This window comes from Agrobacterium sp. CNPSo 2736 (genome assembly GCF_004005385.1).
GTDB lineage: Bacteria > Pseudomonadota > Alphaproteobacteria > Rhizobiales > Rhizobiaceae > Agrobacterium > Agrobacterium leguminum.
The window spans coordinates 55,451-283,404 of sequence record NZ_RZTX01000002.1 but is presented as its reverse complement, the minus strand read 5'-3'; the positions used below and the strand labels follow the sequence as shown (position 1 = coordinate 283,404).

General features: G+C 59.6%; 221 protein-coding genes, 3 tRNA genes and 1 riboswitch (2 of these 225 running past the window's edge). Of the genes, 119 read left to right on the top strand and 105 right to left on the bottom strand.

What is annotated here, in order from left to right; translation table 11 throughout:
• A protein-coding gene (locus EM858_RS05410; protein ID WP_127756095.1) for an urea carboxylase-associated family protein crosses the window boundary here: on the top strand, positions 1 to 828 show its 3' portion. 24 nt of this gene lie to the left of the window's left edge; the window shows 828 of its 852 coding nt (coding positions 25–852); the start codon falls outside the window, past its left edge; the stop codon is at positions 826 to 828.
• 170 nt (positions 829 to 998) lie between these two features.
• Here the strand turns inward: EM858_RS05410 and EM858_RS05405 are convergent, their stop codons facing one another.
• From EM858_RS05405 to EM858_RS05390, 4 genes are read right to left on the bottom strand one after another with little or no spacing between them, the layout of a single operon-like run.
• Positions 999 to 1,430: an HIT family protein gene (locus EM858_RS05405; RefSeq protein WP_003496252.1), complete on the bottom strand. Its 432-nt coding sequence runs from the start codon at positions 1,428 to 1,430 to the stop codon at positions 999 to 1,001.
• A 22-nt stretch (positions 1,431 to 1,452) separates the two neighbouring features.
• The gene (locus EM858_RS05400; RefSeq protein ID WP_127756094.1) at positions 1,453 to 2,646 is read right to left on the bottom strand and encodes a GNAT family N-acetyltransferase; all 1,194 of its coding nucleotides are present in this window, start codon (positions 2,644 to 2,646) and stop codon (positions 1,453 to 1,455) included.
• Complete coding sequence (locus tag EM858_RS05395; protein WP_164865315.1) at positions 2,643 to 3,383, bottom strand: glycerophosphodiester phosphodiesterase; 741 nt, start codon at positions 3,381 to 3,383, stop codon at positions 2,643 to 2,645. The genes EM858_RS05400 and EM858_RS05395 overlap by 4 nt, the downstream gene beginning before the upstream one ends.
• On the bottom strand, positions 3,380 to 3,850 hold the full coding sequence (locus EM858_RS05390) for a RidA family protein (protein WP_003521410.1): 471 nt from the start codon (positions 3,848 to 3,850) through the stop codon (positions 3,380 to 3,382). The genes EM858_RS05395 and EM858_RS05390 overlap by 4 nt, the downstream gene beginning before the upstream one ends.
• A gap of 158 nt (positions 3,851 to 4,008) precedes the next feature.
• Between EM858_RS05390 and EM858_RS05385 the strand changes: the two genes are divergently transcribed.
• From EM858_RS05385 to EM858_RS05295, 19 genes are all read left to right on the top strand, one after another.
• On the top strand, positions 4,009 to 4,809 hold the full coding sequence (locus tag EM858_RS05385; protein WP_233284743.1) for a cell envelope integrity EipB family protein: 801 nt from the start codon (positions 4,009 to 4,011) through the stop codon (positions 4,807 to 4,809).
• A gap of 192 nt (positions 4,810 to 5,001) precedes the next feature.
• Positions 5,002 to 5,769 (top strand): 30S ribosomal protein S2, encoded by a 768-nt coding sequence (gene rpsB, locus EM858_RS05380; protein ID WP_003496241.1) that lies wholly within the window; start codon positions 5,002 to 5,004, stop codon positions 5,767 to 5,769.
• A 359-nt stretch (positions 5,770 to 6,128) separates the two neighbouring features.
• On the top strand, positions 6,129 to 7,055 hold the full coding sequence (gene tsf / locus EM858_RS05375; RefSeq protein ID WP_003521408.1) for a translation elongation factor Ts: 927 nt from the start codon (positions 6,129 to 6,131) through the stop codon (positions 7,053 to 7,055).
• A 97-nt stretch (positions 7,056 to 7,152) separates the two neighbouring features.
• Entirely contained in the window at positions 7,153 to 7,875 is a 723-nt protein-coding gene (gene pyrH, locus EM858_RS05370; protein WP_003502561.1) for a UMP kinase, read from the top strand.
• A 63-nt stretch (positions 7,876 to 7,938) separates the two neighbouring features.
• Positions 7,939 to 8,496 carry a ribosome recycling factor gene (gene frr, locus EM858_RS05365; protein WP_003521407.1) on the top strand — a complete coding sequence of 186 codons (558 nt, stop codon included), beginning with the start codon at positions 7,939 to 7,941 and terminating at the stop codon, positions 8,494 to 8,496.
• 65 nt (positions 8,497 to 8,561) lie between these two features.
• Positions 8,562 to 9,305 carry an isoprenyl transferase gene (locus EM858_RS05360; RefSeq protein ID WP_127756093.1) on the top strand — a complete coding sequence of 248 codons (744 nt, stop codon included), beginning with the start codon at positions 8,562 to 8,564 and terminating at the stop codon, positions 9,303 to 9,305.
• Positions 9,305 to 10,138 carry a phosphatidate cytidylyltransferase gene (locus EM858_RS05355; RefSeq protein WP_003521405.1) on the top strand — a complete coding sequence of 278 codons (834 nt, stop codon included), beginning with the start codon at positions 9,305 to 9,307 and terminating at the stop codon, positions 10,136 to 10,138. The genes EM858_RS05360 and EM858_RS05355 overlap by 1 nt, the downstream gene beginning before the upstream one ends.
• 49 nt (positions 10,139 to 10,187) lie before the next feature.
• On the top strand, positions 10,188 to 11,309 hold the full coding sequence (gene rseP, locus EM858_RS05350) for an RIP metalloprotease RseP (protein WP_164865332.1): 1,122 nt from the start codon (positions 10,188 to 10,190) through the stop codon (positions 11,307 to 11,309).
• A 199-nt stretch (positions 11,310 to 11,508) separates the two neighbouring features.
• Entirely contained in the window at positions 11,509 to 13,833 is a 2,325-nt protein-coding gene (bamA, locus tag EM858_RS05345; protein ID WP_080817119.1) for an outer membrane protein assembly factor BamA, read from the top strand.
• A gap of 49 nt (positions 13,834 to 13,882) precedes the next feature.
• Complete coding sequence (gene lpxD / locus EM858_RS05340) at positions 13,883 to 14,950, top strand: UDP-3-O-(3-hydroxymyristoyl)glucosamine N-acyltransferase (protein WP_003521402.1); 1,068 nt, start codon at positions 13,883 to 13,885, stop codon at positions 14,948 to 14,950.
• Positions 14,943 to 15,410, top strand: coding sequence for a 3-hydroxyacyl-ACP dehydratase FabZ (gene fabZ, locus EM858_RS05335; protein WP_003521400.1), 468 nt, complete (start codon positions 14,943 to 14,945; stop codon positions 15,408 to 15,410). The genes lpxD and fabZ overlap by 8 nt, the downstream gene beginning before the upstream one ends.
• Complete coding sequence (gene lpxA, locus EM858_RS05330) at positions 15,407 to 16,222, top strand: acyl-ACP--UDP-N-acetylglucosamine O-acyltransferase (protein ID WP_080817118.1); 816 nt, start codon at positions 15,407 to 15,409, stop codon at positions 16,220 to 16,222. Before fabZ ends, lpxA begins: the two co-directional genes overlap by 4 nt.
• A 3-nt stretch (positions 16,223 to 16,225) precedes the next feature.
• Positions 16,226 to 17,092 (top strand): LpxI family protein, encoded by an 867-nt coding sequence (locus EM858_RS05325; RefSeq protein ID WP_164865314.1) that lies wholly within the window; start codon positions 16,226 to 16,228, stop codon positions 17,090 to 17,092.
• Complete coding sequence (gene lpxB / locus EM858_RS05320) at positions 17,089 to 18,273, top strand: lipid-A-disaccharide synthase (protein WP_127756091.1); 1,185 nt, start codon at positions 17,089 to 17,091, stop codon at positions 18,271 to 18,273. Before EM858_RS05325 ends, lpxB begins: the two co-directional genes overlap by 4 nt.
• A gap of 163 nt (positions 18,274 to 18,436) precedes the next feature.
• Positions 18,437 to 19,147, top strand: a complete 711-nt coding sequence (locus EM858_RS05315) for a GntR family transcriptional regulator (protein ID WP_127756090.1) — start codon at positions 18,437 to 18,439, stop codon at positions 19,145 to 19,147.
• Positions 19,148 to 19,153: 6 nt separating this feature from the next.
• Complete coding sequence (locus EM858_RS05310) at positions 19,154 to 19,939, top strand: transporter substrate-binding domain-containing protein (RefSeq protein ID WP_127756089.1); 786 nt, start codon at positions 19,154 to 19,156, stop codon at positions 19,937 to 19,939.
• 82 nt (positions 19,940 to 20,021) lie between these two features.
• Positions 20,022 to 20,693 carry an amino acid ABC transporter permease gene (locus EM858_RS05305; RefSeq protein ID WP_035261720.1) on the top strand — a complete coding sequence of 224 codons (672 nt, stop codon included), beginning with the start codon at positions 20,022 to 20,024 and terminating at the stop codon, positions 20,691 to 20,693.
• Positions 20,690 to 21,349 (top strand): amino acid ABC transporter permease, encoded by a 660-nt coding sequence (locus EM858_RS05300; RefSeq protein WP_127756088.1) that lies wholly within the window; start codon positions 20,690 to 20,692, stop codon positions 21,347 to 21,349. The genes EM858_RS05305 and EM858_RS05300 overlap by 4 nt, the downstream gene beginning before the upstream one ends.
• Entirely contained in the window at positions 21,327 to 22,061 is a 735-nt protein-coding gene (locus EM858_RS05295) for an amino acid ABC transporter ATP-binding protein (protein WP_127756087.1), read from the top strand. The genes EM858_RS05300 and EM858_RS05295 overlap by 23 nt, the downstream gene beginning before the upstream one ends.
• A gap of 76 nt (positions 22,062 to 22,137) precedes the next feature.
• On the opposite strand, the gene gltA is transcribed toward EM858_RS05295, so the two are convergent.
• A complete protein-coding gene (gltA, locus tag EM858_RS05290; RefSeq protein WP_003502585.1) occupies positions 22,138 to 23,427 on the bottom strand; it encodes a citrate synthase in 1,290 nt (429 codons plus the stop codon).
• Between the two features lie 307 nt (positions 23,428 to 23,734).
• Here gltA and EM858_RS05285 point away from each other — a divergent pair, with 307 nt between their 5' ends.
• Positions 23,735 to 26,164 (top strand): ComEC/Rec2 family competence protein, encoded by a 2,430-nt coding sequence (locus tag EM858_RS05285; RefSeq protein WP_127756182.1) that lies wholly within the window; start codon positions 23,735 to 23,737, stop codon positions 26,162 to 26,164.
• A 20-nt stretch (positions 26,165 to 26,184) separates the two neighbouring features.
• Here the strand turns inward: EM858_RS05285 and EM858_RS05280 are convergent, their stop codons facing one another.
• Positions 26,185 to 26,862 (bottom strand): glutathione S-transferase family protein, encoded by a 678-nt coding sequence (locus EM858_RS05280; protein ID WP_127756086.1) that lies wholly within the window; start codon positions 26,860 to 26,862, stop codon positions 26,185 to 26,187.
• A 435-nt stretch (positions 26,863 to 27,297) separates the two neighbouring features.
• Entirely contained in the window at positions 27,298 to 28,020 is a 723-nt protein-coding gene (gene lexA, locus EM858_RS05275) for a transcriptional repressor LexA (RefSeq protein ID WP_080817110.1), read from the bottom strand.
• Positions 28,021 to 28,370: 350 nt separating this feature from the next.
• Between lexA and EM858_RS05270 the strand changes: the two genes are divergently transcribed.
• From EM858_RS05270 to lipA, 11 genes are all read left to right on the top strand, one after another.
• A complete protein-coding gene (locus tag EM858_RS05270) occupies positions 28,371 to 29,252 on the top strand; it encodes a VOC family protein (protein WP_127756085.1) in 882 nt (293 codons plus the stop codon).
• The gene (gene kdsA, locus EM858_RS05265) at positions 29,252 to 30,097 is read left to right on the top strand and encodes a 3-deoxy-8-phosphooctulonate synthase (protein ID WP_080817108.1); all 846 of its coding nucleotides are present in this window, start codon (positions 29,252 to 29,254) and stop codon (positions 30,095 to 30,097) included. Before EM858_RS05270 ends, kdsA begins: the two co-directional genes overlap by 1 nt.
• A 150-nt stretch (positions 30,098 to 30,247) precedes the next feature.
• A complete protein-coding gene (gene eno, locus EM858_RS05260) occupies positions 30,248 to 31,522 on the top strand; it encodes a phosphopyruvate hydratase (protein WP_003521367.1) in 1,275 nt (424 codons plus the stop codon).
• Between the two features lie 342 nt (positions 31,523 to 31,864).
• Positions 31,865 to 32,182 (top strand): septum formation initiator family protein, encoded by a 318-nt coding sequence (locus EM858_RS05255; protein WP_003502598.1) that lies wholly within the window; start codon positions 31,865 to 31,867, stop codon positions 32,180 to 32,182.
• A gap of 153 nt (positions 32,183 to 32,335) precedes the next feature.
• Positions 32,336 to 33,379 (top strand): pyruvate dehydrogenase (acetyl-transferring) E1 component subunit alpha, encoded by a 1,044-nt coding sequence (gene pdhA / locus EM858_RS05250; protein ID WP_077982350.1) that lies wholly within the window; start codon positions 32,336 to 32,338, stop codon positions 33,377 to 33,379.
• Positions 33,380 to 33,396: 17 nt separating this feature from the next.
• Positions 33,397 to 34,818 carry a pyruvate dehydrogenase complex E1 component subunit beta gene (locus EM858_RS05245; RefSeq protein WP_127756084.1) on the top strand — a complete coding sequence of 474 codons (1,422 nt, stop codon included), beginning with the start codon at positions 33,397 to 33,399 and terminating at the stop codon, positions 34,816 to 34,818.
• 14 nt (positions 34,819 to 34,832) lie between these two features.
• Positions 34,833 to 36,203, top strand: a complete 1,371-nt coding sequence (locus EM858_RS05240) for a pyruvate dehydrogenase complex dihydrolipoamide acetyltransferase (protein ID WP_127756083.1) — start codon at positions 34,833 to 34,835, stop codon at positions 36,201 to 36,203.
• Between the two features lie 12 nt (positions 36,204 to 36,215).
• Positions 36,216 to 36,860 carry an SGNH/GDSL hydrolase family protein gene (locus EM858_RS05235; RefSeq protein ID WP_127756082.1) on the top strand — a complete coding sequence of 215 codons (645 nt, stop codon included), beginning with the start codon at positions 36,216 to 36,218 and terminating at the stop codon, positions 36,858 to 36,860.
• A 57-nt stretch (positions 36,861 to 36,917) separates the two neighbouring features.
• Positions 36,918 to 38,363 (top strand): dihydrolipoyl dehydrogenase, encoded by a 1,446-nt coding sequence (gene lpdA / locus EM858_RS05230; RefSeq protein WP_127756081.1) that lies wholly within the window; start codon positions 36,918 to 36,920, stop codon positions 38,361 to 38,363.
• Between the two features lie 97 nt (positions 38,364 to 38,460).
• Positions 38,461 to 38,709: a GlsB/YeaQ/YmgE family stress response membrane protein gene (locus EM858_RS05225; protein WP_065115534.1), complete on the top strand. Its 249-nt coding sequence runs from the start codon at positions 38,461 to 38,463 to the stop codon at positions 38,707 to 38,709.
• Positions 38,710 to 38,813: 104 nt separating this feature from the next.
• Positions 38,814 to 39,785, top strand: coding sequence for a lipoyl synthase (lipA, locus tag EM858_RS05220; RefSeq protein ID WP_127756080.1), 972 nt, complete (start codon positions 38,814 to 38,816; stop codon positions 39,783 to 39,785).
• Between the two features lie 201 nt (positions 39,786 to 39,986).
• On the opposite strand, the gene EM858_RS05215 is transcribed toward lipA, so the two are convergent.
• The 3 genes from EM858_RS05215 to EM858_RS27075 all read right to left on the bottom strand — a co-directional run bounded on the left by EM858_RS05215 (position 39,987) and on the right by EM858_RS27075 (position 42,048).
• Complete coding sequence (locus EM858_RS05215; protein WP_127756079.1) at positions 39,987 to 40,916, bottom strand: DMT family transporter; 930 nt, start codon at positions 40,914 to 40,916, stop codon at positions 39,987 to 39,989.
• Between the two features lie 94 nt (positions 40,917 to 41,010).
• Positions 41,011 to 41,745 (bottom strand): AraC family transcriptional regulator, encoded by a 735-nt coding sequence (locus tag EM858_RS05210; protein ID WP_127756078.1) that lies wholly within the window; start codon positions 41,743 to 41,745, stop codon positions 41,011 to 41,013.
• A gap of 126 nt (positions 41,746 to 41,871) precedes the next feature.
• On the bottom strand, positions 41,872 to 42,048 hold the full coding sequence (locus tag EM858_RS27075) for a hypothetical protein (protein WP_003496171.1): 177 nt from the start codon (positions 42,046 to 42,048) through the stop codon (positions 41,872 to 41,874).
• Between the two features lie 241 nt (positions 42,049 to 42,289).
• Between EM858_RS27075 and EM858_RS05200 the strand changes: the two genes are divergently transcribed.
• Both EM858_RS05200 and EM858_RS05195 read left to right on the top strand, forming a co-directional pair.
• Positions 42,290 to 42,859 carry an AAA family ATPase gene (locus EM858_RS05200; RefSeq protein ID WP_127756077.1) on the top strand — a complete coding sequence of 190 codons (570 nt, stop codon included), beginning with the start codon at positions 42,290 to 42,292 and terminating at the stop codon, positions 42,857 to 42,859.
• A gap of 9 nt (positions 42,860 to 42,868) precedes the next feature.
• On the top strand, positions 42,869 to 43,324 hold the full coding sequence (locus EM858_RS05195; protein WP_080817102.1) for a type II toxin-antitoxin system RatA family toxin: 456 nt from the start codon (positions 42,869 to 42,871) through the stop codon (positions 43,322 to 43,324).
• On the opposite strand, the gene EM858_RS05190 is transcribed toward EM858_RS05195, so the two are convergent.
• Both EM858_RS05190 and EM858_RS05185 read right to left on the bottom strand, forming a co-directional pair.
• The gene (locus EM858_RS05190) at positions 43,306 to 43,815 is read right to left on the bottom strand and encodes a CinA family protein (protein ID WP_127756076.1); all 510 of its coding nucleotides are present in this window, start codon (positions 43,813 to 43,815) and stop codon (positions 43,306 to 43,308) included. The genes EM858_RS05195 and EM858_RS05190 overlap by 19 nt on opposite strands.
• Positions 43,812 to 44,999 carry a bifunctional 2-C-methyl-D-erythritol 4-phosphate cytidylyltransferase/2-C-methyl-D-erythritol 2,4-cyclodiphosphate synthase gene (locus EM858_RS05185; protein ID WP_127756075.1) on the bottom strand — a complete coding sequence of 396 codons (1,188 nt, stop codon included), beginning with the start codon at positions 44,997 to 44,999 and terminating at the stop codon, positions 43,812 to 43,814. Before EM858_RS05185 ends, EM858_RS05190 begins: the two co-directional genes overlap by 4 nt.
• A gap of 276 nt (positions 45,000 to 45,275) precedes the next feature.
• On the opposite strand from EM858_RS05185, the gene dusB reads away from it, so the two are divergent.
• The 8 genes from dusB to hflX all read left to right on the top strand — a co-directional run bounded on the left by dusB (position 45,276) and on the right by hflX (position 56,031).
• On the top strand, positions 45,276 to 46,292 hold the full coding sequence (dusB, locus tag EM858_RS05180) for a tRNA dihydrouridine synthase DusB (RefSeq protein WP_127756074.1): 1,017 nt from the start codon (positions 45,276 to 45,278) through the stop codon (positions 46,290 to 46,292).
• Positions 46,289 to 47,437, top strand: a complete 1,149-nt coding sequence (locus tag EM858_RS05175; RefSeq protein WP_127756073.1) for a nitrogen regulation protein NR(II) — start codon at positions 46,289 to 46,291, stop codon at positions 47,435 to 47,437. Before dusB ends, EM858_RS05175 begins: the two co-directional genes overlap by 4 nt.
• Positions 47,434 to 48,885, top strand: a complete 1,452-nt coding sequence (gene ntrC / locus EM858_RS05170; RefSeq protein WP_003521350.1) for a nitrogen regulation protein NR(I) — start codon at positions 47,434 to 47,436, stop codon at positions 48,883 to 48,885. Before EM858_RS05175 ends, ntrC begins: the two co-directional genes overlap by 4 nt.
• Before the next feature lie 149 nt (positions 48,886 to 49,034).
• On the top strand, positions 49,035 to 51,296 hold the full coding sequence (locus EM858_RS05165) for a PAS domain-containing sensor histidine kinase (RefSeq protein WP_127756072.1): 2,262 nt from the start codon (positions 49,035 to 49,037) through the stop codon (positions 51,294 to 51,296).
• On the top strand, positions 51,286 to 52,650 hold the full coding sequence (locus EM858_RS05160) for a sigma-54 dependent transcriptional regulator (protein ID WP_003521348.1): 1,365 nt from the start codon (positions 51,286 to 51,288) through the stop codon (positions 52,648 to 52,650). The genes EM858_RS05165 and EM858_RS05160 overlap by 11 nt, the downstream gene beginning before the upstream one ends.
• 48 nt (positions 52,651 to 52,698) lie before the next feature.
• Positions 52,699 to 54,075, top strand: a complete 1,377-nt coding sequence (trkA, locus tag EM858_RS05155; protein WP_127756071.1) for a Trk system potassium transporter TrkA — start codon at positions 52,699 to 52,701, stop codon at positions 54,073 to 54,075.
• A 184-nt stretch (positions 54,076 to 54,259) separates the two neighbouring features.
• Positions 54,260 to 54,502 (top strand): RNA chaperone Hfq, encoded by a 243-nt coding sequence (gene hfq, locus EM858_RS05150; protein WP_003496145.1) that lies wholly within the window; start codon positions 54,260 to 54,262, stop codon positions 54,500 to 54,502.
• Positions 54,503 to 54,594: 92 nt separating this feature from the next.
• On the top strand, positions 54,595 to 56,031 hold the full coding sequence (gene hflX, locus EM858_RS05145) for a GTPase HflX (RefSeq protein WP_175421975.1): 1,437 nt from the start codon (positions 54,595 to 54,597) through the stop codon (positions 56,029 to 56,031).
• A 229-nt stretch (positions 56,032 to 56,260) separates the two neighbouring features.
• Here hflX and mazG read toward each other — a convergent pair whose 3' ends face one another.
• Positions 56,261 to 57,106, bottom strand: coding sequence for a nucleoside triphosphate pyrophosphohydrolase (gene mazG, locus EM858_RS05140; protein ID WP_127756070.1), 846 nt, complete (start codon positions 57,104 to 57,106; stop codon positions 56,261 to 56,263).
• 77 nt (positions 57,107 to 57,183) lie between these two features.
• On the bottom strand, positions 57,184 to 57,771 hold the full coding sequence (locus tag EM858_RS05135; protein ID WP_003521343.1) for a nucleoside deaminase: 588 nt from the start codon (positions 57,769 to 57,771) through the stop codon (positions 57,184 to 57,186).
• Positions 57,772 to 58,034: 263 nt separating this feature from the next.
• Between EM858_RS05135 and cysG the strand changes: the two genes are divergently transcribed.
• From cysG to EM858_RS05100, 6 genes are all read left to right on the top strand, one after another.
• Positions 58,035 to 59,498: a siroheme synthase CysG gene (gene cysG, locus EM858_RS05125; RefSeq protein ID WP_127756068.1), complete on the top strand. Its 1,464-nt coding sequence runs from the start codon at positions 58,035 to 58,037 to the stop codon at positions 59,496 to 59,498.
• On the top strand, positions 59,491 to 59,805 hold the full coding sequence (locus EM858_RS05120; protein WP_003521341.1) for a DUF2849 domain-containing protein: 315 nt from the start codon (positions 59,491 to 59,493) through the stop codon (positions 59,803 to 59,805). Before cysG ends, EM858_RS05120 begins: the two co-directional genes overlap by 8 nt.
• A gap of 8 nt (positions 59,806 to 59,813) precedes the next feature.
• Positions 59,814 to 61,484 carry a nitrite/sulfite reductase gene (locus EM858_RS05115; protein WP_127756067.1) on the top strand — a complete coding sequence of 557 codons (1,671 nt, stop codon included), beginning with the start codon at positions 59,814 to 59,816 and terminating at the stop codon, positions 61,482 to 61,484.
• 10 nt (positions 61,485 to 61,494) lie between these two features.
• Positions 61,495 to 62,001: a DUF934 domain-containing protein gene (locus EM858_RS05110; protein WP_080817093.1), complete on the top strand. Its 507-nt coding sequence runs from the start codon at positions 61,495 to 61,497 to the stop codon at positions 61,999 to 62,001.
• Positions 62,002 to 62,147: 146 nt separating this feature from the next.
• On the top strand, positions 62,148 to 62,960 hold the full coding sequence (locus tag EM858_RS05105) for a ferredoxin--NADP reductase (protein WP_127756066.1): 813 nt from the start codon (positions 62,148 to 62,150) through the stop codon (positions 62,958 to 62,960).
• Positions 62,961 to 63,139: 179 nt separating this feature from the next.
• Positions 63,140 to 63,631 carry a hypothetical protein gene (locus EM858_RS05100; protein ID WP_120947584.1) on the top strand — a complete coding sequence of 164 codons (492 nt, stop codon included), beginning with the start codon at positions 63,140 to 63,142 and terminating at the stop codon, positions 63,629 to 63,631.
• Between the two features lie 28 nt (positions 63,632 to 63,659).
• Here EM858_RS05100 and EM858_RS05095 read toward each other — a convergent pair whose 3' ends face one another.
• The 5 genes from EM858_RS05095 to EM858_RS05075 form a co-directional block, all read right to left on the bottom strand.
• A complete protein-coding gene (locus EM858_RS05095) occupies positions 63,660 to 64,463 on the bottom strand; it encodes an endonuclease/exonuclease/phosphatase family protein (RefSeq protein ID WP_164865313.1) in 804 nt (267 codons plus the stop codon).
• Between the two features lie 154 nt (positions 64,464 to 64,617).
• Positions 64,618 to 67,482 carry an aminomethyl-transferring glycine dehydrogenase gene (gcvP, locus tag EM858_RS05090; RefSeq protein WP_127756064.1) on the bottom strand — a complete coding sequence of 955 codons (2,865 nt, stop codon included), beginning with the start codon at positions 67,480 to 67,482 and terminating at the stop codon, positions 64,618 to 64,620.
• Positions 67,482 to 67,844: a glycine cleavage system protein GcvH gene (gene gcvH, locus EM858_RS05085; protein ID WP_046800190.1), complete on the bottom strand. Its 363-nt coding sequence runs from the start codon at positions 67,842 to 67,844 to the stop codon at positions 67,482 to 67,484. Before gcvH ends, gcvP begins: the two co-directional genes overlap by 1 nt.
• Before the next feature lie 28 nt (positions 67,845 to 67,872).
• Positions 67,873 to 69,012 carry a glycine cleavage system aminomethyltransferase GcvT gene (gene gcvT / locus EM858_RS05080; RefSeq protein WP_127756063.1) on the bottom strand — a complete coding sequence of 380 codons (1,140 nt, stop codon included), beginning with the start codon at positions 69,010 to 69,012 and terminating at the stop codon, positions 67,873 to 67,875.
• Between the two features lie 154 nt (positions 69,013 to 69,166).
• A riboswitch (glycine riboswitch) is annotated at positions 69,167 to 69,254 on the bottom strand.
• 124 nt (positions 69,255 to 69,378) lie between these two features.
• Positions 69,379 to 69,564, bottom strand: a complete 186-nt coding sequence (locus tag EM858_RS05075; RefSeq protein ID WP_065655407.1) for a DUF3008 family protein — start codon at positions 69,562 to 69,564, stop codon at positions 69,379 to 69,381.
• 172 nt (positions 69,565 to 69,736) lie between these two features.
• Here EM858_RS05075 and EM858_RS05070 point away from each other — a divergent pair, with 172 nt between their 5' ends.
• Positions 69,737 to 70,117 carry a hypothetical protein gene (locus EM858_RS05070; RefSeq protein WP_127756062.1) on the top strand — a complete coding sequence of 127 codons (381 nt, stop codon included), beginning with the start codon at positions 69,737 to 69,739 and terminating at the stop codon, positions 70,115 to 70,117.
• An 87-nt stretch (positions 70,118 to 70,204) separates the two neighbouring features.
• Positions 70,205 to 71,176, top strand: a complete 972-nt coding sequence (locus EM858_RS05065; RefSeq protein ID WP_127756061.1) for a copper chaperone PCu(A)C — start codon at positions 70,205 to 70,207, stop codon at positions 71,174 to 71,176.
• Between the two features lie 238 nt (positions 71,177 to 71,414).
• Here the strand turns inward: EM858_RS05065 and EM858_RS05060 are convergent, their stop codons facing one another.
• Positions 71,415 to 71,717, bottom strand: a complete 303-nt coding sequence (locus EM858_RS05060) for a hypothetical protein (RefSeq protein WP_127756060.1) — start codon at positions 71,715 to 71,717, stop codon at positions 71,415 to 71,417.
• Between the two features lie 204 nt (positions 71,718 to 71,921).
• Between EM858_RS05060 and crcB the strand changes: the two genes are divergently transcribed.
• From crcB to EM858_RS05030, 6 genes are all read left to right on the top strand, one after another.
• Positions 71,922 to 72,299 carry a fluoride efflux transporter CrcB gene (gene crcB, locus EM858_RS05055; protein WP_127756059.1) on the top strand — a complete coding sequence of 126 codons (378 nt, stop codon included), beginning with the start codon at positions 71,922 to 71,924 and terminating at the stop codon, positions 72,297 to 72,299.
• A 66-nt stretch (positions 72,300 to 72,365) separates the two neighbouring features.
• On the top strand, positions 72,366 to 73,355 hold the full coding sequence (locus EM858_RS05050) for an RluA family pseudouridine synthase (protein ID WP_003523610.1): 990 nt from the start codon (positions 72,366 to 72,368) through the stop codon (positions 73,353 to 73,355).
• 6 nt (positions 73,356 to 73,361) lie between these two features.
• The gene (locus tag EM858_RS05045; RefSeq protein ID WP_127756058.1) at positions 73,362 to 74,030 is read left to right on the top strand and encodes an HAD family hydrolase; all 669 of its coding nucleotides are present in this window, start codon (positions 73,362 to 73,364) and stop codon (positions 74,028 to 74,030) included.
• Between the two features lie 30 nt (positions 74,031 to 74,060).
• Positions 74,061 to 74,855, top strand: coding sequence for an ATP12 family chaperone protein (locus tag EM858_RS05040; protein WP_080817085.1), 795 nt, complete (start codon positions 74,061 to 74,063; stop codon positions 74,853 to 74,855).
• Positions 74,856 to 74,915: 60 nt separating this feature from the next.
• Positions 74,916 to 75,404 (top strand): hypothetical protein, encoded by a 489-nt coding sequence (locus EM858_RS05035; RefSeq protein ID WP_080817084.1) that lies wholly within the window; start codon positions 74,916 to 74,918, stop codon positions 75,402 to 75,404.
• A gap of 247 nt (positions 75,405 to 75,651) precedes the next feature.
• Complete coding sequence (locus EM858_RS05030; protein ID WP_080817083.1) at positions 75,652 to 76,041, top strand: RidA family protein; 390 nt, start codon at positions 75,652 to 75,654, stop codon at positions 76,039 to 76,041.
• 60 nt (positions 76,042 to 76,101) lie between these two features.
• Here the strand turns inward: EM858_RS05030 and fghA are convergent, their stop codons facing one another.
• Genes fghA through EM858_RS05015 form a run of 3 tightly spaced genes read right to left on the bottom strand, consistent with a single transcriptional unit; the run spans position 76,102 to position 78,106 of the window.
• A complete protein-coding gene (gene fghA, locus EM858_RS05025) occupies positions 76,102 to 76,935 on the bottom strand; it encodes an S-formylglutathione hydrolase (RefSeq protein ID WP_127756057.1) in 834 nt (277 codons plus the stop codon).
• Positions 76,936 to 76,965: 30 nt separating this feature from the next.
• On the bottom strand, positions 76,966 to 77,625 hold the full coding sequence (locus EM858_RS05020) for a DUF1345 domain-containing protein (protein WP_127756056.1): 660 nt from the start codon (positions 77,623 to 77,625) through the stop codon (positions 76,966 to 76,968).
• 25 nt (positions 77,626 to 77,650) lie between these two features.
• Positions 77,651 to 78,106 carry a YaiI/YqxD family protein gene (locus tag EM858_RS05015; RefSeq protein ID WP_003502698.1) on the bottom strand — a complete coding sequence of 152 codons (456 nt, stop codon included), beginning with the start codon at positions 78,104 to 78,106 and terminating at the stop codon, positions 77,651 to 77,653.
• Positions 78,107 to 78,272: 166 nt separating this feature from the next.
• On the opposite strand from EM858_RS05015, the gene EM858_RS05010 reads away from it, so the two are divergent.
• A complete protein-coding gene (locus EM858_RS05010; RefSeq protein WP_127756055.1) occupies positions 78,273 to 78,725 on the top strand; it encodes a DUF5680 domain-containing protein in 453 nt (150 codons plus the stop codon).
• Positions 78,726 to 78,757: 32 nt separating this feature from the next.
• A complete protein-coding gene (locus EM858_RS05005) occupies positions 78,758 to 79,561 on the top strand; it encodes a hypothetical protein (RefSeq protein ID WP_127756054.1) in 804 nt (267 codons plus the stop codon).
• A 65-nt stretch (positions 79,562 to 79,626) separates the two neighbouring features.
• On the opposite strand, the gene EM858_RS05000 is transcribed toward EM858_RS05005, so the two are convergent.
• On the bottom strand, positions 79,627 to 80,283 hold the full coding sequence (locus EM858_RS05000) for a peroxiredoxin (RefSeq protein ID WP_035217366.1): 657 nt from the start codon (positions 80,281 to 80,283) through the stop codon (positions 79,627 to 79,629).
• A gap of 245 nt (positions 80,284 to 80,528) precedes the next feature.
• Between EM858_RS05000 and EM858_RS04995 the strand changes: the two genes are divergently transcribed.
• Together EM858_RS04995 and EM858_RS04990 are read left to right on the top strand one after the other, a co-directional pair.
• Positions 80,529 to 81,740 (top strand): MFS transporter, encoded by a 1,212-nt coding sequence (locus EM858_RS04995; RefSeq protein WP_127756053.1) that lies wholly within the window; start codon positions 80,529 to 80,531, stop codon positions 81,738 to 81,740.
• 102 nt (positions 81,741 to 81,842) lie between these two features.
• On the top strand, positions 81,843 to 82,493 hold the full coding sequence (locus EM858_RS04990; RefSeq protein ID WP_127756052.1) for a glutathione S-transferase family protein: 651 nt from the start codon (positions 81,843 to 81,845) through the stop codon (positions 82,491 to 82,493).
• A gap of 42 nt (positions 82,494 to 82,535) precedes the next feature.
• Here EM858_RS04990 and EM858_RS04985 read toward each other — a convergent pair whose 3' ends face one another.
• Together EM858_RS04985 and EM858_RS04980 are read right to left on the bottom strand one after the other, a co-directional pair.
• Complete coding sequence (locus EM858_RS04985) at positions 82,536 to 82,973, bottom strand: GNAT family N-acetyltransferase (protein ID WP_127756051.1); 438 nt, start codon at positions 82,971 to 82,973, stop codon at positions 82,536 to 82,538.
• 148 nt (positions 82,974 to 83,121) lie between these two features.
• Entirely contained in the window at positions 83,122 to 83,262 is a 141-nt protein-coding gene (locus tag EM858_RS04980; RefSeq protein WP_080853169.1) for a DUF1127 domain-containing protein, read from the bottom strand.
• A 298-nt stretch (positions 83,263 to 83,560) separates the two neighbouring features.
• Here EM858_RS04980 and EM858_RS04975 point away from each other — a divergent pair, with 298 nt between their 5' ends.
• The 11 genes from EM858_RS04975 (at position 83,561) to EM858_RS04925 (ending at position 96,214) form a co-directional block, all read left to right on the top strand.
• Entirely contained in the window at positions 83,561 to 84,751 is a 1,191-nt protein-coding gene (locus EM858_RS04975; protein WP_127756050.1) for an ABC transporter substrate-binding protein, read from the top strand.
• 21 nt (positions 84,752 to 84,772) lie between these two features.
• Positions 84,773 to 85,645 carry a branched-chain amino acid ABC transporter permease gene (locus tag EM858_RS04970; protein ID WP_035217353.1) on the top strand — a complete coding sequence of 291 codons (873 nt, stop codon included), beginning with the start codon at positions 84,773 to 84,775 and terminating at the stop codon, positions 85,643 to 85,645.
• A 143-nt stretch (positions 85,646 to 85,788) separates the two neighbouring features.
• Entirely contained in the window at positions 85,789 to 86,775 is a 987-nt protein-coding gene (locus EM858_RS04965) for a branched-chain amino acid ABC transporter permease (protein ID WP_080817073.1), read from the top strand.
• Complete coding sequence (locus tag EM858_RS04960) at positions 86,772 to 87,545, top strand: ABC transporter ATP-binding protein (protein ID WP_127756049.1); 774 nt, start codon at positions 86,772 to 86,774, stop codon at positions 87,543 to 87,545. The genes EM858_RS04965 and EM858_RS04960 overlap by 4 nt, the downstream gene beginning before the upstream one ends.
• Positions 87,535 to 88,278 carry an ABC transporter ATP-binding protein gene (locus EM858_RS04955; protein WP_127756048.1) on the top strand — a complete coding sequence of 248 codons (744 nt, stop codon included), beginning with the start codon at positions 87,535 to 87,537 and terminating at the stop codon, positions 88,276 to 88,278. The genes EM858_RS04960 and EM858_RS04955 overlap by 11 nt, the downstream gene beginning before the upstream one ends.
• 36 nt (positions 88,279 to 88,314) lie before the next feature.
• Complete coding sequence (locus tag EM858_RS04950; RefSeq protein WP_127756047.1) at positions 88,315 to 89,523, top strand: aspartate transaminase; 1,209 nt, start codon at positions 88,315 to 88,317, stop codon at positions 89,521 to 89,523.
• A 327-nt stretch (positions 89,524 to 89,850) separates the two neighbouring features.
• Positions 89,851 to 90,789, top strand: coding sequence for a nitrogen assimilation transcriptional regulator NAC (nac, locus tag EM858_RS04945; RefSeq protein WP_127756046.1), 939 nt, complete (start codon positions 89,851 to 89,853; stop codon positions 90,787 to 90,789).
• Positions 90,790 to 90,934: 145 nt separating this feature from the next.
• A complete protein-coding gene (locus EM858_RS04940; RefSeq protein WP_127756045.1) occupies positions 90,935 to 92,998 on the top strand; it encodes a hydantoinase/oxoprolinase family protein in 2,064 nt (687 codons plus the stop codon).
• A gap of 12 nt (positions 92,999 to 93,010) precedes the next feature.
• Positions 93,011 to 94,687: a hydantoinase B/oxoprolinase family protein gene (locus EM858_RS04935; RefSeq protein WP_127756044.1), complete on the top strand. Its 1,677-nt coding sequence runs from the start codon at positions 93,011 to 93,013 to the stop codon at positions 94,685 to 94,687.
• Positions 94,688 to 94,696: 9 nt separating this feature from the next.
• Entirely contained in the window at positions 94,697 to 95,503 is an 807-nt protein-coding gene (locus EM858_RS04930) for an SDR family oxidoreductase (RefSeq protein ID WP_080817066.1), read from the top strand.
• Positions 95,504 to 95,515: 12 nt separating this feature from the next.
• Complete coding sequence (locus tag EM858_RS04925; protein WP_127756043.1) at positions 95,516 to 96,214, top strand: aldolase/citrate lyase family protein; 699 nt, start codon at positions 95,516 to 95,518, stop codon at positions 96,212 to 96,214.
• A gap of 70 nt (positions 96,215 to 96,284) precedes the next feature.
• Here the strand turns inward: EM858_RS04925 and EM858_RS04920 are convergent, their stop codons facing one another.
• The 29 genes from EM858_RS04920 to EM858_RS04785 form a co-directional block, all read right to left on the bottom strand.
• A complete protein-coding gene (locus tag EM858_RS04920) occupies positions 96,285 to 97,034 on the bottom strand; it encodes a DUF1062 domain-containing protein (RefSeq protein WP_164865311.1) in 750 nt (249 codons plus the stop codon).
• 346 nt (positions 97,035 to 97,380) lie between these two features.
• On the bottom strand, positions 97,381 to 98,025 hold the full coding sequence (locus EM858_RS04915; protein ID WP_127756041.1) for a cytochrome b: 645 nt from the start codon (positions 98,023 to 98,025) through the stop codon (positions 97,381 to 97,383).
• A gap of 3 nt (positions 98,026 to 98,028) precedes the next feature.
• Positions 98,029 to 98,832 (bottom strand): anti-sigma factor, encoded by an 804-nt coding sequence (locus EM858_RS04910; protein ID WP_127756040.1) that lies wholly within the window; start codon positions 98,830 to 98,832, stop codon positions 98,029 to 98,031.
• The gene (locus EM858_RS04905) at positions 98,829 to 99,335 is read right to left on the bottom strand and encodes a sigma-70 family RNA polymerase sigma factor (RefSeq protein WP_035260507.1); all 507 of its coding nucleotides are present in this window, start codon (positions 99,333 to 99,335) and stop codon (positions 98,829 to 98,831) included. The genes EM858_RS04910 and EM858_RS04905 overlap by 4 nt, the downstream gene beginning before the upstream one ends.
• A 5-nt stretch (positions 99,336 to 99,340) precedes the next feature.
• Complete coding sequence (locus EM858_RS04900; RefSeq protein ID WP_080817060.1) at positions 99,341 to 99,730, bottom strand: hypothetical protein; 390 nt, start codon at positions 99,728 to 99,730, stop codon at positions 99,341 to 99,343.
• A gap of 112 nt (positions 99,731 to 99,842) precedes the next feature.
• A complete protein-coding gene (locus EM858_RS04895) occupies positions 99,843 to 100,406 on the bottom strand; it encodes a YceI family protein (RefSeq protein ID WP_127756039.1) in 564 nt (187 codons plus the stop codon).
• Between the two features lie 270 nt (positions 100,407 to 100,676).
• Entirely contained in the window at positions 100,677 to 101,387 is a 711-nt protein-coding gene (gene arsH, locus EM858_RS04890) for an arsenical resistance protein ArsH (RefSeq protein ID WP_272872485.1), read from the bottom strand.
• The gene (gene arsC, locus EM858_RS04885; RefSeq protein WP_127756038.1) at positions 101,380 to 101,802 is read right to left on the bottom strand and encodes an arsenate reductase (glutaredoxin); all 423 of its coding nucleotides are present in this window, start codon (positions 101,800 to 101,802) and stop codon (positions 101,380 to 101,382) included. The genes arsH and arsC overlap by 8 nt, the downstream gene beginning before the upstream one ends.
• A 2-nt stretch (positions 101,803 to 101,804) precedes the next feature.
• On the bottom strand, positions 101,805 to 102,164 hold the full coding sequence (locus tag EM858_RS04880) for a metalloregulator ArsR/SmtB family transcription factor (protein WP_127756037.1): 360 nt from the start codon (positions 102,162 to 102,164) through the stop codon (positions 101,805 to 101,807).
• A 102-nt stretch (positions 102,165 to 102,266) separates the two neighbouring features.
• The gene (locus EM858_RS04875; protein ID WP_127756036.1) at positions 102,267 to 103,496 is read right to left on the bottom strand and encodes a thioester reductase domain-containing protein; all 1,230 of its coding nucleotides are present in this window, start codon (positions 103,494 to 103,496) and stop codon (positions 102,267 to 102,269) included.
• A gap of 13 nt (positions 103,497 to 103,509) precedes the next feature.
• On the bottom strand, positions 103,510 to 104,277 hold the full coding sequence (locus tag EM858_RS04870) for an SDR family NAD(P)-dependent oxidoreductase (protein ID WP_127756035.1): 768 nt from the start codon (positions 104,275 to 104,277) through the stop codon (positions 103,510 to 103,512).
• The gene (locus tag EM858_RS27295; protein WP_205529895.1) at positions 104,274 to 105,638 is read right to left on the bottom strand and encodes an aminotransferase class III-fold pyridoxal phosphate-dependent enzyme; all 1,365 of its coding nucleotides are present in this window, start codon (positions 105,636 to 105,638) and stop codon (positions 104,274 to 104,276) included. The genes EM858_RS04870 and EM858_RS27295 overlap by 4 nt, the downstream gene beginning before the upstream one ends.
• 26 nt (positions 105,639 to 105,664) lie before the next feature.
• Positions 105,665 to 107,329 carry a PfaD family polyunsaturated fatty acid/polyketide biosynthesis protein gene (locus EM858_RS27290; protein WP_205649542.1) on the bottom strand — a complete coding sequence of 555 codons (1,665 nt, stop codon included), beginning with the start codon at positions 107,327 to 107,329 and terminating at the stop codon, positions 105,665 to 105,667.
• On the bottom strand, positions 107,326 to 111,489 hold the full coding sequence (locus EM858_RS04860; RefSeq protein WP_127756034.1) for a beta-ketoacyl synthase N-terminal-like domain-containing protein: 4,164 nt from the start codon (positions 111,487 to 111,489) through the stop codon (positions 107,326 to 107,328). The genes EM858_RS27290 and EM858_RS04860 overlap by 4 nt, the downstream gene beginning before the upstream one ends.
• A 143-nt stretch (positions 111,490 to 111,632) precedes the next feature.
• Positions 111,633 to 118,733: a type I polyketide synthase gene (locus EM858_RS04855; protein WP_205649541.1), complete on the bottom strand. Its 7,101-nt coding sequence runs from the start codon at positions 118,731 to 118,733 to the stop codon at positions 111,633 to 111,635.
• A 390-nt stretch (positions 118,734 to 119,123) separates the two neighbouring features.
• Complete coding sequence (locus EM858_RS04850; RefSeq protein WP_127756032.1) at positions 119,124 to 119,798, bottom strand: TetR/AcrR family transcriptional regulator; 675 nt, start codon at positions 119,796 to 119,798, stop codon at positions 119,124 to 119,126.
• Positions 119,799 to 119,935: 137 nt separating this feature from the next.
• The gene (locus EM858_RS04845; RefSeq protein ID WP_127756031.1) at positions 119,936 to 120,715 is read right to left on the bottom strand and encodes an amidohydrolase; all 780 of its coding nucleotides are present in this window, start codon (positions 120,713 to 120,715) and stop codon (positions 119,936 to 119,938) included.
• A 24-nt stretch (positions 120,716 to 120,739) separates the two neighbouring features.
• Positions 120,740 to 121,504, bottom strand: coding sequence for a 4'-phosphopantetheinyl transferase superfamily protein (locus EM858_RS04840; RefSeq protein ID WP_127756030.1), 765 nt, complete (start codon positions 121,502 to 121,504; stop codon positions 120,740 to 120,742).
• Positions 121,504 to 124,626: an efflux RND transporter permease subunit gene (locus EM858_RS04835; protein ID WP_127756029.1), complete on the bottom strand. Its 3,123-nt coding sequence runs from the start codon at positions 124,624 to 124,626 to the stop codon at positions 121,504 to 121,506. Before EM858_RS04835 ends, EM858_RS04840 begins: the two co-directional genes overlap by 1 nt.
• Positions 124,623 to 125,702, bottom strand: a complete 1,080-nt coding sequence (locus tag EM858_RS04830) for an efflux RND transporter periplasmic adaptor subunit (protein WP_164865310.1) — start codon at positions 125,700 to 125,702, stop codon at positions 124,623 to 124,625. Before EM858_RS04830 ends, EM858_RS04835 begins: the two co-directional genes overlap by 4 nt.
• Before the next feature lie 269 nt (positions 125,703 to 125,971).
• Positions 125,972 to 127,273 carry an MFS transporter gene (locus EM858_RS04825; RefSeq protein ID WP_127756027.1) on the bottom strand — a complete coding sequence of 434 codons (1,302 nt, stop codon included), beginning with the start codon at positions 127,271 to 127,273 and terminating at the stop codon, positions 125,972 to 125,974.
• 496 nt (positions 127,274 to 127,769) lie between these two features.
• The gene (locus EM858_RS04820; RefSeq protein ID WP_127756026.1) at positions 127,770 to 129,551 is read right to left on the bottom strand and encodes a chloride channel protein; all 1,782 of its coding nucleotides are present in this window, start codon (positions 129,549 to 129,551) and stop codon (positions 127,770 to 127,772) included.
• Positions 129,552 to 129,572: 21 nt separating this feature from the next.
• Positions 129,573 to 130,397 (bottom strand): MBL fold metallo-hydrolase, encoded by an 825-nt coding sequence (locus EM858_RS04815; RefSeq protein WP_127756025.1) that lies wholly within the window; start codon positions 130,395 to 130,397, stop codon positions 129,573 to 129,575.
• Between the two features lie 2 nt (positions 130,398 to 130,399).
• Positions 130,400 to 131,182, bottom strand: a complete 783-nt coding sequence (locus EM858_RS04810) for a TatD family hydrolase (protein WP_127756024.1) — start codon at positions 131,180 to 131,182, stop codon at positions 130,400 to 130,402.
• An 11-nt stretch (positions 131,183 to 131,193) separates the two neighbouring features.
• On the bottom strand, positions 131,194 to 132,744 hold the full coding sequence (gene metG, locus EM858_RS04805) for a methionine--tRNA ligase (RefSeq protein WP_127756023.1): 1,551 nt from the start codon (positions 132,742 to 132,744) through the stop codon (positions 131,194 to 131,196).
• A 277-nt stretch (positions 132,745 to 133,021) separates the two neighbouring features.
• On the bottom strand, positions 133,022 to 134,047 hold the full coding sequence (locus EM858_RS04800; protein WP_127756022.1) for a DNA polymerase III subunit delta': 1,026 nt from the start codon (positions 134,045 to 134,047) through the stop codon (positions 133,022 to 133,024).
• Complete coding sequence (gene tmk, locus EM858_RS04795) at positions 134,040 to 134,714, bottom strand: dTMP kinase (protein WP_127756021.1); 675 nt, start codon at positions 134,712 to 134,714, stop codon at positions 134,040 to 134,042. Before tmk ends, EM858_RS04800 begins: the two co-directional genes overlap by 8 nt.
• Positions 134,715 to 134,849: 135 nt before the next feature.
• A complete protein-coding gene (locus EM858_RS04790; protein WP_127756020.1) occupies positions 134,850 to 136,022 on the bottom strand; it encodes a D-alanyl-D-alanine carboxypeptidase family protein in 1,173 nt (390 codons plus the stop codon).
• Between the two features lie 75 nt (positions 136,023 to 136,097).
• Positions 136,098 to 137,186: a septal ring lytic transglycosylase RlpA family protein gene (locus EM858_RS04785; protein WP_121490272.1), complete on the bottom strand. Its 1,089-nt coding sequence runs from the start codon at positions 137,184 to 137,186 to the stop codon at positions 136,098 to 136,100.
• Between the two features lie 318 nt (positions 137,187 to 137,504).
• On the opposite strand from EM858_RS04785, the gene EM858_RS04780 reads away from it, so the two are divergent.
• Positions 137,505 to 137,843: a hypothetical protein gene (locus EM858_RS04780; protein WP_080817038.1), complete on the top strand. Its 339-nt coding sequence runs from the start codon at positions 137,505 to 137,507 to the stop codon at positions 137,841 to 137,843.
• Positions 137,844 to 138,302: 459 nt separating this feature from the next.
• Here the strand turns inward: EM858_RS04780 and EM858_RS04770 are convergent, their stop codons facing one another.
• The gene (locus EM858_RS04770; protein ID WP_127756018.1) at positions 138,303 to 138,638 is read right to left on the bottom strand and encodes a hypothetical protein; all 336 of its coding nucleotides are present in this window, start codon (positions 138,636 to 138,638) and stop codon (positions 138,303 to 138,305) included.
• Between the two features lie 336 nt (positions 138,639 to 138,974).
• On the opposite strand from EM858_RS04770, the gene EM858_RS04765 reads away from it, so the two are divergent.
• Entirely contained in the window at positions 138,975 to 139,568 is a 594-nt protein-coding gene (locus EM858_RS04765) for a hypothetical protein (RefSeq protein ID WP_127756017.1), read from the top strand.
• Between the two features lie 469 nt (positions 139,569 to 140,037).
• Here the strand turns inward: EM858_RS04765 and EM858_RS04760 are convergent.
• From EM858_RS04760 to EM858_RS04745, 4 genes are all read right to left on the bottom strand, one after another.
• Positions 140,038 to 140,127: transfer RNA gene (locus EM858_RS04760), tRNA-Ser, on the bottom strand.
• Positions 140,128 to 140,214: 87 nt separating this feature from the next.
• Complete coding sequence (locus tag EM858_RS04755; protein ID WP_164865308.1) at positions 140,215 to 140,367, bottom strand: hypothetical protein; 153 nt, start codon at positions 140,365 to 140,367, stop codon at positions 140,215 to 140,217.
• Between the two features lie 339 nt (positions 140,368 to 140,706).
• Positions 140,707 to 140,934, bottom strand: coding sequence for a hypothetical protein (locus tag EM858_RS04750; protein WP_035261278.1), 228 nt, complete (start codon positions 140,932 to 140,934; stop codon positions 140,707 to 140,709).
• A gap of 15 nt (positions 140,935 to 140,949) precedes the next feature.
• Positions 140,950 to 141,213 carry a hypothetical protein gene (locus EM858_RS04745; protein WP_035261275.1) on the bottom strand — a complete coding sequence of 88 codons (264 nt, stop codon included), beginning with the start codon at positions 141,211 to 141,213 and terminating at the stop codon, positions 140,950 to 140,952.
• A 137-nt stretch (positions 141,214 to 141,350) separates the two neighbouring features.
• Here EM858_RS04745 and EM858_RS04740 point away from each other — a divergent pair, with 137 nt between their 5' ends.
• The 3 genes from EM858_RS04740 (at position 141,351) to EM858_RS04730 (ending at position 144,037) form a co-directional block, all read left to right on the top strand.
• On the top strand, positions 141,351 to 142,061 hold the full coding sequence (locus tag EM858_RS04740; protein ID WP_127756015.1) for a hypothetical protein: 711 nt from the start codon (positions 141,351 to 141,353) through the stop codon (positions 142,059 to 142,061).
• Positions 142,062 to 142,199: 138 nt separating this feature from the next.
• Entirely contained in the window at positions 142,200 to 143,693 is a 1,494-nt protein-coding gene (locus tag EM858_RS04735; RefSeq protein ID WP_127756014.1) for a D-alanyl-D-alanine carboxypeptidase family protein, read from the top strand.
• Between the two features lie 83 nt (positions 143,694 to 143,776).
• Positions 143,777 to 144,037, top strand: coding sequence for a hypothetical protein (locus tag EM858_RS04730; protein ID WP_003502750.1), 261 nt, complete (start codon positions 143,777 to 143,779; stop codon positions 144,035 to 144,037).
• 96 nt (positions 144,038 to 144,133) lie between these two features.
• Here EM858_RS04730 and gyrA read toward each other — a convergent pair whose 3' ends face one another.
• Positions 144,134 to 146,926, bottom strand: coding sequence for a DNA gyrase subunit A (gene gyrA, locus EM858_RS04725; protein ID WP_035261270.1), 2,793 nt, complete (start codon positions 146,924 to 146,926; stop codon positions 144,134 to 144,136).
• Positions 146,927 to 147,143: 217 nt separating this feature from the next.
• On the opposite strand from gyrA, the gene EM858_RS04720 reads away from it, so the two are divergent.
• Together EM858_RS04720 and EM858_RS04715 are read left to right on the top strand one after the other, a co-directional pair.
• Positions 147,144 to 147,773, top strand: coding sequence for a MarC family protein (locus tag EM858_RS04720; protein WP_003525062.1), 630 nt, complete (start codon positions 147,144 to 147,146; stop codon positions 147,771 to 147,773).
• 132 nt (positions 147,774 to 147,905) lie between these two features.
• Positions 147,906 to 149,054, top strand: coding sequence for an HPP family protein (locus EM858_RS04715; protein WP_127756013.1), 1,149 nt, complete (start codon positions 147,906 to 147,908; stop codon positions 149,052 to 149,054).
• Between the two features lie 70 nt (positions 149,055 to 149,124).
• Here EM858_RS04715 and EM858_RS04710 read toward each other — a convergent pair whose 3' ends face one another.
• On the bottom strand, positions 149,125 to 149,703 hold the full coding sequence (locus EM858_RS04710; protein WP_164865307.1) for a single-stranded DNA-binding protein: 579 nt from the start codon (positions 149,701 to 149,703) through the stop codon (positions 149,125 to 149,127).
• 264 nt (positions 149,704 to 149,967) lie between these two features.
• Between EM858_RS04710 and uvrA the strand changes: the two genes are divergently transcribed.
• Entirely contained in the window at positions 149,968 to 152,889 is a 2,922-nt protein-coding gene (gene uvrA, locus EM858_RS04705; protein ID WP_020809937.1) for an excinuclease ABC subunit UvrA, read from the top strand.
• 56 nt (positions 152,890 to 152,945) lie between these two features.
• Positions 152,946 to 153,746 carry a DUF72 domain-containing protein gene (locus tag EM858_RS04700; protein ID WP_127756011.1) on the top strand — a complete coding sequence of 267 codons (801 nt, stop codon included), beginning with the start codon at positions 152,946 to 152,948 and terminating at the stop codon, positions 153,744 to 153,746.
• Between the two features lie 6 nt (positions 153,747 to 153,752).
• On the opposite strand, the gene dusA is transcribed toward EM858_RS04700, so the two are convergent.
• On the bottom strand, positions 153,753 to 154,763 hold the full coding sequence (gene dusA, locus EM858_RS04695; RefSeq protein ID WP_127756010.1) for a tRNA dihydrouridine(20/20a) synthase DusA: 1,011 nt from the start codon (positions 154,761 to 154,763) through the stop codon (positions 153,753 to 153,755).
• 137 nt (positions 154,764 to 154,900) lie between these two features.
• Between dusA and EM858_RS04690 the strand changes: the two genes are divergently transcribed.
• Positions 154,901 to 155,590, top strand: coding sequence for a fumarylacetoacetate hydrolase family protein (locus EM858_RS04690; RefSeq protein ID WP_003525041.1), 690 nt, complete (start codon positions 154,901 to 154,903; stop codon positions 155,588 to 155,590).
• 28 nt (positions 155,591 to 155,618) lie between these two features.
• Positions 155,619 to 156,152, top strand: a complete 534-nt coding sequence (locus tag EM858_RS04685; protein WP_003525039.1) for a gamma carbonic anhydrase family protein — start codon at positions 155,619 to 155,621, stop codon at positions 156,150 to 156,152.
• A 36-nt stretch (positions 156,153 to 156,188) separates the two neighbouring features.
• On the opposite strand, the gene zur is transcribed toward EM858_RS04685, so the two are convergent.
• From zur to znuC, 3 genes are read right to left on the bottom strand one after another with little or no spacing between them, the layout of a single operon-like run.
• Entirely contained in the window at positions 156,189 to 156,602 is a 414-nt protein-coding gene (gene zur, locus EM858_RS04680; RefSeq protein ID WP_020809932.1) for a zinc uptake transcriptional repressor Zur, read from the bottom strand.
• The gene (gene znuB / locus EM858_RS04675) at positions 156,599 to 157,417 is read right to left on the bottom strand and encodes a zinc ABC transporter permease subunit ZnuB (protein ID WP_127756009.1); all 819 of its coding nucleotides are present in this window, start codon (positions 157,415 to 157,417) and stop codon (positions 156,599 to 156,601) included. The genes zur and znuB overlap by 4 nt, the downstream gene beginning before the upstream one ends.
• Positions 157,410 to 158,330: a zinc ABC transporter ATP-binding protein ZnuC gene (gene znuC / locus EM858_RS04670; RefSeq protein WP_127756008.1), complete on the bottom strand. Its 921-nt coding sequence runs from the start codon at positions 158,328 to 158,330 to the stop codon at positions 157,410 to 157,412. Before znuC ends, znuB begins: the two co-directional genes overlap by 8 nt.
• 104 nt (positions 158,331 to 158,434) lie before the next feature.
• On the opposite strand from znuC, the gene znuA reads away from it, so the two are divergent.
• Positions 158,435 to 159,427 carry a zinc ABC transporter substrate-binding protein ZnuA gene (gene znuA, locus EM858_RS04665; RefSeq protein ID WP_127756007.1) on the top strand — a complete coding sequence of 331 codons (993 nt, stop codon included), beginning with the start codon at positions 158,435 to 158,437 and terminating at the stop codon, positions 159,425 to 159,427.
• A gap of 194 nt (positions 159,428 to 159,621) precedes the next feature.
• Here the strand turns inward: znuA and EM858_RS04660 are convergent, their stop codons facing one another.
• Positions 159,622 to 160,674 carry a LacI family transcriptional regulator gene (locus EM858_RS04660; protein ID WP_164865306.1) on the bottom strand — a complete coding sequence of 351 codons (1,053 nt, stop codon included), beginning with the start codon at positions 160,672 to 160,674 and terminating at the stop codon, positions 159,622 to 159,624.
• 489 nt (positions 160,675 to 161,163) lie between these two features.
• Between EM858_RS04660 and EM858_RS04655 the strand changes: the two genes are divergently transcribed.
• From EM858_RS04655 to EM858_RS04645, 3 genes are all read left to right on the top strand, one after another.
• Positions 161,164 to 163,662, top strand: a complete 2,499-nt coding sequence (locus EM858_RS04655; protein WP_127756006.1) for a glycoside hydrolase family 2 protein — start codon at positions 161,164 to 161,166, stop codon at positions 163,660 to 163,662.
• Between the two features lie 125 nt (positions 163,663 to 163,787).
• Positions 163,788 to 164,819: an L-glyceraldehyde 3-phosphate reductase gene (gene mgrA, locus EM858_RS04650; RefSeq protein WP_127756005.1), complete on the top strand. Its 1,032-nt coding sequence runs from the start codon at positions 163,788 to 163,790 to the stop codon at positions 164,817 to 164,819.
• A gap of 190 nt (positions 164,820 to 165,009) precedes the next feature.
• Complete coding sequence (locus EM858_RS04645; RefSeq protein WP_003525025.1) at positions 165,010 to 165,336, top strand: RcnB family protein; 327 nt, start codon at positions 165,010 to 165,012, stop codon at positions 165,334 to 165,336.
• A gap of 68 nt (positions 165,337 to 165,404) precedes the next feature.
• On the opposite strand, the gene gndA is transcribed toward EM858_RS04645, so the two are convergent.
• From gndA to ccoG, 5 genes are all read right to left on the bottom strand, one after another.
• Positions 165,405 to 166,835 carry an NADP-dependent phosphogluconate dehydrogenase gene (gene gndA, locus EM858_RS04640; RefSeq protein ID WP_127756004.1) on the bottom strand — a complete coding sequence of 477 codons (1,431 nt, stop codon included), beginning with the start codon at positions 166,833 to 166,835 and terminating at the stop codon, positions 165,405 to 165,407.
• Between the two features lie 163 nt (positions 166,836 to 166,998).
• Positions 166,999 to 167,157: a cbb3-type cytochrome oxidase assembly protein CcoS gene (ccoS, locus tag EM858_RS04635; protein ID WP_035223387.1), complete on the bottom strand. Its 159-nt coding sequence runs from the start codon at positions 167,155 to 167,157 to the stop codon at positions 166,999 to 167,001.
• On the bottom strand, positions 167,154 to 169,445 hold the full coding sequence (locus tag EM858_RS04630; RefSeq protein ID WP_127756003.1) for a cation-translocating P-type ATPase: 2,292 nt from the start codon (positions 169,443 to 169,445) through the stop codon (positions 167,154 to 167,156). Before EM858_RS04630 ends, ccoS begins: the two co-directional genes overlap by 4 nt.
• Positions 169,442 to 169,942, bottom strand: coding sequence for a FixH family protein (locus EM858_RS04625; protein WP_127756002.1), 501 nt, complete (start codon positions 169,940 to 169,942; stop codon positions 169,442 to 169,444). Before EM858_RS04625 ends, EM858_RS04630 begins: the two co-directional genes overlap by 4 nt.
• On the bottom strand, positions 169,939 to 171,522 hold the full coding sequence (gene ccoG / locus EM858_RS04620) for a cytochrome c oxidase accessory protein CcoG (RefSeq protein WP_127756001.1): 1,584 nt from the start codon (positions 171,520 to 171,522) through the stop codon (positions 169,939 to 169,941). Before ccoG ends, EM858_RS04625 begins: the two co-directional genes overlap by 4 nt.
• Positions 171,523 to 171,641: 119 nt before the next feature.
• Here ccoG and EM858_RS04615 point away from each other — a divergent pair, with 119 nt between their 5' ends.
• Positions 171,642 to 172,046, top strand: a complete 405-nt coding sequence (locus EM858_RS04615; protein ID WP_127756000.1) for an SRPBCC family protein — start codon at positions 171,642 to 171,644, stop codon at positions 172,044 to 172,046.
• Positions 172,047 to 172,056: 10 nt separating this feature from the next.
• Positions 172,057 to 172,413, top strand: a complete 357-nt coding sequence (locus EM858_RS04610; protein ID WP_127755999.1) for a VOC family protein — start codon at positions 172,057 to 172,059, stop codon at positions 172,411 to 172,413.
• Positions 172,414 to 172,457: 44 nt separating this feature from the next.
• Here the strand turns inward: EM858_RS04610 and ccoP are convergent, their stop codons facing one another.
• The 5 genes from ccoP to cobU all read right to left on the bottom strand — a co-directional run bounded on the left by ccoP (position 172,458) and on the right by cobU (position 176,614).
• Complete coding sequence (gene ccoP / locus EM858_RS04605; RefSeq protein ID WP_127755998.1) at positions 172,458 to 173,321, bottom strand: cytochrome-c oxidase, cbb3-type subunit III; 864 nt, start codon at positions 173,319 to 173,321, stop codon at positions 172,458 to 172,460.
• A gap of 3 nt (positions 173,322 to 173,324) precedes the next feature.
• Positions 173,325 to 173,477 (bottom strand): CcoQ/FixQ family Cbb3-type cytochrome c oxidase assembly chaperone, encoded by a 153-nt coding sequence (locus EM858_RS04600; protein WP_003502810.1) that lies wholly within the window; start codon positions 173,475 to 173,477, stop codon positions 173,325 to 173,327.
• Between the two features lie 12 nt (positions 173,478 to 173,489).
• On the bottom strand, positions 173,490 to 174,221 hold the full coding sequence (ccoO, locus tag EM858_RS04595) for a cytochrome-c oxidase, cbb3-type subunit II (protein WP_127755997.1): 732 nt from the start codon (positions 174,219 to 174,221) through the stop codon (positions 173,490 to 173,492).
• 10 nt (positions 174,222 to 174,231) lie between these two features.
• Positions 174,232 to 175,854 (bottom strand): cytochrome-c oxidase, cbb3-type subunit I, encoded by a 1,623-nt coding sequence (gene ccoN / locus EM858_RS04590; RefSeq protein WP_127755996.1) that lies wholly within the window; start codon positions 175,852 to 175,854, stop codon positions 174,232 to 174,234.
• A 238-nt stretch (positions 175,855 to 176,092) separates the two neighbouring features.
• On the bottom strand, positions 176,093 to 176,614 hold the full coding sequence (cobU, locus tag EM858_RS04585; RefSeq protein WP_127755995.1) for a bifunctional adenosylcobinamide kinase/adenosylcobinamide-phosphate guanylyltransferase: 522 nt from the start codon (positions 176,612 to 176,614) through the stop codon (positions 176,093 to 176,095).
• A gap of 503 nt (positions 176,615 to 177,117) precedes the next feature.
• Here cobU and EM858_RS04575 point away from each other — a divergent pair.
• Entirely contained in the window at positions 177,118 to 177,810 is a 693-nt protein-coding gene (locus EM858_RS04575; RefSeq protein ID WP_127756178.1) for a DUF599 domain-containing protein, read from the top strand.
• Positions 177,811 to 177,879: 69 nt separating this feature from the next.
• Positions 177,880 to 178,845, top strand: coding sequence for a DUF1624 domain-containing protein (locus tag EM858_RS04570; protein ID WP_127755994.1), 966 nt, complete (start codon positions 177,880 to 177,882; stop codon positions 178,843 to 178,845).
• Between the two features lie 198 nt (positions 178,846 to 179,043).
• Here the strand turns inward: EM858_RS04570 and EM858_RS04565 are convergent, their stop codons facing one another.
• Entirely contained in the window at positions 179,044 to 179,430 is a 387-nt protein-coding gene (locus EM858_RS04565) for a MerR family DNA-binding transcriptional regulator (protein WP_003524989.1), read from the bottom strand.
• A 72-nt stretch (positions 179,431 to 179,502) separates the two neighbouring features.
• Entirely contained in the window at positions 179,503 to 180,930 is a 1,428-nt protein-coding gene (mgtE, locus tag EM858_RS04560; protein WP_127755993.1) for a magnesium transporter, read from the bottom strand.
• Between the two features lie 393 nt (positions 180,931 to 181,323).
• On the opposite strand from mgtE, the gene EM858_RS04555 reads away from it, so the two are divergent.
• The 3 genes from EM858_RS04555 to EM858_RS04545 are packed head-to-tail and all read left to right on the top strand — an operon-like array spanning position 181,324 to position 184,438.
• Positions 181,324 to 183,624, top strand: a complete 2,301-nt coding sequence (locus EM858_RS04555) for an FdhF/YdeP family oxidoreductase (RefSeq protein ID WP_164865305.1) — start codon at positions 181,324 to 181,326, stop codon at positions 183,622 to 183,624.
• Complete coding sequence (locus EM858_RS04550) at positions 183,624 to 183,926, top strand: hypothetical protein (protein ID WP_127755991.1); 303 nt, start codon at positions 183,624 to 183,626, stop codon at positions 183,924 to 183,926. The genes EM858_RS04555 and EM858_RS04550 overlap by 1 nt, the downstream gene beginning before the upstream one ends.
• Before the next feature lie 17 nt (positions 183,927 to 183,943).
• A complete protein-coding gene (locus tag EM858_RS04545) occupies positions 183,944 to 184,438 on the top strand; it encodes a peptide deformylase (RefSeq protein WP_127755990.1) in 495 nt (164 codons plus the stop codon).
• 3 nt (positions 184,439 to 184,441) lie between these two features.
• On the opposite strand, the gene EM858_RS04540 is transcribed toward EM858_RS04545, so the two are convergent.
• On the bottom strand, positions 184,442 to 184,867 hold the full coding sequence (locus tag EM858_RS04540) for an OsmC family protein (RefSeq protein ID WP_127755989.1): 426 nt from the start codon (positions 184,865 to 184,867) through the stop codon (positions 184,442 to 184,444).
• A gap of 111 nt (positions 184,868 to 184,978) precedes the next feature.
• Between EM858_RS04540 and EM858_RS04535 the strand changes: the two genes are divergently transcribed.
• Positions 184,979 to 185,146 (top strand): Thivi_2564 family membrane protein, encoded by a 168-nt coding sequence (locus tag EM858_RS04535; protein ID WP_003502827.1) that lies wholly within the window; start codon positions 184,979 to 184,981, stop codon positions 185,144 to 185,146.
• 76 nt (positions 185,147 to 185,222) lie between these two features.
• On the opposite strand, the gene EM858_RS04530 is transcribed toward EM858_RS04535, so the two are convergent.
• Complete coding sequence (locus EM858_RS04530; RefSeq protein ID WP_020813199.1) at positions 185,223 to 185,648, bottom strand: PAS domain-containing protein; 426 nt, start codon at positions 185,646 to 185,648, stop codon at positions 185,223 to 185,225.
• Between the two features lie 303 nt (positions 185,649 to 185,951).
• Between EM858_RS04530 and EM858_RS27070 the strand changes: the two genes are divergently transcribed.
• Complete coding sequence (locus EM858_RS27070) at positions 185,952 to 186,113, top strand: hypothetical protein (RefSeq protein ID WP_078053104.1); 162 nt, start codon at positions 185,952 to 185,954, stop codon at positions 186,111 to 186,113.
• Positions 186,114 to 186,311: 198 nt separating this feature from the next.
• On the opposite strand, the gene EM858_RS04525 is transcribed toward EM858_RS27070, so the two are convergent.
• Positions 186,312 to 186,396, bottom strand: a tRNA-Leu gene (locus EM858_RS04525).
• A 189-nt stretch (positions 186,397 to 186,585) separates the two neighbouring features.
• Here EM858_RS04525 and lipB point away from each other — a divergent pair.
• The 3 genes from lipB to EM858_RS04510 all read left to right on the top strand — a co-directional run bounded on the left by lipB (position 186,586) and on the right by EM858_RS04510 (position 189,474).
• On the top strand, positions 186,586 to 187,317 hold the full coding sequence (lipB, locus tag EM858_RS04520; RefSeq protein WP_120947647.1) for a lipoyl(octanoyl) transferase LipB: 732 nt from the start codon (positions 186,586 to 186,588) through the stop codon (positions 187,315 to 187,317).
• Between the two features lie 66 nt (positions 187,318 to 187,383).
• Entirely contained in the window at positions 187,384 to 188,451 is a 1,068-nt protein-coding gene (locus EM858_RS04515; RefSeq protein WP_080816967.1) for an NAD(P)-dependent alcohol dehydrogenase, read from the top strand.
• A gap of 87 nt (positions 188,452 to 188,538) precedes the next feature.
• Positions 188,539 to 189,474, top strand: coding sequence for a DMT family transporter (locus EM858_RS04510; RefSeq protein WP_164865327.1), 936 nt, complete (start codon positions 188,539 to 188,541; stop codon positions 189,472 to 189,474).
• Between the two features lie 20 nt (positions 189,475 to 189,494).
• On the opposite strand, the gene EM858_RS04505 is transcribed toward EM858_RS04510, so the two are convergent.
• From EM858_RS04505 to yajC, 5 genes are all read right to left on the bottom strand, one after another.
• Positions 189,495 to 189,953 (bottom strand): hypothetical protein, encoded by a 459-nt coding sequence (locus EM858_RS04505; protein ID WP_127755988.1) that lies wholly within the window; start codon positions 189,951 to 189,953, stop codon positions 189,495 to 189,497.
• A 144-nt stretch (positions 189,954 to 190,097) separates the two neighbouring features.
• The gene (locus tag EM858_RS04500; protein WP_127755987.1) at positions 190,098 to 190,943 is read right to left on the bottom strand and encodes a phytoene/squalene synthase family protein; all 846 of its coding nucleotides are present in this window, start codon (positions 190,941 to 190,943) and stop codon (positions 190,098 to 190,100) included.
• A gap of 23 nt (positions 190,944 to 190,966) precedes the next feature.
• Positions 190,967 to 191,359, bottom strand: coding sequence for an Mth938-like domain-containing protein (locus tag EM858_RS04495; protein WP_003524967.1), 393 nt, complete (start codon positions 191,357 to 191,359; stop codon positions 190,967 to 190,969).
• On the bottom strand, positions 191,359 to 193,932 hold the full coding sequence (gene secDF / locus EM858_RS04490; RefSeq protein WP_003524965.1) for a protein translocase subunit SecDF: 2,574 nt from the start codon (positions 193,930 to 193,932) through the stop codon (positions 191,359 to 191,361). The genes EM858_RS04495 and secDF overlap by 1 nt, the downstream gene beginning before the upstream one ends.
• Positions 193,933 to 194,012: 80 nt before the next feature.
• Entirely contained in the window at positions 194,013 to 194,360 is a 348-nt protein-coding gene (yajC, locus tag EM858_RS04485) for a preprotein translocase subunit YajC (RefSeq protein ID WP_003524964.1), read from the bottom strand.
• A 206-nt stretch (positions 194,361 to 194,566) separates the two neighbouring features.
• On the opposite strand from yajC, the gene EM858_RS04480 reads away from it, so the two are divergent.
• Both EM858_RS04480 and fdhA read left to right on the top strand, forming a co-directional pair.
• Entirely contained in the window at positions 194,567 to 195,439 is an 873-nt protein-coding gene (locus EM858_RS04480) for an ATP-binding protein (RefSeq protein ID WP_127755986.1), read from the top strand.
• Between the two features lie 161 nt (positions 195,440 to 195,600).
• A complete protein-coding gene (gene fdhA / locus EM858_RS04475) occupies positions 195,601 to 196,791 on the top strand; it encodes a formaldehyde dehydrogenase, glutathione-independent (RefSeq protein ID WP_059753224.1) in 1,191 nt (396 codons plus the stop codon).
• A gap of 97 nt (positions 196,792 to 196,888) precedes the next feature.
• Here the strand turns inward: fdhA and EM858_RS04470 are convergent, their stop codons facing one another.
• Positions 196,889 to 197,548, bottom strand: coding sequence for a TetR/AcrR family transcriptional regulator (locus EM858_RS04470; protein WP_127755985.1), 660 nt, complete (start codon positions 197,546 to 197,548; stop codon positions 196,889 to 196,891).
• Positions 197,549 to 197,658: 110 nt separating this feature from the next.
• Between EM858_RS04470 and EM858_RS04465 the strand changes: the two genes are divergently transcribed.
• Positions 197,659 to 199,053, top strand: a complete 1,395-nt coding sequence (locus EM858_RS04465; RefSeq protein ID WP_127755984.1) for a cytochrome P450 — start codon at positions 197,659 to 197,661, stop codon at positions 199,051 to 199,053.
• 55 nt (positions 199,054 to 199,108) lie between these two features.
• On the opposite strand, the gene EM858_RS04460 is transcribed toward EM858_RS04465, so the two are convergent.
• From EM858_RS04460 to EM858_RS04450, 3 genes are all read right to left on the bottom strand, one after another.
• Positions 199,109 to 199,312, bottom strand: coding sequence for a DUF3126 family protein (locus EM858_RS04460; protein ID WP_003524869.1), 204 nt, complete (start codon positions 199,310 to 199,312; stop codon positions 199,109 to 199,111).
• A gap of 141 nt (positions 199,313 to 199,453) precedes the next feature.
• The gene (gene cysE / locus EM858_RS04455; protein ID WP_080816963.1) at positions 199,454 to 200,278 is read right to left on the bottom strand and encodes a serine O-acetyltransferase; all 825 of its coding nucleotides are present in this window, start codon (positions 200,276 to 200,278) and stop codon (positions 199,454 to 199,456) included.
• Positions 200,279 to 200,480: 202 nt separating this feature from the next.
• A complete protein-coding gene (locus tag EM858_RS04450) occupies positions 200,481 to 201,257 on the bottom strand; it encodes an alpha/beta hydrolase (protein WP_035261230.1) in 777 nt (258 codons plus the stop codon).
• Between the two features lie 170 nt (positions 201,258 to 201,427).
• On the opposite strand from EM858_RS04450, the gene EM858_RS04445 reads away from it, so the two are divergent.
• Together EM858_RS04445 and EM858_RS04440 are read left to right on the top strand one after the other, a co-directional pair.
• On the top strand, positions 201,428 to 201,673 hold the full coding sequence (locus EM858_RS04445; protein ID WP_003502857.1) for a zinc-finger domain-containing protein: 246 nt from the start codon (positions 201,428 to 201,430) through the stop codon (positions 201,671 to 201,673).
• A gap of 30 nt (positions 201,674 to 201,703) precedes the next feature.
• Positions 201,704 to 202,885 (top strand): FAD-dependent monooxygenase, encoded by a 1,182-nt coding sequence (locus EM858_RS04440; RefSeq protein WP_127755983.1) that lies wholly within the window; start codon positions 201,704 to 201,706, stop codon positions 202,883 to 202,885.
• 2 nt (positions 202,886 to 202,887) lie between these two features.
• Here the strand turns inward: EM858_RS04440 and EM858_RS04435 are convergent, their stop codons facing one another.
• Positions 202,888 to 204,075 carry a cystathionine beta-lyase gene (locus tag EM858_RS04435; protein WP_127755982.1) on the bottom strand — a complete coding sequence of 396 codons (1,188 nt, stop codon included), beginning with the start codon at positions 204,073 to 204,075 and terminating at the stop codon, positions 202,888 to 202,890.
• Between the two features lie 377 nt (positions 204,076 to 204,452).
• On the opposite strand from EM858_RS04435, the gene EM858_RS04430 reads away from it, so the two are divergent.
• The 15 genes from EM858_RS04430 to EM858_RS04360 all read left to right on the top strand — a co-directional run bounded on the left by EM858_RS04430 (position 204,453) and on the right by EM858_RS04360 (position 215,434).
• Positions 204,453 to 205,475, top strand: coding sequence for an amino acid ABC transporter substrate-binding protein (locus tag EM858_RS04430; protein WP_003524863.1), 1,023 nt, complete (start codon positions 204,453 to 204,455; stop codon positions 205,473 to 205,475).
• Positions 205,476 to 205,581: 106 nt separating this feature from the next.
• Positions 205,582 to 206,778: an amino acid ABC transporter permease gene (locus tag EM858_RS04425; RefSeq protein WP_080816960.1), complete on the top strand. Its 1,197-nt coding sequence runs from the start codon at positions 205,582 to 205,584 to the stop codon at positions 206,776 to 206,778.
• A gap of 2 nt (positions 206,779 to 206,780) precedes the next feature.
• Positions 206,781 to 207,938 (top strand): amino acid ABC transporter permease, encoded by a 1,158-nt coding sequence (locus tag EM858_RS04420; RefSeq protein ID WP_080816959.1) that lies wholly within the window; start codon positions 206,781 to 206,783, stop codon positions 207,936 to 207,938.
• A gap of 11 nt (positions 207,939 to 207,949) precedes the next feature.
• Positions 207,950 to 208,723, top strand: coding sequence for an amino acid ABC transporter ATP-binding protein (locus EM858_RS04415; protein ID WP_003524857.1), 774 nt, complete (start codon positions 207,950 to 207,952; stop codon positions 208,721 to 208,723).
• 303 nt (positions 208,724 to 209,026) lie between these two features.
• A tRNA-Glu gene (locus EM858_RS04410) sits at positions 209,027 to 209,101 on the top strand.
• A gap of 1,291 nt (positions 209,102 to 210,392) precedes the next feature.
• A complete protein-coding gene (locus tag EM858_RS04405) occupies positions 210,393 to 210,887 on the top strand; it encodes a DUF6236 family protein (protein ID WP_127755981.1) in 495 nt (164 codons plus the stop codon).
• Positions 210,888 to 211,146: 259 nt separating this feature from the next.
• A complete protein-coding gene (locus EM858_RS04400; RefSeq protein WP_127755980.1) occupies positions 211,147 to 211,521 on the top strand; it encodes a hypothetical protein in 375 nt (124 codons plus the stop codon).
• Positions 211,518 to 211,844: a hypothetical protein gene (locus tag EM858_RS04395; protein ID WP_127755979.1), complete on the top strand. Its 327-nt coding sequence runs from the start codon at positions 211,518 to 211,520 to the stop codon at positions 211,842 to 211,844. The genes EM858_RS04400 and EM858_RS04395 overlap by 4 nt, the downstream gene beginning before the upstream one ends.
• Positions 211,845 to 211,874: 30 nt before the next feature.
• Positions 211,875 to 212,102 (top strand): hypothetical protein, encoded by a 228-nt coding sequence (locus tag EM858_RS04390; RefSeq protein ID WP_127755978.1) that lies wholly within the window; start codon positions 211,875 to 211,877, stop codon positions 212,100 to 212,102.
• Positions 212,103 to 212,185: 83 nt separating this feature from the next.
• Positions 212,186 to 212,602, top strand: a complete 417-nt coding sequence (locus EM858_RS04385) for a hypothetical protein (RefSeq protein ID WP_245482982.1) — start codon at positions 212,186 to 212,188, stop codon at positions 212,600 to 212,602.
• 35 nt (positions 212,603 to 212,637) lie between these two features.
• On the top strand, positions 212,638 to 213,042 hold the full coding sequence (locus EM858_RS04380) for a hypothetical protein (protein ID WP_127755977.1): 405 nt from the start codon (positions 212,638 to 212,640) through the stop codon (positions 213,040 to 213,042).
• 69 nt (positions 213,043 to 213,111) lie between these two features.
• Positions 213,112 to 213,468 carry a hypothetical protein gene (locus EM858_RS04375; RefSeq protein ID WP_127755976.1) on the top strand — a complete coding sequence of 119 codons (357 nt, stop codon included), beginning with the start codon at positions 213,112 to 213,114 and terminating at the stop codon, positions 213,466 to 213,468.
• A gap of 172 nt (positions 213,469 to 213,640) precedes the next feature.
• On the top strand, positions 213,641 to 214,678 hold the full coding sequence (locus EM858_RS04370; RefSeq protein ID WP_127755975.1) for a PAS domain S-box protein: 1,038 nt from the start codon (positions 213,641 to 213,643) through the stop codon (positions 214,676 to 214,678).
• Positions 214,679 to 214,847: 169 nt separating this feature from the next.
• Complete coding sequence (locus EM858_RS04365; RefSeq protein WP_236773316.1) at positions 214,848 to 215,021, top strand: hypothetical protein; 174 nt, start codon at positions 214,848 to 214,850, stop codon at positions 215,019 to 215,021.
• A gap of 149 nt (positions 215,022 to 215,170) precedes the next feature.
• Positions 215,171 to 215,434 carry a hypothetical protein gene (locus tag EM858_RS04360; RefSeq protein WP_127755973.1) on the top strand — a complete coding sequence of 88 codons (264 nt, stop codon included), beginning with the start codon at positions 215,171 to 215,173 and terminating at the stop codon, positions 215,432 to 215,434.
• 3 nt (positions 215,435 to 215,437) lie between these two features.
• Here EM858_RS04360 and EM858_RS04355 read toward each other — a convergent pair whose 3' ends face one another.
• The 5 genes from EM858_RS04355 to EM858_RS04340 all read right to left on the bottom strand — a co-directional run bounded on the left by EM858_RS04355 (position 215,438) and on the right by EM858_RS04340 (position 217,896).
• Positions 215,438 to 215,830: a hypothetical protein gene (locus EM858_RS04355; RefSeq protein ID WP_245482981.1), complete on the bottom strand. Its 393-nt coding sequence runs from the start codon at positions 215,828 to 215,830 to the stop codon at positions 215,438 to 215,440.
• Between the two features lie 424 nt (positions 215,831 to 216,254).
• On the bottom strand, positions 216,255 to 216,581 hold the full coding sequence (locus tag EM858_RS04350) for a hypothetical protein (RefSeq protein WP_127755972.1): 327 nt from the start codon (positions 216,579 to 216,581) through the stop codon (positions 216,255 to 216,257).
• Between the two features lie 62 nt (positions 216,582 to 216,643).
• Complete coding sequence (locus EM858_RS27065; RefSeq protein WP_164865304.1) at positions 216,644 to 216,817, bottom strand: hypothetical protein; 174 nt, start codon at positions 216,815 to 216,817, stop codon at positions 216,644 to 216,646.
• A 2-nt stretch (positions 216,818 to 216,819) separates the two neighbouring features.
• On the bottom strand, positions 216,820 to 217,146 hold the full coding sequence (locus EM858_RS04345; protein WP_127755971.1) for a cell wall anchor protein: 327 nt from the start codon (positions 217,144 to 217,146) through the stop codon (positions 216,820 to 216,822).
• A gap of 21 nt (positions 217,147 to 217,167) precedes the next feature.
• A complete protein-coding gene (locus tag EM858_RS04340) occupies positions 217,168 to 217,896 on the bottom strand; it encodes a peptidoglycan-binding protein (RefSeq protein WP_127755970.1) in 729 nt (242 codons plus the stop codon).
• On the opposite strand from EM858_RS04340, the gene EM858_RS04335 reads away from it, so the two are divergent.
• Positions 217,877 to 218,641, top strand: a complete 765-nt coding sequence (locus EM858_RS04335; RefSeq protein WP_127755969.1) for a hypothetical protein — start codon at positions 217,877 to 217,879, stop codon at positions 218,639 to 218,641. The two genes, EM858_RS04340 and EM858_RS04335, sit on opposite strands and share 20 nt — an antisense overlap.
• A gap of 130 nt (positions 218,642 to 218,771) precedes the next feature.
• On the opposite strand, the gene EM858_RS04330 is transcribed toward EM858_RS04335, so the two are convergent.
• From EM858_RS04330 to EM858_RS04295, 8 genes are all read right to left on the bottom strand, one after another.
• A complete protein-coding gene (locus tag EM858_RS04330; RefSeq protein ID WP_127755968.1) occupies positions 218,772 to 219,839 on the bottom strand; it encodes a hypothetical protein in 1,068 nt (355 codons plus the stop codon).
• Positions 219,840 to 219,841: 2 nt separating this feature from the next.
• Complete coding sequence (locus EM858_RS04325; RefSeq protein ID WP_164865303.1) at positions 219,842 to 220,372, bottom strand: ImmA/IrrE family metallo-endopeptidase; 531 nt, start codon at positions 220,370 to 220,372, stop codon at positions 219,842 to 219,844.
• A 211-nt stretch (positions 220,373 to 220,583) separates the two neighbouring features.
• Positions 220,584 to 222,971: a hypothetical protein gene (locus EM858_RS04320; protein WP_127755966.1), complete on the bottom strand. Its 2,388-nt coding sequence runs from the start codon at positions 222,969 to 222,971 to the stop codon at positions 220,584 to 220,586.
• A gap of 16 nt (positions 222,972 to 222,987) precedes the next feature.
• A complete protein-coding gene (locus tag EM858_RS04315; protein ID WP_127755965.1) occupies positions 222,988 to 225,039 on the bottom strand; it encodes a hypothetical protein in 2,052 nt (683 codons plus the stop codon).
• Between the two features lie 3 nt (positions 225,040 to 225,042).
• Positions 225,043 to 225,441 (bottom strand): hypothetical protein, encoded by a 399-nt coding sequence (locus EM858_RS04310; protein WP_245482980.1) that lies wholly within the window; start codon positions 225,439 to 225,441, stop codon positions 225,043 to 225,045.
• A complete protein-coding gene (locus tag EM858_RS04305; RefSeq protein WP_127755963.1) occupies positions 225,438 to 226,010 on the bottom strand; it encodes a hypothetical protein in 573 nt (190 codons plus the stop codon). Before EM858_RS04305 ends, EM858_RS04310 begins: the two co-directional genes overlap by 4 nt.
• A complete protein-coding gene (locus tag EM858_RS04300) occupies positions 226,010 to 226,723 on the bottom strand; it encodes a hypothetical protein (RefSeq protein ID WP_127755962.1) in 714 nt (237 codons plus the stop codon). The genes EM858_RS04305 and EM858_RS04300 overlap by 1 nt, the downstream gene beginning before the upstream one ends.
• A protein-coding gene (locus EM858_RS04295) for a phage tail tape measure protein (RefSeq protein ID WP_127755961.1) crosses the window boundary here: on the bottom strand, positions 226,716 to 227,954 show its 3' portion. 1,206 nt of this gene lie beyond the right edge of the window; only the last 1,239 of its 2,445 coding nucleotides appear in the window; the start codon falls outside the window, past its right edge; it ends in the stop codon at positions 226,716 to 226,718. The genes EM858_RS04300 and EM858_RS04295 overlap by 8 nt, the downstream gene beginning before the upstream one ends.

The window sequence follows — 227,954 nt, the reverse complement described above, 5'->3', positions numbered from 1 at the left end:
CCCGTCGACGCCGCTGAACGCCGCGCCGTCCGTCCTGTTGTCGTTTATCCGAACGGGACGCTTGAAATGCCGGACCTCGCGCGTTTAGAAGAAGCCAAACGAAGCATGGAAAAGATCGATGAGGTCATCGTGCCGCCGCGAGACGGCCGCAGCTTTTATGTGCCGAAGGGGCATTTCTTTCGCATCGTAAGCGTTGAAGGTCCGCAGGTCGGAGACCTGAACCTCTGGAACGCCCATGATCTGACCGAGCGGTTTTTCAGCGGCAAGACCCGCGCCCTGCACGCCACTCATGTTTCGGTCGGCAACCGGCTGTGGAGCAACCTGCCATCCCTGCGGCCGATGGCGACGATCACGCATGATACGCTATCATGGTATGGCTTCGACGAAGACGGCGGCGGCGTGCATGACGTGATCGGCACACGCTGCGATCCATATACCAACAAGCTGCTCAGCGGCGGCGATTACCACCATTGCTGCCATTCCAATCTGACCAATGCGCTCGCCTCCGCCAAGGGGCTGTCGTTCCGGCAGGCGGAGCCGCATGTGCATGACGTCCTCAATGTCTTTATGTGTACGGGTTTCACCCACGACACACACCAGTATTTCATGAAGGCGAGCCCGGTGCGGCCGGGTGATTATCTGGAATTCTTTGCGGAGATCGATCTTATCGGGGCGCTTTCCGCCTGCCCGGGCGGTGATTGCAGCGCCACGCATTCGAGCGATACCGCGGCCTGTTATCCGCTGAAGGTGGAAATATTCAGGCCGGATATGGCGGTGCTTGAGGGCTGGCCATGGCCGGAGAGGAATGCATATCTGCCTGTGGAATGATGAGAAACGACACAGTCGGACACGATCTGGCATCCAATCAATGCGCGTCTGCGCCGTAAGAAGAGTCTCTCGTGATCAAGGACTTGATCGCACTGGACCCCGGACCAAGTCCGGGGTGACGGCGTGGGGATGTGCTACGCTTTGCAGGATACGCGCCTGCGAGGCAACCATCACGAAGCAAGCGCAGCCTTTATCTTCTCCGCGTGTGCCTTCAATACTTCGCCATCGGCCATCACACCGGAATGCGGCTTCAGCGGCTCGCCTTCCTTGCGCGGAATGACGTGGAAATGCAGATGGAAAACGGTCTGGCCAGCCGCCGGTTCGTTGAACTGCGCGATAAAGACGCCATCGGCATCGAAGGCTTCCTTGGCCGCCACGGCGAGTTTCTGCACCACGGGAATGGTCCTCGCCAGCACTTCCGGGTCGGCATCGAGCAGGTTGCGGGAACCGGTCTTGGGAACCACGAGCAGATGGCCGGGGGCCTGCGGCATCACATCCATGAAAGCAAGCGTATGCTCGTCCTCATAAAGCTTGTGGCTCGGAATTTCGCCGCGCAGGATTTTTGCGAAGATATTGTTGTCGTCATAGGCGCTGGCCGTCATCGTAATCTCTCCTCATGGCGGACTATACGTCCGGTTCCTGTCTCTCGCCCTTGCGGAAGGGCGTGTGTTCATCAAGATAATCGCCGATATGCTCGACTTCCTCGCGCTCGCGCTGAAGATAATCGGCAATGGCGCGGCGCAGGCCCGGATGGACAATGAAATGCGCCGAATGGGTGGTGACCGGCACATAACCGCGCGCCAGCTTGTGTTCGCCCTGGGCGCCGGCTTCCACCCGTTTCAATCCCCTGGAAAGCGCGAAATCGATCGCCTGATGATAGCAGACCTCGAAATGCAGAAACGGATGATCCTCGATACAGCCCCAGTGGCGGCCATAAAGCGCGTCCGAGCCGATGAAATTGATCGCACCGGCAATATAGCGCCCCTCACGTTTCGCCATCACCAGCAGCACGTCGTCGGCCATGCGCTCACCGATCAGCGAATAAAATTCCCGCGTCAGATAGGGCCGGCCCCATTTGCGGCTGCCAGTATCCATGTAGAAGGCAAAGAACTGGTCCCAGATATCTTCGGTCAGGTCGCTTCCCGTCAGCCAATCGATCTCGATGCCGTTTTCCAGCGCCGCGCGGCGCTCCTTTTTCAGCCCCTTGCGCTTGCGCGAGGAAAGGGCGTCAAGAAAATCATCGTGGTCACGATAACCGTCATTGATGAAGTGGAACTGCTGGTCGGTCCTGTGCAGGAAATCTCGGGGCAGAAGGGCGGAGAGATCGTTTTCTTCCAGAAATGTGACATGTGCCGACGAGACGCCGATCTTTTCCGTCACCTGCGCGAGACCGGAGGCCAGGAGTGTTTTGAAACGTGTCTCGTCCTCGTTTTCGCAGACGAGCAACCGTGGTCCGGTTGCCGGCGTGAAAGGAACCGAGCATTGCAGTTTCGGATAATAATGACCGCCGGCCCGTTCGAAAGCATCCGCCCAGCCGTGGTCAAAGACGTATTCGCCTTTGCTGTGGTTCTTCAGATAGGCCGGCACCGCGCCGACGAGAGCACCGGAGGCGTTTTCGAGAAGCAGATGGTGCCCAAGCCAGCCGGTTTTGGCTGTCGCCGACCCGGATTCTTCCGTGGACGATAAAAATTCATGGGAAATAAAGGGGTTGTAGATTTTTCCTGACGTATTGCGCGAGGTTCCGGAAAGCCGTTTCCAGCTTTCCGGATCGATATCCCTGAAGGATTGCGCAATGCTGATGGAATAGTCTTCTGTCATGCCGTGGCGGACGGGTTCTCTCTCGGGTCGAAACCTTCGAATGTCATCTGGTCCGCATATTTATAGGTAGTCTCGCGCGCATTTTCATCCCTGACTGTCCAGGTAATCACCGGAAGCCCGAGTTTTCTTTGCGCCTCGATGAAGCTGTTGGGCAGATGACCCCAATGATAGGAGATAAAATCGAGACCCATCTGCATCGCTTCGTCATGTTTGAAGAAGTCTTCCGGCTTGTCCCCTTCGGCCGTCAGACCCAGCGGCCAGGGCGAGCCGGCCGCCTTCAGATCTTTCAGCAGATGGTGGTCGAAGCTCATCAGCGCCACTTGGCCCTTATAGCCCTCGAGGTCTTCCAGCACCGCCTCGGCAAAACCGTCGTCGACGCCTTCACCGGCGCGGCCTTTCAGCTCGATGACCAGCGGCACCTTGCCGGCGCAGAGCGTGAGAAGCTGCTTGAGGGTAGGGACCCGGTCCCCGGTCTGGCCGACGGCAAGAAGCGACAGCTCGGCCGATGTGCGTTCGCGCACATCGCCCTTGATGCCGGTCAGGCGGGCCATGTCGTCGTCGTGAAAGATCACCGGCACGCTGTCGGCGGCCAGCTGCACGTCGCATTCGATGGCGAAACCGGCCTCGATAGCGCGGGAAAAGGCGGAAAGCGTGTTTTCCCACACCGCCTTATTGAGATCGTGATAACCGCGATGGGCGACGGGCTGAGCCGTCAGCCAGGAGAGTTTCAGCGTCATACGTCGATTTCCACGATGGCGTCGATTTCAACGGCGGCGTTGAAGGGCAGGCAGGCCATGCCGACGGCGGCGCGGGCATGTTTGCCGGGCTCACCGAGAACATTGGCAATGAGATTGGAAGCACCGTTGATGACGAGGTGCTGTTCCACGAACTCCGGAACCGACGCAACAAAGCCATTCAGCTTGATGACACGGCGGATTTTCGAGAGATCGCCATTCAAAGCGGCCTTGACCTGTGCGAGAATGTTGACGGCGCAAAGTTCGGCCGCGCGCTGGGCGCCTGGCACGTCGACATCGCGGCCAACGAGGCCCGTCACCGCAATCTTGCCCGATTCCATCGGCAGTTGACCCGATACATAAAGCAGATTGCCGCTGATGGTGAATGGAACGTAGTTTGCGGCTGGTGCTGCGGCTACGGGGAGCGTAAAGCCAAGTTCCTTGAGGCGGCCTTCGATGACGTCCGACATTTTCGTCTCCGGTTTTGTTGTAAATCCTTCAAGAATCCGGCATTCAGAAGATGTTGATCCAAAAGCCGGGCGGTTGCTTGTACAATATGAGCGGCGAGTCCAACAGGAGATATTGCATGTTTGTCAGGACGCTTGGTTTCGTTGCCGCAACAGGGCTTATGACCGGCCTGTCAAACGCTGCCAATGCCTTGCCGGTCACGGTTCCCGATCTCGTCGCCCACCGCGCCGTCTACGATCTCGAACTCAAGGATGCGTCCGATCGCTCCGGGATCGAGGGCATGACGGGCCGCATGGTCTATGAGTTCACCGGCTCGGCCTGTCAGGGCTACAAGACGGATTTCCGTTTCGTGACGCAGATCAACACCGGCGATGCCGTGCGCATGACCGACCAGCAGACCACGACCTTCGAGGATCTGACGGCCAAGAAATTCACCTTCGAAACCAAGTCCTACACCGACGACAAGCTGGACAAGGAAGTGCAGGGCGCTGCGACCGACGGCACCGATGGCGTGAAGGTCGATCTGACCCGCCCGGATGCCCGCCAGGTCAGCCTCGTCGCCAGCGAATTCCCGACGCAGCACATGTTCCAGGTCATCGAACATGCGAAACAGGGAAAGCGCATCTTCGAATCCCGGATATTCGACGGTTCTGATGACGGCGATGAAAGCCTGATCACCTCCACCCTCGTCGGCAAGTCGCAGATGCCGAAGGATGGCGATGCCGACGCCGGCAAGGCGGGTGATTTCGCCAAGGCGGCATTCTGGCCGGTAACGATCGCTTATTACAACGACAAGACCGGCACGGACGCGCTGCCGATCTACCGCATGTCGTTCAAGCTTTACGAAAACGGAATCACCCGCGATCTGACGATGGATTACGGCGATTTCGTCCTGACGGGAAAGCTTGCGAAGCTTGATATTCTCAAGCCCGAAACCTGCGAAAACAAGCCGGTTCGCTGAAACGCGGCTGTTTCTGCGGTTTTTTCGCATAAATGCTTGCATTTTCATGCGGGCGACTGTATGCGGCTCACCATTCCACACGCGAAGCTTGGGATGTTCCGGGAGAAATCCGGTCCATTCCGCCCGGTGGTATCGATGAAAATCGGTGCTGTTCGCTTCGCGGGGGTTAAACCGGAAAAGGAGTAACAAGGCATGGCATTGCCCGATTTTTCTATGCGCCAGCTTCTGGAAGCTGGTGTTCACTTCGGCCACCAGACGCACCGCTGGAACCCGAAGATGAAGCCGTACATCTTCGGCGACCGTAACAACATCCACATCATCGACCTGGCCCAGACCGTTCCGATGCTGTCGCGCGCCCTTCAGGTCGTGTCCGACACCGTTGCTCGCGGCGGCCGCGTTCTGTTCGTTGGCACCAAGCGTCAGGCGTCCGAAATCATCGCCGACAGCGCAAAGCGTTCGGCCCAGTACTACGTCAACTCCCGCTGGCTCGGCGGCATGATGACCAACTGGAAGACCATCTCCAACTCGATCCAGCGCCTGCGCAAGGTCGATGAAATCCTGAACTCGGAAGCTTCCGGCTACTCCAAGAAGGAACGCCTGAACCTCGAGCGCGAGCGCGAAAAGCTTGAAAAGGCTCTCGGCGGTATCCGCGATATGGGCGGCGTTCCGGATCTGATGTTCATCATCGACACCAACAAGGAAAAGATCGCGATCGAAGAAGCCAAGCGTCTTGGCATTCCGGTCGTTGCGATCATCGACAGCAACTGCGACCCGGACCACATCGACTACCCGATCCCGGGTAACGACGATGCTTCGCGCGCCATCTCGCTTTACTGCGACCTGATCGCCCGCGCTGCCATCGACGGTATCGCCCGTCAGCAGGGCGCTTCCGGCCGCGACATCGGCGCTTCGGAAGAAGCTCCGATCGAGCCCGCTCTCGAAGACGAGGCTGGCGCCTGATTTAGGCCCTGTCTGGCGGCGATTTCTTGTCGCCGTCTCCTCGACCAGGATATGACAAGGCCGTCAAAGACCTTCAATGGGTTGACGGCCTTGTTCGTTTCAAGCGCTCCGCCACGTTTTTAGGAAATCGCTGGCGTCCGATGCGGTTGAAACGGAAGGCAGTCTTCATAACGCTGTCACACTTCGGCGGCACCCATCATCTCGATGCATGGAGACGCCGCAGCACTTGGGAATGCGCATGCCCCTTTCCTGAAATCCTCTCCGGTTTCAAAGGGTGTGCGGCCGGGTACAGTCATCACCCAGAACTTCGGCACGGCAAATTCCGCCGGCTGACCGATCGAACCGATAAGAGGCAAACAATGACCGAAATCACAGCCGCAATGGTGAAGGAACTGCGCGAAAAGTCTGGCGCAGGCATGATGGACTGCAAGAAGGCTCTTGCTGAGACCAATGGCGACATGGAAGCGGCGATCGACTGGCTGCGCGCCAAGGGCATCGCAAAGGCCGACAAGAAGTCTGGCCGCACGGCTGCCGAAGGTCTGGTCGGCGTTGCCACCATGGGTCACAAGGCTGTCGTCGTTGAGCTGAACTCCGAAACCGACTTCGTTGCCCGTAACGATGCGTTCCAGGACCTCATCCGCGGTATCGCCCAGGTTGCCCTCACCACCAACGGCACCGTTGACGCTGTTTCCGCTGCCACCTATCCGGCAACCGGCAAGTCCGTTGCCGACAGCATCAAGGACGCGATTGCCACCATCGGTGAGAACATGACGCTCCGCCGCTCGGCAGCGCTCGAAGTTCCGCACGGCGTTGTTGCGACCTACATCCACAACGCTGCCGGCGACGGCATCGGCAAGCTCGGCGTTCTCGTTGCCCTGAAGTCGGAAGGCGACAAGGCCGTTCTGAACTCCATCGGCCGCCAGGTTGCCATGCACATCGCTGCGACCAACCCGCTCGCCATCCGCGCTGAAGAAGTCGACGCCGCCGTTGCCGAACGCGAGCGCAACGTCTTCATCGAACAGGCCCGCGAATCCGGCAAGCCGGAAGCCATCATCGAAAAGATGGTTGATGGCCGTATGCGCAAGTTCTTCGAAGAAGTCGCCCTTCTGTCGCAGGCTTTCGTCATCAACCCGGACCTGACCGTCGGCGCTGCCGTCAAGGAAGCCGAAAAGGAAGCCGGCGCTTCCATCGAAGTGACGGGCATGGTTCGCCTGCTGCTCGGCGATGGCGTCGAGAAGGAAGAAAGCGATTTCGCAGCCGAAGTCGCAGCCGTCGCCAAGGGCTGATTATATTTACCCAATCTTGGGAAAACGGGAGGGCATCGCGTGACAACGCGGTGCCCTTCGTGTATCCGCGTTTCGGTTACATTTCCGAGGAGTCATGATGTCTTCCAAGCCGATCTACAAACGCGTTCTTCTCAAGGCTTCCGGCGAAGCCCTCATGGGCGATCAGGGTTTCGGTATCGATGTGGCGGTGGCTGACCGCATCGCCTCCGATATCGCCGAGGCGAGGGCGATGGGCGTCGAAGTCGGCGTTGTCGTCGGCGGCGGCAATATTTTCCGCGGCGTTGCCGTGGCCTCCAAGGGCGGCGACCGCGTTACCGGCGACCATATGGGCATGCTGGCCACCGTCATCAACGCGCTGGCGCTCGCAACCTCGCTGCGCAAGCTCAGCATCGATACCGTCGTTCTGTCCGCAATCGCCATGCCTGAAATCTGTGAGAGCTTCTCGCAGCGTGCGGCGCTCCATCATCTCGCGCAGGGGCGTGTGGTGATTTTCGCCGGCGGCACCGGCAACCCCTTCTTCACCACTGATTCTGCCGCGGCCTTGCGCGCTGCGGAAATGGGCGCAGAAGCGATCTTCAAGGGCACGCAGGTGGACGGCATCTATTCCGCCGATCCGAAGAAAGACCCGACGGCGACCCGTTTCGACGAATTGACCCACAGCGAAGTGCTCGGCAAGGGACTGGCGGTCATGGATATCGCCGCCGTTGCGCTTGCCCGCGAAAACCACATTCCGATCATTGTTTTCTCGATCCACGAGAAGGGCGGTTTTGCGCAGATATTGACCGGCGGCGGCCGCAAGACCATCGTGCACGACAAATAATCAAAACGATGCCGCCTCAAGGGGCGATTACGGCCGGCTTGGCCGACAAGATGGAGTATCAAGATGAGTGGTGTTGACCTCAACGATATCAAGCGCCGTATGGACGGCGCCATCAATGCATTCAAGAGCGATATCGCATCGCTTCGCACGGGCCGCGCTTCGGCCAATATTCTCGATCCGGTCACTATCGAGGCTTATGGCTCGCGCGTACCGCTGAACCAGGTTGCGAATATCACCGTTCCGGAGCCGCGCATGCTCGGCGTCAACATCTGGGACAAGTCGATGGTCAACGCCGTCGACCGTGCAATCCGCGAATCCAATCTCGGCCTCAACCCCATCGTCGACGGCCAGAACCTGCGTATCCCGCTGCCTGAGCTCAACGAGGAGCGCCGCAAATCGCTCGTCAAGGTCGCCCATGATTATGCCGAAAAGTCCAAGGTGGCGATTCGCCATGTGCGTCGCGATGGCATGGATGGTCTGAAAAAAGCCGAAAAGGACGGTGACATCGGTCAGGACGAAAGCCGTGGACAGTCGGAAAAGGTTCAGAAAATGACCGATGACACGATTTCGGAAATTGACCGCTTGCTTGCCGAGAAGGAAAAGGAAATCATGCAGGTCTGATATCGTTCGCGATAGACCTGTATTTTATTCGTTTTAATTCCGCGCTGCCCTGTTACTGGATCGATATGCCGACGACGACACGTTCCTCCATACCCGAGCACGTCGCCATCATCATGGATGGCAATGGACGCTGGGCAAAGCAGCGCGGTCTTCCGCGCGTGATGGGGCATCGCCGCGGTGTGGAGGCCGTGCGCGAGACCGTGCGCGCGGCCGGCGATTGCGGAATACGCTATCTCACGCTCTTTGCCTTCTCGTCGGAAAACTGGCGCAGGCCCGAATCCGAGGTGAGCGATCTGATGGGGCTTTTGAAAGCCTTCATCCGGCGCGATCTTGCGGAACTGCACCGCGAAAATGTTCGCGTGCGGATCATCGGCGACCGGCAGGGGTTGAAGCATGACATACGCTCTCTCCTCGAAGAGGCGGAGCAGATGACGGCGGACAATACCAAGCTGACGCTGGTGATCGCCTTCAACTACGGAAGCCGCGACGAGATTGCGCGTGCGACAGCGGCGATTGCGCGCGATGTCGCCGACGGCAGGATTAATGCCGAATCCATTACGCCGGAGATGATTTCGGCCAGACTCGACACGTCGGGTATGCCCGATCCGGATCTCATCATCCGCACCAGCGGCGAAGAGCGCCTGTCGAACTTCCTGCTCTGGCAGGCCGCTTATTCCGAATTCCTGTTCGTTCCCGAATATTGGCCGGACTTCGACCGCCAGCGATTCTTCTCCGCAATCGAGCAATATGCAACGCGTGACCGCCGCTTCGGTGCACTCACCGAGCAGGTTGCCGTGGCAGGCGCCTGATGAGCCGTGAACTCAGACTGCGGATCGTGTCCGCAATCGTCATGGCGGCGGTCATTCTGGCCGCGACCTGGTATGGCGGCATTCTGTTCCGCATCGTCGCGGGCCTTCTGGCGATCCTTATCTATTATGAATGGTCGACGATTACCCGGCTGTCGGAGACCAATTCGACCGGCAATGCCTGGGGCTGGTTCGCGGTCGCCGTCATCGCCGGCAACACGATATTCGGCGAATCCTCGCTCGATCTGCCGCTCTTATCCGGCTTTACGCTGACGGCGGCGCTGTTTCCGATTTTGCGCGGCAGGAACTGGTGGCTGGTGGGCGGCATTTTTTATGCGGGCCTGAGCGGCATATCGCTGGCGGCCATCCGTGGTGACGAGCTGACCGGCTTCGTGTCCATCCTGTTTATCTTCGCCGTCGTCTGGTCGACGGATATTCTCGCCTATTTCGTCGGACGCGCCATTGGCGGGCCGAAGCTTGCGCCTTCGATCTCGCCCGGCAAGACCTGGTCCGGCGCGATTGGCGGGGCGGTGGCGGCCGTGATCGGCGGCGGCGCGGTGTCCATGGCCTATCACGGCAGGATCAGCGTGCTGGTGCTGGGGCTCGCCCTGATCCTTTCGGTGTTCAGCCAGATCGGCGATCTCTTCGAATCCTTCGTGAAACGGCGTTTCCAGGTCAAGGATTCCAGTCATCTCATTCCGGGCCATGGCGGCTTCATGGACCGTGTCGACGGTCTTGTTTTCGCCTGCTTTACGGTATTCCTCATTGCTTTCGTGCATGCGGCGGCAACCGGCGACGTGCCCGGATCGGGCGGCGGTCTGTTGCCGGGTTTCTGAGCGGCGCGAAAGGTCACGACACAAAGGGCAGATTGTCATGAACACAGTAATGGCGGCGACCGGCTTTCTGACCGGCTATATCGTGCCCTTCATCCTGGTGCTGTCGCTGCTCGTTTTTGTCCATGAAATGGGCCATTATCTGGTCGGTCGCTGGTGCGGCATTCGCTCCACCGCATTCTCCATCGGTTTCGGCCCGGAGCTGATCGGTTTCACCGACAAACGCGGCACGCGATGGAAGATTTCGGCGATCCCGCTCGGCGGTTACGTCAAGTTCTTCGGCGATGAGGATGCGGCGAGCAAGCCGGATAGTTCCGGCCTGTCGCATATGTCGCTGGAGGAGAGGGCGCAGACGCTTTCCGGCGCAAAGCTGTGGAAAAGAGCGGCCACGGTTGCCGCAGGCCCGATCGCCAATTTCATTCTCGCCATTCTCATCTTCGCGGTGCTCTTCGGCATCTACGGCCGGATGATCGCTGATCCGGTCGTGGCTGAAGTCCGTGAAAACAGCGCGGCTGCCGCCGCGGGCGTGCAGCCCGGCGACCGGCTCATCGCGATCGATGGCGAAAAAGTGATGACCTTCGAGGATGTCCGCCGGTACGTCGGCATCCGGCCGGGCACGCCGATCACGGTGACGGTCGAAAGGGCGGGCGAGGAGCTGAAGCTGCCGATGGTCCCGACCCGCACCGAAACCACAGACCAGTTCGGCAACAAGCTGGAAATGGGCATTATCGGCATCGTCACCGACCAGACCAGCGGCAATTTCCGCCATATCGAATATTCGCCGTCCGAGGCGCTGGTCGAAGGCGTGCGCGAAACGGGTCACGTCATCACCGGCACATTCAACTATATCGGCAATCTCGTGACAGGGCGCATGAATGCCGATCAGCTTGGCGGTCCGGTGCGTGTGGCGCAGGCTTCCGGCCAGATGGCGACGCTCGGCATTTCCGCCGTTATCCAGTTTGCCGCCGTTCTTTCCGTCTCCATCGGTCTTTTGAACCTGATGCCTGTGCCGGTTCTGGACGGCGGGCATCTGGTGTTTTACGCCATCGAGGCCATTCGCGGCAGGCCGCTCGGCGCGGGCGCGCAGGAAGTCGCGTTCCGTATCGGGATGATGATGATTTTGGGTCTTATGGTTTTTGCAACATGGAATGATATCAGCAGCTTGATCGGCTGAGGATTGTGTTTTAACGGTTTTGTTAGTTATTTGTTTACCTTGTTTTTATGCCGAAGTGGCGAATGAGCCACTCTGGAGCACGAAGTAAACAGAATTTAACGTTCGCGCTTGCTTGTAGGGGAAAAGCAGGTAAAACGACGCACATGGCCGGAGTCGGGTTCCGCCCGCTGAGGGACAACGTAAAAAGGTAAGAATTGAAATGAAGGCTGGTTCAAGATTTTTGAACGCTGTGTCGGCGGTTGCTCTGTCTGCCGGTGTTGCTTCGGTTGCGGGCCTTGGCGTGCTTGCCTCTGCTGGCGCTGCAAATGCGGCCGTCATCAGCAGGATCGATGTTCGCGGGGCCGACAGGTCTGGTGCGGACTCCGTGCGTTCCAACATCACCATTGCGCCGGGTAAGAACTTTTCCAATTCGGACATCGATGAATCGGTGAAGCGTCTTTACGCCACCGGTTATTTCTCGAATGTTTCCATGCGCGTTTCCGGCAGCACGCTGGTCGTGACCGTCAATGAGAACCAGCTCGTCAACCAGGTGGTCTTCAACGGTAACCGCAAGATCAAGGACGACAAGCTCGCCGGCGTTGTGCAGACCCAGTCCCTCGGCCCGTTCAATCAGGCCATCGTGACGGCGGACATCGCCCGCATCAAGGAAGCTTACGCCGCCATCGGCCGTAGCGATGTCGAAGTCACCACGCAGACCGTTTCCGTCGGTCAGGGCCGTGTGAACATTGCTTTCGTCATCAATGAAGGCGAACGCACGAAGATCGGCCGTATCGATTTCGTCGGCAACAATGCCTATAGCGATGGTCGTCTGGCCGCCGTCATCAATACCAAGAAGTCCAACATGCTGTCGTTCCTGACGCGTAAGGACGTCTACAACGAGGACAAGCTGCGCGCCGACGAAGAGGCGCTGCGCCAGTTCTACTACAACCGCGGTTATGCCGACTTCCGTGTCGTGTCCTCCGAGGCTGTGCTGGACGAGTCCAAGAACGAATACACCATCTCCATCACGGTCGATGAAGGTCAGCGTTACAACTTCGGCAACGTCGCGGTCGAATCGACCGTTCCGGGCGTCGACGGTTCGGAGCTTCAGGGCCTCGTGGAAACCCATCAGGGCGGAAGCTACAGCGCCAAGGAAGTTCAGCAGAGCATGGAAGCGATTTCCAAGCGCGTGGCCGGCGAAGGTTATCCCTTCGCCCGCGTAACGCCGCGCGGCGACCGCGACATGGCTGGCAACACGATCGGTGTGACCTATATCGTCGACCAGGGCGAGCGCGCCTATGTCGAGCGTATCGAAATCCGTGGCAACACCCGTACGCGTGACTATGTCATTCGTCGCGAGTTCGATATTTCCGAAGGCGATGCGTTCAACCAGACGGTCATCACGGCTGCAAAGCGTCGTCTCGAAGCGCTCGGCTATTTCTCGAAGGTCAATATTTCGACCGCGGGCGGCAGCGCGCCTGACCGCGTCGTCATCGTTGTCGACGTAGAAGATCAGTCGACGGGTTCGTTCGGTATCGGCGCCGGCTATTCGCAGAACGACGGTGTGCTGCTCGAAGCCTCCATCGAAGAGAAGAACTTCCTCGGCCGCGGCCAGTATATCCGTCTCGCCGCCGGTGCGGGTGAAGATGATGCGCGCAGCTATACGTTGTCCTTCACGGAGCCCTATTTCCTCGGCTACCGTCTTGCCGCAGGTTTCGACCTGTTCAAGAGCCAGAGCCGCAGCGAAGACTATTATGACTACGACGAGCAGGGCTTCTCGCTGCGCGTGACCGCGCCGATCACCGAGGACCTCTCGACGACGTTCAAGTACACCTACAAGCAGCTCAATTATGACGGTGAGGGCGACTGGGAAACCGGCAGCAACCTTGCTGCGCCCTACAAGGACTTGATCCGTGGCGGTGACTGGACGCAGTCCATCATTTCGAACACGCTGAACTACAATACGCTCGATGACCGCAACATGCCGCGCGAAGGCTGGCAGGCTGCTCTGACGAACGAATTTGCAGGTCTCGGCGGCGATTCCGAATATTACAAGATTTACGCCAAGGCTCGCTTCTTCTACACGCTTTCCGATGAGTACGATGTCATCGGCTCGCTGACCGGCCAGGCCGGTCACGTGGTGCCGACGGGCGACAACCTGCTGGTATTCGATCAGTTCAAGTTTGGCGGCCGTCAGGTTCGCGGCTTCAAGAACGATGGTATCGGTCCGCGCATCGGTTCCGACTCCATCGGCGGCACGACCTATTTCGCCGCTTCTGCTGAAGTCTCGGCCCCGATGCCTGGCGTTCCGGAAGATTTCGGCCTGCGTCTCGCTGGCTTCGTGGATGCCGGCACGCTTTATGGCAACAAGGTTGCCAACAGTGCAGGTGTGAAGGACGACAACTCCATCCGCGCATCCGCCGGTGTCGGCGTGATGTGGGCGTCGCCCTTCGGTCCGATCCGCGTCGACTACGCCGTGCCTTTCGCCAAGGAAGACTACGACGAGGAACAGCGTTTCCGGTTTGGCATGTCCAACACTTTCTGATATCGGCAGTCCAGAACTGCAACTTTGAACGTTCTGGAGTTTCCGGCTGATGGAATACAACGCCTTTTTTCCGCCCCACGAGGGACTGCGATTGAAAGATATCGCAGACCGTTTTGGGGCGGAACTGTCTGATGACGCGGCGGGAGAGCGGATCATTCGGTCCGTTGCGCCGGTCTACCGGGCAAAACCCGATCAGCTCTGCTATATTCTTTCGCGCAAGAACCGCGATGAGCTGCAGACCTGCGATGCTGGCGCCGTCATTTGTGACGCCGCACTTGTAGACATGCTTCCGTCTCACACCCCTGCGCTGATATCGAAAAACCCGCACACGCTTTTTGCGCAGGTTGGTGCCTTGCTGCATCCTTCCGCCATGCGGCCTGGTCCGATTGCGCGTATGGAAGCTGAAATTTCCCATGCTGCGCATGTCGATCCATCCGCGAAGCTGGAGGCGGGCGTCATCGTCGAGTCTCTTGCCGTGATTGGAGCTGGCGCCCATATCGGCGCGGGCACTCGGATCGGTCCCGGCGTCATCATCGGGCAGGACGTGCAGATCGGGCGCGATTGCACCATTGCCGGCGGCGCAAGCGTTCTTGCAGCCCTCATCGGCAATAATGTGATTATCCATAACGGCGCGCGCATCGGTCAGGACGGTTTCGGTTATGCGCCCGGTCCGCGCGGCATGCTGAAGATCGTGCAGATCGGCCGGGTCATCATTCAGGACAATGTCGAGATTGGCGCCAACACCACGATCGATCGCGGCACCATGGATGACACGGTCATCGGCGAAGGCACCAAGATCGACAATCAGGTCCAGATCGGCCACAACGTCCGCATCGGCCGCCATTGCGGCATCGTCAGCAAGGTCGGCATTGCGGGCAGCACCCGCATCGGCGACGGTGTGATGATTGGCGGCGCGGCCGGCATCAATGGCCATATCAACATTGGCGACGGCGTACAGATCGCGGCGATGAGCGGCGTTGTGGCGGACGTGCCGGCGGGCGCCCGTTATGGCGGCACGCCCGCGCGTCCGATGAAATATTTCCTGCGCGACATGGCCGAAATTCTGGCACGCGCTGAAGGGCGTGATAAAAAAACAGGAGAGAAAAACAATGACTGAAGAAACGAAGACGGCGCTGGGCGCGGCTGACATTCTGGAAGTCATGAAGCTTCTGCCGCATCGTTACCCATTCCTGCTGATCGACAAGATCATCGAGATCGACGGTAACAACTCGGCGATTGGCATCAAGAACGTGACGGTCAATGAACCGCATTTCACCGGTCACTTTCCGGACCGGCCGATCATGCCGGGCGTTCTGATCGTCGAGGCCATGGCCCAGACGGCAGGCGCAATCTGCGCTCGCAGCCAGGGTGAGGGCGGTCACCTGGTTTACTTCATGACAATCGACAATGCGCGGTTCCGCAAACCCGTGATTCCCGGCGATCGTCTGGAAATCCATGTCGTCAAGCAGCGCCAGCGCGGCAATGTCTTTAAATTCCATTGCGAAGCGAAGGTGGACGGCGCGCTGGTGGCGGAGGCCGATGTCGGCGCCATGATGATCCCCGAGGATCAGCAATGAGCACGATTGCCGCCTCGGCCAGAATTCATCCGAGCGCCGTGATCGAAGACGGTGCGGTGATCGGTGAAAACGTCGTCATCGGTGCGCTGAGCTATGTTGGCGCGAAAGTCACGCTGCATGACGATGTCCAGCTGCACAATCACGCCGTTGTTTCCGGCCTGACGGTGATCGGCCGTGGTTCGGTCGTCCATCCCATGGCGGTCATCGGCGGCACGCCGCAGGCAATTCGCCACGACGGTTCGGAAACGACCCTCGAGATCGGTGAGCGCTGCATCATGCGTGAAGGCGTGACGATGAACGCCGGCAGTTCCGATGGCAGCAGCAAGACCATTATCGGTGACGATAATCTCTTCCTCGCCAATTCGCATGTGGCGCATGATTGCCGCCTCGGCAGCCACATCGTCCTGTCCAACAATGTGATGCTGGCGGGCCATGTCACCATTGAGGACCGCGCTATTCTCGGCGGCGGCTGTGCCGTGCATCAGTTCACCCGCATCGGCCGCCAGGCCTTCATCGGCGGACTTTCGGCGGTCAATTACGATGTCATTCCCTATGGCATGCTGAATGGCAATCCCGGCATCCTCGGCGGCCTGAACGTCGTCGGCATGACCCGGGCCGGCATCGAGCGTGCCGATATCCACAAGGTCAGACGCGTCTACAAGGCGATTTTCGAGGCCGAAGGTACGATCCGCGGCAATGCGGCGGCAATCGACCGTAACGACTATCTGGATTGCCCGCAGGCGCTCGAAATCATCGATTTCATCGGCGCAGGCACCGACCGCGCGATCTCTTCGCCCAACCGGGGCAAGTGAGCCGTGACAGGCGGCGGGCGTCTCGCCATTGTGGCCGGCAGCGGCCAGCTGCCGCTTTATGTGGCGGCCGCCGCCCGTGAGATGGGCGAGAACCCTTTCATCGTGCGCCTGCGCGATGATTCCCGTTTCGACTGGAGCGGTTTCGACAATGCCGTCATCAGTGTCGGCGATGTCGCCGGGCTTGGCCGTCTGCTGCGTGAAAATCAGGTGGACCGTGTCGTGCTGTCAGGTGGTGTGGCGCGGCGGCCGGAATGGCGCGAGATCCGCCCTACAGTCGGCATCCTGCTCAAATTGCCTTCGATTGTCAGGACGCTGCTGTCGAGCGGCGACGACGCCGTTCTGCAGATGGTCATCAAGATCATCGGCACGCTTGGCGCAAAAGTCATCGGCGCTCATGAGATCGCCCCCGGCCTGCTGGCCGCGATAGGCCCCTTCGGTGCGCAAAAACCTGCCGAGGATGATCTGCGCGATATACGCAAGGCGGCTGAAGCCGCGCTCGCACTCGGCAAGCTCGATGTGGGGCAGGGCGCCGTCGCCGTCGGTGGCCGTATCGTCGCGCTGGAAGGCGTCGAGGGCACGGATGCCATGCTGGCGCGCGTCGCGGCATTGCGCGCCGAAGGACGGATATCCCCGCGCCGCAGGGGTGTGCTCGTAAAGCTGTGCAAGCCGCAGCAGGATGTACGCGCCGACCTGCCGACAATCGGTGTGGAAACGGTGGAGAATGCGCGAAAGGCCGGGCTGGCGGGTATCGCCGTCGAAGCCGGGCGGGCGCTGGTGCTCGATCGCGAGGCGATGTTGAAAGCGGCCGATGAGGCGGGCATATTCGTCTGCGGTATCGATACATCACTTGGCGGAGACATGATCGGATGACGGCGGCATTAAAAGTGGCGGTCATAGCCGGGGAAGTATCCGGCGATCTTTTAGGCGCGGATTTGATCCGCTCGCTCAAGGCCCGATATACGGGGCCCGTCGAGCTGGTCGGGGTCGGCGGCGAGGCGCTGGAAGCGCAGGGACTGGTTTCCCTGTTCGACTATTCCGAACTCTCCATCATGGGCTTCACGCAGGTTCTGAAAAAACTGCCGAAGCTCATTGCGCGGATCAACCAGACCGCTCAGGCAATCGCCGCCGCAAAGCCCGATATTCTGCTGATCATCGACAGCCCGGATTTCACCCATCGCGTTGCAAAAAAAGTCCGGCGGCAATTGCCGCATCTGCCGGTCGTCAATTACGTCTGCCCCAGTGTCTGGGCATGGAAGGAATATCGCGCTACCGCGATGCTCTCCTATGTCGATCACGTGCTGGCTCTGCTGCCCTTCGAGCCGGAAGCCATGCGCCGTCTCGGCGGTCCGCCGACAACTTTTGTCGGTCATCGCCTCAGCGTCGACCCCGATGTGCTGGCGGTGCGACAGAATCGGGCAGCACGTTCTCTGCCGGCAAATGGCGAACCGAAGACCATTCTCCTCTTGCCAGGGTCGCGCTCCACGGAGACGACGCGGTTGATGGAGCCGTTTCAGGCGGCGGCGAGAGCTTTTGTCGAGCGCAACGGTCCGACGCGGTTCCTGTTGCCCACCGTGCGGCGTCAGGAAAAGCGCATCCGCGAACTGGCTGCGTCATGGCCGGAGGATATCAGGCCCGAAATCGGTGTCGATTCCGCTTTCAAATGGAATGCCTTTGCTGAAGCCGATGCGGCCATCGCCGCTTCCGGCACGGTCATTCTGGAACTCGCGCTCGCAGGCGTGCCGACGATCTCGGTCTACAAGACCGACTGGATTTTCACCATGCTGAGCAAGCGGGTGAAGACCTGGACCGGCGCGCTGCCGAACCTGATTGCCGATTACGCCGTCGTGCCGGAATATTTCAACGAGGTGGTAAGGGCAGGTTCGATGCTGCGCTGGGCCGAGCGTCTGTCTTCCGATACCATTGAGCGGCAGGCGATGCTCGAAGGTTATGCGCTCGTGCAGCAGCGTTTGCACACGGATGTGCCTCCGGGCGAAACTGGTGCCCGCATTCTTCTGGATGTCCTGAAGAGCAAAGCTCGTCCCTCACAATAATCATATAAGCCCTTTCTCCCACGAGCTGCCGTCCTGCTGCCGATGCAGGCAGGCGAGGGCGCGATTTTACTGCATTTGATCGTTAGCGCGGCAAATGGCTGACCATCGGATGGCTCCCGGCCCATAAATTTTCGTCTGGCACACCTCTTGCTTTCAATCTTGTATGCAAGATAGCCATACATCCGAAAGCGCCCAGAGCGCGGTAGAAGACGCCATCATCTCCGGCATCCTTTCCGCACGCATTCGCCCGGGAACCCGCCTCAGCGAGAACCAGCTCGCCAGCCTCTTCAGCGTGTCGCGCACGCGCATTCGCGAAGCGATGATGCGGCTGGAGACGCGCGGCATCGTCACCGTCAGTCCGCGCCGCGGCTGGTTCGTGGTGGAGCCTTCCGCCGAAGAATCCATCAAGGTCTATGAAGCACGGCGCATCATCGAATATGGCCTCCTGCGCAATCTTTCCGGCGTCAGCGCCGAAGGTATCGCCATCCTCGCTGATCATCTCAATGAGGAGAAGGCGGCGATTGCCAAAGGCGATCGCCAGCGCCTGACCTGCCTGATGGGCGATTTCCACATTCGCATCGCTGAAATCGCCGGCAACGACATAATCGTCGAAACACTGCGCGACCTGACGGCGAGAACCATCCTCATCTCCATGCTCTATCAGTCCGATTTCCATGCGCAGCAATCGCATGACGGACATTGCCGCATCTTCGAAGCGATCAAGGCGGCCGACTTCCATGGTGCCGCCGAACTCGCCATCCGCCATCTCGACGAAGTCGAAACCGGTCTCGACCTCACCCGCAGGCCGGATCCGCTCTACGAGCTTCGCAATTCCCTTTCACTTCAGCCTCTTTCCTCAAGCCCCAAGGAGTAATTCCCAATGATTTCCAGACGTTCATTGCTTGCCATCGCCGCGATTTCCGCAACGCTCGGTTTTTCGCCCGCAGCCTTTGCCGATGCGCTCGGTGATATCACCTCCCGCGGCACGATCCGCGTTGCCGTCCCGCAGGATTTCCCGCCCTTCGGCAGTGTCGGCACGGATATGGCCCCGCAGGGTTATGATATCGACGTCGCCAATCTGATCGGCGAGAAACTGGGCGTGAAGGTTGAACTCGTGCCGGTGACCAGCGCCAACCGCGTTCCCTATCTGCAGACCAACAAGGTCGATCTCGTGATTTCGAGCCTCGGCAAGAACCCCGACCGTGAAAAGGTCATCGACTTCTCCACCGCCTATGCGCCTTTCTTCAACGGCGTGTTCGCTCCGGACGCGGTTGCCGTCACCAAGGCGGAAGATTTGTCCGGCAAGACCATCGGTGTCACCCGCGGCGCCGTCGAGGATCTGGAGCTGACGAAGGTGGCGCCTGCCGATACGACCATCAAGCGTTACGAGGATAATAACGGCACGATCTCCGCCTTCCTCGCCGGCCAGGTGGAAGCCGTCGCCACGGGCAATGTCGTGGCCGCCGCCATTCTCGCCAAGAACCCGCCGAAGCGCCCCGAGCTGAAGTTCCTGATCAAGAATTCGCCCTGCTATATCGGCCTGAACAAGGAGCAGCCGGCGTTGCTGGAAAAGGTCAACGCCATCATCGCCACCGCAAAGACCGATGGTTCGCTGAACACGATCGCGCAGAAATGGCTGAAAACCGACCTGCCGAAGGATCTCTGAGCAACCCGGCAAAATGCATGCGCCGGCCTTGCCTTAAGGCGGGACCGGCGCATGGTTTGTCCTCGCCGAAAGGAAGCATCGGGTGAAATACACATTCGATTTTGGATGGCTTCTCGACTATTATCCGCAGATCGCCAAAGGCATCGCCGTTACGCTGGAATTGATTGCCATCGGCGGCGTTCTCGGCATCGCCCTCGGCATTGTCTGCGCCTGGGTGCGCGCGCTCGGGCCCAAATGGCTGCGGCCGCCAGTCGCGACCTATGTGGAGCTCATTCGCAATACGCCATTCCTCATACAATTGTTTTTTATCTTTTTCGGCCTGCCGTCGCTTGGCCTGCAATTGTCGGAACTGACCGCCGCCAACATCGCCATGGTGGTCAATCTGGGGGCCTATAGTTGCGAAATCATCCGTGCCGGCATCCAGGCGACGCCGAAGGGGCAGTTCGAGGCGGGGGCAAGCCTTGCCATGACCCGTTTCGAAACCTTCCGGCATGTGGTGCTGGTGCCCTCACTGCAACGCATCTGGCCCGCTCTTTCATCGCAGGTGGTGATCGTCATGCTCGGCTCGTCGGTCGTCTCGCAGATCGCCGCCGAAGATTTGACCTTCGCGGCCAATTTCATCCAGTCGCGCACCTTCCGCGCCTTCGAAGCCTATATGGTCTCCACCGTCATCTATCTCGTGCTCGCCATCCTTCTCCGGCAGGTGCTGGTGATGGGCGGCAACCTCATCTTTCCGCGCAGGAGTGTCCGATGATCGAATTCTCCACCTGGGATATTCTCAGAAACCTGCTGCTCGCCACGCGCTGGACGGTGTTGCTGTCGCTCGTTTCCTTCGCCGGCGGCGGGCTGGTGGCGCTGCTTTTGTTGTTCATGCGTATTTCCCCGAAAAAATCGATGCGGGCTTTCGCACGCTATTATGTCGAGCTTTTTCAGGGCACGCCGCTTTTGATGCAGCTCTTCATCGCCTTTTTCGGCCTCGGCCTGTTCGGCATCGATGTGCCGGCCTGGCTGGCGGCGGGCCTGACGCTGATCCTGTGGGCAGCGGCCTTCCTCACCGAAATCTGGCGCGGCTGTGTCGAATCCGTCGCGAAAGGCCAGTGGGAGGCATCGGCAAGCCTTGCCATGGGACGCCTGCAGCAGATGCGTTACGTCATCCTGCCGCAGGCCACGCGGGTCGCCATTCCGCCGACCGTCGGTTTTTTCGTGCAGGTCATCAAGGGAACGGCCGTGACCTCGATCATCGGTTTCGTGGAACTGTCCAAGGCCGGCACTGTCGTCACCAACGCCACCTTCCAGCCCTTCACCGTTTATGGCCTCGTCGCCCTCATCTATTTCGCGCTGTGCTGGCCTCTGTCGAAGAGCAGCCAGATCCTCGAAAGGAAGCTCAATGTCGCTCATCGAAATCACTGAAGTCCGCAAAAGCTATGGCAGCAACGAGGTTCTGAAGGGCATCAACCTCGATGTCGAGCCGGGCGAGGTCATCGCCATCATCGGCAAGAGTGGATCCGGCAAATCGACCCTGCTTCGCTGCATCAACGGGCTGGAGACGATTTCGGCCGGTTCCATATCGGTCGCAGGCGCGCAGCTTCTGGAAGACGATCTGCATCTGAAAGCCCTGCGGCTGAAGGTCGGCATGATCTTCCAGCAGTTCAACCTCTTCCCGCACCAGACCGTCGGCGGCAACGTCATGCTGTCGCAGACCGTGGTGAAGAAGACCCCAAAGCCGGAAGCTGAAGCCGTAGCCCGCAAGATGCTGGAACGTGTCGGGCTGGCGCATAAGTTCGATGCCTATCCCGATGAATTGTCCGGCGGCCAGCAGCAGCGCGTCGCCATTGCCCGTGCGCTTGCCATGCAGCCCATCGCGCTGCTGTGCGATGAGATCACCTCGGCTCTCGATCCCGAACTGGTTGCGGAAGTGCTGGCTGTCGTTCGTGAACTCGCCGCTGAAGGCATGACGCTCCTGATGGTGACGCATGAAATGAAATTTGCGCGCGACGTCTGCTCCCGCGTCGTTTTCATGCATGAGGGCAGGGTGCATGAAATTGGCCCGCCGGAGGAGGTGTTTTCCAATCCCGCAACACCGGAGCTCAAGCAGTTCCTGGGCGTTGCTGCGCGTTACTGAGAACCATTCGGATGCCCAACAAAAAAGGCCGGCGGGTGAAAACCTGCCGGCCTTTGATCTTATCGGGTTTCGCGGCTTAGCGCTTGGAAACCGGAACGTAGTCGCGCTTGCCGGCGCCCGTGTAGAGCTGGCGCGGACGGCCGATGCGCTGCTGCGGATCTTCGATCATTTCGTTCCACTGTGCGATCCAGCCGACGGTGCGGGCAAGGGCGAAGAGAACGGTGAACATGGTCGTGGGGAAGCCGAGCGCCTTCAGCGTGATGCCCGAATAGAAGTCGACATTCGGATAAAGCTTCTTTTCGACGAAGTAGGGGTCGGAAAGGGCGATCTTTTCCAGTTCCAGCGCGACCTGCATGATCGGATCGTCGGAGTTGCCGGTGGCTTCCAGCACTTCGTACATCGTCTTCTGCATGATCTTGGCGCGCGGGTCGTAGTTCTTGTAGACGCGGTGGCCAAAGCCCATCAGGCGGAACGGGTCGTTCTTGTCCTTGGCGCGGGCGATATATTCCGGAATGCGATCAACGGTGCCGATTTCGTTGAGCATGTTGAGCGCCGCTTCGTTGGCGCCGCCATGAGCCGGGCCCCAGAGGCAGGCGATGCCAGCCGCGATACAGGCGAACGGGTTCGCACCCGAAGAACCGGCAAGACGCACCGTGGAGGTGGAAGCGTTCTGCTCGTGATCGGCATGCAGGATGAAGATACGGTCCATGGCGCGGGCCAGAACCGGATCGACCTTGTAATCCTCGCAGGGCACGGCAAAGCACATGTGCAGGAAGTTGGAGGCGTAATCGAGGTCGTTCTTCGGGTAAACGAAGGGCTGGCCGATATGGTACTTGTACGCCATGGCGGCGATCGTCGGCATCTTGGCGATCATGCGCAGCGAAGCGACCATGCGCTGGTGCGGATCGGTGATGTCGGTCGAGTCGTGATAGAAGGCAGAGAGGGCGCCGACCGTGCCGCACATGACGGCCATCGGATGCGCATCGCGACGGTAGCCGGTGAAGAAGCGGCTCATCTGTTCATGCACCATGGTGTGGCGCGTGACGCGGGTGTCGAAGTCCTTCTTCTGAGCCGCGGTCGGCAGTTCGCCGTAAAGCAGCAGATAGCAGGTTTCCAGGAAGTCGCCCTGTTCGGCGAGTTGCTCGATGGGGAAGCCACGATGCAGCAGAACGCCCTCGTCACCGTCGATATAGGTGATCTTGGATTCGCAGGAGGCTGTCGACGTGAAACCCGGGTCGTAGGTGAAAGAGCCCGTGTGCTTGTACAGCGTGGCGATATCGACGACGCTTGGTCCGATCGTGCCTTCCCTGACCGGGAGTTCGACCTGCTTTTCGCCAAGTGTCACTGTAGCGCTTTTTTCCGTCATACTGATCCTCCGAAAACATGCGGGTGGGGGCGTTGAGACACGCCCCGCGGTTAAGCGTCTACCGATTAGCTATATGATCCTTGCGCAGATGCCAAGCTATCCAAAGGTCAAATTGTGCATTGCGGCAAACGCAATTGCCTTGCTTTCGTCTTTCCCGGCGATGGCAATTCAATCTCAGTCAACGCAGGGTTAAAGGAAAGGATTGCAATCCCTCGCATCCGCCTGCAAACCTGTTTCCGGTGCGGCAGGGGCGCGGCGCGGATTGCTCGGTCAAGGGGAAAAACAGCATTTCAGATATGCCGAAACGATGCAGGGCGATTTGCCCGGCACGGCGGAAATCCTTTATCCGCTTCGCAGAACCGGCGATGTCGCGACATATGATACGACCGCCCTTGCCGGCAAGCCGAACCTGCGAACTGTCGCCTCTCAAAAAATCGCCGCATGCTTCACGCAGGAGCGCGCATTCGGCCACGATTTTCTTTTCGTTCCGGTTTTCATCGGCGGCGGTGCGATCCTCTGGTTTTCCCTCGACACCTCGCCTTCATTCCCCGTTCTGGCGATCACATGTCTCATCGCCGCCGGTCTGGCGTTATTCGCGAAATATCGCTCGGGCTTCGCAGCGACGGCCTGCGGCATTTTTGCGCTGCTTTTGCTGGGCATGCTTTTCGCCGGCGTCGAAACGTGGCGTGCGGGAACGGTGGTGCTGGATACGCCCGTTACCACCACCATTACCGGCACGGTGACACGCCGGGAGGTGGATGCGCGCGGGGACTGGCGATATGTGGTGCAACTCACCGCGACGGAAGCGCCGGCATTGTCACGCCCGCCGGGCAAGGTCTCGCTCCTGTCACGCGGGGGAGGCGAGCCCGCCGCACTCGGCGCGACCATTCGTGGCAAGGCGCGGCTCTCGCCGCCATCCGGCCCGGCCTTGCCGGGGCTCAACGATTTCGCCTTCGCCTCCTATTTCAGGGGCATAGGCGCGACCGGATTCTTCTATAGGCCGCCACAGACGCTCACTTCACCCGGCATCGACGCGAAGACGGGCTGGCAGGAATGGGCCGACATGCGGCTCTATGGCCTTCGCACCGCCATTGCCGAACGCATCCGCAACACCATAGGCGGCGATGCCGGCGCCTTCGCCGCCTCCATCGTCACTGATGAGAGACAGGCCATATCCGCCGAAACGATGGAAGCGTTACGGCTCTCCGGCCTTGCCCATATCGTCGCCATATCCGGGCTCAACATGGCGCTGGCGTCGGGCATATTCTTTGTGGGGCTGAGGCTTGCCTTCAGTCTCTTTCCGGCATTTGCGCAGCGCTGGCCCGTGAAGAAGATTTCGGCTTTCGCCGCACTCCTGATGACGCTTGCCTATTATCTGATTTCAGGCTTCGCCGTTTCGGCAGAACGCGCCTGGCTGATGATGTCGGTGATGCTGATCGCGGTGCTGTTCGATCAACCCTCGCTCAGCCTCAGGAATGTCGCGCTTTCCGCTTTGGTCATTCTCGCTTTTTCGCCCTCGGAAATCATGGGCCCGAGCTTTCAGATGTCTTTTGCCGCGACCATCGCGCTCGTCGCCTCCTTTGCGGCCTGGAGCCGCTGGCGTGTCGACCGCGAGCGCCTGTTCATCGGGCGCAAACCGGCATGGATGACGGTGGCGCAAACGGCGGGCGCCATCATCGGCGGCGTCATCACGACGTCGCTGATCGGCGGTCTTTCGACGGCGATCTATTCGGTCGAGCATTTTCAGCGTGTCACCACCTATGGACTTTTCGCCAATCTGGCTGCCATGCCGCTGATGTCGCTGATTGTCATGCCTTTCGGCCTTGTCGCCATGCTGCTGATGCCTTTCGGGCTGGACGCACCATTCCTGAAGGTCATGGGATACGGCATGGCCCTCGTCATCGAGGTTGCGCAGGAGGTGGCGTCCTGGGGCGGAAGTGTTGGAACAGGCCGGCCGCACGGGTGGTTTCTGGGGCTCGCCTCGGCCGGTTTTCTGCTGCTGACATTGCTGCGCAGCCGGCTTGCGCTTCTGGGCATGCCGCTTCTGTTCCTCGCCTTCGGCCTGTCGTCCGCCACGGCCTATCGCGATCCGCCTGACCTGCTTGTTCATGAGGATGGCGAGCTGGTGGCGCTGCTGGAGGACGGCAAAGCCTATACGACGAAAGCCCAGCCGCGGGGTTTCGTTTATGGCCAGTGGCAAAGGGCGCTGCTTTTGCCGGAACAGCCTGTGCCGCCAGTCTTTCTAAAGACCGAGGCCACGGCAAAAACCGTGGCTTTGGCCCCGAAGGCGAAGCTTGATCCGCAAGAGATGAGCGCAGTTGCGCGGCAGATGACGGCGGCCCTGAGAGACGCGGAGCGCGGTGTTTTCACCTGCAGTAAAGGCATATGGTGCGTTGCGCGCGCGGGAAGCGGCGAATGGATCATCGTTCTGGAAGATGGTCGCTTTGCCGGAAAGGCTTGCGATATCGCCGATATCGTTATCGTCTCCCGCAGAACGTCCTTTTCCCAATGCCGCTCGGGCGCACTTCTGCTGAACCGCGATATCTTGCGGCGGATCGGTTCGCTGGAAATGGACTTCGCCGGCAGCGATCAGGCAGGAGTGGTCGGCAGGCTGCGCGCCGCAATCGCCGGAATGGACAGGCCCTGGAGCGAACATCGCTATTACGACTGGAAAAGCGGCCGTTTCGATCACGACGTGCCTGATGCCGTCATGCGGTTGCTGGCGGCATCGCAATAAAGTGCCGCCAGCATGGGTCGTCAGGCCTTGATGCGCAGATCCGCGGTCAATTCGCCGATCCCGCTAATTTCCTCTTCATGCGCCGCATCGCGCCAAACTTCCTTCAGCCCGGCCTCGTACCATTCGCGCATGGCGGGAAGGGAAAGCAGCCGGTCGCAATAGGCTTTCGCCGCAGGCGAAAGTTCCGCGCCATAGGTCTGGAAACGAAATGCCACCGGGCAGAAGAAGGCATCGACCGCCGTAAATTTCTGGCCGGCAAGAAAAGGCCCGCCGAATTTCGCGAGGCCTTCGCTCCACAGCGTATCGATGCGCTTTATATCGGCCGCAAGCCCGGTATCGCCGCCCTTCGGTTTTACGCGAATACCGACCGACATCGGGTAGAGATTGCGCAGCGAGGAAAAGCCCGCATGCATTTCGCTCGCCGCCGACCGTGACCAGGCCCGTGCCTGCTTGTCGCTTGCCCAGACGCCCTGGTGTCTTTCCGCCAGATATTCGGCGATCGACAGCGATTCCCAAACCGTCACGCCCTCATCGACAAGGCAGGGCACCTTGCCGGTCGGCGAGAAGGTGGAGAAGGAAACGCCTTCGCCGAACGGAACGAGTTTTTCATCGAAGGCGATGCCGAGCGTGCGCATCAATACCCAGGGCCGCAGCGACCATGAGGAGTAGTTCTTGTTGGCGATATAAAGATCGTACATGACGTGTTTCCCCGATGTGACGCGCATTTCTATACCGGCGGATGTGCCTTGGAATATTGCAAATAATCCATGGCTCCCATAAGCCGCGTTGATGAATGGGAAGGTGAGGGCAGGGAGAAAGAATCAAACCCGCGTTACCGCCCGGAGACGAGAGCGGAACTCACCCAAACGAGACTGGTATATCCCTGCTCAACGAAATGAAGGATGCTCATTTCCTTGATTTCAACCGGCTCTCATTTTGCCGCAGTCTGCAGCGCAACGAAAACATCTCGCATGAAAGCCCAAACCAGATTTCACGACAAATATGTGCCCGTCCGCTGGACGATCTCTTTTCAGTTCCGCAGGGCCGCATTGTTCCAGGGAACAAGCCAAGATGCTTCAAACGGAGCGCCATCCTTTCGATGACGCCCCCAGCGAAAAAAGGCGGGCCGCCAATTAATGATAACGGCGGATCAGTCCAACCAGCTTGCCCTGGATTTTCACCCGGTCCGGTCCGAAGATGCGGGTTTCATAGGCGGGATTGGCCGCCTCCAGAGCGATGGAGGCTCCCTTGCGGCGGAAACGCTTCAGGGTCGCTTCTTCGTCATCCACCAGTGCTACGACAATATCGCCCGGATTGGCCGTATTGCCGTTGCGGATGATGACGGTATCGCCATCAAAAATGCCGGCCTCGATCATCGAGTCGCCCTTGACTTCCAGAGCGTAATGTTCGCCCGAGCCGAGCATGTCGACCGGCACGGCCACGTCATGGGTGTTGTTCTGGATGGCGGAAATCGGCACACCGGCGGCGATGCGGCCCATGACCGGCACGGTGGCCGCGCCGGCGAAATCATTGGCGGGCGCCTTCTGGGCAGGGGCCGGTTCCGGCGTCTTCGGCTTGCCGAGGCTGCCTTCGATGACGCTGGGCGAGAAGCCGCGCTGCGGCCTTGCACCCGGCGCATAGGCCTCGGGCAGCTTGATGACTTCCAGCGCCCGCGCCCTGTTAGGTAGCCGGCGAATGAAACCGCGCTCCTCGAGTGCGGTGATCAGCCGGTGGATGCCGGATTTGGAGGCAAGATCGAGTGCGTCCTTCATTTCATCGAAGGAGGGCGGCACGCCGGACTCTTTCATTCTTTCATGAATGAAGAGAAGCAATTCCTGCTGTTTGCGCGTGAGCATGAGGAAAACACCCTTGAGAATCGTCGTTGAAGTCGCGAAACAAATACAGAACGAACACTATATGTTCCATATGTGTTCCGCAATCCCCTAAAATTTCGTGAAGGGTGCATCGCAGATCGTGATTTGATCGTCGAAACCAGGAAGAGAGCAGATTTGACGAAGTGTCGCGGTAAATAAGCAAAATCGCCTGCACGTGAAGAATGGGCGAATGCTGACGCCGCTGACCCCTGAATGTCTCTCCGTCCGGTGTGTGCTAGGCTGATCATTTGCCTCGCTGGCGCTATTTGTGCTTTTGTCTGAGGGAGCCGGCTCGGCTAAACCGCCAGACAATGCAGCACAGGGTCTCGACAATGGCAAACCGATATAAAGTCGATCATCTCGTTTTGCCGGTACAGGCTCTCGCCGTAGCGAAAAATCGTCTTCAGTCTCTCGGCTTCACCGTTGCGCCGGAGGCCCTCCATCCTTTCGGCACGCAGAATGCCTGTGTTTTCTTCACCGACGGCACCTATCTGGAGCCCCTCGCGATTGCTGATCCGGCTAAATATCATGCCTCAGTGAAAAAGGGCGATGTCTTCACCGGTAGGGATCAGGCATTCCGGCAGCGTGACCGAGAAGAAGGTTTTTCGGCCCTTGTCGCGGCAACTGAAGATGCCCGTGCCGATCATGAGAGGTTTTCCGCCTCCGGCCTTTCGGCAGGCGATGCCTTCGAATTTTCACGACCTGTTCGAATGCCCGATGGATCGCAGAGCGAGGCCTCGTTTCGGCTCGCTTTTGCTGCCAGCGGTTCGGCTGAGGATTTCTTCCTGTTCAGCTGTCAGCGGCTGCAGGCCCTGCCGGGCGATCGCACCGCACTTGAGCGGCACGCCAATCGTGCTTCGGGCCTTAAAGAGGTTGTCCTGTTTTCCGGAGACGATCCGAATGCGGCGCGCCTGATCGAAACGGTGTTCGGCTGTGAGGGTGAGATGTCTCCAGATGGGGATATGATCCTTGCAAGCGGCAATGCGCGCATCAGGCTGACCGGAAAACCAGCGTTCAGCGGGCAGGCTCTGAATGCGGCGGATCGGCGTGGCGGCGGATTGCGCGGCATGGGCATCGTCTTTTCCGTTGACGATCTTGCCGTGACAGAAGCGGTGCTTGCTGCTAATGGCGTCTCCAGCGCAGAAGCGGGCGGCCGTCTGGTGGTGTCCGCCGCGCCCGGTCAGGGCGTTGCATTCGCCTTCGAGGAAAAATGATGAGCGTTACGAACAATCTCAAAGTCACCGCCGGCGACGGCGCCAATTCGGTTTCCTTTTCCAATAAAGAGCGATTTTCCCTGATCGCCGGCCCCTGCCAGATGGAAAGCCGCGAACACGCCTTCATGATCGCGGGCGTCCTGAAGGAGCTGTGCGACAAGCTGGGGATCGGGCTCGTTTACAAGTCGTCCTTCGACAAGGCGAACCGTACTTCGCTTTCCGGCAAGCGCGGCATCGGCCTTGAGAGCGCCATGCAGGTTTTCGCCGATCTCAAGAAGGAATTCGGCTTTCCGGTGTTGACCGACATTCACACCGAAGAACAATGCGCCATCGTGTCCGAAGTGGTGGATGTCCTGCAAATCCCGGCCTTTCTCAGCCGCCAGACCGATCTTCTCGTCGCCGCCGCCAAAACCGGCCGCGTCATCAACGTCAAGAAGGGCCAGTTCCTTGCCCCCTGGGACATGAAGAACGTGCTGGCCAAGCTCAACGAGAGCGGCAATCCGAATGTGCTTCTGTGCGAGCGCGGCGCCTCCTTCGGTTACAACACGCTTGTTTCCGACATGCGCTCGCTGCCGATCATGGCTTCGCTCGGCGCGCCTGTTGTCTTTGACGCCACGCATTCGGTTCAGCAGCCGGGCGGGCAGGGCGGCTCCACGGGCGGCCAGCGCGAATTCGTCGAGACTCTGGCGCGGGCGGCGGTGGCCGTCGGCGTCGCCGGGCTCTTCATCGAGACCCATGAGGACCCGGACAATGCACCGTCCGACGGCCCCAACATGGTCCATCTGAAGGACATGCCGAAACTGCTCGAAAAGCTGCTTGCTTTCGACGCCATTACCAAAGCCTGAGGGGCGGGGGCGTTAACGGCGGGCACTGTCTGTGCCAATCGATTTTAATGGCGGGCGGGCCGTTTCTGCCGCCCGTCGTCATTGTAATTTCTTCGCCATCGTCTAAGACAGGCGACGGAAAATATCTGTTCCATTCCCAAGGGAGAGACCATGACTGCCATTACCGATATCATCGCGCGCGAAATCCTCGACAGCCGCGGCAACCCGACCGTTGAAGTCGATGTTTACCTCGAAGACGGCTCCATGGGCCGCGCCGCCGTTCCTTCGGGCGCCTCCACCGGCGCGCATGAGGCGGTTGAGCTGCGCGATGGCGGCAAGCGTTATCTCGGCAAGGGCGTGGAAAAGGCAGTTGAAGCCGTCAATACGGAAATCTTCGACGCCATTGGTGGTTTTGACGCTGAAAACCAGATCCAGATCGACCAGACGATGATCGTGCTCGACGGCACGCCGAACAAGTCGCGCATCGGCGCCAACGCCATTCTCGGCGTGTCGCTCGCCGTTGCCAAGGCTGCCGCCGAAGCCTCCGGCCTGCCGCTTTATCGTTATGTCGGCGGCCCGAACGCACATCTGCTGCCGGTTCCGATGATGAACATCATCAATGGCGGCGCGCATGCCGATAACCCCATCGACTTCCAGGAATTCATGATCCTGCCGGTCGGCGCAGAAAACATCCGCGAAGCCGTGCGCATGGGTTCTGAAGTGTTCCATACGCTGAAGAAAGAACTGGCGGCACAGGGTCACAACACCAATGTCGGCGACGAGGGCGGTTTTGCACCGGGTCTCGAAAGCGCACCGGCCGCGCTCGATTTCATCATGAAGTCGATTGAAAAGGCCGGCTACCGTCCGGGCGACGACATGTTCGTCGGCCTTGACTGTGCATCGACCGAATTCTTCAAGGACGGAAAATACGTTCTCGAAGGCGAAGGCCGCACGCTGGAATCGGGCGCAATGGCGGAATATCTGGCGGAACTCGTCGCCAAGTACCCGATCATTTCCATTGAAGACGGCATGGCTGAAGACGACTGGGAAGGCTGGAAGACGCTGACCGATCTCATCGGCAACAAGTGCCAGCTCGTCGGCGACGATCTCTTCGTCACCAACTCCGCGCGTCTTCGCGACGGCATCAAGATGGGCGTTGCAAACTCCATCCTCGTCAAGGTCAACCAGATCGGTTCGCTCTCCGAGACGCTGGATGCGGTCGAGACGGCGCACAAGGCCGGCTACACCGCCGTCATGTCGCATCGTTCGGGAGAGACGGAAGATTCCACCATCGCCGATCTCGCGGTCGCCACCAATTGCGGTCAGATCAAGACCGGCTCGCTTGCCCGTTCCGACCGGCTCGCGAAGTACAACCAGCTGATCCGCATCGAAGAAATGCTGGGTCCGCAGGCTGCCTACGCTGGCCGTTCGATCCTGCGCGGGTAATTCCGGCAGTATTGGTTTGTGATGCGGCCCGCCGCCTTGGCGGGCTCATTCAGGGGCGAGCGGTAGCATCCGCATTCCGTCACCCCGGACTTGATCCGGGGTCCAGCGCGATCAAGTCCTTGATCGCGAAAGACTCTCCCCACAGCGCAGACGCGCTGTAGCTGGATGCCGGATCAAGTCCGGCATGACGAGGGTCCTTTTGACGTCGCTGCCATTCTTAGCCCGCCCTCCGGCGGGCTTTTTTGCGCCTATCCGCCAAAGAGAATTTAAGGTCAACGGATAGTTAAACAATCCGCCTTAGTCTCGAGACTCACGTTATGCGTTTTAAGGCTTCTCTCCGGCATGTGGACCAGACATCATAAAAAGAGACGATTCGGCCGTTTGATCGTTCCGGCCATCACGATCGCTTTTCTTTCCTATTTCGGGTATCATTCCATCCATGGCGACTTCGGCCTGCAGGCGACGGAGCGGCTGGAGCGGCAGCGTATCACCCGCACTGCGGAGCTTGCAAAGCTGACGCAGGCGCGTGTGGCGCTGGAGCGGCAGGTGGAATTGATGAGCGATGGCTCGCTTGAGCGGGACATGATCGACGAGATTTCCCGTTACCAGCTGAATATGTCCCGCACGGACGAAATCGTCATCATGAACACATATTTCTAATTAACCGAAATCGAGTTAATTTAACATTTCTGATTTATTCACAGCATCTTAGCGTGAATATGTGCCATGCGTTTAAAGCATTGCTGCATGGCATTTTCTTGCATATGGTACGCGCCACTCTATCCATTCAAATGGCAACTCAGGGAGGGATGAATGGCGCCGCGAAAACCAGCGACCGTATCCGGCCGCAAGACCACGGCAAAGGCTGCAACCGAATTCACCGGAAAGAACAGCCCCGACTTCTCCAAAGAAGACGAACTTCACGCTTACCGTGAAATGCTGCTCATCCGCCGTTTCGAAGAAAAGGCCGGCCAGCTCTACGGCATGGGCTTCATCGGTGGTTTCTGTCACCTCTACATCGGTCAGGAAGCCGTTGTTGTCGGCATGCAGATGTCGCAGAAGGAAGGCGATCAGGTCATCACCGCTTACCGCGACCACGGCCACATGCTGGCGCTCGGCATGAGCGCACGTGGCGTCATGGCCGAATTGACCGGCCGCCGCGGCGGTCTGTCGAAAGGCAAGGGCGGCTCGATGCACATGTTCTCGAAAGAGAAGCACTTCTACGGCGGCCACGGCATCGTCGGCGCGCAGGTTTCCCTTGGAACCGGTCTCGCCTTCGCCAACAAATATCGCGGCAACGACAATGTCTCCGTAACCTATTTCGGTGACGGCGCCGCCAACCAGGGCCAGGTTTACGAGAGCTTCAACATGGCCGCTCTCTGGAAACTGCCGATTATCTATATCGTCGAGAACAACCGTTACGCCATGGGCACCTCGACCGCCCGTGCTACCGCCCAGTCTAACTACTCGCTGCGCGGCCAGTCCTTCGGCATCCCCGGCGTTCAGGTGGATGGCATGGATGTGCGCGCCGTCAAGGCAGCCGCCGATCAGGCGCTGGAACATTGCCGTTCCGGCAAGGGTCCGATCATTCTGGAAATGCTGACCTACCGTTACCGTGGTCACTCCATGTCCGACCCGGCGAAATACCGTTCGAAAGACGAAGTGCAGAAGATGCGCTCCGAACATGACCCGATCGAGCAGGTCAAGGCACGGCTTCTGGAGCAGGGCTGGGCAAGCGAAGACGAACTCAAGGCCATCGACAAGGATGTCCGTGATATCGTCGCCGACAGCGCCGACTTCGCCCAGAACGACCCAGAGCCGGATGTCTCCGAGCTCTACACCGACATTCTGCTCTGATCGGGAAAGGGAAACCCATGCCAGTAGAAATTCTTATGCCCGCCCTTTCCCCGACCATGGAGGAAGGCACGCTTTCCAAATGGCTTAAAAAGGAAGGCGACAAGGTCACCTCCGGCGACGTGATCGCCGAGATCGAGACCGACAAGGCAACCATGGAAGTGGAAGCCGTGGATGAAGGCGTCATCGGTAAGCTGCTGATCGAGGCCGGCACTGAAGGTGTGAAGGTCAACACGGCAATCGCCGTTCTCCTTCAGGATGGCGAAAGCGCCGACGACATCTCTTCTTCCGCCCAGAAGGAAGAGCCAAAGGCTGAAGCTGCAAATTCCGGTTCTGATGCCGCCGGCGGCAAGACCCGCGAAGCTGCCGAAGAGCCGAGTGCTGCCAAGGAAGCCGCCAAGGTTCCGGCAGCCCCGAAGATTGAAGCTGCAGCCGATCCGGATATTCCGGAAGGCACGGAAATGGTGATGACGACGGTGCGTGAAGCGCTGCGCGACGCCATGGCCGAAGAGATGCGCGCCGACGAAAAAGTTTTCGTCATGGGTGAAGAAGTCGCCGAATATCAGGGCGCCTACAAGATCACCCAGGGCCTGTTGCAGGAATTCGGCGAGCGCCGCGTCATCGACACCCCGATCACCGAGCATGGTTTTGCCGGTATCGGCGTCGGCGCTGCGATGACGGGCCTGCGCCCCATCGTCGAATTCATGACCTTCAACTTCGCCATGCAGGCGATTGACCAGATCGTCAACTCGGCGGCCAAGACGCTTTACATGTCGGGCGGCCAGATGGGCGCACCGATGGTGTTCCGTGGTCCGTCCGGTGCTGCTGCCCGCGTTGGCGCTCAGCATTCGCAATGTTACGCCGCATGGTACAGCCATATTCCGGGTCTCAAGGTCGTCATGCCTTACACGGCAGCCGACGCGAAGGGTCTGCTCAAGGCCGCCATCCGCGATCCGAACCCGGTCATCTTCCTTGAGAATGAAATTCTCTACGGCCAGAGCTTCGAAGTGCCGAAGCTCGATGATTTCGTGCTGCCCATCGGCAAGGCGCGCATTCATCGCAAGGGCAAGGATGCGACCATCGTTTCCTTCGGCATCGGCATGACCTATGCCATCAAGGCGGTTGCGGAACTCGAGAAGCTCGGCATTGACGTCGAACTGATCGATCTGCGCACCATCCGCCCGATGGACCTGCCTACCGTCATCGAATCGGTCAAGAAGACCGGTCGTCTTGTTACTGTTGAGGAAGGTTTCCCGCAGTCGTCGGTCGGTGACTTCATCGCCAACCAGGTCATGCGCGCCGCTTTCGACTATCTCGATGCGCCGATCCTGACGATTGCCGGCAAGGATGTTCCGATGCCCTACGCGGCGAACCTCGAAAAGCTGGCTCTGCCAAACGTCGATGAAGTCGTTCAGGCCGTCAAAACCGTCTGCTACAAGTAAGGGGAGGCGTTTCGATGCCGATAAACATCACCATGCCTGCCCTTTCTCCCACGATGGAAGAGGGCAATCTGGCCAAGTGGCTGGTCAAGGAAGGCGACAAGGTCGCGCCCGGTGACGTGATCGCCGAGATCGAGACCGACAAGGCAACCATGGAAGTGGAAGCCGTGGACGAAGGCACGGTTGCCAAGCTCGTCGTTCCGGCAGGCACTGAAGCGGTCAAGGTCAATGCCCTGATCGCCATCCTTGCCGCCGATGGCGAGGATGTTGCCGAGGCGGCAAAGGGCGGCGCTGCCGCTCCCGCCAAGGCGGACGCAAAGGCCGAAGCACCGAAGCAGGAAGCCGTTAAGGCCGAAGCGCCGAAGGAAGAAGCAGCACCTGCCAAGGCTGAAAAGCCGGCCGCCGATCAGGCGCCCGCATCGTCCACGCCGGCGCCGGTCGCGAAGTCCGGTGAGCGCATCTTTGCTTCGCCGCTTGCTCGCCGTCTCGCCAAGGAAGCCGGTCTCGACCTTTCGGCCGTCTCCGGTTCCGGCCCGCATGGCCGCATCATCAAGACCGACGTGGAAAAGGCTGCCGCTTCCGGCGGTGCAAAGGCTGCTCCGGCCGCCGCGGCATCCGCAGGCACACCGGCTCCGGCTCTTGCCAAGGGTCAGTCGGACGAAGCGGTTCTCAAGCTGTTCGAACAGGGCTCCTACGAGCTGGTGCCGCATGACGGCATGCGCAAGGTCATCGCCAAGCGTCTGGTCGAATCCAAGCAGACGGTTCCGCACTTCTACGTCTCCGTGGATTGCGAACTGGATACGCTTCTGGCGCTGCGCGCCCAGCTTAACGCGGCTGCCCCCGAAAAGGACGGCAAGCCGGCCTACAAGCTGTCGGTCAACGACATGGTCATCAAGGCGCTGGCTCTTTCGCTGCGTGATGTACCTGACGCCAACGTCTCCTGGACGGAAAGCGCCATGGTCAAGCACAAGCATTCGGATGTCGGCGTCGCCGTTTCCATTCCGGGTGGCCTGATCACGCCGATCATCCGCAAGGCGGAAGAAAAGTCGCTCTCCACCATCTCCAACGAGATGAAGGACTACGGCAAGCGCGCCAAGGAGCGCAAGCTGAAGCCCGAGGAGTATCAGGGCGGCACGACCGCCGTGTCCAATATGGGCATGATGGGCGTCAAGAGCTTTTCCGCCGTTATCAACCCGCCGCATGCCACCATTCTGGCCGTCGGCGCGGGTGAACAGCGGGCAGTCGTGAAGAACGGCGAGATCAAGATCGCCAACGTCATGACGGTCACGCTTTCCACCGACCACCGCTGCGTCGATGGCGCGCTCGGAGCCGAATTGATCGGCGCCTTCAAGCGCTACATCGAAAACCCGATGGGCATGCTGGTTTGATCGGAGAGTGACATGGTGAAGTCGGTCCTCTGCTTTGGCGATTCCCTCACATGGGGATCAAATGCGGAAACGGGTGGCCGGCACAGCCATGACGATCTTTGGCCGAGCGTCTTGCAAAAGGCGCTCGGGCCCGACGTACATGTGATCCACGAAGGGCTGGGCGGTCGCACCACCGCCTATGACGACCACACCGCCGATTGTGACCGCAATGGCGCCCGATTGCTGCCGACGCTGCTGCACAGCCACGCGCCGCTGGATCTGGTCATCATCATGCTCGGCACAAACGACATGAAACCGGCGATCCATGGTTCGGCCATTGTCGCCATGAAGGGTATCGAGCGGCTGGTAAAGCTAACGCGCAATCATGTCTGGCAGGTGCCCGACTGGGAAGCGCCTGACGTGTTGATCGTCGCGCCGCCGCAACTCAGCGAAACGGCCAATCCCGTCATGGGCGCGATCTTTCGCGATGCGATCGATGAATCGGCGATGCTGGCTTCCGTTTACCGGGACCTTGCCGACGAACTCGATTGCGGATTTTTCGATGCCGGCTCCGTCGCCCGCACGACGCCGGTGGACGGCGTTCATCTCGATGCCGAAAACACGCGGGCCATCGGGCGCGGGCTGGAGCCCGTCGTCCGTATGATGCTCGGACTTTAAGAACAATTCCCGGTCGTGGCGCTGCTCGCGACCCGATAGGACAAGGCAGGATTTCCAATGGCTCAATCTTATGACGTCATCATCATCGGTTCGGGACCGGGCGGTTATATTGCCGCGATCCGCGCCGCCCAGCTCGGCATGAAGGTTGCCGTTGTCGAGCGCGAGCACCTTGCCGGCATCTGCTCCAACTGGGGCTGCATTCCCACCAAGGCTCTGCTGCGCACCGCCGATGTCATGCACACCGCCACCCACGCCAAAGACTATGGCCTGACGCTGGAAGGTTCGATCAAGCCGGACGTGAAGGCAATCGTCGCCCGCTCGCGCGGCATTGCCGCTCGCATGAACAATGGCGTCGGTTTCCTGTTCAAGAAGAACAAGGTCGATATCATCTGGGGTGAAGCCAAGATCACCAAGCCGGGTGAGATCGTCGTTGGCAAGTCCACCAAGCCGGTGGTTCAGCCGCAGGGTCCGGTTCCGAAGAACACGCTGGGTGAGGGCACCTATACCGCCAAGCACATCATCGTCGCCACAGGCGCCCGCCCGCGCGCGCTGCCCGGCATCGAGCCGGATGGCAAGCTGATCTGGACCTATTTCGAGGCGATGAAGCCGGAAGAACTGCCGAAGTCGCTGCTCGTCGTGGGCTCGGGCGCGATTGGCATCGAATTCGCCAGCTTCTACCGCACCATGGGCGTTGACGTCACCGTCGTAGAAATCATGAGCCAGGTCATGCCGGTCGAAGATGCGGAAATCTCCGCCTTCGCCAAGAAGCAGCTGGAAAAGCAGGGCATCAAGATTCATCTGGAAACCAAGGTTTCCAAGGTCGAGAAGGCTGCAAACTCCGTCACTGCGACGCTGGAGAAAAAGGACGGATCTTCCGAGAAGATCACCGCCGACCGGATGATTTCCGCCGTCGGCGTCGTGGCCAATGTCGAAGGCATCGGCCTTGAGGCCGTTGGCGTGAAGACCGATCGCGGCTTCATCGTCATCGACGGTTACGGCAAGACCAACGTACCGGGCATCTATGCCATCGGTGATGTCGCCGGCCCGCCGCTGCTCGCCCACAAGGCCGAGCACGAGGCTGTCATCTGCGTCGAAAAGATCGCCGGTCTGCCGAATGTCCATCCGATGGACAAGCTCAAGATCCCCGGCTGCACCTATTGCAACCCGCAGGTCGCCTCGGTCGGCCTCACCGAAGCCAAGGCCAAGGAACAGGGCCGCGACATCCGCGTCGGCCGGTTCTCCTTTGCGGCAAACGGCAAGGCCGTTGCGCTTGGCGAGGACCAGGGCATGGTCAAGACCATCTTCGACAGACAAACCGGTGAGCTGCTTGGTGCGCATATGGTGGGTGCGGAAGTCACCGAACTCATTCAGGGCTTCGTCGTCGCCATGAATCTCGAGACGACCGAGGAAGATTTGATGCACACGATCTTCCCGCATCCGACCATTTCGGAATCGATGAAGGAAAGCGTGCTCGACGCCTATGGGCGTGTGCTGAACGCATAAGTGCCGCGTGATGCCCGGCATTGTCTAACCTTGCCGGGTGTCCCATATGTCTCAACGCCGGTTCCTCAAGGGAACTGCTCTTTCAGGGAGCGTGGGAATGGAAAGTGTAGGCTGGATTGCAGCAATCATCATCGGCGGTCTCGCCGGCTGGCTTGCGGGCAAGCTCATGGACATGCGCTTCGGCATTTTCATGAACATCATCCTCGGCATTGTCGGCTCGGTTGTCGCCGTCGCCGTGCTTCGCACTCTTGATGTCTTCGTGCAGGACAGCAGGCTCGGTTATTTCGTCACGTCTTTCCTCGGTGCCAGCCTTTTGTTGTTCCTGGCAAAGCTGGTACGGCGCTGAAAATGCTTCGTGACCGGAAAGGGCTTACGCTTTTTCTGGAATTGTTCTAAAGCATCCGGCCAACAGGTGTTTAGATCGCCACAGGCGATGGAAGCAGGTTTTAAATGGTCACTATTCTCGACAGAACGTCGTCCGACGAAAAGCGCATCCGCCATCCGGAAAAGGCGCATCGGCCCGATACCGAGGTCATGCGCAAGCCGGAATGGATCCGCGTCAAGGCGCCGACCTCCAAGGGCTATCACGAGACGCGCGAACTGGTGCGTAGCCATAAGCTGGTGACGGTGTGCGAGGAAGCCGGCTGTCCGAATATCGGCGAGTGCTGGGACAAGAAACACGCGACCTTCATGATCATGGGTGAAATCTGCACCCGCGCCTGCGCCTTCTGCAACGTCGCGACCGGCAAGCCCAACCCGCTGGATATGGCCGAGCCCGAGAACGTCGCCAAGGCCGTCAAGCAGATGGGCCTTTCACACGTCGTCATCACCTCGGTCGACCGCGACGATCTCGCCGATGGCGGTGCTGAACATTTCGAAAAGGTCATCTGGGCGATCCGTGCTGCGTCTCCGACGACGACCATCGAAATCCTGACCCCCGACTTCCTGAAGAAGCCCGGCGCGCTGGAGCGTGTCGTCGCCGCCAAGCCCGATGTCTTCAACCACAATATGGAAACCGTTCCGGGCAATTACCTCACGGTTCGCCCCGGTGCGCGCTATTTCCACTCCGTGCGCCTCCTGCAGCGGGTGAAGGAACTCGATCCCACCATGTTCACCAAGTCGGGCATCATGGTCGGCCTTGGCGAAGAGCGCAACGAAGTGCTGCAGCTGATGGACGATCTGCGCAGCGCCGATGTGGACTTCCTGACCATCGGTCAGTATCTGCAGCCGACCCGCAAGCACCACAAGGTCGAGGCCTTCGTGACGCCGGAAGAGTTCAAGTCTTACGAAACCGTGGCTTATACCAAGGGCTTCCTGATGGTGTCGTCGAGCCCGCTGACCCGCTCCTCGCACCATGCCGGCGACGATTTTGAGCGCCTGCGTGCCGCCCGCGAAAAGAAGCTGCTTGCGGCTGCGGAGTAAGGGACAAAGGTTCGGCAACATAGGTTGCTGCATCGGGCGATATACGCTCTCTCCACCGTCATGCTCGGGCTTGTCCCGAGCATCTGCAACCTATCGATTGTACGATACGTGATTGGATCCTCGGGACAGGCCCGAGGATGACGTGAGTGGGAGGCGAGGCTTGTGAAATGGTTCCGCTGCCTGTTCCCGGCCTTCAACCCATCACACCACAACCTTCTCCGGCCGATGCGCCCGCATGCACAAGATCACGCTCAGCACCACCGAACAGATCGCCACGATCTCGACAATGGTCGGCCCGCGCCCTTCCCAGAGAAAACCGTAGAGCAGCGCAAACAGCGTTTCGAACAGGATCATCTGCCCGACCATGGTGAGCGGCAGAAGGCGGCTCATGCGGTTCCATAAGGCATTGCCGAGAATGGAGGCGGTGAAACCCAGGCCGGCTGCAACAGCCACAAAGTGCAGCCAGTCGCCCGAATTATGGCTTTCGCCGCCAAAGGCGAAGGCCGGGACGGCGAGCGCCAGTGCAAGCCCGCCCGTCACGACACCGGTCATCATGTTCCAGTCGTCGGCGCTGACATCATGAAGGCGGGAGAGCCACCGGGCATTGCCGACCGCAAAAGCGGTCCATGACGCCAGCGCACCGAGCGCACAGGCAAGTCCGATGACGCGAGAGACATCGAGCCCCGCATCGTTTTCCGTCAGCGACTGCCATGAAATGCCGATAATCCCCATCGCGCCGAAGGCGAGCGACGGCCATAGCTTCTTCAGCGACACCGCGCCGTGGTCGCGGCTGCCGATGATGGTGACGGCGACCGGCAGGAAACCGATGATGATCGAGGTGAAGGCGACGCCGCTCAGCTTCACCGCCGTCGATATGAAGACATAATAGGCGATATTGCCGATCATGCTCAGCCAGCCGAGCGCTATCCACTCCCGCGCGCCAAAATGGGCCGACACGCGTTTCAGGCGCGGCCCGATGATGATGAGGGAAATCAGCCCATAGGTGAGATAACGCGCCGTAGACAGTTGCAGGGCGGAAAAATCCGGCACGAGTTTGGGGGCGAGAAAGATCGCACCCCAGAGCGCACCCGCCAGCATGCCGTAAAAAACACCGAGACCTGTTCTGTTCATGTCATATCACATCCGCATTCACATTTGCCTGCGATGTGCCACAGCCCTCCGTGGCTGTCTTGACAAAAACTCCTGACCTAATGCGCTGGCGGTTTTAATGAATCCCGTAGGTCCGACGGTAGGCTGCGGGCGTTTCACCCACTGCATTGCGCATGGCGCGCGTCAGTGCAGTCTGGTCGGAAAAACCGGCCCGTAAGGCGATCTCGGCAATTGGCAGGGTGGAATTGCCGAGCAATGCGCAGACCTTGTCCATGCGCAGCCCGGCCAGCCAGCGGTGAGGCGGGAGGCCGAATTCCTCGAGAAACAGCGCATGCAGGCGGCTGTCGCTGATCGTCACGCAGGAGGCGAGCATCTCGATGCTCCAGGGGAAGAACGGTTCCGCCCTGATAAGTGCAACGAGCCTGTGCAGGCGTTGGCGGATGTCGGCTTTCTCATTGGCAAGGCTGTCGACCAGGAGCGGCGCCCACAGGCCGGCAATATCGTCGCGTCGCCCATCTGTTGTGATGACGCCGCGCATATAGGCGATCAATTGCCGTGTATCCTGCGCTATGTCGAGAAACGGCGAGCGGAGGAATTTTTCGAGCGTTTGCTCGGGAAGGGCGCCTTCGTCGATATCGACCACCAGCGAGTGGTTGCTTGCCGTTGCTTCCTGGGTGTGCGGCGTGTCGCGATGGATGAACACGCCGCGTCCGGTCGACAATTCGTCCTGCCGTCCGGCCACATCGATCAGCAGACGCCCGGAGACCGGAAGAACGATCTGGACGAAGCCATGCCGTTCCTTCGGTCTTTCTTCCCTGTAGGTTCTGATATCGGCGGATGCGGCTGTCATGACGCTGTCGTTTCCATTGTGCAAAGAAATGGCCGCCTCGAAAAAGGGGCCAGTTTCATTGTTTGATTATGACATCGTCTTGAAGATTGGGCCAGTCGGCTCTATCGGTCGGCTCTGCGCCGGCAATTAACAGTCTTCCTTGGCGGTCGATTCGCCGCGTTTGCGTTTGCGCAGAACCGGCTTGTTCTCTCTCGCCTCGCATTTCGCGACGTCGATCAGATAGGCAAGCACGGGCATGCCGTTCATCGATGCGAGTTGCTTGGCGGATTCGAGAAGGTTGATGATGTTGGAAAAATCGTCCATCGGCTCACTCAGTGGCTCAAAGCGGTTATATGTCGGGTCTGAACCCAAGGATGAATACGCTGGGTGAAATCGGGAGCTTCCAGCGCCGTTGCATCCAATGGGTGTAATATTAGTCGCAAATAAATAGCAATCCCTGCGACGGGGTTACAATAGTCAATTTTCCGTAACTGTCATGCGCGGCGAAGATATCGCTCCGGGGCGATGACAGAAAAATATCCAGCAGTCAGATGAGGTTTCTGAAATGCCAAACTATCTTCACAGGGTGGAAGATGCTGCTGCGATCATCGCCGGGGCGCGGCGAATCATGGTCGTGGGCTGTTCCGGCGGCGGCAAATCGACGCTTTCGCAGAAGCTCGCGCGCAATTTCGGGCTTCGCTACATCTCCATGGATCGAGATGTTTTCTGGCTGCCTGGCTGGCAGGCGCGCCCGCGCGACGAGCAGCGAGAGAGGATAGCCACCATCATTGCCGGGGAGCGATGGCTGATGGATGGCAGCAATCCATCGTCTTTCGATATAAGGCTGCCGCGATCCCACATCGTTTTGTGGGTGCGCATGCCGCGCTGGCTCTGCCTGTGGGGCGCCGTCAGCCGGGCGATCAAGGGGTATGGCAAGGCCCGCCCGGAAATGGCGGAGGGGTGCCCCGAAAGAATAGACATCGAATTCCTGCGCTATATCTGGAATTTCGAGCGCCGCCATACGCCGATCTTCGAGCAGAATTTCGGGCTTTATGGTCCTGATGTGCCGGTATTCCAGCTGAAAAGCCGAAAACAGTTTCGCCGCCTTCTTGATCTTCTGCGTATCGAGGATTAACTGCCGCTCATGCCACAGTTCGAAACGCATCGCCACGTCAAACACTCGCCCGACCGCATGTACGACCTTGTCGCCGATGTGGAGAAATATCCGCAGTTTCTGCCCCTTTGCGAGGCGCTCACCGTCCGCTCGCGCAAGGAGCGCGATGGCAAGGTGCTGCTGGTGGCGGATATGACGGTGGGCTACAAGGCCATTCGCGAAACCTTCACCACACAGGTGCTGCTGAACCCAGCCGAGCGCGCCATCGACGTGAAATATATCGACGGCCCGTTCAAATATCTCGACAATCGCTGGCGTTTCGAGCCCGCCGACGATGGCGGCTCAGCCATTCATTTCTTCATCGATTACGAATTCAAGAACCGTCTGCTCGGCGCGGTCATGGGGTCGATGTTCGACCGGGCCTTCCGCATGTTCGCAGAAGCCTTCGAAACGCGTGCCGATAAAATCTATACGGACCCGGTTTGATTGAGGGCAATCAGCATCTCTAGCGCTGTCCTCACCGTCGCAAGCCGGATTTCCGTGCGGCCGATCTCGCCATAACGCATTTCCCGATGCAGGATTTTACCGCTGCGCGCTTTCGCTGCCAGATGCACCAGCCCAACCGGCTTGTCGGCGGAACCGCCGCCCGGACCGGCAATGCCGGTTACTGCCACTGCGAAATCCGCCCGTGAACGGAAGAGGGCGCCATGCGCCATCTGCAGCGCCGTCTGCCGGGACACCGCGCCGAAATTTGCCAGCGTCTCGGCGCCAACGCCCAGCATGTCCATCTTGGCTTCATTGGTATAGGTGACAAAACCACGATCGACGACAGCGGAGGAGCCGGCAATCTCCGTCAGTGCACCGGCGATCAGGCCGCCCGTGCAGCTTTCCGCGGTCGAGACCATGAAACCATGCGCGGTGAAATCGACAATGATCTGCCGCGCCAGCTCTTCCATGTCAGCGGTAAAAAGGCTCATAAAGGTCTGCCCCTGTAGACGACAGTAGCGGTGGCGATTGCAGCGATGCCTTCCCGGCGGCCGACGAAACCGATGGTCTCATTGGTCGTCGCCTTCACCGAGCAGCGCTCCAGCGCGATGCCCAGAATCTCCGAGAGTGCTTCGCGCATGGCCTGCCGGTGCGGGCCGATGCGCGGCGCTTCCGCAATCAGCGAGACATCGGCATTCATGATCGTGCCGCCATTGTCGCGAACCACTTTGGCCGCATGTTCGAGGAAGATGCGCGAGGCCGCTCCCTTCCATTGCGGATCGGAAGGCGGGAAGTGATCGCCGATATCGCCAGCACCGCAGGTGGCAAGCAGCGCATCCGTCAGCGCATGCAAAGCCACATCCGCATCCGAATGACCTTTGAGTTTCTGGTCGTGTTCGATGAAGACGCCACACAACGTCACGCCGTCGCCGGCCTCCAGCTGGTGCACGTCGTAACCATTGCCGGTGCGCACGTCCGGCAATCCGTGGGAGAGCTTTTCATCGGCCATGGCGATATCCCGCTTGAGAGTGAGTTTTACATTGTCGACCGAACCCTCGGTCAGCGTCACCGTCAGTCCCGCCCATTCGGCAATCGAAGCATCGTCGGTGAAATCGGATTTTCCGGAGGCGGCAGCGGCGCGGTGCGCGGCGAGAATATCGCCGTAGCCGAAACTCTGTGGCGTCTGCGCGGCATAAAGTCCCTGCCGGGAAACCGTTTCCACGACAAGATCGTCATATCCGCGTTTCAGCGTGTCGGTGACGGGCAGGGCAGGCAGGACGCCGCTGGCACCGGCCCGGTGCAGGGCGATAATGCGTTCCAGCATGTCCACGGCGACGAAAGGCCGCACGGCATCATGGATCATCACATGCGTCAGCTCTTCCGAGGCAAGCGCTTCCAGCCCGGCAAGCACCGATTGCTGGCGTGTCGCACCGCCCGTGACGGTAACGATCCGCTCGCCAGCATCAAGCCGCTGGAGGATCGGCGACAGCAGTGCCGCATCGTCTGCATGACTGACGATCACGATGGGGGAGGCCTGATCCCAGGCATGGAAGGTCGACAATGTATGCTCGATCACGGCCCTGCCGCCGATAGGGCGATATTGTTTCGGCCCTTCTTCGGGAGAGCCCGCTCTTTCTCCGCGTCCGGCGGCGACGATGACGATGCCGAGTTTCATAGTACTTTCCTGCATTGGTCTTATGCTTTGCGCGCAACCCTTAGCGGTTGACAGTCCTGCTCTAGCGTTTCAAAACCCGGATGGCCAGCCCGATAAGACGCGCATTCGCCCCTGCATGTCGCAGGATCGAGGGTCATTGCGCCTTTGAACCTGCACAAATTGCTGCCGACAGCAAAACAGGCAGGCAGTCGCCCAGCAAATAAAAGGTGCAACCCTCTAAAAGTGCTTGGCAACTGCACAAACACTGTCTAAAAATAATGCAAATAACCCTTCTGCATGAAAGATCATCAATTGCATCTTCCGGAGTTGTCAGAACCGTTCAGCATCGGCTCAGTCACGATCCGTAATCGTGCCGTGCTGGCGCCCATGTCGGGCGTGACGGATCTGCCGTTCCGGCAGCTCGCCTGGCGTTATGGCGCGGGCCTTGTCGTTACGGAAATGGTGGCAAGCCGTGAGCTCGTCGCCAACCGGGGCGAATCCTGGGCGCGGCTGAAAAATGCCGGCATGGTGCCGCATATGGTGCAGCTTGCCGGACGCGAGGCGCATTTCATGGCCGAGGCAGCGAAGATCGCGGCCGATAATGGCGCCGGCATCATCGACATCAACATGGGCTGTCCAGCCAAGAAGGTGACGGGTGGTTATTCCGGCTCCGCTTTGATGCGCGATCCCGATCATGCTCTCTCGCTCATCGAGACGACGGTCAATGCAGTCGACGTGCCCGTGACGCTGAAGATGCGGCTCGGCTGGGACGAAAACACCATCAATGCGCCGGAGATCGCCCGCCGTGCCGAAGCCGCTGGCGTTCAGCTCATTACCATTCACGGCCGCACCCGCATGCAGTTTTACGAGGGACGGGCGGACTGGGATGCCATCCGCGCCGTGCGTGAGGTGATTTCCGTGCCGCTGATCGCCAATGGCGACGTTGAAACGGCCGATGATGCGCGCGAAATCCTGCGCCGCTCGGGTGCGGATGCCGTCATGGTCGGGCGCGGCGCGCAGGGGCAACCCTGGCTGCCGGCGGTGCTTGCCGGACATTCAGCGCCGCACCGCGACGATATTCCCGCCATCGCCATCGAACATTACGAGATGATGCTGGAATTTTATGGAAGGGAAGCCGGCCTCCGGCACGCCCGCAAACATCTTGGCTGGTATCTCGACCGTTTTGCGCCGGAGATCGCCACGACTGACAAGGCTGAAATCATGACATCGCGTGACACGGCGGAAGTGGCGGACCTGCTGCGCTCCGCCCTTAGCGAAAATGCGGGCGAAGACGCCGCAAGGAAGGCCGCATGAGCGCTGACAAACACAGCCCGGCAGATGGAAACCCGCTTGCCATGGCGGTTCTGAACGCGGTGCAGAACCCCGTCATTCTGGTGGATGCCGAAGGTTTCATCGCCTTTGCCAACTGGGAAGCCGAAGCCTTTTTCGGGGCGAGCGCCTCCCATCTCGCGCGCTACCGCGTTTCCACCTTCATTCCCTTCGGCAGCCCGTTGCTTGCACTGATCGATCAGGTGCGGGAGCGCCGCGCGCCGGTCAACGAATATCGCGTCGATCTGAGTTCGCCGCGTCTTGGCCAGGACAAGCTGGTCGATCTTTATGTCGCGCCCGTTGTCAGCGAGCCGGGATCGGTGGTCGTCGTCTTCCAGGAAAGGTCGATGGCCGACAAGATCGACCGGCAACTGACGCATCGCGCTGCGGCGCGCTCTGTCACAGGCCTTGCCTCCATGCTCGCCCATGAAATCAAGAATCCGCTGTCCGGCATTCGCGGCGCTGCCCAGCTGCTTGAGACATCGGTTGCCGATGAAGACCGGGCGCTGACGCGGCTGATCTGCGACGAGACCGACCGCATCGTCTCGCTGGTCGACCGCATGGAGGTATTTTCCGACGAGCGGCCGGTGGATCGCGTGCCGGTCAACATCCATTCCGTGCTCGATCATGTGAAGGCCATTGCCAAGGCCGGCTTTGCCCGCAATATCAAGATTTCAGAGAACTACGACCCGTCGCTGCCACCTGTTTATGCCAATCGCGACCAGCTGGTGCAGGTGTTTCTCAATCTGGTGAAGAATGCTGCGGAAGCCGTGGGCAACCAGCCGGATGGCGAGATCATCCTCACCACCGCCTATCGCCCCGGCATGCGGCTTTCGGTCGCCGGCAGCCGCGAGCGCATCTCGCTGCCGCTCGAATTCTGCGTGCATGACAATGGCCCGGGCGTTCCGGCCGATCTTTTGCCGCATCTTTTCGATCCTTTCATCACCACCAAGACGAATGGTTCGGGCCTCGGGCTGGCGCTTGTCGCCAAGCTGATCGGCGCCCATGGCGGCATTGTCGAATGCGACAGCCAGAACCACCGCACGACTTTCCGCGTATTGATGCCCGTCTCGCCGGAAGTGGCGCTCGACGACCGCTCTTTGCCGAACACGACAGGAAATGACCAATGACAGCTACGATCCTCGTCGCCGATGATGATGCCGCAATCCGCACGGTGCTGAACCAGGCGCTGAGCCGCGCCGGCTACGACGTGCGCATCACCTCCAATGCCGCCACGCTCTGGCGCTGGGTTTCGGCGGGTGAGGGCGATCTTGTCGTGACCGATGTCGTGATGCCGGATGAAAACGCCTTCGATCTTCTGCCGCGCATTAAGAAGGCCCGCCCGGACCTGCCGGTTCTTGTCATGAGTGCGCAGAACACCTTCATGACGGCCATCAAGGCCTCGGAAAAAGGCGCTTATGACTACCTGCCGAAGCCCTTCGACCTGACGGAACTGATCGCCATCATCGGCCGCGCCCTGTCGGAACCGAAGCGCAAGCCGGCGAAACTCGATGACGACATGCAGGACGGCATGCCGCTCGTCGGCCGCTCGGCGGCGATGCAGGAAATCTACCGCGTTCTCGCCCGCCTGATGCAGACGGACCTGACGCTGATGATCACCGGTGAATCCGGCACCGGCAAGGAACTGGTGGCGCGCGCGTTGCATGATTACGGCAAGCGCCGCAACGGCCCCTTCGTCGCCATCAACATGGCGGCAATCCCGCGCGACCTGATCGAATCCGAACTCTTCGGCCATGAGAAGGGTGCCTTTACCGGCGCGCAGAACCGCTCCACCGGCCGTTTCGAACAGGCCGAGGGCGGCACGCTGTTCCTCGACGAAATCGGTGACATGCCCATGGATGCCCAGACACGCCTGCTGCGCGTCTTGCAGCAGGGCGAATATACCACGGTGGGCGGTCGCACGCCGATCCGCACCGATGTCCGCATCGTCGCCGCCACCAACAAGGACCTGAAGCAGTCGATCAATCAGGGCCTTTTCCGCGAAGACCTCTATTACCGCCTGAACGTCGTGCCGCTGCGGCTGCCGCCGTTGCGTGACCGCGCCGAGGATATTCCCGATCTGGTGCGCCATTTCATCCAGCAGGGCGAAAAGGAAGGTCTGGAAGGCAAGCGTTTCGAGAGCGAGGCGCTGGAGGTCATGAAGGCCTATGCGTGGCCGGGCAACGTGCGCGAGCTGGAAAACCTGATCCGCCGCCTGATGGCGCTTTATCCGCAGGAAGTCATCACCCGCGAGATCATCGAGCAGGAACTGCAATCGGATGTGCCCGACAGCCCGCTCGACAAGATGGCGGTTCGCACCGGTTCGCTCACCATTTCGCAGGCGGTGGAAGAAAATATGCGGGATTATTTCGCCAGTTTCGGCGATGGCCTGCCGCCGCCCGGCCTTTACGACCGCGTTCTGCGCGAACTCGAATATCCGCTGATTCTCGCGGCTCTGACCGCGACGCGCGGTAACCAGATCAAGGCCGCCGATCTTCTCGGCCTGAACCGCAATACGCTGCGCAAGAAAATCCGCGAGCTTGGCGTTTCCGTTTATCGCAGCTCCCGCCCAACCTGAGAATGTTGACAAGGCCGCATTTGTCGTTGCACTTTCGCCACATTGTGTTGCTTGAAAAACACTAGGAAGGAAGAGATTCGCCGGTCTGAGGCGCGTCTTACCTGACTTCAGAAATGTGGTGCTGGCTGGCCAGCGATTGGGAGTAGTGCATGCGGAAACCCGCCGCCGAAAACGCCGTTGCCGATGAAGCAGCGGGCATGGTGGTTGCCGATCGCAGGATGTCTTTCGCTTTGCCGGGGCTGGTGCTCGCCGGCGTCGCTCTCGTTTGCGCCATCCTCACCCTGTTCGTGCTTCTGGGCGTCACCCCAATCGCGCCGACATCGAACGTCGTCATCGCCTCCGTCGTCATCAATTCGATCTTCGTGATCGGCCTGATCTTCCTCATCGGGCGCGAAATCAACCGGCTGCTGAAGGCGCGTAAAAAGGGCAGGGCGGCGGCGCGTCTGCACGTGCGCATCGTCGTGCTTTTCTCCATCGTGGCGATTACGCCCGCGGTGCTCGTCGCCATCTTCGCCAGTCTGACGCTGAATGTCGGCCTCGACCGCTGGTTTTCGCTGCGCACGCAGTCGATCGTCGATTCATCGAGCAATATCGCCCAGGCCTATATGATGGAGAATGCCGGTTATCTTCAGGGTCAGACCCTGTCGATGGCGACCGACCTCGACCGCAACCGTGCGCTTTTTTATCTGGATCGCACCGGCTTCGTCGATCTGATGACCCGTCAGGCCAAGGGGCGCGGCCTTCTCGGCGCGTTTCTGGTGCAGGAGGACGGCGACGCCGTTGCCCAGGCCGACATCAAAACCGAAAAACCGCTTCCCGCCATCCCGCATGACGCGCTTGAAAAGGCGGCCGCCGGCCAGCCGACGCTGATACCGCCCGGTATCACCAACCTCGTCGGCGCCATTATCAAGCTCGAAGGCATCAGCGGCACCTTCCTTTACACGGTGCGCGCCGTCGATCCCAAGGTAATGAGCGCGATGCGGCTGATGGAAGAGAACCGCGCCGAATACAAGGCGATGGAGGCGGGCCGCGCGCCGCTGCAGATCGCCTTTGCGATCCTCTATCTCGGTTTCGCACTGATCGTGCTTCTCGCCGCCATCTGGACGGCGATTGCGGTGGCCGACCGTATCGTGCGGCCTATCCGTCTTCTCATCAGTGCGGCAGACAGTGTCGCCACCGGCAACATGCATGTGCTGGTTCCCGTCCGCGCGGTCGATGGCGACGTCGGGCGGCTGTCGCGCACCTTCAACAAGATGGTCTCGGAACTGCGCAGCCAGCAGGAACAGATCATTGAGGCCAAGGACGATATCGACGACCGCCGCCGCTTCATCGAGGCCGTGCTGTCAGGTGTCACCGCCGCCGTCATCGGTGTCGATGAGAACCGCAGGATCACCATCGTCAATCCGTCGGGTGAAGAATTCCTGGCGCAGACATCCGAGCAGCTTATCGGCGCGCAACTGTCGGAGATCGCGCCCGAAATCGAACAGGTCGTCAACGAGGCCAATACCTGGTCACGCGGCAATTTCCGCAAGCAGATCAACATCATGCGGCGCGGCAAGGAGCGGACGCTGAATGTGCAGGTGACCCGTGAGGACGCCCGCGACAGCCGTGACAGCTACGTCATCACCCTCGACGACATCACCGATCTCGTCATCGCCCAGCGTTCGACCGCATGGTCGGATGTGGCGCGCCGCATCGCGCATGAGATCAAGAACCCGCTGACGCCGATCCAGCTTTCCGCCGAGCGTATCAAACGCCGTTTCGGCAAGCAGATCGACGAGAGCGACCGCGCCGTCTTCGACCAGTGTACGGACACCATCGTCCGGCAGGTCGGCGATATCGGCCGGATGGTGGATGAATTCTCCGCCTTTGCGCGCATGCCGAAGCCGACGAAGGAAAAGTCGGATCTGCGGGCGATCCTGAAGGATGCGGCGTTCCTGCGCGAGATCAGCGCCGCCGACACGAAGTTCACGACGGAACTGGGTGATATCCCGCTTGAGGGCATGTTCGATGCCCGCATGCTGGGTCAGGCCTTCGGCAACCTCATCAAGAATGCGACGGAAGCCATCGAGGCGGTGGAAGGCGAAAAACGGCCGGGTAAGATTCTGGTGCGCGCCACTTACGACGAAGCCAATTCGCGTTTCGTGGCTGACATCATCGACAATGGCCGCGGCCTTCCCGTCGAGAACCGTCACCGCATTCTCGAACCCTATATGACGATGCGGGACAAGGGCACGGGCCTCGGCCTCGCCATCGTCAAGAAAATCATCGAAGAGCATGGCGGGTATCTGGAACTCCACGATGCCCCGCCGGAGTTCGATCACGGCCACGGCGCCATGATCAGAGTGCTGCTGCCCTATATCGAGGCGGTCGGCGGCGAAAATAACAAGGAAGCAGCATATGGCGTCTGATATTCTGGTCGTGGATGACGAGGCGGACATTCGCGAAATCGTAGCGGGCATTCTGTCCGACGAGGGCCACGAGACCCGCATGGCGTTCGACAGCGACAGCGCGCTGGCCGCCATTTCGGAGCGCGTGCCGCGTCTGATCTTTCTCGACATCTGGATGCAGGGCTCCAAGCTCGACGGTCTGGCGCTGCTGGATGAGATCAAGAGCCGCCACCCCGAAATCCCCGTGGTCATGATTTCCGGTCACGGCAATATCGAAACCGCCGTCAACGCCATAAAGCGCGGCGCTTTCGACTTTATCGAGAAGCCGTTCAAGGCCGACCGGCTCATTCTGATCGCTGAGCGGGCGCTGGAAAACTCCAAGCTGAAGCGCGAGGTTCAGGAGCTCAAGAAGCGTACCGGTGATGCGGTTGAACTCGTCGGCGCGTCGCTTGCGGTGTCGCAGCTTCGTCAGACCATCGACCGGGTTGCGCCCACCAACAGCCGCATCATGATCCTCGGCCCCTCCGGTTCCGGCAAGGAACTTGTGGCGCGCATGGTGCACAAGAAGTCCTCGCGTGCGAGCGGACCTTTCGTGGCGCTCAACGCCGCGACGATCACGCCGGACCGCATGGAAATTGCGCTTTTCGGCACGGAAGGCCTGCCTGGGCAGCCGCGCAAGGTCGGCGCTCTGGAAGAAGCCCATCGCGGCGTGCTTTATCTCGATGAAGTCGGCGAAATGCCGCGCGAGACGCAGAACAAGATACTGCGCGTGCTGGTCGATCAGCAGTTCGAGCGCGTCGGCGGCGGCAAGCGGGTGAAGGTGGATGTGCGCATCATTTCCTCGACCGCCCATCACCTCGAAAGCCTGATCGCCGAAGGCCAGTTCCGTGAAGACCTCTATCATCGCCTCGCCGTCGTGCCGGTGAAGGTGCCGGCGCTCTCCGAACGGCGCGAGGATATTCCTTTCCTCGTCGACATGTTCATGCGCCAAATTTCCGAGCAGGCCGGCATCCGTCCGCGCAAGATCGGCGACGACGCCATGGCCGTTCTCCAGACGCATGACTGGCCGGGCAATATCCGCCAGCTGCGCAACAATATCGAGCGGCTGATGATTCTCGCCCGTCCAGAAGGCGGCGAAGCGCCGATCTCGGCCGACATGCTGCCTTCGGATATTGGCGACATGCTGCCGAAGATTTCGGCGCAGGGCGATCAGCACATCATGACCCTGCCGTTGCGTGAAGCGCGTGAAATGTTCGAGCGGGACTACCTGATGGCGCAGATCAACCGCTTCGGCGGCAATATTTCGCGAACGGCGGAATTTGTCGGCATGGAACGGTCTGCACTGCATCGCAAACTGAAATCTCTCGGCGTATAAGGAAAGAAGGCGCTTCGCCGTAACCGATTATTCCGTCAGAGAGACAGCATGAAAGTCATCATTTGCGGCGCAGGGCAGGTGGGTTACGGCATCGCCGAACAATTGTCGCGGGAGGATAATGAGGTATCGGTCATCGATACCGCCGCACCGCTCATCACCGCCATTACCGAGACGCTTGATGTGCGTGGCTATGTCGGCCATGGCGCGCATCCCGACATGCTCGCCAAGGCTGGCGCCGATCAGGCCGACATGATCATCGCCGTGACCTTGCATGACGAGATCAACATCGTCGCCTGCGAGGTGGCGCATGCCCTGTTCAGCGTGCCGACCAAGATCGCCCGCATCCGCGACCAGAGCTATCTGAAGCCGGAATATGCCGATCTCTTCAGCCGCGAGAACATGTCCATCGACGTGACGATTTCGCCTGAAGTCGAAGTCGGCAAGATGGTGCTCCGGCGCATCGCCTTTCCGGGTGCAACGGATGTGGTGCGTTTCGCCGACGACACGATCTACATGCTGGCCATCGAATGCATGGAGGATTGCCCGGTCATCAACACGCCGCTGCAGCAGCTCTCCAGCCTCTTTCCGGACCTCATCGCCACGGTGGTGGGTGTTTATCGGGATGGTATCCTCAAGGTGGCGCATTCTTCGGAACAGTTGCGGGTGGGCGACCTTGCCTATGTCATCTGCCAGCGCCAGCACGCCCGCCGCACCTTAAGCCTTTTCGGCCATGAGGAGCAGGAAGCGCAGCGCATCGTGATTGCCGGCGCCGGCAATATCGGCCACTTCGTCGCCCGCAAGATCGAGGAAATGCAGCCGAAAACGCGGGTAAAGATCATCGAGGCGGACCGCGACAGGGCGGTTGCCGCGTCCGAACAGCTCAGCAATACCATCGTCATGCACGGTTCGGCGCTCGACCAGAAAATCCTGATGCAGGCGGATATTCAGGATGCCGATCTGATCGTCACGCTCACCAATAACGATCAGACCAATATTCTGGCAGCGGTCATTGCCAAGCAGCTCGGCTGCAAATCGAATCTGGCGCTTTTGAACAGTACGTCGTTCCACGACGTCGCCCGCTCCCTCGGTCTCGATGCCTATATCAACCCCCGGGCCGTAACGATCTCCCGCGTGCTTCAGCACGTGCGCAAGGGCCGCATCCGCTCAGTTTATGCCGTCCAGCGCGGCTCGGCGGAGGTGATCGAGGCGGAAGCGCTGGAGACGTCGCCGCTGGTCGGCCAGTCCTTCCGCGACATCGATATGCCCGACGGTGTGCGCATCGGGGCGATCTATCGCGACGGCGTGGTGATCCGCCCGGACGGCAGCACGAAAATCAAGGCGAAGGACCGGGTCGTGCTGTTTGCATCCGCCGATGCGGTGCGCGACGTGGAACAACTTTTCCGTGTTTCGATACAATATTTTTGACTGTCCCGAATTGAAAATGTGGGTCAATACTCGTACTCATTCGGCTGTTTTGACCGTTGCGGAACGGAACACGATTTGATACCAGAGTTTGAGGTCGGCCAAGCGGGGGACAAGACTCGGCCGGCTTATTATTGATTGATTATTTTCCGGTATCCCTGCCGGCAAAAAAGAAAGAAGCGGCGCCATGGCGGAACGTTCTCAAAACCTTCAGGATCTCTTCCTCAATACCGTTCGTAAGCAAAAGATTTCGCTCACGATTTTCCTGATCAACGGCGTCAAGCTGACGGGCGTTGTCACCTCCTTCGACAATTTCTGCGTGCTTCTGCGCCGTGACGGTCATTCGCAGCTTGTTTACAAGCATGCGATCTCCACCATCATGCCCGGCCAGCCGATGCAGATGTTCGAAAGCGAAGAAGGCGCTGCCTGATCGGGCTCCCTCGACGGATATTCGATATAGACTGACCCGGAGCGGGAACATTTCCCGTGCCGTCAGGTTAATCCCCATGGCCGCCCGCGCGGATGCGGTCGGCCGCAATCCTCTTTCTGGACAAGGCTGAACCCATTTCAACGCGCGACACCTCGAACGAATCGATTATTCCGGAGCAGGAAAAGCGCCGCGACGACATGCGTGCGGTCGTCCTCGTGCCGGTCCTCAAGCAGCGCGAAACCCGCGACGCGGCTGCCGGCCCGGCTGCTCCCGGCCGTTCGGTCGAAGCCAAACTTGAGGAAGCAAAGGGGCTGGCGCTCGCCATCGATCTGGAAGTGACGCAGGGTCTCATCGTTCCGGTGAACCAGCCGCGCCCGGCCACGCTGTTCGGAACCGGCAAGATCGAAGAAATCGGCCATCTTCTCGACGAGACCGATTCCGGCCTGGTGATCGTCGATCATCCGCTGACCCCGGTGCAGCAGCGCAATCTCGAAAAGCAGTGGAATTGCAAGGTCATCGACCGCACGGGCCTGATTCTCGAAATCTTCGGCCGCCGCGCCTCCACAAAGGAAGGCACGCTGCAGGTCGATCTTGCGCATCTGAACTACCAGAAGGGCCGCCTCGTCCGAAGCTGGACCCACCTTGAACGCCAGCGCGGCGGTGCGGGCTTCATGGGCGGCCCGGGTGAAACCCAGATCGAAGCCGACCGCCGGCTTTTGCAGGAACGCATCGTCAAGCTGGAGCGCGAGCTGGAGCAGGTGGTGCGCACCCGCCAGCTTCACCGCGCCAAGCGCCGCAAGGTGCCGCATCCGATCGTCGCTCTCGTCGGTTACACCAATGCCGGCAAATCGACGCTGTTCAACCGCATCACCGGCGCCGGCGTTCTGGCGGAGGATATGCTGTTCGCCACGCTCGACCCGACCTTGCGCCGCATGAAGCTGCCGCATGGCCGCACCGTCATCCTGTCCGATACGGTGGGTTTCATTTCCGATCTTCCGACGCATCTGGTCGCCGCTTTCCGTGCCACTCTGGAAGAGGTGCTGGAAGCCGATCTCGTTCTGCATGTGCGCGACATGTCCGATCCGGACAATGCCGCCCAGTCTGCGGATGTGCTGCGTATTCTCGGCGACCTCGGCATTGACGAGAAGGAAGCGGAAAAGCGCATCATCGAGGTCTGGAACAAGGTCGACCGTCTCGAGCCGGAAGCGCATGACGCCATCATGCAGCGCGCCGAAGGTCGTTCGGATATCCGCGCTGTTTCGGCCATTACGGGCGAGGGCGTCGATGCCCTGATGGACGAGATTTCAAAGCGCCTTTCCGGTGTGCTGACGGAGACGACCGTGTTGCTTTCCGTCGAACAATTGCCGCTCATCTCCTGGATTTACAATAATTCCATCGTCGACGGTCGCGAAGACCATGAGGACGGATCGGTCGCGCTCGATGTGCGCCTTTCGGAAGCGCAAGCGGCCGAACTGGAACGGAAGCTTGGTAAAGTGACTGTCCGCGAACGGGAAGACTGGGAGCGCTGAGCGCTCCTTGCATTGTCCCAAACTCTCTCCGTCATTCCGGCCTTGAGCCGGAATCCAGCCACGGCGCGTCTGCGCCGTGAGAAGAGTCTTTTGCGATCAAAGACTTGATCGCGCTGGACCCCGGACTAAATCCGGGGTGACGGTTGCGGATGCTGCGCTGCTGCCAGATGCATTCGGCAGTCATAATGGAAGTGCTGTGCCTTACCGGATTCACCGCATATCCCTGCGATCAGGACGAAACCGTATCAAGCGAACGTTCGATGCGTTTCGCCGCCTGCCAGAGATCTTCCATTCTCTCGAGGCTCGCCTCTTCCAACGTTTCGCCATTTTGGGTGAGCGACGTTTCGATGTGATTGAAACGCCTGCGGAATTTCGTATTCGTACCGCGCAGCGCATCTTCCGGATCGGCTTTGACATGCCTGCCGATATTGACGAGCGCAAAAATGAGATCGCCGAGTTCGTCCGACACCTTCTCCGGTTTTCCCTCCGCCAGCGCCTCACGCAATTCAGCGATTTCCTCCTCAATCTTGTCGAGAATGGGAGCGGGGTTCGACCAGTCGAAACCGGCACGCGCTGCCTGTTCCTGCAGCTTCAGGGCCTCGGTCAGCGCCGGCTGGCTGCGCTGTACGCCGCCCAGAAAACCTGCTTTGAAATCCTCGGTGATGCCGCGTCGCGCGCGTCGCTCTGCACGCTCGCGTTTTTCTTCCGCCTTGATACGGTCCCATTGCAGTTTGACGCCGTCCGGCGTGTCGGCGTCAGATACGGCGAAGACATGGGGATGACGGCGGATCATCTTCGAGGTCACGGCATGCACCACATCGCCAAAGGCGAATTCGCCCATCTCTTCCGCGATGCGGGCATGGAAAACCACCTGTAGCAGAAGGTCGCCCAGCTCCTCGCAAAGATCGTCCATATCCTTTCGCTCGATGGCGTCGGCGACTTCATAAGCCTCTTCAATGGTATAGGGCTTGATCGTCTCGAAAGTCTGCACGACATCCCAAGGGCAACCGGTTTCCGGCTGCCGCAGGGCTTCCATGATCTCGATCAGGCGGAAAATATCCTTCGAGGCTTCCATAGTGTCTCAAACCTTCGTTCTTTGTTTCCGCGCATCGCCGGGACGTAAAACCGTCACGCACGTCCTGCGGAAATGCTCTAGTTCAATGGAATATCGTTGCCGCTCTTGGACGACTGGTAGCTGGTGGAAAGATCGTCATAAGCGGCCTTGATGCGGGCCGTCTGCGCCTTCAACGTGGTCTTCAGCGGGTCCTCTTCACCCTCCACCAGATCGGCGATGAAATACGAATTCCAGAAGGCATTGTTACGGCGATAGCCGCCCGGTTCCAGCCCGAAAACTTCCTTGAGGATTTTCAGGTCGTGAGGGATCGCGAAAGCGTCGCGGGAATCCTCGTGGCTGAAGAAGGAGTAGAAATTATCGAAGCCGGCCCAGGTGATGGCGGACATGCACATGGTGCAGGGTTCGTGGGTGGAGAGAAAAATCAGCTCCTTCGTGTTGGGCTTTTCCCCCAGCTCGTAAAACCGCTTCAGCGTGTGCACTTCACCATGCCAGAGCGGATTTTCAAGCTCGTTATTGGTCTCGGCGATCACCAGCGACAGGTCCGATTTGCGCAGGATCGCCGCACCGAAAACCTTGTTGCCAAGGCTGACGCCACGCGCCGTCAAGGGCAGGATATCGTGTTCGATGACATCGAGAAGGCGGGCGGCGAGGGTGGAGCTGGTCAAGGGTCTTATCCTTCGTGCCGCTTTAAGGAAAAGCGGTCTTCGCATGGGGAAATCGACAGTCGATTGTCGCTCCTTGTTCGGCGCGGGGACCCGCTTTGTCAAGGGATTGCGAGGGGATTCTCAGGGCTTGCGCGGGTGTGGAAAAGCATCACCGGTTTGTTTTCCTCCAAAACCGGGGTCTTCGAGAAATAAAAATCCAGGTGCCGGAAAGGCTTGAATTTCTGTTTCTTCAATCTTGCACTGCAATGCGGGATATATGTCCAATGCACAACGAACATGATTTTTCCGCTGCTGGCGACCGCCTTTCAACCTTCCCCGCTTTCTTCCGGGTCGAGGGGCGGCAGGTCGTTGTTTTCGGTAATGGCGATGAAGCCTTCGCGAAGGTAAGGCTTCTCGCCAATACCAACGCGCACATCATTGCCTATGCCGACCAGCCGGAAGCCGATTTTGCCCGTTATATCAGCGAAAATGGCATCGATCATCGGGCTTTGGCTTTCGCCGGTGCGTTGATCGAAGATGCCACGCTGGTCTTCGCTGCTACCGGTGATGAGGCGCTGGACCGTGAGATCGTCACCGTCGCGCGCGCCGCGAAAATCCCCGCCAATGCGGTGGATCAGCCGGAATTCTGCGATTTCTTCACCCCCGCGCTCGTCGCCCGCGCGCCCATCGCCGTGGCTATCGGCACGGAAGGGGCAGGGCCGGTTCTTGCCCAGATGATCCGCGCCCGCATCGATCAGATGCTGTCGCCGTCACTTGGCAAACTTGCGCGGCTTGCCGTGCAGTATCGCGATGCGGCCGAGGAGAGCGTGCCGAAGGGCGCCTTGCGGCGCAATTTCTGGCGGCGGTTCTTTTCAGGTGCGGTGGCGGATGCCGTTGCCGTTGGCGACACGCTCTCCGCCCGTCAGGCCGTCGACCGCCTGCTGCAATCGCCCGAACGCAGTGAAGGCCGTATCTGGCTTGTCGGAGCGGGACCGGGCGCTGAAGATCTGCTTACGCTGCGCGCGCAGCGCGTATTGATGGAAGCGGATGTGATCGTTTACGACGCGCTTGTGCCGCAGGCGATTGTCGATATGGGCCGCCGCGATGCGGAGCGGCTCTCCGTTGGCAAGCGCAAGGGCTGCCACAGCAAGTCGCAGGACGAGATCAACCGCCTGCTGGTGCGCCTCGGCAAAGATGGCAAGCGTGTCGTGCGCCTCAAATCCGGCGATCCGCTGGTCTATGGCCGGGCGGGCGAAGAAATGGCGGCGCTGCGCGAGGCGGGTATTGCCTATGAGATCGTGCCCGGCATCACGTCGGCCTTCGCCGCCGCTGCGGATTTCGAATTGCCGCTGACGCTGCGCGGTGTCGCTTCATCGCTGATTTTCACCACCGGCCACGATCTGGCCGGCGATGTCCTGCCCGATTGGGCCCGGCTTGCCGTTTCCGGCGCCACTATCGCCGTCTATATGGGCCGCAGTGTTGCTGCTTCGGTCGCGAAGCGGCTCATCGACGCCGGGTTGGGTGTGGAAACCACGGTTGCCGTCATCGAAAACGCCAGCCGCGCGGATCGCCGCCTGCTGCATGGCACACTGAACGATCTGCCCGAGCTCGAACATCGCGATGAACTGACCGGCCCGGTCATGGTCATCATCGGCGATGCTGTGGCGGGCGCCAATTTTGACAGGTCCGAGGCGCTTGCATCGTCAGTGCGGCCGGCGGATTTCAAACGGGAGTATGTAAATGGCTGACAAGGTTTTGACCGCCAACCGCCTGAGCGATGGCATCGCTGTCTGGCTCGATGCCAACGGGGAGTGGACGGAGAACCTGCAGGGCGCAATCGTTGCCCGCCATGCGGAGGCCGTCGCCTCGTTCGAGGAAATCGGCAAGCGGGATTTTTCCGCCAACAAGGTCGTCGATGTGGCCGTCATCGATGTCATCGAGGAGAACGGCAAGCTTTGGCCGACTCGTCTTCGCGAACGCATTCGCGCCGCCGGCCCCACCGTGCACTATGCCACCGGCTTCAAGCCGGCCGATGCAGCATTCATCGCAGTCTGAGGAAGAATATGTACCGTTACGACGAGTTCGATCACGCATTTGTTGAAGGCCGCGTGGCACAGTTTCGCGATCAGGTCGAGCGCAGGCTGTCCGGCGAACTGGCCGAGGACGCGTTCAAGCCGCTGCGCCTGATGAACGGCGTCTACCTCCAGCTGCACGCCTATATGCTGCGTGTCGCCATTCCCTACGGTACGCTGAATTCGAAGCAGATGCGGATGCTGGCTCACATCGCCCGCAAATATGACCGGGGTTATGGCCACTTCACCACCCGCCAGAACATCCAGTACAACTGGCCGCGTCTTTCCGACACGCCGGATATCCTCTCCGAACTGGCGAGCGTGGAAATGCACGCGCTTCAAACGTCCGGCAACTGCATTCGCAACGTCACCGCCGATCATTTCGCCGGCGCGGCCGCCGATGAGGTCGCCGATCCGCGTCCCTATGCGGAAATTCTGCGTCAGTGGTCTTCCGTACACCCGGAATTCTCCTTCCTGCCGCGCAAGTTCAAGATCGCCGTCACCGGCGCCGAGCGCGACCGTGCCGCCATTCAGGTGCACGATATTGGCCTGCATCTGAAAAAGAACGACAAGGGTGAGATCGGGTTCGCCGTCTATGTCGGCGGCGGGCAGGGCCGCACGCCGATGATCGCCAAGAAAATCCGCGACTTCCTGCCGGAAGAGGACCTCTTGTCCTACACGACGGCGATCATGCGCGTTTATAACCTGCACGGCCGTCGCGACAACAAATACAAGGCGCGCATCAAGATCCTCGTGCATGAGACCGGTGCGGAAGAACTGGCCCGCCAGGTCGAGGTCGAATTCGCTGAACTCAAGAACACCGAGTTGAAGCTTCCGGATGCCGATATTGTGGCAATCACCGCTTACTTCGCGCCGCCGGCGCTGAAAGACCGGCCGGAAGGCTGGGAAAGCCTGGCGCGCTGGAAGCGGGCCGATGAAGGCTTTGCCCGTTTTGTCGAGCAGAACGTCGCACCGCACAAGCATCCCGACTACGGCATGGTGACGATTTCGCTGAAGCCGATCGGTGGTATTCCGGGCGATGCGACGGACGAGCAGATGGAACTCGTCGCCGATATCGCCGCGGAATATGCCTTCGACGAAATCCGCATCAGCCATGAGCAGAACATCATCCTGCCGCATGTGGCGCTAGCCGATCTCGAGCCGGTTTATCGCGCGCTGGTAGGCGCTGGCCTTGCGACCGCCAATGCCGGGCTGATCACCGATATCATTGCCTGTCCCGGGCTGGACTATTGCGCGCTCGCCAATGCGCGCTCCATTCCTGTGGCGCAGGAAATTTCCACCCGCTTCGGTTCGCCCGAGCGTCAGGCGGAAATCGGTGAGTTGAAGATCAAGATTTCCGGCTGCATCAATGCCTGCGGCCACCACCATGTTGGCCATATCGGCCTGCTGGGTGTGGAAAAGAAGGGCGCGGAACTCTACCAGATCACGCTCGGCGGATCCGGCGATGAGAACACCTCGATCGGTGAAATCATCGGCCGTGGCTTCGAGCCGGAAAAAGTCACCGACGCCATCGAAACCATCGTCGACACCTATCTCGGGCTTCGCCTTTCGAAGGAAGAAATTTTCCTCGAAGCCTATCGCCGTGTTGGACCGCAGCCGTTCAAGGACGCGCTCTACGGTTCCGCTGCAGAAGCCGCCTGAGGAGAATGCCATGACGAAAATCTGGAACCGTGACGGCTTCGTGGAAAACGATCCCTGGGTGATCGAAACGGAAGAAGTGAAAGCGACGGCGGAGCAGAAGCCGGTGCTGCCGCTTGCCGATTTTCTGGTTCGCGCCGCCGAAAGCAACGATATCGGCCTCGGCGTTCTGATCACGCCCGCCGACGATGTGACGCGGCTCGGACCCTATCTCGACCGTATCGACCTTGTCGCCATAAGCTTCCCGGCCTTCAATGACGGTCGCGGGTTCAGCCACGCCTCGCTGCTGCGCAGCCGTCTCGGTTTTGCGGGCGAGGTGAGGGCGGTTGGCGACGTCCTGATCGATCAGGTGCCGCTGATGCTGCGCACCGGCTTCACCAGCTTTGCGGTGACGAACGGCACGGCCATCCGCCGCCTGTCCGAAAATCGCCTGCCGGAAATTCCGGTTTATTACCAGCCGACAGCCAAGCCGGCGAGCGGCGGTGAGGCCTATAGCTGGCGTCGTCGTGCGTCTCTATGACACGTTGCGTGGAAATATGAGTTTTTGATACATATTTCCTACGCACATGGCAGTATTGACATTCTCATGCCTTCAAACCGGAGCAAAAATGGTATAATTGCCCGGTTGGAGAATGTCGCATCGAATAAGAATGGACGGAACCTGAAATGAACGCGCCAGCCAAGACGGAAGATTTCGCGATCAAGATACCTGACGGTGTTTACGCCGAGACGGTTTTATCGGTGGAACACTATACCGACCACCTGTTCCGTTTCCGCATGACGCGCCCGGCCGGTTTCCGTTTCCGTTCCGGCGAATTCGCCATGATCGGCCTGATGGTCGGCGACAAGCCGATCTACCGCGCCTATTCCATCGCCAGCCCCGCCTGGGACGAGGAACTGGAATTCTTCTCGATCAAGGTTCCGAACGGTCCGCTGACATCGCATCTTCAAGCGATCAAGCCCGGCGATACCGTCCTGATGCGCAAGAAGCCGACAGGCACGCTGGTTCTGGATGCGCTGACGCCCGGCCGCCGGCTTTACATGTTCTCCACCGGCACCGGCATCGCGCCTTTCGCGAGCCTGATCCGTGACCCGGAGACCTATGAGAAGTTCGAGGAAGTCATCCTCACCCATACCTGCCGCGACGTGGCCGAGCTGAAATACGGTTTCGATCTGGTCGAGGAAATCAGGAACCACGAATTCCTGAACGAGATCGTCGGCGACAAGCTCAAGCATTATGCGACCGTCACCCGCGAAGACTATCCTTTCAAGGGCCGCATCACCACGTTGATCGAGAATGGCAAGCTGTTTGCCGACCTCGGCGTTCCGGCCCTCGATCCCGCCATTGATCGTGGCATGATCTGCGGTTCCTCGGCCATGCTGAAGGACACCAAGGAGCTTCTGGAAAAAGCAGGTCTCAACGAAGGCGCCAATAACAAGCCCGCTGAATTCGTGATCGAGCGCGCTTTCGTCGGCTGACGCCGAATTTCCGATACAACCGAACAAGACAGGGGGCCGCGAGGCCTCCTTTTTGTTTTTAAGACGGGTTGAGCGCTCCGGAACGGCAGAGCTGGAACATCCGGAGGCGATGGTGCGTTAGCGTTCGAACGAAACCAAATCGGCGAAATCGTCCAATGGAAAACAGAGAAACAATTCGCATGGCAATGATCGCCGTCACGGCAGGTTTTTTCGCGGCGATGCCCGCAGCAGCCGACGAAAGCACCTTTCTGTCGTCGCTGGAAGGTACGTGGACCGGTAAGGGAACGGTCATCACCAGGATCGGCATGCCGCCGATCAACGTGAATTGCACGCTCAACTCCGATGCGCAGGCGACGGCCTTGCGCATGTCCGGCACATGCCGCGGACTTGTCGTTGTAAAACGCGCTATCGCCGCCGATCTCGCCGCCAGCGGCGCGCGTTACAGCGGTACCTATACCGGCCCTTCCGGCCGCCCTTCGGCGCTGGCGGGGAATCGCCGGGGAAACGCGATCAACCTCACGGTCCGTTGGAACCGTGAAATCAATGGTGACCGCGTCGCCGCGATGACCATTGAAAAAGTCGGCGATAACGGCTTGCGGCTGCGCACCACCGACAAGGACGGCAAAACCGGCAAGACGGTGGTGACGAGCGATATCCGGCTGGTGCGCTGATGGGTGGCGATCATGCGGCGGCGGCGCTTCAGCTGAATTCAAGCAGCAATGGGCAATGATCCGAGACTTCGGGCTGTCTCACGACGTCAAAGTGATCGACCTTCACAGCCGGATTGACCAGCAGGTAATCCGCATATCTGTTCGGTTTGGCATAATGCGACGTCCGGGTATCAGTGAAACCGCGAGACATAACGAGCTCAACAAGATTGAGCTCATTCAACACGGCGAAAGTCCTGCTGTCAGGCAGAACATTGAAATCGCCGCAGACGATGACCCGGTCGCCATCCTCCGCAATGTTTTTGACGAGTTGCACAAGACGTTTTGCCTGTTCCAGCCGGGCAGGCGTGTCATGCTTGCCGTCGAGGTCGCGCAGCCCATGCATATGGGCAATGACGACAGGCTGACCGGCCGTGAAGTCGAAAACCCTGATGGCGTGGCCCGTGCGTGATCGCGGATGGTCGCCATATCCCTCAGCCGAAAAGACGCCGTGTACGAAACCCTGCGCCTGCGCAATGACGGGAATGGATTTGCGAACGAAGGTGGCGAGCCCCCATTGGGAAGAATATCGTGTCTCGCCCTGCCAGAGGTCGCCCTGCGCCGCAGGGCAGAATATCGCCACATGATACGGCAAGGCCTCCGTGACATCGCGGAAAAAGTTCGCCCGCTGCGGCAGCTCTATGCCGTGATCGCGATAGCTTAGCCAATCCTGCGTGGCGGCCGGTGTGTGCACCACCTCCTGAAGGCATAAAATATCGGGGTCGGATGAGGCAATATAAGGAACGAGCTCGTCATGAAGCTTTCCGCCCCAACCATTCAGGCAAATCAGACGCATTCCCACTCCACCCTCTTAACCGCCTCACCCTGTTTAGCATGGAGCGTGTGCGGATCAATCCTGTGGTGGAGGCGACCGCTCGGTTGCAAAGCTGACCGTAACGAAAAAGGCCCGGATCGCTCCGGGCCTTCGTATGTCGGTTTGCGCCGATGTCTTACTCCGCCGCTTCGGCGTAAGCCTCCATCGGCGGGCAGGTGCAGATGAGGTTGCGGTCGCCATAGACATTGTCGATGCGGTTGACCGGCGACCAATATTTGTCGATGCGGAAGGCGCCGGGCGGGAAGCAGCCCTTTTCACGGCTATAGGGACGATCCCATTCGCCGACGAGATCTTCCACCGTGTGAGGCGCGTTCTTCAGCGGATTGTTGGTCTTGTCCGCGCGGCCTTCCTCGATGTCGCGGGCTTCCTCGCGGATCGCCAGCATGGCATCGCAGAAACGGTCGATTTCCGCCTTGGTTTCGGATTCCGTCGGCTCGATCATCAGCGTGCCGGCCACCGGCCAGCTCATGGTCGGCGCGTGGAAACCGCAATCGACGAGGCGCTTCGCCACATCGTCCACCGTCACACCGCAGCTGTCTGCAAGCGGGCGGGTGTCGATGATGCATTCATGCGCCACGCGACCGGTCTCGGACTTGTAGAGCACGTCGTAGGCACCCTTCAGCCGTTCGGCGATATAGTTGGCGTTGAGGATCGCCACCTTGGTCGCCTGCGTCAGCCCTTCACCGCCCATCATCAGGCAGTAGCTCCAGGAAATCGGCAGGATCGACGGCGAACCGAAAGGAGCTGCAGACACCGCACCCTCACGACCGTCCGTTGCCGGATGGCCAGGCAGGTGAGGCGCCAGATGCGCCTTGACGCCGATCGGGCCCATGCCCGGACCGCCGCCGCCATGCGGAATGCAGAAGGTCTTGTGCAGGTTGAGGTGCGAAACGTCCGAACCGATATCGCCGGGACGAGCAAGGCCGACCATGGCGTTCATGTTGGCGCCGTCGAGATAGACCTGTCCACCGTGCTTGTGGGTGATCTCGCAGATCTCGCGAACCGTCTCCTCGAACACGCCGTGGGTGGACGGATAGGTGATCATGCAGCACGAGAGGTTTTCCGCATACTGCTCTGCTTTTGCGCGGAAATCATCGATATCGACGTCGCCGTTGTCGCGTGCCTTCACCGGCACTACCTTCATGCCTGCCATCTGCGCCGAGGCCGGGTTGGTGCCATGCGCGGAAGTCGGAATGAGGCAGATGTCGCGATGCGTATCGCCATTGGCGAGGTGGTAGTTGCGGATGGTCAGAAGGCCTGCATATTCCCCCTGCGCACCGGAATTCGGCTGCATGGAAAACGCGTCGTAACCGGTGACCGAGCACAGCTTTTCAGAAAGATCGTCGATCATCTCCTTGTAGCCGAGCGCCTGATTGGCCGGCACGAAGGGATGGATGTCGGAAAATTCCGGCCAGGTGATCGGCAGCATTTCCGCAGTTGCGTTCAGCTTCATGGTGCAGGAGCCGAGCGGGATCATCGAGCGGTCGAGCGCCAGATCACGGTCCGAAAGACGGCGGATGTAACGGGTCATCTCGCTTTCGGCGCGGTTCATGTGGAAGATCGGATGCGTCATGTACTGGCTGGTGCGCAGCAGTTCTTTCGGCAGACGATATTCCGGCTCGAAATCCGAGATGGAGAAATTGCCGCCGAAGGCGCGCCACACAGCTTCCAGCGTTGCCGGGCGCGTGCGCTCGTCAAGGCTCATGCCGATTTTGGTGGCGCCGACCTTGCGCAGGTTCACGCCTTCCGCCACGGCCGAGCGCAGGATAACACCCTGCATATGGCCGACTTCGACGGTGATCGTGTCGAAGAAGGTTTCCGGCTCGATGGTGTAGCCGAGTTTCTCCAGACCCTTGGCCATCAAAACGGCCTTCTGGTGGGTCTGCTGGGCAATCGCCTTGATGCCCTGCGGGCCGTGGAAGACACCATACATCGAAGCCATGACGGCAAGCAGCACCTGCGCGGTGCAGATGTTCGACGTCGCCTTTTCGCGGCGGATATGCTGTTCGCGGGTCTGCAGCGACAGGCGGTAGGCGCGGTTGCCGCGCGCATCGACCGATACGCCGACCAGACGGCCGGGCATGGAGCGCTTATGCGCATCCTTGACGGCCATATAGGCCGCATGCGGGCCACCATAACCGACCGGAACGCCGAAACGCTGCGAGGTGCCAATGGCGATATCCGCGCCCATTTCGCCGGGAGACTTCAGAAGCGTCAGCGCCAGAAGATCGGCAGCGACAGCAGCGATGGCGCCTGTCTGGTGCAGACGGGAAATCAGGCCGGAGAAATCGCTGACATGGCCGTGGGTGCCCGGATACTGGAAGATCGCGCCGAACACGTCTACCGGATCGAGATCAGTGAACGGGTTGCCGACGATCACCTTCCAGCCGAGCGGGGCCGCGCGGGTCTCGATCAGCGCGATGGTCTGCGGATGGCAATTGGCGTCAACGAAGAAGGCGGTCGCCTTGGACTTGGCAACACGCTGGCACATGGCCATGGCTTCAGCGGCGGCCGTCGCTTCATCCAGCAGCGATGCGTTGGCAACATCGAGACCGGTCAGATCGGACACCATGGTCTGGTAGTTCAGCAGCGCCTCGAGGCGACCCTGGCTGATTTCCGGCTGATAGGGCGTATAGGCCGTGTACCAGGCCGGGTTTTCCAGAATGTTGCGCTGGATGACCGGCGGCGTGATGGTGCCGTAATAACCCTGGCCGATCAGCGAGGTCAGAACCTGGTTCTTGTTGGCCGTCTCGCGAAGACGGTCGAGCGCCTCGCGTTCGGTCAGCGCCGCACCCCAGGTGAGCGGCACCTTCTGGCGGATGGAGGAGGGAACGGTGGCGTCGATGAGCGCGTCGAGGCTCTTATAGCCAACGACCTTCAGCATCTCGGCCATTTCCGACGGCGACGGCCCGATGTGACGCCGGTTGGCGAAATCATAGGGCTGATAGTCGGTGAAATGGAATTCGGTGGGCGTCGTCATTACGCGATCAGCTCCTTGTAGGCTGCTTCGTCGAGCAGCGTATCGGCATCTGCGGCGTTGGAAAGCTTGAGCTTGAAGAACCAGCCGGCACCCTGCGGGTCGGAATTGACCAGCGAGGGGTCATCGACGATGGCCTGGTTGATTTCCACTACTTCGCCATCCAGCGGACAATAGACATCGGAAGCCGCCTTGACGGATTCAACGGTTGCAGCATCGCCATCCTTGGCAAAGGTTGCGCCCACTTCCGGCAATTCGACGAAGACGAGATCGCCAAGCTGTTCAGCGGCGTGGCTGGTGATGCCAACGGTGGCGATATCGCCTTCGAACTTCAGCCATTCGTGTTCTGCGGTAAATTTCAGCATCGTGTTCTCTCCGGAGATGGGATGAAGATTATCGTTTATAGGTGGGCTTGATGAAGGGCAGGGCGGCGACGGTGACGGGCAGATATTTGCCGCGCACTTCCGCGAAGATCGCCGTGCCGGGAGCGGCGTGGGAAACGGGGACGTAGCCCATGGCGACGGGACCCTCAACCGAAGGGCCGAAACCGCCCGAAGTCACTTCACCGATTTCCGTCTTGCCTTCGGCATCCGCAAACAGCTTCGAATGGCCACGCACCGGCGCCTTGCCCTCGGGCTTCAGGCCGACGCGGCGGCGCGATGTGCCGTCTTTCAGTTCGCCGAGAATGCGCTCTGCGCCGGGAAAACCGCCCTCGCGGTCACCGCCAGCGCGGCGCGCTTTCTGGATCGCCCATTCGAGCGAGGCTTCGATGGGGGAGGTGGTGGTGTCGATATCGTTGCCGTAGAGACAAAGGCCGGCTTCCAGACGCAGGCTGTCGCGCGCGCCAAGTCCGATCGGATCGCAATCGGGATGCTCTAGCAGCGCCTTGGCGATCTCTTCCGCCTTGTCGGCGGGTACGGAGATTTCAAAGCCGTCTTCACCGGAATAACCGGAGCGGGAGACGATGCAGGGCACGTCGTGCAGCGGCACTTCCTGCACATCCATGAATTTCATTTCCGAGACGCCGGCCCAGAGTTCAGCCAGAACGGCCTCAGCGCGCGGTCCCTGAAGCGCGATGAGCGCCCGGTCATCGAGAAGCGTGATTTCGCAGGCGTCGGAAAGATGCGCCTTCATATGGGCGACGTCGGCATCCTTGCAGGCGGCGTTGACGACGACAAAAAGATGATCGCCGCGATTGGTGATCATCAGGTCATCGAGAATACCGCCGTTTTCGTCGGTGAAGAAGCCGTAACGCTGGCGGCCTTCCTTCAGGCCGAGAATATCCACCGGCACCAGCTTTTCCAGCGCGAGCGCGGCATCTTCATTGTTGCCGGATTTCGCCTTCACGATCACCTGGCCCATATGGGACACATCGAAAAGACCGGCGGAGGTGCGGGTCTGGAGATGTTCCTTCAGAACGCCGGCCGGATATTGCACCGGCATGTCGTAACCGGCAAAGGGCACCATGCGGGCGCCAAGCGAAATATGCAGGGAATTGAGCGGCGTGATTTTAAGCTCGGCGGTATCGTCCAAGGACGCCTCCAGGGTTGCGCGAAATATCGCGCGGGCTCAGGTCATGGCGCGAAAAACGCACCGGGTTCAAGAGCCCCCTCTGTCCTTGTCGCCTGAGATTGTTATCCCTTCGGCGAGCCGTCCTTATGAAAGGTGGCTTCTCTCCAGAGTTCCGTCGTCACCGCTGGTCCTTTTGCCTGAGAGTTTCCGGGGCGGTTGCTCCTTCGGCACCGCAGTGAAGCGGTTTCTCCCAACGATGATGCGACGCTCATTATCTGCGAAGCCCCGCTGTTGGCAAGGACCAAATGACGCATCTGAACAGATTCTTGCTCCATCTGCGCCATCGGCGCAGCGATCCGCGGCGATAGATGGCCTCGGCGGCTTTCTTCAGTCGGATTTTTTCTCAGGCAGGCCCTTGCGTTTGGTCGATGCGAAATCCTCAAGTTCCTTTTCCGTCATGGACTTCTCCATGCTTTTTGAAGCACCTTTTAAACTGGATTTCTTCGTTTCTCCGCGTTTGGCCGCCAGTGCGGCGCCCGCCGCTTTCTGCTGGGCCTTGGATTTGGCTGGCATTGTGGGCCTCCCTTGAACGATGGTTCCGGCAGGAAAATGCCGCCTGACATCTATTGTTCCCTTGCGACGGTCTGGCCTGCGGCAAAATTCCCCTTTGAAATCCGAGAGAAACAGGGATATCGCCTAGAACATGGATGCAAATCGAAAAAGACGGCTGATGGGGATGGAGAAAATGCTTCGCATTTTCTGCGCGACCCTGATGTTGTCCCTCGGTTTTGCCCACAAGCCGGCACTTGCCGTAGCCCCCGCCGTTGCGCTGGATGAGAGTTACCGGCTGCCGGACGGCACCTTTGCGGAAATCTGCCTTGGCCATGGCAACGGCGTCAATGCGTTCCATACCAGGGAAGGCCCCGTCCATTCCGGCGACGCCATCCTGTTTTGCGAGGCCTGCCTGCTGGCCTCGTCCATTCTTCTGCCGATGCCTGATACGGCTGGCTGGCTGAAGACTGAATTTGCCTGGCTCGACAATCGCCTGCCTGCGGAATGGAGCTTCCGCTCCGTGCTGACGATCCGGAAACCCGCCGCGCGCGGCCCTCCGTCCCTGTCCGCCTGATTTTTCGTTTTACGGGATCATCGCCGCCTTTGGCGGCACGGAGCGGCTGCGCGGACCCAGAGGGATGGCAGTCGCAGGGACAAGCAAATGAAAACCACCAAAATCATCACCTGCAGCCTTTTCGTCGCCTCGGTTTCGACCGCGCAGGCTTTCGCCCACGCCACATTCGTTGACGATTCGGCCGAACAGGAAAGCACCGTCGTTGCCGCCCTCCAGGTGCCGCATGGCTGCGAAGGCGGGCTCGCCACCACCGAAGTTCAGATCAAGCTGCCGGAAGGATTCATTTCCGCCAAGCCCCAGCCGAAGGCTGGTTGGGAACTGGAGGTCATCAAGGGAGACTACCAGAAGGCCTATAAGAACCACGGCAAGGAAATCAAAAGCGGACCGGTCGAAATCCGCTGGAAGGGCGGCAACCTGCCGGATGAATTCTACGACACCTTCGCCGTGCAGGGAAAAATCTCCGGTATAGAGGCGGGGCAGGACCTGCCATTCAAGGTAACGCAGCTCTGCGGCGACAAGGGCAAGGTTTCCTGGGACGAAGTGGCAGCGGCAGGCGTCGATCCGCATTCCCTGAAAAGTCCCGCTCCCACCATTCGCGTTGCCGCAAAGGCTGCGCATGCCGGCGGCCACGATCACTCGGCCATGGACATGGATGTCGTGAAGGCCGGCAGCCTCGAAGTGTCGGGCGGCACGACCAAGACCATGCTGCCGGGCCAGCCCGTGGGCGGTGGATACGTGACGATCAAGAATGCTGGCGATAGCGACGACAAGCTGATCGGTGTCGAATCTTCGTCCGCCGGGCGTGCGGAAATCCATGAGATGGCCATGGTCAACGACGTCATGAAAATGCGCAAGCTGGATGAGGGCATCGTCATTCCCGCTGGCCAGACGGTGGAGCTGAAGCCCGGCGGCCTGCACATGATGTTCTTCGATGTGAAGAAGCCCTTTGCCGAAGGCGACAAGGTGCCGGTAACGCTGATCTTCGAAAAGGCCGGCAAGGTGGAGATCGTGCTGTCCGCAGGCGCAGCCAAGGGCGGCGGCGACCACCAGCATAATTGACCGATGAAAAACGGCTACCGGAACGCGTGACAGGTCCGGTAGCCGCAAATTTTCATCTATCGTGTTTGTTCTTCAGCGCCGTGGCGGAAAAGCAGGGTGGCATTCGCCCACGTGATTTTCCGGAACTCGGTCGCAAATCTCTAGAAGATCAGTCTGACACCAGGCTGAATGCGGGGATCCCGCCTATATGGCGAAAAACTGAAGAAACGACATTAGAATATCTATATATCCACCTGATCTATAAATTACTTTCAGATTTTGAGGCGAAGCTGTTCTCCTCGTAGGCCTCCACGGCCTGCTCCAGTGTCGCTTGCGGCTCCTGACGCTGGCTGCTTGCTATCAGGAAATAGAGGGTGAGGGCTGGCGGTTTGATCGTCGTCATCAGGCCCCTGAGCTGGAAGTCATCCCCGTGTTCGGCCTTGCGCGCCAGTTCGTGAATGGCCTCTTCAACCTCGCTCTTGCGCGGCACGCGTTGCGGCGGCTTCATGGCCTCCAGCGCATAGGCCGCAGTATTTGCGGAAACGGAAAGAACCTGTGTCATCGAACCTCCGGCCATCTTCGCCGACCCTGAAAAACCGTAGATTAACAGTTGCCCATTGTTGGAAGGCTAAATCGCACAGCTGCAATTTAATCGTATTTTAACAGCCGAGAGCGCCGGGCAAAGGGGTTTCGCCGGCGGTTCCCATGGTCTAAAAATGTCCTGGACCGTCCAGTCCGACGATTTCTTCCGGAGACACAATTCCCCATGATCAATATCGCCCTTGTCGCCGCAGGCGGCGCAATCGGTTCCGTGTTCCGTTATCTGGTCGGGGTCTGGAGCGTGCGGTTGGCCGGACCGAATTTTCCCTGGGGAACCCTTGCCGTCAACGTGGTCGGATCTTTCCTGATCGGTCTGCTGGTCGAGCTTGTGGCGCGGCGACTGAACGCCTCGATAGAAATGCGCCTGTTTCTCGTCACCGGCGTGCTCGGCGGGTTCACCACATTCTCGTCCTTCTCGCTCGACGCGGTCGCGCTGTTCGAACGCGGCGCGCTCGGGCTATCGGCCGTTTACGTGCTTGCAAGCCTTGCGGTTTCCATCGCAGCGGTTTTCGCCGGGCTGGCCTTGGGCCGCAGTTTGTTCTAAAGGCTTGGTCCAAACGGCGCGCCAGAGATGTGAGCGCGCGATCAGGACAGAAAGACTGGAAATTTCATGGCAGGTATCGAGCATATCAAGGTCGGGGCCGACGAGGCCGGTATGCGCCTCGATCGCTGGTTCAAGATTCATTATCCGGGACTTGGTTTCGGGCAGTTGCAGAAGCTTCTGCGCTCCGGCCAGGTGCGTGTGGATGGCGGCCGGGTGAAGACGGATGCACGCGTGCAGCCGGGACAGATGGTGCGCGTACCGCCGGTCGATTCCGATCTCAAGGTCAAGAGCGGCCCGATCGGATCGAAGGACCTCAAACATTCCGAAGATGGCGAGCTTCTGGCGCGCATGCTCTTGCATGAGGACGACAAGGTGTTCGTTTTCAACAAGCCGGCTGGCATTGCCGTGCAGGGCGGCTCCGGCGTCACCCGCCATATCGACGGGCTGCTGGAAGCCTGGACCAACCAGAAGGGCGAAAAGCCGCGTCTGGTGCACCGCCTCGACCGCGATACGTCGGGTGTGCTGGTGGTTGCCCGCACCCGCGGTGCAGCGCAGAAGCTGACCGCCGCTTTCCGCGAACGCGATACCAAGAAGACCTATTGGGCGCTGGTCAAGGGCGTGCCGCGCAAGCATCAGGACAAGATTTCCACCTGGCTGGTCAAGGAACAGACCATGGATGGCGATCGCATGCGTATCGCCAAGCATGGCGAGGAAGGCGCCGATCACGCCGTTTCCTATTACCGCGTCATCGATACCGCCGCGCAGAACCTCGCCTGGCTGGAAATGGAACCCTATACCGGCCGCACCCATCAGCTTCGCGTTCACGCGCTGCATATGGGCCACCCGATCATCGGCGATCCGAAATATTATATCGAAGATCCGAACTGGGACTTCCCGGGCGGTATCCAGAAGCGCCTGCATCTGCATGCACGCCATATCGACATTCCGCATCCGAATGGCGGCCGGCTTCGGGTCAGCGCACCCCTGCCGCCGCATATGGTACAGACCTGGAACCTGCTCGGTCTCGACGTGGCCGATGGCGATAGGGAAGACTGACAGCCCATGAAACTGGTTCTTTTCGATTGCGACGGCACGCTGGTGGATAGCGCCGGCCTGATCCATGCCGTCATGTCCGATACTTTCGCCGATTTCGGCAAACCGCGCCCCGATATCTCCGAAACCAAGGCGATCATCGGTCTGACGCTGGATATCGCCATCGCCCGCATGCTCGGCAAGGCGCATGTGGATGATGAAGCGAAGGCGATGACGGAACGTTACAGGGAACTCTATCATCCCCTGCGGGAGCGGCCGGAAATGACCGTGCCGCTTTTCGACGGTATCGCCACGCTGATCGATACGCTTTCGAAACGCGACGATGTGCTGATCGGCGCGGTGACAGGCAAGGGCCGGCGCGGTCTTACCCATATCCTGCAGACCCACGGCCTTGCCGATCACTTCATCGTTTCGCGCACGGCGGATGATTGCCCCTCCAAGCCGCATCCGGCCATGGTGATGGAATGCTGCCATGAAACCGGCATGGTTCCCGCCGATACTGTCGTTGTCGGCGATGCGATCTATGACATGCAGATGGCCAAGGCTGCGGGCGCGAAAGCAATCGGCGTCGCCTGGGGTTATGCCTCGGTCGACGATCTCTGGAAGGCGGGCGCCGATGCGGTCGTCAGCCACCCGCGCGAAATTCCGGCCTATGTTCCGGCCGATATTCTTGAATAACCCTTTCTATCCGACTGACGAGGACGTGCCATGCGTGATCTCCTGAACGACCTTTCGGAGGGCCTGAGCCATCCCGACCCGATCCTGCGCGCGCAGATCCAGATGCAGAAACCTTTGCCGAAGCGGTTCTACAGGGATGTCACCGTCGGCGAGGCGGAGGAGGGCGGCTTTACCATCCTTCTCGATGGCAAGCCGCTGCGCACTCCCGCCAAGAAGCCGCTGACCGTCCCGACGCGTGCGCTGGCGGAACTGCTTCGCGATGAATGGGACGCCCAGAAAGAAGTGGTCAATCCGGTGGTTATGCCCGTCTCTCGGCATGTGAACACGGCCATTGATGGCGTCGCCAACGACACGCAGGCGGTTTTTGAGGACATACTTCGATTTTCCTCTTCCGATCTTCTCTGCTATCGCGCCGGCGATCCGGAAGCGCTGGTCGCGCGGCAGACGGACCATTGGGATCCGGTTCTGGACTGGGCGGCCAATGTGCTCGGCGCGCGCTTCATTCTCGTTGAAGGCGTGATGCATCAGGATCAGCCGCGCGAAGCCATCGCGGCTTTTGCGGTAACGCTGAAGAAATACGACACACCGATTGCGCTTGCCGCTCTTCACACCATGACGTCGCTGACCGGCTCCGCCATTCTGGCGCTGGCGCTGGCGGAAGGGGAGCTGACGCTGGAGGAAACCTGGGCGCTTGCCCATCTGGACGAGGACTGGACCGCCGAGCAATGGGGCGAGGACGAGGAGGCGCTGGAGCGCCGCGCCGTCAGGCTTGTCGACATGCGGGCGGCCCTCAATGTTCTGGAGTCCCTGAAGAGCGCTTCTTAACGCTTTTCTAACCCTGATGATCGAATATGCGGTTACCTCACGTTAGGGGAGTCGCTGATCATGACCACCTCGTTGAAACGCCTTGGCATTCTTGTGCTGGCGTGTTTCACGCTCATGTCTTTCAGGCTGGAACCGGAAGCGACCAATACTGACCGGCTGCTTTACGATGTGCGCGGCGCATTCGTCGCCGCACGCCCGGATGTCGCTCCGGCGCTGATGCAGTCCATTCACGCGCAGGTGCAGAATGCGATCAAGACCACGGCGCGTGGAGAAACCCGGCCGCGCGTGGTGCTGACCATCCGTCTCGCATCCGTTACACGCGGCCCGTTCCTGTTCGGGGAAAGGGCGTCAGCCAAGGTCATCGTCCGCGCCGCCGCCGTTGCGACGGGAGAGGTGATCGCGGAAGCCAAATTCACCGCCACCGTCGTCAGCTTCGACGATCAGTCGATAGAGCAGGAACTTGCCTATGGCGTCGCCGAACGCGTGATCCGCGAATTCAGGCTCAGCCGGCCTGGCCCGACGACGCTTGCAACGGCTCTGTTTCCCTAATCGGACATAAAAGGCGACGGCGTGACGCCTATTCGTCCGCATTTCAGCTTCAGAAATATTTCAAGCTTCAATTACGCGCATCTTCGGTACCCTTAAGTTTACATACGTCGCGTATATGGAATTGACATGCGGCGCGTATGTAACTATCTGGCATACGTAACGTATGTAAATGGGCGTCCGAAGCCCTCTTTAAAAAAGAGGAACGCTTCTCGCGTCCATGACCAATCAGCCAAAAGAGAGATGCACAATGACCGCACGCGAAGCAATTTTCCCCGCTAACAGGCATGCGCTTTACGAGGAGCATGGCTATTCCGCAGCTATCCGCTCCGGCGACCTTCTTTTCGTTTCCGGCCAGGTCGGCAGCCGTGCCGATGGAACGCCTGAACCTGATTTTGAACGTCAGGTCCGGCTGGCCTTTGAAAACCTCAAGGCCACGCTTGCGGCGGCGGGCTGCACCTTCGACGATATCGTGGATATAACGACGTTCCACACGGATCCGGAAAACCAGTTCGGAACGATCATGACCGTCAAGCAGGAGATTTTCAGCCAAAAGCCTTACCCGAACTGGACGGCTGTCGGCGTCAACTGGCTTGCCGGCTTCGATTTCGAGATCAAGGTCATTGCCCGCATCCCGTAATGTCAGGTTAAATCTGCAGCGGCGGCGCTTACAGGGCGCCGCCAGCTTGCCTCTCCGTTCTTAACCCAGCCGCTCCGCATGCCACTTCAAATGGTCATCCATGAAGGTGGAGATGAAATAATAGGAGTGGTCGTAGCGCTCATGCATGCGCAGCGTCAGGCCGATATCCGTGCCCTTGACCGCTTCTTCGAACAGCCAGGGGCGCAGGCCCTTTTCAAGGAAACTATCGGCCTTGCCCTGATCGATCAGGAACTCTGGAAAACGCGCACCGTCCTCGACCAGCGCACAGGCGTCGTATTGACGCCATGCGGCCTTATCCGCGCCGAGATATTTTTCCAGCGCCGGCTCGGACCAGTCGGCCGAAGAGGGCGCCACGATCGGCGCAAAGGCGGAGCAGCTCTTGAAACGCCCGGGGTTCTTCAGCGCAATGGTCATCGCGCCATGGCCGCCCATCGAATGGCCGAAAATGCCCTGACGGCTCATATCCGCACGGAAATGCTGGCCGATGAGGGCAGGCAGTTCTTCCGTCACGTAGCTGTACATCCGGTAGTGCTCGGACCAGGGCTCCTCCGTGGCATCGAGATAAAATCCGGCGCCCTTGCCCATCTGCCAGTTGGTCAGCTCATCCGGCACATCATTGCCGCGCGGGCTGGTATCCGGGCAGACGACGATCAGCCCGAGTTCGGAGGCCATGCGGCGATATTCGCCCTTTTCCATGACATTGGCATGGGTGCAGGTGAGGCCGGAAAGATACCACACGACAGGGCAGGGCTCGTGGATCGCCTTCGGCGGCACATAAACCGCAAAGCTCATCTCAGATTTCAGGGTTTCCGATGTGTGCGAAAATACGCCCTGCATGCCGCCAAAGGCCGTATTCTGCGAAATAATGTTCATGAGGCCATTCCTTGTGAAAATTTTCCCGGTTCAGCCCGCAAGCGAGACGGCTGCATTGACCGCCGCCGCCACCAGAACCGTGTTGAAGAAGAAAGAAACGATGGAGTGCAGCAGCGTGACCTTGCGCATGGCGGTCGTGGTTATACCCACATCCGACGTCTGCGCCGTCATGCCGATCACCACGGCGAAATAGAGAAAGTCGTAACCGCAGGGTTCCTTCGTGCCCGGAAAATCCATGCCGCCGCGATGCTGGCGTTTGCCGTCCACCATGGCCGGCCGCCAGTAAAGATGGGCGTAGTGCAGGGCGGTCATGGTGTGGATGGTCAGCCAGCCGAAGATCACCGAGGCGAAGGCGATGAGCAGCGTCCAGACCGTTTCGCCCGTATGGTTGAGGGCCTGAAACAGCGATACTACCGCGACTGCAACGGCAAGCAGCGTAACGGCGATGATGGCGACCGCAGGCAGGTCGTCGCTATCGGCATGGGCCTTCAGATGCTGCGCCGTCAGGCCCGACAGACGAAAGGCGATAAGGGTGAGGTAGGTCAGGAAGAACAGAACGGCCGCGATCTCTATCGCCAGCGGCGGCGCGAAAACCAGCGCCAGGCCAAGGCTCGCGGCGCCGACCAAAAAGGCAATGACGAAAGGTTGATGGCGGCGATAGCCGTTGCTTTTCATATTGGCCGGGGTCATGGGCGGCACCTTTCCGTTGGCGCCGTCATTTTTTGACACGGCGGCAGAAACGGTCAAGCGTCTCCAGAAAAGCGGATCGGTCACGCGGTGAAAAAGCCGCATTATATCCCTTGCTTTCACCGGTTTCGCGCAGATGCGCACCAAGATCGCGCATCGCCGTCGCCATCCCGATATTCGACTGGTCAAAAACGCGGCCGGTTGGCCCGGTCACCAGCGCCCCCTTGGCGACGCAGCGCCCGGCCAGTGGCACGTCGGCGGTGATGACGATATCGTTCTCACCGGCATGATCGGCGATCCAGTCGTCCGCCGCGTCGAAACCGGCGGATACGATGACGTTTTTCACCATGGGATCGCGCGACGGGCGCAGACCGGAATTGGCAACAAAGGTCACTTCCAGCCCATGCCGCTCCGCCACCTTGAGAATCTCCGGCTTCACGGGGCAGGCATCGGCATCGACATAGATTTGCGGGTTCTGCGGCATGGGCACTCTTTTTGAGATAATTCCTGCCACGCTTCTAAGCGCAAACGCCGCGATTACCAAGCCCGCCATTCTTGAAATGCGGGTTCGATGCCGGGCAGGGGCGCACTTGCGACCACCCTGAAAATCGCCTATGTTCCCTTTATGTTCTTATCCCGAAAGGTTTCCCATGCTGGAAGAGTTCATCGTGCAGGCCAAGTCCGCCACCTATGTCGGCGGTGGCAACAAATCCGCTACGCCCACGCGCAAGGGATCGCACGATCTCGGCTATCAGAGCGGCGACTGGCACTATCTCGACAGCTATTTCGGGGGAACCGATTTCATCGGCCAGGAGGTCGTCTGGCATGAGGGAACGGCGGTGTGGGCGATGAGTTATTACGGCCGCATCCTCCGGCCCGACATGATCGACGGCGCCACGGCTGGCATGGTCATTCAGCGATCGCTTTCCACGCTCTATCGTGAGGGTCGGTTCCTTGGCGGCTTCACCCACCCGGTGGAGAATCTGGTCTATGTCGATACGAATGAGGGTGAATTCCGGTCCTTCACCGGCATCGAGCGCATTTACCGGGGCCGTGTCGAGACGTACCGGCTTGACTATCATGGCGGGATCATAAAGCCATAGCGCGCAGGAGATGCCATGGACGGGAGTTTGCGATGGCAAATGGCGACGCTCAATTTTTCAAGGCAACACTCTATTTCGACGGCGAACCCACGATCTCCGATTTGACGCTGACAGAAGCGTGGGGCGAGGAGGGATATGAATGTGAGCGGCTGAGCGAAAAGGGTGTGTTTGACGGCCTGCGCGGTTCGACCAGGGTTTTTGTCGGCACTCCCGAGCCGGTCTCAGCGGCGCCGGTTGCGCCGGCCCAATATCCGGCAGTCGCAGAGGCGAGGGTCGACTGGTCAAAGACCTTTTGCATCGATGCCAAAGCGGCATATGACGATTTAAGCCGCGCAACACATCAGTGCGAGTTCAGATTCCTGATCATAGCGGATGAGGACGATCCTGAAATCGCCCATAACGAGATCGCCTCAGCCCTGCTCGGCATTCATCAGGTCGCTCCCATGCTGGCCGTTGCATTGCATTATCTCGACATGATCGTCGGCCGCGCCAATCTCGATGACTATCTGAACTATGCAAATAGCCATCTGGACCAACCGCAGCAAATGGCGGCGATGCTGGCCTTCGGAACCTTCGTGATGGAGGAGGGGGAAAAGATCAGGGCCTGGACGACGGGTCTGGAACATTTCGGCCAGACGAATCTGCTTTTCGAAACCCCGGCCGGAGATGCGACGGAAGCGCTTCTCACCCTATTCGGCCTCGGGCATCTCGTCGTCAACGGGCGACGCTTCGCCGCCGGCGAAGCCATAACATCTTTCGACCTTCTTGCGCGTTTCACGCCCGCCGAACTCGATGCCCGGCCCATGCTGCGCGTCGTCAGGCAGGAAGCCGGCTAGAGCGCGCGGTCATACCTAAGGACGATGGGACGATGATGTTTCACCGCCCCATCAAAGGCTTCAAATCAGCCGGGCTGCTTGGTCTTGCGCAGATACGGAAGAACCGTGTCGTAAGAACCGAAACGGGCAATCGCATCCTCGTTGGAAACGGCGGCGGTGATGATGACATCCTCGCCCTGCTTCCAGTTGGCCGGGGTTGCCACCTGATGTTTGGAGGTGAGCTGGATGGAATCGATCGCGCGAAGAATTTCTTCGAAATTGCGGCCGGTGGTCATGGGGTAGGTGAGGACCAGCTTGATCTTCTTGTCGGGACCGATGACGAAGACGGAGCGCACGGTGGCGTTGTCGGCAGGCGTGCGGCCTTCGGAGCTGTCGCCAGCGCCGGCCGGCAGCATATCGTAGAGCTTGGCGACCTTCAGATCCTTGTCGCCGATCAGCGGATAATCGACGTTGAAGCCGGTCGCGGTGCGAATATCGTTCTTCCATTTTTCATGGCTTTCGACCGGATCGACCGAAATACCGATGATCTTGACGCCGCGCTTTTCGAATTCCGGCTGCAGGCCGCCCATCGCGCCGAGTTCCGTCGTGCAGACCGGCGTAAAGTTTTTCGGATGCGAAAACAGGACCGCCCAGCCGTCGCCGATCCAGTCGTGAAAGCTCACCGGACCATGGGTGGTCTCGGCGGTGAAGTCGGGTGCTATATCGTTGATACGCAGGCTCATCTGATGTTTTCTCCCTAATGATTTGAACTAAAAACTGATGGTTCTCGGCAATCCGTGTCCGGCGCTGGAGCTTAGAGTTTTTGCGTGAAATGGCCAGCCCTTTCATCGGGCTTAGGCGGTATTTGCTTCAGCCCCACAGAGATGTGATAACCCTGATTTTCCCTGTTTGTCGCGGTTGCGCGATATCCGCCCGGTTGATTGTTTCAGGAGGACATGATTATTCCAGAGACGATCGGGGGGCCATCATGACGACTTCTTCTGCGCCTGTTTCTGCAACGGTCCGGGCACGCATTCCAGCGACGGTCTGGGTGCTGGGCATCGTTAGCCTTCTGATGGATATTTCTTCGGAAATGGTGCAGACGCTGCTGCCCTATTATCTCGTTTCCGGCCTCGGCGCTTCCGCGGTCACTGTCGGTTTTATCGAGGGCATGTCGGTTGCCATCGCCACCACGACCAAGCTGTTTTCCGGGATTATCGCGGACTGGACGAGGCGGCGGAAAATGCTCGCCGTGCTTGGATACGGTCTCGGCGCAATCTCGAAGCTCGCTTTTCCCTTCGCCACCTCGCTCGGCTGGATCGTCGCCGCCAAGGCTGTGGACCGGGTCGGCAAAGGCATTCGCGGAACGCCGCGCGACGCCCTTATTGCCGATGTGACGCCGCCCGAAATTAGTGGCGCCGCATTCGGGCTCAGAAAGTCGCTCGATACGGTTGGCGGCTTCATCGGACCGCTGGCGGCCATCGGGCTGATGTTCGCGCTCAGCGAAAATGTACTCGCCATCTTCTGGATCGCCGTCATTCCCGCTTTCCTTGCGGTGTTCATTCTCATCGCCGGTGTGAAGGAACCGGATGCGCCCGCAAGACCAAAAGCCGAAAAGCCATTCCGGCTCGCCGATTTTGCGAAACTCAATCAGGCGGTCTGGATCGTCATCATCGCGGCGTCGCTCCTGACCTTCGCGCGTTTCAGCGAAGCATTCCTGCTGCTGAAATCCGAAGAGGCGGGTTTCCGGCCGGCATGGATACCGATCACGATGGTCATCATGCATGTCGTCTATGGCCTGACTGCCTATCCCGCCGGCCGGCTTTCGGACAGGATCGGCCGCGCGGGAATTATCGCGGCGAGCGTGGCCGTGCTGGCGGCCTCTTATCTGACGCTCGCTTTTGCCAATTCCATTCCGCTGTTCCTGTTCGGCATTCTTCTGTGGGGGCTGCATATGGGCCTGTCGCAGGGGCTGCTCGCGGCCCTGATTGCGGAAACGGCGCCGCCACACCTCAAGGGAACGGCCTTCGGCGTTTTCAATCTGATGACAGGTCTGGCGGTGCTGGTGGGCAATGTCATCGCGGGCTTGCTGTGGGACATCCATGGTTCCTTCGGCACGTTCCTCGCGGGCGCCGCACTGTCTTTTACCGCCTTGCCGGTGTTGATCTGGGTGTCCCGTCGAAAGCGCACCGCCGCCTGAGCCTGTGCCGAAAACACGACGACGTTGTTTTCACTCATCCCAACGCATAGTGTGACTCAACGTCAGGCGACAGCAGGGGGCGGGGAGTGATGGAGAACAGTAATGACAGTCACCATTACCGCTTTTGAACGTTCGCCCGATGGCGGCAAGGGTCTCGCCCGCGACATGCGCGTCCGCTGGGCACTCGAAGAAGTGGGCCAGCCCTATGACGTCCGCCTCCTTTCCTTCAAGGCGATGCGGGAACCGGCGCATCTCGCGCTTCAACCCTTCGGGCAGATCCCGACCTATGAGGAGGGCGATCTCGTCCTGTTCGAATCCGGTGCGATCATATTCCATATAGCCGAGCGCCATGCCGGCCTGTTGCCGCAGGATGCGAATGCGCGGGCGCGCGCGCTCATGTGGATGTTCGCCGCGCTCAGCACCATGGAACCGCCCATTGTCGAGCATTTTGTCACCGGCTTTCTTGAAAGGGACAAAAGCTGGCACGGCGAACGCCTGCAGATCGTACATGAACGTATTCGCAAGCGGCTCGGCGAATTGTCCAGTCGACTGGGGAAGGCCGAGTGGCTCGACGGCGCATTCAGCGCCGGTGATCTGTTGATGATATCGGTGCTGCAACGGATAAAAAGTTCGGGCATTCTCGATGAATACGCTAATCTCGCGGCCTATGTCGCCCGCGGTGAGGAGCGTCCCGCCTATAAACGCGCCTTTGCCGATCAGTTGGCGATTTTCAAAGCCGCATCGAACGGCTGAACCACCTCAAGCTGAGGGACGCTCGCTGCCGACTGCCGGCGATCAAGCCGAGGTGCTGACGCGATAGGCCATTCCGAGCGACCTCGGCGCGGTCTCCCTGAAGCCGAATTTTTCGTATAGCCTGTTTGCCGGTACATCGGCGATCAGGCTGACGTAGGCCGAAGCGGGAAATTCGCTCTTTACATGGCTCATCAGCGCATCCATGACCGCCTTGCCCAGGCCCCGGCCCTGATGGGCGGGATCGACGGCAATGTCCACGACCTGAAAAAAGCAGCCGCCATCGCCGATCAGCCGGCCCATGCCGATGGCGGACCCTGCATGCAGAACCAGCACGGAGAAGACCGTGCCCCGCAAACCCTTCTCCGCCGCCTCCCGTGAAAACGGGCTCAGCCCGGCCACGGCGCGAAGGCGCAGATAGTCTTCGACAGACGGAGTTCTCGCGACAATGGAATAGTCGGGGGAATAATCGGGTTGGTTCATTCGACTCTCCTCTTGGCCGCGCTCTGAAAGCGCCGCCCAATATGTGGAGAAGAGTTCTACAGGAGCTTTACCGATTCTGACGCGCAATTTTCAGCGCCTGAAGATCGTGCTGCGCGCGGACGCCCATGAAGGCGACCGTTTCTGTCTGTTAGCGGCGGCCTTCCACGGCGGAACGGATATGCGAGCGGCTGACGCCGATGTCGGAAAGGCTTCTGTCATCGAGCGCGCTCAGTTCGGCCACGGCGCGACGGTTGCGGAAATAGTTTCGAACGGTTTCGTGAAGTTTCATTTTCATGGTTTCCAGTGATGAAGTTGCATAAAATATGCCCATTCTGACGCGAAAAATACAGGCATTTGCCTGCATGGAAGACATGCAAAAATCGAAACCCGACGTCTGGATAGGGGGAAACAACTGCCGGCATAAGGAAACGCTATAGCGGCAGAAAGGACTTGTGTTGGCAAAATATCCGGCGATGAACCTACTCTGCCTGAAAGATTAGCATGACGTTGATCGACAAGAACCGCAAAAGCGGCAAAAGCTCGCCCGGCCAAAGCCGGAACAGATAAATCCGAAAAGGAGTGGGAACATGAAAAACGGTATTACTCGCAGACTTCTACTGGTTTCCGCAGCGGTCGCTCCGATCCTGAGCCTGTCGCCGGCGCTCTCCGCCGCAGCTTATGCGGCCGACACGATAAGGCTCGGCCTCGTCGCGCCGATGAGCGGTCCGAATGCGCGCTACGGCGCTTTCTCCATGCACGGCGCGGAACTCGCGGTAAAGGATATCAACGCGGCCGGCGGCATCAATGGCCAGCAGATCGAACTTTTCAACGCCGATAGCCAGGGCACTCCGGTCGAAGGCGTTTCGGCCACCCGCCGCCTGATCGATCAGGATGAGGTGGATTTCGTCATCGGCGATGTCTCCAGCTCCGTGACGCTTGCGATGCAGCCTGTCGCCGAGGATGCCGAGGTTCTGCTGCTGAACGCGGCGTCCTCCAACCCGAAGATCACCTATCAGGCGGGCGTCGGCGGTTTCAAATGGACATTCCGCAATTATCCGACGGATGAGAACCGTGCGCTCGTCGTGGCGAAATACGCCGCCGAACAGCGTGGTTTCACCAAATTCGCCGTCCTGTCGGTCGATAGCGACTACGGCCGCTCCGCCATCACCTTCACCAAGAAATACCTGCCGGACTTCAAGGGCGAAATTCTCAGCGAGGATTATTACAAGGAAGGCGAGGTCGACTTCCGCAGCGTGCTGGCGAAGATCCGCGATAACGGCGCGCAGGCGATCATCATGTATGGTCTGGCCGATACCACGCCAATCGTTGCCCGCCAGATGCTGGAACTCGGGCTTGCCGGCAAGGTTGTGCTGATCGGCAACGGTGAATTCAACACCGAAAAGACGATCAAATCCGCGCCGAAAGCCATGGAAGGCGCCGTGGAAGCCGCCGCCTGGCTGCCGCAGTTCGATAGTCCCGCCAGCAAGGCCTTCGTCGAGAAATTCACCGCGACATACAAGGAAGCGCCGAACAATCACGCCTATGTGCATTGGGATACCGTCAACCTGCTCGCCCAGGCGATCAAGGAAGCCGGAAGCGCCGACCGCAACGCCGTCCGCGAGGCGCTCTCCAAGATCAAGTACAAGAGCCCGGTCGGCGAAGTGACCTTCGACGATCACAATCAGGCGCGCCTTCCGATGATCCTTCTCCAGATCGAGAACGGCAAGCCCAGCATCAAGGGCGCTTATACGGCGGAAATCCAGTACCCTGCGAACTGACAGACCGGGAGGGGTACAGCCATGTTCTCGACAATTCTCGAGCAAGTCGTAAACGGGATCGTCACCGGTTCCGTCTACGCGATCGTCGCCGTCGGCATGACCATGATTTTCGGGGTGCTGAGAGCCATCAACTTCGCTCATGGCGAATATTACATGCTCGGAACCTTCGGGGCGTGGTTCGCAATCGATTATCTCGGCCTTTCCTATGAGGCTTCGATCGTCGTCGGCGTGCTTTCCACCGTGGTCGTGGCATATGTGGTCGGCCAGCTGGTGATGCGCAGAATGGTGGGAGCGCCGGCGGAGTCCGGCGTTCTCGCCACCCTCGGCATCGCGCTGATCCTGCAGAACACGATCATTTTCGTCTTCGGCGGCGGCTACAAGTTTTTCGCCGGCGGTTATATCGAGCCGATTTCCATTCTCGGCTTCACGCTGGCGCAGCAGCGCGTGCTCATCCTCGTCGTCTGCCTCATCGTCTTCGTCGGTCTGGAACTCATGGTCACCTATAGCCGTCTCGGTATGGCGATGCGGGCGGTCTCGCAGAATGTCGAATGCTGCGGCGTGGTCGGCATCGATGTCTCGCAGGTCGTGTTGCGCACCTTTATCCTGGGCGCCGCGCTCGCCGCACTTTCGGGCGTGCTGACCGCGCCGGTCAATGTCAGCGTCTATGGCGGCATGGGGGAACTCATCACCTTCAAGACCCTGCCGATCATCATCATGGGCGGTCTTGGCAATGTGCGCGGCACCTTCTTCGCGGCCATGATCCTCGGCATCGCCGAAAGCCTCGTCGCCACCTATGTCGGGCTGCAATTCCGCGACACGGTGGGCTTCGCAACGCTGATCCTGATGCTGATGTGGCGTCCGCACGGCCTGTTTTCGACGCAGGCGCGCTTCTAGAGCATTTCCAGGAAAAGTGGACCCGGTTTTCCGTCCGGAAATGCGGAAAAATAAAGAGTTAGAGCGCTTTGGCGATTCGAAGAAAAGCCAAAACGCTCTGGAAGCCGCGCCCGCCGAATTTACTCGAATTTTGAGGACTAGACATGTCTCTCACAGACACCGTTCCCCAGGCACGCCGCCGCGATCTGCGCATTCCGCTCGCCGCCGTCCTGATTGTCGTCGCACTCGCCGCGCCCTTCATCGGCACGCGTTACGTCACCCATTCGCTCATCATCGCGCTCATCTTCATGCTGCCGGCGCACGGACTCAACCTGCTTGTGGGCTATACCGGTCTGCTGTCGCTGGCGCAGGCGGCTTTCTTCGGCATCGGCGCCTATACCGCCGGCCTGCTGGCGGTTCACTATGAAACGCCGTTTTACGTGAACCTCATTGCCGCCGGCCTTGTCTCCGGCGCGCTTGCCCTGCCGCTCGGCATTCCGGCTTTGCGTCTTCGCTCGACTTCTTTCGTCATGTGTACGCTCGGTTTCGTCATCATCGGCCAGGCAATCGCCAAGAACTGGATTTCGCTGACACGGGGCGACATGGGCCTCTCCGGCATCCCGAAACCCTATTTCGAGCTTGGCCCGCTCTCCTTCACGGTCAGCGGAACCACCAGTTTCTATTATCTGGCTCTGGCCATCTGCGTGCTGGGAACGCTTGCCGCATGGGCAATCGTCCGCTCGCCGGCCGGCCGCAACATGGTCGCCATTCGTGAAAACGAGACGCTGGCGGAATCCCTCGGTGTCCCCACCTGGCGTTACAAGCTGATCGTTTTCATGCTGAGCGCGGTTTTTGCCGGGGTAGGGGGCAGCCTCTATGCCCATTATCTCACGGTGGTCAGCCCGCTGACCTTCCAGATGTATTATTCCACGACGATGCTCATCATCGTCCTCGGCGGTGGTGCTGGCATGATTTCCGGAACCGTCTTCGGCAGCCTGCTTTTCGTCGGACTGACCGAGGCGCTGCGTGTGGCTCCTGAAGTGCGGATGATCGCCTATGGTTTCTGCCTTCTCGTTCTCGTCTTCTGGTTCAAGAAGGGTTTCGCTCCCTTGATCAATCGCTTCTGGAACGCGATCGGAGGCTCGAAATGACGGCTCATCTTCCCATCCTCGAGATAAAGAACCTCAGCAAGTCCTATGGTGCGGTGAAGGCGGTCAACGATGTCAGCATGCACATCAATCGCGGCGAGATCGCCGGGCTGATCGGCCCCAACGGTTCCGGAAAATCCACCTTCTTCGATTGCAGCACCGGGCTTGCCCGGCCGGACACCGGCAAGGTGATCCTGGACGGGCAGGACATCACCGGCTGGTCGCTTAACCGCATCGCCCGCGAAGGCCGCATGCTGCGCTCGTTCCAGAAAACGGTCACCTTCAAGGCGCTCGATGTGGAGGAGAACCTCATCATCGCCGGCCAGATGTTCACCTTTCCCTCGCTATTGTCGACCTTCGGTCTCGGCGGCATGTCGCGCCGCCGCGTGACCGGGTTGAGAGAGCGGGCACGCGAGCTGATCAAGATGGCGGGCCTCTGGGACGTTCGCCACCAGCCCGCCGGCAATCTGTCCGGCGGCCAGCAGAAACTCATCCAGTTCGCCTCCATGCTGATGCCGGAACCGAAGCTCATCCTGCTCGACGAGCCGATGGCGGGCATCAACCCGAAGATCATCGAGCGCGTGGTGGAGACGATCCAATATGCGAATAAATCGCTCGGCGTGAGCTTCCTCGTCATCGAACATAATATCGATGTCGTCACCAGCATTTGCCAGCGTGTCGTCGTGCTCGATCAGGGAACGAAACTGGTCGAGGGACTGCCGCATGACATCATTCAGGACCAGCGTGTGAGGGAGGCCTATCTTGGCGGCTGACAGCAATCTTTCCATCAAGGGCCTGCGCGCGGGTTACGGCAATCTCGATATCCTGAACGGCGTCGATCTGGATGTGCCGGCCGGGCAGTTCGTGGCCCTCATGGGGCCGAACGGTGCGGGCAAATCCACCCTGCTCAAGACGCTCTACGGCATGACGACCATCAAGGAAGGCGGCATCGACTGGCGCGGCAGGAACATCGCCGGATTATTGTCGCGCGCCATTCTGGGCGAGGGCATATCCTTCGTACCGCAGGGCCGTTGCAACTTCCCGGTCATGACCGTCGATGAAAACCTGCACATGGCCGCCTATACCATTCGCGATGCAAAAGTGAAGGCGGACCGGGATTATGTCTACGACCTTTTCCCGATCCTGAAGACGCGGCGCTCGACGCTCGCAGGCAACATGTCGGGCGGCGAGCAGCAATTGCTCGAAGTGGCGATGGCGGTTCTGCAGCGGCCGAAGGTGCTTTTGGTGGATGAGCCCTCGGTTGGCCTGTCGCCGGCCGCAATCGGTATCGTGTTCGACGAGCTGCTGCGGCTACATGCGAACGGCATGACCATCCTGCTTGTCGAGCAGAACACCAAAAAGGCCATGGAGGTGGCTGAGCGCGCCGTGATCCTCCGTCTCGGCAAGGTGATCTGGGACGGCACGCCGGCGGAGATCACCCATGACGAACTGGGCGAATTGTTCCTGACCGGAAAGATGCGCGGCGAACTCGAAGCCGCGCACTGACTGGTCCAAAGCTTTAGATTGAGACGAGGAAAGACCATGAGCACTTTCGTGCCAGCATCACGCGTGTCGAGAATAAAGGTATCGCCGAGCACGGCGGCGGCAGCCCGCGCCCGTGAATTGAAGGCGGCCGGCCGCGATATCGCCGACCTGACGGTGGGCGAGCCGGATTTCGATACGCCGGAAGCCGTCAAGGCCGCGGCGCATGCCGCCATCGACCGGGGAGAGACCAAATACACCCCCGTCAACGGCACGCCGGCGCTTCGCAAGGCGATCATCGGCGACTTCCAGAAACGTCTCGGCATCACCTATGGCGATAGCGAAATCTGCGTCGGCGGCGGCGCCAAACAGATCCTGTTTCTGGCGCTGATGGCAAGTGTGGAAAATGGCGCCGAAGTCATCATCCCGGCTCCCTACTGGGTGTCTTATCCCGATATGGTCATCGCCAATGACGGCACGCCCGTCATCGTCGCATGCCCGGAGGAAACGGGGTTCAAACTGACGGCCGAAGCGCTGGAAGCGGCGATCACCCCGAAGACGTTGTGGCTGATCCTCAACGCCCCCTCGAACCCGACGGGTGCTGCCTATAGCGAAGCGGAACTGAAGGCGCTGGGCAAAGTATTGCTGCGCCATCCGCATGTCATGGTCCTTTCCGACGATATTTACGATCAGGTCTGGTTCAGGGACGAGCCCATGAAAACCCTCGTTGCCGTCGTTCCAGAACTGAAGGACCGCGTGCTTCTGACCAACGGCGTTTCAAAATCCTATGCCATGACGGGATGGCGGATCGGCTATGGGGCAGGGCCGGCAGCACTCGTCGCCGCCATCAACAAGTTGCAGTCGCAGATGTCATCCTGTCCGTCCTCCGTCAGCCAGGCCGCCGCCGCCCATGCGCTTTCCGGCGACCAGACATTCGTGACGGAAAGCGTCGCGGTCTATAAACAGCGGCGCGACTACGCCTGCGCGCGCCTGAACGCGATCCCCGGCCTTTCCTGCATGGTTCCGGATGGGGCCTTCTACCTCTATCCGAGCTGCGCCGGGGTGATCGGCAAAACGACGGCGGATGGCAAGATGATCGAAAACGATCTCGACTTTGTCCTCTATCTCCTCGACAGCGTCGGCGTGGCGGCTCTTCAGGGTGCCGCCTATGGCCTGTCGCCCTATTTCCGCATTTCCTTCGCCACCTCCATGGAGGTGCTGGAGGATGCATGCGACCGCATCGAACGGGCGGTGGCGGCGCTAAGATAGGGCAAATCGGACCCATAAACAGGCGCGCCTTTACAACGGTTCGTGACGCTTTTCACCTTCCGTCATTCCGGCCTTGAGCCGGAATCCGGCCAGCCCAAATCCTTGGGCTGAAAAGACTTGTCCCGCCGCGCAGACGCGCGTCGACTGGATTCCGCCTCGGGGCCGGAATGACGGAGGTGGAGTTGTAGTTGTACGCGCAAATCTGTGTCATGCACCTGCACATATCCCGAAGAACACCTATCCCATTGAAATTACGCATCGTCCTCGCAGAAATCCATTCCTGTTTCCGCATCAATGCGCTAGGATTTCTCCAAAAAGTGGGGACCGATGAGCGTCGATTTCAAAAAACTCAAGAGCTTCGTCAAGATCGTCGATACCGGCAGCGTTTCGCGTGCCGCCGGCATTCTGCGTGTGGCGCAGCCGGCGCTGTCGCAGCAGATCGCCTCGCTGGAACAGCATTTCAAGCATCAGCTTCTGTTGCGCAGCAATGTCGGCATCACGCCAACCGAGGCCGGGCTGATCCTCTATCGCCATGCGCAGATCATGCTGAAGCAGATCGAGCAGGCGCAGACCGATATCGATCGCTCGGCCCGCTCGCTCTCCGGCCGCGTCTCCATCGGGCTCGCCACCTATTCCTCATCGAGCGCGCTGTCGCTGCCCCTCATCAAGGAGATGAGGGCGCGTTTTCCCGCCATCACGGTCCATATCAATGACAGCTTCGGCCATATCCTCAGCGAGCTGATCATGACCGGCAAGATGGACATGGCGCTCATCTACACCTCCGATCCCATCAAGGGCGTGACGCTGGAGCCGCTGTTCCGGGAGGAGATGTTCCTCGTTTCGCCAGCCGACATGAAGCTGCCGACCGAACCCGGTCAACCGCTTCCGCTCTCGGCACTCGATGGCCACGCGATGTTGCTGCCAAGCAAGGCGCATTTCCTTCGCCGGCTCATCGACGAAGGGCTGGCGCGGGCGCGCTCGAAGCCGGAGGTCATTTCAGAACTGGAATCCGTGCCTGCTTTGGGCGCTGCGGTGCTGGACGGCCTCGGCTCGACGATCCTTCCCGCCTCGGTGGTTTTGGAAACCCCAAGCTTCAGTGGCGCGCAGCTGCACCCGCTCACAACCCCCGTCATCGACGCCACGGTTTCGCTTTGCGTCTCTGATCATATGCCGCTTTCCGAGCCGGCGCTGGCGGCGCGTTCCGTGCTTCTCGAGATCGTCACCAAGCTCAAGAGCGGCCACCACCCCGGCATTCGCGCCATCTGAATTCGCTATAAGCAAACCCTATGGCGGCAGACCGAGGTTGTGTTGGTAAAGGCTGGCTGAAGGCTTCAATTTTCCATCAGTGAACGGATTCAAATTTGGGTCCACAAGGCAGCCAAAGAGGCTGCATGGTCGCTCGAGGGAAACAATGGCAAAACTGGCTTTCGATACTGGCGGTACCTTTACCGATTTCGCGCTTCTGGACGACAGCGGCGAACTTCACCTCCATAAAGTCCTGAGCACGCCGAAAAATCCGGCCGAGGCCGTTGTGCAGGGCGTATCGGAACTGCTTGAAAAACATGGCGATGCGATCGCTATCGAAAACCTGCAGGTGCTTGGCGCAACCACCGTCGTCACCAATGCCGTGCTGGAGCGCAAGGGCGTGGAGACGGGTTTCGTCACCACCGACGGTTTTCAGGATATGCTGCGCATCCGCAACGAGGGGCGTTACGATCTCTATGATCTGAACATCAAATATCCCGATCCGCTGGTCACCCGCGCCAACAGCTTCGGTGCCGAAGAACGCATCGCCGCCGATGGCGAGGTGATGACGGAACTGAAGGAGGAGACCGTTCGCGAGATTGCCGGACGTCTGAAGGAAAAGGGCATCCGCTCTGTGGCAGTCTGCCTGTTGCACGCTTACAAATATCCGCAGCACGAGCAGCGCGTCGCCGCCCTTCTGCGCGAGGAAGACCCGGATATCTTCGTATCTTTGTCTTCCGAAGTTTGCCCGGAAATGCGTGAATTCGACCGCGCTTCGACAACGGTGGTCAATGCCTATACCCGCCCGCAAATGTCCGGCCACGTCGCCCATCTGCAACGGGAATTCGCCGACAGGGGCATCGACCGGCAGGTACTGTGGATGACTTCTTCGGGCGGTCTTGTGCCGAGCCGACGCGCTGCCGAACTTCCTGTCCGCCTGATCGAATCCGGACCCGCGGCAGGTGCTGTCGCCGCCGCCGAATTCGGCCGCACGGCGGGCGAAGCGAGCGTGCTTTCCTTCGACATGGGCGGCACCACCGCCAAGCTCTGCCTCATTCCCGAAGGCGAGCCGAATGTCGGGACCGATCTCGAAGTCGCGCATTACCAGCGCTTCCGCAAGGGCTCCGGTTTCCCTCTGAAAATCCAGTCGATCCAGATGATCGAGATTGGCGCTGGCGGTGGTTCCATCGCGGCGAAGAACCCGCTCGGCCTTCTCGATGTCGGCCCGCATTCCGCCGGCGCCATGCCGGGTCCGGCCGCCTATCAGCGCGGCGGAACAGAACCCACGGTGACCGACGCCGATATTCTGCTCGGTTACATGGGAACGGAATCCTTCGTCGGCGGCTCGTTCAAGGTGTCCAAGGACGCCGCGCAGCAGGCGATGTCGAAACTGGCCGCTTCGCTCGATGTGTCGGTCGAGCGTTGCGCCTGGGGCATCCACGATCTCGTCAATGAATCCATGAGCAAGGCGGCTGCCATGCATGCCACCGATCTCGGCGTCGATCCGCGCTCTTTGCCGATGGTCGCTTTCGGCGGGGCAGGGCCAGTCCATGCCTATGGCATCGCCCGCAAGCTCGGCATTTCCCGCATCATCTGCCCGACCGGCGCGGGCGTCAGCTCCGCCATCGGCCTGCTGATCGCGCCGGTCGCCGTCGATCTCTCCGCGAGCCATCCGATGGCGCTCGATACCTGGGATATCGAGGCGATGAACCGCCTGCTCGACGATCTTTCCGCTCAGGGCGCGGAAGTGGTTTCGGCCGCCGGCGTTCCGAAGGAGACGATCACCAATCGCTATACCGTGGATATGCGCCATGTGGGGCAGGGACACGAGATCACGGTGGTCCTTCCTGATCGCAACCTGCCGAAGGACCTCTTCCTCGAAGAATTGCGCGGCAGTTTCTTCAAGCTCTACCGCGAATTGTTCGGCCGCACGGTGGCCGCACCGCTGGAAGTCATCACCTGGCGTCTGCGCGCCAGCGGCGAAAAGGATCAGGTCACCCGGCCGCATGAGACCGTCGTTGCCGAAGCCCGGAAGGGCAGCCGGCAGGTCTATTTTCAGGAGGCGGGCGGTTATGTCGAAACCTCGGTTTACGACCATTACAAGCTGCCGGTCGGCCACGAGGTGAAGGGGCCTGCCATTGTGGAACAGCGTGAATCGACGGCCGTTGTCGGACCGAGCGGCGCCTTCCATGTCGACGCCCATGGCAATCTCGTGATCAACATTCTCTAAGAGGGCAGTCAGATGTCGAAACCCGCAACCGATTTCAACGATCCGATCAACCTCCAGGTCATGTGGAACCGCCTGATCTTCATCGCGGATCAGGCCGATAACGTGCTCGGCAAGACGGCGTTTTCGCCGATCGTGCGCGAGAACCACGATTACGTCACGGTACTTCTCGACAGTAAGGGCAGGGCGCTGGCGCAATGCACCTGGTCGATCCCGGTTTTCATAACCTCGCTGCCCGCAGCGGCGCAGAAATATTTCCTGCCGAAGTTTCCGGTCGAGATGCTGGAAGAGGGCGACGTTCTCGCCACCAACGATCCGGAAATCGGAACCGGCCATCTGCCTGACGTGACGATGATCACGCCGATCTTCAAGAATGGCAGGGTCGTCGCCTATGCGGGATCCATCGCCCATCTTCCCGATATTGGCGGCGCGCCGCTGCATTCGGAAGCCAGCGACATTTTCGCGGAAGGCATCCGCTTCCCCATCGTCAGGCTGCTCAAGGCCGGCGTTCCGAACGAGGACGTGTTCGATATCATCGCAGCCTCCGTCCGCCTTCCCACGGAAGTGCGCGGCGATCTGGAATCGATGATCGCCGCCAACAATGTCATGGGCCGCGAACTGGTGAAATTCCTCGATGAATACGGGCTGGACGATGTCGACGGGCTGGCGAACGCCATCCACACCCGCTCCGAGGCGCAGACCCGCAAGGCGATCCGCGAATGGCCGAACGGCACCTATTCCGCCGAAGTGCTGCTCGACGGCTACGATGTCGACGTCAAGCTGAAAGCCTCGGTGATCGTCAGGGACGATTCCATTCATGTGGATTATACCGGCACGTCGGATCAGGTCCTGCATTCGATCAACTGCCGCACGAACTACCGTTACGCCCATTCGGTCTACGCGCTGAAATGCCTGCTCGATGCCGAAACGCCCAATAATGAGGGCTGCATCGTCCCGATCACGGATGAAGCGCCGCTCGGCTGCATTCTCAATCCGCAGGAATGGACGGCGGGCAATTCGCGCAACCTCATCGGCCACGTCATTCCCTCGCTCATCTTCAAGGCGCTGGAAGGCATCGTGCCGGAAAAGGTTCTGGGCGACAGCGGCGGCGCGCCGATCTGGGCTGCCAATTGCGTTGGCCAGCGCAACGATGGAAGCCAATATGCCTCCGTGCAGAATTTCCACGGCGGGCAGGGCGCGCGCGCGCAATTCGACGGGCTGGATACGCTGAGCTTCCCCTCCAACTGCAAGGTCACGGCCATCGAAATGTTCGAGGTCGCCGTTCCGGTCCTGACGGAACGCAAGGAACTCATCGCCGATTCCGGTGGCGCCGGCAAACATCGCGGCGGCCTTGGCCAGCGTGTCGTTCTGCGCAATCTCGGCAGGAACCCGATGAACATCTATCTGGCATCGGAACGCGTCCGCCATCCCTGCTTTGGCGTGGTGGAAGGCCAGAGTGGTTCCGCCGGCAAGGTGATGAAACAGGGCAAGTCGCATTTCCCCAAGGGCAAGGTGGTTCTTCAGACCGGCGAACGTCTCGAAGTCCAGACACCCGGCGGTGGCGGCTGGGGCAGGGCCAGCGAGCGTTCGCGCGCGCTGATCGAACAGGATATTTCCGAAGGTCTGGTAACCGCGAAGGCGGCGAAAGAAATCTTCGGCTATTCTGGCGCCATTGCTGCCGCAGCCGAATAGGAGACGAGAATGGGACTGCTGAACGGAAAAATTGCGCTGGTAACCGGCGCCGGTTCAGGCATCGGCCGCGAAACCGCAATTCTGCTGGCGAAAGAAGGGGCGACGGTCGTTCTGACCGGCCGCCGTCTGGATCCGCTGCGCGAGGTCGCGGAACTGATCGAGAAGAAAAAGGGCAAGGCCATCGCCCGCACGCTCGACATCGCCTCGCGCGAGGCGATCTTCGACACGGTCAAGTCTATCGGCGAGGCCGTCGGTCCCATCGATATTCTGGTGAACAATGCCGGCTCCGCCAGCAAGGTGCTCAACGCCCGCTTCATTGGCGAGGAGGAGTGGAACGCCACCATCAATGTCAATCTGACGGCCGTGTTCAACCTGACGCAGGCTGTGCTGCCGGAGATGATCGCAAAGGGTGAGGGGACCATCATCACCGTCTCCTCGCTCGCCGCCCTCAATCCCAATCTTCTGGGCGGCGTGGCCTATGGTGCGGCGAAGGCGGGTGTGAAGAACTTCATGACCTTCCTGCATAATACCTATCGCAACCAGGGTATCCGGGCGACGACCATTCTGCCGGGCGAGACGGATACGCCGATCATGAACAACCGCGCGCGTCCGCCTCTCAAGGAAGAACGCGCCGTGATGATGGATCCGCATGACGTGGCCCGCGCCATCCTGCTTTGCGCCAGCCTGAACAAAAGCGCAGTCATTCCGGAACTGCACATCTGCCCGACCCATATGCGTGACACATCGAAGGATATCGAAGTCGCGCGCTGGGTGGGCGCGCCGGACGACACGCCGGATATGCCGAAAAAGAACTAGGGAGAGACTTCCATGAATGGAGCAAAGCTGCGCGCCCGTCTTGCGGCGGGTGAGGCTATCAGCATGTTCACCCCGCACCATACGTCGTCGGGCCTTTCCGCCCGGCTGGTGGAGCTGGGTGCCGATGCGGTCTTCGTCGATTGCGAGCATGGCACGTGGAGTTTCGAGGATGTGCGGGCGACCGGGCAGGTGGTGCGCGCCGTTGGTGGTGCTGCCATCGTACGCCCGCATTCGCACGAGCGGCCGCTCATCATCCGCTATCTGAATGCCGGCGCGGACGGGATCATGGTGCCCATGGTCGGCAATGCCGAGGAGGCCCGCGCGATTGTCGATGCGGTGCGTTACGCCCTGCCGTCGGATTATGAGAAGCGGCTTGTCATCGCCATGATCGAGACCGTCGATGCGATCGATGCTCTGGACGAGATGCTGACGGTGGAGGGCATCGACGTCTTCTTCATTGGCCCCGGCGATCTTTCGCAGGACATGGGCTATCCGCCCGCGCCGCCATTCGGCGAGCCGCGCCCGGAGGTGGTGATGGAGAAGGTCGCAGTCGCCGTCGACAAGATACGTGCGGCCGGAAAGATTGCGGGAACGCTCGCGACGCTGGATGAAATGCCGCACTGGCGGGAACGCGGCGTGCAATTCTTCTACGTCCATTCCGATCCGTTCCTGCGCCGTGGTCTCGCTGCGGTGAAGAAGGCGCTCGCCTGAGGCGGAGCAGGGGATTTTCCGATTCGATGCCGCAAGCGAGGGCCTGAACCTTCAGGCCCTCGTTATGCCGTTAGAATTCCGCCGTCACGGATTTCCACAAATGCTCCGGATCGAAGCCGTCGCAGCGCACAATCACAATCCGGGTGCCGTTTTTAACGCGCCGCCGCAAAAGATCGGAACGGTTGGACTGCGTCCGAAGCGAACCGTCATCCTGAAGCTTCTGCAGCATCGACCGCGAAAGCCCCAGTTCAGACGCCAGCAGACGGTCAAGGCGTATGCCGGCCTGAAACGGAACAGTGAGATCGATCTCCGCCATCACCCAGTCGGGAGGTTCATCCCGTATCTGTTTCACGATATCGAATTCGGGAAACTCATCGACGCGCTGCGATTTACGTCTCAAGGCTTCGAGATTGAATGTCTCCGCCCTTATCCATCGCGGATCGTTGGACTGCAGCGCTTCGAGAACGGCAGGGCTTATGTCCCGGACATTCTGCCGCTCGAAAATCGGCCTGTTCCAGCTCTTGTCGCAGATTATGCATCTATAGATAAGCCAGGCATCCAGCTTGCGACCATTGGCGTTAAGCCGGATCTTGCCGCTGGTCTGAAATGCCCTCAGGCCGCCGCATCCGCTGCATGCAAGCCAGGGCTGGGGCGCCGTTCGTGGCGTAATGGTCCATTGGACCCGAAGTAAGTTGCACATAGTCTCTTGGTCTTCCATTCGGAAGTCCACCAAGATGGTGCAGGAGAAAACCCTTACGGGAACGGCATGGCGGTGTTCTGGGGTGGTGAAGAGCTGAGACAGCGGAACTGCGCAGGGCACATTGTAACAATGCCAGACCGGTCTCTTGCCACCACCCGATGAACATGATCATACGCCGACAGCCTGTGGCTATCCGGCAATACGGGTGAAACTGGATTGAGACCGGTATTTACTTAGGCAAAGTCTACCTCAATGCGCCAATGCTCTTCGGCGGCAACAATAACAAACGATCGCTCCGAAACAGAGTCATCCAGCGCGGCGAAGAGTCTGAAAGCCGTTGTGATGCGACTTTTATGCAACGTCACGAGACCCGCATTCTTCCCGGTTCAAACGACGTCATCGGACGGATGCTGCACTTCGTAAAAATAAACGAAAACAGATATTTAAATAAAAATGGCTCGTGCATTTATTCGTTAGAGGCGGCGGTTTTGCGCCTGTTATCTGCGGCTGTCGGAAAGGGAAGCATACGTCGGAGAATCGCGTCCTTGCGGATGAAATGGTGCCATAACGCCGCCGCCACATGAAGCAATACGATGGCTGCGGCAAGGTAGGCTAGGGTGGCGTGAACCTCGCTCCAGAAGGCCTCCGCCTGATCGGAAATCCGCAGGGGCAAGCCCGGCACGACAATGAGATCAAAGACGTAACTGGGGATTTGCAGAGGCGAGGTCGACGCAATCGCCCAGCCGGCGAGTGGAACGGTGAGCGTAAGGAACAGCAATGCGGCGTGAGCGGCCCGCGCGGCGAACCTCGATGCCAGCCCATCACCTTCAAGAGCCTGCGGCTTTCTGCTGAAAACCGACCACAGGAAACGCGGCACGGCGAGGGCCAGCACCAGAAATCCTATCGACTTGTGATATTGAAACAGGTCGAACTGAAGAACCGGGTCGATATTGTCGCGGCTCATCAGATATCCCAGCGCAAGCTGCGCCAGGAAAAGCACCGCGATTGTCCAGTGGAACGAGATCGCCACCAATCCGTAGGATATGGGCGTATTACGCCACGGCCGTTCCCGCGTTGATACGCTATCGGAATGATCCTCGAAATATCTCATCGGCTAGCTCAATTGTTGATAGGTATCTTTTGCGATGGCGTCCATGCGGTCGGACGGCAGGTTGCCGACCAAAGCGCAGCGGATGGATTCGTCGTCCCAGGAGATGGCCTCCAGTGAACCAACGCTGGAGCGCCGCATGGCGGTGTCGCTCGAATCGGCTGCAGCCACGATATAAAGAGTGACGCGCTGCCCGCTTTTATCTTCATACATCAGCTGTGCGGCGGCGCCTTCTGAACTGGGGAGCACCCGGCCGCCGACAAGGGACAGACCGTGGCGGGTGAGATCGGGAATGTTCAGTTTGCGGTCCAGCCGTTTCGAAATCCATTTCGGCAGGCTGGAAGCATTCTCCGCATCTGCCCGGATTTCCACCGGATGCAGAACCTCGCTCGCAAACAGCTTATGTGCCTGCGTTGCATCCGCCACGATAGAGTGCCCAGGTTCTGCGAGCTGAGACACCAGCCCGCGTCCGAACCAGCCGCCTGCCAAGCCAACGGCCAGAATGAGGATGGATGCCGCCGCCAGAATGAGGATGGATGCCGCCGCCATGTTACGCCAATCGGCGCGCTGCGACCGCAGGCGCCGCTCGATGCGGTAGACATCAAGGCGCTCGGGCAGGGCGTCGGTATCAAGAGGGCCGTAGAGAGCCGTCAGCGTCGCATTCTGCTGCTGCCACATCGCAACCTTGCGTGCGTCGACCGGATTGGAGGCGAGGTGGGCACGAACGGTGTCACGCCGCCGGTCTTCGAGCTGCCCGTCGACATAAGAGATCAGATCGGCTTCGGTTATCTGCGGCTCGCTGCCGGTCATTTTATCACCTTGAGATTTGGCTGGTCTTCCTGGGTCATCCGGGCGAGGGCCGTTCGGGCCCGGCCCAGACGGGACATCAGCGTGCCCAGCGGAATTTCAAGAACATTTGCCGCTTCCGCGTAACTCAGGCCCTCGACGACGACGAGCAGCAGAGCCTCGCGATGTTCGCCGGACAGTTTTTCAATGGCACGGGCCATTTCGGCAAGCGCAATCCTGCCCGTCTGCGCCGCCGGCACGAACAGCTGCTCCGCAACATCATCGATCGGGATTTGCGAGGGCCGGCGATTTCGTCCGCGCAGATTGTTGCGGTAGACGTTGACAAGCACCCGGTACAACCATGGACGCAAAGGTCCCTGCGGTTTCCACAGCGCCTTTTTACGGATCGCTCTTTCCAGACAGTCCTGGACGAGATCGTCAGCCGTGTCACGGTCGTGCGTGAGCGCATTCGCATAACGGCGAAGCGCTGGTATGCAACTCGTCATCTCGTCCAGAAAATCCGGCATGGACACTATTCCTTGGCAATATGCCAGACGCCGCCGACACCATCGCCCGTGACATCGCCGGGCTTCCTGTCCATCTGCCAGCGATAGAGCGGCTTCCCGTCATGCGACCATTGCATCGTACCATCTTTGCGGGAGATTGGTTTATAGTCGCCATCCGCCTTGTCGGTTTTCGAGGCGGCGAGGGGCGGCCATTTCTTTGCGCAGCCGTCGTAGCAGACCGACACGCCATTGGTATCCTTGTCGAATGTATAGAGTGTCATGCCCTTGGCGTCGGTCAGGATCGTGCCTTTGGCCGTTGCCTTTTCAACCACGGCGCCACCGGCATATGGTTCGGCAAGGGCGGCGGTGGCGGCAAGCGCTACTACGCCGGCCAGAACGAAATGACGTGCACGCATGACGATAGTCCTCTTAAGGGTGACGGATCGGACGACATGCCCGATATTAGACAAACACCCGCCCGCGGCATTTAATCCCACCGCCGCTCGATTTTTTGATGCCCCAGCGCCTTTATCTGACACCCTTCAAATCGATGTCGAATGCGACCGTATTCGAATAGAGCGGCACTCCGACACCCATGCCATAGGGCAGGCGTGCAACATTGCCGGTGACGTGGAAGGTGACGGATCCCTTCTGTTGTTCAATGAATGTCGCGTGAAACGTTTCGGGTCTGGATATGCCTCTGGCTGTCAATATACCTTCAACCACCGCGCTGCGCGGTCCGTCCTGCGTAACGCGGCTGGAGCGAAACACTATCTGCGGATAGACGGCGATATTGAAAACCGCGCTGGATCGCAGGAAATTTTCCACCCGCTCTTGCCCGGTCTGGACGCTGGAAGGGTTGAGACTGATTTCCACGTAAGATCTGGCCGGCTGGTCCGGGTCGATGTCGAAGCGGCCGGAAATATCGGGAATTGTGCCCTTGATCCCGGGACCGGCAACCTGCGCAATTGAGAAGCGGATATGAGAGGCAGGATCGATACGATAGCGTCCGGCCGCCGACGAGAATGGATTGGCAGAGACCGGCGTGCAAACCAATGTCGCGATAAGGAGAGTGATGGAGGAATATTTCACGGCGCAAGCTCCTTCATGAGTAGTCGCACTCAGGAGAACACCACAGGAAGAGGTTTAATCCGCACCACGCCGGCGGACCGTCAAAATCCCGCCCATAGGAGAGACCGCCTTTGACTGTGCCGGGAAAACACCCATGAGGGAGATAGCTTCAATCCACAAACAATAATCGCATAAGATAGATTATGGAACTTATTTGATGATGTAGTTCCGGATTTATGCGACTATTGCTCATTGCAATGCCCGCCGAAAGGTTGAACAAAACTCACCCTGTCAGATTGATTTTAGCGAAACACGTTTCTCAAGTTCATCTGCCAACTCTTTGCGTTCGCTATATCTATCTGTGAGATAGCTGGAAGCGTCACGCGTCAGCAGCGTGAATTTCACCAGTTCCTCGCAGACATCCACGACCCGGTCATAATAGGATGACGGCTTCATCCGTCCTTCCGCGTCGAATTCCTGATACGCCCTTGCCACCGAGGACTGGTTGGGAATGGTGATCATCCGCATCCATCTGCCGAGAATTCGCATCTGGTTCACGGCGTTGAAGGACTGGCTGCCGCCTGACACTTCCATCACGGCGAGCGTCTTGCCCTGTGTCGGCCGTACAGAACCGATTGCAAGGGGAATCCAGTCGATCTGCGACTTCATGATGCCGGTCATCGCGCCATGGCGTTCGGGGCTTACCCAGACCTGTCCTTCCGACCATTCTGAAAGTTCACGCAGTTCCTGCACCCTGGCATGGCTGGCCGGCGCTTCATCGGGCAAAGGCAGGCCCGTCGGATCGAATATCCGAACCTCGCAACCGAGCCGTTCGAGCAGCCGCCCAGCCTCGAATGCCAGCAGACGGCTATAGGACACCTCGCGTAGCGAGCCATAAAGGATCAGGATGCGTGGTTTATGGGTCGAAAACGCCGGACGCAGAGCCTCCGGGTCAATGCCGTGCAGGTGATGCGCCTGCAACGCGGGAAACCTGTCAGGCAATGCAATTTCCTTCACTATCGAGGACCTGCTCGCCGTCCTCCTTGAAGAACGGTCCTTTGAACGTGTCCGGCAGAATGTCCAGCACGACCTCTGAAGGACGGGCGAGCCTGGTGCCGAGCGGTGTTACGACAAAGGGGCGATTGATGAGGATCGGCGTTTTCTTCATCGCATCGAGCAACTGGTCGTCAGTCAGGTCCGGATTGCCGAGACCGAGCTCGGCATAAGGCGTCCCCTTCTCGCGCATGGCTTCGCGCACCGTCAGGCCCGCATCTGCAATCATTCCTGCGAGCTTTTCGCGTGTGGGCGGTTCCTGCAGATATTCGATCACGGTCGGCTCGATCCCTGCCGCGCGGATCAGCGCCAGCGTGTTGCGCGACGTCCCACAGGACGGGTTATGATAAATCGTGGCGTCCATGGTTATTGCCTTTCGGGCTTCGCCTGCGGGCTGCAGCAGGGTGTCAACTCGGCAATCAACGGCGCGCAAAGCTCGGTCGAACCACCGCAGCAATCCTTCAGCAGAAACAGGGTCAGCAGCCGCAACCCGTCAAGATCGGCGCGATAGATGATAGACCGGCTTTGCCGCTCACTCTTGACCAGACCGGCCCGGGAAAGCGTGGCGAGATGCGCCGACATCGTGTTCTGGGGAACGTCGACAAGACGCGCAAGCTCACCGGCCGGAATGCCATCCGGCTCGTGGCGCACGAGAAGCCGGAAGGTTTCCAGTCGGGTAGATTGGGCGAGCGCGCCAAGCGCGGTTATGGCACTACTATTATCCATATATCCAGAATAATAGATATATTAAATGTGTCAAGCACCGGATGTCGTCATGGTCGGTTAGTCAAGGCGAGGGAATTCCCCTCGCCCTGCCCCTGAAAGCGCTTAAGCGAGCTTCGCGTCGTAAAGCCGCTCCATGAAACCGCGCGGCACGACCGTCCTCGAAATTTCAGCCAGCGGAAAGCCGCTACCGGCGAGCGGCAGAAAGCCTTTTTCGAAGGCATAGTCGAGATAGCGCATCATCAGCATGACATCGCATTCATGGCAGCTAATTCCGCTTCCCCCGAGCGCCTTCCGGGCGTTGGCGGTATCGTATTTACCGCTGTCGCGTACATAGTCGCCATTGCCCAGCATCGACAGCAGATCGGTGAAGGCCGAGCTGTAAGCCTTGCCCTCCCGCAGCATCCGGCCCTGATTGAGCGCATCGAAATAATTGTCGCGCGAGAGTTCGCGCACCACGTAACCGCAATCGCGCACCTGTTCCACCAGCGTGTTCCAGTCGATAGGCCTCGGGTTGACGAGATTGAAGGTGCGGCGGTTATGCGCGCGCCAGTTCATGGCGAGGTAAAGACTTGCCCGCGCCACGTAATCGACCGGCGTGATGTCGAAATCCTCATCCGATGCGAAGGTGAAGCCGGTTTCCACGATGGCGCGAACGGCCTCGTAATAAATACCCTTCACCTTGGTCTGGGTCAGCGGATAGCGGCCGGTGCGGCTGTCGCCCCAGATATTGCCCGGCCGCACGATGATAAAATCGAGGCCCTTTTGCCCGGCGGCATGCATCAGCTTTTCCGATTCGAATTTGGAGCGTTCGTAATCCATGTCGGGAAAACGCTGACCGACATCGAGCGCATCCTCATAAAGCGTGAAATCCTCATAAAGCTTGTCGCCGATGACGCTGAAGCTCGATGTGTGCATCAGGGGAATTTTCCCCTCGAGGCAGAACTCCACCATATTGGCCGAACCGCCGACATTGACCGGCGCAATCTTGCTGTAGGAGGCGATCAGATTGACATTGGCCGCGCAATGCAGCGCAATATCCATCCTGGCGGCGAGGTCGCGCCACACCTGCCGTTGCAGGCCAAGATGAGACTTGGAAACATCGCCGAGAACCGGCACGATGCGTGCGGCAGCTTCCTGTTTGAGGCTGCGCTCCTCGTCGTAGCAGAACAGCACGCTCTCGATCTTGCTCGTCGCCTCCGCCATATCGGCCGCGCGCACGAGGCAATAAATCGTCGCTTTCGTCGCGCTCAATAATTCCTGCAGCAGACGGCCGCCCATCACACCGGTGGCGCCTGTCAGCAGGATATTTTCCACGTCGTTCTGATATGTCATCGCCGATCTCCGTTCACAGTGTTCCGACCCGCATGCCGCCATCCATGGGGATCACCGCGGCATTGAGATAATTGGTTTTGCAGGTGGCGAGGAAAGTCACGACTTCCGCCACATCCTCAGGCGTGCCCCAGCGCCCGACCGGCACGATGGAGCGCACCAGACGTTCATCGGCCACCGTGTCGTTGATGCCTTCCTGCTCGAAAGGCTTCGACATGTTGGTCTTGCAGATGCCCGGCGCAATCGCCGTGACGCTGATGTTGAACTGCCCGAGTTCCTGCGCCCAGGATTCCGAAGCCTTGATGAGACCGGCCTTGGAGGCGGCATAAGCCGCCCCGCCCCCTGCCCCCCAGATGCCCGCAATCGAGGCGATGTTGATGACGCGCCCGTAACGCTGGCGCACCATCGAGCGTGTGAAAACACCGGTGCAGTTGAACGCGCCCGCAAGGTTGACGTCGATGACCTTGCGGGACTGCGTCTGGCTGCGATCGTTGACGCAATAGGTGCGGTCGAGAATGCCGGCATTGTTGACCAGCACGGTCACCGGCAGTCCCATTTTATCGGCAATGGCGCCGGACGCCTGCTCAACGCTGCCATGGTCCGTCACATCCATGGCGAAAATGCCGAGGCGCTCCGGATTTCCCCTCTCCCGCGCAAGGCGCTGCAGCGCGGCGACGTCGATATCCGTCGCCGCCACCGCATAACCCACCTCCAGCAGGGATTGGGTAATGGCGGCGCCGAAGCCGCCGGAAGCACCGGTCACGACCGCGATTTGCTGGCTCACGCGACTTCCTCGTCCTTGAAGGCGATTTCCATGACCTTGCGCGCATTGACGAGCGCATCGGAGATGCGTTCCTCGAAGAAATGCACATCGTCCTGGTTCATCAGGAGGTTGGAATAGATGCGCGACAGCGGCGAGAACTGGATGCCGTGGCGCTTGCTCACCTCGCGGATGATGATGTCGCAGAATTTCACCTTGTGCGAATAGCCTTCGGAACGATCCACCGGCTCTTCCTGCGAGTGATAGACCAGCGCCGTCGGCATGCCCTGAATGACGAGCGGCATGCCGGCGGCCTTGGCCGCGCGAGTGAAAACGCCCGAAATCTGCTCGGTGTAGCGGCGCATCCGGTCGTAGCAACCCGGGTCCTTTTCGACGATATCGAAAGTCGCCTTGATTGCGGCGAGACCCAGCGGATAACCGTTGAAAGTGCCGGCATGGATGACCTTGCCGCGCGTATAGAGGTCCATGATATCGCGCCGGCCGGCAATGGCGGAAATCGGCATCGATCCGCCGCCGAGCGCCTTGCCGAAGGTGGCGAGATGCGGCGTGACGCCGAGAATATCCTGCGCGCCGCCGAGACCCAGCCGTACGCCGGTGATGATCTCGTCGAAGATCAGAACGATATTATGCTCTTCGCACAGTTCCTTGGTCCGCTCCAGATAACCTTCGACTGGGAAGATGCCGCCGCCATTGATGCAGATCGGCTCCATCAGCACGGCGGCGATTTCGTTGCCGTAGCGGCGGATGGTGGCTTCCAGCGCATCGATATCGTTCCACGGCAGCATGAAGCTCTGGCTTTCGAGCACGCCTTCGGCACGGCCGAGCGTATCGAGCATGTCGCCCTGGTATTTTTCCGGCACGGGAAAATCGAGATTGTCCTTCTTGCGGAAGCCCATGACGTTGTCGGCATTGCCGTGATAATGGCCATGGAAGCGGATGAAACGGTTCTTGCCGGTAAAGCCGCGCGCAAGCCGCAGCGCATTCTGCACCGCCTCCGTGCCGCTCAGGCAAAAGCGTACCATTTCGGCGCAGGGGATGTGCTTAATCATCAGTTCCGCCACCTCGATCTCCAGATCGCAGGTATCGACGGAGGTGACCTTTTCCATGTAGCGGATGAGCGCCTCGTTATAGGCCTCGTTATGGTGACCGACGAAAAGCGCGCCGAATTTGCAGAACAGGTCCAGATGTTCGTTGCCATCAAGATCCCATACGCGGGAATTGCGGCCCTTGTTGAAAGGCACCACGAAGGCGCGCTCGGCATCGCCGAAATTATAGTGGGTGCCACCCGGCATCAGTTCCCAGAGGCGCTTGTAGAAATCGCGCGAAATCTTCAGCGTCAGCTTGCTGTCTGTGTCCGTGATCATGGCTGTGCTTTCTCCAGTTAGGCCGGCTATGCTGCCGGGACGGTTCCGATTGGCAGGGAGGGATTGGCTGAGGACGGCATGAGGTGCGGCGCGAAATTGTCCGCCCAGGGCCTGTAGCGATAAAGCGCTTCTGGCACCGGCATGCCCGCATGTTTGAGGGCGGCAAGCCGCGCCAGATAGGCGGCGTTGCGCATCAGGAGATCGGCGATCACGACGACGGAGCGGCTTTCGACCGTCTCATAGGGACTGCCGCGTAGCCATTCGTTGATCGCGCCCATGGCGGGGCCGCACCAGATCTGATAGTCGACCGCGCGGGTTTTCTCGCCGGCAATGGCCCAGCGGGACGATTGGCCGAGATACCACTGGAAGACCAGCGCCATGCGCTTCTTCGGATGCGCTTCGGCCGCTTCCACAATTTTAGTGTTGCCGCGCGCCTTGAAAAACTGCCGTGTCTCCTCCCAGACCTGTGGCAGCGATTTCTGGAAAATCACGCTTTCCAGACTGGCGATCTCGGCGGCCGGAATATCTTCGAGGCCGTCATATTGCTTGTAGAGATTGTAGAGCTTCTGCGCACGCATGGCATACATGGTGCCGCCCTTCAGCACCTGCACCCTGGCGCCGATCTCGAACATGTCGGCGGAGGGCGCCATCGCCACATCGTCCGTTTTCGCGCGTCCGAGCAGCGTCTTCACCTGCGGCGAGGTGCCTGCCTCCATGCAGGCCTGATTGATCGAACCGGTGCAGACATAGGCCGCACCCATGGCGAAGGCCGCGTAAACCGCCTGCGGATTGCCGATGCCGCCCGCCGCACCGATACGAATGCAGAAGGCTTCGCCGCGGGCTTCGGCGATCTCATCGCGCAGCGCCGCAATGGAAGGAAAGGCGCAGCTCAGCACGCCATTATCGGTATGGCCGCCGGAATTTGCCTCGACGGTGATGTCGTCGGCCATCGGCACCTCGCCCGCCATCGCCGCCTGTTCAGTGGAGATAAGGCCGTCCTCAACCAGCCTCGCCAACATTTTTTCCGGAGCCGGATGGATGAAATGCTGCGCCACCTCGCGCCGCGAAACCTTGGCGATGATGCGGTGGCGGATATCGATGCCCCCCTGCCCGTTTCGGAAAAGCCCGGCCGCCCGCCAGTAAACGATGGCCGGAGACAGGTTCATATAGGCCGAGGCTTCCACCACCTTGACGCCGTGGCGGATGCACAGGCGCACCACATCCATCTCCCATTCGGCATCGCCGGGATTGTGCAGGAGATTGACACCCCACGGACCCCGCGGCAGCGCCGCGCCGATACGCGCCAGCGCCGATGCGACACGCTCGCGGCCGAGCCCGCCCGCGCCGAGAAAGCCGAGAAGCCCCTGCCGGCCGAGCGCGATCACCATGTCTTCGGAATTGATGCCGTTGGCCATCGCGCCGGCGTAATAGGCCATGCGCACGCCGTAATCGTGAAGGAAAGCCGGATCGCCGAGCTGCTGCGGCTCCAGCGCCGGCACCATGCCCTCGCATGCCTCAGCGTCGACGCAGGCCGTTTCAAGCGCCAGCCGGTCGTCGGCATTCATCACATAGAGCCGTCTGCCGAGATCGGCGAGAAGCCGGGCGGTCGTCTCGATGCAAGCGGCGCTATCCGCCTGTTTTCGCCATGCCCGCAGAAGCGGTGTGGAATTGATGTGCAGGTTCTCGTTCATGCTGCGGCCACCCATGATGATTGGTCGTTGCGACGACGGGAAAAACCGGCGCCGAGATTGTCGCAAATGCCGATGACATTGTCCTTGTGGATGATCTCGGCGACGAAGACGAAGGCTGCGCGCTCCAGCGTGACGCCATCCTCGCCATAGGCGACGTCGATCGATTTGGAGGTGAGCCGGTAGCGCAGCGTATCGCGCTGCGGCTTCACTTCGCCGCGGAACTTGGCGCTGTACTGGTGATCGGTCAGCGTGTGGCCATCGAGGCCGGGAGCCGAATACAGCCCGAGATAGGCGAGGTAGAATTTGAGGAGCTGTTCGCAGCCTTCCACCAAAAGCGTCCCCGGCACGCAGGGGTCGTTCTTGAAATGCGCCTTGAAAGCCCAATGATCGGGATCGATATCCCGCTCGCCCACCACCACACCGAGGCCGAACGCCCCGCCTTTGGGATCGACGGACACCACCCGGTCGAGCATCCGCGCCATCGGCGTCCAGAGCATCGGCGGAACGGCCTCGGTTCGATAGTCCGGCCCGAAGCAGCCTGCGGGATCGCCAGCGCCCAGCGCCTCGATCTCGGCCTCGGCGAAATGCTGTTTCGCGCAGGTGAGAAGCGGTGTGAACGGGTTTCGCGCCGTGCCGTCATTCTTGAGGTAAGGCGCCGGATCGACCCCCTTGGACCGCTCCAGATCGCGCGGCAGGAAGAAGCCGGAATTCGCCTCCAGACGGAAGACGGGCCGCTCATCCGCAAGGCACCAATATTCATAGGAGACCAGAATATTGCGCCCCACCTTGAGGAAGGACTTGATATCCACCCGCCCGCGCAGCAATTCGCCGGCGCGCGGCATTTCGCCGTAAACGAAGGTGCGGCTGTCCACCGCCCGGTAGCGCAACTCGCCCCTGAAGAGCTGGTCGCAGCCGATGAGCGTAAAGGCGACGATCATCGCATGCGAGGATTCCAGCGCCACGAAAGCCGGAACCTTGTCCTCGCACATGAACCAGGCGTCGTCAGGCAGATCGAGTTCCCATTCGATGCGGCAGGGCTCCAGCGCTCCTGCTTTTGCGGTCGTACCGGTGATGCGGGACGCGAACATATAGGGCGGCGACGGCATGCGCGTGCGGATCGCGTAGCTATCGGCCAGCGCATAATCCGGCCCCAGCACGCGGCTCACCGAGCCGTCGGTCAGTTCGACCAGTTGCGCTTCGTCAAACAGGGCGGGACGGGCCGGAATAACCGTTTCATTGCCCATCATATGGCGCAGGCGACGATAAAACGCCTGTTCGGTTTGCATGAAGCGCAGATTGGTGCGGGCATTGCGGACCGCCTGCCGCTGCTGCCAGTCCAGCGGCAGGCGTTGTAGGCAGTCGGCAACCGGATTGGGGAAAGATTCGGCCACCACTGCCGGGGACGGCCGAAGCGGCGTCCCGAACCGTGATTTTTGAAAGAGGGCGAGATTGGCGGGGTCGAGAATGATCTCGGGGATGGTGCGCTCGCGTCCGGTGAAAACCCTGACCAGCAGCGGATCGGCCGCCGGCGTCTGCACCGATGGGCGCATCGCATGCGGCCGCGCCACGGCCGGGCTTTCCAGCACGATATGCGCATAGGCGCGGTCGATGCCCATGCCGCTGATGGCTGCCAGCTGCCGCCCGTTCGCGGATCGCGGCGACAGGCCATAATGCAGAACCAGCGCCGCATTGATGAGGCTGAGCATGCCGGACGCCGCACCGAGATGTCCGTAATTGGTCTTGGAACTTCCCGTCGCAACGGCCGCGCCATAAACCTCTGCCAGCCCATCCGCCTCGACGCGCGCTTCCGCGTCCTGCGCCATGCTGTAGCGCTCGAGATAGCTGATATCCGCAGGCGCGACGCCGGCTTTTTGCAGGCAGGCCTCAGCCGTGCGGGCCACCGCATCCGCCGAGGGCCGGAAGGTCACGCCAGGGTTCGTATCGTGCTGGATTTCAAGGCCGCGCAGGCGCGCATAGGCCCGCCCAACCGCCCCGCTCCCGGCCTTTTCCAGCATCAGGACGCCGCAGCCCTCGCCCACGGGCTGGCTGCGATGGGGCGTGGCATAGACCATGTTTTCGAGCCCGCCATCGCAGGCGCTGCTCGCTAGAATGACCGCGTCGACCATATTTTCGGAAAGCATGTAGCGCGCCAGTTGCAGCCCCTTGAAAGCCGAGCTTTCATGCGAGCAGAGCGCGAAGGCCGGACCGTCGAGCCGCAGATGCGCAGCGACACGGCTTGCGGCGATATTGCCGACCCCGCCGGTAATGCCTTCCGCAAAAGGTTCCGGGAACAGGCTGTCCTTGACGATGCCCTGCAGCCCCTGCATCTGCTCGGGAGAAAGTGCGATGCCGCAGCGCTCGAGGCTGTCGCGCAATTGCCAGCCGATCTCGTTGCGCGCCTGATAGCGCAGGCAGCTATGATCGACATCCCTTGCGACGATCACCGCAATGTTGCGTCTCTGACCGTCCAGCGCATAACCCGCATCGAGAAACGCCCGCTCGGCCACCGGCAACAAGAAGGCGTGGGCGAAAAGATGATTGCCGATGACCTTGGGCGGCAGCTTGAAATGGCGGCAATCGAAATCGAAGCTCTCGATATAGCCGCCCTTCGGTGCTTCATCCATGCCGCCGATGGCGAGAATATCGCGGCGCTGTTCGAGGCCGAGCCAGCGCGTGCGCGGCAGGGGCTGGAACCATTGGCGTCCGGTGGCGATGGACTCACGGAAGGTTTCCACATTGTCGGTTCCCGGCAGGGCCATGGCGATGCCGACAATATCCAGTTCGGCCGGAGCCACGACCGGTGTGCTCGCGGCGACCGGGACGGCCCCATCGGCAACATGTTCACGCAGCACCATATGGCCGTTCACGCCACCGAAGCCGAAGGCGTTGATGCCGGCGCGGCGCGGTTTCCCGCCCTTCGCCCAGGGCCGGTTTTCACGCACGATATGATCGCGATTGACGAGACCCTTGGGCGTGGCGACGAGGTTTTCGATGTCCAGCGTCGCCGGTATCAGGTCATGGCGCATGGCCAGCAACACTTTCAGCAGGCTCGCCATGCCGGAGGCCGTGAGGCTGTGGCCGTTATTGGCCTTGTTTGCGCCGAGAAGCGGCAGCGCGGTTTCGCCGAAGAAACGCTCGATGGTGGAAAGCTCCACCTGATCGCCGGCCGGTGTGCCGGTCGCATGGCATTCCAGATAGTCGATCTCAGGCGAAATGCCGGCATAGGCGCGCTGCAACGCCAGAATCTGCCCATGCGGGTCCGGCAGAAGCATATGTTTGGCGCCGCCATCGTTGGAAACGCCGATCGCCTCGATGACGCCGTAAATCCGGTCGCCGTCGCTGAGCGCGTCCTCATAACGCTTCAGCGCCACGATGCCGGCGCCCTCCCCGGCCTTCAGCCCCTGCGAGGCCCGGTCGAAGGGAACCGAACGCCCGTCGGATGGAAACGCCTGCAATACGTTGAAGCCGTGGTCGAGATAAATATGATCGGCATGGCAGACCGCGCCGGCCAGCATCATGTCGGCGCTGCCATCGAGAAGGTAGGAACTCGCGACGCGGATGGCGTAAAGCGCCGAGGAGCACGCAGCATCGATGGCATAAGTCGGGCCGGACAGGCCGAGCGCCAGCGCCGCAATGGTGGCGTTGTGACTGCCGGTCATGAGGTTGAGACCGGAAAGCCCCGAAGCATCCCAATAGGAGGCGAAAGCAAAATCCGGCCTGTCGAGCAATTCGCGCAGATAGGGTTCGAGAATGCGATGGTAAAAACCCGACATCAGCCGTTTGCCCGAATGGGTCGGCATGCCGATATTACCCGCGATCAGGCCGCAGCGCTTCGGCGACGCGCCGCTATCCTCAAGCGCCTGCCGTGCGGCATGCATCGTCCAGTGAAACAGCGGATCGAGCGCGCGAAGCTCATTTGCCGGCAACCGGTAACCCTCGGCATCGAAACGGAAGTCGCGCACATGGCCGTTGCGGGTATAGCAGATGTGATCGGGAGTGCCCGGCTCGGGATGATGGTAAAGGGCGGGATCGACGCCCAGTTCGACAGCGGAAAGCAGAGAAGTGCAGTCCTTGCCCTCGACCAGATTGCGCCAGTAACGGTCGGGCGAATCCGCTCCGGGAAAAACGCATCCAAGACCCGTGATTGCTATCTGTCCCATCGCCATCGTCCTTCGTCAAATTGCGCGCAGAAGAGAGCGTTTCCGGCCTGAACGACCAGATACGGAATGCGGAAACGCGTCTCTCTGCCTGTTGTTACGGGTGCCCCGGAAAGCCTTCGCTTTTCCGAAGAATTGTCGGGCGGCTATTCGGCCGCCTCGACCTTGTCTTCACGCCCCACCAACCGCTCGCGCAATTGCCGGGAAACGGTGAACTGGACATCCGACAGCCGGAAATAAAGCTGCCCCACCTTGTCATGCACGGCGATATCCACCAGCAGGCTTGCCTGTGTGAGGGATTTGATCGTCATCGAGAGGAAGAACTTCTCACCGAAACCCAGCGTGGCGAAACGGTCGACACGGCCGATGGCGGAGGGCAATCCGGCATAGTCGCTGCCAAGGATCAGCCACAGCCAAGGCGCCTGCATGAAGACGTCACCGAGATAGGCGTTGAAGGATGTGGTGCGGAACTGCCCCTGCATCGCCTCTTCCACCGGCGTCAGCTCGCAGGCGAGCGTCAGGCCGTGGTCGCCGCCATTCAGCACCTCCCGTAGCCCACGGAAACTCGGACCGTGGAACAAGAGCGGGCCTTCCTGCGGCGTGCCATAAAGCGGATATCCGAGCGGCTCGTCATCCTTGCGCAGATCGAAGGAACCGAGGCGCGGGCGAAGGCTCATTTCACGGCTCAAGACCACGGTGCCGGTATAGCGATTGTGACGTTCGGAGCCCGTCCGGCTGACAACCGAGATCGTCAGCGCATGCCGGTCGCCGGCGGCAAGGCCATGGGTTTCCGCCGCCGGCTCGATCTGCGCTTCCAGCAGGCAGGTCTCCCCGCCCTCCAGGGCGACGCCCTTTAGAACCTTGAAGCCAAGCAGGGTCTCGAAACGGTAGCCGGGCAACATGTCTTCGGCGAGCTTCACCAGCCAGCTCGCCGCAGCCGTCGCCGGCAGGACGAACCGCCCGTCGACCATATGGTCGGCAAGGAAAGGCGCGGTCGTGAGATCGACGGCACGCTCGACGATGCGTGACGCCGTTACCGTCTTGACTGTCCGCGCCACCCTGTAACTGTCGCCGCCAACGAGGATTTGCGCGCCGTCGCCGGAGCCGAATTCGTCGGCGAAGAACCGGATGCCCGTCTCCACCGGAATGATCGCCAGCCCGCGCTCGCCATAGGCTTTCTTGAGCACGTCGTTGACCATGCCGCTATCCCACGGACCCCAGCCGATGCTGCGCACGAAGGCGTCTGGATAGTGTGCCTTGAACATATGGGCGAACTTGTTCAGCGCCTCATTGGCCATGGCATAGTCGGTCTGCCCGGCATTGCCGAAGAAACCCGAGACGGAGGAAAACAGCACCAGATGCTTTATCGCCTCCGGCTGGAGCGCCTGCATGAGATTTTGCAGGCCGCGCACCTTGGTATCGAAAACCGCGGTGAAATCCTCAGCCGTCTTTTTCTCGATGCGCTTGTCGGCCAAAAGGCCAGCGCCATGGACGATGCCGGTAACCTTGCCGAGGGTTTCCTCGACGGCGGCGACCGTGCGCTCGACATCCTTGGCGTCAGCGATATCGCAGGCGAAATAAGCCGCCTTGCCGCCAAGTTCCTCGATCTTCGCCAGCGTCTGGCGAATATGTGCCGCATGGCGCAGGCCATTCAGCATTTTTTCCACTTTTACCGGCGTCGGCTGCTCGCCTTCGGCCTTTATGGCTGCAATCGCCGCCACTTTGAGGGCCTCATCGCCCTCGATGCCCTCGGCCCATTCGGGCAGCGGCGCATCGATATCGGTGCGTCCCAGCAAAGCGAAACGGACCGGATGACGTTCTGCCAGGCCGATCACGCAATCGGCGGTAATGCCGCGCGCGCCGCCGCTGACGAGCAGCACGCTGTCCGCATCGAGCCCGGTTTCCTGCCGGGCAGCGACCGGTTCGGCACGGCCCGAGAGCGTCATACGGGATCCTTCGGAACCGCGTCCCACCTCCACCAGCGCCGTCTGCGGGTCTTCCAGCTCCTCGATGATGAGGCCGGCCGTTTCTTCGGCCGTGAGGCCCGGATCGATATCCACCCAGCGGCAAAAGACGTCTTCCCACTCGACGGCGAGCGATTTCGCCAATCCGCCGACACTTGCCCCGGCCGCGTTAAAGAGACCCCTGCCCGCCGTTCCCAGCGCACCGTCATATTGGCTGACGGCAAAGAAGGTGTTGCGTCCTTCCGCATTCGTCAGTCTCGGTTGCAGGACACCGGCCAGGGTGAAAAGCGTCGCGGCGGCGTCATAACCCGCCTCGGCAAAGACCTCGCCCATCGATGCCGCACCGGTTGCGGGCTGCAGATGGATGAAGCCGCCGACGGGGCCTTCCGCCTGCTCGATTTCGGCGATCAAAGCCTCGGTGGCCGCTTTGCTGCGGTCCTGAAGACTGTAATCCCTCACACCGTCGATAGCCGTTCCGGCAGCTTGCTTTCTTTTGCCCTTTGCCGGTTTGGCCGGTGCGGACAGATGGACGCGGACGACTTTCTGCCCCTGCGCCAGCAGGCGCGCGGCCAATATCTCGCTCAATCCCTTGCCGTCATCGACAAGCAGCCAGATGCGGCCGGCGGCGAGCGAAAGCGGCATTCTGTCCGGCCGCGCGAGGTCCTGGCGCACCACAAGGTGACGATAAACGGAGGGGGCGGCGATAACCGGCTGAGCAAGAGGCGCGAATGCATCCTGCTCAGCCAAAGCTTTTTTTGGCTGGGAGTCCTCGTCGCCGGCGTCGGAGAGCTTCGTGGATGTCACCACGCCGAGACGCTGAAGGGTCACGACGGAAGCGCCGGCCGAGGCAGGCGCGCTGGCGGGGGCAGCAGGCTTCGGCGTTTCCGTAACGGCGGTCACGGGCGACACGCCTTTGATATCGGCCAGCAATTCGCCGATGGTGCGTAAGAAGAACTGCGTCATCTTAGCGATATTGCTCATGGTTTCGATATCGAAATTCTCGTCGTTGCGGTTCTTGTCCGCATCTTCCAGAAGCCGCGTGCCATTCGACAGGCGGTCGAACATCGCCCCGAAAATTTCCAGGCGTTTGATGGAGTCGATGCCGAGATCGGCCTCGAGATCCATCTGATCGCCGATCATGTCGACCGGATATCCCGTGCGCTCGCTGACGATTTCCGTCAATTCTCGCACCAGCCGCTCTTCGGTGATCCCTTCAAGCATCGAAATTCTTGCCTGATCCTCGGCGCTGAGAGCCCGGGTCGGCGTCGCTATCGGCGCGACTGTTTCGACGGCGGGTGTGGCGGCGGCCGACGCACCTTTGATACCGGCAAGCAATTCGTCGACGGTGCGCAGGAAGAACTGCGTCATCTTGCGGATATTGCTCATGGTCTCGATGTCGAAATTCTCATCGTTGCGGTTCTTGTCCGCATCTTCCAGAAGCCGGGTGCCGTTCGACAGACGGTCGAACATCGCCCCGAAAATCTCCAGCCGCTTGATGGAGTCGATACCGAGATCGGCCTCGAGATCCATCTGATCGCCGATCATGTCGACCGGATATCCCGTGCGCTCGCTGACGATTTCCGTCAATTCGCGGATCAGCCGCTCTTCGGTGATTGCTTCAAGAACAGCGATCCGTGACTGATCCTCGGCGCTGAGAACCGGGGTCGATATGGCGACTGGTGCGGGCGCTGGAACGGAGATGGCTGGCAAGACCGGTTTCGGAGCGGCAATCGCCTCGACCGGAGCGGCGAGAGGCTGCGGAGCCGGGACGATAGCGGGTTTCGCTACGGCCTGGGTTGCGGGCGCAAAACTCTGCTGATGCGGCAATGCCAGCGGCTCCGCCGGTTTCGGCATTTCCAGCGTGTTCGGCAAAAGGGCCGGCATATGCGGGCGGCTGCGAACCGCCTCGCCGCTCATCAGCGACATCTGGTTATCGAAATAGCGCTCATGGTTGAGATGGTAGAGTTCCTGATTGCGCTCCAGCAATTGCAGGCTGCGGGCAAGGCTCGCGGTCATGCTCTCCATCTGCGGATGGCCGTGGAACTTCTCCAGCAGGCTGTGCTGCTTGCTGACCAGAGACCCCAGCATGTCGATATAATCTTTCTGGTTGGTCTGGAACTGCTGGTGAAGCTGGCTGAGCAAATTCTGGCTTTCGATCTGCCTGTCCATCTGGTCCGGCTTCGGAATATTCTCGGATTGGCGCGTCATTGCTATCTCGATCCTGTCAGTGGCATGGGAGGACGAAGTGGGGAGAACGGGTTTGGCAACCGATGGGAAAACGGGAATGTTCTGCGTCGGCTGAGGCTCGGTCTCAGGGTCCGGATAAACAGCCGGGCCGGGCATGTTTCGTGCGGTGCGCTCGGCGAGGAATTTTTCCACCACGCGCGTATCGTGGCGCAGTGCATGTTCGCGCCGCTTGCGGTTCTTCTCGGTCAGGTAAAAGCCGCCCTGAAGGGTGAAGCTGGAAGCCTGTCTGGCCGGCCGCTCCTCCGGCGGGCGCTTGCGGGCATAGGGGTCGGCGTCGGAAAGGGCCACGCCCTCCACCACCAGCTTCGCCAGCGCCCGGCGCAATTGCACCGCTTCTTCGCCATTGGCGCTCGGATTGAGCGAAACCACCGCATGCGGCTTGCCCTTCAGAATGTCGGCGGTCAGTTTGCCGAGAATGCCCTTGGGTCCAATCTCGACGAACAGATAACCGCCATCGGCGTAGAGCCGCTCGATCATTTCGCGAAAACGCACTGGCTGTACGAGTTGCCCAACCAGCGCATCGCGATAATGCGCAGGGTCTTCGCCATAGGGTTCGGCCGTTGCGCTGGAATAAAGCGCGCAGCGCGGTCTTGCGAATTCGACGCCGGCAATACCTTCCCGGTAGGGATCGGCCGCATGGCTGACATAGGATGTGTGGAAGGCTGTCGAAACCGGCAGGGTCTGGCTGCGGCGGCCACGCTGCGAAAGCCAGGCATGGGCGCGCGCAATCGCTTCGGTGGAGCCACCGAAAACAAGCTGTTCCGGCGCATTGTCATTGGCGATCACGATATCCGGGACGGCGGCAAGCAATTCCCCGGCTTCCTCATGACGCATCTGCGCGGCGAGCATCGCACCCGGATCGACAAGACCGCTCGGCATCTCGACGGCGCGGCCGCGGGCGAGAGAGGCCCGGTGAAAATCCGCATCCGAAAGCACGCCCGCCGCCCAGAGCGCGGTCAACTCGCCATAGCTGTGCCCGGCGACGAAGTCCGGCGCAAAGCCGAGACGTTGCAGCAGCCGGAAATAGCCGGCACTCACAGCGCCGATGGCCGGCTGCGCATTGGCGGTGCGGGTCAGTTCACGGGCCTGCGCAAAAGTTTCCGCATCGGAAAAGGCCGGCGGCGGATAAATGACAGCCGACAAAGGCGGCAGGCCGACGTCGCGCGCCACGGCATCGGCATCTTCCACCGCCTGACGCAGCTCCGGGTAATCGAGGGTCACGCCCGCGCCCATATTGACATATTGCGCGCCCTGCCCCGGGAAAAGCGCGACGATACGGCCCGCGACCGGCGCCGCCTCGGGCCGGTAATAAATACCCGCCGGATGTTCGAACCCCTTGTCGGCTCCGGATTGCAGCGTGGTCAAGGCCTTGGCCAGCAGCTCGCAGGCCTCTTCCGGCGTCGCTGCGGCGAAAGCGAGACGGGCGGAGGATGGCGCAGGTGCAAGCCTGCCGCTATCTGCCAGATGGGCTTCGAAAAACGCGGCCTTCACCTCCCCGGAAAGCTGCGAAAGAGCATCGCGACACGCCGCCTCCAGCAAAGCGGGGGTCGGTGCATGAAACGCCAGAACCTGGGCCGACCGGCTGAGCCTGTAGGCCTCTTCGCGCATTTCCGGTTCGTATTCTTCCAGAATGACGTGGAAATTGGTGCCGCCGAAACCGAAGGCGCTGAGCGCCCCGCGCCGCAATTCGCCTGCCGGCGGGCGCATCCACGGCCGCGCCAGCGTATTGACGTAGAACGGCCGGGTCAGAACCTCTGTCGGTTCTTCGACATTGATCGTCGGCGGCAGAACCTTGTGGTAAAGGCCGAGCGCCACTTTCATCATCGCCACCGCGCCGGCCGCGCAACGCGTATGGCCGATCTGCGATTTGATACTGCCGATGGCGATGGAATGGCTCCCATCGAGCCCCTGCTCCTCGGCCAGCCTGATGAGGCTTTTGATCTCGGTCTCGTCGCCGGATTCCGTGCCGGTGCCATGCGCCTCGATCAATTGAATATCGGCCAGCGTCAATCCCGCCTGGGCATAGGCGCGCTTCAGCGCCTTCACCTGACCTTCGGAACGCGGCGCGAAAATGCTCTTGGCGCGGCCGTCGCTGGAAGCGCCAAGCGCCCGGATCACCGCATAGATGCGGTCGCCGTCGCGCTCGGCGTCCGAAAGCCGCTTCAGCACCAGATAACCGACGCCATCTCCCAGCATCATGCCATCGGATTTCTTGTCGAATGGCCGTGAGCAGTTGCTTTTCGACAAAGCGGGCGTCTTGCTGAAGCACAGGAACGAGAAGATCGAATTTTCGAGATTGACGCCGCCGGTCAACACAGCGTCGCAGCTGCCGTCCGTCAATTCGCCGATGGCGGCCTTGATGGCGGCGAGACTGCTCGCGCAGGCGGCATCGACCATATAGGACGTGCCGCCGAGATCGAAATAGCTGGCGATGCGGCCGCAGGCCACATTGCCGAGAAAGCCGGGAAAACTATCCTCGTTCCATTCCAGCGACAGGCCCTGCAACCGCTCGACCGCATCTTCCGCCACCTCCGCGGACAGGCCGCTATTGAGGAGGATATTGCGCAGGAACGGGATTTGCTGACGCACCGCCAGCGAAAACGCCGTATTGCCGTTGCCGGAGCCGCCCAGAATGACGCCGATCCGGTCTCGGTCGATCTTCTCGGCCCCCGCCCCCAGAAGACCGGCATCCGCCATGGCCTGTTTCGCCACATGCAGCGCGAAAAGCTGCGCCGTGCTGATCGATTGCAGCATCAGCGGCGGCAGCTTGAAACCGACGGGATCGAAATCGATCGGCGGCACGAAGCCTGCCTTGCGGCCATAGACCTTGTCGGCAGCGCGCGGATCCGGATCGTAGAAATCCTCCGGCTTCCAATATTCGACCGGATCGACCGTATCGACGTCGCGGATCGCGTCGTGACCGTTCACGATATTGGACCAGAAATCATAAAGATCGGCCGCATCGGGAAAATGGCTGGCCATGCCGACGATAGCGATATCCAGAGGCGGCGGTGTGGGAGTGTGGTTCTGCAGCATCACAATAATAGTCCTTCCCTGGGGACGGAAAGCAACGCTCCCGTCAGAGACAAGAAAAATCAGGATGTAATTCGAAAATTCCGAGCTTTGGTGCGGGCATAAGCATGAATAATATCCGGATATCGGAATATTAAGTCAGTATATTCGTCAGTTAAGTTCGCGATTAAGCGTCTGCGGACGTATAAAGCATATATTCATTCACTTGAAAAGCATTAATATACTTTACGTTGAAATTTTCACAATTCAGACATCTTTGGTTGAGCTGGTGAAAACTGGCTGTCAAAATCCACACATCAACGATCGGATTTCTCATAATACAAGCGAGCCTGCCGCCGCATGTCGGCGGCTGCCGGAGACATGAAATGAAAACCGCAGTCCGGTTTCCCGGGACTATTCGGTACGGGCCTCTGCCCCAGCCGTTGCCGGCGTCGGACATCGTCCGGTTTCATCCGCTGCATTGGAATATTGCCGTGCCGAAAGGAAGCGGCCTATGATCAGATGCATCATCTCGGCCTCTTTCAGGGGCCGGAAATCGGGATCGACCGCCAGACGCGAGAAAACACCGTCGATCAATGCGGCGATCCAGGTGGCGGCGCGCTCGGCGTCGAGATTGGCGTCGATCTGTCCCCGTTCCATTCCCTTGCGCACGAGATGGGCGATGCCCGCGCGAATTTCCTGGTCGGCGGTGCGTACAAGCGCATGAATGGCTGGATTGCGAATGGCTTCGGAAGCGATTTCCAGCACCAGTCGGGCATAGGTCGGATCGGTCGCAAGCTCCAGCGAGGCGTCGACGAAACCCAAAATCGCACCGAACTGATCGTCCGCCGCGCCGAGTTCAGCGAAATAGTCAGCGGTTTCCCGTCGCTCTTCCGCAACGATCGTTTCGATGATCGCTTCCTTGCTGTCGAAATAATGGAAGAGATTGCCGGAGCTCATGCCGACCGCCGCGCAAATCTGCGCCGTGGTGGTCTGGTGAAAGCCGTTTTGCGCGAAGCAGGTGATGGCGGCTTCGAGAATCTGCTGCCGCTTGGCTTCATGCTTGGCTGGATCCAGCTTGCGGGCCATGATTGCTCCCATAAATTAATTGAGCACTTAGTCCATTAATTATATCGCGCTCGCCTGTCAACCGGCCCTTACCCGTAAAAGGCGAATGGAGGGCGGAGAAGCACCCGCCCAGGCCGGATCTTCGGCTGCCAGAGGTATCAGGCGGTCAATTCAAACCGCTCGCATTCGCGAAGAAAAGGCAGTTTTGCCCGCGTTTCATCCAGCAATTGGCGGGAGAGCCGCTGCTGATGCACGGTTGCCTTCACATTGGCGTGAAAACATATCTCGCCTAGAGGGTCGATGACCATGCTGTCGCCGTCATAGGAGAGATCGTTCCCGTCGATACCCACACGGTTGACACCGATGACATAGGACTGGTTTTCGATAGCCCGGGCCGGCAGCAGCGTTTTCCAGTGGGAAGCGCGGCGGGCGGGCCAGCTCGCTATATAGATCGCCGCGTCATATTGGCCGCGATTGCGCGACCAGACCGGGAAGCGCAGATCGAAGCAGATGAAGGGAGCGATGCTCCAGCCCTTCAGCTCGATCAACTGCTGCGCCTGCCCCGGCGTATAATGCTCGTGCTCGCCCGCATAGGTGAACAGATGTCGCTTGTCGTAATGAATGAGCGTGCTGTCCGGGCGCGCCCAGATCAGCCGGTTGAAATAACGCCCGTCCTCGGCAATCGCCACGCTGCCCACGATATCCGCGTCGTGCCGGCGCGCGGTCTCCAGCAGCCAGTTCACCGCCTGCCCGTCCATGGGTTCCGCCACGGCCTTCGGGTTCATGCTGAAACCCGTGGTGAACATCTCGGGCAGGACGATCAGATCCGTCGCCTCGATCTCATCGAGATGCCGGTCGAATTGCTGCAAATTCCGCTCGGTATTTTCCCAGGCCAGATCGGCCTGCACGAGCGTTACGCGAAGATCCTTGCCACTCATCAATATCTCCCTGAAAACATGGGTTTAACGACAAACAAGCCAGGTGCGGACAAAACTGCCCGTCACCGAAAAGCGGATGGAAAAACGACGTCCCGCCGGAAGCGAGCGATGCAGCGGGCGCGTCAGTTCCAACCGCAATTCATCGCGGCCGGGTTTTTCGAAAAGACGCGCCGCCTGGAAATCGAAATGGCGTCCAACCACCGGATAAAGCGCCTTGAACAGGGTCTCCTTGGCGGAAAACACCAGGAACGGCAGTATGCCTGCGTCACATTCCTCGCGGTCGGCAATCAGCCTGCGCTCCAGCGGCTCGAGGGCGCGCTTCAGGATGACCTCCGTTACCGCTCCCGGCTCGATTTTTTCGATATCGACACCAACCCTCACATCGCAGTCCTGCGTTACCATGCAGACGCAGATGCCGTGGGAATGGCTGATCGAGCCGCTTATGCCTGAAGGCCATACCGGCTCGCGCTTGTTGCCGATGCCGATCGGCTGAGGGTCGCGCCCGAAAAGCGTGAGCGCCGCCTGCCCCAGAAAACGGCCCGCGAGAAACTCCGCCTGCCGCTTGGGAACCGCTTCGGCCAGCAGTTTCGGCATCGCCACCTCCAGCCGGTCGAACAGGGCCGTCCGGTAGAATGGCAGATGATATTGCACCTCGAGCGCGATGACGTTTTCCGATCCGCTATCGAGAAAAACCGGACCGGACAGAAATCCCTGGGATCGCCAGACGGCGGCAGCGATATGCTCGTGCATGGCGGGCGCCTTCAGGCCTGAGACCGGATAATCCGCCATCACCCCTGCCCCTGCACCGTTGCGGCCTCGCCTTCGGCTATCTGACACTCCGCCCCTGCCCGGTCTGCGGCGGTCACGGAGGTGAGACGCTGCAGCCTGCGGCCGAGCCAGCCGCGCAGATCGTCCATATAAGTGAAGACCACGGGCACGAAGACGAGGCTCAGCAGGGTCGACGTAATCAGGCCGCCGATCACGGCAATCGCCATGGGCGCGCGGAAACCGGCATCCGCCCCTACCCCGAGCGCCGCCGGCATCATGCCGGCAACCATGGCAAGCGTGGTCATGATGATCGGACGGGCGCGCTCGACGCCGGATTCGACCAGCGCCCGTTGGCGGCTCAGCCCGCCATTGCGCTTCTCGATGGCGAATTCCACCAGCAGAATGGAGTTCTTGGTGACGATACCCATCAGCATCAGCAGGCCGATAACCGCCGGCAGATCGAGCGCGCCGCCATAAAGCAGCAGGCCGACAATCGCGCCGCCGACAGAAAGCGGCAGTGCCACGAGGATGGTGATCGGCTGCAGAAAATCCTTGAAGAGAACGATCAGCACGGCAAGCACCATCAGCAGGCCGAACAGCATGGCGGCGCTGAAGCTCTGGAACATTTCGCCGATATATTCGGCATCGCCATATTGCACCTGCCGCACGCCGGCCGGAAGCGAGGCCACGGCGTCAAGCGCATTGATACGCTCCAGCGCCACGCCGAGCGGAATGCCGGCGAGATCGGCGCTGATCGTCACCCGCCGCTGGCGGTCGAAGCGATTGAGCTGCCCCGGCCCTTCCGAGACGGAAAGATCGGCCACCGACATCAGCGGCAGGCTGCCATTCGCCACCGATACCCGGAGCATGCCGAGCGTATCGAGATTGCTCTGCGCACCCCGGTCGATCATCACACGGATCGGCACCTGCCGGTCGCCGATGTTGAACTTGGCGGAATTGGCGTCCGTATCGCCCGTCGTGGCAATGCGCGTGACGGCGGCGATGGATTGCGTGGACACGCCGAGCCGGGCCGCCTCGTCAAAGCGCGGCCTGATCTGCAATTCCGTCCGCGGCAGGGGTTCGGTGGTCTGCACATTGGCGATGCCCTCGATGCCGCGCATGCCGGCTTCCACGGCAAGAGCCGCAATGGCGAGCTTCTCCGGCTCGTCACCGACGAGGATGATGGAAATATCGCGCGCCGCATTTTCATTCTGGAAGGCGAAGCGGATATTGGGTGTGCGGGCGATGAGGCCTGCTGCGCCAAGCTCAAACTGACGCTGGGACAGTGTGCGCTCGGAGGCCGGTACGAGGTTGACCAGCAGCGAGGCGCGGGCAACGTCGGGGCCGTCATCCGTCCTGCCGATGGAGGCGAAGACGCTTTTGACCTCCGGCATTTCCCGGAGCGCTGCTGTCACCGACTGCACGGCACTGTCGGTATCGCGCAACGTCGAGTCCGGCGGCAACTCGATCAGGATACGCGACAGGCTGCGATCATCGCTCGGCAGGAAGCCCGAGGGCAGAAGCGGCACCAGCAGGAACGAACCGACCAGCACCAGAACGCCGATGCCGCAGGTTTTCAGCCGGTGGCGAAGGGCAAGCTCCAGAAGTGCGACATAACCCCGCCCCATGCGCGATTTCGGTACGGCATGATCTTCGTGTTTCACCGCCTTCGGTACGAGAATATAGGCGGCCATCAGCGGCGTCACGAGACGCGCCACCAGCATGCTGGCGAGCACGGCAACCGACACGGTCAGTCCGAACTGCTTGAAATATTGACCGATGACGCCGCCGATGAAGCTGACCGGCAGAAACACCGCGACGATGGTTGCGGTGATGGCGAGAACCGCAAAACCGATCTGGTCGGCCGCATCGATCGACGCCTGAAACGGCCGCTTGCCCATATGCAGATGCCGGTCGATGTTCTCCACCTCGACGATGGCGTCATCCACCAGAATGCCGATCACCAGCGTCAGCGCCAGAAGGGTGATGCTGTTGAGAGTGAAATCGAACCACAACATCACCGCGAAGGTGGGCAGGATCGAAAGCGGCATGGCGACGGCCGCGATCAGCGTCGCCCGCCAGTCACCCAGGAAGAGGAAGACGACGACGACGGTCAGCGCAGCACCTTCGATCAGCGTCTCCATGGCGACCTGATAGCTCGCCCGGGTATAATCGACGGTCGAGAGCACCCGGTCGATCTGGACACCCGGATAGGTGTCGACCAACCGCGCAATCGTGGCATTGACGGCGTCTTCGACCGCCGTATCGCTCGACCCCTTGGCGCGAAACACGGAAAAGCCGACCACCGGCTCGCCGTCGAGACGCGATAATTCGCGCGGCTCGGCCTCACCGTCCGTTACCTTGCCAAGCGTGGCGAGCGTTGTCCATTGGCCGTTCGGAAGGCTGATGGGCCGCTCCGCCAGTTCGGCGGCGGTGATCGCGCCGCCAACCGCGCGGATCGACTGTTCCTTCTCGTTGAGCCGACTTCTGCCGCCGGGCACATTGGTGTTGAAGGCCTGAACCTGATTGTTGATATCCTCGGCATTGATGCCGAAGGCGATCAGCTGGTCCGGATCGAGCTGGACGGTGATTTCGCGGCTCACACCGCCGATCCGCTGCACCCGCTGCACGCCCTTGGTCGTCAGCAATTCGCGGCCGATGGTCTCGTCGACGAACCAGGAAAGATCGACGGGCGACATTTGTGGGGCGCGGACCGCGAAATAGAGGATTGCCCCGCCCTCCACATCGACGCTGGCGATGGTCGGTTCCTCGATGTCGCGCGGCATTTCGGAGCGTATCTGCGAGACCGCCTGGCGCACATCGTTCGTGGCCCGGGCGGTATCGATGCCGAGCTGGAATTCCACCGTCGTGGTGGAAAGCCCGTCGCCGATGGTCGACTGGATATGTCTTATGCCGGCAAGGCCGGAAATCGCGCCTTCGACACGCCGCGTCACCTGCGTTTCAAGTTCCGCCGGGGCTGCGCCCGCCTGAACGATGGAGACCGTGACAATCGGAAAATCGACGCGTGGATTGGCGTTGACCGGCAGCTTCATGAAGGACTGGATGCCGACAAGCGTCAAAAGCAGGAAAAGGACGAGGGTGGGAATGGGGCGACGGATGGCCCAGGAGGAAATATTGGTCATCGGCGATCCGCCTCCTTCTGCGCGATTTCGCTGACGCCGACGATCTCATCGCCGTCGCGCAGGAAGGCGCTGGCGCTTTCCACGACGCGCTCGCCCGCGCTCAACCCTTCGAGGATTTCAACGACGCCGTTCTGGGCCTGCCCCACACGAACGGCGCGGCGCGCCACCCTGTTCTCACCATCGACCACCACAAGCTGGGCCGCACCTTCGCGGCGCAGTCGCAGCGCGGCTTCAGGAACGGAAACGAGGAAGCGGCGCTCGCCGAAATCGACCTTGCCGCGCGCAAAGGCGCCTGCCCTCAGATCGGCGGCCGGTGGAACGGCGATGCGCACGATGCCGAGGCGGCTCTGGGTATTGACCGCCGGTTCGACGACACGGACGGTCCCCTGAATGGCCCTGTTGACCCCATTGACGGTGATCGACACGGATTGGCCGGTTTGCAGCGACGGCAGCACCCGCTCCGGCGCTTCGGCCAGAAATTCCAGTTCGCCATCCTGCAACAGGCGAAACAGCGGCTCCGTACTATCCGGCATCGCACCGATGCGGGCATGGCGTTGCGTGATGACACCGGGTTTCGGCGAAAGTATCTCGGTCCGCTCCAGCTCGATACGGTGCTGGGTCAGTTGCGCCTGCGCGCCCGCCAGTTCGGCACGGGCGCCCTCGATCTTGGCCTGCGCCATGGCCGCTGCGGCCCGGCGCTGGCCAAGCTGTTCCTTGCTGACGCTGGAGCCGGAAAGCCCTTCGGCACGGCGCAGATTCTCGCTCGCCTCTATCTCCGCCGCCTCGGCCTCGGCAAGGGTGGCGCGGGCGCGGGCGACGGCCGCTTCCGTCTGCTCGATCTGGGCCGCGAGCGTCTTGCTTTCCAGCCGCGCCAGCAATTGCCCGGCCGCAACCGTATCGCCGACATCGACAAAAACCTCGACGATGCGCTGGCCAGTCACGGCCGTACCGATGGAAATATCGTTGCGGGCGGCGAGAAGGCCGGCAACGTCCTGCCCGGCGTTGAAACCATAAGGCGTTGAGGTGACGACGGATACATGCGGCCGCACCTTGACGGGCGTCATGGTCTGGCTCACGGCGGGCGTCTCCTCAATCGGCAGCATCAGCCAGGCCCCGCCGCCTGCAAGTCCAATGGCGAGCAGCGCCCACCAGAACAGGCGTCGCGAAGGCCGTCGTGCGGTCGTTTGTCCGGGTAGTGGCCGAGGGTTTGCAGGCTGAGGATTTGGGAAAGAGGAATTCAGGTCGTTCATGGCAGGACGGGTCCGGGTTTGAACATCGGGTGCGGCAAAAAACAGCGGCGCACGGGTGGTTTGATTGAATCTCGAAGGAACAGGTAGTCGCCCGCTCATGGCGGCGATTTCGCCAGCGCGCGTGCGGCCGGGCTGAGGAAAACCCAGAACACCAGCAGGCAGAGCGTGGCGCTGAGCCCCCACAAGAACCAGACGGCGCCGGCGGCCTGGAGGCCGAAACCGGCGATCAGCACGGCAAGCGGCGTCGCCATCATGGCAATCGCAGCCGTGGTTCCAAGCACGCTGCCGCGGATCGCAGCGGGCGCGCGTTTCAGAAACATCGCATTGGCGAGCGGACCGAGCGCCCCGGTGGAAAAACCGATCAGGGTGGCCGCGATGAGCAGTAAGGGACCGCTCTGAAGGAAAGCGATGAGGCCGATGGAGAGCGTCGCCCCGGATATGCCGGCAAGCAGCACGGCCCGGCCGTTCCAGGAGTGACCGCGAATGGCGAAAACCACCGCCGACAAAGCCGCCCCTGCCCCGGAAACCGAAAGAAACAGCCCGAGGTCGAGGACATCCGCCCCGCTTTCCTTGAACAGCACCGGCAGGACAACGGCGTTGAGCGCCCCGAAAACCGCCAGCATCACCATGGCGACGACAAGCAGAAGACGCAAAAGCGGCTCCGTCAGCAGAAAGCGCAGACCTGCAAATGTCGCATCGCCGCGATCCGCACCGGCGGATTTGCGCCTATGACGCGGCAAACAGATCGCGCCGATCACGGCAGCGAGCAGCGAACAGGCCGCCGTGATCAGCAGGGCATATTCCATCCCGAAAGCGGCAATGGCGATGCCCGCGACCGGCGGGCCGAAAATCATCGCCGCATTTTCAAGCAATTCATCTATCGAGGTGACCCGCTCGATTGGCATCCGGGCGATGCGGGCAAGTTCCGGCACCCTTGCATCATGGGCGATCATGCCCGGACCGTCGAGCAGCGCCCCGACCACGATCAGGCCGAGCAGAAGGCCGATATCCATCTGCCCCGCCATCATGAGAAAGGGTATGGCCGCGACACTCAGGGCGCTGGCAAGATCGGCGGTGACCGCAACGATGCGCGAACCGAAACGGTCGACGACAGGGCCGCCGCAGAAAGCGCCGATAACCAGCGGTATCATGCCAGCCGCCGCCGCTATTCCCGTCCAGGCGGCATTTCCGGTCAGGGACAGCACGATCCACGGCAACGCGACGGCCGCCACCGCGTTGCCGAAAAGCGACAGGCCTCCGGCAACGATGACGCCATAAAGCGGCGCACGGCGATGCGGAAGGCCGAGCCCGCGAAACCCGGCCCCCGAAACCGTTTCGAGTTGGCCGCAGGACGTCGCAAGAGGCATCGTCTCAACCGTGCTGCTGTCTGAAGGCATAACACTCTCCAAGTTTCATCGGCTCACGGCGCTGCCGGTAAGGATGAAGGTAGTAAAATATCTGGCCACTCGGGCTTCGGGACCGGACGGATGCGAACATCTCCACCTCGCCTTCCCCGACTGGCTCTTTTCCGGCTCGGCGTTTTATTAATTAAGTAGTCAGTCTATTTATTGTGGCGAATGTTTTTTTGTCAAGCGGGCACTGAGGAAAATGACATGACGACGAAAAATGCCGTGCGGGATCACATGTTCAGTGCCGCCGGGGTGCTGGGCCAGAAGCTGACTTTGGTGGAGTTGTTGTGCATCACATACGCGACAAATTGGCTCCCCGGGGCGGAGTCGTTCCTCCGCCCATTCCTGTGCCGGTCACAGGAACCCGGCCGACACGCGTGTACGCGGCGAAAAAAACCGTTCCCGGACAAGGATTAAAGGCAATGAAAATACATTATAAAAACATAATTATATCAATAGATAAAACTGACAATCTAATGTAGTTTCAAAACTCACCTGACGCCTCCCGGCGTCTCAAATCCAGTTCTTCGCTATAGCGCCTCAGCGTATGGCTTTCGGTAAGCAATCCGACAGGACGATTTTCGATCTTGTCATTAACGACAACCAGCGCTTCGCTCTCCGCCGCATCGAAGGCTGCCGCCGCCTGGCGGGCATTCATGGTCGGCAGCAACACATCGTTCTTGTATTGCAGATAGGTTTCTAGGCTGATCTTGCTGGGGTCGCGATCCATCGGGTCTGCGTAAATTTCCGGCACGAGGACGATGCCGGCATAACGTCCGTCATCATGGGTCATGATTACCCGTTGCGTCGAACCGAGCGGAAACTTCTCCTTGAAGGCCGGGAGGCCCATGCTGACATTGGCCTTGCGGATATCGGCGCGCATCATCCTGCCGACCGTCAGGTCGCGGATCCAGCCGATATCATGGGCGCTGCGAATGCTCTCGCCACGCAGGTGAAAACGCCAGGTGGCGAAGGAGTAACCGAAGGTGGTGCGCACCACGAGCGAGGTAGTGATGACGGCGGCAAGCACCAGCGCCGTGATCTGGAAGTCGCCAGTCAGTTCCAGCGCCAGAAACGTCATGGTCAGCGGACCGCCGATGATGGCGGCGGCGAAGGCGCTCATGCCGATCACGGCATAGACGATGGGCGCCGTCGACCCATAACCGATATAGGGTGCGCAGAGCGCGAAAATCTTGCCCAGCAGCGAGCCCATGAACAGCGAGGCGAAAAACAGGCCGCCACGGAAATTCGAGCCGATGGAAATGGCGCTGGCCGCCGCCTTCAACAGGAACAGCCCGGCCACCCCGTATATCGTCAGTTCCGCATCGATATTGAGATGCAGCGCACCATGGCCGCTCGACAGGACCTGCGGTGAAATCAGCGCGAGCCCGCCCACCGCCACGCCGCCGATGGCAGGACGCAGCCAGCCCGGAATGGCGCTTTTGCGTGCGGTTTCTTCGATGAAGGACACCGCCTGCATCAGCACGATGCCGATGGCCGCACACACGACGCCGAGAAAGATGGCGGGCACATAATCCGCCGGTGTTACACGGCTGGCATCGACAATATCGATCGAGATGCCATGGCCGCCGATAATCCCAATGACCGTCGTCGCTACCAGTGCCGAGACGATGAGCGGCGCAAGCGTCACCACGGTATAGGTGCCGATGATCAGTTCGATGGCGTAGAACGCCCCGGTCAGAGGTGCGTTGAAGGCCGCAGCAATCGCCCCCGCAGCGCCGCAGCCGACGAGGATACGCATATCCCCTCGCCGCAGTTTCAGCTTGATGCCGATCTTCGAGGCGACGCCGCTGGCGATCTGGGTGTAGCCGGCCTCAAGCCCGACGGAGGCGCCAAAACCGTTGGAGACGATATTCTGCACGCAAACGATGATGCTGTCCGTCAGCGACAGCCGGCCGCCATGCAGCGCATTTGCCTCGATGGGGTCGACCATGGGTTTCTTGCGGGTTTTCGAAAGAATGAAGATGATCAGCCCGAGCACGATGCCGCCGATGATCGGTCCGACAAGCACGATCCGTCCGGAAAGATCGCTGCTGCTCAACCGCTCGACGCCGAAAACCAGCACATGCAACGCCGTGCTCAAGGCGCCGATCAACGCCACGAGAAGGCCCGCCGCAATGCCGATGAAGACGGCAAGGATCACCAGTCCCAGTTCGCCGCGCCGGAACATCGCCCGCAGACGACTGGCGCGCAGATTGTCGAAGAAGCTCGCCATACTGGGTGCACGGAAAGGCTTGGTCGACATGCTGCTCCTTTTCAGGCGGCGTCAGGCTGCTTCGATCTCGATCTCGAAACGCATCTGATCATAAGCCGGTTCGACATGATCAGGCGTTTCCCGCATCACCGTCTCATAATCGAGCGGAATATGCATGTGGGTCAAGATCGCCCTTTTGGGTGCGAATCTTTCGATCCAGCCAAGCGCCTGTTCCAGCGAAAGATGGCTGGGGTGGTAACGGTGCTGCAGCGCGTCGATGACGAGGACATCGAGACCGGCAAGCTTCGGCAGGCTTTCTGCCGGAAAATCGCTGACATCGGTGCAATAGGCGACGTCACCAATGCGAAAGCCCAGCGAATGCACATCGCCATGCTGCTGCATGTGCACGTTGAACGGGATCGGCCCGCCTGCCCCATCGATGATCAAGGCCGCGTCGATATCGGCGATGATCCGCGGTTCGACGATGGGCGGATAGCTGCTGCCCGGCGGGGTCTCCAGGCAATAGGCGAAACCGTCCTTTATGCGCGCCATCGTAACGGGATCGGCATAGATCGGAATGCGGCTTTGCTGAAGGGCGAAATAGATGCGCAGATCGTCGATACCGTGCAGATGGTCGGCATGGGCGTGAGTGTAAAGCACCGCATCGACCGCCTCCACCTTCGCCGCGATCATCTGTTCGCGAAAATCCGGGCCGGTGTCGATGACGACGGTCGTCCGTCCGCCATTCGGGCCGATCTGTTCCACCATGAAGGCCGTTCGCGTGCGCCGGTTCTTCGGGTTTTCGGGGTCGCATGCGCCCCAATCGCCGTTGATGCGCGGCACGCCGGGCGACGATGCGCAACCGAGAACCGTGAAGCGACGACGGTAGATTGCCACACCTACACCCTTGTCATCTTGGAAAAGCAGCGGAAGGCGTTTTCGGTGGTGATTTCGGCCATGCGCTCATAGGAAACGCCGTGCACCTCGGCCAGAACCTCAGCGGTATTGACCACATAGGACGGTTCGTTGCGCTTTCCCCGCCAGCGCTTCGGCGCAAGATAAGGCGCATCCGTTTCCACCAGCAACCGGTCCAGCGGCACGGTGGCGGCGATATCGCGGATATCCTGCGATTTCGGGAAGGTCAGAATGCCGGAAAAGGAGACATAACCGCCAAGCTCGACACCGGTTTTCGCCAGCTCGGGACCGGCGGAAAAGCAGTGCAGAATGAAGGGGAACGCACCCTTCCCGCTTTCGGCGCGCAAAATAGCGGCCATGTCGTCATCGGCGCTGCGGCTGTGAATGACAAGCGGCAGCTTCGTTCGTCTTGCGGCCTCGATGTGGCGGATAAGGCCGGTCTTCTGGTCTTCCGGCTTCTGCGTATCGTAGAAATAATCCAGACCCGCCTCACCGATCGCCACGATCTTGTCATGGCTCTCCGCCAGCCGCACAAGCTCGTCGGCGGAAATATCCAGTTCCTCGTCGGCATTGTTCGGATGCGTGCCGACCGAACAGAAGACCGACGGATATTTTTCCGTGATCTTCAAAAGTTCGGGCAGACGACGCACCCGGGTCGAGATCGTCACCATCTGGCTCACACCCGAAGCATGGGCGCGGGCGATGATATCGTCGCGCTCAGCTTCGAAATCGGGAAAATCCAGATGGCAATGCGTATCGATCAGCATGGGTCTCGCCTTCACGCTTCCGGTGCGACGTAACGCGGGAAGACCGGCTTCGGCGCCTCAAGCGGCGTGCCCGGAACCAGACGGCCCGCTTCGCCGAGTGCGGCAAAATCACGTTTGTCGGCAGGGGCAGCAACGAGATCCAGCAGCTTGTCGCAGGATTCCGGCATGAAGGGCTGCAGGAGAATGCCGATCTGGCGCACCACTTCCGCCGTGACGTAAAGCACGGTGCCCATGCGCTCGGGATCTGTCTTTTTCAGCGCCCACGGCTCCTGCGAGGCGAAATAGCGGTCGGTTTCCGAGACGACGGCGATGATGGCCGCAAGCGCGCGGTGGATGAGCTGCTTGCCCATCTCCTCGCGGCAAAGCGCCAGCAGCCCGTCTGCGGAAGCCAGCATCGCCTTGTCTTCTTCGGTAAACTCACCGGGCGTCGGGATCTGGCCTTCGCAATTCTTGACGATCATCGACAGCGAACGGCTGGCGAGATTGCCGATACCGTTGGCAAGATCGGCATTGATGCGGGTGGCGATGCCCTCTTCGCTATAGCTGCCGTCCTGGCCGAAGGAGACTTCGCGCAGGAAGAAATAACGGACCTGATCGAGACCGAAATGGTTCACCAGATTGGCCGGATCGACGACATTGCCGAGCGACTTCGACATCTTCTCGCCCTTGTTGAGCAGGAAGCCATGCGCATAAACCCGCTTGGGCAACGGCAGCTTCGCGCTCATCAGGAAAGCCGGCCAATAGACCGCGTGGAATCGGATGATATCCTTGCCGATGATATGCACGTCGGCGGGCCAATATTTCGCACGCGGGCCGTTTTTATCCTCGATGTAACCAGTCGCGGTGATGTAGTTGGTCAGCGCATCGACCCAGACGTACATGACGTGTTTCGGATCGTTCGGAACCTTGATGCCCCAGTCGAAGGTGGTGCGCGAAATCGACAGGTCCTTGAGGCCGGATTTGACGAAGGAGATGATTTCGTTGCGGCGCTCCGCCGGACCGATGAACTCCGGATTTTCCTCATAGAGCTTCAGCAGCTTGTCCTGATATTCGGAAAGCTTGAAGAAGTAGCTCTCCTCTTCCACCCACTCGACCGGCGTGCCCTGCGGCCCGTAGCGAACGCCGTCAGCGCGCAGTTCCGTTTCGTCCTCGGCGTAATAGGCCTCGTCGCGCACCGAATACCAGCCGGCATAGCTGTCCTTGTAGATGTCGCCGCTATCGGCCATCAGGTTCCATATATTGCGCGAGGTCTCGTGGTGACGTTCTTCCGTGGTGCGGATGAAATCGTCGTTCGAGGCGTTGAGCAGCTTGCCCATCGCGCGGAACTGGTCCGAATTGCGCTCAGCCAGTTCTTCCGGCGAAATGCCTTCCGCCCGCGCCGTCTGCTGCATCTTCTGGCCGTGTTCGTCGGTGCCGGTCAGGAAGAACACATCCATTCCATCCAGGCGCTGAAAGCGTGCCATGGCATCCGTCGCAATCAATTCATAGGCATGGCCGATATGCGGCTTGCCGTTAGGATAGGAGATCGCGGTGGTGATGTAGAATGGTGTCTTGTCTGTCATGACGGTCTATCGACTTTACAGGCTGTTTTTTGGATAGACCGCTCTTAAACCATTGTTCGCAGCAGCGAAAGAAAAAGCGTACGTTTTGTACGATGGCCTGCGGACAAAGTGGCCGTCACCCCGGACTGGATTCGGGGTCCAGCGCGATCAAGTCCTTGATCGCAAAAGACTCTCTTCACGGCGCGGACGCGCCGTGGCTGGATGCCGAACCCAGTCCGGCATGACGGAGGAGAATTTATCCACCGTCGAATCGTACATTCCGCACGATCCCTCGCCTTCAAACGCCGCGAATATCTTCCAGAATGGAAAGCACCATCTGCTTCTTGTCGAGATTATAGGCCTGCGCCACAGTAATGCGTTCGGAGAGCGTCGAGGAAAGCCGTGCATGTTTCTCCGCCGCCGCGATATCGCCCGCCATCGCCGCCGCCCGTGCGCGCTCGATGAGCTCTTCCGTCACATGCTCCATGAAGAAGCCGAGAACGATGTCGCCATCCTTCTGTGCCAGAACCTCGGCAAGCTTATGCATCTGCTTGCGCACGCCGGGCCCTTCGGAAGCCATGACCTCCGCAAAGGCCTCGACAATATCGGAGCCGCCGTAATTCATCAGCTTCAGCGCCTGCGCGACGCTGCCCTTGGAGGCGGCAAGCAGGGCGTCGCGTTTTTCGCCTTCCGGGCTGATGCCGAGATGATCGAGGGACTGCACCATGGCCGCATCCGAAAGCGGCAGGAGCCTGAGCGGCATGCAGCGTGAGCGGATGGTCGGCAGCAATTTTCCCGGCGCGTGCGAGAGAACGAGGAACATCGCCCGTTTCGGCGGCTCCTCCAGTATTTTGAGGATCGCATTCGCGGCGTTGCGATTGAGATCGTCGGCAGGATCGATGATGACGATACGCCAGTTGCCGGTGCCGGAGGTCTGCGAAAAGAAGTGCCCTGCCCGCCGCACCTCGTCCACCGTAATGGCGGATTTCACACGACCGGTCTTTTCATCCACAGGACGGGTCAGATGCAGCAGATTATGCGAGGCGCCCGCGGTGATCTGCCGGCTGACCAGCGATTGCGGATCAGGATCGGCGAGAAAATCCGGCGCCAGCGACGGATCGGGATAGCTCAGCACATGATTGGCAAAGCGGAAGGCAAGCGTCGCCTTGCCGATCCCCTCCGGCCCTTCGATCAGAATGGCATGATGGCCCTTGCCGGAACGATAGGACTGCGCGAGGAAGGCTTCCGCTTCCTCATGCCCGAAAAGCTTCGTGTTCTGCTGCGGCGCAATCGCACCGTCGAGAACGCCCTGAACTTCACTCATGCGCCGCGCCCGCCGCTGTTTTCAGCTGTTCGAGCAAGGGCTCGACGAAGGACATGACATCCTCCGCCACTTTTTCTTCCGGCTGGTCGGCGTTGACGATCCGGCAACGACGCGGCTCGGCAAGCGCAATATCCAGATAGGCTTCCCGCCGCTTCTCGTGGGTCTCGATTTCCTCTTTTTCGAAGCGGTCCGGCGCAGCGCCTTCATCCGCGCGCTTTCTGGCGCGGGCGAGCCCCTTTTCGGCGGCAATGTCGAAAATCAGCGTCAGCTCCGGCACGACACCGTCAATCGCAATGCGTTGCAATGTCTCGATGAAATCCGGCTCCAGATTGCCGGTCGTGCCCTGATAGACACGGGACGAATCGAGAAACCGGTCGCAGAGCACGATCTCGCCGCGCGCAAGCGCCGGGCGAATGACCTCTTCGACATGGTCGTTGCGCGCCGCCGCAAACAGGATCGCTTCCATGCGCACCCCGAAGGATTCCGCAGCGCCGGATAGAAGAACATGCCGAACGGCCTCCGCACCCGGCGAGCCGCCCGGCTCGCGCGTCACGACCACCTCGAAACCACGGCTGCGGAGCGCCTCGGCAAGCGTGCGAATCTGCGTCGACTTGCCGGCGCCTTCGCCGCCTTCGAAGCTGATGAACAATCCGGTCTTTTCGGCCAATGTCACGTCCTGCACGGGTTTCCTCGAATTCGAAATGCCTGTTTACAGCATCGAACCGAAATCTGTGAAGCGCTTTTCAGAAAAACCGATGCCTGAACAAAAGCATAGGAACAAGGCCGCGCATGGAACAGGCTTTCAGAGCCAGAACAGCAGCAGTTCCTTCAGCGCGCCTGTGGCATTCTGGGTGAGCGACCCCTTGCCGACCGCCGCCTTTGTATAAAGCGGCACTTCCCGCAACAGGCGCTCGCCCGAAAAAATCTTGAGCGTTCCGGCATTCGCCCCGACGTCCAGCGGCGCATTCAGGGGCCAGCGATAGACGATACGGCCGGAAATACGATCCGGATTATTGACCGGCACCAGCACGCTGACATCTTCCTTCGGCGAAAGATCGATATGCGAAACATCGCCGCCATAAACGCTGACAGACCCGACGGCTTCGTCCTTGCTGAAGAGATGGCGTTTTTCAAAGGCGGTCAGGCCCCAGTCCACCACCCGGCGGGCCTCTTCCTGCCGCGTCTTGTCGTCCACGATGCCGGCAAGCGCCAGATAGACCCGGCGGCCGTCCCGCTCGGCCGAAACGACAGCGGCAAAACCGCTGCCTTCCGCAAAACCGAGGCCGAGACCGTCTATGCCGCTGCCGGGCATCAGGAGCGTATTCTTGTTGCGCTGGAAGATCCGGTTCCATTCGAAATCCGGTTTGGTGAAAAGCCCGTAACGCTCGGGATAGGTATCACGCAGATGTTGCGCAAGACGCACCATGTCCCTCGCGGTCGTCCGGTTGCCGGGGTCGGGAAGCCCGGTCGAATTGGTGAAGGTGCTGCTGCTCATGTCCAGTTCGCCCGCCCGCGCCGTCATGCGCTTGGCGAAAGCGGCATCCGAACCCGCCATGCCTTCGGCAACGACGATGCAGCCGTCATTGGCGTTCTGCACGATGATGCCGGTCAAAAGATCGTTGATGCTGACGGAGGATTTCAGCGCCGCGAACATGGTCGAGGTGCGCGAGGGCGCGCCGCCCGTGCGCCAGGCATATTCCGAGACGGGGTAAGCCGTCTCTGCCGTCACCTGCCCCTTTGACAACGCATCCAGCACCACTTCCACCGTCATCAGCTTGGCAAGCGAAGCGGGCGGAAAAGGCTGATTCTCGTTTTGCGAAAGAAGCACCGTGCCTGTTTCGGCATCGATCATATAGGCCTGTTCAGCCTTTGCGATGAAGGGGCCGGTCTGCGATTGCACCGGGCCCGCACTGAAAAACGCAAACGCTGCCGCTGCGACGACCGAACAATAGGAGCGATGAATGGCCTTGCGCATGAAACCGCCCAGTCCTGCCTGCCGTAACCGGCTGCCCGCGACAAAGGCGAGAGGCCGGCCGTATCCTTCAATTCGTCAGCGCGACTTCGCCTGCTGACGCTTCACATGGGCGAGTATCGATTGCTCGTTGAGCGCGCCACGGTCGACGAGCACGCTGTCGAAGGCGCTCGCGGTCCTGGAGACCGTAGCCGATTCTTCGGAATAGGCCGCCGCAAATTTGGAGGAAGGCGTCGGCACGCGCAGATAATTGCCGCCGGGCGCCGCCGGCTCACGCATGAAATTGCCTTCCGGACGCTCCGCCAGGATGGGGCCGATTTCCGGCAGGATCGCAAACTGCTCGAAAGCCGGCGCCGGGCCGTTGACCAGCGGCATGGCCTGAAGCGCCGCATTCTTCTTGGAACCGACGAGCGCCGTCTGTGCGGAGCCGCCATAATTCGGGTTGGACGCAGGAGCCGGAACGAAATTCGGCGAGGCCGAAGCCACCATCACGCCCGTCGCGATCTGCCCTTCGGGCGCTACACCCGGCGAACGCGAACCCTTCGGAATATAGGACGCCATCAGATAAGGCATGTCGTGACCATCGAGCGGTGCGCGGCCGGCATATTGTACCCGCACATTGGCCGTGCCGGTTGCCTTCATGTCGAGAAGATCGGCCGTCTTGCTGGAAACGTCGATCAGGCGACCTTCATGGAACGGTCCGCGATCGTTGACTCGCACCAGAACCGAAGCGCCATTTTCCATGTTGGTGATGCGCGCGTAGCTCGGCAGGGGAAATGTCGGATGTGCGGCAGAAAGATGTTCTTTGTCGTAGACTTCGCCATTGGCGGTCAGGCGGCCATGGAAGGCGGAACCGTACCAGGAAGCAAGGCCGGTCTTGTTGTAGCCCGGCTCTTCCTTCGGGAAATAACGGCGGCCCTTGACGGTATAGGCATTCCCGATCAGCTCGCGCCCGCCGCCCTTGGGAATGGCTTTGCCATCGGCCACGCGCGGGCTGGCTTTGACGCCATATTCGGATTCGGAAAAATATTCCTTGCTGCGCTTGGGCTTAGGCTTGGTCTCGGACGTCGTGGAACACGATGCGGTTGCGGCGCAAAGCACGGAAATTGCAAGCCACTTCACGCCCGACCTGGCGTTGATGCCGAGTTTCTTGACCGTAGAATTCAAATCGTCTGCCCCACGCTGCTATTGGCTCGGAGAACCGCACCCTCACTTGCCTCGATTATTTGCCCCTGCCATCGAAGCACCTAACAGTCGCTTAATCTTGTGCATAACGTGGCGAAAATGCGAACGACTTCTGCAAATTCGATAAAATTGTAACGAACGTGGTTAATGATTTCTATCTTTTAAGCCCGCCCATCGGGCCGGCTTTACCCGCCCCAGCATCTCCCGTTCACCGCACCCGCAAGGAACAAACGGACAGCAACCGCGTTCTCTCCCCGCAAACAAACGAGCTTTCCGCCGGTTTCGGCTGAGGGAGGAAACATGATCAAGCTTATGAAAACCACAGCTCTGGCGATGGGCGTCGCCCTGGTATCCTTCGCCGCGCCGATCCCCGCAGGCGCGCAGGACATGGAACTCAGAATCGGCCCCGACGGCGTTCGCCCCGTCATCCGCGATCGTGACCGGGACGTAGACCGCCGCGGCCCGCCCCGCATGCGTGGATGCAGCGAACGCGAAGCCCGCGCCGCCGCCCGTGAGGCAGGCCTGCGCGATCCCGAGGTCGTGCGCGTCACCCCGGGCCGTGTCGTCGTCGAAGGCTTCACGCGCCGGGGACCGGATCGCATCACATTTGCGAACGAACGGGGCTGCCCGGAAATCTGATTGGATCACCAATATGGAACCCGCCGCAAGGCGGGTTTCTCATTCGCGCTGAATTCGCACCGCTCCAAAACCAAGCAACACGATCAAAGCATCCCTCGTCGCAGCATTGTTCGAACGATTTTTACGCTTGCAGATGGGGTGCATGTCACGTTTAGCCCCCTGCTGCGTTGAAATTATCTCTAGAATTTTTTTGTCATTTTAAATTGTAACGGGTTTTATACCCGGGAATCATTTTCAGTTTTTACGATGCTTTTTTCAGTCTGCCGAGTGTCCTGCCACTCCTTGATGTCAGCTACCATCCAACGAACCCAACGTTCGCCAGACTGGCGCGGCCTAGAGACGATGCCGTTATCCATCCATCGACAAAGTGTCGAGGAACCGATCTTGACCATAGTCAAGACTTCTTTGAGGTAAGCCATTGCAAGATTTGCTGTCCGCTGCTTCTCCCTCGGCTCGCAGTCAAACCGGCCAGCCGCCATAAAGCTGCATCGCAAACCCAATTGTCGCGATCATGATCGCCACGCATGCAACGATTTGCCTTTTTCTAATACTGGCGTCCGACTTCCTACGGCGCTCCTGCTGTCGCCGCTCGAATTCATCCTGTTCCTGCCCGAACTTTTCATTGCCAGGGCCGAAAATTGCGTACCGAGAATTGAAAGCCCGCCGCTCTATCCTGAAAATGTCGTCACGCGCCGTCCGTTCTCCATTAATTGAGCTAACAAGATCCCACGACAACATCGCAAATGCCATAAGGTCAAGAAAAAGGCCGATTTCCGACCACCATTCCTGATTCATCTCAACCCCCAAACCGGGCTAGCCCCTCGATCCCGTCCGTCGCAAGGCACCTCTAAAGATTTGATTAATCTTTTGATAGAATATCTTTTCAAACTCAACCGCAAATGTTAAATTTAGTTGTATTTTTTTTGGGGGGGGGAACAAATGAAAGTCGCATTCATTGTATTCACAAGCAGCGTTTTTCTAACCGCTTGCAATAATACCTATTCAAGAACAGAAACGGGAGTGACGGTCAATAAATCTACCATCGGCGGCTCCGTAAGTAACTCCAGCGGAGGACAAACAGTAACTCCGCGCGCCACGCCTGATATAAACGTGACGGCTACTCGATAAATAATGCGTCACATCCAATTTTCTGGAGAAAGCCATGGAAAAATGGTTTCTTTTATAAAATCAACATTCTTTTTCTGGCCAATATTAGTGGCATCTGGCTGCTCTCAGCAGCCGGATGCGGCCACCACCCGACAGGAGATGGCGCGGAATATTTGCAAATCAAATGTTCCAAACGTCGACATCAAGACCTACACAAACATTCAAGGGTCAACGATCCACGGCGACGTTACCAATTCAACGATCTACCGGACATATCCGTGGGCAACTGCGATATATATTACGCGAAAGCCATCCTACACCCGGACCAATGTCGGCATGACAGTGCAAACCGTTTGCCAGCCCTTCTATGGATGTCAGATGGTACCTATGCAGACCATGTACCAATCACAGGAAAGCCTCGCGGAGGTCTACGGTATGGCACGCGTGCCTGTAGCCGATCAGGGCAGTGCCGAAGCCATCGCAGAAGCCGAAACCCAGGCGGAAGAAAACTGTGATCAGGCTGCTGAGCAATTTGCTCAGGCACGCGGAAAATCGCGACATTCTCTGCCCTACACGCTTGCATGCGTCCGTCTCGCCGCGAGTGTCTGTTCGTTCTGAATTTGACCTGTCTATTCCGTATAAAAGCTACTGTATGATTGTGCAGTGGCTTTTATGGCGTGACAAAACTCCTCGAAGCGCTTGTGCCGATACGTATTGACTCGCGCTAATATAAGAACATCACTTGGCACGGCAGTGCGCGCTTTTACAAGATGAGGGACGATTTTGAACTCTTTAGCCAGAGATGAGAATGTGCGCCCAAAACCACGATAGCTGGAAGCCGATCCGGTCGTGACATAACCGTGAAGAACGTTCGTGTCGGCGAGTTTGTAGGGCCTGTCATGCAACCTTCGCTTTTAGAATCGCCGTGTCAGTAAGTACGCCCGCTCCATCTTTACCCAGTTTTTGATTCTAATACCCGGCTGGGTACCCGGAAATGACCGGGATAGTACGAAACGGCATGGAACCAGTTTGAACCGGAACCGTATAGGGCGCGTAAGGGCAAACGGGAGCATATGATAAAAAAGGGTGGCAGATGGGGTGGGATTCGAACCCACGGTACGCTCTCACGCACGCCGGTTTTCAAGACCGGTTCCTTAAACCACTCGGACACCCATCCATCGGTGGTGAGGCTTTATAGCGGTTTGAAAAAGGCCGTCAATCCCGCCCGGGCGAGCTGTGTCGCCCTTCTCTTGCGGTTGGCAGATCATTGCCCCGGGGTCGTTGCCGGCGGCAGCAGGGATCCGTCGCCTGAAGGTATCGAGGGCACCTGCTGAGCCGTCTCGAATAGCGTCAGGCTTAAAACGATTGCGACAAGCACCAGCAAAAGCGCCACGAAGAGGATTCCCGATTTATCCATGCGTCTGCTCATGTCACGTTATGTTAAAGGCGAATATGTGCAATTCGAGGCAATGCGAAGAATAAAGCGAAAGTCTGTCAAGTTGTCTTACAGATTGTCCAAACTCATCGTTCAAAAATCTGCGGATTGAGCGAAATTTATGCATAGGCGTACTGTTTGGGACGGAAATGGCCTATCGCGTCAGCACTATTGTCACTTATATCAAGCCATCGCTCCCGGGCATTGCCCAACTTTCCCCGAGCGATCAACCTGCCCCGCCTCTTTGCGGGGCTTTTTTCTTTCATGGCCCAGAAGATGAAGCGCGGCCAAAAGGCTCGCGGCTCTCTCACCGCCCTCGCCTCAGACGCCGATGCTCGGCCCGCCGTTGCCATGCCGGCCGTCACCCCGGAGAATATCCTCAAACAGGTTCAGCAGCGCCGGCGGCAAGGTATCGGACAATTCCGCGATGATTTCGTTGGCGCGATTATAGGAATAGATGGCTGAAAGCGTCAGCACCAGAAGCACGATCCACGGCCAGATCGGCTTGCGCCTTTGCGGCGCTCCGTTCGGTTGTTGCGGTAAAGTCATGCCGGCACCTTCCCTTCAGGCCTTCACGCGCGGTTCGCCTCCGGGCGCATAGGCGGTTTTCTGCAGGAAACGGAATATATTGCCGCACTGGGCGCAGCGGATCATGAAATCCGTCGGATCGCCCGAGGCGCGCTCCGCGCGAAATCCGCGCGGCATTTCATCGATGCGAAAATCGACGTCCCGGCGGCTCTTGTCATCCGATTCCGACGCTTCGGCAAAACCCTGATGACCACATCTGGAACATTCGAGCTTCCGGGAATATCTGTCGCGCGCTGCCATATGCCGTCCTTTGCTTGGTCGGTATCAGGTAGCAGCGGCAAAACATCATTTCAATGCCGATCGCCTCGGGTTAAAGCTTTGCACGGCTATTTCCCGGCCGGAAACCCATCCGGCGGCCGGAACGAATATGGAAGCCCATGAACGACCAGAAACCCCTGCTTTCATCGTCACTCATGCTCCGGGCCGTTCTCATCGCCGGAATTCTTCTCGTCTTTCTCGGCGTCCTCAATGTCGGCATCAAATGGTATGGCGAGCGGATTCTCCAGGCGGGCCATACGACGGCCACCGAGGAGGTGGAGATCGTCATCGGCAACGACCGCCTGAAGCTTGCCCAAAACACCCTGCGGGCGCCTTCCGAACGCCTCGGCGGAGAACGCGAGCGCGTCGACCTTTATCTAAGCTGGCCTGACCTCGAGGGTTATGAGGAAGCGAATCGCGCCGTCTTCGACGATCCGGCGCAGGCGGCAGGGCTGATCTTCATCCAGCTTTCGCAAAGCACCATGTCCGAGGACATGTCCGGTCGTTTCGGGCCGATCTATTCGCGGCTGACGGAGGGAGAGCCGGTGCCGCTGAAGCACGGCCTGATGCTGCACCGCCTGCGCGCCGATTCCGGCTACGGCAAGGAAGTCATATTGACCGGCGAGCGCGAGGGCGAAAGCGCCTATGTGGTGCGCTGCCTCATGCCGCAGGCGGCCACCGGCAGCGATTGTCAGAGGGATATTCACGCCGGACAGGACCTCAGCCTGTTCTACCGTTTCTCCTGCGCCCTGCTGCCGCAATGGCAAAAGCTGGACGCGGATGTGAAAAACTATATCGAGCGCCGCCTCGTAAAAGACGGAAATCGGTGAAACAGCACGGCACAGATTGCGTGCGAAAAGTCGCATTTTATGGAAGGCAGATACCTTTCATAAACCACTTGGTAACGCCATCCCGATAAAGTTTCTTCCCGGAGCATCGGGCGGGGCGTGTCCGAGCGGAACAGAAATATGCGATTGAAGAGTTCAGCAGTGTTGAAAAGTCTATCTGGGGCACATTCGCGCAAAGCGGGTGCGACGTCTTTCGTAAGGTTTATTGCGTTAACCCTTGCTGCGGCGTTCATAACCGCAACATCCGTTCAAGCCGCAAAGGCCGATCCGAAATATGCGGGCATCGTCATCGATGCCAAGACCGGCAAGGTCCTCTATGGCGAGGATCCGGACGGGCTGCGTTATCCGGCTTCGCTGACGAAGATGATGACGCTTTATCTGACATTCGAAGCGCTCAATACCGGACGTATCTCGCTCGATTCCAAGGTGCCGGTGTCAGCCAACGCCGCCAAGGAGCCGCCATCCAAGCTTGGCGTGCGCGCCGGCGGCAGCATCACAGTGGAACAGGCTATCCTTGCACTCGTCACCCGGTCCGCAAATGACATGGCCACCGCGCTCGGCGAATATCTCGGCGGCTCGGAAGACCGTTTCGCCAGAATGATGACCGCCAAGGCCCGTGCACTCGGCATGACCCGCACGACCTATCGCAACGCCAACGGCCTGCCCAACACGGCGCAGATGACGACGGCGCGCGACCAGGCCCGCCTCGGCGTCGCGCTTCGTCAGCATTTCCCGCAATATTACGGCTATTTCTCCACCCGTACCTTCAACTTCGGCAAGCAGGTTATCGGCAACCATAACCGCCTCGTCGGAACCGTGAAGGGTGTGGATGGCATCAAGACCGGTTATACCCGCGCAGCCGGCAGCAACCTTGCCACATCGGCGCAGCTCGACGGTCGCTCCATCGTCGCCGTCGTTCTTGGCGGCCGCTCCAGCGCTGCCCGTGACGCCACCATGCGCAAGCTTGTCGCAACCTATCTGCCGCAGGCATCGCGTGGCGGCAACAGCAACCTGATCGCGCAGACCCGCTCAGCGCCTGTCGAAGAGCCCGTCGCCGTGGCCGCTGCTGTTCCGTCCGTTGCAGTTGCAGCAACCGCAGCCGGCCTGCCCAATTCCGGTCCGGTGCCGCAGACCCGTTACGAAGAAGCGCCGGTTACCGCCTTCGCAGGCTCCTCTTCCAATGCAGCCGTCAAGGCCATGGAAGCCGCCACCTGGCAGAAGGGCAAGGACCCAATCAATCAGGCGCCCGCTGCACCGGACCGCAAGTTGATCACCAACTCGACCAAGGTGGACAATATCGTCACCGCCTCCACCACGGCGCCTGTTGTCTCCGCCCCTTCGGTTTCGGCCAGGTCCGAGGCTCCGCAGGGCGGCTGGGTGATCCAGATCGGTGCATCTCCCGATGAGAACTCCGCGCGCGGCCTGTTGCAGAACGCGCAGGAAAAGGGCGGCGCGGCACTGCGCTCCGCAAAACCCTTCACGGTCGCCTTCAGCAAGGACGGCTCCCAGATCTACCGCGCCCGTTTCGGCGGTTTCGATGGCCAGAACGCCGCGGTGAATGCATGCAATGCATTGAAAAAGAAAGGCGTCAGCTGCTGGGCGTCACTCCAGTAACAGACGTTTCCGCAGGCGGTGCTTCATGGTCGAAACATCGCCTGTCTCCTCGAAATTTGTAATGTGTAGCGAGGCTTTCCAAGATGGCAGTCAACGAGAATTATTCGGACATTGCGTCTGGCAACGGGCATGGCAGCCTGTCGGTTCTGCATCCCATTCACGAAGCGGCGATGCGTATCGCCGATCTCGGTCTCAATCGTTCCAAGGCGAAGACACGCGATCTCGTGGCGCTGCTTCTGTCGCACGGCGCCCGCGCCTGGCGCTCCAATCAGCCGGAAGCGAACATCCACCTTCATGTCGCGAGCCGCTCGGGTCGCGCTCCGGTCCATATTCGCATTCGCTGAAAATCAAACGCAGTCGACAAGACACAAACAAAAACCCCGCGGAGCCTGAGCGCCGCGGGGTTTTTCTTGACTGGTAACCGGAGATAACAAGGCGGCTTACGCCTCGTTTTCCGGTGCCTCCGGCGTATCCGGCAAATCGTCGGCGGCATCTTCGCCATTGCCGTTCTCCGCTTCGTCGTCGCCTTCAGGCTCGTTGATGCGCTCCACGGAAACCACCTTCTCATCCTTGGCGGTCGAGAAGATCGTCACACCCTTGGTGGCGCGGCTGGCGATGCGGATGCCGTTGACCGGCACGCGGATGAGCTGACCGCCATCGGAAACCAGCATGATCTGGTCGCCTTCTTCCACGGGGAAGGCCGCGACCAGTTCACCGATCTCGTTGGTCTTAGAGGTGTCGGTGGCGCGGATGCCCTTGCCGCCGCGACCCGAGGTGCGGAAATCGTAAGAAGAGGAACGCTTGCCGAAGCCCTTCACGGAAACCGTCAGCACGAATTCTTCGCGTGCCTTCAGTTCCTGATAGCGCTCTTCGCTGAGTTCACCCTCTTCCGTCACTTCCTCGCCGACGAGCGCGATATCGTCCTCATCCACGCCTGCGGCACGCCGTTCGGTAGCCGAGCGCTTCAGATAGGCCGCACGCTCCCACGGTTCAGCTTCCACATGGCCCACGATGGTCATGGAGATGATGCGGTCGCCCTCGGCCATGTTGATGCCGCGCACGCCGACGGAGTTGCGGCCGGCAAAGACGCGCACATCGTCCACGGGGAAACGGATGCACTGGCCGAGCGCGGTCGTCAGCAGCACGTCGTCGCGGTCCGTACAGGTTTCGACGGAGAGGATTTCATCGCCCTCCTCGTCCAGCTTCATGGCGATCTTGCCATTGCGGTTGACCTGCACGAAATCACCGAGCTTGTTGCGGCGAACCGTGCCGCGCGTCGTCGAGAACATCACATCCAGCGTTTCCCAGGTCGTTTCGTCCTCGGGCAACGGCATGATGGTGGTGATGCGCTCGCCGGGCTCCAGCGGCAGCATGTTGATGAGGGCCTTGCCCTTGGACTGCGGCGTGCCGATCGGCAGGCGCCAGACCTTTTCCTTGTAGACGATGCCACGCGAGGAGAAGAACAGCACCGGCGTATGGGTGTTGGCAACGAAGAGACGGTTGACGAAATCCTCGTCGCGCGTCGCCATGCCGGAACGGCCCTTGCCGCCGCGACGCTGCGCCCGGTAGGTGGTCAGCGGCACGCGCTTGATGTAGCCAAGATGCGAAACGGTGACGACCATGTCCTCGCGGGCGATGAGATCTTCATCGTCCATATCGGGACCGCCCTCGACGATCTCGGAACGGCGCGGCGTGCCGAACTCGTCGCGGATGGCGACAAGCTCGTCCTTGACGATCTGCTGGATGCGCAGGCGCGATGACAGGATTTCGAGGTACTCGGAAATTTCAGCACCGATCTTGTTCAGCTCGTCGCCGATTTCATCGCGGCCAAGCGCGGTGAGGCGGGCAAGGCGCAGTTCGAGAATGGCGCGCGCCTGCTCTTCCGAGAGATTATAGGTGCCGTCTTCATTGATGCGGTGGCGCGGATCGTCGATCAGACGGATCAGGCTTTCCACATCCTGCGCCGGCCAGCGCCGCGTCATCAGCTCTTCGCGGGCCGAAGCGGGATCGGGCGCATGACGGATAACCCGGATGACCTCGTCGATATTGGCAACCGCAATCGCCAGACCAACCAACACATGCGCACGCTCGCGCGCCTTGCGCAGCAGATATTTCGTACGACGGCTGACGACATCCTCACGGAAGGCCACGAAGGCGCGCAGCATGTCGATGAGCGTCATCTGCTCCGGCTTGCCGCCGTTCAGCGCCACCATGTTGCAGCCGAAGGAGGTCTGCAGCGGCGTGTAGCGGTAAAGCTGGTTCAGGATGACTTCGGCATTGGCGTCGCGTTTCAATTCGATGACGACGCGATAGCCCTGACGGTCGGATTCGTCGCGCAGGTCGGAAATGCCCTCGATGCGCTTTTCCTTGACCAGTTCGGCCATCTTTTCGATCATGTTCGCCTTGTTCACCTGATAGGGAACTTCGGTGATGATGATCTGTTCGCGGTCACCGCGCATCGGTTCGATGGTGGCGCGGCCGCGCATGATGACCGAGCCGCGGCCGGTCTCATAGGCCGAACGGATGCCGGAACGGCCCATGATCAGCGCGCCGGTCGGGAAGTCCGGGCCGGGAATGATCTGCATCAGCTCCGGCAGCTCGATCGCCGGATTGTCGATCATGGCGATACAGCCGTCGATGACTTCCGAGAGATTGTGCGGCGGAATATTGGTGGCCATGCCGACCGCGATGCCGCCTGCCCCGTTGACCAGAAGGTTCGGGAACTTGGCCGGAATGACGACCGGCTCCTGCAAGGTGCCGTCATAGTTGTCGCGGAAATCGACCGTTTCCTTGTCGAGATCGTCGAGCAGCGAATGGGCGGCCTTTTCCAGACGGCATTCGGTGTAACGTTCTGCCGCCGGCGGATCGCCGTCGATGGAGCCGAAATTGCCCTGCCCGTCGATCAGCGGCAGGCGGAGCGACCAGTCCTGCGCCATACGCGCCAAGGCGTCATAAATCGCCGCATTGCCGTGCGGATGGAATTTACCCATCACGTCCCCGGTAACGCGGGCGCATTTGACGTATTTCTTGTTCCAGTCGATGCCGAGTTCGGACATGCCGTAAAGAATACGGCGATGAACCGGCTTCAGGCCGTCTCGCACATCGGGAAGCGCGCGGGACACGATGACGCTCATGGCGTAATCGAGATACGACCGCTGCATTTCCTCCATGATGGAAATCGGTTCAATGCCTGGCGGAAGTTTTCCGCCGCCGGGGGGGCTCTGGTCAGTCAAAACGGATCACATTCTCTGTTAAGAATCGGATGGATTTTTATAGCGGAAACAGCCACGTTAAGCCAATTTCCCGGCGAGTTTTGAACAGGCTTTTGCGTCATTTGCAAGACGAACGCCGCTTTTCACGATTTAGCCCGGCAAAAGCGCCACCGCTCCCTTTCAAAGTGCTAGCGACTTGCGTAGGCTCCGCCCTAAAAACAGATGAGACGGGGAAAGAATGGCCAGCAGCGAAACGCTCATCAACGCGCTTACCACACTTCTGGTCACGCTCGATCCGCCGGGCCTCGCCCCCGTCTTTCTGGCGCTGACCGCCGGCATGACGCGCGACCAGCGCAGCCAGGTGGCGCTGCGCGGCTCCATCATCGCCTTCGGCATTCTCGCCGTCTTCGCGCTCTTCGGCCTTGCCATCCTCAATCTTCTCGGCATCTCGCTCGGCGCGTTCCGCATCGCCGGCGGCCTGTTGCTGTTCTGGATTTCCTTCGAGATGATTTTCGAAAAACGCCAGGAGCGCAAGGAAAAGACCTCCGAGATCGCCATCACCAAGGACCACCTTCACAATCTGGCGGTCTTTCCGCTGGCGCTGCCCCTGATCGCCGGGCCAGGCGCCATTTCCGCGACCGTGCTACTTGCCGGCTCGATGAAAACCACCGTCGAGATGCTGGTGCTCATCCTGATCCTCGCTTTCGCCATGGCCCTCGTTTATGCGGCCCTGATCGTCTCGGAGCGGATGGACCGTTTTCTCGGCAATACCGGCCGCGCGATCCTCACCCGTCTGCTCGGCGTGCTGCTTGCCGCCCTTTCCGTGCAGTTCGTGGTCGACGGCATAAAATCGGCCTTCGCTTTTTGAAAAGCCGCCCCTTGGTGGTGCCAGCGCAATAAATTCCCGCCAACCGCTGAAATGCCGGAAAATCCTCCCTTTAAATCCGACCGCCGCTTCGGCTAAAAGACGCATGTTTTTTCGGATTCGAAAGTTATCTCCATGCGTTCCACGCTGCGTCGCCTCATCCCGGATGCCGCACCCGTCAGCAACAGGGAAAGGCTGCGCTCCGCAACCGGCGCCTTTGTCGGCATTCTGCTGACCGGCCTTCTGGGAAGTCTCGCTCTCAGTTTCGACCCCACGCTGCCCGCCATGATCGCCCCGATGGGCGCTTCGGCCGTGCTTTTGTTCGCCGTGCCCTCCAGCCCGCTGGCGCAGCCCTGGTCGATCCTCTGCGGTAACCTCGTTTCGGCCTTCGTGGGCGTGACAATCGCGCTGCTGGTTCCGGATCTATTTCTTGCCAGCGCGCTCGCCATCAGCCTCGCCATTGCCGCGATGATGGCCTTGCGCTGCCTGCACCCGCCAAGCGGTGCGGTGGCGCTGACCGCCGTTCTTGGCGGCCCTGCCGTGTACAGCCTCGGTTATGGCTTCCTGCTCTGGCCGGTCGCCGGAAATTCGCTGATCCTTCTTGCCCTGGCCCTCGCCTATAACAACGCCACCGGTCGCGCCTACCCCCACGGCCTGAAGCTTGGCAAGGCCGCCCACGGCACCACGGATCCGACCCCCATCCAGAAAATCGGATTTTCCTCCAACGACCTCGACGAGGTGCTGAAGGAATATGACCAGGTCCTCGATATCGACCGTGACGAGCTCGAAACCATTTTACGCAAGACCGAACTGCGCTCCTGGCGTCGCCGTGCGCTGCATCTCGATTGCGCCAGCGTCATGTCGCGCGATGTCGTCGGTGTTGCGCCCGATGACAGTCTGCGACACGCCCATGCCCTGATGCACAGCCACCATTTCAAGGCATTGCCGGTCACCAACGATAAAGCGGAGATCGTCGGCATCGTCACCCAGACGGATTTTCTGGAAAAGGCAAGCTGGAGAAACGGCCGCCCCTCCATCGGTTTCCTGCAGCGGCTGCGCCTCATCCTCTCCGGCGCAAGCGCCCCCAACGATACCGTCAAGGACATCATGACATCGCCAGTCAGAACCGTACGGCCGGAAACGGCAATCGAGGAGGCCATCATCCGCTTTGCCGAAGAAGGACTGCACTACCTGCCGGTCATCGACTCCAGAGGCAAGATGGTGGGCATCGTGTCGCAATCCGATGTCATGGTCGCGATGCTGGCGGACAAGGTCGCGGCATAGGTCCTCGCAGCCTCAAAGCGGGCAGTCCGTGGTTTGCCCGGTGCCCGCCTCCTGTCAGTCGCTGTCCCGCTCAGAACGGAATATCGTCATCCATATCGTTGGAGAAGCCGCCGGAAGGCTGGCCGCCGCCGCTACGGGAAGAGCCGCCGCGCGACGAGGACTGCTGGTCGTAACCACCGCCATAGCTGGAGCCGCCGCCGCTGCCATAATCATTGCCGCCGCCGAAATCGCCGCCGCTGCGGCCACCGCCCTCACCGCGACCATCGAGCATCGTCAGCGTGGAGTTGAAGCCCTGCAAAACGATTTCGGTGGAGTAACGGTCGTTGCCGGTCTGGTCCTGCCATTTGCGCGTCTGCAGCTGGCCTTCAATATAGAGCTTGGCGCCCTTTTTTACATATTGCTCCACGACCTTGCACAGGCCTTCGTTGAAGACGACGACGGTGTGCCATTCGGTCTTTTCGCGGCGCTCGCCGCTGTTACGGTCCCGCCAGGTCTCCGAGGTGGCGATGCGCAGATTGGCGATGGGGCGGCCATCCTGCGTCCGGCGGATTTCGGGATCGGCGCCCACGTTCCCGATCAGAATTACCTTGTTTACGCTACCAGCCATCTCGTCATCCTGTCCGCCGGCCATCATGACCGGCAATTGCATTTCAAAAAATTCGCCACACAATAGCCGCCGCCGCCCGCAAAGGGCACCGCAAGCATGGAACTATCCACAAAGAATAATCTTAAGCTGCGGGAGCAGACATTCGCGCTTGCAATTCGTTCCTTTTTTGTTCTATTAAATCGCAGATTTCGAGTCAAGCATTCCGAAAAGCTGCGACCGATTGGGAATAGACCTCGACACATCCGGCTGCGTCACTACATAAGGACGCGCTGCCATCAAGCCCGTTATTTTTGTCCGAGCCTTGTCATGAGTGAACTGAAGACGATTTCCATCCGTGGCGCCCGCGAGCACAACCTCAAGGGCATCGATCTGGACCTGCCGCGCAACAAGCTGATCGTCATGACCGGCCTTTCCGGCTCGGGCAAGTCCTCGCTTGCCTTCGACACGATCTATGCCGAGGGCCAGCGCCGTTATGTCGAAAGCCTCTCGGCCTATGCGCGCCAGTTTCTGGAAATGATGCAAAAGCCGGATGTCGACCAGATCGACGGCCTGTCGCCGGCAATCTCCATCGAGCAGAAGACCACCTCGCGCAATCCCCGCTCCACGGTCGGCACGGTCACCGAAATCTACGACTATATGCGCCTGCTGTTCGCGCGTGTCGGCGTGCCCTATTCGCCGGCCACGGGCCTGCCGATCGAAAGCCAGACGGTCAGCCAGATGGTCGACCGCATTCTCGCTTTCGAGGAAGGCACACGTCTTTATATTCTCGCGCCGATGGTGCGCGGCCGCAAAGGCGAATATAAAAAGGAACTCGCCGATCTGATGAAGAAGGGCTTCCAGCGCGTCAAGGTGGATGGCCAGTTCTACGAAATCGCCGACGTACCCGCCCTCGACAAGAAATACAAACACGACATCGACGTGGTGGTCGACCGTGCGGTGGTGCGCCCGGATATGGCGGCGCGCCTTGCCGACAGTCTCGAGACCTGCCTCAAGCTCGCCGACGGGTTGGCGGTTGCCGAATTCGCCGACAAGCCCCTGCCGCCGGAAGAAACCGCCGCCGGCGGTTCCGCCAACAAGTCGCTCAACGAGACCCATGAGCGTGTGCTGTTTTCGGAGAAATTCGCCTGCCCCGTTTCAGGCTTTACCATTCCGGAAATCGAGCCAAGGCTGTTCTCCTTCAACAATCCCTTCGGCGCCTGCCCCAGCTGCGATGGCCTCGGTTCGCAGCAGAAGGTGGATGAAAACCTGATCGTGCCGGAGCCCGCCCGTACCCTGCGCGACGGCGCCATCGCTCCCTGGGCGAAATCCTCGTCGCCCTATTACAATCAGACGCTGGAAGCGCTCGGAAAGGCTTTCGGTTTCAAGCTGTCGAGCAAGTGGTCGGATCTTTCGAAAGAGGCGCAGCACGCCATCCTGCAGGGCACCGATGACAAGATCGAATTCAACTATCAGGACGGCGCCCGCTCCTACAAGACGGTGAAGAACTTCGAAGGCATCGTGCCCAATCTGGAGCGTCGCTGGAAAGAGACCGACAGCGCCTGGGCGCGCGAGGAAATCGAACGCTACATGTCGGCGGCCCCCTGCCCGGCCTGCGCCGGTTATCGCCTGAAGCCGGAAGCGCTCGCCGTCAAGATCAACAGGCTGCATATCGGCGAAGTCACCGAAATGTCGATCCGCACCGCGCGCGACTGGTTCGAGGTGCTGCCGGAAAGCCTCAACGCCAAGCAGAACGAGATCGCAGTCCGCATCCTCAAGGAAATCCGCGAGCGCCTGCGTTTCCTCAACGATGTCGGGCTGGATTATCTCAGCCTGTCGCGCAATTCCGGTACGCTTTCCGGCGGTGAAAGCCAGCGCATCCGGCTGGCCTCGCAGATCGGTTCGGGCCTCACCGGCGTTCTCTATGTTCTCGACGAACCCTCGATCGGCCTGCACCAGCGCGATAATGCCCGCCTGCTGGATACGCTGAAACATCTGCGCGATATCGGCAATACCGTCATCGTGGTCGAACATGACGAGGACGCCATTCTGACGGCGGATTATGTGGTCGATATCGGCCCCGCCGCCGGCATTCATGGCGGTCAGGTGATTGCGGAGGGCTCACCGCAGGAGGTGATGGCCAATCCGAAATCGCTGACCGGCAAATATCTCTCCGGCGAACTCGGCGTCGCCGTACCGGCAGAGCGCCGCAAGCCCAAGAAGGGCCGCGAGATCAAGGTTTTTGGTGCACGCGGCAATAACCTGAAGAATGTTACGGCCGCCGTGCCGCTCGGTGTTTTCACGGCCGTAACCGGCGTATCGGGCGGCGGCAAATCGACCTTCCTGATCGAGACGCTCTACAAGTCGGCGGCGCGCCGGGTGATGGGCGCGCGCGAAATCCCGGCCGAACACGACCGCATCGACGGTTTCGAATTCATCGACAAGGTCATCGATATCGACCAGTCGCCGATTGGCCGCACACCGCGTTCCAACCCGGCCACCTATACCGGCGCCTTCACGCCGATCCGCGACTGGTTCGCCGGCCTGCCGGAAGCCAAGGCGCGCGGTTATGCGCCGGGCCGTTTCTCCTTCAACGTCAAGGGCGGCCGCTGCGAGGCCTGCCAGGGCGATGGCGTCATCAAGATCGAGATGCACTTCCTGCCTGACGTTTACGTCACCTGCGATGTCTGCCACGGCAAGCGTTACAATCGCGAGACGCTCGATGTCACCTTCAAGGGCAAATCCATTGCCGACGTGCTGGATATGACGGTGGAGGAAGGCGTGGAGTTCTTCGCCGCCGTCCCGGCCGTGCGCGACAAGCTGCAATCGCTCTTCGATGTCGGCCTCGGTTACATCAAGGTCGGCCAGCAGGCCAATACGCTCTCCGGCGGCGAGGCGCAGCGCGTCAAGCTCGCCAAGGAACTGTCGAAGCGCTCGACCGGCCGCACGCTCTATATTCTCGACGAACCGACGACCGGCCTGCATTTCCACGATGTCAACAAGCTCCTGGAAATGCTGCATGCTCTGGTCGAACAGGGCAATTCCGTCGTGGTGATCGAGCATAATCTCGAAGTCATCAAGACGGCTGACTGGATCATCGATATCGGCCCCGAAGGCGGCACGGGCGGCGGCGAAGTGGTCGCGACCGGCACACCGGAGGACATTGTGAAGGTCGAGCGTTCCTATACCGGTCACTTCCTGAAGGAGCTTCTGGAGCGCCGGCCGGCCGGAAAACGGGAGGCTGCGGAGTAATCCGCAGCTTTCGTCGCAAGGGTTCGATAGGCCGAAGGCCGGAGGAGGAACAGCATATGTCGACATCAGGCACGATCCGCACCGGTATCGGCGGCTGGACCTTCGAGCCATGGGAAGGCACGTTTTATCCGGAAAAACTGCCGAAGAAGCGCCAGCTGGAGCATGCCAGCCGGCAGCTCACGGCCATAGAGGTGAACGGCACCTATTACAGCAGCCAGAAGCCGGAAACTTTTGCCAAATGGGCTTCCGAAGTGCCCGAGGATTTCGTCTTCTCGCTAAAGGCGAGCCGCTTCGTCACCAACCGCAGGGTTCTGGCCGAGGCCGGTGAATCGATGACGAAGTTTCTGACGCAGGGGCTGACGGAACTCGGGTCCCACCTCGGCCCGATCCTCTGGCAATTCGCGCCGACGAAAAAATTCGACGCGGAGGATTTTGGCGCATTTCTGTCCCTGTTGCCCGAGAAGCAGGACGGCATCCGTCTTCGCCATGTCGTCGAAGTGCGCAACGAGACATTTCAGGTTCCGGAATTCATCGATCTTCTCTCCAAACATAAGGTCGCCGTCGTCTGCGCCGACCATCATGACTATCCGATGCTGCCGGATGTGACGGCCGATTTCGTCTATTGCCGCCTGCAAAAGGGCGAGGACGATATCAAGACCTGTTACCCGAAAAAAGACATCGACCACTGGGCCGAGCGGGTAAACACCTATGCGAAGGGCGGCGTGCCGGACGATCTGCCGCTGATAGCGCCGGATCGGAAAGTCGAAAAGACACCGCGCGATGTCTTCGCCTTCTTCATCACCGGCGGCAAGGTGAATGCGCCTGTTGGTGCACAGGAATTGCAAAAGGCGGTCTGAGCGCTTTCAGCCCGCCATGTCTTTCGTCGGACTGAAATCGATGGCCGAAAAAGCGGCTTCGATCACCTCCGGGCCAGCGCCCGGCCGGGTGGCGTCGCTGGAGAGGATTTGCCGGAAACGGCGCGCGCCGGGCATGCCCTGAAACAGCCCGACCATGTGGCGGGTGACGTGGTTGAGACGTCCGCCTGCGGCGATATAGTCGGCGGCATAGGCCATCATCGCGTCACGCAGCGCCATCCAGTCCGGCTGGCGAGCCTCTTCGCCATAGATACGATGGTCGACATCGGCAAGAATGGACGTGTTGTGATAAGCGGCACGGCCAAGCATCACGCCATCCATATGCTGGAGATGCCCGCTCGCCTGATCGAGATCGGCGATACCGCCATTGATGCCGATAAAGACATCAGGGTTTTCCCGCTTCATGCGATAGACGAGATCATAATCGAGCGGCGGCACTTCGCGGTTTTCCTTTGGCGAAAGCCCCTGCAGCCAGGCTTTTCGCGCATGAACCCAGACCGCGTCCGCGCCCGCCGCAACAATCCGCTTCAGAAAATCCGGCAGAACCGCTTCCGGCTGCTGATCGTCCACCCCGATCCGGCATTTCACCGTAACCGGCACGCTGGCGACAGCTTTCATTGCCGCGACACATCGCGCCACTACGTCCGGCTCGCGCATCAGGCAGGCGCCGAATGTGCCGGACTGCACCCGATCCGAGGGACAGCCGACATTGAGGTTGATCTCGTCATATCCGTAATCGCCGGCGATCCGCACCGCCTCGGCAAGCTTGGCCGGATCAGACCCGCCAAGCTGCAGCGCAACGGGATGTTCCTCAGGGTGATAACCGAGCAGCCTTTCGCGCTGGCCGTGGATGATGGCGTCGGCGACGATCATTTCGGTATAAAGCAGCGCGCGCTTCGACAATTGCCGGTGCAGAAACCTGCAGCGGGTATCGGTCCAGTCGATCATGGGGGCCACGGCGAAGATTTTTTCGCCGCTTGCAAGCGCTTGTCTGTACATGGATTAACCTCTTTGCGCCGGCTTCTACAGCAAAGGACCGTAAAAAGCCAGTTTTGCAGGCAGGGTCATTTTGAACTGGAAATCGCCCCGGAATCGCGGGACAAGAAGTGCACCGAAAAAGACGACAGGAAATCGACATGGCCGCCACCGTCATCCCCGCTCCGAAACCCGTTCTCCTGCCCGTGGAAGGCACGGGCGATCTGTTCCCCGTCCGGCGGGTCTATTGCGTCGGCCGCAATTATGCCGATCACGCCATTGAGATGGGCCACGATCCCTCGCGCGAGCCGCCCTTTTATTTCCAGAAAAACCCGGACAATCTGCTGCCCGCCGGTCAGGACTTCCCCTACCCGCCGCTGTCATCGAATGTGCACTACGAAGTCGAATGTGTCGTGGTTCTGAAAAGCGGCGGTGCCGATATCCCGGCATCCGAGGCGCTGGACCATGTCTGGGGTTACGCCGTCGGTATCGACATGACCCGCCGCGACTTGCAGGACGGCCTGAAGAAGATGGGCCGCTCCTGGGAAGGCGCGAAGGCCTTCGAATATTCCGCACCGGTCTCCCCCATCGTCCCCGCTGACAGGATCGGCCATCCCGCTACCGGCGCGATCTGGCTCGACGTCAATGGCGAACGCAAGCAGACGGGCGATCTTGCCCAGATGATCTGGAAGGTGCCGGAAGTGATTGCCGAGCTTTCCAAGCTGTTCACGCTTGCCGCCGGTGACGTCATCATGACCGGCACGCCGGCCGGCGTCGGCCCCATCGTGCGTGGCGACCGCATCGAATGCGGCGTCGAGGGTGTCGGCACACTGGGCGTGACGGTTGCCTGAGGCCGTCGAAAAAAGGGAGGATACCGCCATGCCGCTTTACCGCCTCGCCGACCGTGTGCCGCAGACCCCTGCGCCTGATCGCTACTGGGTGGCGCCCGACGCCAATGTCATCGGCTCGGTGACGCTCGGCGAGGATGTCGGCATCTGGTTCGGCGCAACGCTGCGCGGCGATAACGAGCCGATCAGCATCGGGCGCGGCACCAATATTCAGGAGGGCGTGATGGTGCATAGCGATCCCGGTTTTCCCGCCGTCATCGGGGAAATGTGCACCATCGGCCACCATGCCATCGTGCATGGCTGCACCATTGGCGACAATTCGCTCATCGGCATGGGCGCGACGATCCTGAATGGCGCGAAGATCGGTCGCAATTGCCTCGTCGGCGCCAATGCGCTGGTGACGGAGGGCAAGGAATTTCCGGACAATTCCCTGATTGTCGGCTCGCCGGCGCGCGCCATCCGCACGCTGGATGATGAGGCAGCCGCGGGGCTTCGCCGCTCGGCGGAAAAATACATCGAAAACTGGAAGCGCTTTTCGAAAGATCTGGCGATCATCGAAGGATAGGAAACGGCGGGCATCCACGCCCGCCCTGCCGTGAGACTAAGCCGAGCACGCGGCGCAGAGGCCGCGAATTTCAATCGTGGTCTTTTCCGCCTTGAACTTGCTGTCCTTCACCCAGCGCTCGAGACGATGGTCGATTTCGTGGTCGTGGAATTCCGTCACCTGCCCGCAAGATTCGCAGATGGCGAAAGCCACCGTGCCATGGTGGTGCGAGCAGCACTCCGCCTGCGTATGGGTGCAGGCAACGAAGGCGTTGAGGCTCTCAAGCCGGTGCACGAGACCAAACTCCACCAGCTTTTCCAGCGCCCGGTAAACCTGCAGCGGCGCACGAAAACCCTCATCCCGCAACTTGTCGAGGATCATATAGGCGCTGAGCGGCTGATGCGCGTTTGAGAGGGCATTCATGACCAGCGACTGGTTCTTGGTGAGGTTTTGCTGGGTCTGCGCATTCATGATTTGCCTCCTTCATCCGCGGCGCGGGAAAAACCCGGCGCCGGCAACAGGCTTATAACGAAGAGGATCACCGCGGCAACCACGATGGATGGGCCGGATGGCGTATCGTAACTGAGCGAGCCGAACAGGCCGCCGACAACGGCGACCGCGCCGATCAGCGAAGCCACCACCGCCATCACCTCAGGCGTAGCGGAAAAACGTCTGGCGGTCGCCGCCGGTATGATGAGCAGCGACGTGATGAGCATGATGCCGACCACCTTCATGGCAATGGCGATCACCAGCGCCATCAACAGCGTGAAGATCAGCTTTGCGCGCTCCGGGTTCAACCCCTCGGCCTCGGCCAGCTCCGTATTGACGGTGGAGGCAAGCAGCGACCGCCACAGGAACACCATGGAGACGATGACCACCAGCCCGCCCCCCCAGATCAGCGCGATATCGCTGCGAGTGACGGCGAGAATATCGCCGAACAGGAACGAGACGAGATCGATGCGCACCCAGCTCATGAAAGCGACGATGACGAGACCGATCGCCAGCGCCGAATGGGACAAAATGCCAAGCAGCGCATCGGCGGAGAGCGCCTGACGCCGTTGCAAAAAGAGCAGCAGCACCGACACGGCCGACGCCACCAGAAAGACGCTGACGATGAGGTTGAGCTGCAACAGCAGCGACAGCGCGACGCCGAGCAGCGCCGAATGCGCCATCGTATCGCCGAAATAGGCCATGCGACGCCAGACGACGAAACAGCCGAGAGGACCGGCAGTGAGCGCAACGCCAATACCGGCGACCATGGCGCGAACGAAGAAATCGTCAAACATGGCGCTCTCCCTGTCCGTGCCTGGATGGCGTATGTCCCTCATGCTCATGCTCATGGCCGCAGCCGCATTCGTCATGGCTGTCGTGACGGTGGCCGTGGTCATGCATATGATGGTGCCCATCCTCGGGGTGGCAATGATCGGTCACCGAACCATCCGCATGCTGCACCCGGCCATCGGGCAGATGGGTATGATCGTGATGGTGGCTATAGACCGCGAGCGCCTTGGCTGCGGCGCCGCCGAACAGCCGCATATATTCCGGGCTCTGGCTCACCGCCTGCGGCGTGCCCCGGCAGCAGACATGGCCGTTCAGGCATATGACGGTATCTGTTTCGGCCATCACCACATGCAGGTCATGCGAGATTAACAGAATTCCGCAATTATTTGAATTTCTGATATTTTTTATCAGATCATAGAGCGCGATCTCGCCGGAGAAATCGACACCCTGCACTGGCTCGTCAAGAACCAGCAGATCGGGTTTGCGGGCGATGGCGCGGGCCAGAAGCGCGCGCTGGAACTCGCCGCCGGAAAGGTGCTGCACTTCCGCATTGGCGAGATGCGCAATGCCCGTCGCATTCAGCGCCGCGTCGATTTCGCGGGCTGGCAGCGGCCCGGTCAGCGTCATCAGCCGGCGCACCGAAAGCGGCATGGTCCAGTCCACGGAAAGCTTCTGCGGCACATAACCGACCTTCAGACCGGCAATGCGCGAAACCTCGCCCTCGGTCGGCTTCACCACGCCGATCGCCATTTTCGCGCTGGTGGATTTGCCGGAACCGTTCGGCCCGATCAGCGTGACGATCTCGCCCTTGCTGACGGAAAATTCCACGCCGCGCACCAGCCAGCGGCCGTTGCGCTGCACGCCGGCATTGGCAAGGGAAACCAGTATCTCTTTGCCCCGATGGGCGGAATGAAGCATGGGATTGTCCGTTCGGCGATGTTGCTTACCGCTATTGCATACGTTATAGAGTTACGCAATAAATGTAATAACATAACTATACTTCTTCAAGTGGAGTGCATTTCATGAAATCGTTTCTGATCCCGCTCATGGCATCGGTGGCAATAGCGGCCGCCGCTTCCGGCGCCACCGCCGCGCCCGATGTCGTGGTCTCGATCAAGCCCGTCCATTCCCTCGTCGCCGCCATCATGCGGGGCGTCGGCGAACCGCAGCTCATCGTCGACGGCGCGGCTTCGCCGCATACCTATAATCTCAGACCGTCCAATGCGCGCAAGCTGGAAAAGGCGGATGTGGTCTTCTGGGTTGGGCCGGGACTGGAAGCCTTCCTGGAAAAGCCGCTCGAAGCGCTTGCCAGCAAGGCAACCGTGGTGGAACTGGAAGACGCAAAGGGTCTGGAAAAGCTGCCCTTCCGCGAAGGCGGCCCCTTTGAAGCACATGACCATGGCGATGAAGGCCACGAGGCGCATGACGGCCATGCCGAAGAGGAAGGCGCGCACGATCATGGACACGATCATACGGAGGGTCACGAGGACCATGACCACGGCGCATACGATACCCATTTCTGGCTCGATCCCGCCAATGCCAAGGCGATGGCGCAGACGATAGAAACCGCACTGATCGCCGCCGATGCCGGCAATGCCGCGACCTATCAGGCCAACACAAAAAAACTGATCGACGACCTCGATGCGCTCGATGCCGAACTCAAGGAAACGATCAAGCCGGTGAAGGACAAGCCGTTCATCGTCTTCCACGATGCCTATCAATATTTCGAGCATCGTTATGGCGTGAAGACGGCGGGATCGATCACCGTCAGCCCCGAAACCCTGCCCGGTGCGGACCGCGTCAAGCAGATGCAGGAAAAGGTTCGCCAGCTCGGCGCAACCTGCGTTTTCGCTGAACCGCAATTCGAGCCGAAGCTGATTTCGGTTATCACCGAAGGCACCGCCGCAAAGTCGGCCACGCTCGATCCGGAGGCAGCGACACTGGAACCCGGCCCGGACCTCTATTTCAAGCTGATGCGTGGCATTGCAGGCTCGCTGAAGGATTGCCTGTCCTGATGCGCATTGCCGCCCCTAACGCCCCGGCTCCGTCATTCCGGCTTTGAACCGGAATGCGGACGAAGCGTGAATGACCAGAATAATACATATTTTAAACCAGTTACTTGCGCTTGAAATATAAAGCACTGCATAAAGGAACGAGCCGCGACAATCGCTCGGCAGAGACGTCGCGCCATCAATCGCAAAGCGGCTCGTTACGGCTTCGGCGCCATCGAAGACCAGACAGGGCTGCTGATGCTCTGCAGGGTTTCCGGCGACGCGCCGTTGATGCGCGCCAGAAGGGCCTTCGCAAGCTCCCTGCCCGCCAGCTTGATATCCTCATTGACGGTGTGGATCTGCGGCTTGATCCAGTTCAGGAACTCGGCGGACTGTTTCGAAACGATATCGATATCTTCGCCGATTTTCACACCTGCCGCTTCGAAACCGGCCACCAGCGCAATGGTGCTGCTGCCGCTGATCGAAACGATGCCGTCGGGACGGTCATCGGATTGCATCAGCCGCTGGCCGAAATCGCGGATTTTTTCGAGCGGCGTTTCGATGGTGATGGCATCCAGCGGAAATTCGCTAAGGCCGAAATCCCTGATCGCCCGGTTGAAACCCTTGCGGGCGTGATCGTGGAACGAAAACCGCGATGGCGGCACGACGACGGCGATCCTTTTGCGTCCGCATTGCGCCAGCCGCTCGACCGCCTCATAGGTATAGGCCTCATTGTCGAAATCATGAAAGGCATGGTCGATGCCCATATCGGACCGCCCATGGGTGACGAAGGGCATGTTGCGCTCGGTCATGAACCGAACGCGCGGATCGTTGGGCTCGATCTTCGAGATGATGACCCCATCCGCCGAACCGGTATCGAGAATATAGCGGATCGGCACCATGGAATCCTTGGCATGGATGTGGGGCGTCACGACCAGATGATACTGTGTGGTGGAAAGAACCTCGGTGATGCCAAACACCATCTGGCTGGTGAAACCCATCAGTTCTTCATCGACGCTCAGCACAAGGGCGATCACATTGGTCTTGCCGGTGCGAAGGCGCACCCCGGCGCGGTTTGGCTGGTAGCCGATCTGCCGGGCGATCAGCCGCACGCGCTCCTTGGTTTCAGCACCGATATCGGGCGCATCCTTCAGCGCGCGCGAGACGGTGGTGATGCCGAGACCCGTCATATAGGCGATTGTCTTCAAGGTCGGACGCTCGCCCGTGGTCGCGGGTATGTCGTCCCTGCCGGATTTGCCAGTATCGTTCATGTCATTTCGCCACGCTTTACCGAACGATAATCATAGATAGCTTTTGCTCTGTTGCAAAGGCAAAGGTCGGCAGTCAAAGGCCAGTTCGTCCGACTATCCGCCAATTCAGCTAAAACGATATAGGTCCGGAAAATATTTCCCGACTGCGACCCTATTCTTCCGGGGCCAAAAGTTCGGATATCATTGGATGAAAATCCTAATTATTCAGATTAGAAAACTGATATAAAATACTAATATAAAATGATAAAAATAACGAATTACTGAGCGAGACAACGTCATGGTCAAGACCCGGCGTTCCCCGGCATTTTTCATGTTGCCGATTGTCACCCAAAGGAATGACGGAACGATTGTTTTACGGTAACGTTGCCGAAGGGAGGAAATCACAAAGCCGGATAAATGTGAGGCAGCCGCTTTGCGAGCATCCATTCTCCCCAGATTCTGACACAAGCCTGCACCATGATGCAGGCTAGTCTTCTTCGAATTCATATTATGCAGGGTCCGATTATGATTTCTTCTTCCTCGCCCGAAACCGTCATCGATCTGGCCGGGTCCTGGCGCCTGACCTCGGTGGAAGGAGACCACGCCACCCAGCTTTCCGTACCGGGCGATATTCACACCGCGCTCAAAAATGCGGGCATCATTCCAGATCCCTATCACGGCGCCAATGAGAAGGCGGTGCAATGGGTCGCGCAGCAGGACTGGATTCTCGAGCGCACATTCATTCTCGATGAGGCGGATGCCAGCTGGTATCTCGATATCGATTACCTCGACACCGTCGCCATCGTCTTCGTCAACGACATCCCGGTCCTGAGCGCCGACAATTGCTTCCGCCGTTACCGCCCCGATGTTTCGCGCGCAGTGCGGCCGGGTGAAAACACCATCCGCATCCATTTCCATTCCAACATCGTGGCCGGTGCGGAGCGTCAGGCGCGGCAGCCCTTCTATATTCCCTATCACCCCGGCAATTCACCGATCGCCAATGGCAACATGTTGCGCAAGCCACAATGCCATTTCGGCTGGGACTGGAACATCGCCATTGCGCCGCTTGGGCTTTACGGCAAAATCCTGCTGAAGCGCCTCGATACGGCCCGCATCGAGCATGTCATCACCTCGCAGCATCATGTCGAAGGCGGCGTTGAGTTACATGTGGCCGTGACGCTGTTTGCCGAAGGCCCGGCAAGCCTGCCGGTCTACCTCTCCCTCAACGATGAAAGACTGCGGCTCGATTGCGGCGTCGGCGCGGGCGAGACGGTGGTGCGCCACGTCTTTTTCGTGGAAAATCCGCAACTCTGGTGGCCGGCCGGCAGTGGTGAGCAGACACTCTACAGTCTAACGGTGGAATTGCCCGACGAGACCGTCACCCGGCAGATCGGCTTCAGGACCATCGAACTACTGACGGACAAGGATGAAGCGGGCAGCCGCTTCGCCTTCCGCATCAACGGCCGGGAGATATTCTGCCGCGGCGCCAACTGGATTCCGGCAGATGCGCTCCATTCGCTGACCAGCCGGGAAAAGACCGAAGATCTCCTCTGCTCCGCGGTCGAGGCCAACATGAACATGATCCGCGTCTGGGGCGGCGGATTCTATGAGGAAGACTGGTTCTACGATCTCTGCGATCGTCTCGGCCTTCTGGTCTGGCAGGACTTCATGTTCGCCTGCAATCTTTATCCCTGCAGCGAGGACTTTCTCGACAATGTCGAACACGAGGTCGATTACCAGGTGAAACGCCTGTCCTCGCATGCCTCCATCGCGCTGTGGTGCGGCGATAACGAGCTGGTGGGCGCGCTGACCTGGTTCGATGAATCCCGCAACAATCGCGACCGCTATCTCGTCGCCTATGATCGTCTGAACCGCACCATCGAACGGGCCCTGAAAAAAGCCGCCCCCGAAGCGCTCTGGTGGCCATCGAGCCCCGCGTCGGGTTATCTCGATTACGGCGATGCATGGCACGCGGATGGTTCCGGCGACATGCATTACTGGTCCGTCTGGCACGAGAATAAGTCGTTCGACAATTACCGGTCGGTCAAACCGCGTTTCTGCTCCGAATTCGGTTTCCAGTCCTATACATCCATGCCCGTCATCCGCACCTATGCGGAAGACAGGGACATGAACATCGCCTCCCCGGTCATCGAGCTGCACCAGAAGAATGTCGGCGGCAATGAGCGGATCGCCGGCACCATGTTCCGTTATTTCCGCTTCCCCAGGGATTTCGAGAACTTCGTCTATCTGAGCCAGGTCCAGCAGGCGCTGGCCATCCGCACGGCGGTCGACTACTGGCGCTCGCTGAAACCCCATTGCATGGGCACACTTTATTGGCAGTTGAACGACACATGGCCGGTCGCCTCATGGTCGAGCCTCGATTATGGCGGCGGCTGGAAGGCGCTGCATTATGCCGCCCGACGGTTCTTCCAGCCGGTCACGGTCTCGGCCATTCCCTCCAGGGATGGACGACAGGTGAGCTTTTCAATGGTCAACGACACGGCGGAAGATGTCGAGATCGACATGAACATCGTTGCGCTGACCATGGACGGCAACCGCGTGCCGCTGAAATCCGCCAACGGCACATGCGCGACGGATAAGGCCGCGACGCTGACAGAAATCGACATGGACAGCCTGCCGGATGGCGCCATCCTTGCGTGGAGCTTCATTGCCTCCAACGGCATGACCGGCGAAGGCCACCATGTGCGCGACACCTACAAGGCGCTGGAGCTTCAACCCGCCGGGTTGGAGCTTTCCGTCGGCCCGCTGAAGAACGGCCAGTTTGAAATCGATGTCACCGCCGCCGGTCTCGCCCTCTTCGTCATGCTGGAGGCGGACCAGCCGGGGCGATATTCGGACAATCTCTTCGATCTTGCCGCCGACGAAACGCGCCGCATCATCTTCACCCCGAAAGCGGACGGTCCCCAGCCGCATTTCCGCATCTTCGATCTTCATACCTGCCAATCCCCGCCCAATCCCGGCCTAATCTCGGCCCAACCCCGGCATTGAAACCATGCGGAGAAAGGCATAACCATCCCTCTGAGGAATGACAGGTGCGCCGGCACCTGTTTTCATCGGTTCAAAGGGTTGCCGGGTTCTCCGGCAGCCAGTCATCAGCAAGTGGAGGAAGACCCATGGTTTGGCAACCGGCCGAAAACCGATACGCATCCATGAAATATAATCATTGCGGCAAGACCGGCCTGAAACTGCCGGCAATCTCGCTGGGGCTCTGGCACAATTTCGGCAACGATACGCCGCACCAGACGAAACAGGCCATTTGCCGCCGCGCATTTGATCTCGGCATCACCCATTTCGATCTCGCCAACAATTACGGCCCGCCGCCCGGCAGCGCCGAAACCGCCTTCGGTGAAATCCTGAAGACGGATTTCGCCGGCTATCGCGACGAGATGATCATCTCCTCCAAGGCCGGCTACAACATGTGGCCCGGCCCCTATGGCGAATGGGGCAGCCGTAAATATCTGATCTCTTCCTGCGACCAGAGCCTGAAGCGCATGGGGCTGGACTATGTCGACATATTCTACTCCCACCGTTTCGATCCCAACACGCCGCTTGAGGAAACCTGCGGCGCGCTGGACCAGATCGTGCGCTCGGGCAAGGCGCTTTATGTCGGCATCTCGTCCTACAACTCGAAGCGCACCCGCGAGGCCGCCGCCATCCTCAAGGACCTCGGCACGCCCTGCATCATCCATCAGCCAAGCTATTCGATGATCAATCGCTGGATCGAGGAAGACGGTCTCGTCGATACGCTGGAAGAGTTGGGCATCGGCTCCATCGTCTTCTCGCCGCTGGCGCAGGGCATGCTGACGACGAAATATCTCGGCGGCGTGCCGGATGGCAGCCGTGCATCGCAGAGCAAGTCGCTGAACCCGGCCTTCCTCAACGAGCGCAATGTTGAAAACATCCGCTCCCTCAACAGCATTGCCGAACGCCGCGGCCAGACGCTGGCGCAGATGGCGATTGCCTGGGTTCTGCGCGGCGGCCGCATCACCTCGGCACTGATAGGCGCAAGCCGTGTCGAACAGGTCGAGGATTGCGTCAAGGCGCTCGACAATGCCGAGTTCTCCACCGAGGAGCTGGCGGAAATCGATCGTTACGCCAGGGATGCGGATATCAACCTCTGGGCAAAATCCGCCGAACGGGTCTGATACAGAAAGGGTCGCCCGGTTACGCCGGGCGGCCTGCACGCTCCGAAACTTGCGCCAAGAAACTCAAAACAAAAGATTAACTCCCACCCCTAAGCATTAACAACCATTACATAAATGTAATTTTAAATTCAGTTTCCGTTCATTCGTTTATTCGTAAGTTCTTCTCATCGAAACCCGAGAGGAAACTTCCATGAAAAAGTTTGTCACCATTCTTCTGGCAGCCACCGTTCTTGCAGCTCCGATGGCGCAGGCCCAGAGCCGCCACGACGATCGCCATCGCGGCGTCACCGTCGAGCGTCAGGTCACCACCAAGAAAGTCATCGTCAAGAAGCACCGCTGGGATCGCGGCCAGCGCCTCTCGGCCCGTGAGCGTCGCAACATGGTGGACCGCCGTGACTACCGCCGTTACCACCTCGCAGAACCGCGCCGCGACCAGCGCTGGGTACGCGTCGACAACCAGTTCCTGCTGATCAACGCCGTCAGCGGCCTCATCGTCGGCCTCGCCGCCGCCCGCTGAGTTGAAGCAGCAACCGAAATGAAAAAGGCCCGCTTGCGCGGGCCTTTTGTTTTTATCGTTTCAGCCGATCAGAAAATGTCGGCGCCGCTGCCCCATGGGCCGTGCGGCTTGTCCACACCGTCGGTGCGTTCGAAACCATGCGCGCCGAAGAAGTCGCGCTGCGCCTGAATGAGGTTGGCGCTGCCGCGACCGCGGCGATAGGCATCGAAATAGCCGAGTGCCGACGCCAGCGCCGAAACCGGCAGGCCGGAGAGCACGGCGTAGGAAACCACGCGGCGCAGCGGCGCATCGGTATCCTTGACGATGGCGGCGAAGGCAGGCGTCACGATGAGGTTGGCCACATGCGGATCCTTGGTGAAGGCCGAGGTGATCTCATCGAGGAATTCCGAGCGGATGATGCAGCCAGCGCGCCAGATGCGGGCGATCGTCGGCATCGGCAGGTTCCAGTTGAACTCCTTCGAAGCGGCCGACATGATGGCGAAGCCCTGCGCATAAGCGCCGACCTTGGCGGCCAGAAGCGCGCTTTCCAGATCGGCGATGAAGGCCTTTTTGTCAGCCGGCGCCGCTGCGAGGGTCGGCAGGCCGAAGATCTTCTCGGCAGCTTCACGCTCGTCCTTCTGCGACGACAGGATACGGGCAGCCACGGCCGCCTCGATGGCAGTTGCGGCGACGCCCATGTTCTGCGCCTCGATGACCGACCACTTGCCGGTGCCCTTCTGGCCGGCCTTGTCGAGGATCAGATCGACCATCGGCTTGCCGGTGATCGGATCGGCGGCGCGCAGAACCTTCTCGGTGATTTCGATCAGGTAGGAATTCAGACGGCCCTTGTTCCATTCGGCGAAGACATCGGCGATTTCGACGGCGCTCATGCCAAGGCCATCACGCAGGATGCCGTAGATTTCGGCGATCATCTGCATGTCGGCATATTCGATGCCGTTATGGATGGTCTTGACGAAGTGGCCGGCGCCGTCATTGCCGAGCCATGCCACGCACGGATCGTCATTATATTTGGCGGAAATGGAGGTCAGCACCTTCTCGACACGCTTCCAGCTGTCTTCGGTGCCGCCGACCATGATCGACGGTCCGTGACGCGCGCCTTCTTCACCGCCGGAAACGCCCATGCCGATAAAGGTCAGGCCGCTATCCTTCAGATTGTCGAAACGGCGGATCGTATCGCGGAAATTGGCATTGCCGGCGTCGATCATGATGTCGCCATTGGCGAGATGGGGCTTCAGGATTTCCATCTGCTGGTCAACCGGATCGCCAGCCTTGATCATGATGATGATCGGGCGCGGAGGACGAATTGCAGCGACAAATTCCTCGATGGTTTCGCAGGGAATGATCTGGCCCTGCAGTTCGCCCGCATCGGCGTAGAATTTTCGTGTAACTTCCGGGGTTCGGTTGAATACGGCAATCTTGTTGCCCTTTTCCGCGATATTCAACGCCAGGTTCGAGCCCATGACGCCGAGACCGATCAAACCGATTTCTGCCTGTTCCACGGATGTGCCTCCATCTTGCTTTTAGGTGGTCGTGTTGTGGCACTGTAATGGACAAACGGCAAGGCTAGCCGGGACTGAAACGATTAAATTTTGATGACGCAAGTCAGCTTTGCATATTTGCGACAGGTCAAGACCAGGTCAAAACTGACCTTTTGCGTCCCCTTCAAGAGGGCCGTGGCCGGTCGTCACCATCATCGATTACCCGCCAGGCGGCCCCGTCCATATCGTCATACTGCCCTGATCGAACCGACCAGAGAAAGGCGAAAAGCCCGAGCGCACCCAGAAACAGCGCGACGGGAATGAGATAGATCAGCATGTTCATGCCAGTTGCGCCCCCTCGCCCGCAAATCCTGTTTTTACCTCGTTCCGGGGACGAATGGTTTCCGCCGCACCGGCGAGGCGCAACGCATTGGCAACGACGATCAGTGAAGATGTCGACATCGCAATGGCCGCGATCATCGGCGTCGCATAACCGGCAATCGCAATCGGCACGGCGATGATATTGTAGCCGATGGCAAGCGCGAAATTCTGCCGGATAAGCCTTCCGGCCCGCTGCGATGTCTCGATCGCAAAAGGCACGGCATCGAGATCCTCCTGCATGAACACGAAATCCGCGGCCTGACGGCCAATATCGGCGGCGGTGGCGGGCGCCATGGAAACATGGGCGGCGGCGAGCGCCGGCGCATCGTTGATACCGTCTCCCACCATCAGCACCCTGCGACCCTCGCCGGCAAGTTCGGCACAGCGCGCCGCCTTGTCCTTCGGCGACAGGTCCGCACGCCAGTTGCCGATCCCCAGCCGCTGCGCCATGGCGCTGACGGCGGCGGCCCGGTCACCCGAAACGATTTCCTGCATCAGGCCCCGCACTGAGAGATTACGCAGAGCCGCAACCGCACCCGCGCGCGGATTATCCTCGAAGCCGAAGCTCGCCAGTTGATGGCCGTCGAGCGACAGCACCACTTCCGACCGCGCATCGCCATTGTCGGTCGGTGTCTCGTCCGGGCAGGCGAAACGGCGATTGCCGAGCCGGTAAATGCCGGCTTCCGTCTCGGCCTCGACGCCCGAACCCGGAATTTCCCGCACCAACTCATAGGCCGGCAAGGCACCGTTATAAGCGGCATGCAGGGCTTTCGAGAGAGGATGACGCGAATGGGCGGCAAGTCCCGCCGCAATTGCCATGGTGGCCGGCTTCACATCACCTGTCTCGACCAGTCTCGGTTTACCAACGGTCAGCGTGCCGGTCTTGTCGAACAGCACGGTGTCGATTTCGGCCAGCCGCTCCATGGCCGAGCCTTCCTTGACCATGATGCCGTGCCGGAAGAGCCGTCCAGCGGCCACCACCTGCACCACGGGAACGGCAAGGCCGAGCGCACAGGGGCAGGTAATGATGAGTACCGCAATGGCAATCAGCATCGCCTGTTTCCAGTCCCCGCCAAAAATGCCCCAGCCAAGGAATGTAACCAGCGCAAGAAGATGCACCACGGGTGAATAATAGCTTGCGGCGCGATCGGCGATACGGCGGTAACGCGCCCGCCCGCCTTCGGCCGCCTCCATCAACCCGATCACTTCGGACAGGAAGGAATCCCTGGCCGAGGCGGTCACCCGGGCGGTGAGCGAACCGGTGAGGTTGAGCGTGCCGGCCTGCAGGCTATCGCCTGCCGCAACGCGGCGCGGCGCGCTTTCACCATTGACGATGGACATGTCGAGATCGCTGCTGCCGGAGACGACCACGGCATCCACCGCCACACGATCACCGGCCGCAATCGCAATCGACATTCCGGGTTGGACATCAGCAAGCTGGCGGTATTCCCGCGTTCCATCCTCACCGATGACGGTCGCGCCGCGCGGCGAAAGCCGGGCCAATCCGGCAATGGCCGAGCGCGCCTTGTCGCGCATGATATGGTCGAGCGTGCGGCCGATCAGCAGGAAAAACAGCAGTGATACGGTCGCATCGAACCAGGCATGCTCACCATGATGGATCGTCTCCCACAGCGAAACGGCATAAGAGAGCGTGATGGCAAGCGCGATCGGCACATCCATATTGGTGCGGCCGTGTTTCAGCGCGTTCCAGGCAGATTGATAGAAGAAACGCCCGCCATAGATCAGCGCCGGCGCGGCAATCATCGCCGAAATCCAATGGAACATGTCGCGCGTCGCCGCATCCGCCCCCGACCAGACGGAGACGGACAGAAGCATGATATTGGCGGAAGCAAAACCGCACAGCGCCACCGCCCTTATCAGCTGCGAGCGCAACGCGTCGGAAGCATCCTGTCCGCTGGCGAAAAGATGTGTGCGGTATCCCGTCGACAGGATTGCACGGGCAATCTCGGCGGGATCAGTCCTGACGCCATTGACCTCTTCCTTCCAGACAACCGCCACACGTTTGGACGACAGGTTCACCCGCGCCCGTTCCACCTGCGGCAAACGGTTAAGCGCGGTCTCGATGGTTGTGATGCAGGCACCGCAATAAACATCCGGCACGCTGAGATCGGTCTGACGCAGCCCCTGCCCCAGATCGCGGCTCGCCAGCAGCAATTCCTCCGACGATGGTGGATTGACCGGCTCGCCGAGTTGAAGCGAGCCTTCCGTTCCCGGTGCGCAGCAGCTCATTGACGTCCCCTGATAACGGCGATCCGCGTGCCCTCATGCACGATGATCCGGCCGTCCTTGACGGCGGTGATCTCAACGATCCATTGCCCCGGCAGCATGTCATGCGCGCCGGTAAAGACGCCGGTGGCGGCCGGGGTCAGTTCCATGTCGAAATTCTGGCTTTCACCCACAGGCCGGCGAAAATGCGCCGTCACCGTGTCCGTATCGATCGGGCCTTTTTCCGGATGGAAAACCTCGTAACGCACGGTCTTCTCATCCACCACGAGCCTGCCCTTGATGCCGGTCGCGGCCCTCGCCTTGGCGGCCTCGGCCTTGGCGTTGAACTGCTGGCTGGCGACATAGGTGTTGGGCACGACAAGCCCGCTCCAGCTGTGGACCGCATTCCAGGCCATGATCATGTTGACGGTGATGATGGTGCCGAAGAACAGCACCATGACGCCGAGCATGTGCCAGCCGGTGAAAACGAAGCCGGATGTCTGGCGATTGTTGACTGTCATTTTTTCACTCCCGGAGCATTGAAGACCGCATCGTAGCGGGCCGTTTCGTGGCCGGCGGTATCGCTGACGATGAATTCGAAGTTTTCCGCCGCCCGCGCGATATCCTTGCCCGGCAGGGTGACGAAGACCTTCAGCGTCGTCGCCTCATCCGGTTCCACCGTCACCTCGAAGGCGCGCGCAGCCGTATCCGGCATGCCGTTTATCTTCATCACCGCATTGGGAAGGCCTTCTATCGTCAGGCTCATTATGCGCGGCTGCGGCACCATGTTGAGAATGCGCACGGTATAGCCGTTGCGGATCGACCCGTTCGATTCCAGCACATATTGCGGATTGCGGTCATGCAGGACATTGAGCGCCAGCCGCTCGCGCGTCACCAGCGCAAACAGCATGCCGATGCCGACAGCAGCCCAGATGGCGGTATAAAGCAGCGTGCGCGGCCGGAAGATGATGCGCCAGTTAAAGTGGCGGACACGCTTGCTGAAACTGCCGTCCTCCTCACGCACATTGGTGGGGCGGATGGCGTATTCGCCATTGCCGGTCGCCAGCGCCATGTTGGACTGATATTCGGACAGCGTCGCATAGGCGATCAGCCCGCGCGGCTTGCCGATCTTGTCCATCACCCCGTCACAGGCATCGATGCAGAGCGCGCAGGTGATGCATTCCAGCTGCTGCCCGTCCCTAATGTCGATGCCCATGGGACAGACCGCGACACAGGCATTGCAATCGACACAGTCGCCGATGCTCTCCCCAGCTGCCGCAGCCTTCTTGGCGTGCCGCGAGCGCGGTTCACCGCGCCAGTCATTATAGGTAACGACAAGCGAATTCTCATCCAGCATCGCCGCCTGGATGCGCGGCCAGGGACACATGTAGGTACAAACCTGTTCCCGCATCAGCCCGCCGAAGACATAGGTGGTGGCGGTCAGCGTGGCGACGGTCGAGTAGGCGATCATCGGCGCCTGCCCAGTCATGAACTGCATCGCCAGCGTCGGCGCATCGGCAAAATAGAAAATCCAGGCGCCGCCGGTCAGAACGCCGATCACCAGCCAGATCGCATGTTTCAGCACCCGCTTGCGCAATTTGCCAAATGTGAAGGGCGCCGCGTCCAGTTTCATGCGGGCGTTCCTGTCGCCCTCGATCGCCCGTTCGACCACCAGAAACAGGTCGACCCAGACGGTCTGCGGACAGGTGTAACCGCACCATGCACGCCCGACGGCTGATGTGACGAGAAACAGCCCCAGCCCCGCCATGACCAGCAGGCCGGCAACAAAAAAGAACTCCTGCGGCCAGATTTCGATGAAGAAGAAATAAAAGCGTCGGTTGGCGATATCGATCAATACCGCCTGATCGGGCGCATAGGGACCGCGGTCCCAGCGCAGGAAAGGCGTCAGATAATAGATGCCGAGCGTCACCAGCATCACCAGCCATTTGAACCGCCGGAACCTGCCTTCGGCGCGCTTCGGAAAAATCTTCTTGCGCGCTTCGTAAAGCGGTTTGCGCGTTTTTGCGGAATTGACGGCTTCCGCCTCCAGCCTTTCGACGGGCTGTTGCGGGCGATCCTGTCCGGCGCGATAGATGTTCATGATAGGAGTCCATTTTTATCTCCTTGCTTTCTCCCATCTCCCCGGCGAAACATCCTTGACTTACATCAAGTGACGACAAAGTGGCGCAGTATGGAAACGCGCCGCCAAGGGAGGATGAAATGCCTGTCATGCAGTCGAGAATCATTCATCTGTCGGTCGAAAAACCATGGAGCCACGTCTATGACTTCGCCTCCAACCCGCAGAACATGCCCCGCTGGGCCGCAGGCCTTGCGGGCGGCCTCACACCGGACGGCGAGGACTGGATCGCCGAGGGCGGGCCGCTTGGCGAAGTGCGCGTCAATTTCGCGCCCGCAAACGAGTTCGGCGTCATCGACCATGTCGTGACATTGCCGGATGGCGTGAAGGTTTATAACGCGCTACGGGTAACGCCGAACGGCAGCGGCACGGAGGTGAGTTTCACCCTGCTTCGCCTTCAGGGCATGACGGACGAGGATTTCGAGCAGGACGCAAAATCGATCACGGCCGATCTCGAAACGCTGAAGGCGCTGCTCGAAAAGGATTGATGGAGGAACCATGACCACGAATACGAACGACCGGCGGATCGACTATGTCGAATTCAACGTCGCCGATATCGAGCGCAGCAAGGAATTTTACGGCGGCGCCTTCGGCTGGTCCTTCAAGGATTACGGTCCGCAATATTGCGAGTTTTCCGATGGCCGGCTGACCGGCGGTTTCACCACCACGGCGCCGGTCTCGGCCAAGGGCGGACCGCTCGTCATTCTCTACGCCGACGATATCGAGGATGCGCAGCGGCGCGTCGAAGCCTCCGGCGGACAGATCAGCGTCGCGATCTTCGAGTTTCCGGGCGGCCGGCGTTTTCACTTCACCGATCCGGACGGATACGAACTCGCCATCTGGTCGGACAAATAAAAAAGGGCCGCATCATGCGGCCCTTTCTTGTTCTACCGAAGAGTTTATTCGCCGCCGCCAAGCGAATGCACGAAGATCGCCAGCTGCTTGACCGTCGTATCGCCGAGACGCTCACCCCAGGCGGGCATGACCCCGTGCTTGGGCGAACGTATCTGCGAGACAATCCCCTCTTCGCCCTGGGACTTCAGCCAGATCGCATCGGCAAGATCGGGCGCGCCGAATTCGCGATTGCCCTTGGCGTCTTCCCCGTGGCAGGAGGCGCAATTGTCGGCAAAGAGCTGCTTGCCTGGCTCCACCAGCGCCGGGTTGGAGGGGGTGCCGGTGAGACTGACGACATAGGCGGCAACCTCGCGGATTTCGTTCGACTGGAGGATGTCGCCGAAGGCCGGCATTTCCGAAGCGCGCGTATCCGCATCGTCGGCAAAACGAATGCCGTGCTTCACCGTCGTATAGATGTCGTCGACGCCGCCGCCCCACATCCAGTCGTCATCGTTGAGGTTGGGATAGCCCTGCCCGCCTTCCGCGCCCGAACCGTGACACTGAATACAATTGACCTTGAAAGCCGCAGCGCCGCCGGAAAGGGCAAACTGCATCAGGGTCGGGTCCGCCTGAATTTCGGCAAGCGACGAATTGGCGATCTTATCGACAAAGACGCTCTGCGACTGTTTTGCATCGGCAATTTCGGCGGCAATATCGCCGCGGCTGTTCCAGCCGAGCAACCCTTGCGTCGCCCCATTGATCAGCGGCCATGCCGGATAGGCGATGGTATAACCGATGGCCCAGAGGATCGTGAAATAAAAGGTCCAGACCCACCAGCGCGGCATGGGATTGTTCAGCTCACGGATACCGTCCCATTCATGGCCGGTGGTTTCGACGCCGCTGATGTCATCAATGTGTTTTTCGGACATATCCTAGTCCTCCTTGAGCGGAATGCTGGCGGCATCGTCCGCGGCCTTCTTAGAGCCGGGGCGAAGGGTGAAAACGACGACGCCGGCGAAGAACAGGGTCATGGCAAGCAGGCCCCAGCTGTCGGCGAAGTGGCGCATGGCCGTATAGGTTTCCATCGTTTCGCCTCCTCACCGGTATCCGGCGGCATCGTCGTAGGTCGAGAAATCGACCAGCGTGCCGAGCATCTGCAGATAGGCGACCAGAGCATCCATTTCGGTAAGCTTGGCCGGATCGCCGTCGAAATCGCCGACCTTCGCCTTCGGGTAACGCGCCAGAAGTTCCGACGAATCCGCATTCGGATCGGCCTGGGCGGCCAGATCGGCTGCGGACTTCTCGATCATCTCATCGCTATAGGGCACACCGACGGCGCGGTTGGCCTTCAGCTCCATCGAGATGTCGGTGATCTTCAGCGGTGTCGTCTTGAGGAACGCGTAAGACGGCATGATCGATTCCGGCACCACGGAGCGCGGATCGGCCAGATGCTGCACGTGCCATTCGTTCGAATAGCGATCGCCGACGCGCGCAAGGTCAGGCCCCGTGCGCTTGGAACCCCACTGGAACGGATGGTCATACATGGATTCCGCCGCCAGGCTGTAATGCCCGTAACGCTCCACCTCGTCGCGGAACGGCCGGATCATCTGGCTGTGGCAGACGTAACATCCCTCGCGGATGTAGATGTTGCGCCCGGCCAGTTCCAGCGGCGTGTAGGGTCGCATGCCCTCCACCTTCTCGATGGTGTTTTCGAGATAAAAGAGCGGTACGATTTCCACGATGCCGCCGATGGAGACGACCAGCAGGGAGCCGACCAAAAGCAGCGTGGCGTTGCGTTCGATGACGCCGTGTTTGTCAAGTATGGACATCGGCCTCTCCTTATTCAGCAGGCTGCAGCGAAGGAGCCGCGTCCTTGCGGGCGCCCTCCTCGCGTTGATGACCGAGGATGGTCATCGTGACGTTGTAGGCCATGATCAGCGCGCCGCTGAGGAACATCAGACCGCCCAGTGCACGCATCACGTAATAGGGGAACAAGGCCGCGACCGATTCCGCGAAGGAATAGACGAGGAAGCCTTGGGCATCATATTCGCGCCACATCAGAGCCTGCTGGATGCCGGCCACCCACATGACGGCGGCGTAAACGACGATACCGAGCGTGGCGAGCCAGAAGTGCCAGTTGACCAGTTGCAGGCTGTAGAGACGGTCCCTGCCCCAGAGTTTCGGCGTCAGGTAATAGATCGCGCCGAAGGTGATCATGCCGTTCCAGCCAAGCGCGCCGGAATGAACGTGGCCGATGGTCCAGTCGGTATAGTGGCTGAGCGAGTTGACGGCCTTGATCGACATCATCGGACCTTCGAAGGTCGCCATGCCGTAGAAGGCCACCGCCATCACCATCATGCGCACGACGGGATCGGTGCGGATCTTGTCCCATGCGCCCGAAAGCGTCATCAGGCCGTTGATCATGCCGCCCCACGAAGGCATCCACAGCATGACCGAGAACACCATGCCCAGCGTCTGCGCCCAGTCGGGCAGCGCGGTATAGTGCAGGTGATGCGGACCAGCCCAGATATACATGAAGATCAGCGCCCAGAAGTGGATGATCGACAGGCGGTAGGAATAGACCGGGCGGTTCACCTGCTTCGGAATGAAATAATACATCATGCCGAGGAAGCCGGCCGTCAGGAAGAAGCCGACGGCGTTATGGCCGTACCACCACTGCGTCAGCGCATCCTGCACGCCAGAGAACGCCGAATAGCTCTTGACGCCCAGGAACGACACGGGCACCGCCAGATTATTGACGATGTGCAACATGGCGATGGTGACGATGAAGCCGAGATAGAACCAGTTCGCCACATAGATATGTGGCTCCTTGCGCATGAAGATCGTGCCGAGGAAGGTCACGAGATAGGCAACCCAGACGATGGTCAGCCAGATATCGACATACCATTCCGGCTCCGCATATTCGCGGCCCTGGGTGATGCCGAGCAGATAACCGGTGGCGGCCATGATGATGAAGAGGTTATAACCCCAGAATACGAACCAGCCGAGATTGCCGCCGAACAGGCGCGCGCGACAGGTTCTCTGCACCACGTAAAAGGACGTGGCGATCAGCGCATTTCCGCCGAAAGCGAAGATCACCGCCGAGGTGTGCAGCGGCCGCATGCGGCCGAAATTGAAATAGGGTGCGATGTTGAGATCGGGAAAGGCAAGCTGAAGCGCCACCACGACGCCGACCAGAAAACCGACGACACCCCAGAACACGGTAGCGATGACGCCGTATTTCACCACCTCGTCGAAATATTCCGACTTGCGGCGGGCGAGCGCGGCTGAATCGACAGGCGCGAAGGAGACACGGCGCAACAGAAGCACCGTGCTGACCAGCAGTGTAAAGAACAGCACCCACATATGGGCGGCGAAAAGACTGTCATGGGCAAAAGCTGCCCCAAGCAACGCGAGAAAGGCCCCAAGGGCCACGATCGCGGTTTCTAACGTGTAATTCATTGTTGGTTTCCCCCAACGTGCAAGCCGACCGACGAAAGGCACGGCACGCGCCTGGGAGAGCGGAAACGCGCCTTTGCGTCGGTTGGAGCATTGCCACCGGCAGGGGAACGCCACCTTGATCCAGATCAAGAAAGCAAAGCTGTCGCAGCCCCGGTAAAACAGGGCGCGGCTTTATGGGGGGATTTGCGTAAGAGCAAAAGTGCGCGCCTATGTCGGCCCTGCTTTTGCAGGTGCCGTTTCAGCCCTTCATCTTCAGGGGCAGACCGGCGGCGACAAAATAGACCTCACCGGCAATGGCGGCGATTCGCTGATGCAGCCGGCCGGCATGATCGCGAAATTCACGCGCCATGCGGTTTTCCGGCACGATGCCGAGACCGACTTCGTTGGAGACGAAAATCAGCCTCGCCCGAGCCGATACAATCGCCGCCTCAAGCGCCGCAAAGGCAGCCTCGATATCGGCATTCTCCATCATCAGATTGGTGAGCCACAGGGTGAGGCAATCGATGAGAATGACATTTTCCGGCGCGTCTAGCTGCTCCAGCACGGCGGCAATATCGACGGGCGCTTCATGCGTGGCCCATTCGCCGCCGCGCCGCGCCTGATGATGGACGATGCGGTCGCGCATCTCGTCATCCCATGCCCGGCCGGTGGCCAGATAATGCAGGCTTCCACCGGACTTGCCCGCAAGCTCTTCCGCAAAACGGGACTTGCCGGAGCGCGCGCCGCCAAGAATGAAAACGGAGCGGTTTTTATCTGTCATCTAAAACCTGAAGGAAGAGAATGAAGCGGACCGGCATCTTCGCCGTGTCGCAAGCCAGGGACAGGCAGACATGAAGGGAACGATTCGTAGAAAAAGGCGTCCCCCGGTTGCTCATGCCGGACTGCCGCTGATACCGGACCGGAGAAAACAGGACCTGCCCGCAGGATGCGGGGCATATCAGCCTTGGCGACTCCGGATACCGAAAACACCGGTCCTGATGAAAGGCTAGGTGCGAACGGCCATCCTGTCAATCGGTCCCTGCCGTTGGCCAAAAATCAGGCGGAACCGGGACGCAAAACCTTAACCCGGAACCGGCAGACCTGTCGTCCGCGACTGGATTGATAAAGCGACTTGGTTACCGGAAAGTTAGCGAAAAACCGAATGATGAAACCGCAACGCCAAAGGAGAATATGGACTGACGGCAGCCGCCGCCATTGCCTTGCCATGGCCTTCAAATCAATATGCTTTCAAAGATTCGCAAACAGCAAGGTGCCCTGCCCGTGATGACCGTCATGGACTATATCTCGATCGTCGTTTTCATCCTGTTATGGGCCGTCTATACCCATGTCACGACGGGGACGAGGCTGTTTTCGAGAGCCAGCCTCAATCAGGCCATGGCCGAGCGCCGGCGTGACTGGATCATGAATTCGCTGAAGCGCGACCTGAAGATGATCGACACGCAGATCATGGCCGGCCTGCAGAACGGCACGGCCTTCTTCGCCTCCACCTCCATCTTCGCCATCGGCGGATGTTTCGCCCTGCTGGGCGCGACCGAACAGGTCGAATCGGTGTTTCGCGACATGCCTTTCGTGCATTATGCCGGGCGCACGGCTTTCGAACTGAAGGTCATCGGGCTCACCTGTCTTTTCGGTTATTCCTTCTTCAAGTTCGGCTGGTCCTACCGCCTGTTCAACTATTGCACGATCCTGTTCGGCGCCATTCCCATGGTCCACGATGTCGGCGCCGATCGTCAGGCGGCGGAGCGGGCGGCCGAAAACGTCATAAAGATGAACATCATCGCTGCTAAGAACTTCAATGACGGGCTGCGGACCATCTTTCTGTCCATCGGTTATCTCGGCTGGTTCATCAGCCCTTATGTCTTCATTGCCAGCACGGTCATCATCATCGTGGCGCTGTTACGCCGCCAGTTCTTTTCCGAAGCGCGACGCGCCATCATGGAAGAAAACAGGCCTTGAAATAGCCGCACTTCAAGGGCCAAGCCCAGCGTGATACCGGCCTCCCCGAAAGCTTGAAAAACGGAAACCATGGACACGAACACAGCCGCAAACGAAAACCGCCGCAAAGGCCGCATAGGCGGTCTCGACACCCTGCGCGGGCTGGCCCTCATCGCCATGGCGTCCTACCACTTCACATGGAATCTGGAATATTTCGGCTATCTCGAACCCGGCACGGCGACGACCGGCCTGTGGAAGCTCTATGCGCGCGGCATCGCCAGCTCGTTCCTGTTTCTGGCCGGTTTCAGCCTCTTTCTCGCCCATGGCAAGGGCGTGAACTGGCCGTCTTTCGGCAAGCGTTTTGCCATGGTGGCCGGCGCGGCGCTGCTCATTACCGTCGCCACCTATTTTGCCTTTCCGGACAGCTTCATATTCTTCGGCATATTGCACAATATCGCCGCCGCAAGCCTTGTCGGGCTGCTGTTCCTGCGAGCCCCCGCGGCCGTGACGCTGCTTTTTGCAGTGGTCGCTTTCATCCTGCCGCACTATCTGCAATCCGAACTGTTCAACGCAAAATGGCTGGCCTGGATCGGTTTTTCCACCATGCCGCCCCGCTCGAACGATTATGTGCCGCTGCTGCCCTGGCTTGCGCCCTTCCTTGCCGGACTTGCGGTCTCGCAATTCGTCACGCCGCGCGACTGGCTGGATCGTTTTCGAAGCCCGAGTTCGCCTCGCAACCTGATCGCAGGCGCCGGCCGTCACAGCCTTGCCTTCTACCTCATCCACCAGCCGGTGTTGATCGGTCTCGTTTACACCCTGTCGCTCATCGCCCCGCCCCCGCCTGTCGATCAGGTCGAGCTTTACAAATCGAGCTGTGAAAAGAGCTGCGTCGAGCAGGCGAACGGGCTGGAACTGTGCCAGCGTTTCTGCGGCTGCACGCTGGAGAAGCTACAGGCGGAAAACCTGTTCGACACGATGATGGAAGGCAAGCTCAGCGCCGATCAGCAGACGAAGGTCAGCGAGGTGGCGCAGCAGTGCACGGTTGAGGCGCAGTAGGTACGAGTGGGCCAAATCGAGCCAACGTTTTCGAGCGTTCCCATCTGCACTCGGCGTCATCCTCGGGCTTGTCCCGAGGATCTATCCCTGTTTCCAAAATTGAACCGTAGCAGATCCTCGGGACAAGCCCGAGGATGACGGAGGAGACATATTAATTCTTAAACGATGACCCAGCGCGAATATCGCCCGAAATTTCGTTCACGTCCCAACGCCGATTTCGGCAAGCCGCGTCAGACAGGCTTCTTCGACATTGTCGAGTTCCGCCAGTGTCTCTTCGATGTCCTTGCGTTTTTGCCGAAGCTCGGCGCGCTTTTCATCGACCTTCTTCATCAGAAGCACCAATTGGCCCGATTCGCCCGGCGGTTCCTTGTAGACGTGGATGATTTCGCGAATTTCGGAGATCGTGAAACCGATACGGCGGCCACGCAGGATTTCCTGAATGAGGCGTCGGTCCGCAGCCCTGAAAAGCCGTGTGCGCCCGCGACGCTCAGGGTGAATCAGCCCCTCGTCCTCGTAAAATCTCAAGGTACGGGTGGAAACACCGAATTCGCGTGTCAGTTCGGTTATGCTATAATACTTGTCCAAGGGCCTATCCGATTCATAACCGGATGATATTATTTGACCTTCACGTAAAAGTCAATTTTCGCCCGCCTGACCCTACCCGGAAATACCGTACCACCAGGTCGCAATCCCCAGAAAGGCGAAAAAGCCGACAATATCGGTGACCGCCGTGACGAAGACCGCCGAAGAGACCGCCGGGTCCGCCCCGAACTTGTCGAGAACCAGCGGAATGAGAATGCCCGCCAGCGCCGCCGCCAGCATGTTGAGACACATGGCCGTGGCGATGATGCCGCCGATATGGATATCCTGAAACCAGACACCGGCAACAACGCCGATAGCGCAGCCGAACAGCATGCCGTTCAGGATACCCACGCCCGCCTCGCGCCGGATGATGCGCGCGGCGTTGTGAATATCGAGGCTTTTGGTGGCGAGTGCGCGCACCGACACCGTCATGGTCTGCGATCCGGCGTTGCCGCCCATACCGGCCACAGCCGGCATCAGGATCGCCAGCGCGACGATCTGCTGGATCGTCGCATCGAACAGGCTGATGACGGAAGCGGAGAGAAAGGCGGTGAAGAGATTGACCGCAAGCCAGGGCACGCGTGAACGCGACGTGCTGGCAATCGAGTCAGACAGTTCTTCATCACCGACACCGCCAAGGCGCAGCAGATCCTCTTCGGCCTCTTCCTGAATGACGTCCACCACGTCATCGATGGTCAGCACGCCCACCAGTCGGCCGTTGTCGTCGACCACGGCGGCGGAGAGAAGGTCATATTGCTCGAAAAGCTGCGCAGCCTCTTCCTGGTCCATCTCGGCCGGAATGGAGTGGTTGGTCTCGTGCATGATCGTTTCGATCTTCACCTGACGCTTGGCGCGCAGCACCTTGTCGAGATCGAGCGCGCCGACAAGCTTGAAGGTGGGATCGATGACGAATATCTGCGAGAAAGATTCCGGAAGTTCCTCCTCCTCGCGCAGATAATCGATGGTCTGTCCCACGGTCCAGAACGGCGGCACGGCCACGAATTCCGTCTGCATGCGGCGGCCGGCCGAGCTTTCCGGATAATCCAGAGCCCGCATCAGCCGCACACGTTCGGTGAACGGCAGTTGCGAGAGAATATCCTCGCGGTCCTCGTCGTCGAGGTCCTCGAGAATATAGACGGCGTCGTCCGAATCCAGCTCGCCGATACCGGCGGCGATCTGCTCGTTCGACATCTGGTCAACGATATCGAGACGGATGCCCTCATCCACCTCGGTCAGCGCCGTCATGTCGAAGTCGGAACCGAGAAGGCGCACCAGCGCATGGCGCTGTTCAGGCAGGATGGATTCCAGCAGGTCGCCGAGTTCGGATTCGTGCAGCCGCGCCACATTCTTGCGCAGGAAAAGCAGATCGCGGTCAGCGATCGCCGCACCCACCATCGTCAGAAAATCCGAGCGGACGGACCCGTCTTCTGCATAAATATCGGAGGGCGCTTCCGTTGGCTTCATGTCCTCGGGCGCGACAGGATCGTCGTCACGGTCTGTCATCTGGCGTCCCCTTGTATTCAAATGCCGCAGTGCACGGATGCGCAGGCAGAATGGCGTTAAAAGGTTTATTGTCAACAACCGGATAGCGGCAAATAAACAAGCTCTCCGGCTGCGGCGAAAAATCCATTCAACATTCCTCTTCCTGTTCGCAGGCTCTGCCACGGCCAGCGGCTTTAGGCATGTTTAGCCAAGCTTTGCAGCTTGTTTTGCGACAACGCCCACCCCCTTTACGCCGTTCCCGTTTCAAATGTCGAACGGGCGAACAAAGGTTTCGCCGCAATGCACAATTAAGACATTGACAGGCAGCGTGGAACGGCGCTTCTGGATAGGCATTTGACAAACGGCAAACGCCGACAGGCGGGCACGAGAAGACAGATTCCGGGAATCAGGACCATGAGCAAGACGGACTTCATTGGCAAGGCATCGACCGCCGCAGGCGGCTGGGGCGCACTCAAAAGCGTCGGCAAACGCCTTCTCGAATCCGGCGCCCCGATTTCCGGCGCCCGCACGCTTTTGAAGACCAACCAGCCGGATGGATTCGACTGCCCGGGCTGCGCCTGGGGCGACCCGGAACATGGCTCCTCTTTCGAGTTCTGCGAAAACGGCGTCAAGGCGGTGTCATGGGAGGCGACGGAAGCCCGGGTGCCGCCGGATTTCTTCGCCAGCCGCACCCTCTCGGAACTGCGCGGCTGGTCCGACTACGATCTGGAGAAACAGGGCCGCCTCACCCACCCCATGCGTTATGACCGGGCGAGCGACAGATATCTGCCCGTCTCCTGGGACGATGCCTTCGCCGAAATCGGCCGTATCCTCAACAGTCTCGACAGTCCGGACCGGGCGGAGTTCTATACCTCCGGTCGCGCCTCCAACGAGGCGGCCTTCCTCTATCAGCTGATGGTCCGGCTTTACGGCACCAACAATTTCCCCGACTGTTCCAACATGTGCCACGAAGCGAGCGGCGTCGGCCTGAAGGCTTCGATCGGCGTCGGTAAGGGCACCGTGCTGCTTGAGGATTTCGAGCAGACGGACGCCATTTTCGTCATCGGGCAAAATCCCGGCACCAACCATCCCCGCATGCTGGGCGATCTGCGCCGCGCCGCCCTTCGCGGCGCCCGCATCGCCGTCTTCAACCCCATCCGCGAAAAGGCTCTGGAGCGCTTTGCCGACCCGCAGGACAAGGTGGAGATGATTACCGGCAGCAGCACCCGCATCGCCACCAATTATTACCAGCCGCGCCAGGGCGGCGACATGGCGGCCGTGCGCGGCATGAGCAAGGCGGTCTTCGCCGCCGACGATGCCGCAAGGGCGGCGGGCGAACCCGCCATCATCGATTACGACTTCATCGCCGAACATGCGGCGGAGTTCGAGGCCTATCGCGCCGCCGTCGATGCGACGAGCTGGGAAAGCATTCTCGACCAGTCCGGCCTCACCCGCGCGGAGATCGAGGAAGCCGCCCGCATCTACATGAATGCCGGTTCCGTTATCGCCACCTGGGCCATGGGCGTCACCCAGCACAAGCATTCCGTCATCATCGTTCGCGAGATCACCAACTTCATGCTGCTGCGCGGCAATGTCGGCCGGCCCGGCGCCGGCCTTTGCCCGGTGCGCGGCCATTCCAACGTGCAGGGCGACCGCACCGTCGGTATCGACGAAAAAGCCCCGCCCGCACTTCTCGACGCGCTGGAAAAGGAACTCGGCGTCCCCATGCCGCGCAAGCCCGGCCACAATACCGTCGAAGCAGTCGCCGCCATGCTGGATGGCAAGGCGGAGACTTTCATCGCGCTCGGCGGTAATTTCATGCGGGCGACGCCCGACAGCCCGCTGATCGTCAAGGCCTTCGAAAAGCAGAAGCTGACCGTCAACATCGCCACCAAGCTCAACCATTCGCATCTGGTGCCGGGCGAAACCTCCTTCGTGCTGCCCTGTCTCGGCCGAACGGAAATCGACCGCAATTCGGCCGGCCGCTCGCAGATCGTCACGGTGGAGGATTCCATGAGCATGGTGCACGGTTCCGGCGGCATCAACCCGCCGGCCTCGGATGAGCTGCGTTCGGAAGTCGCCATCGTCGCCGGCATCGCCGAGGCGACGCTTGGCAATGCCCATGTCGACTGGAAGGCGCTTGCCGATGATTACGATCTCATCCGCGACATGATCGAGCGGGTCATTCCCGGTTTCGATAATTTCAACGAGCGCGTCCGCGTGCCGCGCGGTTTTCATCTGCGCAACGCGGCAGCCGAACGGGAATGGAACACACCGGCGAAAAAGGCCACCTTCTATAGCGGCCCCTTGCCCGAACAGACCGAACACCAGCAGGCGCTCACGCGCGATGACCTGTTCGTATTGCAGACCTTCCGTAGCCACGATCAATACAACACCACGATCTACGGCATGGATGACCGTTATCGCGGCGTCTATGGCGAGCGCCACGTCATCTTCATGAACCCGAAGGACATGGAAGCGCTCGGCGCCCATTCCCGCCAGCGCGTCGACGTCATCGGCGAATATGGCGACGGCGTGGAACGTATTGCGCGGAATTTCCGGCTGGTGCCCTACAATATCCCGCAGGGCAGCGTCGGCGGTTATTATCCGGAGCTGAACGTGCTGGTGCCGCTGTCGAGCTATGGCGAAGAAAGTTTCACGCCGACATCGAAATCGGTGCTCGTCTCCGTTCGCCTGCGCCGGGATGCCTCCTGATGGAAGAGGAGCAATCCACTGCGGCTTTCATGGCGGCGGTGGAGCGGGTTCAGGAAAGCGCCTCACAGGCGCTGACCGCCACGGGCGCAGCGATCCTTCTTTCGGTTTATCTGAACATCGCCGCTGACAGCCGCAGCATCGCCAACCGGCTGGGGCTTGCGCACGCCCTCATTCTGCGCGAAATCACAGCCCTGTCACCACGTTTCGTGCGGGTGACAAAACGCGATGCCCGCACCCAGCGCAGCTTTCTGGAGGCAACCGAAGAAGGACGGACCCTTGCGGCGGCGTCCCTGCGGATTTGAAACGAACGGAGCATTCCTTGGCAATCAGGCCGATCCTGCCCTACCCCCATCCCGGCTTGTCCGAAATCTGTCCGCCGGTCACGGCTTTCGACGGGCAATTGCAGGAGCTGGTGACGGACCTGATCGACACGATGCGCGCCGCACCCGGCGTCGGCATCACCGCCGCCCATATCGGCATAAAACAGCGAGTTTTCGTGCTGGAACTGACACCGGGAACCGTGCTCACCTACGTCAATCCTGAAGTCGTCAGCCAATCCACGCAGACCATGCGCCATATGGAGGGCAGCGTCTCCATGCCGGGCTTTACCGACGAGGTGGAGCGGCCCTGCGAAATCGAGGTGAGATTTCAGGACATAGCCGGCGGCGAACACCGGCAGACCGCCGAAGGATTTCACGCCATCTGCATCCAGCACGAGATCGACCAGCTGGACGGCATTTTCTGGCTGAAGCGCCTCTCGAAGCTCAAGCGCGACCGGCTGGTAAAAAAATGGGAAAAATCCCGGAAATCCTGATGGTCAGCCGGTAATCGACAGCGCAAATTCCGCATCGCCCTTCAGCGTGTTGCTGACGGTGCAGATATCCTCGGCCATATGGGCGATGGCGCTGCGCGTGGCCTCATCGAAATCCCCCTTTATCTCTATCCGGACATCGAAACGCACGATCCGCGACGGCTCCTCCTCAGCCTTTTCGCCTGCTACTTGCACCACGACCTTTTCGAACCGGTCGAGCACGCCCATGCGGCTCGCCGCAATCCGGGCGCTGAGCGCCAGACAGGCCGAAAGCGACGAATAAAGAAGATCGAGTGGATTGAAACCCGGCTCCGAGGCCGCCGTCACCACCGTCAGGGCGCCTCCGGTGGCAGTGACGACATCGGGATGCCCAAGACGGCCAAGAGTGACGACAGCCCCCGTCGGCCGCTTTTTAACCCTGAACTGATTCATGCCCGACCTCGCGCCGCGATTTCACCCGATGGAACCAAAATTAGCCTCGCGCTTTTACTCACGCAACGGTGAACGACCGTTGAGTATTGATTGAAAAGGGAGCTGGGACATATGGTTACATCTACGCTCGTCAGCATTCTGATCACCTTCCTGGTGATTGTGCTCGTCTTGTGGCTTATCGCGCGACTGCCGGTCGGCGGCGGTGCGAAACAGATCGCACAGGTGATCGTCATCATCATCGGCATTATTTCGCTGCTGAAATATCTCGCCGTCTTCTGATGTCCCCGCCCGGTGCAGACGAAAAAAGGCGGCGAAAGCCGCCTCTTTTTATGCGCGGTTTTCACCCGGCCTCTCTCTATTGCCGAGGCTCGAACTGATAGGTTTTTTTCAGGGTAATATCACGAACGCTGCCAATGCCCAGAAACGGTGTATTGTCGGCATCAAAAATCGCCCTGCCCTTCGCCACGATCCACCGGTCCGACCCGTCCGGCAGATTGACCTTATAGCGCTGGTCGAAAAACACACCGGTAGTGATGCTCTCAAAAATCGCCTGCGCCACCTGATCGCGCATCTCGACATCGATTCTTTCGAGAATCTCCTCGATCGTCACCCCGCGCGACGCAACCGGCTCCGAAAACCCGTGGCATTCCGCAGTGACCGCATCCATGATCAGCCTGTTGTCGGAAATGCTCCACATGTAATAGCCAAGCGCATTGTCTGAATCCGTTTTGTCCCCCAGCACGAAAACCCCCAGACATATTTTCCTGACAAAAGCTAACATCGGACCTCTAATATTCCACCCCTCGTTTTTGTAGGGGGGAACCGCACGGCTACTCCAGCGTGCATCGATATCCACCGAAATTTGATGATGACCGAGTCCAGCTAGAGCATTTCCAGTAAAAGTGCGTAGCGGTTTTACGTCCGTAAATGCGAAAAAAACAAAGTGATAGCGCACCTCCGACGATTCCGTTTTGACCGGACATGCTCCAGGGTTCCGAAATGGACGATAAATTTCAAAGAGTCATCGCAAAACCACCTGGCTGCGCCTACATGGCTTGTGATGAGATGTCGAAGGAGTTCAATAATGGTGCGAGCCGCCCTCACTTTCGGATTGCTGACCGCAACCGTCTTTCTGGCCGGGTGCCAGACGTGGCATAGTCCATATCGTGGAAACGAGTGGCGGATGGATCAGGTCATGGATGGTGACCCCTACCGTGTCGGTGACGGCCAGCGCAACCGACGCTGATCCACCTCGTCCATTCAATTAGAACGGCGGCAGGTCGATAATTTGCCGCCCTTAATTCATGGCGCTCTGGCTGCGGGGAAAAGCAGATTGGCGTGGCTTGGGACACATCCAATACGGTCCAACGAACCGGGGACAGGAAACAGAAGGCAAGCTAAACGACTGGCTAAAAAAGAAAAAACCCGCCGAAGCGGGTTTCTTTGGTGCGGTCGAGAAGACTCGAACTTCCACGGGTTGCCCCACAGCGACCTCAACGCTGCGCGTCTACCAATTCCGCCACGACCGCATCGTGGTAGGCGTCGACTTGCGCCGACGGGGGTGCATGTAGCAAAAGGATTTTCGGTGCACAAGAGCGTCGTGACAGTTTTTTGAAATTAAAAATCGCACCGCACCATCCTATATGCAGGAAGCCCGGAAATGCTGGGGTTGCGGCCTTGTCGCCATTTTGCGAGAAGGCTGTGGAAAGGACTTTTTCATGCTCACACGCACCGATATCGAGACAAACATGCTGCCCGCCGCCGGATCGCCGCCCGTTCGCTGGCGAATCTCGGAAGGCCTCGTCCCCTATGAGCAGGCGATTGAGGAAATGGAGCGTGAAGTCGCGGCCATTGCAAATGGCGAGGCCGACGAACTCGTCTGGCTTCTGGAACATCCGCCGCTCTATACCGCCGGCACCAGCGCCGATGCCGCGGATCTTATAGAGCCGGAGCGTTTCCCCGTCTTCGCCACGGGTCGTGGCGGCGAATATACCTATCACGGGCCGGGACAGCGGGTCGTCTATGTCATGCTCGACCTGAAGCGGCGGCGGCAGGATGTCCGCGCCTATGTTGCGGCGCTGGAGGATGTCATCATCCGCACGCTCGACAAGATGAATGTGCGTGGCGAGCGGCGCGAGGACCGCGTCGGCGTCTGGGTCCGGCGGCCGGAGAAACCGCTGCTTCCCGATGGCGGCATGGCCGAGGACAAGATCGCGGCACTTGGCATCAGGCTGCGCAAATGGGTGAGCTTCCACGGGCTCTCGATCAACGTCGATCCAGACCTCTCGCATTTTTCCGGCATCGTTCCCTGCGGCATCAGCGCCTATGGCGTCACCAGCCTTGTCGATCTTGGATTGCCGGTTATGATCGGCGACGTCGACGTTCTGCTGCGCGAGGCCTTTGAGGAGGTGTTTGGCGAGGCAGTGCCCGAAACCGGCGCAAGCGGCTGATCCCACCGCAACCTTTGCCGCAGGCCGGTGTTTCCAGCATCGATCACCACAAGAGGAGGAACGACCATGTTTACAACGTCCGCCTATGCCTGCGATGACGGCTCTTCGCCGATGAAGCTCGCGACCATCAAGCGTCGCGATCCCGGCCCGCGCGATGTCGAAATCGAGATAGAATTCTGTGGCGTCTGCCACTCCGATATCCACACGGCCCGCAGCGAATGGCCGGGCTCCCTCTATCCCTGCGTTCCCGGCCACGAAATCATCGGCCGCGTCGGGCGGGTGGGCTCACAGGTCACCCGGTTCAAGGCGGGCGACCGCGTCGGCGTCGGCTGCATCGTCGATAGCTGCCGGGAATGCGCAAGCTGCGCCGAGGGGCTGGAGCAATATTGCGAAAACGGCATGACCGGCACCTATAATTCGCCCGACAAAGCGATGGGCGGCGGCGCGCATACGCTCGGCGGTTATTCCGCCCACGTCGTCGTCGATGACCGTTACGTCCTCAACATTCCCGAAGGCCTCGATCCGGCGGCGGCGGCACCCCTGCTCTGCGCGGGTATCACCACCTATTCGCCGCTGCGTCACTGGAACGCCGGCCCCGGCAAGCGTGTCGGCGTCGTCGGTCTCGGCGGTCTTGGCCATATGGCCGTCAAGCTCGCCAACGCCATGGGCGCGACGGTGGTTATGATCACGACGTCGCCGGGCAAGGCCGAGGATGCGAAAAAGCTTGGCGCACACGAGGTGATCGTTTCGCGCGATGCCGAGCAGATGAAGAACGCCGCTTCGAGCCTCGATCTCATCATCGACGCCGTGGCCGCCGATCATGACATCAACGCCTATCTGGCGCTGCTGAAACGTGACGGCGCGCTGGTGCAGGTGGGCGCGCCGGAAAAGCCGCTCTCGGTTATGGCCTTCAGCCTCATTCCCGGCCGCAAGACCTTTGCCGGCTCGATGATCGGCGGCATTCCCGAGACGCAGGAAATGCTGGATTTCTGCGCCGAAAAAGGCATCGCCGCCGAAATCGAGATGATCGATATCGATCAGATCAACGACGCTTATGAACGCATGATAAAAAGCGATGTGCGTTATCGCTTCGTCATTGATATGAAGAGCCTACCGCGCGAGAAGGCCGCCTGAACCCGGAAGGGGGCGATCTTGCGGGCGTCCCCTCTCCCGTTGGACCTTTCGGTCGAAAGCGCAGCCTGACCCATGACTCCCCAATCCATGACCAGCCAGACCGGTTTCAACGATATCGCCAAAGGCATGACCATCATGGCGGGTTGCATGCTGGTGCTGCCGGTCATGGATGCGATTGCCAAATACATGGCGGTGAGCGGCGGCATGTCGCCGGCGCAGGTAACCTTCTACCGCTTCTTTTTCCAGGTGCTCTGCACCCTGCCGCTGCTGCTGGTGGTGTCGCCCAGGGCGCTGTTCAGCGCCAAACGACCGTGGATGAACTGCCTGCGCGGCGTCCTGCACGCCTCGGCCAGCCTGATGTTCTTCGCCGCCGTCAAATACATGCCGCTCGCCGATGTCTTCGCGATCTATTTCGTCGAACCTTTCATGCTGACGATGATGTCGGCCCTCTTCCTTGGCGACAAGGTGGGCTGGAAGCGCTGGACGGCGATTGCGGTCGGCTTCGGCGGTGCCTTAATCGTCATTCAGCCAAGTTTCGAAATCTTCGGCTGGACATCGCTCCTGCCGGTCGCCTGCGCCTTTCTTTATACGCTTTACCTTTTTCTGAATCGCGCCATCGGCGATGCCGACAGCCCGCTGGTCATGCAGACAATGTCTGGGATCGCGGGGACCGTGTTCATGGGGGCCGCACTCTTCGCCGGCGATGCGCTGGGCGACAAGGATTTTACCGTTTCCCTTCCGCAATCCGGCTTCGCACTTGCCCTTCTCATATTGTTGGGATCGATATCCGGCTACATGCACCTGCTGATCGTCAGGGCCTTCCGGCTGGCGCCGCTCTCTCTGCTAGCGCCGTTCCAGTATTTCGAGATCATCTCGGCGACGATCCTCGGTTATGCGCTGTTTTCGGATTTCCCGACGCCGTCGAAATGGCTCGGCATCCTCATCATCGTCGCATCCGGCCTGTTCATCATCTGGCGCGAACGCCAGCAGGCCGGTGCGACCCCGCCGCTTGACGGACAGTGACAGCCAACACCAGACGCGTCTCAACCATTCGAGGGCAGCGGCCCTTCGTCGTGATGATCCTGCGCCTCCACAAGACTGCCGAGCAACCAGAGGGAAACCTCGGCCGCCTCTCCGGCTGATTTGAACCGGTATGAGCCGCTATATTTAGGCATGTCGAAAAAAGTGACGACGAAACCGTCGCCGCTCTCAAGACTTTCAACCCGGATGCGCTCGGGATCGATCATCACGCACACATAATGCGATCCCATATTGCGCATGAAGCCGGCCTTGTTGTCGTGCAGCCGCACAAAGGCCGCGCCGCCACCCGCCGTCATATGCAGACTTCTGATCGCCTCATTGGGAAAGGCGCGGGCGAAATCCATGATCGCCTGCCCCACATCATGACTGTTATCCTCATCCGTCGCCCGCGTCATGCGCCAGGCGTAAACAGCGAAGACCGAAAGCAGCACGAAAACGATAATCCAGATCGCAATACTCATCCGGGGCGCTCCCTCAGCATCGAAACATCACGATTCGCGAATCGAAACGATGCGAACCCGGTTCAGGTTCATATAGACCGAGGCTTGTGTGAAGTGTGGCTTTGCGGGATCGACGTCGTTTCGCCGCCTGCGCGGTCTGCACAATCAGAAACGCTTGAGGAAGGAAGCCTTCGCCAGCAGCCATTGCCGGCGAAGCTGCGACAGTTGCAGGTCGCCGTCGAATACGCCGCTCCCCGCCTTTCGGGCGGCAGCGATGACCGGGCCGGACAGGGCAACGGGAAGGTAAGCCGCAAAGACATTTTTCGAAATTTTCGCGCGTCTCGCCTTCTCGATATGATCCAGCGCATGAGCCGCAAAAATTTCGATGGCGATGCCGATGCGCTGCCTGTCCTGGCCTTCAAGAAAGGTCTCGCGGTCGAGCCCGGCCGCAGCCAGCATATCGGCGGGAATATAGACCTGCCCGCGACGCCGGTGCAGCGGCATGAGCAGCAGCATGCCAGCCATGGCCTGCGCCACGCCCGCGTGCCCTGCCGCCTCGGCGCTGGATGCGGCGTCTTCAGCGGAAAGCACGAGGCTTGCAAGCTGGATCAATGCGGATGCGGTCTCTCCGGCATAACCTTCCAGCGCATTGCGATCCTCGAACAGGTCGTCATAGAGATCGAAGATACGCGCCTCGATCATATTGGCCAGAACCGGGCGCGGCAGGCGATAGTGCTCGATCGTCGTCAAAAGCGCTGCGGCCACCGGGTGGGCCTGGCTGTCGCCATGCGGATTGCCGTCGAGAAGATCGCGCCACCATTGCATGCGCACTTCGCCGGGCAGCGCTTCGCGCACGGAATCGCGGATGCGGGCGATTTCGGCATTGAAGGCATATAGCGCGGCAAGCGCATTACGCTTTTCGGCAGGCGACAGAAGACAGGCGAGATAGCGGTCGCGATCGGTATCGCGCAGCGTCGCGAGGCAGACGTCGAGATTTTCTGTGGGTGCCATGGTTCCCCGCGCGAAACGTCCTGTCAGCCTTCGACGGCAATCAGCGCCGCAGCCACGGCGCGCGATTCCGACAGCATGATATTATAGGTGCGCACGGCGGCGCCCGTGCTCATCGGGTCAACCGAAATGCCCGCTTCCTTAAAGGCGGCGCGCAATTCCTTCGGCAGGACCCGCATGCCGTCGCCCGTTCCGATCAGCAACACTTCGATATCCTGCGCTTCCGCCAGAACCTTTTCGAAATGTCCGACCGTCAGTTCTTTCGCATCGACAGGCTCCCACCCATAGATGCCCGAAGGCAGGAGCAGAAGCGAACCGCGATGCGACATGTCGGCAAAACGGAACCCGCCATTGCCATAGGCATCGATGGGCGCCCGGCCGGGAAAATGGGCCGGGCGTATTTCAATCCCGCCGGCCATCAGACGGCAGGCTTGCCGCCAATGGCGCCGGTGTTGTTTTCTTTCTTGTCGTCCTTCTCATCTTCCGCATCCTTGCTGTCAGGACGCAGCTTGAAGGCGATCAGCACAGGAGCGGCGATGTAGACCGAGGAGAACACGCCGATACCGACACCGAACAGCATGGCGAAGGTGAAGGAACGGATGACCTCGCCACCGAAGAGATACAGTGCCAGCAGTGCCAGAAGTACGGTCAGACCGGTAAGGATCGTACGCGACAGAGTCTGGTTCAGCGACACGTCGATGATCATGGAAAGCGGCATCTTCTTGTATCGCCTGAGGTTTTCACGGACACGGTCGTAGATGACCACGGTATCGTTCAGCGAATATCCGATGATCGTAAGGATCGCCGCGATACTGGTCAGATTGAACTCTATCCCAAGGAAGACGAACAGGCCGATAGTGAAGACCACGTCGTGCACCATGGAGATGACCGCGCCGAGTGCAAACTGCCACTCGAAGCGAACCCAGATGTAGACCATGATCGCCGCCATGGCGAGCATAACGCCGATGGTGGAGGTAACGGTCAGGTCGCCGGAAACGGCAGGACCCACAACTTCCACGCGGCGGAAGTCGTATTTGTCCTCAAGCTCGCCGCGTACCATGGTGATGGCGGACTGCTCGGCATTTTCGCCGCCGTCCTGCGCCTGGATGCGGATGAGAACATCCTGCGGCGTACCGAAATTCTGCGCCTGGATTTCACCCAGATTGAGCTGGTTCAGACGATCGCGAATATCGGCGAGATCGGCTTCACCCTGCTTGGCGCGCACTTCGATGACCGAACCGCCCTGGAAATCGATGCCGAGGTTCAGACCCTTGGCCACGAAGCCGCCGACGCAGGCGAGCATGATGGCGCCGGTGATCATGAACACCACGCGGCGATAACGCATGAAGGGAATGTCGCGACCGTCGAACATGGCGGTGCGGACACCCTTCGGCAGGTGTTTCGGACGGCTGCGGCGAACCCAGTAGCCGAACATCCACGCCGTCAGCGTATAGGCCGTGAAGACGGTGGTGATGATGCCGACGGCCAGCGTAACCGCGAAGCCCTTCACCGGGCCTGTGCCCATGTAGAACAGCACGCTTGCCACGATCAGCGTCGTCAGGTTGGCGTCGATAATGGTCGCAAAGGCGCGGGTGAAGCCGTTATCCAGTGACTGGATCAGCGGTTTGCCGCTCTTCACCTCCTCGCGTATTCGCTCATAGATCAGAACGTTCGAATCCACGGCCATGCCGATGGTCAGGACGATACCGGCAATACCCGGCAAGGTCAGCGTCGATCCGATCACACTCAACACAGCGAGCAGCATGATAACGTTGACAATGAGGGCGATATTCGCCAGCAGGCCAAAGAAGCCGTAAAAGACGAACATGAAGATGAGGACGCCGACGGCGCCGATGGCGCTGGCCGTCAGGCCGGCGGTGATGGAGTCGTTACCGAGGCTCGGGCCGACGGTGCGTTCTTCAACCACGGTCAGCGTGGCCGGCAACGCGCCGGCGCGCAGCAGAACCGCGAGATCGTTCGCGCCCTGCACCGAGAAGTTACCCGAAATCTGTCCCGAACCGCCGATGATCGGCTCGCGGATGACAGGCGCGGAAATGACCTGGTTATCGAGCACGATGGCGAAAGGCTTGCCGACATTCTGCTGCGTCGCCTGCGCGAAGCGCTGCGCGCCGCGGCTGTCGAAGCGGAAGGTGACGACGGGTTCGTTGGTCTGCTGGTTGAAGCTTGCCTGCGCGTCGACGAGATTGTCGCCGGAAACGAGCGCGCGGCGTTCCACCAGATAAGGAACCGGCGGATCGTCCTGCGAATAGAGAACCTCGGAGGTCGCGGGCGGACGGCCGTTCATCGCTTCCTGTACCGGCATCGTCGTATCGACCATGCGGAAGGAGAGCTTTGCCGTCTGATTCAGAAGCGATTTCAGGCGCTGCGGATCCTGAAGGCCGGGCACCTGCACGATGATGCGGTCCGAACCCTGACGCTGGATGAGCGGCTCGGTGGTGCCGACTTCGTCAACGCGGCGGCGCACGACTTCGATGGACTGCGAAACGGCCGACGACAGGCGGTAATCGATGCCCTCATCCGTCAGGTTGAGCCTGAGCAGATTGTCGCCGCCGTCATTCATCGTCACTTCGGTGATCGAGCCGCCGACCAGCGTGCCGGCGGACACCGGCTGCGTCAGGTCGCGAAGCGCATTCTTGGCAGCTTCCACCTGAGCGGGATCGCTGATGCGGACCTGAATCTGCTGGCCGTTGCCGGTAAGCCCCGAATAGCGGATATTGGCGTCGCGAAGCTGTGTGCGCACATCGCCCACGATCGTTTCAAGCCGTTCCTTGACGATGTCGGAACGCTCGATCTTGAGCATGATATGCGAACCGCCCTGAAGGTCGAGACCGAGCGTTACCTTGTTGTCCTTGTACCAGGCAGGCATGCCCTCCAGCTGTTTGTCCGTAAACAGGTTGGGAGAGGCGATGAAGACGCTTGCCAGCACAAGCAGCCAGATGAAGACTGTTTTCCAACGGGAAAAATGAAGCATTTCGATCTCGGTCAGGGTTGGGGTCGCGCTGCGCGCAACCCGTCAAAATTCGCAATCGGGCATTCGATAATCCGGCAGGATCAGGAAGCGGCTTCCGTCTTGACCACTTCGCCCTTCACACGCACTTCGGCAATGTAGGCGCGGGCGGCGCGGATTTTCACGCCTTCGGCGATTTCGACTTCGAGTTCATTGTCATCGATGACCTTGGTCACCTTGCCGACGATGCCGCCGCCGAGAACGACCTGATCGCCACGGCGAATATTGGTCAGCGTTTCCTGGCGCTTCTTCATCTGCGCGCGCTGCGGGCGGATAAGGAAAAAGTACCAGACCACCATGAGCGGCGCAAACAGGAAAAGCATTTCAAGGCCGGAACCGAAGGCCGATGCGCCGCCCGCTGCGTCCTGGGCAAAAGCTTGACTAATGAACATATAAAACTCCTCAGAATTACGGCACGACCTTGGATGCCGCCCCAGCTTTCAAGCCGCCGGAATATAGTGGGGAACGCCGGGATTGCAACAGATGCAGGGCCCACGCCGTACCGATTCCGGACCTCTTAACCTTTATGGGCCTGAAACGCCATGCTAGGCCGGGCGCAAAACAGAGTTTTGAACACCAGACAAGCGGAAGAAACACCATGATTCGAGAAGAAACGGCCTCCCTGCTTCTTTCAGAACTGCGCCGGCTCACCATCGCCGTGGAACGTCTGGCCGGGCCGGCGCCCGCCGTAAACGACTGGAATGCGGCCGATTGTTTCGTCTGGGCGCCAGTCAACTCCTTTATCCAGCCGGTTCCCCGCCCCAACCGCATCGCCCTGAAGCTCATCCGTGGCGTCGACCACGTCCGCGACATTCTCCACGAAAACACGCTGCGTTTCGCGGAAGGTTTTGCCGCCAATAACGTGCTGTTGTGGGGTGCGCGCGGCATGGGCAAATCCTCGCTGGTCAAGGCCGTTCACGAAGATGTGCGCGCGGCAAGCAGCGTTTCGCTGAAACTGGTGGAAGTGCACCGCGAGGACATCCACACCCTGCCCGCTTTGCTCGACATTTTGAAAGCCTCCGGCCATCGCGTCATCGTCTTCTGCGACGACCTCTCCTTCGATCATGACGATACGGCCTATAAATCGCTGAAGGCGGCGCTCGACGGAGGCATCGAGGGCCGGCCGGACAATGTGCTGTTTTATGCGACCTCCAACCGCCGCCATCTTCTGCCGCGCCACATGATGGAAAACGAGCAGTCCACCGCCATCAACCCTTCGGAAGCGGTGGAGGAGAAGGTTTCGCTCTCGGACCGTTTCGGCCTGTGGCTCGGTTTCCACAAATGCGGCCAGGAAGATTATCTGACGATGATCGACAGCTATGCGGCGCATTTCGATCTGGGTCTGGATCGCGAAACGCTGCATCACGAGGCGCTGGAATGGGCGACCACGCGCGGCGGCCGCTCGGGCCGTGTCGCCTGGCAATATATTCAGGACGCCGCCGGCCGCCTCAGAAAACCGCTCGACAGATAACGCCACCGTGACATCGGGCGAAACGCGGTGTCGTTACGACCACACCGCGTGTCGTATTCCCGAACGCCACATCTCCCCTCACATGGTTTGCTGCACCCATGGAGTCACCTGTCTGCGGAGGAGCGGACAGGTACGGTGTTCAAACCATGGAGGAGATGGATATGAGCAGGAACAGAGGCGTCGTCTACATGCGGCCGGGTCAGGTCGAGGTTCGCGATATCGATGACCCGAAGCTTGAGGCGCCGGATGGCCGCCGCATCGAGCACGGCGTCATTCTCAAGGTGATTTCCACCAATATCTGCGGCTCCGACCAGCATATGGTGCGCGGCCGCACAACGGCTATGCCGGGCCTCGTCCTCGGCCATGAAATCACCGGTGAAGTCATCGAAAAAGGCGTCGATGTCGAGATGCTGGAAATCGGCGATATCGTCTCGGTGCCCTTCAACGTCGCCTGCGGCCGTTGCCGCTGCTGCAAGTCGCAGGATACCGGCGTCTGCCTGACGGTGAACCCGTCCCGCGCGGGCGGCGCTTATGGTTATGTCGATATGGGCGGCTGGATCGGCGGACAGGCACGTTATGTCACCATCCCCTATGCCGATTTCAACCTGCTGAAGTTCCCTGACCGCGACAAGGCGATGTCGAAGATCCGCGACCTCACCATGCTGTCCGACATTCTGCCGACCGGCTTCCACGGCGCCGTCAAGGCGGGCGTCGGCGTCGGCTCCACGGTCTATGTCGCGGGCGCCGGCCCGGTCGGCCTTGCCGCCGCCGCATCCGCCCGCATTCTGGGTGCTGCGGTCGTCATGATCGGCGATTTCAACAAGGATCGCCTTGCGCACGCAGCCCGGGTCGGTTTCGAACCCGTCGATCTGTCCAAGGGCGACCGGCTGGGCGACATGATCGCCGAAATCGTCGGCACCAACGAGGTGGATAGCGCCATCGACGCCGTTGGCTTCGAAGCGCGCGGCCATGCGGGCGGCGAACAGCCGGCCATCGTTCTCAACCAGATGATGGAAATCACCCGCGCCGCCGGCTCCATCGGCATTCCGGGCCTCTATGTCACCGAAGACCCCGGCGCGGTGGATGCGGCAGCGAAACAGGGCAGCCTGTCGCTGCGCTTCGGCCTCGGCTGGGCAAAGGCGCAATCCTTCCACACCGGCCAGACGCCGGTGCTGAAATATAACCGCCAGCTCATGCAGGCGATCCTGCACGACCGCCTGCCGATTGCCGATATCGTCAACGCCAAGATCATCGCGCTCGACGATGCGGTGCAGGGTTATGAAAGCTTCGATCAGGGCGCGGCCACCAAGTTCGTCCTCGATCCGCATGGCGATCTGCTGAAGGCTGCCTGATACTTCAACGGCATATGGCTGATAATCGTAAAAGCGCCCGCGACGGATATCGTCGCGGGCGCCCTTGTTTTCCGGCCCTGTCACCGTCAGGTGAAGCTTACGGCTCCCCTACCAGCAGCGCTTCCAGCTCGGCTTTCGCTTCCGGGGAGAGATAGGGTCTGAACAGGCTTGAGACCTGCTTCAATCCCCAGTCCAGCTGCGGCGGACCGAACTCTGTGATACCCTCCTGAAGGTTGAGATAGGACGCCCAATAGGTGGAGACGATCCAGAGGTTCGTCAGAACGGCAGGCCGCTCTTCCTCGGGTATCGCGGCGAGGCCCGCTTTCTCCATGCGCGCGACGATATCGCCGACGGCAAGGCGCATCGCGGCGCTTATGGTTCGCACGGGCTCCACCAGCGCCGGGGCGGAAGAGACAAGACCGACCAGATCGCGAAACAGGAAACGATAGTCCCACACCAGCGAAAACCAGAGCCGCAGAAAACCGGCATAGGTTGCCGCCGCTCCCTCATCGGCCCCGTCAATCTTTCCGACAATTGCCAGCGCATCGGCCTCGAACCGGGCAAACAGCGCCAGAACCAGCGCTTCCTTGGTGCGGAAGTGATAATAGAGATTGCCCTCATTGATCTCTACCGCCCTTGCGATTTCGGCGGTCGTCACGTGGTCGGGCCCGCGCTCGTTAAACAGAGTGAGAGCGGCGTCGAGAATTCTCTGGCGTGTGGGGCGTGCCGCCGTCCGCCCGGTACTGCTTTTCTTCATTGATTTCGAACCCGACCATTGAAATATAAGGTATGCACCTTAAATACTCACAATAAGGTATACACCTTAACAGGAAATGTAAGTGTTCAACGCGGACAAAGGACCTGTAAATGACCGGAACCGACCTTCGCACCGCCTCCCCGGATACGCCCGGAATCGCTCCCGTCTCCAAATTCGCAACAGCCCGCGTCGCGCTGTCGCTCATCCGCAATCCGCTGAAGGCTCTGCCGCCGGAAATTTTCAGCGAGCCGGCGGTCTTTACCCGTCTCGGCGGCGTCATGCGGGTTCATCTTGCCGATCCCGCGCTTATCCATGAGGCGCTGGTCAAGAACGCCCATCTGCTCGGCAAGGGCGAAGATGTGCGCCGCGCCCTCGGCCCCGCGCTCGGCCAGGGGCTTCTGACGGCCGATGGCGATCACTGGAAGTGGCAAAGGCAATCCGTCGCCGCAGCGTTCCGGCACGAGAAGTTGCTGGAATTGCTGCCGGTCATGATCGACGCCGCGCGCCGCACGCAAGAGCGCTGGCACGCATCGCCTGCCGGCGACATCGATATCGGCCATGAGATGATGCGGACGACCTTCGACATCATCGTCGAAACCATGATGTCCGGCGGCCATGGGATCGATATAGCGCGCGTCGAGCAAAGCATCACCGATTATCTGAAACCCACGGGCTGGACCTTCGCACTCGCCATGCTGGGCGCACCGGAATGGCTTCCGCATCCGGGCCGGCGCAAGGCGCGCGCGGCGGTGGATTATCTTCGCTCCAGCCTTGCAACCGTCATTTCCGAAAGGCGACAAAATCCGATTGAGAGGAACGATCTGGTTTCCATGCTGCTCGAAGCGAAAGATCCGGAAACCGGGCGCATGATGAGCGACACCGAAATCATCGACAATCTCCTGACCTTCATCACCGCCGGTCATGAAACCACGGCCCTCGGCCTTGCCTGGACCTTCCATCTACTCTCGCAAAACAGCGACGTGGAGCGCAAGGTCATCGATGAGATCGAGGCCGTTACCGCCGGTGAACCGGTCGCGGCCGAACATATCGCCCGCCTGACCTATACCAGACAGGTATTTTCGGAAGCGATGCGGCTTTACCCCCCCGCCCCTGTCGTGACACGCACGGCATTGCAGGACTTCAGGCTCGGCGAACACGATATCCCCGCCGGCACCGTTCTTTATGTACCGATCTACGCCGTCCACCGGCACACAACACTGTGGGAAGAACCCGACCGCTTCGACCCGTCGCGCTTCGAGCCCGAAAAGGTCAAGGCGCGCCACCGCTATGCCTACATGCCCTTCGGTGCCGGCCCGCGCGTCTGCATCGGCAATGCCTTTGCCATGATGGAGGCTGTCGCAATCCTTGCCGTGCTTTTGCAGAACGACCACCTCAGGAACAAAAGCCCGGCAAATACCGAGCCGCTGATGCGGGTCACTTTGCGTCCGGAAAACCGCCTGATGATGCGGGTCAGCAGCCGAAAAAACAAATCGCCCGCGGCCTAACCGCCACGGGCGACTGTTTCAGTGCGAAACTCCATCCGTCACCGGATGGTGACGATCACAGATCGACGTCGAGGATCGCCATGGAGAAGTTGTAGGAGCGGTCGCCGTCTTCGTCATCGATATAAACGACGCCGAGAAACTCTTCGCCAAGATACACTTCGGCGGAATCGTCCTTGCGCGGACGCGCCTTGACCACCATCGTCGGGTTGAAGGTGCGCTTGAAATAGGCGTCGAGTTTTTTGATTTCGTCGGCTTTCACCACTATTCTCCTGTGCGGTTCGCGTTGGCCCGCTTTTGGCATGGGACAAAGGCCAAAGTAAAGTGAAAGCGGCAAGTCATCCGTGTCTTCCACACGGACGACCGTGAAAATGCCGGCCCCATCGGAGCGCGGCAGGGCCGGTCAGATATCGGCCCCGATAAGCTGGTCCATCAGGCGCGAGGGTTCGGAACACCCTGCTTCTCCCACCACACGCGCCGGCACGCCGGCAACGGTCGTCTTGGGCGGAACCGGTTTCAGCACCACCGAACCGGCGGCGATGCGCGAGCAGCTGCCGATCTCGATATTGCCGAGGATTTTCGCGCCGGCCCCGATCATCACGCCATTGGCGATCTTCGGATGGCGGTCCGCCCCTTCCTTCCCGGTGCCGCCGAGCGTGACGCCGTGCAGGATGGAGACGTTGTCGCCGATCACGGCCGTCTCACCGACGACAAGCCCGGTGGCATGATCGAGGAAGATGCCCTTGCCGATGCGCGCGGCCGGATTGATATCGGTCTGGAAAATGCTCGAGGAGCGGCTTTGCAGATAAAACGCGAAGTCCCTGCGGCCCTTCTGCAGCAGCCAGTGGGCGAGCCTGTGGGTCTGGATGGCCTGGAACCCCTTGAAATAGAGGAGCGGCTCCATGAAGCGCGTGCAGGCCGGATCGCGGTCGTAAACGGCCTGAATGTCGACGCGCAGCACGCTTCCCCATTCCGGCCAGTCATCCAGCATGTCCTGGAAGGTCTGGCGCAGAAGCACGGCCTGCATGTCGGGATGATCGAGGAGTTCGCAGATGCGATAGATCACACATTCTTCGAGAGACCGGTGATTGAGGATCGTCGAATAAAGGAAGGCCGAAAGCAGCGGGTCCTGTGCCGCGGCACTTCGGGCTTCATTGAGCAGGCTGCCCCAGATGGGATCGACGATCGCCAGCTGTTCGGGCTGACGGGCCTCGGTACGTGCGACCATGAATGGTCTCCTCGTTTGCAGTGGTCGTTCTTTATACAGAAAAAGACGTGCATTAGAAATGGGATTCGAATGACGACTTTAAAGGCGGCAAGGCTTCAGTTTTTCTTCATGCAGCATGAAAAACCGTTTCTTGCCGTGCCCTCAGCGTTGCCACATTTCCGGACGGAAAACCGGGCCCCGCTTTTCCTGGAAATGTTCCGGATCAAAGCGAGCGGTAAAATTCCAGCACCGCCGCCTTGAACACCCGGTCGCCGACGGCCAGCATATGGTCGCGGCCGGGAATATCGATGGCCCGCGCGTGCGGCATGATCGCGGCAAGCTCCGCACCGGAACCGGCGATATCGTCCTTCGTTCCGACCGCGATCAGCGTCGGCGCATCGATTTTCTCAGCCTGTTCGCGCGTGACGAGAACCCGCGACGTCTCGATACAGGCGGCCAGCGCCAGCCGGTCGCTTTTCGTCTGGTCGGCAAAGGCGCGGAACATGCGGCCGCGCTCATGGGTGACGACATCGAGCGAAGGGGCGAGAAGCGCCTCGGCAATCGGATCCCAGTCGCCGACACCTTCGACCATGCCGATGCCGAGCCCGCCGAAGACCAGCGAACGCACGCGCTCCGGATGCGCCATGGCCAGAAAGGCGGAAATGCGCGCACCCATGGAATAGCCCATCACATGCGCTTCGGCGATGCCGAGATGGTTGAGCAGCGCCACCGCATCGCCCGCCATGACGGGCGGATAATAGGCTTCGGAATCGTGCGGCTTGTCGCTTGCGCCGTGGCCGCGATTGTCGATGGCGATCACCCGGTAGCCCGCTTCCCCCAGCGTCTTCAACCAGCCGGGATGCACCCAGTTGACATTGGCGCTGGAGGCGAAGCCGTGGATCAGCAGAACCGGTTCGCCCGCCGGATCGCCCTCGTCGAAATAGGCAAGGCGAAGGCCGTCATGGGAAAAATCGGAAAACTGCGGCGTGTTGAGATTCATCAAGGACATCCTTTTTGCCGGACCATATGGCAGGAATTAGCAATGTTGAACATGTTTTGCTGACGATTTTTATGGAGATGCAATGCGTTTGAGGCTACATATCCGCAACGACGAGCCGACACGCGAAGACGGATTGCGGCTCGATAACGATATTGCATTTGGAGACGAACATGGCCGGGCATTCCATTCCCCACTTCCAGAACGATGGCGGACACCGCATGATCGAGATCGGCGTCAAGGAATTCATGTGCACCGGCGCTTCCGTGCCTTTCGATCATCCGCATATCTTCATCGATATGGGCGACGACAACGAGAAGGTCTGTTCCTATTGCTCCACCCTTTACCGCTACAATCCGTCGCTGAAGGCAGAGCAGACCAATCCTCCGGGCTGCGTCTTCCATGTGAAGGCCGCCTGACCTTCCACTTTTCCTGATCGGGGCGCACCAATGCCCATCAAATCCGTAGCCATTGTCGGTGCCGGCATCGCCGGTCTCACCGCTGCCCTTTCCTTTGCCCGGCACGGTATCGATTGTGACATCATCGAGCAGGCCGGTGAGCTGACGGAAGTGGGTGCAGGCCTGCAACTCTCGCCCAATGCCGCCCGCATTCTCGCCGAACTCGGCGTGCTGCCGGAAATCCAAGCGCGCTGGACCGAACCGGTCAGCGTCGAACTCGCCTCCGGAAAATCGCTCGCCACGCTGCTCTCCCTGCCGATGGGCGCGGTGGCTCGCACACGCTGGGGCGCACCCTACGGCGTGCTGCACCGCTCGACGCTGCAGAATGCGCTTCTCCAGGCGGTGACACGCAACCCGCTCTGCCGCCTGCATCTTGGCAAGCGCATCGAAAACGCGACGGTGGACGCGATTGCCGCAACCACCTTCCGTGACCATGATCTGATCGTCGGCGCGGATGGCGTCTGGTCGGCGGCCCGCTTCGCGGTCCCTTCCGCCCCCGCAGCCACCTTCTCCGGCAATATTGCCTGGCGCTTCACGGTCGCCGCAAACGATGTGCCGTCAGCCATCAATAAAAGCGCCGTGACCGCCTATCTGGGTTCCGGGGGCCATATCGTCGCCTATCCGCTGAAGGAAGTCGGCGGTTTCAACATTGTCGCCATCGCGCTCGGTGCCGACCCCGGCGCAACCTGGCGGGCGGAATCGAGCGGGCGGCAGAAAGCCATGCTGCTGGAACAGTTTCGCGGCTTCAGCCCGGATATCGTCCGATTGCTCGATTCGTCTGAAAATCCGACCTTCTGGCCGCTCTATCAGGCCGGCCCGGGCCGCTGGCACAATGGCCGCGACACGGTGCTGATTGGCGATGCGGCGCATGCCATGATGCCCTTCGCCGCACAGGGCGCGGCCATGGCGATAGAGGATGCTTTCGAACTTGCGGGAGCGACGGCAGGCGGCAGTGCCGAAAAAACCCTGCCCTTGCCGCAGGCCCTTGCCGCTTTCGAGTCCCTGCGCCTGCCGCGCATAGAAAAGGCCCGCAAGCGGGCCTCTCTCAATCGTTTTGCCTATCACGCCACAGGCCCGGTGCGTATTGCGCGGGACTTCGTGTTTTCCACGCGTCCCACCGACGCCTTCCTGAAGGACTTCGACTGGCTCTACGGCTATCGCGCCAAAGGCTGAGGTCAAACCCCGGCCGCTGCCGCAAACCCGGCCTCGAGGTCCTTCTTGAGATCGGCGATATCCTCAAGACCGATCTGCAGGCGGATGACCGGTCCTTCCGAGGGGCCCTTGGCAATGGTCCTGTCGACAAGCGAGACCGAAACGGCAAGCGATTCGTATCCGCCCCAGGAATAGCCGAGCCCGAAGAAGGTCAGCGCATTGAGGAAGGCGGCCGCCGCCTGCTTGTATTTGCCCTCTTCCGCCTTCAGCACGAAGGAGAAGACACCGCTTGCGCCCTGGAAATCGCGCTTCCAGAGTTCGTGCCCGGCAAAGCTCGGCAGCGCCGGATGCAGCACGCGGACGACGTCGTCACGGCTCTCCAGCCATGTGGCGATATCGAGCGCGCTTTTCTGATGGTGCTCCAGCCTTATCCCCATCGTGCGCATGCCGCGCAGTATCTGATAGGCATCGTCAGAGGTGACGCAGATGCCGAGATTGGTATTGGCCTGATAAAGCGCCTTCCAGTGCTTTTCATTGGCCGAGACGAAACCCATCAGCACATCCGAATGACCCGAAGGATATTTGGTGGCGGCGTGAATGGAGACATCGACGCCGAAATCGAGCGGCTTGAAATAAAGCGGCGTCGCCCAGGTATTGTCCATCGTCACCACGCAATCATGCCGGTGAGCGATATCGGCGATCAGCCTGACATCCTGAATTTCGAAGGTGTTGGAGCCCGGCGCTTCCAGATGCACCAGCTTCGTGTTCGGCCGGATGAGAGCCTCAATGCCCTCCCCGATTGCCGGGTCGTAATATTCCACCTCGACACCGAGCTTCCGCAACATCGTATTGCAGAAACGACGCGTCGGAAAATAAACGGAATCGACGATCAGCGCATGGTCGCCGGCGCCGAGATAGGCAAGGAACGGCACGGTGATGGCCGCAAGGCCCGAGGGCACGAGAATGGTTCCGGCAGACCCTTCCAGCTGGTTGACGAGATTGCACAAAGCATCCGTCGTCGGCGTGCCGTGGGTGCCATAGGTATATTTCTGGTTTTCGGTCGAAAGCGTCTCCGCGTCGGGAAAAAGCACGGTCGAACCGCGCACGATGGGCGGATTGACGAAACCGAAACAGTCCGCGGGATCGTTGCCGCCATGGGTCAGGCGCGTATTCACACCTGCGGCGGAAAGCAGGTCATTTGTCTTGGTCATTTCAGATCAGCTTTCGAAGGAACATTGACGCGTGCGACAATGCTAAGAGCGCAACGCAAGGTCAAGTCCCGCAGGGACGCGTGAGGGGGTTGGATTGATCCATCGCCAACCAGAATACAAGAAGTATACAAATACTGTGCAAGTGCAAATTTCCGCAAAAATATGCTTATATTTTCACCCTTTGCACACTTCCCGACCAAAATTTGGAAAATTCCGTTTTATAGGCACAATTATTGCCCGCACGTCTTGACCCCGCTGCCAATTGCGATTGTGATAGAAAAAGCGGATCGAAAAAGATCTCGCTGAAGGGGGAGCTGGGGCAAAACAAACATGCCGGTCCTCTTCCAAGTGACGATAACAAACAAAGGTTGGGAAAAATGAAAAAGGCAATTCTGTCAGCCGCCATCGGCGCAGCAGTTTTGGGAGGAGCCTCGGTCGCTTCGGCTGCGACGCTTCAGGATGTGAAGGGAAAAGGTTTCGTCACCTGCGGCGTAAGCGCCGGCATTCCGGGATTTTCCAATCCCGATGACAAGGGCGAATGGTCCGGTATCGACGTGGACTATTGCCGTGGTATTGCCACTGCGGTTTTCGGTGATCCTTCGAAAGCCAAGTTCGTCGCCCTTTCGAGCAAGGACCGCTTCCCGGCTCTCCAGTCCGGTGAAGTCGACGTTCTGACCCGTAACACCACCTGGACGATCAGCCGCGACACGTCGCTTGGCTTCAACTTCCGCACCGTCAACTATTATGACGGCCAGGGCTTCATCGCCAAGAAGAGCCTCAACGTGAAGTCCGCTCTCGAGCTCTCCGGCGCCGCCGTCTGCGTTCAGACCGGCACGACCACCGAGCTCAACCTGGCCGACTACTTCAAGACCAACAATCTGCAGTACAACCCGGTCGTTTTCGAAAAGGAATCCGACGCAACCTCCGCCTATGATTCGGGCCGTTGCGACGTTTACACCACCGACCAGTCGGGCCTCTATGCAATCCGTCTGAAGCTGAAGAACCCGGACGAAAACGTCGTTCTGCCGGAAGTCATCTCCAAGGAGCCGCTTGGCCCGGCCGTTCGCCAGGGTGACGACCAGTGGTTCGACATCGTGACCTGGGTTCACTATGCGATGGTCAACGCCGAAGAGCTCGGCGTCACCTCCAAGAATGTCGATGAGCAGAAGAACAGCGCCAATCCGGACGTGAAGCGCCTGCTCGGCACGGAAGAAGGCACCAAGATCGGTACCGATCTCGGCGTGACCAACGACTGGGCCTACAACATCATCAAGCTGGTGGGTAACTACGGCGAAGTCTTCGACCGCAACGTCGGCGCTGGCTCCCCGCTGAAGATCGAGCGTGGCCAGAACGCGCTGTGGACCAAGGGCGGCCTGCAATACGCACCGCCGGTCCGTTGATCGGCCCCATTACCGGCTAGATCATAAGGAGGCTGGGCAACGCCCGGCCTCCGCTTCAAATTATATAAATAAGCTCGCAAAGAGCATATAAAAGGGAAAGGTGCCTATGGCAGGCAACGCGGTCAGTTCGCAACGATCGCGCGCGCAAAGCGCGTCGTCACTTATCTACGATCCACGCATACGCGGCATTTTCTATCAGGTCCTGACAGTCGTCGTCCTGGCCGCCTTCGTCTGGATCATCGTGACGAATACGATCACCAATCTTCAACGGTCAAACATTTCGTCCGGCTTCGGCTTCCTCAACGGAAGAGCCGGTTTCGATATCGGCCAGTCGCTGATCGCTTATACCAGCGACGCGACCTATGGCCGGGCATTGCTCGTTGGTATTCTCAACACGATCCAGGTTGCGTTTTTCGGCATCATCGCCGCCTCGATCATCGGTTTCATCGTCGGCATCGCCCGGCTGTCCAACAACTGGCTGATTTCGAAACTCGCGCAGGCCTATGTGGAAATCTTCCGCAACATCCCGCCGCTGCTCGTCATCTTCTTCTGGTACAAGGGCGTCATCTCGGTTCTGCCGCAGGCGCGCGAGTCGCTCGAGCTTCCGCTTGGAACCTACCTCAACAATCGCGGCTTCTTCTTTCCCAAGCCGCTGTGGGGAGAAGGCACCTGGCTCGTGCCACTGGCCTTCCTCGTCGCCATCGTTCTCAGCGTCTTCGTTTACCGCTGGGCGAAGGCCAGACAGGAAAGAACCGGACAGCAGTTCCGCACCGGCATAACGGTGACACTTCTCATCGTCGGCCTGCCGCTGGCGACATTCCTGGCGCTCGGGGCGCCGCTGACATTCGACTATCCGATTGCCGGGCGGTTCAATCTCTCGGGCGGCGCGGTCGTCGCACCTGAATTCATGTCGCTGTTCCTGGCGCTTTCCTTCTACACCGCCTCCTTTATCGCCGAAATCGTTCGCGGCGGCATCAAGGCCGTGGCGAAGGGGCAGACGGAAGCTGCGGATGCACTGGGGCTTCGCTCCAGCACCACGACGCGCCTGATCGTCGTTCCGCAGGCGATGCGCATCATCATCCCGCCGCTGACGAGCCAGTATCTCAACCTGACCAAGAACTCCTCGCTTGCGGTCGCTGTCGGCTTCGCCGACATCGTCTCGGTCGGCGGCACGATCCTGAACCAGACGGGACAGGCAGTCGAAGTCGTTGCAATCTGGCTGGTCATCTATCTCTCGCTGTCCCTGCTCACGGCCGTGGTCATGAACTGGTTCAATGCGAAAATGGCCCTGGTGGAGCGATAACGATGACGATCAGCAATCACGCTTTCGTGCGACAGACCATCGAGGACGCCAAACCCGCGCCCTCGAGCGCCGTCGGCTTCGGCCACTGGCTGCGCACCAAACTTTTCGCCACGCCGAAGGACACCGTCCTGACGGTTATCGCCCTTGCCCTGCTCGCCTATCTGGTGCCGCCGATCGTCAAGTGGCTGTTCATCGACGCGGTATGGACCGGCAGCGATCGTATCGCCTGCCTGACCGCTTCGCAGGGCGGTGCGCTGCCGGACGGCCAGTCCGGTGCGTGCTGGGCCTTCGTTTCGGCGAAGCTCGGACAATTCGTCTTCGGCCGCTATCCGATCGACGAACGCTGGCGTCCCATCCTGGTGATGGTGACGTTCGCCATCCTGCTGATACCGATGCTGATCCCGAAGGCGCCGTTCAAGCGACTGAATGCGCTGGCGCTTTTCATCATCCTGCCCTTCATTGCGTTTTTCCTGCTGATCGGTGGTGTCTTCGGCCTGCCGAAGGTGGAAACGCAGCTCTGGGGCGGCCTGATGGTGACCCTCATCCTGTCGTTCTTCGGGATCACCGTCTCCCTGCCCTTCGGCATTCTTCTGGCGCTCGGCCGGCGGTCGAACCTGCCGGTGATCAAGATGCTCTGCGTGCTCTTCATCGAAGTCATCAGAGGCATTCCGCTGATCACCGTCCTGTTCTTCGCCAGCATCATGCTGCCGCTGTTCCTGCCTGATGGCTGGACCTTCGACAAGTTCCTGCGCGCGCTCGTCGGCGTGTCGCTGTTCTCCTCGGCCTATATGGCGGAGGTGATCCGCGGCGGCCTGCAGGCCATTCCGAAGGGACAATATGAAGGTGCGGATTCGCTCGGCCTGAACTACTGGCAGAAGACGCGGCTGATCGTGCTGCCGCAGGCGCTGAAGCTCGTCATTCCGGGCATCGTCAACACCTTCATCGGGCTGTTCAAGGACACGTCGCTGGTCTCGATCATCGGCATGTTCGACCTGCTCGGTATTGTCACACTCAACCAATCGGATGCGAATTGGGCCACGCCCGTCACCGCCATGACTGGCTATATTTTCGCAGGCTTCGTATTCTGGATATTCTGCTTCGGCATGTCGCGTTATTCGCTGTTCATGGAACGGCACCTCGACACCGGGCATAAACGATAAGGGACGCTCAAATGGCAGAAACCCAAGCAAAAAAACTGACCGTCTCGACAACGGACGTGGCGATCGAACTCATCGGCATGAACAAGTGGTATGGCGACTTCCACGTGCTGCGCGACATCAATCTCAAGGTGATGAAGGGCGAGCGCATCGTCATCGCCGGTCCTTCCGGGTCGGGCAAATCGACCATGATCCGCTGCATCAACCGGCTTGAAGAACATCAGTCGGGCACGATCAATGTCGATGGCATCGAGCTCACCAACGACCTGAAGAAGATCGATGAGGTGCGCCGCGAGGTTGGCATGGTGTTCCAGCACTTCAACCTCTTCCCGCATCTGACGATCCTCGAAAACTGCACGCTGGCGCCGATCTGGGTTCGCAAGATGCCCAAGAAGGAAGCCGAAGAAGTGGCGATGCACTATCTGAAGCGTGTCAAGATCCCCGAGCAGGCGAACAAATATCCCGGCCAGCTCTCCGGCGGCCAGCAGCAGCGCGTGGCGATTGCCCGCTCGCTCTGCATGAAGCCGAAGATCATGCTGTTCGACGAGCCGACCTCGGCGCTCGACCCGGAAATGGTCAAGGAAGTGCTCGACACCATGGTCAGCCTTGCCGAAGATGGCATGACCATGCTGTGCGTAACCCACGAAATGGGCTTCGCCCGCCAGGTGGCAAACCGCGTCATCTTCATGGACCAGGGCCAGATCGTCGAACAGAACTCGCCCGCCGAATTCTTCGACAATCCGCAGCATGAGCGCACCCGGCTGTTCCTCAGCCAGATTCTGCACTGAGACTGCGATCGACATGTATATCGAGCGGGGCCGTTTCGGCCCCGTTTTCGTTTCTGGAGACCTGCTGAAATCGTTATCTCCGTGCACGACCGCAACGATTTCGATTTTGCGATTCCACCGCTCTCGAAGCGCAAAGAGCACAAAAATGGGCGCGGTGGCGTAGTTTAACCATTTGTTACGAAACAAGAATCCTTGTTTTTCAGGGCTTCTGGCGGCCCATGTCATTTTTTTGTCAAATCATGCATTTTTCCGCTTGCAGACCTTCGGGAGCCTGACTATAAGGGCGCCACACCACAAGCGCACGCGCCCTTCGTCTATCGGTTAGGACGTCAGATTTTCATTCTGAAAAGAGGGGTTCGACTCCCCTAGGGCGTGCCAAAATCCCTTAAAATACAAATACATACAAAATAGTGAGACAAAATCTCGCTGTTTGATTTCATTATGCGTTTTTTATCGTTTGTCTCACCGAAAAGGTTGCCAAAACACTTCGGTTAAACGTCTATGAGACGTCATCCTGTTCTTGCGGCTTCCCGATCAACACACAATCTAGCATTGAGACTCGACTCCACTGGAAGTTTCTGCTTCGATCACCAAGTGGGATTGGGGAATCCAATGAAATATCGAATTTTTGCGATCGGCATTTTGCCTTTGCTTGTGTCCGCATGCGGCTCTGTAACTTTGCCAGCGGCAGTGAAACTCGATAGTGGCGAGGCGCTAATCGGGACAACAACTGCTGCTGTGAGCGGTGGAACCTTCCAAGTTGCCAATCCAGCAGCGTCAACGAGCTGCACAGGAAACTATGACGCTCTCGACACGCGGCCAATCATTTCCGCCCCGTTCACTTGTACAGACGGCCGATATGGCACCGTTACAGTATATCGGTCTCCTAACGGGATGGACGGAACCGGCTTGGTAAACCTAGCCGACGGGAACACAGGACGGGTCGCTTTTGGAAGATCAGCCGCTCGCGTTTTAACCGAACCGTCGGTGGCGCCTGCTAACTCAGGCACGGCGGCGGCGATCTCCGTTCCGAGTGTAAACAGCAGTGGCAATTGCCCTACGCCTGGTAGCATCGCGGCAGACGGCAAACGCTGCGGCGCGCGCGCTTCAGGCGGCGAGTACATGTCGCCCACCAAGCACCGGCGCCCATCTATGTTCCGGCAATATCATACCGGCCCTCGTGGCGGGTGCTATTACCTGACTGCCAGCGGCAATAAGAGCTACGTTGACCGTAGCATGTGCAGATGATTTTGAGCCGTTGGAAGAGTCGAAGGTGGGGAGATTGCGTTCGAAACAAACGGGTTTTTCTTGCTTGGCCAGCCATCTCGATCACCGATGAGGATAAAAATTTGCGCGGTATTATTGTTACACCACAGATAAAGGTCTTGGAGCAACAAGGAGTCACCATTGGCGGCTCAACCGACCCTAGCCTTGTTCGGTTTTGGTGCCTGTTTTGGGACAAGCTGGCATATCCACAAACGTCTATCATCATGAATGAGCTGGGAATTGAGCTATCGTATCTAGAATCTCAGGAGGTCTTTACACGCCATCGCGTACAGTCCCCAAACGGCAATGCTGGGCAGATAATGATATACACGCGAGCAAAGACATTTGAAGAGCTGGAGAAAGCCTCCCCAGGCTGTTGGGCAGTTGCATCTGGGGTTGGAGCTTGGGAAGGGCCGGAGCCAGAAAAGGCCGGGCGCTGCGATTTGAACTCGTTAATGCGCTCCCTGTGCCGGACAAGGAAGTTCCGATCGAAGAGATTTTAGAGTTCCGAGAACGGCGTAAGGATGAGTGCGACGCCTTGTTGGCCTACATTGATGAATGCTATCTTTCGGTGACAACAGCTCCAGATAAGCCCCTCGCCCAGCATATCGCTTTTGAAAAGATCGCGCGTGGGGTTCGGGAGCAATTGGAAGTCACCATCGAGGCAGGTTTTGCTCACCGGCTTTACAGCCTCACGGCTGACTTCAACCTATTTGCGGCCGGCGTGGCCGCAACCGGCAGCTTCGCCTTCGGCGCTTCCATGTCCACAATAGTGGGCAACACCATTCTTGCCGGCGCCAGCGTCTCTGTGTCGAATATTTTAGGCGCGGTAAATCCAAAGAAAAGTTTCAGCCCTTTCCGCTATCTCACGTCATATGGAAATGAAGTTTTCCGATAGGCGCGTGAGAATGCATCCAGATATGCCACGCGGGCGGATCTTCCCCTCCAACCATTCCTTCGTACACCTTCTGTAAGGTTGGCACGAATTAAAGCCCTCCCCGCTAGGGCTTTTCTCCACTGCACGAGCCTTTCGGCCCGCCCCAGCCAGACGCACAAATATTCATTACAAGTTGCCGGGAGTTATTGACTCTCTTTTCGGGTTGTAGTGAAGCTTGACCTTGGCGATGCATTACGTCGTCAGGGGATTTGGGGACTAGATGAGATATATTTTACCTTTGCTGGCCTGCGGGCTGGCCGTTTCATCGTGCGCAAAAAGACCAGATGCAATCGTCCCGGTGGACGTGCCAATGGCAGCTTACAGCAATCTCGATTGTCTGGCGCTGGCTAGCGAGTATCTGAAAGAACAAGCATCACTCTCGGCTGTTTCGAAACAGCAGCACGACGCTGCGACCGGGGATGCCGTCGGCGTCTTCCTCGTCGGTGTGCCTATGTCGAGCACGTTCGGCGGTGACAAGGAGGGTCAGGTTGCCGTTGCCAAGGGCAAGGTCAATGCGATCGAGGCAAATATGAAGGCAAAAGGCTGCAACGTGCCCGCGATCAGCAAACCGGGACAAAAAGGAACATCCAAATGAGAATCAAAAAAATCGCCTTGCTCGTGCCCGTATTGATGCTGTCGGGATGCGTTTCCGAAACGGAATACAACAGATTGCAAGAGGTTATGAACGGTAGTTCTGCTGCGAGACAGTACGCCATCAACGAATGCTACGCGAAAACGATCAAGGCACCGGCGCACGAGACAGCCAACGTGCGAATAATCATGAACCTTAGCCCGAAAGCGAATGTGCAAAAGACGTTTTGCACGAGGGCCGTCAACGGTGTTGCCAGCAAGCGGATCACCTACCGCGACTACGTGAACAAAACTCCCAACTTCATTCGCGTGATTCAGGGCAGATAAAGCCGTCGCGCATCTCACATCGGGGTTATGATGAAGTACTTTTTTCTCGCTATTTCAGCCTTTGCGCTGACGGCCTGCCAGACACAAACAGCAGAGGAATGGAAAGCGCAGAGGTCATTTGAAATAGGTGCCAAGCGTGCCTGCCGCGACGTGAAGGGGAAGGAACTCTATGCGAAATGTTTCGACCGCGAAGTGCTGCATAGGAAGCAGTTCTACGATGACATCATGTTTCGCTACGCAGGTGTGCCAAAGCGATAGCCAGTAAGCGGGCGAACTTTTGTGACATGACGCCATGTTGTTTCAAAGTTTGAACCGCAGATGAGACGCGAGCTTTTACCACAATGCTACATCGACAGCACAACGATCCGAAGCTCGACGCATTCAGGTTTGCGTGGCCTATATTGATGGTTTGCTGCTTTGCTATCGTCGGGGCTCTAGTTATCGGCCTGCGAGCGTGGCGTTTCAGTAATTTCCCCCACTCCATCGCAACTATTCAGGAAGTGTGGGATGAAAAAGTCAAGCAGTCCCGCCGCGGGGGTGTCATCGCGGACTTGTTCTTTGAGCCGCGCTACGAGACCTTCACTTTTGGCACGATTGTGTTCGAGCACCAGCAAAAGGGCATTACGCATTCATGCAAGCAGACGGTGAGACTTGGTAAGCCTATGGATAAATACGCGGCTGGTGAAAAATTGGATGTCGTACCCGCGACTGGGACGTGCGACCGCGTGGATGTGATCGGTCGGCTTCCAATTGATTAAGCTCTCCAATCCGACGACAAAACAGAGGTGCCTCCATGGCACAGTCAGGTAAACACATCCGCCATTTGGCGGGTAGCAAAGGAAGAGAAATGCGGGAAGCTGGTTCAAAGCGTCGGATCGATGCGACCGAGATAGCGTCGGTAGTTCTTTACGCCCTCCTCAGCATCCTCGTTGCTTTTTTGATCGTCTATATCGTCTACTTACTAGTGCTAGCAATTCTCATTCCGAGTACAAGATTTACCCCAAACTCCATCCTTCCTCCGGTCGGAGCGACAGGAATATTGCTCGCGTTTTGCGTCGTCCGTTTGCACGCAAATTCGCAGACTTTTAGCGAGTTTATCGAACAAACCGGGAAATTGGTCGGAAAGATTTGGTATCCCCTTCTGACAACCTTACTTGTTTCATTCATCCTCAACCTTGTTGCTCTGGGTGTGCTTTAAAGTTGCCGAGGTCTGGGGGTGAAGCAATACACTTCGACATTGGTGTCTGAAGAGACTACGGGGCATAAGATGGACAGCATCGTCATTACTGGTTCTGCGGCGCTTGTGATTGGCGGGCTTATGCTTTTGCTCTTCGCGGTACCGACGGCGCTGATCTTATGGCTCATCGGCCGGATTCTGGGGCGGCTTGCAAGCGGCATAGCTGGCTCTGGATTGATTGCGTATCTCATTTACTACGCCGTAAGCTCGCACATGGCCTGTGGATCACCTGGCGCTTGTGACACCCCGGGCATGATGCTTTTTGCACCAATGATCTATCTGGCGATACCTGCGGCTAGTCTGGTCACGGGGATTTTAACCTGTAAGGTCTGGATCGAGCTAAGCCCTCGACGAGCGCCCACCGCTGATCGAAACTGGAAAGCTTAATGGTCGTGATCCGAAGCCAATTTGTGGTGCGGCCGAGAGTTTTTCTCTTTTGCAACCGGCAACCAGCTTGATTGCCCGTGCGAGGGTGCACAACGTTTGACGGACACGTTCTTCTTGACGCATTAATGAAGGGCAAATGTGTGGGCGCCTGACATGAAGCTTGGAGGAGACGATGGGGATTCCGGATGAGCGGGAAGCAAGAGCCGACCAGGATATGCGAGTGCTGCCGTTTGAGGCGGCTGACTTTCTTGCCGCAATCGTCGCATCCTCAGATGATGCGATAGTGAGCAAAAACTTGTCAGGGGTCATCACGACCTGGAACAAAGGCGCTGAGCGAATTTTTGGATACACAGCGGACGAAGCCGTTGGCCAACCGATAACAATTGTTATCCCCGAGGATCGGAAAAACGAAGAGCCGTCCATACTGGCGCGCATTCAAGCAGGCGAGCGCGTTGACCATTTTGAGACGGTGCGACGCCGCAAAGATGGCACCTTGATTGATATCTCGCTGACCATCTCACCAATTGTCGACAGCAGAGGCCGCATTATCGGCGCCTCAAAAATCGCTAGAGACATTTCAGACAGCAAGCGTCATGCCGATGAACGCGAATTGCTATTGAGAGAGTTGCATCACCGCATAAAGAACCTCTTTTCGGTGACTGGCAGTATCATTGCCTTGGCCGCTCGGAACGCGGCGACGCCGGGCGAACTGGCCCTCGAAATGCGAGAGCGGCTATCGGCACTGGCCAGAGCCCATGAGATAACGTTGCCAACTCTCACGGGCCACGCTCCCGAAAGTCGCGAAACAAGCCTGTTTCAGCTTCTTTCCAGCATCCTGGCACCTTATGTGCGCAATGATTGGAGACCTTGGACGCTTTCCGGTGAAGATGTAACCATACAGCAAGGCACGGTTACAAACCTCGCTCTCCTTTTTCATGAATTTGCGACGAACTCTTCCAAGTACGGAGCGCTTTCTGTCGAGAATGGCACCCTTGATATTCGGGCAGCAGCCCGAGCAGATCGGTTGGAGATTGTCTGGCTCGAAGCCAATAGCCCCACGTGCTCCGATGTGCCACCCGCATCATCGTCGGGTTTCGGTAAAATCCTGGAGGCAACGTTGTCGCAAAGCCTCAATGCCAGGATCGAGCGGACGTGGATGCCAGCGGGCGTTTCCATTCACGTTGTCCTGAACGAAGTGACGACCAAATAGCCGGGACATTACAAACTCTGCCCCCCGACCGCCCTTCGTTTTGGACGGAACCAACTTCGTGGGAAGAGGTTGTACAAATCTGCATGATAAAACAGAAAGACGGGCAATGCCGCGGTATTTTTTCCACGTCCGGGACGCCGAAGGCCTCTCCGAAGATACGGAAGGGACGATGCTGTCGAACGATGAACGCGCCTATATCGAGGCAGCGCAAGCTGCAAGAGAAATGCTGGCGGAAAAAATCCTCAAGGATGAGATTGTGGACGGCGCGGAATTCGAGGTAGTCAGGGGCGATGGCGTACTGGTCGCTAAGATTCCGCTTAAATCCGTTGTGCGGTTTGAGTAAAACGATGCGAGCCACCGAACTTGAATGGGCTGGGTCGACTCACCCGCTAAACGTGTTATCCTCTTGGTATTGTCACCAACCGAATTCATAGGCGGTGATGACTGAGGGTTACTACGTGCTCCCGCCTATTTTGTGTGGAGGACGGCTGCTTGCCCCAACCATCAACTTTCAATGATTGTCTGCTTCGACGCGTTCTTTACCGCTGGGCCGCCAAGTTCACGCCTGATGAGCAATTTCGTGCCCACCTGGTGGAAATGACGATTGTCGAAACACTCCGTGAGTTTCCAGAAGCTGACGACAATTGCACGATCGACATCCAGCTTCTTGCAACGATGAGGCAAGTGTTGCTGCGGGAGCTTGGTGTGCATCCAGTCGCCGACGGAAGGCCGTCCGAAGAGTCGCGTTCCGATTGATCATCAATGAAGAGTGGATGATGTTCCCGGCGGACCAAAAAGCGCGTCGGCTATGACCCGCAGCTGCCGCTTGTCATCGTTCAAGACGTAACCGATTGTTTCGGTCTCGAAGAAGGAAGCGAAAACGAACGGTACACCCATTGTGTCAAGCAACAACGCCAAGTGCATCATGATTTCTGGATCAGCTTCAACGTCGATGATTGCGGCATCGATATCGCCTCCATTGACCAGTTTCAATACCTGCAACATAGACGACGCAGGACCAACGATAGTGGCGCCAGCGGCAATGAGCTGCGCCCGGCATTCCAGCGTCAATAACTGACCCTGCTGCACCACCATCAGCTTCTTGCCTCTAAAGACACGTAAAATTGGACTGTCCTTTTCGTCACGCTGCACTTTGCTGCATTGCAAATTCTATCACAAATACAGCCAACCCCCACATAATTCGGGAAATTATCCCTTGCCGTGGCTCAAGGCCTTTGCCTTTAGTGTGAGCACACTTCCCAGATTAAGAGCCGCCAGATTAAGCATGCCCTTGAAACTCGATTGACAAAAGGAGAGGAAGCCCCAATTAATCTCGGCGTTTCATGGGAACGAGCACGTTTTTCTAGCTCAAATACTTTCCCGAATATTGGCAACTCGTACTCTATTCATTTCATCAAGCATGCCGCTTCCAGCTATCTGGAGCGGCTTTTGATAGAGGCAAGCTGATGTTCTCATTGAGGAAAATCTAATTTAGGTCAATGGACGCGGATGTTCTCATATAGTTCGCCCGCCGTTCTACGATGGTTATGACGGTGACGGTCTGTAATGACCTCAATCACGCGGATTTCCCACCCCTCGCCCATCTTTGCATCGCTTCAATGAGAACATCCGAGATCCACATCGCGCTTGCTCCCGTCAGAAAAGCTGCAGCGTTCATCGTGGCAACCGGGTCTTCCGGCAGTGGCCAATTGATGCTGTAGAGGTAATGCAGCAAAGGCGTAGTGAGATATGCCGCCGCCAGCGCCCCGCAGATCGGAGACGCCAGCATTTCGCGCCAAGTGTACTTTTGGCGAGACAAAGCCCGCAGAAGGCCGCCAGCGAGGCCGGCAATCAGGACGCCGAGTTTAAGGCCGATGGCGTCGAGGAGGTCAGTAAGATGCATGCGTCAGCCCCTCTGAAGCGATGGGAGTTGCCCCCGGCCGTTGGGTCCAGGGCGAGTTGCGATTACTTCACGTCCTTCTTGTTCCAAACGACCCACCAGATGACTGAGGCGACGGAAATGAGACCGCCGGTCAGAGTGACGGCCATCTCTTCGGTCAGGATGCCCTTGCTGATGAGGACGCCCGAGCCGAACTGGAGGAGGATGCGCAAAAGCTGCTGTACGGTGTTCCAGTCCATTTTCAGTTATCCACTTTCTTTGCTTCACGAACAGCGATGCTGATCGTCAGATAGGCGCTGGAAGCCGCCACCAGCGTCGATGCGAGCGTTGCCGTCTCTTTGTTTGCGCAGAGTGCCTGAAGGCTGTGATAGGCTGCCTGCGCCGCTGCTGCCGTCTTCGGCTTGAGCTTGTCGGCTGCGATGAAGGGCTGAAGTACGGCATAGGCCGTTTTGCCGGCAGAGCAGACCTGCGGTAGGCCGTTGCGAATGCCGGTGTCGATAGATCCGGTGGACTGGCAAGCGGACAGGCCAAAGGCTGCCGCCGCCACGATGAGCAGAGACTTGAACATGATCGTTCCTTTGATGGAGGGTTATCGCGCCAGCGTCGAAAGCTGGTCGTTATGGACGTAGAAGGAGGGGCATGCTTTTGCAGCGTACTGATTGTGTCCGCTGATCGTCTTGATTGGAAATTTCTCTACCAACTGCTTGGTGAGCCAGAGCATTGAGGCGCGTTGCTCGGGCGTGCGGGTGTCTTTGGGCTTACTGTTGTCGGCAGTCACGCCGCCGATATAGCAACAGCCGACCGTCCCGGTGTTGTGACCTTCACAGTGAGCGCCGTTTTGGCCGATTGGCCGCCCCGCCATGATCCGGCCGTCGCGATAGACGAGATAGTGATATCCGATATCGGACCATCCGCGCTGCTTGTGCCAGGAACGGATATCTTCGACGGTAAAGTCCTGCCCTTCCCGCGTTGCCGAGCAATGCCAGATCAGTTCCCTGATCGGGCGCGCAGTGTCGAGGAGCTTCAGGCTGGCCGCGTTCGGCGGCGCTTTTGGCTCATCCTTCCGCGAAGACCCGATGGGAGCCGGCTTCTGGATGGCAGATTTATCCGGCTCAGGCTTCTTCGATTTCGGCGCGGTTTCCGCCTGCTTCATCGCAGCGAGGGTTTGTGTCCCTGCTATGCCGTCGACAACAAGACCAAAATCTCGCTGAAAGGCTTCGATAGCCGCAATGGTCTTTTGGCCTTTCACGTTATCGACTGGCCCCGGTTGATAGCCGAGCGAAATCAACCGCCGCTGGATGTCCAACGTCGAAACCATGGTGTTTTCCTTTGTTGATGGAAATCATAAAGCCCTAGAGGCGACTTCCGTGGTGGCGGCGATTCGTTCTGTTACAGTCATCGTTACCGCGGTTGCTTGGGCACCGGGCGCTCAAGCGAAGAATCCAAAAGCCTGCAAGAAATACGGCACTCTGTACGAGCTTTGGCGATCTAGCGGTCGATACGATCCTATCTCGAACCCCGGGGCCTACGTCGGTTTTTTCTTTGCTCGTGGTGGATCGACTCTTCATCATCCTCGTGCTTCATTGCATGCGGCTGGGGGCGGCATGAAAAAATTAATCAAGAATCCTTTAGTTGTCGCGGGCGCAGTGCTTATTCTGACCGCAATAACTTTGCGTTATATGTCTGGTCCGCCGGTATGCAGAGATGGATGGCAGTCTTCTTCCATAGGCACTCGCGGCGCGTGTTCCCATCACGGCGGGGTTCGCCATGGATGGGGTGGAATAGTTGCGATTATCCTCGCAATAGTCGCTGGTTTTGCCCGGTATGCGGCAAATCAAGATCTTAGCGACACGCCACGGACCCAACGTCCACCTCCACGTCCGCCCATTGCGCCGCCGCAAGCCACCGCGCCAAGCCAGAAAAGAGAACCTTCTGCCGACAGCATCGAGGCTATGCAGGAAGGCGAGGCAAAAACGAAGGCTTATCTTAACGCCTACTTTGCTGAACCTTCGCCAAGGCAAGGTAGAAACAAGAGAAGGCTGAAGCGTCCACGTCTTCCGTAAATTTGCCTATCCAGAGCCGAGCGAAATCAAGCACTGCTGCACCTCGCGTACAGTCGCCACGGTAGTGTCCTTCCTACTGCCAATAAAAAGGGCGCCCCGAAGAGCGCCGTGATCAGCAACGAAGACGGATTCAGATTGTGGGGAGCGAATCCACAACCAGATTCAAATCCGTATCCGCCGAAGCGTTTGTTTCCGGCTCGCTAGACGCACTCCCGAAAGAGTCACGGAATTGCTTATCCTGTGCTTTGACCCCTTCCGCCGCATCGTGCCATTTTTTGCAGTACTCGGAGTAGAAGTCCGGTGGCACAAAGCCGTTTTGCGAAAAGGTCATTTTGACCTTAGGAATTTCAATTTCAAAGTAATTCAGGTAGTCTGTTAAGTAGTCTGCAAGGTCTGGCGACTTAGGGGGCGACGGCTGAGCCAAAAGAGCGCGCTGCTTCGTTAACAGGTCTTCGTGACGTACATCTCTAGAAGTATCGATTGTTAAAACTGGGTACGGATTACTATCTGCGACTCCCTTGAATATCTGCATCTCGGAAAATCTGATTGATCTTTTAAAATCAGTCACAAGATGAGTTTCAGCCGCTTTGGCTAGGAGGATCGCCAGCCCGGGAGAGATTGTCAGCGTGTCAATGGCAGAATTTTTGGAGATCCTGAAACCAGCATCAATACCCTTCCCGAGGAAATCGAACCTGCTCGGATCCGAATCGACCTCAAGTTCATTGTCCTCCGTAGGAAGGTCACTTTTACCGTTCAGAGCGTCCGTGCTTAAGCCGACACCGTTTTGTATGGGCATAATACTGCAGTTTGGGGTCGGGAAAGACGCTACCCAAGCGTTGCCTTTGGTATTGAGATCAAACTCCCTAGCAACCTCACCAAACTCTTTCAGCGCTTCAACGAATGCATCAATGCAAGCTCCAAGATGACAGAGACTGGTCAGTCGGCAACAGAATAAGATTTCGTCGCCAATCGTCTTCCAAAGCTTCGGGCGTCCTGTCTCTTTCTCGGCGCTATTTATGTTCCCTCTGCTATCACAGACCTCCCCAAACTTTTTGTCCAGAATCTGAGGAAACTGCCCGTAGAAATTTTGGAACGCCTTAATCCAAACAAGTGTATCTTTGCTCTTGTGCTTGAATGCCGTAGAACCCGTCAAATCCACGGAAAGGAACAGCCTTACTCGGTACTCTGGAACTTTCATGCTTAAGCAAGGCCTAGCGATTTCGCGCGAGCTTCGGCGGCGGAGCTGCTGACCTTGAAGGTGCGCTGCACATGCTCAACGCCCCTGCCAAATTCTACTTGGAACTCAGCCGCGGGCATCAGAAATGCCGCTGCGAACCAGTTTGCCTCCCATTCGGCTCTCCGCTGACGCTCATCTGTATTGTCGACGTGGCGGGTGGCACGCATTACCGCATCGGGTTTCGCCTGCAAGACTTTCGGGAGATGTAACAGCAAGTGGCCCAATTCGTGAGCTATTGTAAACCTGTCGCGCTCGAGAGACGTGAAGGGAGAGACATAGATGATGAAATCCGACAACGAGCGCGCAATCATTGAACCGCTCTGAATATCTTCGTCCCCTGTAGAACCAGCGACAATCTTACCGCCGAGTTTCTTTACCGGTTTTACGATATCATCACCCGGTCTAAAGGCTAGCTTTTGTGCCACTTGGTTTGCAAAAGCCTCTACAGAGGCCTTACCAATGTTGAGAGGTTCGGGATAAGCGTAGTCACGCATCATAGCCTCCTCACTCGTTAGCTTGGTTTGAAAACTGCTCCGCACCCTATCGGTTCCTATTTGACCTAAACTCGACGGCGACACGGCTTCAAGCGCCGCAACGCAAACACGCAACTACACTGTCAAGTGCTTACACTAAAAATAGGTTGATTCTAGCCCGCTTTCCACAGGTAGGTGTGGAAAAACTTTATCTTCACAATTCGCGCTCCTACTACAGCCTCCAAGAGACATTGACGTTGATGCTGGCGCCTGTTGCTGCGGGATAGGTGTTGTCATAGTTAGCAACCGCCATATGGGTCGTGCCACCTGCTGCAGTCACACTGAGTGTCTTTCCGGTGAGTGCATTTTCTCTACCGACGCCGATCGATGTGTTGCTTATTTGGATCGGCGTGCTGATATGCAACGCACCCGCTCCCGTGCCATTGTTGGTGATGGTTGCCGACGCACGAACTTCGATTACACCCTTGTGGATGCGATAAGAACCACTAGCGGAGGCTCCTGCAATAGCTCCAGATGAAGATGCTACGCCTGGAGCGTAGCTACGCCAGTCCGGCGACGATATGTATCCAGCGCCGCCATAGAGAACGCCCTGAATATCCGTAGCCTTGAGCTCTCCATCGAGAATGATTTGGCTGGAGGAGGCCGCGAAAAACGCGACTGCTGCGCCGGGAAACGCTCTCCCTTGCGTCAAGATTACCGGGCGACTGATCTGCACTCGACTGTTGGCGCCAGAGACGCTAACAGCCGAATTTCCTGACGCGACAAAATCAGCCATCCCAATGCTGATCTGAACACCATCTGCAATAACCGATATGCCGTTCGTCGCCTTTGTGCTGGGTTCGCCCGCTACTGTCTGATCGCCGTTAGCAATCAAATGCACGATTTCTATTGAAGCATTGTCGGCATTATCGGCAACGAGAATGCCGTAAGTTGCCAAATCCATGTACAGCAAATCTGCATGAGCACGAAACAGCGTTCCGCCTTCCGTTCCCTCCGTCGGCACGATATGCAATCCGACGTTCTGGAAAATGCTGAACAGGCTCGAAATGCGGAGACCATCACAGCGTCCCACTTTGAGCGTAGTGAGGTTTTGGCACTGATATTTCCAGACTGAAGACGGGATGTGCGCCCAATACGTCCAGAAATGTACCGTGTCGATGTGGCAGCAATCGTAGATATTGTCGATGTCGATACCGACAGAAAGCGGCTGACCGCGCACTCCGACCATGCGGAACCGGCCAAAGCCCGAGGCGCGCTGCCGGAAAAACTTCGTCGGATTGAGAGCGACAAAATCATTCAATTCGATCTCGACCGCGCCGCAATCGAAATCAAAATCAAACGCTCCCGGCACGAAGGAACTTCCAGACGGCGTTGGCTGATCGCGATAGGTACCGCAGCCAGCGAAACGAGCCAGCGAGAATGCCGTAGCGCCCGCCTCCGGCCGTACATCGAAGCCCACGCCGGCGTGATCCAGGAAGAACCACGAACCAGTGCCGCGCACGTTGACGGTGAGATTATCGGTCGTAAAGCCTGAGTGAGGCGCACAGCCTTTGCCAATGATCGTCACCGGGCGATTAACATTGACCGTCTCGGTCAACCGGACATCGAGGCCGCGCGGCACCGAGATAACGTCGGCAATATCGATTGCCGCCTGTACGGCCACGGTGTCATCCACCACACCATCGCCAACCGCACCAAACCATTGCACGTTGACGCCGGAAACAGCCCACCCACCTTGGCGAACCCACGCGCCGGCCGTAGCTGCAACGCCGTCGGCCTTGATGTAGAGACCTTCCTGCGGATCAGCGGCGATCTCCGCAGAATAATCTCCTGAGCGCCAAAGGAACTGACCTTCGCGGCCACTTTCCTTGAGATACGAGGATGTTATTGTCCCTGTGTCCAAGGCTTTAAGCGCCGCCCGTGTCGAAGAAAAGGTGTTCGGCACTGCGCCAACTACGATATCCCGAATGGCCTCAACTTGGGCAAGAATGGACTCTGCCTCCGCAATAATGGCAGCACTCACCTGATCGCTCACCAGCCGAAATGTTGAACCAGAGACTCGCCCCATAACGAGCATGCCGGCTTGCAGGCCGACGGGGGCGATGTCGTTCCCGGAGTTCGATTTGATCGTCAACGGTGCTGCACCGTTGAACGAAATCGTGACCGGCGACGCGGTGTTCGTCTCGAAAATATTCAGTAACACGAGCGCCGATCCAACAACTGGCAATGACGATGTCGCCTGAATAGCATTCGGTGTGCCGTCGCCCTCATCCTCAGCGATAATGAAGCTGTAGGGAAGATCCGCCACTCTGGACCACGAACCTGCCCCAGAGGCTCCTACCTTCATATAGATGCCATTATTGGAGGGCGTACCGTCACCGATCACCCAAGCCATAGAGTTGGACGCATGGGCCAAATCGGCATCCAGCAGAACCTTGCTTGCATAGACAAGCCCGCCGTTCGACGTAAAGGCGCCGATAACGGTTTCGTATTGCTTCAGCAACGTCCGGATATCCGCCTTTTTAGGCTGGTGGGCGCCGGATGACGGAATACCGTCGCTCTCAAAGTCGCGGAACACTTCCGCTGCGGTAAGAGGCATGGAATATTCTCCGATGTCAGGTAACGGTAATTGCGCCAGTTGCGACGGGTGCCGCCGCTGTGCCTGACGCATTGATGGAAACGATGAAGCCGTATTTGGTGCCGGCAGTTACGCCGGTGACCACTCGACCGTCCGCGATGTTGGGAGGCCCGTACTCCGTCGCAACCAGCGAGGCCCCGACGAAGGTATTGGTCGTGTTCAAGTAGAGGCGAACGCCGGCGTAGTTCGGGCTGTTGGGCGCGGTCCACGAAAAGCTGACCTGACCACTACCGCCCGTCGCGGATGCGCCTATCACCGTCGCTGGTGGCGTGGGGTCAGCGGTTGCCGTCCTTATTTCGTAGGCGGTCCAATCCGAGTTTGCGCCGTTCGACCATGCGCGTAGACGGAAACGATATTGTACGCCGTCGGACAGATAATTCGATCTGACCTGCACTTCTCCGGATTTGGAGTTTGTGGATCTGGCCGGCTCCGATCCCGAAACACTTTCCCACTCCAGTTCATAGATCAACGCGTTGGAGACGAGGTCCCACGTAGCGAGTGCATAGGCCGCCTTTTGCCCCCCGGTCAAAGTCTCGTTCTGGATGGTGACATTAAAGTTCTGAGGCAGCGGAACGCCGCCGCGGGGCAATGGCTCGACATTGGCTCCCGGCTCGCCTTCTTCTGTCGATCCATCAAAGTCGTAAAGATCATCAGGGACGATGATGCCGGAGAACTCGATGGTCATATTCCGCAAAGAGAGCTTTGGCGTCGCTGTTATCTCGACAATCACCTCGTTCATTTTGGGCGGGATATGGACCCGAACAAATCGCCGGTAAGGCACTTGCTTCGCCGCCTCGTAATGGGCGAGGACCGAAATCTTCGGTGCGTTTGCCCGGATATAAGTGATCTTCTGGAGGCGCTGCACGTGGTTGTGGCTCTGCACTGCGGTGTTATCGAGAGTCTTCGTCCGCTCCGTGTCTTCGCCGACGTAAGGATTGCCGTATATGGCTGCGTCTGCCGAATTGTAGTCATTGCCGGGATCAGTGTACCGGCCGCGCACGGCAAGTACCGTTGAACTGTCCCTCGTGTTGCCATCAAGCTGGAAGCTGATGACATCTTCACGCACAAGGCGGATATCAGGAGCGGTATACTCACCGGCATGGACGCCGATAAGACCATCCGGCCTTTCGAACACCACCAGTTCGGCGGCCTGGTCCATCGTCCTGCCGACCTGCACAGGATCTGTCTCGGCCCGGAACCACAGCCCACCGTGATAACGGTTTTCCGAACCGCCTGACCTGTTGATCACGATTTGATCGCAAACATCGGCGGCGTGAGCCCAGTCCGGCAGGTACATATCCGTCAGGCCAAGCTTCCCCCCGACAGGGTTCGTCAGGTGCCAAAGCCTCATCAAGGCGAGGTTGTGTCGATAAAGAACATCGCCAACCCGAGGATCATAAAGCAGCGCGCCGTCGATCACGCTCGAGGGCACGGGCATCTGATTAGGATAGATCGTGAGATAGTTTTCACTCCCGGCCGTTGCGCAACTCATGCGAATGGTTGCCAGACCGTCGCCTCGGTGATCGTTCGACCATATTGTCGGGAAGTTCCCCACGATATCCGGATAAGCCGTTTCGGCGTTAAGCCCGAGTCTCGTATTGATGACGACGTAGTGATCGACGCCATTGAAGACGAAATGTGCCGGCGAAGTGACGCGGCCGGCGCCATCTACTGTCGCCTTCTCATCGTGAAGATAGTGCTGCACATATCCTTGAATCTGGTGTGCAGCCATAACGATGATGTGGAAGGCAATGCCGTTTATTTCTTCAAGAAAGGCATAGTCTCCACCCTTCTTCACCCGGCCCAGCACATAAGCCAGCGACGGGACGTTCTGTTTCAAATTGTAGCTGCCGTCTTCCGGCTTGGGCACGCTCGGCTTTTCAACAAACAGTCCCTGAAGCAAAGAGGTGCCGTACACCAGACCGCCGTAAGCGAGGGCGAGCGTACCCAGATACAGCGCGTTCGCGGCAAGCGTCGTCGTGGCGAGCGATGAAACGATCAGCGCGCCGAGTTCAATTATGCCTGTCATGGATCAGATTGCCCAGATTGCCAACGGCTTGGCTGTCATCGGCCCCACCCCGTTGATGAACCGGACGAGCCATTGACTACCGTCGAAGATTGCACCGAATTGGTGATTGATGTTCGTTTCGCTTCCGATCACCCCGATGCTGCCACAGGCGGGCCTCTGGATGCGCTTCGCGTTGATCCTCACAGCACAGACACCGACAAGAGAAACAACGCTGCCAGCCTCTTTTATGTGGAGGCGGAACCCGTCTTCGCTATCATATGTGCCGCGCAGGTGTTCCGCCGGGTCTCGATGGCCCAACCAGATAGCCCATGAAGCAAGGAACAGGCAGCAATCGACATGTCCCGGCCTCCAGGGCTTCTCTTGATATGCATCGAGAAATGCCGAAAGCGTCTGGTCACTCACCAATTGGGCCACCGTATTGTCTTATCACGGAGGGTGTTGACGCGCTCCGCAAACCTGTCGAGGGGAGCAGTCGGGTTGAGAACCTTTGCCCGCGCTTTCTGATCAACGTCGGAAAGTACCGCGCCGTTCGTGAGCGTTCGAAGCGTGAAGCGGTTGGTGACCTCAACTGTGACGGTCGACTGAATACCGGAGGCATTTGCCGCATCCGAAAAGATGAGGTTGTCGATTCTTCCCGTGAATTTCACATCCGGGACACCAACCGGCTGATCAAACTCGTCGCAGTCCTGAATGTAGATGCGAAAGCGGGAACCCTTGATGGACCCCGCCTTGTAGTCGACCCAAATCTGGTTTGATGTCTGCTCATCAATGCCCGACAAGACCAGCGCAAGCGTGAATGCCTCGGCATTGATCGCCATCTCGATCTGGCTAAGCGCATCCTCTGTAAGAATGCATGCTCGCCAGATATTGCCAGCATCATCGACGAAAGGGCCGCCGGAACCGTCCCACAGACGGACGGTTCCCGACGGAAGATCCACCTGGCATAAAACACGCAGTGATTTGATTGCCATTACACCAGACCTAACGCGAGCTTGTTCCAGTAATCATTGGCCTCAATGAAGGAGGCGGCGCGCCGTTCGAATGGAACCGGATCAACCCCCGCCCCCATCTGGTCATCGGAAGAAAGATGACAAAGACAGGTAGGCTCATCGAATTCCAGATCAGCATGGTCTGGAATGGTTGCCCGTGTAGTTGGCGAGATCGCAAGAGTGACGATATCGCCGTCATCCTCGATAATCCTGCCCGTCTCGTAGAGAGCGTGAGCATATGAAAACCGCACGCCCGAAAGGTTTCGGGAACCGCGCACGACTCGAAGACGGATCGTTGTTTGGCCGACAGGGGTCACGCCAACGCTCCGGATCGAGATTGCACCCTGCGCATACATGGTTCCGTCCGAAAACGGTGTCAGGTCACTATGGGGAACCTCTATATTGCCCTCATACTTTCCCGAAGCGTAGGGCGCGACATCCTGAGACCAGGCCGGAACCGCAATTAATCCGGACCGACCTGACAGCGTATTGCGAATTGCCAGCCAGCTCCGGCGCTGATCGACGGATGAGACAGGGATATCGGAATATTCGATGGACCAAAATCCGAGATCGGTTCGGACCGCCACCTCAATTCCTCCCAGCGATCTTCCACCAGAGCGAGTGAAGGAAACCAGATTTGGCTGGCAAGTAAGAGGCGTAAGCACGCTTCTGGGCCAAACCATAATATCAGCCATTTCGATAATCACCCCCGGCCCGAGTCGCCTGATAGTTTGCCATTGCACCAGGCGCCATCCGGTTTGCCTGCCCTACCGCCCCGGACTGAATGGCTGGCGCTGCCTGCTGGATACTTGAATCGACATAGGGCTGAATGCTGCCATTTTTGGGGTCGATACCGACAACAACACGCATGGTTCCCCCGCCGCGACCGCTATGGCCTTCCTGCCCCGGCTTTGTGACCGTGACACGCTCATTCGGGCTGGCCTTGAATGCGACAAGCTGGCTGTCAACGCCGCCAGCACCGCCAACCTGAAACGACCCGCCATTCGCAAAACCAAAGAGCTTTCCGATCCCGCCAAAGAGGGTTCCGAAAATACCCCCAGAAGATCCGGCGATACCGCCTCCAAAGAGCGCCTGAAATGCCTGGTTCATCCACATGTCGGCGAGGCTTCCAAGAACACCCGAGATTGCTTCCCTGACTGTTTTTGATCCATCGAGCACGCCCTTGAACGCGCTGGACAGGCTGCTTGAGAGCTTGTCGCCAATGCTTTCCATTTGAGAGAATGCGCCCGTGACAGTAGAGGCAACACCAGTTGCAGTATCAACAACAGTGCCGGAAAAGTTCGTCATGCCGTTATTGAGGCCCTGCATCACGTTGGTGCCGATGTCTTGCATGACGCGCGAAGGCGAATGGATATCGAGGACAGATTTCACGCCATCGACGATATTGGTCGCTACACCCTTCACACCATCAATGACGCTGGAAGCGGCGCCCGTAATGCCATTCAGCAAGCCATTCATGATGTCCTTGCCGATCTGGAGCATATGCGAGGGAAGCATGGCGAACGCTTCCGGGATCTTCGCCGCAACCGTCTGCACCGCGCTGACGATCTCACCCATCTTTGCCTGAACGGAAGCCAGCAGACCCGGAAAAATCGCATCCATGACATTTGCCAGCGTCTGCCAGAAATTGTGAACCAGCTCTCTGGCAGTGTTCCATGCGCCGGCGAAATCCCCGGTCAGCAGTTGCGCCACCCCCGTCGCAAGAAGCCGCGCATTTTCGAGAAACCCGCTCAGGCTCGCGCTCATGACGGCCACGGTAGTTTCGACGATCTGACCAACCAGAGGAAAACTCTCCCGAATGTTTTCCCAGTTCTGGTAGAGGTAGATCGCAGCAGCAGCCAAAGCGGAAACCACCGCTATGGCGGCAAGAACAGGCGCCGATATGGCAGCCACTGCCGTAGCAAA

Bases quoted from the DNA above. Each gene is read 5' to 3' on its own strand.
- EM858_RS05185 (WP_127756075.1), bottom strand. From the start codon at position 44,999: ATGAAACTCGGCATCGTCATCGTCGCCGCCGGACGCGGAGAAAGAGCG.
- EM858_RS04985 (WP_127756051.1), bottom strand. From the start codon at position 82,973: ATGAACCAACCCGATTATTCCCCCGACTATTCCATTGTCGCGAGAACT.
- frr (WP_003521407.1), top strand. From the start codon at position 7,939: ATGAGTGGTGTTGACCTCAACGATATCAAGCGCCGTATGGACGGCGCC.
- EM858_RS04505 (WP_127755988.1), bottom strand. From the start codon at position 189,953: ATGAGTATTGCGATCTGGATTATCGTTTTCGTGCTGCTTTCGGTCTTC.
- EM858_RS05105 (WP_127756066.1), top strand. From the start codon at position 62,148: ATGAACGCGCCAGCCAAGACGGAAGATTTCGCGATCAAGATACCTGAC.
- EM858_RS04875 (WP_127756036.1), bottom strand. From the start codon at position 103,496: ATGACATATCAGAACGACGTGGAAAATATCCTGCTGACAGGCGCCACC.
- EM858_RS05210 (WP_127756078.1), bottom strand. From the start codon at position 41,745: ATGACAGCCGCATCCGCCGATATCAGAACCTACAGGGAAGAAAGACCG.
- EM858_RS04445 (WP_003502857.1), top strand. From the start codon at position 201,428: ATGGCCGGGCATTCCATTCCCCACTTCCAGAACGATGGCGGACACCGC.
- EM858_RS04535 (WP_003502827.1), top strand. From the start codon at position 184,979: ATGGTTACATCTACGCTCGTCAGCATTCTGATCACCTTCCTGGTGATT.
- EM858_RS04750 (WP_035261278.1), bottom strand. From the start codon at position 140,934: ATGACTTTACCGCAACAACCGAACGGAGCGCCGCAAAGGCGCAAGCCG.
- EM858_RS04840 (WP_127756030.1), bottom strand. From the start codon at position 121,504: ATGGCGGATTATCCGGTCTCAGGCCTGAAGGCGCCCGCCATGCACGAG.
- ccoN (WP_127755996.1), bottom strand. From the start codon at position 175,854: ATGAATTACACGTTAGAAACCGCGATCGTGGCCCTTGGGGCCTTTCTC.
- mgrA (WP_127756005.1), top strand. From the start codon at position 163,788: ATGGTTTGGCAACCGGCCGAAAACCGATACGCATCCATGAAATATAAT.
- EM858_RS04495 (WP_003524967.1), bottom strand. From the start codon at position 191,359: ATGGCCGGCGGGATTGAAATACGCCCGGCCCATTTTCCCGGCCGGGCG.
- EM858_RS05060 (WP_127756060.1), bottom strand. From the start codon at position 71,717: ATGACACAGGTTCTTTCCGTTTCCGCAAATACTGCGGCCTATGCGCTG.
- EM858_RS04395 (WP_127755979.1), top strand. From the start codon at position 211,518: ATGAGAATCAAAAAAATCGCCTTGCTCGTGCCCGTATTGATGCTGTCG.
- EM858_RS05065 (WP_127756061.1), top strand. From the start codon at position 70,205: ATGAAAACCACCAAAATCATCACCTGCAGCCTTTTCGTCGCCTCGGTT.
- EM858_RS04515 (WP_080816967.1), top strand. From the start codon at position 187,384: ATGTTTACAACGTCCGCCTATGCCTGCGATGACGGCTCTTCGCCGATG.
- EM858_RS04645 (WP_003525025.1), top strand. From the start codon at position 165,010: ATGAAAAAGTTTGTCACCATTCTTCTGGCAGCCACCGTTCTTGCAGCT.
- EM858_RS05235 (WP_127756082.1), top strand. From the start codon at position 36,216: ATGGTGAAGTCGGTCCTCTGCTTTGGCGATTCCCTCACATGGGGATCA.
- EM858_RS04555 (WP_164865305.1), top strand. From the start codon at position 181,324: ATGAGCAAGACGGACTTCATTGGCAAGGCATCGACCGCCGCAGGCGGC.
- EM858_RS04500 (WP_127755987.1), bottom strand. From the start codon at position 190,943: ATGGCACCCACAGAAAATCTCGACGTCTGCCTCGCGACGCTGCGCGAT.
- EM858_RS05315 (WP_127756090.1), top strand. From the start codon at position 18,437: ATGCAAGATAGCCATACATCCGAAAGCGCCCAGAGCGCGGTAGAAGAC.
- EM858_RS04350 (WP_127755972.1), bottom strand. From the start codon at position 216,581: ATGCATCTTACTGACCTCCTCGACGCCATCGGCCTTAAACTCGGCGTC.
- fghA (WP_127756057.1), bottom strand. From the start codon at position 76,935: ATGAACATTATTTCGCAGAATACGGCCTTTGGCGGCATGCAGGGCGTA.
- EM858_RS04530 (WP_020813199.1), bottom strand. From the start codon at position 185,648: ATGTTAGCTTTTGTCAGGAAAATATGTCTGGGGGTTTTCGTGCTGGGG.
- fabZ (WP_003521400.1), top strand. From the start codon at position 14,943: ATGACTGAAGAAACGAAGACGGCGCTGGGCGCGGCTGACATTCTGGAA.
- cobU (WP_127755995.1), bottom strand. From the start codon at position 176,614: ATGACAGATAAAAACCGCTCCGTTTTCATTCTTGGCGGCGCGCGCTCC.
- EM858_RS05000 (WP_035217366.1), bottom strand. From the start codon at position 80,283: ATGAGCCTGCGTATCAACGATATAGCACCCGACTTCACCGCCGAGACC.
- hflX (WP_175421975.1), top strand. From the start codon at position 54,595: ATGCGGTCGGCCGCAATCCTCTTTCTGGACAAGGCTGAACCCATTTCA.
- EM858_RS04430 (WP_003524863.1), top strand. From the start codon at position 204,453: ATGAAAAAGGCAATTCTGTCAGCCGCCATCGGCGCAGCAGTTTTGGGA.
- EM858_RS04740 (WP_127756015.1), top strand. From the start codon at position 141,351: ATGAACGACCAGAAACCCCTGCTTTCATCGTCACTCATGCTCCGGGCC.
- zur (WP_020809932.1), bottom strand. From the start codon at position 156,602: ATGAATGCGCAGACCCAGCAAAACCTCACCAAGAACCAGTCGCTGGTC.
- ccoP (WP_127755998.1), bottom strand. From the start codon at position 173,321: ATGTCCGAAAAACACATTGATGACATCAGCGGCGTCGAAACCACCGGC.
- EM858_RS04480 (WP_127755986.1), top strand. From the start codon at position 194,567: ATGATTCGAGAAGAAACGGCCTCCCTGCTTCTTTCAGAACTGCGCCGG.
- EM858_RS05040 (WP_080817085.1), top strand. From the start codon at position 74,061: ATGCGTGATCTCCTGAACGACCTTTCGGAGGGCCTGAGCCATCCCGAC.
- bamA (WP_080817119.1), top strand. From the start codon at position 11,509: ATGAAGGCTGGTTCAAGATTTTTGAACGCTGTGTCGGCGGTTGCTCTG.
- EM858_RS04325 (WP_164865303.1), bottom strand. From the start codon at position 220,372: ATGCGTGACTACGCTTATCCCGAACCTCTCAACATTGGTAAGGCCTCT.
- EM858_RS05285 (WP_127756182.1), top strand. From the start codon at position 23,735: ATGCAGGGCGATTTGCCCGGCACGGCGGAAATCCTTTATCCGCTTCGC.
- ccoG (WP_127756001.1), bottom strand. From the start codon at position 171,522: ATGAACATCTATCGCGCCGGACAGGATCGCCCGCAACAGCCCGTCGAA.
- dusB (WP_127756074.1), top strand. From the start codon at position 45,276: ATGAAAGATCATCAATTGCATCTTCCGGAGTTGTCAGAACCGTTCAGC.
- uvrA (WP_020809937.1), top strand. From the start codon at position 149,968: ATGAGTGAACTGAAGACGATTTCCATCCGTGGCGCCCGCGAGCACAAC.
- lpxD (WP_003521402.1), top strand. From the start codon at position 13,883: ATGGAATACAACGCCTTTTTTCCGCCCCACGAGGGACTGCGATTGAAA.
- EM858_RS05035 (WP_080817084.1), top strand. From the start codon at position 74,916: ATGACCACCTCGTTGAAACGCCTTGGCATTCTTGTGCTGGCGTGTTTC.
- EM858_RS04810 (WP_127756024.1), bottom strand. From the start codon at position 131,182: ATGCTGATCGATACGCATTGCCATCTGGATTTTCCCGATTTCGAAGCT.
- EM858_RS05300 (WP_127756088.1), top strand. From the start codon at position 20,690: ATGATCGAATTCTCCACCTGGGATATTCTCAGAAACCTGCTGCTCGCC.
- EM858_RS05095 (WP_164865313.1), bottom strand. From the start codon at position 64,463: ATGCGTCTGATTTGCCTGAATGGTTGGGGCGGAAAGCTTCATGACGAG.
- EM858_RS04965 (WP_080817073.1), top strand. From the start codon at position 85,789: ATGTCTCTCACAGACACCGTTCCCCAGGCACGCCGCCGCGATCTGCGC.
- EM858_RS04425 (WP_080816960.1), top strand. From the start codon at position 205,582: ATGGCAGGCAACGCGGTCAGTTCGCAACGATCGCGCGCGCAAAGCGCG.
- EM858_RS04845 (WP_127756031.1), bottom strand. From the start codon at position 120,715: ATGAGTGGCAAGGATCTTCGCGTAACGCTCGTGCAGGCCGATCTGGCC.
- EM858_RS04615 (WP_127756000.1), top strand. From the start codon at position 171,642: ATGCCTGTCATGCAGTCGAGAATCATTCATCTGTCGGTCGAAAAACCA.
- pyrH (WP_003502561.1), top strand. From the start codon at position 7,153: ATGTCTTCCAAGCCGATCTACAAACGCGTTCTTCTCAAGGCTTCCGGC.
- EM858_RS05005 (WP_127756054.1), top strand. From the start codon at position 78,758: ATGGCAAATGGCGACGCTCAATTTTTCAAGGCAACACTCTATTTCGAC.
- EM858_RS05070 (WP_127756062.1), top strand. From the start codon at position 69,737: ATGCTTCGCATTTTCTGCGCGACCCTGATGTTGTCCCTCGGTTTTGCC.
- EM858_RS05200 (WP_127756077.1), top strand. From the start codon at position 42,290: ATGCCAAACTATCTTCACAGGGTGGAAGATGCTGCTGCGATCATCGCC.
- EM858_RS04575 (WP_127756178.1), top strand. From the start codon at position 177,118: ATGACCGTCATGGACTATATCTCGATCGTCGTTTTCATCCTGTTATGG.
- secDF (WP_003524965.1), bottom strand. From the start codon at position 193,932: ATGCTTCATTTTTCCCGTTGGAAAACAGTCTTCATCTGGCTGCTTGTG.
- ccoS (WP_035223387.1), bottom strand. From the start codon at position 167,157: ATGAACATGCTGATCTATCTCATTCCCGTCGCGCTGTTTCTGGGTGCG.
- EM858_RS05115 (WP_127756067.1), top strand. From the start codon at position 59,814: ATGTACCGTTACGACGAGTTCGATCACGCATTTGTTGAAGGCCGCGTG.
- EM858_RS05110 (WP_080817093.1), top strand. From the start codon at position 61,495: ATGACGAAAATCTGGAACCGTGACGGCTTCGTGGAAAACGATCCCTGG.
- EM858_RS05400 (WP_127756094.1), bottom strand. From the start codon at position 2,646: ATGACAGAAGACTATTCCATCAGCATTGCGCAATCCTTCAGGGATATC.
- znuB (WP_127756009.1), bottom strand. From the start codon at position 157,417: ATGTTTGACGATTTCTTCGTTCGCGCCATGGTCGCCGGTATTGGCGTT.
- EM858_RS05390 (WP_003521410.1), bottom strand. From the start codon at position 3,850: ATGTCGGACGTCATCGAAGGCCGCCTCAAGGAACTTGGCTTTACGCTC.
- EM858_RS05395 (WP_164865315.1), bottom strand. From the start codon at position 3,383: ATGACGCTGAAACTCTCCTGGCTGACGGCTCAGCCCGTCGCCCATCGC.
- ccoO (WP_127755997.1), bottom strand. From the start codon at position 174,221: ATGTCCATACTTGACAAACACGGCGTCATCGAACGCAACGCCACGCTG.
- rpsB (WP_003496241.1), top strand. From the start codon at position 5,002: ATGGCATTGCCCGATTTTTCTATGCGCCAGCTTCTGGAAGCTGGTGTT.
- eno (WP_003521367.1), top strand. From the start codon at position 30,248: ATGACTGCCATTACCGATATCATCGCGCGCGAAATCCTCGACAGCCGC.
- EM858_RS04600 (WP_003502810.1), bottom strand. From the start codon at position 173,477: ATGGAAACCTATACGGCCATGCGCCACTTCGCCGACAGCTGGGGCCTG.
- EM858_RS05255 (WP_003502598.1), top strand. From the start codon at position 31,865: ATGTGGACCAGACATCATAAAAAGAGACGATTCGGCCGTTTGATCGTT.
- lpdA (WP_127756081.1), top strand. From the start codon at position 36,918: ATGGCTCAATCTTATGACGTCATCATCATCGGTTCGGGACCGGGCGGT.
- mazG (WP_127756070.1), bottom strand. From the start codon at position 57,106: ATGGAAGCCTCGAAGGATATTTTCCGCCTGATCGAGATCATGGAAGCC.
- EM858_RS05225 (WP_065115534.1), top strand. From the start codon at position 38,461: ATGGAAAGTGTAGGCTGGATTGCAGCAATCATCATCGGCGGTCTCGCC.
- EM858_RS05355 (WP_003521405.1), top strand. From the start codon at position 9,305: ATGAGCCGTGAACTCAGACTGCGGATCGTGTCCGCAATCGTCATGGCG.
- EM858_RS05100 (WP_120947584.1), top strand. From the start codon at position 63,140: ATGGCAATGATCGCCGTCACGGCAGGTTTTTTCGCGGCGATGCCCGCA.
- EM858_RS04790 (WP_127756020.1), bottom strand. From the start codon at position 136,022: ATGCGCAAGGCCATTCATCGCTCCTATTGTTCGGTCGTCGCAGCGGCA.
- EM858_RS05215 (WP_127756079.1), bottom strand. From the start codon at position 40,916: ATGAACAGAACAGGTCTCGGTGTTTTTTACGGCATGCTGGCGGGTGCG.
- EM858_RS05280 (WP_127756086.1), bottom strand. From the start codon at position 26,862: ATGTACGATCTTTATATCGCCAACAAGAACTACTCCTCATGGTCGCTG.
- EM858_RS27070 (WP_078053104.1), top strand. From the start codon at position 185,952: ATGGTGCGAGCCGCCCTCACTTTCGGATTGCTGACCGCAACCGTCTTT.
- EM858_RS04800 (WP_127756022.1), bottom strand. From the start codon at position 134,047: ATGAGTGAAGTTCAGGGCGTTCTCGACGGTGCGATTGCGCCGCAGCAG.
- EM858_RS04975 (WP_127756050.1), top strand. From the start codon at position 83,561: ATGAAAAACGGTATTACTCGCAGACTTCTACTGGTTTCCGCAGCGGTC.
- EM858_RS05295 (WP_127756087.1), top strand. From the start codon at position 21,327: ATGTCGCTCATCGAAATCACTGAAGTCCGCAAAAGCTATGGCAGCAAC.
- EM858_RS04700 (WP_127756011.1), top strand. From the start codon at position 152,946: ATGTCGACATCAGGCACGATCCGCACCGGTATCGGCGGCTGGACCTTC.
- arsC (WP_127756038.1), bottom strand. From the start codon at position 101,802: ATGGACGCCACGATTTATCATAACCCGTCCTGTGGGACGTCGCGCAAC.
- znuC (WP_127756008.1), bottom strand. From the start codon at position 158,330: ATGCTTCATTCCGCCCATCGGGGCAAAGAGATACTGGTTTCCCTTGCC.
- yajC (WP_003524964.1), bottom strand. From the start codon at position 194,360: ATGTTCATTAGTCAAGCTTTTGCCCAGGACGCAGCGGGCGGCGCATCG.
- EM858_RS05010 (WP_127756055.1), top strand. From the start codon at position 78,273: ATGCTGGAAGAGTTCATCGTGCAGGCCAAGTCCGCCACCTATGTCGGC.
- EM858_RS04510 (WP_164865327.1), top strand. From the start codon at position 188,539: ATGACCAGCCAGACCGGTTTCAACGATATCGCCAAAGGCATGACCATC.
- crcB (WP_127756059.1), top strand. From the start codon at position 71,922: ATGATCAATATCGCCCTTGTCGCCGCAGGCGGCGCAATCGGTTCCGTG.
- EM858_RS04380 (WP_127755977.1), top strand. From the start codon at position 212,638: ATGGCACAGTCAGGTAAACACATCCGCCATTTGGCGGGTAGCAAAGGA.
- EM858_RS04990 (WP_127756052.1), top strand. From the start codon at position 81,843: ATGACAGTCACCATTACCGCTTTTGAACGTTCGCCCGATGGCGGCAAG.
- EM858_RS05405 (WP_003496252.1), bottom strand. From the start codon at position 1,430: ATGACGGCCAGCGCCTATGACGACAACAATATCTTCGCAAAAATCCTG.
- EM858_RS04385 (WP_245482982.1), top strand. From the start codon at position 212,186: ATGCTACATCGACAGCACAACGATCCGAAGCTCGACGCATTCAGGTTT.
- EM858_RS04820 (WP_127756026.1), bottom strand. From the start codon at position 129,551: ATGTCGACCAAGCCTTTCCGTGCACCCAGTATGGCGAGCTTCTTCGAC.
- EM858_RS04345 (WP_127755971.1), bottom strand. From the start codon at position 217,146: ATGTTCAAGTCTCTGCTCATCGTGGCGGCGGCAGCCTTTGGCCTGTCC.
- EM858_RS04370 (WP_127755975.1), top strand. From the start codon at position 213,641: ATGGGGATTCCGGATGAGCGGGAAGCAAGAGCCGACCAGGATATGCGA.
- kdsA (WP_080817108.1), top strand. From the start codon at position 29,252: ATGAGCGTTACGAACAATCTCAAAGTCACCGCCGGCGACGGCGCCAAT.
- EM858_RS04610 (WP_127755999.1), top strand. From the start codon at position 172,057: ATGACCACGAATACGAACGACCGGCGGATCGACTATGTCGAATTCAAC.
- EM858_RS27065 (WP_164865304.1), bottom strand. From the start codon at position 216,817: ATGGACTGGAACACCGTACAGCAGCTTTTGCGCATCCTCCTCCAGTTC.
- EM858_RS04980 (WP_080853169.1), bottom strand. From the start codon at position 83,262: ATGAAACTTCACGAAACCGTTCGAAACTATTTCCGCAACCGTCGCGCC.
- EM858_RS04305 (WP_127755963.1), bottom strand. From the start codon at position 226,010: ATGGCAATCAAATCACTGCGTGTTTTATGCCAGGTGGATCTTCCGTCG.
- EM858_RS04570 (WP_127755994.1), top strand. From the start codon at position 177,880: ATGGACACGAACACAGCCGCAAACGAAAACCGCCGCAAAGGCCGCATA.
- EM858_RS04860 (WP_127756034.1), bottom strand. From the start codon at position 111,489: ATGGGACAGATAGCAATCACGGGTCTTGGATGCGTTTTTCCCGGAGCG.
- EM858_RS04655 (WP_127756006.1), top strand. From the start codon at position 161,164: ATGCAGGGTCCGATTATGATTTCTTCTTCCTCGCCCGAAACCGTCATC.
- EM858_RS04450 (WP_035261230.1), bottom strand. From the start codon at position 201,257: ATGAATCTCAACACGCCGCAGTTTTCCGATTTTTCCCATGACGGCCTT.
- EM858_RS04365 (WP_236773316.1), top strand. From the start codon at position 214,848: ATGCTGTCGAACGATGAACGCGCCTATATCGAGGCAGCGCAAGCTGCA.
- EM858_RS04835 (WP_127756029.1), bottom strand. From the start codon at position 124,626: ATGACCAATATTTCCTCCTGGGCCATCCGTCGCCCCATTCCCACCCTC.
- EM858_RS04340 (WP_127755970.1), bottom strand. From the start codon at position 217,896: ATGGTTTCGACGTTGGACATCCAGCGGCGGTTGATTTCGCTCGGCTAT.
- EM858_RS04470 (WP_127755985.1), bottom strand. From the start codon at position 197,548: ATGAAGAAAAGCAGTACCGGGCGGACGGCGGCACGCCCCACACGCCAG.
- EM858_RS27290 (WP_205649542.1), bottom strand. From the start codon at position 107,329: ATGAACGAGAACCTGCACATCAATTCCACACCGCTTCTGCGGGCATGG.
- tsf (WP_003521408.1), top strand. From the start codon at position 6,129: ATGACCGAAATCACAGCCGCAATGGTGAAGGAACTGCGCGAAAAGTCT.
- EM858_RS04720 (WP_003525062.1), top strand. From the start codon at position 147,144: ATGGCCAGCAGCGAAACGCTCATCAACGCGCTTACCACACTTCTGGTC.
- EM858_RS04630 (WP_127756003.1), bottom strand. From the start codon at position 169,445: ATGAGCTGCTGCGCACCGGGAACGGAAGGCTCGCTTCAACTCGGCGAG.
- EM858_RS04400 (WP_127755980.1), top strand. From the start codon at position 211,147: ATGAGATATATTTTACCTTTGCTGGCCTGCGGGCTGGCCGTTTCATCG.
- dusA (WP_127756010.1), bottom strand. From the start codon at position 154,763: ATGTACAGACAAGCGCTTGCAAGCGGCGAAAAAATCTTCGCCGTGGCC.
- hfq (WP_003496145.1), top strand. From the start codon at position 54,260: ATGGCGGAACGTTCTCAAAACCTTCAGGATCTCTTCCTCAATACCGTT.
- EM858_RS04625 (WP_127756002.1), bottom strand. From the start codon at position 169,942: ATGACAGTCAACAATCGCCAGACATCCGGCTTCGTTTTCACCGGCTGG.
- EM858_RS04925 (WP_127756043.1), top strand. From the start codon at position 95,516: ATGAATGGAGCAAAGCTGCGCGCCCGTCTTGCGGCGGGTGAGGCTATC.
- EM858_RS04910 (WP_127756040.1), bottom strand. From the start codon at position 98,832: ATGACCGGCAGCGAGCCGCAGATAACCGAAGCCGATCTGATCTCTTAT.
- EM858_RS04660 (WP_164865306.1), bottom strand. From the start codon at position 160,674: ATGAACGATACTGGCAAATCCGGCAGGGACGACATACCCGCGACCACG.
- EM858_RS04745 (WP_035261275.1), bottom strand. From the start codon at position 141,213: ATGGCAGCGCGCGACAGATATTCCCGGAAGCTCGAATGTTCCAGATGT.
- EM858_RS05160 (WP_003521348.1), top strand. From the start codon at position 51,286: ATGGCGTCTGATATTCTGGTCGTGGATGACGAGGCGGACATTCGCGAA.
- EM858_RS05015 (WP_003502698.1), bottom strand. From the start codon at position 78,106: ATGCCGCAGAACCCGCAAATCTATGTCGATGCCGATGCCTGCCCCGTG.
- EM858_RS04855 (WP_205649541.1), bottom strand. From the start codon at position 118,733: ATGCTGCAGAACCACACTCCCACACCGCCGCCTCTGGATATCGCTATC.
- EM858_RS05020 (WP_127756056.1), bottom strand. From the start codon at position 77,625: ATGACCCCGGCCAATATGAAAAGCAACGGCTATCGCCGCCATCAACCT.
- ntrC (WP_003521350.1), top strand. From the start codon at position 47,434: ATGACAGCTACGATCCTCGTCGCCGATGATGATGCCGCAATCCGCACG.
- EM858_RS04995 (WP_127756053.1), top strand. From the start codon at position 80,529: ATGACGACTTCTTCTGCGCCTGTTTCTGCAACGGTCCGGGCACGCATT.
- EM858_RS04755 (WP_164865308.1), bottom strand. From the start codon at position 140,367: ATGGATAAATCGGGAATCCTCTTCGTGGCGCTTTTGCTGGTGCTTGTC.
- EM858_RS05175 (WP_127756073.1), top strand. From the start codon at position 46,289: ATGAGCGCTGACAAACACAGCCCGGCAGATGGAAACCCGCTTGCCATG.
- EM858_RS04550 (WP_127755991.1), top strand. From the start codon at position 183,624: ATGGAAGAGGAGCAATCCACTGCGGCTTTCATGGCGGCGGTGGAGCGG.
- lipA (WP_127756080.1), top strand. From the start codon at position 38,814: ATGGTCACTATTCTCGACAGAACGTCGTCCGACGAAAAGCGCATCCGC.
- metG (WP_127756023.1), bottom strand. From the start codon at position 132,744: ATGACAGACAAGACACCATTCTACATCACCACCGCGATCTCCTATCCT.
- EM858_RS04690 (WP_003525041.1), top strand. From the start codon at position 154,901: ATGGCCGCCACCGTCATCCCCGCTCCGAAACCCGTTCTCCTGCCCGTG.
- EM858_RS05310 (WP_127756089.1), top strand. From the start codon at position 19,154: ATGATTTCCAGACGTTCATTGCTTGCCATCGCCGCGATTTCCGCAACG.
- EM858_RS04320 (WP_127755966.1), bottom strand. From the start codon at position 222,971: ATGCCTCTTACCGCAGCGGAAGTGTTCCGCGACTTTGAGAGCGACGGT.
- nac (WP_127756046.1), top strand. From the start codon at position 89,851: ATGAGCGTCGATTTCAAAAAACTCAAGAGCTTCGTCAAGATCGTCGAT.
- EM858_RS05075 (WP_065655407.1), bottom strand. From the start codon at position 69,564: ATGCCAGCCAAATCCAAGGCCCAGCAGAAAGCGGCGGGCGCCGCACTG.
- EM858_RS05385 (WP_233284743.1), top strand. From the start codon at position 4,009: ATGACCGGCCTGTCAAACGCTGCCAATGCCTTGCCGGTCACGGTTCCC.
- EM858_RS04715 (WP_127756013.1), top strand. From the start codon at position 147,906: ATGCGTTCCACGCTGCGTCGCCTCATCCCGGATGCCGCACCCGTCAGC.
- EM858_RS04770 (WP_127756018.1), bottom strand. From the start codon at position 138,638: ATGAATCAGGAATGGTGGTCGGAAATCGGCCTTTTTCTTGACCTTATG.
- gltA (WP_003502585.1), bottom strand. From the start codon at position 23,427: ATGACGGAAAAAAGCGCTACAGTGACACTTGGCGAAAAGCAGGTCGAA.
- EM858_RS04930 (WP_080817066.1), top strand. From the start codon at position 94,697: ATGGGACTGCTGAACGGAAAAATTGCGCTGGTAACCGGCGCCGGTTCA.
- EM858_RS04300 (WP_127755962.1), bottom strand. From the start codon at position 226,723: ATGGCTGATATTATGGTTTGGCCCAGAAGCGTGCTTACGCCTCTTACT.
- EM858_RS04850 (WP_127756032.1), bottom strand. From the start codon at position 119,798: ATGGCCCGCAAGCTGGATCCAGCCAAGCATGAAGCCAAGCGGCAGCAG.
- EM858_RS05120 (WP_003521341.1), top strand. From the start codon at position 59,491: ATGGCTGACAAGGTTTTGACCGCCAACCGCCTGAGCGATGGCATCGCT.
- mgtE (WP_127755993.1), bottom strand. From the start codon at position 180,930: ATGACAGACCGTGACGACGATCCTGTCGCGCCCGAGGACATGAAGCCA.
- EM858_RS04735 (WP_127756014.1), top strand. From the start codon at position 142,200: ATGCGATTGAAGAGTTCAGCAGTGTTGAAAAGTCTATCTGGGGCACAT.
- lexA (WP_080817110.1), bottom strand. From the start codon at position 28,020: ATGCTCACGCGCAAACAGCAGGAATTGCTTCTCTTCATTCATGAAAGA.
- znuA (WP_127756007.1), top strand. From the start codon at position 158,435: ATGAAATCGTTTCTGATCCCGCTCATGGCATCGGTGGCAATAGCGGCC.
- EM858_RS05360 (WP_127756093.1), top strand. From the start codon at position 8,562: ATGCCGACGACGACACGTTCCTCCATACCCGAGCACGTCGCCATCATC.
- EM858_RS04915 (WP_127756041.1), bottom strand. From the start codon at position 98,025: ATGAGATATTTCGAGGATCATTCCGATAGCGTATCAACGCGGGAACGG.
- EM858_RS27295 (WP_205529895.1), bottom strand. From the start codon at position 105,638: ATGATCACGGACACAGACAGCAAGCTGACGCTGAAGATTTCGCGCGAT.
- EM858_RS04330 (WP_127755968.1), bottom strand. From the start codon at position 219,839: ATGAAAGTTCCAGAGTACCGAGTAAGGCTGTTCCTTTCCGTGGATTTG.
- EM858_RS04730 (WP_003502750.1), top strand. From the start codon at position 143,777: ATGGCAGTCAACGAGAATTATTCGGACATTGCGTCTGGCAACGGGCAT.
- EM858_RS05270 (WP_127756085.1), top strand. From the start codon at position 28,371: ATGGCAAACCGATATAAAGTCGATCATCTCGTTTTGCCGGTACAGGCT.
- EM858_RS27075 (WP_003496171.1), bottom strand. From the start codon at position 42,048: ATGGACGATTTTTCCAACATCATCAACCTTCTCGAATCCGCCAAGCAA.
- pdhA (WP_077982350.1), top strand. From the start codon at position 32,336: ATGGCGCCGCGAAAACCAGCGACCGTATCCGGCCGCAAGACCACGGCA.
- lpxB (WP_127756091.1), top strand. From the start codon at position 17,089: ATGACGGCGGCATTAAAAGTGGCGGTCATAGCCGGGGAAGTATCCGGC.
- EM858_RS04950 (WP_127756047.1), top strand. From the start codon at position 88,315: ATGAGCACTTTCGTGCCAGCATCACGCGTGTCGAGAATAAAGGTATCG.
- EM858_RS04335 (WP_127755969.1), top strand. From the start codon at position 217,877: ATGTCCAACGTCGAAACCATGGTGTTTTCCTTTGTTGATGGAAATCAT.
- EM858_RS05050 (WP_003523610.1), top strand. From the start codon at position 72,366: ATGGCAGGTATCGAGCATATCAAGGTCGGGGCCGACGAGGCCGGTATG.
- EM858_RS05240 (WP_127756083.1), top strand. From the start codon at position 34,833: ATGCCGATAAACATCACCATGCCTGCCCTTTCTCCCACGATGGAAGAG.
- cysE (WP_080816963.1), bottom strand. From the start codon at position 200,278: ATGGTCGCACGTACCGAGGCCCGTCAGCCCGAACAGCTGGCGATCGTC.
- gcvP (WP_127756064.1), bottom strand. From the start codon at position 67,482: ATGACGACGCCCACCGAATTCCATTTCACCGACTATCAGCCCTATGAT.
- EM858_RS04465 (WP_127755984.1), top strand. From the start codon at position 197,659: ATGACCGGAACCGACCTTCGCACCGCCTCCCCGGATACGCCCGGAATC.
- fdhA (WP_059753224.1), top strand. From the start codon at position 195,601: ATGAGCAGGAACAGAGGCGTCGTCTACATGCGGCCGGGTCAGGTCGAG.
- EM858_RS04390 (WP_127755978.1), top strand. From the start codon at position 211,875: ATGAAGTACTTTTTTCTCGCTATTTCAGCCTTTGCGCTGACGGCCTGC.
- EM858_RS04905 (WP_035260507.1), bottom strand. From the start codon at position 99,335: ATGCCGGATTTTCTGGACGAGATGACGAGTTGCATACCAGCGCTTCGC.
- EM858_RS04540 (WP_127755989.1), bottom strand. From the start codon at position 184,867: ATGAATCAGTTCAGGGTTAAAAAGCGGCCGACGGGGGCTGTCGTCACT.
- EM858_RS04970 (WP_035217353.1), top strand. From the start codon at position 84,773: ATGTTCTCGACAATTCTCGAGCAAGTCGTAAACGGGATCGTCACCGGT.
- lpxA (WP_080817118.1), top strand. From the start codon at position 15,407: ATGAGCACGATTGCCGCCTCGGCCAGAATTCATCCGAGCGCCGTGATC.
- EM858_RS04710 (WP_164865307.1), bottom strand. From the start codon at position 149,703: ATGCAATTGCCGGTCATGATGGCCGGCGGACAGGATGACGAGATGGCT.
- EM858_RS04420 (WP_080816959.1), top strand. From the start codon at position 206,781: ATGACGATCAGCAATCACGCTTTCGTGCGACAGACCATCGAGGACGCC.
- EM858_RS04440 (WP_127755983.1), top strand. From the start codon at position 201,704: ATGCCCATCAAATCCGTAGCCATTGTCGGTGCCGGCATCGCCGGTCTC.
- trkA (WP_127756071.1), top strand. From the start codon at position 52,699: ATGAAAGTCATCATTTGCGGCGCAGGGCAGGTGGGTTACGGCATCGCC.
- EM858_RS04685 (WP_003525039.1), top strand. From the start codon at position 155,619: ATGCCGCTTTACCGCCTCGCCGACCGTGTGCCGCAGACCCCTGCGCCT.
- EM858_RS04940 (WP_127756045.1), top strand. From the start codon at position 90,935: ATGGCAAAACTGGCTTTCGATACTGGCGGTACCTTTACCGATTTCGCG.
- EM858_RS04825 (WP_127756027.1), bottom strand. From the start codon at position 127,273: ATGCCTTCAGACAGCAGCACGGTTGAGACGATGCCTCTTGCGACGTCC.
- EM858_RS04780 (WP_080817038.1), top strand. From the start codon at position 137,505: ATGATCAAGCTTATGAAAACCACAGCTCTGGCGATGGGCGTCGCCCTG.
- EM858_RS04935 (WP_127756044.1), top strand. From the start codon at position 93,011: ATGTCGAAACCCGCAACCGATTTCAACGATCCGATCAACCTCCAGGTC.
- EM858_RS05190 (WP_127756076.1), bottom strand. From the start codon at position 43,815: ATGAGCCTTTTTACCGCTGACATGGAAGAGCTGGCGCGGCAGATCATT.
- cysG (WP_127756068.1), top strand. From the start codon at position 58,035: ATGCACAACGAACATGATTTTTCCGCTGCTGGCGACCGCCTTTCAACC.
- EM858_RS04435 (WP_127755982.1), bottom strand. From the start codon at position 204,075: ATGACCAAGACAAATGACCTGCTTTCCGCCGCAGGTGTGAATACGCGC.
- EM858_RS05045 (WP_127756058.1), top strand. From the start codon at position 73,362: ATGAAACTGGTTCTTTTCGATTGCGACGGCACGCTGGTGGATAGCGCC.
- EM858_RS04375 (WP_127755976.1), top strand. From the start codon at position 213,112: ATGGACAGCATCGTCATTACTGGTTCTGCGGCGCTTGTGATTGGCGGG.
- EM858_RS04880 (WP_127756037.1), bottom strand. From the start codon at position 102,164: ATGGATAATAGTAGTGCCATAACCGCGCTTGGCGCGCTCGCCCAATCT.
- EM858_RS05245 (WP_127756084.1), top strand. From the start codon at position 33,397: ATGCCAGTAGAAATTCTTATGCCCGCCCTTTCCCCGACCATGGAGGAA.
- EM858_RS05030 (WP_080817083.1), top strand. From the start codon at position 75,652: ATGACCGCACGCGAAGCAATTTTCCCCGCTAACAGGCATGCGCTTTAC.
- EM858_RS04765 (WP_127756017.1), top strand. From the start codon at position 138,975: ATGCGTCACATCCAATTTTCTGGAGAAAGCCATGGAAAAATGGTTTCT.
- EM858_RS04960 (WP_127756049.1), top strand. From the start codon at position 86,772: ATGACGGCTCATCTTCCCATCCTCGAGATAAAGAACCTCAGCAAGTCC.
- lipB (WP_120947647.1), top strand. From the start codon at position 186,586: ATGCTCACACGCACCGATATCGAGACAAACATGCTGCCCGCCGCCGGA.
- EM858_RS04315 (WP_127755965.1), bottom strand. From the start codon at position 225,039: ATGACAGGCATAATTGAACTCGGCGCGCTGATCGTTTCATCGCTCGCC.
- gcvH (WP_046800190.1), bottom strand. From the start codon at position 67,844: ATGCTGAAATTTACCGCAGAACACGAATGGCTGAAGTTCGAAGGCGAT.
- EM858_RS05165 (WP_127756072.1), top strand. From the start codon at position 49,035: ATGCGGAAACCCGCCGCCGAAAACGCCGTTGCCGATGAAGCAGCGGGC.
- EM858_RS05195 (WP_080817102.1), top strand. From the start codon at position 42,869: ATGCCACAGTTCGAAACGCATCGCCACGTCAAACACTCGCCCGACCGC.
- EM858_RS04900 (WP_080817060.1), bottom strand. From the start codon at position 99,730: ATGCGTGCACGTCATTTCGTTCTGGCCGGCGTAGTAGCGCTTGCCGCC.
- rseP (WP_164865332.1), top strand. From the start codon at position 10,188: ATGGCGGCGACCGGCTTTCTGACCGGCTATATCGTGCCCTTCATCCTG.
- EM858_RS04415 (WP_003524857.1), top strand. From the start codon at position 207,950: ATGGCAGAAACCCAAGCAAAAAAACTGACCGTCTCGACAACGGACGTG.